Source organism: Archangium sp. Cb G35, assembly GCF_001896145.1.
Classification (GTDB): Bacteria; Myxococcota; Myxococcia; order Myxococcales; family Myxococcaceae; genus Archangium; species Archangium violaceum.
Window position 1 is genome coordinate 460,993 of record NZ_MPOI01000003.1, and the last position, 230,686, is coordinate 691,678.

At 69.3% G+C, this 230,686-nt stretch carries 180 protein-coding genes and 3 pseudogenes (2 of these 183 running past the window's edge); 93 read left to right on the forward strand and 90 right to left on the reverse strand.

What is annotated here, in order from left to right; translation table 11 throughout:
* The 3 genes and pseudogenes from BO221_RS12235 to BO221_RS12245 form a co-directional block, all read left to right on the forward strand.
* Positions 1–7,819 (forward strand): annotated as a pseudogene (locus BO221_RS12235) (non-ribosomal peptide synthase/polyketide synthase); its annotated part reaches 18,545 nt to the left of the window's first position; the annotation flags it as partial.
* Positions 7,816–9,459 (forward strand): cyclic peptide export ABC transporter, encoded by a 1,644-nt coding sequence (locus tag BO221_RS12240; RefSeq protein ID WP_073560597.1) that lies wholly within the window; start codon positions 7,816–7,818, stop codon positions 9,457–9,459. The pseudogene BO221_RS12235 and the gene BO221_RS12240, both read left to right, overlap by 4 nt.
* Positions 9,460–9,492: 33 nt before the next feature.
* The gene (locus tag BO221_RS12245) at positions 9,493–11,013 is read left to right on the forward strand and encodes a hypothetical protein (protein WP_073560598.1); all 1,521 of its coding nucleotides are present in this window, start codon (positions 9,493–9,495) and stop codon (positions 11,011–11,013) included.
* An 86-nt stretch (positions 11,014–11,099) separates the two neighbouring features.
* Here BO221_RS12245 and dnaJ read toward each other — a convergent pair whose 3' ends face one another.
* On the reverse strand, positions 11,100–12,230 hold the full coding sequence (gene dnaJ / locus BO221_RS12250) for a molecular chaperone DnaJ (RefSeq protein WP_073560599.1): 1,131 nt from the start codon (positions 12,228–12,230) through the stop codon (positions 11,100–11,102).
* A 146-nt stretch (positions 12,231–12,376) separates the two neighbouring features.
* Complete coding sequence (locus BO221_RS12255; protein WP_043390796.1) at positions 12,377–12,820, reverse strand: hypothetical protein; 444 nt, start codon at positions 12,818–12,820, stop codon at positions 12,377–12,379.
* A 139-nt stretch (positions 12,821–12,959) separates the two neighbouring features.
* Here BO221_RS12255 and BO221_RS57310 point away from each other — a divergent pair, with 139 nt between their 5' ends.
* Complete coding sequence (locus BO221_RS57310) at positions 12,960–14,723, forward strand: ABC transporter ATP-binding protein (protein ID WP_073560600.1); 1,764 nt, start codon at positions 12,960–12,962, stop codon at positions 14,721–14,723.
* A 39-nt stretch (positions 14,724–14,762) separates the two neighbouring features.
* Here the strand turns inward: BO221_RS57310 and BO221_RS12265 are convergent, their stop codons facing one another.
* Entirely contained in the window at positions 14,763–15,440 is a 678-nt protein-coding gene (locus BO221_RS12265; protein WP_073560601.1) for a hypothetical protein, read from the reverse strand.
* 178 nt (positions 15,441–15,618) lie between these two features.
* Here BO221_RS12265 and BO221_RS12270 point away from each other — a divergent pair, with 178 nt between their 5' ends.
* From BO221_RS12270 to BO221_RS12280, 3 genes are read left to right on the forward strand one after another with little or no spacing between them, the layout of a single operon-like run.
* Positions 15,619–15,861 carry a hypothetical protein gene (locus BO221_RS12270; protein WP_073560602.1) on the forward strand — a complete coding sequence of 81 codons (243 nt, stop codon included), beginning with the start codon at positions 15,619–15,621 and terminating at the stop codon, positions 15,859–15,861.
* 55 nt (positions 15,862–15,916) lie between these two features.
* Positions 15,917–16,681 (forward strand): hypothetical protein, encoded by a 765-nt coding sequence (locus tag BO221_RS12275; protein ID WP_073560603.1) that lies wholly within the window; start codon positions 15,917–15,919, stop codon positions 16,679–16,681.
* Positions 16,682–16,684: 3 nt separating this feature from the next.
* Positions 16,685–17,257, forward strand: coding sequence for a hypothetical protein (locus BO221_RS12280; protein ID WP_043390805.1), 573 nt, complete (start codon positions 16,685–16,687; stop codon positions 17,255–17,257).
* Positions 17,258–17,260: 3 nt separating this feature from the next.
* Here BO221_RS12280 and BO221_RS12285 read toward each other — a convergent pair whose 3' ends face one another.
* Together BO221_RS12285 and BO221_RS12290 are read right to left on the reverse strand one after the other, a co-directional pair.
* Entirely contained in the window at positions 17,261–18,763 is a 1,503-nt protein-coding gene (locus BO221_RS12285) for a PAS domain S-box protein (protein ID WP_073560604.1), read from the reverse strand.
* A gap of 418 nt (positions 18,764–19,181) precedes the next feature.
* Complete coding sequence (locus tag BO221_RS12290; protein WP_073560605.1) at positions 19,182–22,220, reverse strand: helicase-related protein; 3,039 nt, start codon at positions 22,218–22,220, stop codon at positions 19,182–19,184.
* A gap of 234 nt (positions 22,221–22,454) precedes the next feature.
* Between BO221_RS12290 and BO221_RS12295 the strand changes: the two genes are divergently transcribed.
* The 5 genes from BO221_RS12295 to BO221_RS12315 all read left to right on the forward strand — a co-directional run bounded on the left by BO221_RS12295 (position 22,455) and on the right by BO221_RS12315 (position 30,085).
* Entirely contained in the window at positions 22,455–23,438 is a 984-nt protein-coding gene (locus tag BO221_RS12295; protein WP_073560606.1) for a sensor histidine kinase KdpD, read from the forward strand.
* A 296-nt stretch (positions 23,439–23,734) separates the two neighbouring features.
* Entirely contained in the window at positions 23,735–25,552 is a 1,818-nt protein-coding gene (locus BO221_RS12300; protein ID WP_073560607.1) for a cytochrome C, read from the forward strand.
* Positions 25,553–25,584: 32 nt separating this feature from the next.
* Positions 25,585–26,748: an FIST signal transduction protein gene (locus BO221_RS12305; RefSeq protein WP_073560608.1), complete on the forward strand. Its 1,164-nt coding sequence runs from the start codon at positions 25,585–25,587 to the stop codon at positions 26,746–26,748.
* Positions 26,749–26,751: 3 nt separating this feature from the next.
* Complete coding sequence (locus tag BO221_RS12310) at positions 26,752–29,694, forward strand: response regulator (RefSeq protein WP_073560609.1); 2,943 nt, start codon at positions 26,752–26,754, stop codon at positions 29,692–29,694.
* Entirely contained in the window at positions 29,687–30,085 is a 399-nt protein-coding gene (locus BO221_RS12315) for a PleD family two-component system response regulator (protein ID WP_073560610.1), read from the forward strand. The genes BO221_RS12310 and BO221_RS12315 overlap by 8 nt, the downstream gene beginning before the upstream one ends.
* Positions 30,086–30,114: 29 nt before the next feature.
* Here the strand turns inward: BO221_RS12315 and BO221_RS12320 are convergent, their stop codons facing one another.
* Positions 30,115–30,795 carry a LuxR C-terminal-related transcriptional regulator gene (locus BO221_RS12320; protein WP_073560611.1) on the reverse strand — a complete coding sequence of 227 codons (681 nt, stop codon included), beginning with the start codon at positions 30,793–30,795 and terminating at the stop codon, positions 30,115–30,117.
* A gap of 165 nt (positions 30,796–30,960) precedes the next feature.
* The gene (locus BO221_RS54830) at positions 30,961–31,110 is read right to left on the reverse strand and encodes a hypothetical protein (protein ID WP_158079827.1); all 150 of its coding nucleotides are present in this window, start codon (positions 31,108–31,110) and stop codon (positions 30,961–30,963) included.
* Between the two features lie 86 nt (positions 31,111–31,196).
* Here BO221_RS54830 and BO221_RS56110 point away from each other — a divergent pair.
* The 6 genes and pseudogenes from BO221_RS56110 to BO221_RS12355 form a co-directional block, all read left to right on the forward strand.
* Positions 31,197–31,319 (forward strand): annotated as a pseudogene (locus BO221_RS56110) (hypothetical protein); the annotation flags it as partial.
* Positions 31,320–31,386: 67 nt separating this feature from the next.
* Positions 31,387–32,763 carry a CheR family methyltransferase gene (locus tag BO221_RS56115; protein WP_233165930.1) on the forward strand — a complete coding sequence of 459 codons (1,377 nt, stop codon included), beginning with the start codon at positions 31,387–31,389 and terminating at the stop codon, positions 32,761–32,763.
* A gap of 91 nt (positions 32,764–32,854) precedes the next feature.
* Positions 32,855–34,819 (forward strand): PAS domain-containing protein, encoded by a 1,965-nt coding sequence (locus BO221_RS12340; RefSeq protein ID WP_158079828.1) that lies wholly within the window; start codon positions 32,855–32,857, stop codon positions 34,817–34,819.
* Positions 34,820–35,221: 402 nt separating this feature from the next.
* On the forward strand, positions 35,222–35,629 hold the full coding sequence (locus tag BO221_RS12345) for a response regulator (protein ID WP_073560612.1): 408 nt from the start codon (positions 35,222–35,224) through the stop codon (positions 35,627–35,629).
* Between the two features lie 325 nt (positions 35,630–35,954).
* Complete coding sequence (locus tag BO221_RS12350; RefSeq protein WP_158079829.1) at positions 35,955–37,973, forward strand: serine/threonine-protein kinase; 2,019 nt, start codon at positions 35,955–35,957, stop codon at positions 37,971–37,973.
* An 89-nt stretch (positions 37,974–38,062) separates the two neighbouring features.
* Positions 38,063–39,001 carry a DUF2381 family protein gene (locus tag BO221_RS12355; RefSeq protein WP_158079830.1) on the forward strand — a complete coding sequence of 313 codons (939 nt, stop codon included), beginning with the start codon at positions 38,063–38,065 and terminating at the stop codon, positions 38,999–39,001.
* 114 nt (positions 39,002–39,115) lie between these two features.
* On the opposite strand, the gene BO221_RS12360 is transcribed toward BO221_RS12355, so the two are convergent.
* The 7 genes from BO221_RS12360 to BO221_RS12390 all read right to left on the reverse strand — a co-directional run bounded on the left by BO221_RS12360 (position 39,116) and on the right by BO221_RS12390 (position 48,010).
* Entirely contained in the window at positions 39,116–39,859 is a 744-nt protein-coding gene (locus BO221_RS12360; RefSeq protein WP_073560615.1) for an Imm52 family immunity protein, read from the reverse strand.
* A 12-nt stretch (positions 39,860–39,871) separates the two neighbouring features.
* The gene (locus tag BO221_RS12365) at positions 39,872–41,431 is read right to left on the reverse strand and encodes a Tox-REase-5 domain-containing protein (RefSeq protein ID WP_233165932.1); all 1,560 of its coding nucleotides are present in this window, start codon (positions 41,429–41,431) and stop codon (positions 39,872–39,874) included.
* A 102-nt stretch (positions 41,432–41,533) separates the two neighbouring features.
* On the reverse strand, positions 41,534–42,289 hold the full coding sequence (locus BO221_RS12370) for an Imm52 family immunity protein (protein WP_073560616.1): 756 nt from the start codon (positions 42,287–42,289) through the stop codon (positions 41,534–41,536).
* 12 nt (positions 42,290–42,301) lie between these two features.
* Complete coding sequence (locus tag BO221_RS12375; RefSeq protein WP_233165933.1) at positions 42,302–43,864, reverse strand: Tox-REase-5 domain-containing protein; 1,563 nt, start codon at positions 43,862–43,864, stop codon at positions 42,302–42,304.
* 107 nt (positions 43,865–43,971) lie between these two features.
* Positions 43,972–45,321 carry an AarF/ABC1/UbiB kinase family protein gene (locus tag BO221_RS12380; protein WP_073560822.1) on the reverse strand — a complete coding sequence of 450 codons (1,350 nt, stop codon included), beginning with the start codon at positions 45,319–45,321 and terminating at the stop codon, positions 43,972–43,974.
* A 13-nt stretch (positions 45,322–45,334) separates the two neighbouring features.
* Entirely contained in the window at positions 45,335–47,218 is a 1,884-nt protein-coding gene (locus BO221_RS12385) for a protein kinase (RefSeq protein WP_073560617.1), read from the reverse strand.
* A 519-nt stretch (positions 47,219–47,737) separates the two neighbouring features.
* Positions 47,738–48,010, reverse strand: a complete 273-nt coding sequence (locus BO221_RS12390) for a type II toxin-antitoxin system RelE/ParE family toxin (protein WP_143195410.1) — start codon at positions 48,008–48,010, stop codon at positions 47,738–47,740.
* A 256-nt stretch (positions 48,011–48,266) separates the two neighbouring features.
* Here BO221_RS12390 and BO221_RS12395 point away from each other — a divergent pair, with 256 nt between their 5' ends.
* From BO221_RS12395 to BO221_RS12405, 3 genes are all read left to right on the forward strand, one after another.
* Positions 48,267–49,607 carry a short-chain fatty acid transporter gene (locus tag BO221_RS12395; protein WP_073560619.1) on the forward strand — a complete coding sequence of 447 codons (1,341 nt, stop codon included), beginning with the start codon at positions 48,267–48,269 and terminating at the stop codon, positions 49,605–49,607.
* 65 nt (positions 49,608–49,672) lie between these two features.
* On the forward strand, positions 49,673–50,182 hold the full coding sequence (locus tag BO221_RS12400) for a hypothetical protein (RefSeq protein WP_073560620.1): 510 nt from the start codon (positions 49,673–49,675) through the stop codon (positions 50,180–50,182).
* A gap of 354 nt (positions 50,183–50,536) precedes the next feature.
* Positions 50,537–53,047: a sodium-translocating pyrophosphatase gene (locus tag BO221_RS12405; protein ID WP_083680977.1), complete on the forward strand. Its 2,511-nt coding sequence runs from the start codon at positions 50,537–50,539 to the stop codon at positions 53,045–53,047.
* Between the two features lie 84 nt (positions 53,048–53,131).
* Here the strand turns inward: BO221_RS12405 and BO221_RS12410 are convergent, their stop codons facing one another.
* Positions 53,132–53,452 (reverse strand): transcriptional regulator, encoded by a 321-nt coding sequence (locus tag BO221_RS12410; RefSeq protein WP_073560622.1) that lies wholly within the window; start codon positions 53,450–53,452, stop codon positions 53,132–53,134.
* A gap of 199 nt (positions 53,453–53,651) precedes the next feature.
* Here BO221_RS12410 and BO221_RS12415 point away from each other — a divergent pair, with 199 nt between their 5' ends.
* From BO221_RS12415 to BO221_RS12425, 3 genes are all read left to right on the forward strand, one after another.
* The gene (locus tag BO221_RS12415) at positions 53,652–54,566 is read left to right on the forward strand and encodes a fatty acid desaturase (protein WP_083681009.1); all 915 of its coding nucleotides are present in this window, start codon (positions 53,652–53,654) and stop codon (positions 54,564–54,566) included.
* 120 nt (positions 54,567–54,686) lie between these two features.
* Positions 54,687–54,890 (forward strand): cold-shock protein, encoded by a 204-nt coding sequence (locus BO221_RS12420; RefSeq protein ID WP_043400630.1) that lies wholly within the window; start codon positions 54,687–54,689, stop codon positions 54,888–54,890.
* Positions 54,891–54,957: 67 nt separating this feature from the next.
* Positions 54,958–55,524, forward strand: coding sequence for a DUF99 family protein (locus BO221_RS12425; RefSeq protein ID WP_073560823.1), 567 nt, complete (start codon positions 54,958–54,960; stop codon positions 55,522–55,524).
* Between the two features lie 75 nt (positions 55,525–55,599).
* Here BO221_RS12425 and BO221_RS12430 read toward each other — a convergent pair whose 3' ends face one another.
* Entirely contained in the window at positions 55,600–56,088 is a 489-nt protein-coding gene (locus BO221_RS12430; protein ID WP_073560624.1) for a hypothetical protein, read from the reverse strand.
* Entirely contained in the window at positions 56,085–56,642 is a 558-nt protein-coding gene (locus tag BO221_RS12435; protein WP_073560625.1) for a DUF2378 family protein, read from the reverse strand. Before BO221_RS12435 ends, BO221_RS12430 begins: the two co-directional genes overlap by 4 nt.
* 35 nt (positions 56,643–56,677) lie before the next feature.
* Here BO221_RS12435 and BO221_RS12440 point away from each other — a divergent pair, with 35 nt between their 5' ends.
* Positions 56,678–57,430, forward strand: coding sequence for a hypothetical protein (locus tag BO221_RS12440; RefSeq protein ID WP_073560626.1), 753 nt, complete (start codon positions 56,678–56,680; stop codon positions 57,428–57,430).
* Positions 57,431–57,436: 6 nt separating this feature from the next.
* Here the strand turns inward: BO221_RS12440 and BO221_RS12445 are convergent, their stop codons facing one another.
* Genes BO221_RS12445 through BO221_RS12460 form a run of 4 tightly spaced genes read right to left on the reverse strand, consistent with a single transcriptional unit; the run spans position 57,437 to position 63,961 of the window.
* Positions 57,437–58,906 carry a TolC family protein gene (locus BO221_RS12445; protein WP_073560627.1) on the reverse strand — a complete coding sequence of 490 codons (1,470 nt, stop codon included), beginning with the start codon at positions 58,904–58,906 and terminating at the stop codon, positions 57,437–57,439.
* Positions 58,907–58,957: 51 nt separating this feature from the next.
* Positions 58,958–62,074: an efflux RND transporter permease subunit gene (locus tag BO221_RS12450; RefSeq protein WP_073560628.1), complete on the reverse strand. Its 3,117-nt coding sequence runs from the start codon at positions 62,072–62,074 to the stop codon at positions 58,958–58,960.
* A gap of 31 nt (positions 62,075–62,105) precedes the next feature.
* Complete coding sequence (locus BO221_RS12455; RefSeq protein ID WP_233165935.1) at positions 62,106–63,206, reverse strand: efflux RND transporter periplasmic adaptor subunit; 1,101 nt, start codon at positions 63,204–63,206, stop codon at positions 62,106–62,108.
* 2 nt (positions 63,207–63,208) lie between these two features.
* Complete coding sequence (locus tag BO221_RS12460; RefSeq protein ID WP_073560630.1) at positions 63,209–63,961, reverse strand: TetR/AcrR family transcriptional regulator; 753 nt, start codon at positions 63,959–63,961, stop codon at positions 63,209–63,211.
* Between the two features lie 333 nt (positions 63,962–64,294).
* Here BO221_RS12460 and BO221_RS12465 point away from each other — a divergent pair, with 333 nt between their 5' ends.
* From BO221_RS12465 to BO221_RS12480, 4 genes are read left to right on the forward strand one after another with little or no spacing between them, the layout of a single operon-like run.
* A complete protein-coding gene (locus BO221_RS12465; protein ID WP_073560631.1) occupies positions 64,295–65,395 on the forward strand; it encodes a hypothetical protein in 1,101 nt (366 codons plus the stop codon).
* A gap of 12 nt (positions 65,396–65,407) precedes the next feature.
* Positions 65,408–66,196: an AHH domain-containing protein gene (locus BO221_RS12470; RefSeq protein WP_073560632.1), complete on the forward strand. Its 789-nt coding sequence runs from the start codon at positions 65,408–65,410 to the stop codon at positions 66,194–66,196.
* Between the two features lie 31 nt (positions 66,197–66,227).
* The gene (locus BO221_RS12475) at positions 66,228–66,827 is read left to right on the forward strand and encodes an imm11 family protein (RefSeq protein WP_073560633.1); all 600 of its coding nucleotides are present in this window, start codon (positions 66,228–66,230) and stop codon (positions 66,825–66,827) included.
* Positions 66,824–67,615 (forward strand): hypothetical protein, encoded by a 792-nt coding sequence (locus BO221_RS12480; protein WP_073560634.1) that lies wholly within the window; start codon positions 66,824–66,826, stop codon positions 67,613–67,615. Before BO221_RS12475 ends, BO221_RS12480 begins: the two co-directional genes overlap by 4 nt.
* A 77-nt stretch (positions 67,616–67,692) precedes the next feature.
* Here BO221_RS12480 and BO221_RS12485 read toward each other — a convergent pair whose 3' ends face one another.
* A complete protein-coding gene (locus BO221_RS12485) occupies positions 67,693–68,385 on the reverse strand; it encodes a DUF2293 domain-containing protein (RefSeq protein WP_073560635.1) in 693 nt (230 codons plus the stop codon).
* A gap of 132 nt (positions 68,386–68,517) precedes the next feature.
* Here BO221_RS12485 and rnz point away from each other — a divergent pair, with 132 nt between their 5' ends.
* Positions 68,518–69,441 carry a ribonuclease Z gene (rnz, locus tag BO221_RS12490; RefSeq protein WP_073560824.1) on the forward strand — a complete coding sequence of 308 codons (924 nt, stop codon included), beginning with the start codon at positions 68,518–68,520 and terminating at the stop codon, positions 69,439–69,441.
* Between the two features lie 22 nt (positions 69,442–69,463).
* On the opposite strand, the gene BO221_RS12495 is transcribed toward rnz, so the two are convergent.
* Complete coding sequence (locus BO221_RS12495) at positions 69,464–69,979, reverse strand: hypothetical protein (protein WP_073560636.1); 516 nt, start codon at positions 69,977–69,979, stop codon at positions 69,464–69,466.
* 181 nt (positions 69,980–70,160) lie between these two features.
* Here BO221_RS12495 and BO221_RS12500 point away from each other — a divergent pair, with 181 nt between their 5' ends.
* A complete protein-coding gene (locus tag BO221_RS12500) occupies positions 70,161–70,682 on the forward strand; it encodes a YkgJ family cysteine cluster protein (protein WP_073560637.1) in 522 nt (173 codons plus the stop codon).
* Positions 70,683–70,694: 12 nt separating this feature from the next.
* On the opposite strand, the gene BO221_RS12505 is transcribed toward BO221_RS12500, so the two are convergent.
* Positions 70,695–71,648 (reverse strand): alpha/beta fold hydrolase, encoded by a 954-nt coding sequence (locus tag BO221_RS12505; RefSeq protein ID WP_083680978.1) that lies wholly within the window; start codon positions 71,646–71,648, stop codon positions 70,695–70,697.
* A gap of 129 nt (positions 71,649–71,777) precedes the next feature.
* Between BO221_RS12505 and BO221_RS12510 the strand changes: the two genes are divergently transcribed.
* Together BO221_RS12510 and BO221_RS12515 are read left to right on the forward strand one after the other, a co-directional pair.
* Positions 71,778–72,545: a rhomboid family intramembrane serine protease gene (locus tag BO221_RS12510; protein WP_073560638.1), complete on the forward strand. Its 768-nt coding sequence runs from the start codon at positions 71,778–71,780 to the stop codon at positions 72,543–72,545.
* 131 nt (positions 72,546–72,676) lie between these two features.
* Complete coding sequence (locus BO221_RS12515) at positions 72,677–74,407, forward strand: hypothetical protein (protein WP_073560639.1); 1,731 nt, start codon at positions 72,677–72,679, stop codon at positions 74,405–74,407.
* Between the two features lies 1 nt (position 74,408).
* On the opposite strand, the gene BO221_RS12520 is transcribed toward BO221_RS12515, so the two are convergent.
* Positions 74,409–75,245 (reverse strand): phytochelatin synthase family protein, encoded by an 837-nt coding sequence (locus BO221_RS12520; RefSeq protein ID WP_158079831.1) that lies wholly within the window; start codon positions 75,243–75,245, stop codon positions 74,409–74,411.
* Positions 75,246–75,369: 124 nt separating this feature from the next.
* On the opposite strand from BO221_RS12520, the gene BO221_RS12525 reads away from it, so the two are divergent.
* From BO221_RS12525 to BO221_RS57315, 4 genes are all read left to right on the forward strand, one after another.
* Complete coding sequence (locus tag BO221_RS12525) at positions 75,370–75,756, forward strand: BlaI/MecI/CopY family transcriptional regulator (RefSeq protein WP_073560640.1); 387 nt, start codon at positions 75,370–75,372, stop codon at positions 75,754–75,756.
* Positions 75,753–77,639, forward strand: a complete 1,887-nt coding sequence (locus tag BO221_RS12530; protein ID WP_073560641.1) for a M56 family metallopeptidase — start codon at positions 75,753–75,755, stop codon at positions 77,637–77,639. The genes BO221_RS12525 and BO221_RS12530 overlap by 4 nt, the downstream gene beginning before the upstream one ends.
* Before the next feature lie 83 nt (positions 77,640–77,722).
* Entirely contained in the window at positions 77,723–79,411 is a 1,689-nt protein-coding gene (locus BO221_RS12535) for an amidohydrolase (RefSeq protein ID WP_073560642.1), read from the forward strand.
* Between the two features lie 165 nt (positions 79,412–79,576).
* Positions 79,577–83,257: a serine/threonine-protein kinase gene (locus BO221_RS57315; RefSeq protein WP_073560643.1), complete on the forward strand. Its 3,681-nt coding sequence runs from the start codon at positions 79,577–79,579 to the stop codon at positions 83,255–83,257.
* 40 nt (positions 83,258–83,297) lie between these two features.
* Here BO221_RS57315 and BO221_RS12545 read toward each other — a convergent pair whose 3' ends face one another.
* Together BO221_RS12545 and BO221_RS12550 are read right to left on the reverse strand one after the other, a co-directional pair.
* On the reverse strand, positions 83,298–83,753 hold the full coding sequence (locus BO221_RS12545; protein WP_073560644.1) for a hypothetical protein: 456 nt from the start codon (positions 83,751–83,753) through the stop codon (positions 83,298–83,300).
* 292 nt (positions 83,754–84,045) lie between these two features.
* Positions 84,046–85,680: a sigma 54-interacting transcriptional regulator gene (locus BO221_RS12550; protein WP_073560645.1), complete on the reverse strand. Its 1,635-nt coding sequence runs from the start codon at positions 85,678–85,680 to the stop codon at positions 84,046–84,048.
* A gap of 130 nt (positions 85,681–85,810) precedes the next feature.
* Between BO221_RS12550 and BO221_RS12555 the strand changes: the two genes are divergently transcribed.
* From BO221_RS12555 to BO221_RS12575, 5 genes are all read left to right on the forward strand, one after another.
* A complete protein-coding gene (locus tag BO221_RS12555; RefSeq protein ID WP_073560646.1) occupies positions 85,811–86,995 on the forward strand; it encodes a DUF6068 family protein in 1,185 nt (394 codons plus the stop codon).
* Complete coding sequence (locus tag BO221_RS12560; RefSeq protein ID WP_073560647.1) at positions 86,992–87,315, forward strand: DUF4286 family protein; 324 nt, start codon at positions 86,992–86,994, stop codon at positions 87,313–87,315. Before BO221_RS12555 ends, BO221_RS12560 begins: the two co-directional genes overlap by 4 nt.
* Positions 87,316–87,449: 134 nt before the next feature.
* Positions 87,450–88,817 carry a serine hydrolase gene (locus tag BO221_RS12565; protein ID WP_255408453.1) on the forward strand — a complete coding sequence of 456 codons (1,368 nt, stop codon included), beginning with the start codon at positions 87,450–87,452 and terminating at the stop codon, positions 88,815–88,817.
* A 74-nt stretch (positions 88,818–88,891) separates the two neighbouring features.
* Positions 88,892–89,299 carry an immunoglobulin-like domain-containing protein gene (locus BO221_RS12570; protein ID WP_143195411.1) on the forward strand — a complete coding sequence of 136 codons (408 nt, stop codon included), beginning with the start codon at positions 88,892–88,894 and terminating at the stop codon, positions 89,297–89,299.
* A gap of 9 nt (positions 89,300–89,308) precedes the next feature.
* Complete coding sequence (locus BO221_RS12575; RefSeq protein ID WP_073560650.1) at positions 89,309–90,997, forward strand: hypothetical protein; 1,689 nt, start codon at positions 89,309–89,311, stop codon at positions 90,995–90,997.
* A gap of 77 nt (positions 90,998–91,074) precedes the next feature.
* On the opposite strand, the gene BO221_RS12580 is transcribed toward BO221_RS12575, so the two are convergent.
* From BO221_RS12580 to BO221_RS12595, 4 genes are all read right to left on the reverse strand, one after another.
* Positions 91,075–91,515, reverse strand: a complete 441-nt coding sequence (locus BO221_RS12580) for an organic hydroperoxide resistance protein (RefSeq protein WP_073560651.1) — start codon at positions 91,513–91,515, stop codon at positions 91,075–91,077.
* A gap of 134 nt (positions 91,516–91,649) precedes the next feature.
* Positions 91,650–92,858, reverse strand: coding sequence for a VWA domain-containing protein (locus tag BO221_RS12585; protein WP_073560652.1), 1,209 nt, complete (start codon positions 92,856–92,858; stop codon positions 91,650–91,652).
* Positions 92,859–92,871: 13 nt separating this feature from the next.
* A complete protein-coding gene (locus BO221_RS12590; protein WP_073560653.1) occupies positions 92,872–93,714 on the reverse strand; it encodes a MoxR family ATPase in 843 nt (280 codons plus the stop codon).
* A 50-nt stretch (positions 93,715–93,764) separates the two neighbouring features.
* Entirely contained in the window at positions 93,765–94,310 is a 546-nt protein-coding gene (locus BO221_RS12595; protein ID WP_073560654.1) for a hypothetical protein, read from the reverse strand.
* Between the two features lie 161 nt (positions 94,311–94,471).
* On the opposite strand from BO221_RS12595, the gene BO221_RS12600 reads away from it, so the two are divergent.
* Positions 94,472–95,461, forward strand: a complete 990-nt coding sequence (locus tag BO221_RS12600; RefSeq protein ID WP_073560655.1) for an endonuclease/exonuclease/phosphatase family protein — start codon at positions 94,472–94,474, stop codon at positions 95,459–95,461.
* A 1-nt stretch (position 95,462) separates the two neighbouring features.
* On the opposite strand, the gene BO221_RS12605 is transcribed toward BO221_RS12600, so the two are convergent.
* Positions 95,463–95,960 (reverse strand): DUF421 domain-containing protein, encoded by a 498-nt coding sequence (locus BO221_RS12605; protein ID WP_073560656.1) that lies wholly within the window; start codon positions 95,958–95,960, stop codon positions 95,463–95,465.
* Positions 95,961–96,107: 147 nt separating this feature from the next.
* Between BO221_RS12605 and BO221_RS12610 the strand changes: the two genes are divergently transcribed.
* Positions 96,108–97,676, forward strand: a complete 1,569-nt coding sequence (locus BO221_RS12610; protein WP_073560657.1) for an ATP-binding protein — start codon at positions 96,108–96,110, stop codon at positions 97,674–97,676.
* A 72-nt stretch (positions 97,677–97,748) separates the two neighbouring features.
* On the opposite strand, the gene BO221_RS12615 is transcribed toward BO221_RS12610, so the two are convergent.
* A complete protein-coding gene (locus BO221_RS12615; protein ID WP_073560658.1) occupies positions 97,749–101,846 on the reverse strand; it encodes an Ig-like domain-containing protein in 4,098 nt (1,365 codons plus the stop codon).
* A gap of 18 nt (positions 101,847–101,864) precedes the next feature.
* Complete coding sequence (locus tag BO221_RS12620) at positions 101,865–103,694, reverse strand: OmpA family protein (protein WP_073560659.1); 1,830 nt, start codon at positions 103,692–103,694, stop codon at positions 101,865–101,867.
* Positions 103,695–104,037: 343 nt separating this feature from the next.
* On the opposite strand from BO221_RS12620, the gene BO221_RS12625 reads away from it, so the two are divergent.
* Entirely contained in the window at positions 104,038–106,383 is a 2,346-nt protein-coding gene (locus BO221_RS12625) for an ATP-binding protein (RefSeq protein WP_073560660.1), read from the forward strand.
* 16 nt (positions 106,384–106,399) lie between these two features.
* Here BO221_RS12625 and BO221_RS12630 read toward each other — a convergent pair whose 3' ends face one another.
* From BO221_RS12630 to BO221_RS12640, 3 genes are read right to left on the reverse strand one after another with little or no spacing between them, the layout of a single operon-like run.
* Positions 106,400–107,053, reverse strand: a complete 654-nt coding sequence (locus BO221_RS12630) for a hypothetical protein (protein ID WP_143195412.1) — start codon at positions 107,051–107,053, stop codon at positions 106,400–106,402.
* Positions 107,054–107,064: 11 nt separating this feature from the next.
* Positions 107,065–108,717, reverse strand: a complete 1,653-nt coding sequence (locus BO221_RS12635) for a hypothetical protein (RefSeq protein WP_143195413.1) — start codon at positions 108,715–108,717, stop codon at positions 107,065–107,067.
* Entirely contained in the window at positions 108,714–110,927 is a 2,214-nt protein-coding gene (locus BO221_RS12640) for a methyltransferase domain-containing protein (protein ID WP_073560663.1), read from the reverse strand. The genes BO221_RS12635 and BO221_RS12640 overlap by 4 nt, the downstream gene beginning before the upstream one ends.
* 81 nt (positions 110,928–111,008) lie before the next feature.
* On the opposite strand from BO221_RS12640, the gene BO221_RS12645 reads away from it, so the two are divergent.
* On the forward strand, positions 111,009–111,788 hold the full coding sequence (locus BO221_RS12645; protein ID WP_158079832.1) for a M50 family metallopeptidase: 780 nt from the start codon (positions 111,009–111,011) through the stop codon (positions 111,786–111,788).
* Between the two features lie 13 nt (positions 111,789–111,801).
* Here the strand turns inward: BO221_RS12645 and BO221_RS12650 are convergent, their stop codons facing one another.
* The 7 genes from BO221_RS12650 to BO221_RS12680 all read right to left on the reverse strand — a co-directional run bounded on the left by BO221_RS12650 (position 111,802) and on the right by BO221_RS12680 (position 120,994).
* Positions 111,802–112,356 carry a hypothetical protein gene (locus BO221_RS12650; RefSeq protein ID WP_073560665.1) on the reverse strand — a complete coding sequence of 185 codons (555 nt, stop codon included), beginning with the start codon at positions 112,354–112,356 and terminating at the stop codon, positions 111,802–111,804.
* Positions 112,353–112,889, reverse strand: a complete 537-nt coding sequence (locus BO221_RS12655; RefSeq protein ID WP_073560826.1) for a restriction endonuclease — start codon at positions 112,887–112,889, stop codon at positions 112,353–112,355. Before BO221_RS12655 ends, BO221_RS12650 begins: the two co-directional genes overlap by 4 nt.
* A gap of 234 nt (positions 112,890–113,123) precedes the next feature.
* A complete protein-coding gene (locus BO221_RS12660) occupies positions 113,124–114,044 on the reverse strand; it encodes an MBL fold metallo-hydrolase (RefSeq protein ID WP_143195414.1) in 921 nt (306 codons plus the stop codon).
* A 147-nt stretch (positions 114,045–114,191) separates the two neighbouring features.
* Positions 114,192–115,877 carry a TrkA family potassium uptake protein gene (locus BO221_RS12665; RefSeq protein WP_073560667.1) on the reverse strand — a complete coding sequence of 562 codons (1,686 nt, stop codon included), beginning with the start codon at positions 115,875–115,877 and terminating at the stop codon, positions 114,192–114,194.
* Between the two features lie 64 nt (positions 115,878–115,941).
* Entirely contained in the window at positions 115,942–119,511 is a 3,570-nt protein-coding gene (locus BO221_RS12670; protein ID WP_073560668.1) for a M1 family aminopeptidase, read from the reverse strand.
* 12 nt (positions 119,512–119,523) lie between these two features.
* Complete coding sequence (locus tag BO221_RS12675; protein ID WP_073560669.1) at positions 119,524–120,435, reverse strand: ABC transporter ATP-binding protein; 912 nt, start codon at positions 120,433–120,435, stop codon at positions 119,524–119,526.
* Between the two features lie 37 nt (positions 120,436–120,472).
* The gene (locus BO221_RS12680) at positions 120,473–120,994 is read right to left on the reverse strand and encodes a TspO/MBR family protein (protein ID WP_083680981.1); all 522 of its coding nucleotides are present in this window, start codon (positions 120,992–120,994) and stop codon (positions 120,473–120,475) included.
* Between the two features lie 76 nt (positions 120,995–121,070).
* Between BO221_RS12680 and BO221_RS12685 the strand changes: the two genes are divergently transcribed.
* Positions 121,071–121,649: a DUF924 family protein gene (locus BO221_RS12685; protein WP_073560670.1), complete on the forward strand. Its 579-nt coding sequence runs from the start codon at positions 121,071–121,073 to the stop codon at positions 121,647–121,649.
* A gap of 11 nt (positions 121,650–121,660) precedes the next feature.
* On the opposite strand, the gene BO221_RS12690 is transcribed toward BO221_RS12685, so the two are convergent.
* The 6 genes from BO221_RS12690 to BO221_RS12715 form a co-directional block, all read right to left on the reverse strand.
* Entirely contained in the window at positions 121,661–122,416 is a 756-nt protein-coding gene (locus BO221_RS12690) for a ferritin-like domain-containing protein (protein ID WP_073560671.1), read from the reverse strand.
* Positions 122,416–123,612, reverse strand: coding sequence for a hypothetical protein (locus BO221_RS12695; RefSeq protein WP_073560672.1), 1,197 nt, complete (start codon positions 123,610–123,612; stop codon positions 122,416–122,418). Before BO221_RS12695 ends, BO221_RS12690 begins: the two co-directional genes overlap by 1 nt.
* A 211-nt stretch (positions 123,613–123,823) precedes the next feature.
* On the reverse strand, positions 123,824–124,873 hold the full coding sequence (locus BO221_RS12700; RefSeq protein WP_073560673.1) for an extensin-like protein: 1,050 nt from the start codon (positions 124,871–124,873) through the stop codon (positions 123,824–123,826).
* Positions 124,874–124,912: 39 nt separating this feature from the next.
* On the reverse strand, positions 124,913–125,875 hold the full coding sequence (locus BO221_RS12705; protein ID WP_073560674.1) for a ParA family protein: 963 nt from the start codon (positions 125,873–125,875) through the stop codon (positions 124,913–124,915).
* A 51-nt stretch (positions 125,876–125,926) separates the two neighbouring features.
* A complete protein-coding gene (locus tag BO221_RS12710; RefSeq protein ID WP_073560675.1) occupies positions 125,927–127,633 on the reverse strand; it encodes a HEAT repeat domain-containing protein in 1,707 nt (568 codons plus the stop codon).
* Between the two features lie 292 nt (positions 127,634–127,925).
* Positions 127,926–128,366 carry a hypothetical protein gene (locus BO221_RS12715; RefSeq protein WP_073560676.1) on the reverse strand — a complete coding sequence of 147 codons (441 nt, stop codon included), beginning with the start codon at positions 128,364–128,366 and terminating at the stop codon, positions 127,926–127,928.
* 228 nt (positions 128,367–128,594) lie between these two features.
* Here BO221_RS12715 and BO221_RS12720 point away from each other — a divergent pair, with 228 nt between their 5' ends.
* The 4 genes from BO221_RS12720 to BO221_RS12735 all read left to right on the forward strand — a co-directional run bounded on the left by BO221_RS12720 (position 128,595) and on the right by BO221_RS12735 (position 131,900).
* Entirely contained in the window at positions 128,595–129,347 is a 753-nt protein-coding gene (locus tag BO221_RS12720; RefSeq protein ID WP_073560677.1) for a hypothetical protein, read from the forward strand.
* A 321-nt stretch (positions 129,348–129,668) separates the two neighbouring features.
* Positions 129,669–130,127: a helix-turn-helix domain-containing protein gene (locus BO221_RS12725; protein WP_083680982.1), complete on the forward strand. Its 459-nt coding sequence runs from the start codon at positions 129,669–129,671 to the stop codon at positions 130,125–130,127.
* Positions 130,128–130,239: 112 nt separating this feature from the next.
* Positions 130,240–131,142, forward strand: coding sequence for a fatty acid desaturase (locus BO221_RS12730; protein WP_073560678.1), 903 nt, complete (start codon positions 130,240–130,242; stop codon positions 131,140–131,142).
* 80 nt (positions 131,143–131,222) lie between these two features.
* Entirely contained in the window at positions 131,223–131,900 is a 678-nt protein-coding gene (locus tag BO221_RS12735; RefSeq protein WP_083681011.1) for a helix-turn-helix transcriptional regulator, read from the forward strand.
* 184 nt (positions 131,901–132,084) lie between these two features.
* Here the strand turns inward: BO221_RS12735 and BO221_RS12740 are convergent, their stop codons facing one another.
* From BO221_RS12740 to BO221_RS12760, 5 genes are all read right to left on the reverse strand, one after another.
* A complete protein-coding gene (locus BO221_RS12740) occupies positions 132,085–132,564 on the reverse strand; it encodes a response regulator (protein WP_073560679.1) in 480 nt (159 codons plus the stop codon).
* Complete coding sequence (locus BO221_RS12745; RefSeq protein ID WP_233165939.1) at positions 132,561–134,792, reverse strand: ATP-binding protein; 2,232 nt, start codon at positions 134,790–134,792, stop codon at positions 132,561–132,563. Before BO221_RS12745 ends, BO221_RS12740 begins: the two co-directional genes overlap by 4 nt.
* A 92-nt stretch (positions 134,793–134,884) precedes the next feature.
* Positions 134,885–136,210: an ATP-binding protein gene (locus BO221_RS12750; RefSeq protein ID WP_073560680.1), complete on the reverse strand. Its 1,326-nt coding sequence runs from the start codon at positions 136,208–136,210 to the stop codon at positions 134,885–134,887.
* A 237-nt stretch (positions 136,211–136,447) separates the two neighbouring features.
* Positions 136,448–137,785, reverse strand: a complete 1,338-nt coding sequence (locus tag BO221_RS12755) for an ATP-binding protein (RefSeq protein WP_073560681.1) — start codon at positions 137,783–137,785, stop codon at positions 136,448–136,450.
* Positions 137,786–137,841: 56 nt separating this feature from the next.
* Positions 137,842–138,456 (reverse strand): phospholipase D-like domain-containing protein, encoded by a 615-nt coding sequence (locus tag BO221_RS12760; RefSeq protein ID WP_073560831.1) that lies wholly within the window; start codon positions 138,454–138,456, stop codon positions 137,842–137,844.
* Positions 138,457–138,562: 106 nt separating this feature from the next.
* Between BO221_RS12760 and BO221_RS12765 the strand changes: the two genes are divergently transcribed.
* The 4 genes from BO221_RS12765 (at position 138,563) to BO221_RS12780 (ending at position 142,455) form a co-directional block, all read left to right on the forward strand.
* On the forward strand, positions 138,563–139,237 hold the full coding sequence (locus tag BO221_RS12765) for a TetR/AcrR family transcriptional regulator (RefSeq protein WP_073560682.1): 675 nt from the start codon (positions 138,563–138,565) through the stop codon (positions 139,235–139,237).
* A gap of 24 nt (positions 139,238–139,261) precedes the next feature.
* Positions 139,262–140,701, forward strand: a complete 1,440-nt coding sequence (locus BO221_RS12770; RefSeq protein WP_073560683.1) for an aldehyde dehydrogenase family protein — start codon at positions 139,262–139,264, stop codon at positions 140,699–140,701.
* A gap of 9 nt (positions 140,702–140,710) precedes the next feature.
* Positions 140,711–141,337 carry a hypothetical protein gene (locus BO221_RS12775; protein WP_073560684.1) on the forward strand — a complete coding sequence of 209 codons (627 nt, stop codon included), beginning with the start codon at positions 140,711–140,713 and terminating at the stop codon, positions 141,335–141,337.
* 68 nt (positions 141,338–141,405) lie between these two features.
* Positions 141,406–142,455: a phosphotransferase family protein gene (locus tag BO221_RS12780; protein WP_158079833.1), complete on the forward strand. Its 1,050-nt coding sequence runs from the start codon at positions 141,406–141,408 to the stop codon at positions 142,453–142,455.
* Positions 142,456–142,458: 3 nt separating this feature from the next.
* Here the strand turns inward: BO221_RS12780 and BO221_RS12785 are convergent, their stop codons facing one another.
* Entirely contained in the window at positions 142,459–142,956 is a 498-nt protein-coding gene (locus tag BO221_RS12785; protein ID WP_073560686.1) for a gluconokinase, read from the reverse strand.
* A gap of 285 nt (positions 142,957–143,241) precedes the next feature.
* On the opposite strand from BO221_RS12785, the gene BO221_RS12790 reads away from it, so the two are divergent.
* Positions 143,242–144,672 (forward strand): serine/threonine-protein kinase, encoded by a 1,431-nt coding sequence (locus BO221_RS12790; RefSeq protein WP_073560687.1) that lies wholly within the window; start codon positions 143,242–143,244, stop codon positions 144,670–144,672.
* Positions 144,673–144,789: 117 nt separating this feature from the next.
* Positions 144,790–145,605, forward strand: a complete 816-nt coding sequence (locus tag BO221_RS12795) for a hypothetical protein (RefSeq protein ID WP_073560832.1) — start codon at positions 144,790–144,792, stop codon at positions 145,603–145,605.
* 6 nt (positions 145,606–145,611) lie between these two features.
* Here BO221_RS12795 and BO221_RS12800 read toward each other — a convergent pair whose 3' ends face one another.
* From BO221_RS12800 to BO221_RS12810, 3 genes are all read right to left on the reverse strand, one after another.
* A complete protein-coding gene (locus tag BO221_RS12800) occupies positions 145,612–147,657 on the reverse strand; it encodes a neutral/alkaline non-lysosomal ceramidase N-terminal domain-containing protein (protein WP_073560833.1) in 2,046 nt (681 codons plus the stop codon).
* An 86-nt stretch (positions 147,658–147,743) separates the two neighbouring features.
* On the reverse strand, positions 147,744–148,913 hold the full coding sequence (locus tag BO221_RS12805) for a nitrogen regulation protein NR(II) (protein WP_073560688.1): 1,170 nt from the start codon (positions 148,911–148,913) through the stop codon (positions 147,744–147,746).
* Between the two features lie 144 nt (positions 148,914–149,057).
* Positions 149,058–149,678: an acyltransferase gene (locus tag BO221_RS12810; protein WP_073560834.1), complete on the reverse strand. Its 621-nt coding sequence runs from the start codon at positions 149,676–149,678 to the stop codon at positions 149,058–149,060.
* A gap of 282 nt (positions 149,679–149,960) precedes the next feature.
* Between BO221_RS12810 and BO221_RS12815 the strand changes: the two genes are divergently transcribed.
* Positions 149,961–150,293, forward strand: coding sequence for a cupredoxin domain-containing protein (locus BO221_RS12815; protein WP_073560689.1), 333 nt, complete (start codon positions 149,961–149,963; stop codon positions 150,291–150,293).
* Between the two features lie 19 nt (positions 150,294–150,312).
* Here BO221_RS12815 and BO221_RS12820 read toward each other — a convergent pair whose 3' ends face one another.
* Both BO221_RS12820 and BO221_RS12825 read right to left on the reverse strand, forming a co-directional pair.
* Positions 150,313–151,716 (reverse strand): sigma-54 dependent transcriptional regulator, encoded by a 1,404-nt coding sequence (locus BO221_RS12820; RefSeq protein WP_073560690.1) that lies wholly within the window; start codon positions 151,714–151,716, stop codon positions 150,313–150,315.
* Between the two features lie 3 nt (positions 151,717–151,719).
* On the reverse strand, positions 151,720–153,165 hold the full coding sequence (locus BO221_RS12825; RefSeq protein WP_073560835.1) for a HAMP domain-containing sensor histidine kinase: 1,446 nt from the start codon (positions 153,163–153,165) through the stop codon (positions 151,720–151,722).
* Positions 153,166–153,448: 283 nt separating this feature from the next.
* Here BO221_RS12825 and BO221_RS12830 point away from each other — a divergent pair, with 283 nt between their 5' ends.
* The 4 genes from BO221_RS12830 to BO221_RS12845 all read left to right on the forward strand — a co-directional run bounded on the left by BO221_RS12830 (position 153,449) and on the right by BO221_RS12845 (position 160,479).
* Positions 153,449–154,888: a TolC family protein gene (locus BO221_RS12830; protein WP_073560691.1), complete on the forward strand. Its 1,440-nt coding sequence runs from the start codon at positions 153,449–153,451 to the stop codon at positions 154,886–154,888.
* A 13-nt stretch (positions 154,889–154,901) separates the two neighbouring features.
* A complete protein-coding gene (locus tag BO221_RS12835) occupies positions 154,902–156,332 on the forward strand; it encodes an efflux RND transporter periplasmic adaptor subunit (protein ID WP_073560692.1) in 1,431 nt (476 codons plus the stop codon).
* 4 nt (positions 156,333–156,336) lie between these two features.
* Positions 156,337–159,633, forward strand: a complete 3,297-nt coding sequence (locus BO221_RS12840) for an efflux RND transporter permease subunit (protein ID WP_073560693.1) — start codon at positions 156,337–156,339, stop codon at positions 159,631–159,633.
* Between the two features lie 222 nt (positions 159,634–159,855).
* Positions 159,856–160,479 carry a hypothetical protein gene (locus tag BO221_RS12845; RefSeq protein WP_073560694.1) on the forward strand — a complete coding sequence of 208 codons (624 nt, stop codon included), beginning with the start codon at positions 159,856–159,858 and terminating at the stop codon, positions 160,477–160,479.
* 110 nt (positions 160,480–160,589) lie between these two features.
* Here BO221_RS12845 and BO221_RS57595 read toward each other — a convergent pair.
* Positions 160,590–160,781, reverse strand: a pseudogene (locus BO221_RS57595) (DDE-type integrase/transposase/recombinase); the annotation flags it as partial.
* Between the two features lie 263 nt (positions 160,782–161,044).
* Here BO221_RS57595 and BO221_RS12850 point away from each other — a divergent pair.
* The 5 genes from BO221_RS12850 (at position 161,045) to BO221_RS12870 (ending at position 164,844) form a co-directional block, all read left to right on the forward strand.
* Complete coding sequence (locus tag BO221_RS12850; protein WP_198956101.1) at positions 161,045–161,620, forward strand: TetR/AcrR family transcriptional regulator; 576 nt, start codon at positions 161,045–161,047, stop codon at positions 161,618–161,620.
* Positions 161,607–162,581 (forward strand): oxidoreductase, encoded by a 975-nt coding sequence (locus tag BO221_RS12855; protein WP_198956102.1) that lies wholly within the window; start codon positions 161,607–161,609, stop codon positions 162,579–162,581. Before BO221_RS12850 ends, BO221_RS12855 begins: the two co-directional genes overlap by 14 nt.
* The gene (locus BO221_RS12860) at positions 162,578–163,240 is read left to right on the forward strand and encodes a hypothetical protein (RefSeq protein ID WP_073560696.1); all 663 of its coding nucleotides are present in this window, start codon (positions 162,578–162,580) and stop codon (positions 163,238–163,240) included. Before BO221_RS12855 ends, BO221_RS12860 begins: the two co-directional genes overlap by 4 nt.
* Before the next feature lie 132 nt (positions 163,241–163,372).
* Complete coding sequence (locus BO221_RS12865) at positions 163,373–163,906, forward strand: TVP38/TMEM64 family protein (RefSeq protein WP_233165940.1); 534 nt, start codon at positions 163,373–163,375, stop codon at positions 163,904–163,906.
* A 62-nt stretch (positions 163,907–163,968) separates the two neighbouring features.
* Positions 163,969–164,844: an SDR family oxidoreductase gene (locus BO221_RS12870; RefSeq protein WP_073560697.1), complete on the forward strand. Its 876-nt coding sequence runs from the start codon at positions 163,969–163,971 to the stop codon at positions 164,842–164,844.
* A gap of 90 nt (positions 164,845–164,934) precedes the next feature.
* Here BO221_RS12870 and BO221_RS12875 read toward each other — a convergent pair whose 3' ends face one another.
* Complete coding sequence (locus BO221_RS12875) at positions 164,935–165,681, reverse strand: phosphatase PAP2 family protein (protein WP_073560698.1); 747 nt, start codon at positions 165,679–165,681, stop codon at positions 164,935–164,937.
* A 273-nt stretch (positions 165,682–165,954) separates the two neighbouring features.
* Between BO221_RS12875 and BO221_RS12880 the strand changes: the two genes are divergently transcribed.
* Positions 165,955–166,428, forward strand: coding sequence for a DofA protein (locus BO221_RS12880; RefSeq protein WP_073560699.1), 474 nt, complete (start codon positions 165,955–165,957; stop codon positions 166,426–166,428).
* Between the two features lie 326 nt (positions 166,429–166,754).
* Here BO221_RS12880 and BO221_RS12885 read toward each other — a convergent pair whose 3' ends face one another.
* Both BO221_RS12885 and BO221_RS12890 read right to left on the reverse strand, forming a co-directional pair.
* A complete protein-coding gene (locus tag BO221_RS12885; RefSeq protein WP_073560700.1) occupies positions 166,755–167,453 on the reverse strand; it encodes a bifunctional 2-polyprenyl-6-hydroxyphenol methylase/3-demethylubiquinol 3-O-methyltransferase UbiG in 699 nt (232 codons plus the stop codon).
* 165 nt (positions 167,454–167,618) lie between these two features.
* A complete protein-coding gene (locus tag BO221_RS12890) occupies positions 167,619–169,046 on the reverse strand; it encodes a hypothetical protein (RefSeq protein WP_073560701.1) in 1,428 nt (475 codons plus the stop codon).
* A 435-nt stretch (positions 169,047–169,481) separates the two neighbouring features.
* Here BO221_RS12890 and BO221_RS12895 point away from each other — a divergent pair, with 435 nt between their 5' ends.
* Together BO221_RS12895 and BO221_RS12900 are read left to right on the forward strand one after the other, a co-directional pair.
* Positions 169,482–170,894, forward strand: a complete 1,413-nt coding sequence (locus BO221_RS12895) for an NAD-dependent succinate-semialdehyde dehydrogenase (protein WP_073560702.1) — start codon at positions 169,482–169,484, stop codon at positions 170,892–170,894.
* A gap of 309 nt (positions 170,895–171,203) precedes the next feature.
* On the forward strand, positions 171,204–173,264 hold the full coding sequence (locus BO221_RS12900) for an RCC1 repeat-containing protein (protein WP_233165942.1): 2,061 nt from the start codon (positions 171,204–171,206) through the stop codon (positions 173,262–173,264).
* Positions 173,265–173,364: 100 nt separating this feature from the next.
* Here the strand turns inward: BO221_RS12900 and BO221_RS12905 are convergent, their stop codons facing one another.
* Positions 173,365–174,582: a hypothetical protein gene (locus tag BO221_RS12905; protein ID WP_233165944.1), complete on the reverse strand. Its 1,218-nt coding sequence runs from the start codon at positions 174,580–174,582 to the stop codon at positions 173,365–173,367.
* A 201-nt stretch (positions 174,583–174,783) separates the two neighbouring features.
* Between BO221_RS12905 and BO221_RS12910 the strand changes: the two genes are divergently transcribed.
* Complete coding sequence (locus BO221_RS12910) at positions 174,784–177,705, forward strand: sigma-54 dependent transcriptional regulator (RefSeq protein ID WP_073560839.1); 2,922 nt, start codon at positions 174,784–174,786, stop codon at positions 177,703–177,705.
* 408 nt (positions 177,706–178,113) lie between these two features.
* On the forward strand, positions 178,114–179,079 hold the full coding sequence (locus BO221_RS12915) for a COX15/CtaA family protein (RefSeq protein ID WP_073560703.1): 966 nt from the start codon (positions 178,114–178,116) through the stop codon (positions 179,077–179,079).
* 90 nt (positions 179,080–179,169) lie between these two features.
* On the opposite strand, the gene BO221_RS12920 is transcribed toward BO221_RS12915, so the two are convergent.
* Positions 179,170–180,009 carry a Sir2 family NAD-dependent protein deacetylase gene (locus tag BO221_RS12920; RefSeq protein WP_233165945.1) on the reverse strand — a complete coding sequence of 280 codons (840 nt, stop codon included), beginning with the start codon at positions 180,007–180,009 and terminating at the stop codon, positions 179,170–179,172.
* Between the two features lie 69 nt (positions 180,010–180,078).
* On the opposite strand from BO221_RS12920, the gene BO221_RS12925 reads away from it, so the two are divergent.
* The 3 genes from BO221_RS12925 (at position 180,079) to BO221_RS12935 (ending at position 182,778) form a co-directional block, all read left to right on the forward strand.
* The gene (locus tag BO221_RS12925; RefSeq protein ID WP_073560704.1) at positions 180,079–180,747 is read left to right on the forward strand and encodes a DUF2378 family protein; all 669 of its coding nucleotides are present in this window, start codon (positions 180,079–180,081) and stop codon (positions 180,745–180,747) included.
* A gap of 75 nt (positions 180,748–180,822) precedes the next feature.
* Entirely contained in the window at positions 180,823–181,683 is an 861-nt protein-coding gene (locus BO221_RS12930) for an alpha/beta fold hydrolase (RefSeq protein WP_158079834.1), read from the forward strand.
* A gap of 93 nt (positions 181,684–181,776) precedes the next feature.
* Positions 181,777–182,778, forward strand: a complete 1,002-nt coding sequence (locus tag BO221_RS12935) for an RNA ligase family protein (RefSeq protein WP_073560705.1) — start codon at positions 181,777–181,779, stop codon at positions 182,776–182,778.
* 21 nt (positions 182,779–182,799) lie between these two features.
* Here the strand turns inward: BO221_RS12935 and BO221_RS12940 are convergent, their stop codons facing one another.
* A complete protein-coding gene (locus tag BO221_RS12940) occupies positions 182,800–183,573 on the reverse strand; it encodes a hypothetical protein (protein WP_073560706.1) in 774 nt (257 codons plus the stop codon).
* Between the two features lie 248 nt (positions 183,574–183,821).
* Here BO221_RS12940 and BO221_RS12945 point away from each other — a divergent pair, with 248 nt between their 5' ends.
* From BO221_RS12945 to BO221_RS12955, 3 genes are all read left to right on the forward strand, one after another.
* Positions 183,822–184,844 carry a kinetoplast-associated protein gene (locus BO221_RS12945; RefSeq protein WP_073560707.1) on the forward strand — a complete coding sequence of 341 codons (1,023 nt, stop codon included), beginning with the start codon at positions 183,822–183,824 and terminating at the stop codon, positions 184,842–184,844.
* A 126-nt stretch (positions 184,845–184,970) separates the two neighbouring features.
* Complete coding sequence (ppdK, locus tag BO221_RS12950) at positions 184,971–187,784, forward strand: pyruvate, phosphate dikinase (RefSeq protein ID WP_083680986.1); 2,814 nt, start codon at positions 184,971–184,973, stop codon at positions 187,782–187,784.
* 32 nt (positions 187,785–187,816) lie between these two features.
* A complete protein-coding gene (locus BO221_RS12955; RefSeq protein WP_073560843.1) occupies positions 187,817–188,653 on the forward strand; it encodes a hypothetical protein in 837 nt (278 codons plus the stop codon).
* A 190-nt stretch (positions 188,654–188,843) separates the two neighbouring features.
* Here BO221_RS12955 and BO221_RS12960 read toward each other — a convergent pair whose 3' ends face one another.
* Genes BO221_RS12960 through BO221_RS12970 form a run of 3 tightly spaced genes read right to left on the reverse strand, consistent with a single transcriptional unit; the run spans position 188,844 to position 192,814 of the window.
* Positions 188,844–190,328 (reverse strand): glycine betaine ABC transporter substrate-binding protein, encoded by a 1,485-nt coding sequence (locus BO221_RS12960; protein WP_073560708.1) that lies wholly within the window; start codon positions 190,326–190,328, stop codon positions 188,844–188,846.
* Positions 190,325–191,089, reverse strand: a complete 765-nt coding sequence (locus BO221_RS12965) for an ATP-binding cassette domain-containing protein (protein ID WP_369864806.1) — start codon at positions 191,087–191,089, stop codon at positions 190,325–190,327. Before BO221_RS12965 ends, BO221_RS12960 begins: the two co-directional genes overlap by 4 nt.
* A 60-nt stretch (positions 191,090–191,149) precedes the next feature.
* On the reverse strand, positions 191,150–192,814 hold the full coding sequence (locus tag BO221_RS12970; protein ID WP_073560710.1) for a mechanosensitive ion channel family protein: 1,665 nt from the start codon (positions 192,812–192,814) through the stop codon (positions 191,150–191,152).
* Between the two features lie 72 nt (positions 192,815–192,886).
* Here BO221_RS12970 and BO221_RS12975 point away from each other — a divergent pair, with 72 nt between their 5' ends.
* The 4 genes from BO221_RS12975 (at position 192,887) to BO221_RS12990 (ending at position 198,293) form a co-directional block, all read left to right on the forward strand.
* Positions 192,887–193,717 (forward strand): YdiY family protein, encoded by an 831-nt coding sequence (locus BO221_RS12975; RefSeq protein WP_083680988.1) that lies wholly within the window; start codon positions 192,887–192,889, stop codon positions 193,715–193,717.
* Positions 193,718–193,796: 79 nt separating this feature from the next.
* A complete protein-coding gene (locus BO221_RS12980) occupies positions 193,797–195,626 on the forward strand; it encodes an OmpA family protein (protein WP_073560711.1) in 1,830 nt (609 codons plus the stop codon).
* Positions 195,627–195,637: 11 nt separating this feature from the next.
* Entirely contained in the window at positions 195,638–197,629 is a 1,992-nt protein-coding gene (locus BO221_RS57320) for an Ig-like domain-containing protein (RefSeq protein WP_304528704.1), read from the forward strand.
* Positions 197,630–197,633: 4 nt separating this feature from the next.
* Positions 197,634–198,293, forward strand: a complete 660-nt coding sequence (locus BO221_RS12990) for a hypothetical protein (protein ID WP_073560713.1) — start codon at positions 197,634–197,636, stop codon at positions 198,291–198,293.
* Between the two features lie 235 nt (positions 198,294–198,528).
* On the opposite strand, the gene BO221_RS12995 is transcribed toward BO221_RS12990, so the two are convergent.
* The 8 genes from BO221_RS12995 to BO221_RS13030 all read right to left on the reverse strand — a co-directional run bounded on the left by BO221_RS12995 (position 198,529) and on the right by BO221_RS13030 (position 206,197).
* Entirely contained in the window at positions 198,529–198,993 is a 465-nt protein-coding gene (locus BO221_RS12995) for an SRPBCC family protein (protein ID WP_073560714.1), read from the reverse strand.
* Positions 198,980–199,297, reverse strand: a complete 318-nt coding sequence (locus tag BO221_RS13000; RefSeq protein ID WP_143195415.1) for a helix-turn-helix transcriptional regulator — start codon at positions 199,295–199,297, stop codon at positions 198,980–198,982. The genes BO221_RS12995 and BO221_RS13000 overlap by 14 nt, the downstream gene beginning before the upstream one ends.
* Positions 199,298–199,380: 83 nt before the next feature.
* Positions 199,381–200,361, reverse strand: coding sequence for a kelch repeat-containing protein (locus tag BO221_RS13005; RefSeq protein WP_073560716.1), 981 nt, complete (start codon positions 200,359–200,361; stop codon positions 199,381–199,383).
* A 270-nt stretch (positions 200,362–200,631) separates the two neighbouring features.
* Positions 200,632–201,696, reverse strand: a complete 1,065-nt coding sequence (locus BO221_RS13010; protein ID WP_083680990.1) for a kelch repeat-containing protein — start codon at positions 201,694–201,696, stop codon at positions 200,632–200,634.
* 61 nt (positions 201,697–201,757) lie between these two features.
* Complete coding sequence (locus tag BO221_RS13015) at positions 201,758–202,366, reverse strand: TIGR02265 family protein (RefSeq protein WP_073560718.1); 609 nt, start codon at positions 202,364–202,366, stop codon at positions 201,758–201,760.
* Positions 202,367–202,391: 25 nt separating this feature from the next.
* On the reverse strand, positions 202,392–202,892 hold the full coding sequence (locus BO221_RS13020; protein ID WP_083680991.1) for a thermonuclease family protein: 501 nt from the start codon (positions 202,890–202,892) through the stop codon (positions 202,392–202,394).
* A complete protein-coding gene (locus tag BO221_RS13025) occupies positions 202,883–204,064 on the reverse strand; it encodes a lamin tail domain-containing protein (RefSeq protein ID WP_083681016.1) in 1,182 nt (393 codons plus the stop codon). The genes BO221_RS13020 and BO221_RS13025 overlap by 10 nt, the downstream gene beginning before the upstream one ends.
* A 15-nt stretch (positions 204,065–204,079) precedes the next feature.
* A complete protein-coding gene (locus BO221_RS13030) occupies positions 204,080–206,197 on the reverse strand; it encodes a helix-hairpin-helix domain-containing protein (protein ID WP_143195417.1) in 2,118 nt (705 codons plus the stop codon).
* A 166-nt stretch (positions 206,198–206,363) separates the two neighbouring features.
* On the opposite strand from BO221_RS13030, the gene BO221_RS13035 reads away from it, so the two are divergent.
* On the forward strand, positions 206,364–207,137 hold the full coding sequence (locus BO221_RS13035) for an alpha/beta hydrolase (protein WP_073560847.1): 774 nt from the start codon (positions 206,364–206,366) through the stop codon (positions 207,135–207,137).
* 10 nt (positions 207,138–207,147) lie between these two features.
* On the forward strand, positions 207,148–207,720 hold the full coding sequence (locus BO221_RS13040; RefSeq protein ID WP_073560720.1) for a DUF2378 family protein: 573 nt from the start codon (positions 207,148–207,150) through the stop codon (positions 207,718–207,720).
* Positions 207,721–207,735: 15 nt separating this feature from the next.
* On the opposite strand, the gene BO221_RS13045 is transcribed toward BO221_RS13040, so the two are convergent.
* From BO221_RS13045 to ettA, 4 genes are all read right to left on the reverse strand, one after another.
* Positions 207,736–208,896, reverse strand: coding sequence for an acetyl-CoA carboxylase biotin carboxylase subunit family protein (locus BO221_RS13045; RefSeq protein WP_073560721.1), 1,161 nt, complete (start codon positions 208,894–208,896; stop codon positions 207,736–207,738).
* 299 nt (positions 208,897–209,195) lie between these two features.
* A complete protein-coding gene (locus tag BO221_RS13050; protein WP_073560722.1) occupies positions 209,196–209,924 on the reverse strand; it encodes a hypothetical protein in 729 nt (242 codons plus the stop codon).
* Entirely contained in the window at positions 209,917–211,077 is a 1,161-nt protein-coding gene (locus tag BO221_RS52455) for an AAA family ATPase (RefSeq protein ID WP_083680992.1), read from the reverse strand. Before BO221_RS52455 ends, BO221_RS13050 begins: the two co-directional genes overlap by 8 nt.
* 169 nt (positions 211,078–211,246) lie before the next feature.
* Positions 211,247–212,926 carry an energy-dependent translational throttle protein EttA gene (gene ettA / locus BO221_RS13065; protein ID WP_073560723.1) on the reverse strand — a complete coding sequence of 560 codons (1,680 nt, stop codon included), beginning with the start codon at positions 212,924–212,926 and terminating at the stop codon, positions 211,247–211,249.
* 307 nt (positions 212,927–213,233) lie between these two features.
* Here ettA and BO221_RS13070 point away from each other — a divergent pair, with 307 nt between their 5' ends.
* The 4 genes from BO221_RS13070 to BO221_RS13085 all read left to right on the forward strand — a co-directional run bounded on the left by BO221_RS13070 (position 213,234) and on the right by BO221_RS13085 (position 217,902).
* Complete coding sequence (locus BO221_RS13070) at positions 213,234–214,181, forward strand: ABC transporter ATP-binding protein (protein ID WP_073560724.1); 948 nt, start codon at positions 213,234–213,236, stop codon at positions 214,179–214,181.
* Between the two features lie 34 nt (positions 214,182–214,215).
* Positions 214,216–214,977 carry an ABC transporter permease gene (locus BO221_RS13075; protein WP_073560725.1) on the forward strand — a complete coding sequence of 254 codons (762 nt, stop codon included), beginning with the start codon at positions 214,216–214,218 and terminating at the stop codon, positions 214,975–214,977.
* A 93-nt stretch (positions 214,978–215,070) separates the two neighbouring features.
* The gene (locus tag BO221_RS13080; RefSeq protein ID WP_073560726.1) at positions 215,071–216,675 is read left to right on the forward strand and encodes a serine/threonine-protein kinase; all 1,605 of its coding nucleotides are present in this window, start codon (positions 215,071–215,073) and stop codon (positions 216,673–216,675) included.
* A gap of 105 nt (positions 216,676–216,780) precedes the next feature.
* Positions 216,781–217,902: a serine hydrolase gene (locus BO221_RS13085; RefSeq protein ID WP_073560727.1), complete on the forward strand. Its 1,122-nt coding sequence runs from the start codon at positions 216,781–216,783 to the stop codon at positions 217,900–217,902.
* A gap of 180 nt (positions 217,903–218,082) precedes the next feature.
* Here the strand turns inward: BO221_RS13085 and BO221_RS13090 are convergent, their stop codons facing one another.
* The gene (locus BO221_RS13090; protein ID WP_143195418.1) at positions 218,083–218,502 is read right to left on the reverse strand and encodes a hypothetical protein; all 420 of its coding nucleotides are present in this window, start codon (positions 218,500–218,502) and stop codon (positions 218,083–218,085) included.
* 210 nt (positions 218,503–218,712) lie between these two features.
* Between BO221_RS13090 and BO221_RS13095 the strand changes: the two genes are divergently transcribed.
* The 3 genes from BO221_RS13095 to BO221_RS13105 are packed head-to-tail and all read left to right on the forward strand — an operon-like array spanning position 218,713 to position 223,181.
* Complete coding sequence (locus BO221_RS13095) at positions 218,713–220,542, forward strand: DUF1549 domain-containing protein (RefSeq protein ID WP_073560729.1); 1,830 nt, start codon at positions 218,713–218,715, stop codon at positions 220,540–220,542.
* Positions 220,542–221,585 (forward strand): hypothetical protein, encoded by a 1,044-nt coding sequence (locus tag BO221_RS13100; RefSeq protein ID WP_073560730.1) that lies wholly within the window; start codon positions 220,542–220,544, stop codon positions 221,583–221,585. Before BO221_RS13095 ends, BO221_RS13100 begins: the two co-directional genes overlap by 1 nt.
* A gap of 12 nt (positions 221,586–221,597) precedes the next feature.
* Positions 221,598–223,181: a DUF1501 domain-containing protein gene (locus tag BO221_RS13105; protein WP_198956103.1), complete on the forward strand. Its 1,584-nt coding sequence runs from the start codon at positions 221,598–221,600 to the stop codon at positions 223,179–223,181.
* A gap of 11 nt (positions 223,182–223,192) precedes the next feature.
* Here the strand turns inward: BO221_RS13105 and BO221_RS13110 are convergent, their stop codons facing one another.
* Positions 223,193–224,545, reverse strand: a complete 1,353-nt coding sequence (locus BO221_RS13110; RefSeq protein WP_073560731.1) for an Hsp20 family protein — start codon at positions 224,543–224,545, stop codon at positions 223,193–223,195.
* Positions 224,546–224,580: 35 nt separating this feature from the next.
* Complete coding sequence (locus tag BO221_RS13115) at positions 224,581–225,510, reverse strand: sterol desaturase family protein (RefSeq protein WP_073560732.1); 930 nt, start codon at positions 225,508–225,510, stop codon at positions 224,581–224,583.
* A 110-nt stretch (positions 225,511–225,620) separates the two neighbouring features.
* Here BO221_RS13115 and BO221_RS13120 point away from each other — a divergent pair, with 110 nt between their 5' ends.
* Positions 225,621–226,316, forward strand: a complete 696-nt coding sequence (locus tag BO221_RS13120) for a response regulator (protein ID WP_158079835.1) — start codon at positions 225,621–225,623, stop codon at positions 226,314–226,316.
* Positions 226,313–227,734, forward strand: coding sequence for a circadian clock protein KaiC (gene kaiC / locus BO221_RS13125; protein ID WP_073560734.1), 1,422 nt, complete (start codon positions 226,313–226,315; stop codon positions 227,732–227,734). The genes BO221_RS13120 and kaiC overlap by 4 nt, the downstream gene beginning before the upstream one ends.
* Before the next feature lie 60 nt (positions 227,735–227,794).
* Here the strand turns inward: kaiC and BO221_RS13130 are convergent, their stop codons facing one another.
* The 4 genes from BO221_RS13130 to BO221_RS13145 form a co-directional block, all read right to left on the reverse strand.
* A complete protein-coding gene (locus tag BO221_RS13130) occupies positions 227,795–227,977 on the reverse strand; it encodes a hypothetical protein (protein WP_043400129.1) in 183 nt (60 codons plus the stop codon).
* 232 nt (positions 227,978–228,209) lie between these two features.
* Positions 228,210–228,413: a cold-shock protein gene (locus BO221_RS13135; RefSeq protein WP_073560735.1), complete on the reverse strand. Its 204-nt coding sequence runs from the start codon at positions 228,411–228,413 to the stop codon at positions 228,210–228,212.
* Between the two features lie 209 nt (positions 228,414–228,622).
* Positions 228,623–229,930, reverse strand: coding sequence for an NCS2 family permease (locus BO221_RS13140; protein WP_073560736.1), 1,308 nt, complete (start codon positions 229,928–229,930; stop codon positions 228,623–228,625).
* Positions 229,931–230,041: 111 nt separating this feature from the next.
* On the reverse strand, positions 230,042–230,686 hold the 3' end of the coding sequence (locus BO221_RS13145) for a discoidin domain-containing protein (RefSeq protein WP_233165947.1). Its footprint extends 648 nt past the window's final position; the window shows 645 of its 1,293 coding nt (coding positions 649–1,293); its start codon lies off the right edge, out of view; the stop codon is at positions 230,042–230,044.

The window sequence follows — 230,686 nt, forward strand, 5'->3', positions numbered from 1 at the left end:
TGACCTCGTGCGCTGGCTGCCCGAGGGCCACCTCGAGTTCATCGGCCGGGTGGACGCGCAGGTGAAGGTGCGCGGCTTCCGCATCGAGCTGGGCGAGGTGGAGTCGGCGCTGCTGGGCTACCCGGGCGTGGGCGAGGCCGTGGTGCTCGTGCGCGAGGACTCCCCGGGCGACAAGCGCCTGGTGGGCTACGTGGCGCCTCGCGAGGGCCAGGGCCTCGAGGTGACGGCGCTGAAGGCCTGGCTCAAGGAGAAGCTGCCGGACTACATGGTGCCGGGCGCGCTGCTGAAGCTGGAGCGCCTGCCGCTCACCCCCAACGGCAAGGTGGACCGCAAGGCCCTGCCCATGCCGGATCGGGTGGAGACGGGCCAGGAGTACGTGGCCCCGCGCAACGAGACCGAGCGGCTCCTCGCCCAGCTCTGGGCCGAGGTGCTCCGCGTGTCCCGCATCGGTCTGCACGACAACTTCTTCGAGCTGGGCGGCCACTCGCTTCTGGCCACGCAGGTGCTCTCGCGCATCCGCTCCGCCTTCCAGGTGGACCTGCCGCTGCGCGTGCTCTTCGAGGCCACCACGCTCGCCACGCTGGCATTGAAGGTCGACGAGGCCATCCGGGCCGGCCAGGGTCTCCACGCTCCCGCCATCACGCGCGTCTCGCGTGAGGGGAGCCTGCCCCTGTCCTTCGCCCAGCAGCGTCTGTGGTTCCTGGATCAGCTCGAGCCGGGCGGCGCCTTCTACAACATGCCCACGGCCGTGAAGCTGGAGGGCGTGCTGGACGTCGCGGCCCTCGAGCGCGCGCTGTCCGAGCTGGTGCGGCGCCACGAGTCGCTGCGCACCACCTTCGCCACCCACGAGGGTCAGCCCGTGCAGGTCATCGCCCCGCACGGCGCGCGAGCCCTGGAGGTGGTGGACCTGAGCGCCGTGCCCGCCTCCGAGCGTGAGGCCGAGGTGCGGAGGCTCAGCACCGAGAGCGCCATGCGGCCCTTCGACCTCGGCCGTGGGCCCCTGTTGCGCTCCCTGCTGGTACGGCTGGCGGAGCAGGAGCATGTGCTCGTGGTCACGCTGCACCACATCGTCTCGGACGGCTGGTCCATGGGCGTGCTGGTGGGCGAGGTGGGCGCGCTCTACCAGGCGTTCACCCAGGGCCAGCCCTCGCCCCTGCCGGAGCTGCCCGTGCAGTACGCCGACTACGCGGCGTGGCAGCGCGGCTGGCTCCAGGGCGACGTCCTCGAGCAGCAGCTCGGCTGGTGGCGCCAGCAGCTGGCGGATGCGCCGCGCGCGCTGGAGCTGCCCACCGACAGGCCCCGTCCGCCCGTGCAGACGCACCGCGGTGCGACCTCCAGCGTGCAGCTGCCGCTCCCGCTGTCCCAGGGCCTCAAGGCGCTGGCCCAGCGGGAGGGTGCCACGCCCTTCATGGTGCTGCTGGCGGCCTTCCAGGTGCTGCTCTCGCGCTACTCCGGGCAGGACGACATCAGCGTCGGCTCGCCCATCGCCGGCCGCAACCGCGGTGAGGTGGAGGGCCTCATCGGCTTCTTCATCAACACCCTCGTCCTGCGCTCCAGACTCTCGCCCCAGCAGAGCTTCCGCGAGCTGCTGGCGCGCGTGAGGGAGACGACCCTGGGGGCGTACGCGCACCAGGAGGTGCCCTTCGAGAAGCTCGTCGAGGAGCTCCAGCCCGAGCGCGACCTCAGCCGCTCTCCGCTCTTCCAGGTGATGTTCACGGTGCTCAACGCGCCCATGCCGGAGCAGTCCCTGCCCGGCCTGACGCTGCGTCCGCTGCCGCTCGCCAACGACACCGCCAAGTTCGACCTGTCCCTGGGCTTCATGGAGACGGAGCAGGGCTTCGCGGGTGAGCTCGAGTACAACACCGACCTGTACGACGCCTCCACCATCCAGCGCATGCTGGGGCACCTGCGCGTGCTGCTGGAGGGCATCGTCGCCGCCCCCGAGCGCAAGCTGTGGGAGCTGTCTCCGCTCGATGAGGCGGAGCGCCGCCAGCTGCTCGTGGACTGGAGCGAGCCGCTGCCGCAGCCGGTGGGCGACACCTGCCTCCACCACCTCGTGGAGGCGCAGGTGGAGCGCACGCCGGACGCCCTCGCCGTCATCTCCGGCACCCGGCGCCTCACCTACCGGGAGCTGGAGCGCCGCTCCAACCAGCTGGCCCACCGTCTGCGTCAGTTGGGCGTGGGTCCCGAGATCAAGGTCGGCGTGTGCCTGGAGCGCACCGAGCACCTGGTGCTCGCCGTGCTGGGCGTGCTCAAGGCCGGTGGCACCTACGTGCCGTTGGATCCCGCCTACCCGCAGGACCGCCTGGGCTACATGCTCCAGGAGACGCGCGTGCCCGTGCTGCTCACCCAGCGGCGTCCGTCGCGCTCGCTGCCCGCGCACCCGGCCCACGTGGTGCTGCTGGATGAGGCCCAGGCGGAGCTCGACGCCCTGCCCTCCGAGCGCTTCCGGGCCCCGGTGCACCCCAGCAACCTGGCCTACGTGCTCTACACCTCCGGCTCCACCGGCCGGCCCAAGGGTGTCTCTCTGGAGCACCGCAACGCCGTGGCCTTCATCCACTGGGCGCGGGGCGTCTTCTCGCCGGAGCAGCTCACCGGCGTGCTGGCGGCCACCTCGCTCAACTTCGACCTCTCCGTCTTCGAGCTCTTCGCCCCGCTGAGCTCCGGTGGCGCGGTCATCGTGGCGGAGAACGCCCTGGCGCTGCCTACCATCGAGGCCCGGAACGAGGTCACCCTCGTCAACACGGTGCCCTCGGCCATGGCGGAGCTGGTGCGGAGCCAGGGCGTGCCCACGTCGGTGCGCACCATCAACCTCGCGGGCGAGCCGCTCACCGGTGCCCTCGCGAAGCTCATCCACGAGCTGCCCCACGTGGACGGCCTCTACAACCTCTACGGCCCCACGGAGGACACCACGTACTCCACGTACGTGCGCGTGTCCCGCGATGCCCAGCGCGAGCCCACCATCGGTAGGCCGCTGGCGGGGACGCAGGGTTACGTGCTGGACGCCCGCATGCAGCTGGTGCCGGTGGGCGTGCCGGGCGAGCTCTACCTGGGCGGCGCGGGACTGGCCCGCGGCTACCTGCACCGTCCGGAGCTGGCCGCCGAGCGGTTCGTGCCCAACCCGTTCTCCACCACGCCCGGTGAGCGCCTGTACCGCACGGGCGACCGGGTCCGCTACCTGCCGGACGGTGAGCTCGAGTACCTGGGCCGCATCGACAACCAGGTGAAGGTGCGCGGCTTCCGCATCGAGCTGGGAGAGATCGAAACGGCGCTCCGGGGCCACCCGAGCGTGCGCGACGTCGTGGTGGTGGCTCGCGAGGACTCGCCGGGCGACAAGCGCCTGGTGGCGTACCTCGTGGCGAAGCCGGAGCACACGCTCGCGGCCGCCGAGCTGCGCACCTTCCTCAAGCAGAGCCTGCCCGAGTACATGGTGCCCTCGGCGCTCATGGTGCTCGACACGCTGCCGCTCTCACCCAACGGCAAGGTGGACCGCAAGGCCCTGCCCGTGCCGGACCAGGCGCAGACGAGCCAGGAGTACGTGGCCCCGCGCAACGAGACGGAGCAGTTGCTCGCCCAGCTCTGGTCCGAGGTCCTCAAGGCGCCCCGCATCGGCGTCCACGAGAACTTCTTCGAGCTGGGTGGCCACTCGCTGCTGGCCACGCAGGTGCTCTCGCGCATCCGCACGGCCTTCCGGGTGGAGCTGCCCCTGAGGGATCTCTTCGAGGCCCCCTCCATCGCCGCCCTGGCGGAGAGGCTCGACGCGGCCATCCGGGCCGGCCAGGGAGTCCAGGCGCCCGCCATCACGCGCGTCTCGCGTGAGGCGCACCTGCCCCTGTCCTTCTCGCAGCAGCGGCTGTGGTTCCTGGATCAGCTCCAGCCAGGCAACGCCTTCTACAACCTGCCCACGGCGGTGCGGCTGGAGGGCGTGCTGGATGTCGCGGCCCTGGAGCGCGCGCTGTCCGAGCTGGTGCGGCGCCACGAGTCGCTGCGCACCACGTTCGCCACCGCGCAGGGCGAGCCCGTGCAGGTCATCGCTCCGCACGGCACGCTGCCCCTGGAGGTGGTGGACCTGAGCGCCGTGCCCGCCTCCGAGCTGGAGGCCGAGGTGCGGCGGCTCAGCACCGAGCATGCGCTGAAGCCCTTCGAGCTCGGCCGCGGGCCCCTGCTGCGCGCCCTGCTGCTGCGGCTGGACGCGAAGCAGCACGTGCTCGTGGTCACCATGCACCACATCGTCTCGGACGGCTGGTCCCTGGGGGTGCTGGTGCGCGAGGTGGCGGCGCTCTACCAGGCCTTCACCGAGGGCAAGCCCTCCCCGCTGCCAGAGCTGCCCGTGCAGTACGCCGACTACGCGGCGTGGCAGCGTGGCTGGCTCCAGGGCGAGGTGCTCGAGCAGCAGCTCGGCTGGTGGCGTCAGCAGCTCACCGGTGCGCCGCGCGCGCTGGAGCTGCCCACGGACAGGCCGCGGCCTCCCGTGATGACCCACCGGGGCGGCAGCCAGCCCGTGGTGCTGTCCGCGGAGCTCTCGCGGGCGCTGATGAAGCTCTGCCAGCGCGAAGGCATCACGCCCTTCATGCTGTTGCTGGCGGCCTTCCAGGTGCTGCTCTCGCGCTACTCCGGGCAGGACGACATCAGCGTCGGCTCGCCCATCGCCGGCCGCAACCGCGGTGAGGTGGAGGGGCTCATCGGCTTCTTCGTCAACACCCTCGTCCTGCGCTCCCGCCTGTCGCCCCAGCGGAGCTTCCGGGCCCTGCTGGCGCAGGTGCGCGAGACCACGCTCGGCGCTTACGCCCACCAGGAGGTGCCCTTCGAGAAGCTCGTCGAGGAGCTCCAGCCCGAGCGCGATCTGAGCCGCTCGCCGCTCTTCCAGGTGATGCTCACCTTCCAGAACACGCCCGCGCAGACCCTGGAGTCCACCGGGCTGACGCTGCGCCCGGTGGAGGTGGACGCCCAGACGGCCCGCTTCGAGCTGTCCCTCACCTTCGCCGAGGAGGCCGGGGCGCTCGCGGGCGTGCTCCTCTACAACGCGGACCTGTTCGACGCCGGGACGGCCGCGCGCATGGCCGGACACCTGAACGTCCTGCTGGAGGGCGCCGTCGCCGACCCCGAGCAGAGCCTGGGACGGCTGCCGCTGCTCACCAGCGAGGAGCGGCGCCAGTTGCTGGTGGAGTGGAACGACACCCGGCGGGACTTCACCGTCGAGCCGTCGCTGCCCGCCGCGTTCGAGGCCCAGGTGGCTCGCACCCCGGAGGCGCTGGCGCTCATGTTCGAGGGCAGCCAGCTCACCTTCCGCGAGCTCAACCAGCGCGCCAACCAGCTCGCGCACCTGCTGCGCGCGCGGGGCATCGGTCCCAATGTCCTGGTGGCCATGTGCCTGGAGCGCTCGCTGGAGCAGGTGGTGGCCGTGTTCGGCATCCTCAAGGCCGGCGGCGCCTACGTGCCGTTGGATCCCGCCTACCCGCAGGAGCGTCTGAACCTGGTGCTCACGGACTCGCGGGCCCCGGTGCTGCTCACCCAGCGCCACCTGCTGCCCCGGCTCCAGTCCCCCACCGCCCAGGTGCTCTGCCTGGACGCGGAGGACGGACTGCTCGCCCGCCAGAGCGTGGAGAACCCGCCCCTCGTCAACGGCCCCGAGGACCTCGCCTACGTCATCTACACCTCGGGCTCCACCGGCGTGCCCAAGGGCGTGATGATTCAGCAGGGCTCCGTGCTCAACCTGCGCCACGCCCTGGCCAGCACCGTGTACGCCGACGTCAAGGCCCCGCAGCGCGTCACCCTCAACGCGCCGCTGTCCTTCGACGCGTCGGTGAAGCAGCTCGTGCGGATTCTCGATGGCCACGCGCTCTGCATGGTCCCCGAGGCCGCCCGTGGCGACGTGGACGCGCTGCTGGCGCTGCTGGCGCGCGACCGGGTGGACGTCCTGGACTGCTCGCCCTCGCACCTGCGCCTGTTGCTCGGCGCGGGTCTGGCCACCCGGACGGAGAACGTGCCCACGCGCGTGCTCGTGGGTGGCGAGGCGCTGGACGAGGCGCTCTGGACCACGCTGTCCCAGCACCCGCGCACCCGCTTCTTCAACGTCTACGGCCCCACCGAGTGCACGGTGGACACCACGGCGTGCGAGGTGCGTGACTGGCCGAAGCCCACGCTCGGAAAGCTGCTGCCCAACGTGCGCGGCTACGTGCTCGACGAGCGCATGCAGCCCGTGCCCGTGGGTGTCCCCGGCGAGCTGTACGTCGGTGGCGCCGGCGTGGCCCGCGGCTACCTGCGCCGGCCCGAGCTGACGTCGCAGAAGTTCGTCGCGGATCCGTTCAGCTCGCAGCCCGGTGCCCGCCTGTACCGGACCGGGGACCTGGTGCGCTGGCTGCCGGACGGCACCATCGACTACCTGGGCCGCGTGGACTTCCAGGTGAAGGTGCGCGGCTTCCGCATCGAGCTGGAGGAGATTGAAGCGGTGCTCTCCAGCCACCCGGGCGTGCAGCAGGCCACGGTGGTGGCCCGYGAGGACACGCCGGGAGACAAGCGGCTGGTGGCGTACCTCGTGGCCCGGGACGGTCAGCCGTTCGACCTGGCCGAGCTGCGTGGCGCCCTGCGCCAGAAGCTGCCGGAGTACATGGTGCCCTCGGCCTTCGTGGCGMTGGAGAAGCTGCCGCTCAACTCCAGCGGCAAGGTGGACCGCAAGGCRCTGCCCGCSCCGGAGCAGGGCCGCATCGAGGCGGCGGGGGCCTACGTGCCGCCGCGCGATGCCCTGGAGCTCCAGGTGGCGCGCATCTGGGAGGAGGTGCTGGACGTGCGGCCTGTCGGCGCGACCAGCCACTTCTTCGAGCTGGGTGGGCACTCGCTGCTGGCCGTGCGCCTCATGGGCCGGCTGCGCGAGGTGACGGGCCGGAACCTGCCGCTGGCCGCGCTCTTCCAGGCGCCCACGGTGGAGCAGCTCGCGCAGCTGTTGCGTGGGGTGCCGCAGGCCTGGTCGCCCCTGGTGCCGCTCGTGCCCGTGCAGCCGGGCAACCCCCACCGTCCGCTCTTCGTCGTCCACCCGGTGGGCGGCACCGTGCTCGGCTACTCCGAGCTGTCCCGTCAGCTGGGTCCGCAGCAGCCGTTCTACGCCCTCGAGTCGCGCGGGCTCGACGGCTCGCTGCCTCCGTGCCAGACGGTCGAGGAGATGGCGGCCCTCTACGTGGACGCCATCCGCACCGTCCAGCCCTCCGGGCCCTACCTGCTCGGTGGCTGGTCCATGGGTGGCGTGGTGGCCTACGAGATGGCCCAGCAGCTCCAGCGTCAGGGCGAGCAGGTGGAGCTGTTGATGCTCATCGACTCGCAGGCGCCCTCCGGGCGGCCCGCCAACATCCAGAACGAGGACGAGGCCCTCCAGCAGGCCTTCGTGAGCCTGGTGGAAGACCTCATCGGCGACGGCTTCAAGGTGCCCGAGGAGCAGGTGAAGACGCTGGGACGGGAGGAGTTGCTCCACGTCCTGATGGAGGGAGCGCGCAAGGCCCAGCTCGCCCTGCCCGAGGTGGGGGTGGAGCAGGTGCGCGCCCTGCGCAACGTCTTCGAGGCCAACCTGCGTGCCAGCTGGCGCTACCAGCCCGCTGCCCACACGAGCGGGCCGCTCACCCTGCTGCGCGCCAGCAAGCCGGTCCCTGGCCAGACGGAGGATCGCGGCTGGGGGGCCCTGGCGCCTCCGGGCAAGCTGGACATCCATGAGGTGCCCGGCGCACACTTCGAGCTGTTGCAGCCTCCCGCCGTGCAGGCAGTGGCCGAGCGACTGCGCGAGTACCTCGAACGCGCCCACGAGCGGGCCTCAGTGAGCACCAAGACCCCATGAAACTCCTTGCCCTCCTGCTGCGCGCCTCGCGAGGCAGCGTCTTCCTGTCGGCCCTGTGCGGCCTGCTGTCGGGTGGCAGCAGCGCCGCGCTCATCGCCCTCATCAACCACAAGCTGACCGGCACCGACACACCGGACAACGTGCTGGTGGGTGGCTTCATCGGCCTGATGCTGCTGTCCCTGGTGACCCGCATCTTCTCGCAGGTGCTGCTCAACGGGATGCAGCAGAACGCGCTCTACAACATGCGCCTGCGGCTCAGCCGCAGCATCGTCTCGGCGCCCCTGCGCCGGTTCGAGGAGCTCGGCGCGCACCGGATGATCGCCACCCTGACGGACGACATCGTCACGGTCAGCAACGGCATGATGTTGCTGCCCCTCATCGTGGTGAACGCAGCCATCCTCATCGGCTGCCTGGGGTGGATGGCGTGGCTCTCCTGGAAGCTCTTCCTGGGGATGATCGTCTTCATGACGCTGGGCGTGCTGTCGTTCAGCCTCCTCACGGGCCTCGCCACGGGAGGGCTCGCCAAGGCCCGCACCACCCAGGACACCCTCTTCAAGCACTTCCGCTCGCTCACCGAGGGCATCAAGGAGCTCAAGCTCAACGGCAACCGCCGCGAGGTCTTCCTCGGCGAGCAGCTGGAGGGCACGGCCGGCACGCTGCGCAGCCTGTACACCCGCAGCCTCAACATCTACTCGGCCAGCAGCAGCTGGGGCATGTTCCTGTTCTTCGTCGTCATCGGCCTGCTCATCTTCGCCATGCCGGCCTTCAGCCCGCTGAGCCTGGCCGAGCTGACGGGCTACACGCTCACCGTGCTCTACCTGCAGCAGCCGCTGCAGACGCTCACCGAGTTCGTCCCCTTCCTGGCGCGCGCGGACGTGGCGATGAAGAAGGTGGAGGAGATGGGCCTGACCCTGGAGACCGCCGCCGAGTCGGCCCGGGCCCTCGCCGCGAACACGGCCCCGAGCGCCTTCCAGAAACTGGAGCTGGTGGACGTCACCCATACCTACCACCGCGAGAACGACGACAGCCGCTTCACCCTCGGGCCCATCAACCTGAGCCTGGCGCCGGGCGAGCTGCTCTTCCTGGTGGGTGGCAACGGCAGCGGCAAGACGAGCCTCGCCAAGCTCTTCACCGGCCTCTACACGCCCGAGTCCGGCGAGGTGCGGCTGGATGGCCAGCCCGTCACCGACGAGACGCGCGACACCTACCGCCAGCTCTTCTCCACCGTCTTCTCGGACTTCCACCTCTTCGAGAGCCTGCTCGGCCTGGCCCCGCAGGAGCGCTCCGAGAAGGTGGCGCACTACCTGAAGCGGCTGAACCTGGACCAGAAGGTGCGCGTCACCGACGGGAAGCTCTCCACCACCGAGCTGTCCCTGGGTCAGCGCAAGCGTCTGGCGCTGCTCGCCTCGTGGCTGGAGGACCGCCCCATCTACGTCTTCGACGAGTGGGCCGCGGACCAGGACCCCGTCTTCAAGCAGATCTTCTACGAGGAGCTGCTCCCCGAGATGAAGCGCGCGGGCAAGGCCGTGCTCGTCATCAGCCACGACGACCGCTACTTCCACGTCGCCGACCGGCTCGTCCGGCTGGACTCGGGCCGCCTCGTGGATCCCGAGGCGGATGCCCGGCGGGTGGCCTCGTAGCCAGGATTCCCGGATTCAGGGTATTTGAGAAGGATGAACCCCAAACCTTCTCTGGCCTCCCTGCTGTCCTGTCTGGCACTCACCCTGGCGTCGGCCGGCTGTCCGTCCCCAACGGATCCCACTCCGGATGGGGGGACGGACGCGGGCACCGACGCGGGGGTACCTCCCGACGTCACCGGGCAGTTGGACATGCTCTCCCTGACGAACGCCGGGGAGGTCCGCCGCCCGGTGGACCTCTCCACCGACGCGCCCAAGGCGCTCGTCGAGGAGGGTGGCACCTTCGTCACCCATGAAGGCGTGGGCAAGGCGGACGGCACCTTCGTCATCCCCAACGTCCCCGCCGGCCCGTACTACCTGCGCTTCGATCCCACCACCTACGTGGTGACGGACGCCCGGGAGGTGAAGCTCTCCACGAACACGAGCATCGGCCGGCCCGACGCCGCGACCCAGCCCGCGGACGTCAGCGGCGCGACGATCGTCTTCAACCTCGACAACCTCCACCCGTACCAGAGCACGGACGGCCTCACCCTCTTCTCCACCAACCTCAATGTGGCGCGCTTCCGGCTCACGCCCACCGCCACCGTGGGGGCGACCTCGGGCACCTTCACCTATACGGTCCGCACGGGCCAGCCGCTCATCGACCCGGCGCAGGGGGACCGCGTCCTGCTTACCCAGCTCACCAGCCGCACCGCCCCACTCGAGGGCAGCGGTGAGACGTTGAGCTACCGCTCCGTCAGCCGCTCCTTCGAGGCTCCCGAGTTCCAATCCAAGCCGGGGGAGACGCAGACGATCTCCGGCACCATGGCCGAGCCCCCCGCGCTCACGGCGCCCCTGCACTGGGACATGGCCGCGTTCAGGAACCTGGCCCCCGCCATCCACCCGCGCGCCAGCGTGGCCGCGCAGGTGATGATCGTCGACATCCAGCCCATGCCGCACACCTACGGCACCATCAGCCCCATTCCCCTGCTCGTGGAGATTGGCCTGCCGCCCATCGTGGACGAGCTGCGCACCACCCTCACCTACGCCAATCCCTATCCCGCGAGCTGGATGCCCGTGGGCACCACGGAGACCGCTTTCGCGGTGACCTACCAGCTGCCCGGGACGGATACGCCGGCCATCATCGCCGGCAGCGCCTCACACTCGGAGCAGCTCCCCGGGTTCTTCTCCGGGAAGATCGCCCCCCAGTTCGGTACCGTGCAGCAGCCGCGCATCGAGGGCATGGACGCGCAGCAGCCCGTCACCCTCGCCACCACCACGCCCGAGGTGAGCTGGGTGGCGCCGCCCCCCGTGCCGGGCGAGCGCTACCACTACATCCTCTTCATCCACGAGCTCTCGGTGGAGGGCTCCGCGACGGTGAGCCAGTACGTGGGTTCCATCCGGACCGATGACACCCGCACGCGGCTGCCGCCCGGGCTGCTGTCCTCGGGCCGCTCGTATGTCTTTACCTTCGACGTGAACACCACCTCGGACGAAGACATCCTCCAGCAGGTGTTCAACCTCCCCATCCCCATCTCGGGCGTGCTGTCCCTGTCGGACATCATCACCGTGCAGTAGGGACCTCCAGAAATGGAAAAGGGTGCCCGGACTCCGTGGTCCGCGGCACCCTCACCCTGTCCCTCTCCCGGTGGGAGAGGGGTGTTTCAGCCGAACAGCTCGCGCACCTTCTCGAAGAAGTTCTTCGACTGCGGGTGCACCTCTTCCCCGCTGGCGTCGGCGAACTTCTCGAGCAGCTCGCGCTGCTTCTGCGTCAGCCCCGTGGGCGTCTCCACCATCACGCGCACGTGCTGGTCCCCGCGCTGGCCGCTGTGCAGGTGCGGAATGCCCTTGCCCTTGAGCCGGAACACCTTGCCCGACTGCGTGCCCTCGGGAATGGTCATCTTCACCTTCCCGTCCAGCGTGGGCACGTCGATCTTCGCGCCCAGCGCCGCCTGCGTGAAGGAGATGGGCACCTCGCAGAAGACGTCGTAGTCCTCGCGCTGGAAGAGCGAGTGCTCCCGGACGATGACCGTCACGTACAGATCACCCGAAGGTCCGCCCCGGTCACCCGGCTCGCCCATGCCGCCGAGCCGCACCCGCGTGCCGTTGTCCACACCCGCGGGGATGTTGACCTCGATGACCTCCTCGGCCGGCACCTTGCCCGAGCCCCGGCACTTGCCGCACGGATCCGGCACCACCGCGCCCGTGCCGCCGCAGTCCGTGCACGGCCGGCTCACCGCGAAGAAGCCCTGGGTGAAGCGCAGCTCGCCCGTGCCGCCGCACGTGCCGCACGCCTTGGGCGCCGAGCCGCTCTTGCTGCCCGAGCCACTGCACGTGTCGCACTTCTTCGGGCGCGGAATCGGCACCTTCGGACGGCAGCCGAACGCCGCCTCCTCGAAGGAAATCTCCAGGTTGAAGCGCAGGTCCGCGCCGCGGTTGCTCACCCGGCCCCGGCCACCCCGCCCCCCGAAGATGTCTCCGAAAATCTCTCCGAAGATGTCGTTGATGTTGACGCCCTGGAAGCCGCCGCCGAACGGGTCTCCCCCGGCCGCGCCACCCACGCCCGCATGGCCGAACCGGTCGTACCGGGCCCGCCGCTCCGGGTCGCTCAGCACCTCATAGGCTTCCGAGGCCTCCTTGAACTTATCCTCGGCATCCTTGTTTCCGGGGTTCCGGTCCGGGTGGTACTGCAACGCCACCTTGCGGAACGCGCTCTTGAGCTCTTGCCCCGAGACGTTCTTCTGGACTCCCAGTACCTCGTAGTAGTCGCGCTTCTGGCCCGCCGCCGCTGGCATTGCGTTCAAACCCCTGGATTTATTGGACTTTCCAAGCCCGCGTACTCTTCGAAATCACTATAACGCAGGCGGAAGGCCCGGCAATCCGCGCCCGCCCCTCTTTGGAGGGGCGGGCGCTTCGGGATGAACGCTCGAAACGGGGGGCCTCAGACCGTCCAGACCCGGTTGGCCGTCAGCTCCATGCGAGCGAGCCGCCGTTTGAGCACCGGATCAACGGCTCCCCTGGACGCCCACTTGGGGACCACGAAGTGCAGCTCCGCGTTGTAGAGCTTGGCGGCGCTGGACAGGAGGCTCCAGCGGTTCTCCGTGGTGGGGTCTTCCACCATGCCCGGAGTGACGATCTCCAGGATGATGGGGGTGCGAGCCGAATCGGACTGTCGGCAGGTGAAGTCTGGCCGATGGTCCTCGATGGTGCCCGAAAGAATGGGCGGTGGCATGAAGCCGGGCAGCCGAGCCTTGAGGTCCGTGCAGCCGATGGTGCGGAAGTACTCCGCCATCAGCCACAAGAGCCGACGGCGCTCTTCGTCCTCGACCACCGGCTCACAGCCCGGACTGAACAGCGCCTCTTTCCCAGTGTTGGTGTTGTCCATGGCTAGCGGAAAGCTGTCCGCCGCTTCCCGCAGGGGCAATGAAAGCTCCCACATGGATCGAATACCCGGCCGCGGGACGAGCGGGCGAGCGCGGGCCTTTGCCGGGGAGGCTTCTCAGTGAGAGAGTGCGCGCTCCGCCGTGGCCCCCCGTCCTGCTCCACACGTCTATCGCCGCCTGCTGGGATACCTCCGTCCCTATCGGAGGCTGCTGGTGTGCGGTGTGAGCGCCTCCCTGGCCGCTGCCGCCGCCACCTCGGGGTACGCCTGGCTGGTGGGGCCGCTGCTACACGCTGTCCTTACGGGAACACCCGTGGTGCTGGCGGGATTCACGCTGCCGGGCAAGCAACTGCTCGGTGTGCTGCCCCTGCTGGTGGTGGCCATGGCGGCAGTGAAGGCCACGGCGGCCTTCCTCCAGGGCGGGTGGATGCAGCGGTTGGGGCAGCGGGTGATGGCGGACCTGCGCGGCTTCCTGTACGCCCGGCTGCTCGCCCAGCCACCGGCCTTCTTCGAGAAGCAGCACTCGGGTGAGTTGCTCACCCGCTTCACCGCGGACGTGCCGCTGGTGGAGTTCTCCGTGACGCAGGCGCTCTCCTCGTATGTGAGGGACGGGCTGCAGATTCTGGCGCTGCTCGTCACGTGTCTGCTCATCGACGCGAAGCTCTTCCTCGTCACCTTCGTGGTGATGCCGCTCACGGTGCTGCCGGTGCGCAGCTTCGCGCGCTCGCTGAAGAAGGTGGCCAACCGCTCGCAGACGAGCCTGGGTGCCCTCACCGCGCTCACCGCGGAGCAACTGCAGGCCCTGCCCGTGGTGCAGGCCTATGGGGGCACGCCGCGGGCGCTGGAGTCCTTCGAGGCCGAGTCGGAGCGCTACCTCGGGCAGATGCGCCGCTCGCTCTTCCTGCGCGGGGCGTACAGCCCCACGGTGGAGGTGATGGGGATTGTCGGCGTGGCGCTGGCGGTGGCCTGGGGCGCGCGGGCCATCTCCGCGGACCCGTCGCTCTCCGGGCGGCTGCTGTCCTTCCTCGCCGCGGTGCTGCTGCTCTACCAGCCGGTGAAGTCGCTCAGTGGCACGCTGTCCCAGGTGCTCATCGGACTGGTGGCGGCCGAGCGCCTCTTCGCGGTGGTGGACGTGCCGGTGCCGCCAGACGAGGGAGCGGAGGCCGGGCCGCTCACCCGGGCATTGACGCTCGAGGGCCTGCGCGCCACCTACGCGGACGGCCGCGAGGCGCTGCGCGGGGTGGACCTCACGGTGCCGGCGGGAGCCCGGGTGGCGCTGGTGGGGGCCTCGGGCGCGGGCAAGACGACGCTCTTCTCCGTGCTGCTGGGCTTCCTGCCCCCGAGCGGCGGCACGGTGGGCTGGGATGGGACACCGCTGTCCCAGTTGAAGCCCTCCAGTGTGCGGGCGCAGATGGCATGGGTGCCGCAGGAGCCGGTGCTCTTCTCGGGCAGCGTGCGGCACAACCTGCTGCTGGGGCGGCCCGAGGCCACCGACGCGGAGCTCTGGGAGGCGCTGCGGCTGGCGCACGCGGAGGACTTCGTGGGCGCCCTGCCGGGAGGCCTGGACGAGCCGGTGGGTGAGCGTGGCGCGCGACTGTCAGGTGGACAGCGGCAGCGGCTGGCCCTGGCGAGGGCCTTCCTGTGCCGGCCCTCGGTGCTGCTGCTGGACGAGCCCACGAGCGCACTGGACGCACAGAGCGAGGCGGCGGTGGGCGCGGGCCTGGCGGCGTTGATGAAGGGGAGGACGGTGCTCGTCATCGCGCACCGGCTGTCCACGGTGCGCGACGCGGACCTCATCGTCGTGCTGGATGCGGGGCGGGTGGTGGAGGCGGGCACGCACGCGGAGCTGTCGGCGCGAGGTGGACGCTACGCCCAGCTGCTCGGAGAGGGCGCCGTCGCCGCTTGAGTTCCGCATGCTCCCTCTCCCTCTGGGAGAGGGGACAGCTCACAGGAGCCAGAACAGCAGCCACACGCTGAGCAGCAGCCCCAGCCCGAGGACGACGAGCATGGTCAGGCCCTCCGTCTTCTGCCTCTGGAGCATGACGGGGTCCACGACGGGCAGCTGGAGGGGCAGTGGAGTCTGCGCCCCGGCCGAAGCGCTATGAGACGTGGACGCGGGCGCGGCGGAAGCGGAAGCGGAAGCGGAAACCGGAGGCGTGGGGCTCACGGGCGCGGGAGCGGCAGGCGCCACGGCCACGGCCCCGGTGCCTCCGGAGAGCACGAGCCCCTGGCGCGCGAGCGCGAGCACACGCTGGATGTGTTGAATGTAACGGTCCTCCCCCTGGTAGTGCTCGAGGGCGAGCGCGGCGCGCAGCAGCCGGGCGGGAACGGGCTGGGCATCCGGGTGGACGACACTCGTCTCGGTGCGCACGGCCCCATCCTGCTCCACCCGTCCGGTGCGCAGGCCCACGCCACTGGACCACACGCAGTGTTCGTCCAGAAGTGTGAGTTCCTGGCGCTGCACGCGGCCCTCCGGGTCCACGAAGGACAGCAGCTCCGCCCCCTGGGTGGACAGGTGCCAGACAGAGCGCTGGCCGTCATCACCGGGAGGCCCTTCCACCGGGCGGGCCTGGTACAGCGCCAGCACCGCGGCCTTCAATCTCTCCGAGGACAGATCGCTCATGGACGAGGCGTCACACTAGGGTCGGAGGGGAGGAAACGGAAGGCACAAAGGGTGGCCACGGGTCTCGTCCAGAACAGGAAGGGTCGGGCATGCCGCTGGCTCCCTGGCCGGTCTCCCCAGGGCGGGCCGGGCCTCCGGGTGGAGTCATCCCCATGGTTGGGGGCGGAGGAGCCCGCATATGGCGATCATCTACCCCGACAAGCCCATCGACACCCCCTTCGTGGTGCCCCCCAACCGCACCGAGGTGACGGACGAGCCGGAGCCGAGCTACCCCAGCCATGACCCGCGTTTCCCGGACGTGAGCTGGATTGGCTCGGCCGAGCAGGGCGGAGGCCACATGCCCGAGGACTACGAATGGCCCACCAACCCCAAGCAGCACCAGGACGGCCTGATGGGCGAATGGGAACCCACCCAACATTGAGGCACGTGATGAGCCACGTGCCTCTCCGCCGTCCGGGCGCTACGGTGCGCACCCCATGAGCCGTTCCCGATCCAAGAAGATGGAGTTCGTGCGCCAGTTCGAGGGCGCGCAGGTGCTCGACGGGCTGCTGGAGCTCGCGGGCACCTCACATGACAGCCTCACGGTGCTGGCGCACATGCGCCAGGCCCACGCCGAGGGACGCCCCTCCCAGGAAGTGATTCCCAGCCTCTTCGGGCAGGAGCCCCGATTCGAGTCCCCCGAGCTGGCGCGCCGCCTCTTCCAGAACCTGCTGGGGTTGTGGGACCTGGTGCAGGAAGGCAAGCAGGTGCGGCTGGAGGACGGCCCGCGCCCGCCCCGGCCGAAGAAGCAGAAGACGGAGCCACCCCAGCCCTTCGCTCCGGGCGAGCCGGACACGGCATTCGTGGAGGGGGCCTGGCGTTATCTGGAAGACGACGAGAAGGCGCGCACCCGGCTGAACGATGCGTTCGAAAACAAGCAGGACGCGCTGCTGGGTGTGCTTGACGCCGCGGGGCTGTCGGACGAAGGATACGGAGTCGCCCGTCACCTGCTCTTCGAGCTGCACGCCATGCTGGAGCTTGGCTGGCCGCAGGGACTGGCGAGCGTGGCTCCCGCGGCACTGGAGACACCGGGCATGGAGACTTCGCCAGTGCCCACGGCCCTGACCGCATACGCGGACGAGGCGTTGTTCGAGGCGGAGCAGGACGAGGAGCACCCCCTGTCACCCGAGGAGCTGGCGACGGCACGCACCCTGGTGAAGCGCGGACTGACGGCGCTGTGGAGTGCTCGGAAGGGAAAATGAAGAATGGCACGTGACAAGGACGACGATCGGGGCGGTGGAGGCTTCTCCGGCAAACGGACGAAGAGCTGGCGGGAGATCGACGCTTCGCGCGGCAAGGGCCGGGGGCACACCTCGCGGCAGGATGATCCGGCGCAGCAGCGCATCGAGCGCAGCGCGTCGTACCAGAAGTACAAGGCGGCGGCGGACGCGCTCTTCACGGGCGGCGAGCTGCCCGAGGGCCTGGCGAAGACCTTCGATCCCGAGGGCAAGCGCAAGGCGCAGAAGCAGGCGATGCAGAAGCTGATGGAGTCCGCCGAGGATCCGCGGGCATGGGCGCAGGGGGTGCTGGACTACCTGGAGAAGTACCCCGAGCTGCCCGAGGACCCGTACTTCCTGGACAGCCTGCTGGGCCACCCGCGCGAGCGGATCGTGGACAAGGCGCTGGGCAGGCTGGAGGAGCTGGAGGCCGAGGGCAAGCTGGTGAAGACGAAGGTGCCCAAGAGCCTGGATCAGCGCCTCAAGGGCATCGAGCTCACCAGCCTGGATCCCGACATGCAGAGCCGGGCCAAGGCGCTGCGCGAGAAGCTGCGCGTCTGAGTTTCACACGGGCAGGCGCACCGTGAAGCGCGCCCCACCCTCCGGCGGGTTCTCCACCGAGATGCGCCCGCCGTGGGCGTGGACGATCTCCCGGGCCACGTACAGCCCCAGGCCCAGCCCACCGTAGTGCTTCATCGGCGCGGCCCGCTCGAACCGGTTGAACAACCGCTCCATGTCCTTCTCCGGGATGCCCGGCCCCCGGTCCTGCACCTCGAGCACCGCCTCCGCGCCCTCCCGCGACACCGAGAGCTCCACCGGACTCCCCGCCGCGTACTTGAACGCGTTGGACAGCAGGTTGGAGATGACCTGCTCGATGCGCAGGCGATCCCACGTCCCCTCCACCGGAGGCCCTTCCCTCACCCGCAGCGGACACTCCGCCTGGGCCGCCGCCTCGCTCAACCGCTCCGTCACGTCGTGCACCGTGGCCAGCAACTCCATCCGCTCCGGCTTGAGCGTGAGCTGGCCCGTGCTCAGCCGCGACACGTCGAGCAGCGTCTCGATGAGGCCCGCCAGCCGATCCGTGCTGCGGACCGCGCGGTCCAGCTTCGAGGAAACCCCCGGCTCGAGCGAGCCTCCCTTTCCCCTCAGGCTATGCAGCTGGAGCTGGAGCGCCGTGAGCGGCGTCTTCAGCTCGTGCGAGGCGATGGCGAGGAACTCGTCGCGCAGCCGGATGGCCGCCTGCGCCTGCGCGAGCCGCAGCCGCTCCTCCTCCGATCGCTTGCGCTCCGTCAGATCCCTCGTCACCTTCGCGAAGCCCCTCAACTGTCCGCTCTCGTCGCGCACGGCGGTGATGACCACATCCGCCCAGAAGAGCGTCCCGTCCTTGCGCACCCGCCAGCCCTCGTCCTCCACGCGGCCCACCATCGCCGCCTCGTTCAGGAGCGCCCACGGCCTGCCCTGCGCCACCGCCTCCTCCGGGTAGAAGCGCGTGATGGGCTGGCCGATGATCTCCTTCGCCTCGTAGCCCTTGATGCGCTGCGCTCCCAGGTTCCAGCTCTCCACGCGCCCGTCCGGCCCCACCATGAAGATGGCGTAGTCCTTCACGCTCGTGACCAGCGCCCGGAAGCGCTCCTCGCTCTGCCGCAGCTCCTCCTCGGCCTTCCGGCGCTCGGTCAGGTCCCTCGTCACCTTCGCGAACCCGGTGACCCGGCCCTTCGCGTCGCGCATCGCGGTGAGAATCACGCTCGCCCAGAAACGCTCCCCGTTCTTGCGCACCCGCCAGCCCTCCTCCTCGAAACGGCCTTCCGTCGTGGCGATCCGCAGCTCGTACTCGCTCTTGCCGGTGTTGCTCTCATCGGGCGGAGAGAAGATGGAGATGTGCTTCCCGAGGATCTCCTCCCGGGTGTAACCGATGATGCGCTCCGCTCCGTTGTTCCAGCTCCTCACCCGCCCCGACAGGTCGAGCATGAAGATGGCGTAATCCTGGAGACTGTCGATGAGGTGCTGGGCTTGATCGTCCCGCGCGTCCACCAGTTCCAGAACGGCCTGCGAGTTCTGTTCGAGCATGTCGTCTCCCCGGCTCAGCTCATGGCGCTCGCGCCATGGCGGGAAGAGACGCGCGGCGGCCCACTGCTCCCGGCATGGGTACAGGGCTCGAAGGTGTCGTCGCGCAGTGAAGGTCCGTACATGGTGCGGTTCTCATGAGGTGTACCGCCCCAGGGGCTGGCGTAAACCGGTCTCGGTAATACTTGTTTATGTCCAAAACAAATACGCCCGCGTTCGCTCGTCTCTTCCGCGTCACGCATGGCCTGACGGGCAACCGGGCGACCGCTGTTTCCGTCTCTCGCAGCGGCGCCACGGTTTTTTTCCAGAGCGGGAGAACGGGGATTCAAACCCTCACCCCGTCCCTCTCCCAGGGGGAGAGGGGATAGGGGCGGAGTGAGGAGTCCAGGGTCCGCAGAGGGTTTGACAACCTTTGTTCAACCTAGCGGTTGATGACGAAGCCACACGCCGAGTCGAGCACCACCTTCGCGCCCGCCAGCGCCCTCAGCAGCCGCTCGTAGTGCGTGTGCTCCGCGGACAACTGGGCCTCCACCGCCTCCGCCTCCAGCCCCTGGTGCGTCAGCGACAACTTCATGCGCTCCAGTGCGCCGTCGCGCTCGGATTCGATCGCCTTGCGCGCCCGCGTCTGCAGCTTCGCCATCTCCGCCTCGGCGGCCTTCTGCGCCACCGGAATGCCCTGCTCCACGAACGCCCCGAAGCCCGGGAAGATGCGCAGCCACTCGTCGCCCTTCAGCCCCTTGCCCTCGGCCTCCAGCGCCGGCAGCACCGTCGTGTCCGCCTTCGGGCCCGTGGCGCCCTCCACCACCGCCACGTGCACCAGCGTGCGCTCCAGGAAGCGGGCGATCTGCCGGCTCGGCACCCGTGCTCCCGGCGACGTGTCCTCCGGCTCCGGCATCTGCACGTGGTAGAGCAGCTCCACGCCCTTCGCCTTCAGCGGTCCCCGCTTCTCGATGAAGCGCGCCCCGCTGCGTCCGTACGGCCCGTCCCGCAGGAAGCCGAACAGCGCCTCGACAATCGAGTGGCCCGTCGCGAAGTACTCCAGCTCCTCCGCCTCCACCGCCGTGTCCCGCCAGAAGGTGCCCAGCACCGTCCGGTCCTCGTTGATGTCGATTCCCGGCAGGCCCTCCACCTTCAACGCATGGCCGAACTGGAACGCGCACTGGAACGCATCCACCTGCTCGTCCGTGTCCACGCCAATGCCCACCCGCCGCGCCAGCTCCGTCACCGTCTCCTCGAGCTTCTCGTCGAGGTCGCGCGCCACGCTCCACAGGCCTTCCTCGAGGCTCTGCTCCTCCTCCTCGCCGGCCTCCACCCCGATGCGCTCCTGCGCCCGCGTCACCAGCCGCGCCACCGCGTCCTTGTCGAACGAGCGGATGTCCAGCAGCGGGTCATACGCGCGCTTCACCTGCGCCCGCGCCTTCTCCACCCGCTCCTTCAGCTCCGAGGCGTACGCCACCCGCGACTCGCGCGGCAGCAGCGCCATCTCCGTCAGCCGCTCCTCCACCTCCTCCAGCACCGCGTCCAGGCCACCCACCGTCTCGCCGAACACGCCCACCGCGTCCGCCAGCAGCATCAACACGTCCGACGCCAGCGTCCCCGCCGGATCGAACACGTGGATCTCCACCGGGTGGTTCTGCCCGATACGGTCCAGGCGCCCAATCCGCTGCTCCACCGTGGACGGGCTCCATGGCAGGTCGTAGTGCACCAGGTGGTGCGCGAACTGGAAGTTGCGGCCCTCGCCGCCCACCTCCGTGCACAGCAGCACCTTGGGGCCCTCGGGGTCCCGGAAGCGCGCCACCTGCCGGTCCCGCTCCACCATGGGAAGATCTCCATGGTAGGCGAGCGCCTCCACGCCCTCGCGCCCCAGCTCCGTGCGCAGCGCCTCCAGCGTGTCCCGGCTCTCCGTGAACACGAGCACCTTCGCGCCCGGCTCCGCGCCCCAGATGCGGCCGCGCAGCACCTCCAGGAAGGCGCCGAACTTCGCGTCGCGCGTGGGCAGCTTCAGGCTCCCCGCCACCCCGGCCAGCGCCTTGTTCGTGCGCAGGGCCTCGCCGAACGCCGCGGGGCTCGACTCCAGCCGGCGCAGCAGGTTGCCCAGCGGCGCGCCACGCAGGTTGCTCTCCGCCAGCGCCGCCAGCGCCGCGTCCCGCGTCTTCAGCTCCTCGGCCGACAGCTTCACCGGGTGCCGGTGCAGACGCCGCGTGGAGAACCCACCCACCACCGCGCGCCGGTTGCGCACCAGCCGGTCCGACAGGCTGTACGTCTCCGCCAGGTGTTGCAGCAGCGCGTCCTTGTCCTTCAGCGACTTCAGCTTCGCGTCGTCCGGAAAGCGCGCCGCCAGGGCCTTCACCGCCCCCGCCGCCTCCTTGCCCTCCAGCAGCCCGCGCACCGCCGCGCTCAGCTCCTCCTGCCGCGCCAGCCGCTGCTCGAACCCCTTCACCGTGGGCGCCGTGGACGCGTCGATGAGCGTCAACAGCCCGTGGTACTCGGCCGGGTCCAACTGCATGGGCGTGGCCGTCAGCAGCAGCAGGCCCCAGCTGTTGCCCGCCAGCGCCTCGGCCGCCTCGAAGGCCTTCTCACCCTTGAGGTGGTGCGCCTCGTCGATGATGACCAGGTCCCAGAAGGCGTCCTCGCCCGCCACCGAGCGCCGGTGCTCCTCGCCGCGCGCCAGCATCTCCAGGCTCGTCACCACCAGCGGGAAGCGCGCCCACGGCGACACCCCCGGCATCTCCTTCAGCGACTGCGCGTAGCGCTCCGAGTCCATCAGCGTGAAGAGCTGGTTGAACTTGTGGAAGAGCTCCACCAGCCACTGCACCGTCAGGTGGCTCGGCGCCACCACCAGCACCCGCCGGGCCAGGCCCGACAGCCGCAGCGCGCTGAACACCATGCCCGCTTCGATCGTCTTCCCGAGGCCCACCTCGTCAGCGAGCACGAAGCGCGGCCGGCGCGCGCTCAGCACGCGCTGCACCACGCCCACCTGGTGCGGCTTCACCATCACCCGGCTGGCCAGCAGCGCGCCCAGCGCGTCACACCGCCGCTCGTCGTCCATCACCAGCGCCTGCTTGCGCAGCGTAAAGGCGCGCGCGTCCCCCACCCGCCCCTCGCGCAGCGTGGACAGCAGGTCCGAGCGCGGCGCGAGCGCGTGCACCTCGGACTCGGGCATCTCGTCCTCCTCGCCCGTGTCCGTGTAGCGGAGGACGTACCGGCGCAGGCCCCGGCCGCCCTCCTCCTCGCCCAGCACCGTGGCCCGCCGGCCCTTGGCCGTCTGCACGGGTTCACCCTTCATCAACTGGTGATGCACCAGCGCCCCACCCTTGGTGGACACCAGCACCGGCTCCCCCGTCCGGGCGGGAAAGAGGACGAGCGCCTTGGCGCCCTCGTCCTGCAGCTCCAGGAGATGCCCCACGCCCCACTCGGGCTGGGAGAGATAACGGACCTTGTTGCCAGGAACGAAGGACATGGTCGGAAACGAACCCTCCAAAGTGGAAAGGGGGTTCGCTCATAACCCCGGCCCGCCCCCTCGGCCATCCCGCGAACCCCTCGAATTCAGGACCGGCCTCGTACCCCGGGGCGGTGCCGCTGTCACCCATTCGACACCTCCCTGCCCATCCGGGCGATTCCTCCACCCCCCCACTCCAGGCAAGGTGCCTCGACCTGCGCGCCGGAGTCCGGGGCCGCTGGGGGGGAGATCCACATGCTGCCGCGTCATCCAACGGCCGCGCTTCGCGCGGGCGTGAACCTGTTCGCCTTCGCCCTGCTCCTCGCGGGCTACCTGCTCCTGGCGCCCGCGCCCCTGCCCACCCTGGGCGGGGAGGCGGGCGAGCTGCGCGTGCTGGTGATGGCGACGGGCTTCGTGGGGCTGGCCGTGGGGTGCGCGCTGGGCTGGACGCTGCGCCAGAACGCTTCCGGGCCGGATTCCGGGCCGGATGACGGGCGGGATTCCGAGCCGGACCCCCGGCTGGAAGCGCTGGCCCGGGAGAACGCGCGCCTGCGCGCCGAGGCGCAGGGGGCCCTCGAGCTGGTGGGCGTGGCCGCGCATGACCTGGGCAATCCCCTGCTCGCGCTCCAGCTGCGCCTGCAGCGGCTGCGCGCCCAGACGCGCGAGAATCCCCACACCCAGGAGGGGCTCGCCCTCATCGAGCGCGAGGCGCGCCGCATGGGACTGATGGTGCATGACCTGCTGGACCTCTCACGCCTGTCCGCCGACCGGCTGCCCCCGGAGCTCGAGGAGCTGGACCTGGCCGCCCTCGCCCGGGAGGTGGCCGAGCGCTTCTCCGACCAGGCCACCGCCGCGGGCAGCACCCTGGTGGTGCATGCACCCGGCCCCGTGCGCGGCCGGTGGGATCGCCAGCGCCTGGACCGCGTGGCCACCAACCTGCTCAGCAACGCCCTCAAGTTCGGCCAGGGCCGGCCCGTCGAGGTGCACGTGCACGCCGAGGGGGAACGCGTCCGGCTCGCCGTGAAGGACCACGGCATGGGCCTGCCTCCGGACGCACAGGGCCGCCTCTTCGGCCGCTTCGAGCGCCTGGGCGTCACCGGACGGCCAGGCACCGGGCTCGGCCTCTACATCGTCCACCAGCTCGTCGAGGCCCACGGCGGCACCATCCACGTCTCCAGCCTCCCGGGCCACGGCGCCACCTTCACCGTCGAGCTGCCCTCCCTCCACTCCCCGTCCTGAGTCTCGGGGGTGACGCGGCGCTTCCTCTCACCCAACCCCACACGTCACCCACAACGGCTCACACCACCCCCCAAAAATGGACTTCACGGGAAGCTGAATAATTCCCATAGAAGTTGAAATTCCAGGTCGAATCACTTTATTCTGTCGTGGCTCGAATCGAGTTGTTCCCTGGCCGACGGGGAGCAGCCGAGACAGCACCGGCCCCCCACCTCACAGGTAGGGAGCGGAGGCCGGTGTCGAGAACCAGGGCCGGGGGTGGGTTCGCCCGAGGCCAAGCGCCAAGAGGAGGGGCCGCCATGAGCGGAATGGGAGCACTCTACGTGCCGTCGCAGTCGTCTGTCCGCAACCCGGGTCGTGGGAAGGGGTTGTGGTTCATGGCTCTCGCCCTGCTCGCGGGAGGCTGCGCGGAGCAGGAGTCTCCCCCGGCGGAGCCCACGAGCCTGAGCCAGGCCCTCACGCAGGCCGCGGAGGCGCGCCCGGCCCCGGCTGCCGCTCCGGTCGGACTGGCGCTCGAGGTGGATGGCGGCACCGGCATCCCGCTCAAGGTGAAGGCCGGGCAGAGCTTCTTCATCAACCAGATTGATCTGCGCGCCTCCATCACCGCCACGCGGGACGAGGGCGTGGACGGCCTGCGGCGCACGGGAGACTTCGCGCAGTTGCCCTGGCAGGGCGTGCGGCTGGCGGACGAGGAGTCCATCCCCCTGGCCAACCCGGACGGCACCTTCACCCGCCGCCGCTTCTATCGCGACGCACAGTGGATGGAGCAGCCGAGTGTCTTCACCGTGCAGCCCGTGGACGCGCGGGGCCGCCCCACCGGAAAGACGATCAGCCTGCACATCGGCAAGGATGATCGTTTCAAGTCCAACGACGACTTCTTCATCCGCCGCCTGCGCGCCATCCAGTGGACGAACGACTGCCGCACCGCCACGGACTGCCGCGGCGCGAAGAACTTCTCCGAGGAGGCGCTCGTCGAGGTGCGCAATGCCCGGAGCGGCGCCACCTCCTTCACGCTCTCGGCGGACACGCGGGCCCTGAAGCTGGACTGGTCGCTGCGCCCCGGCGCCGCGTACACCATCCCCGTGGAGCAGGTGGCCCGGCCCACCTACGCGTATGGCTTCTCCATCGACGTGAAGGCCGTCACCCCGGCGCGCGCGGATGGCACCTACGCGCCCGGCTCGGCCATCACCTTCCAGATGGCGCTGCGGGACGGCGCCGGCAAGCGCCTCCACCCGGAGGGCAGCATGCCCTCCTACAACGAGGTGACTTTCGGGCAGAATGAGCCCGGCATCCAGTACTACCGGGCCTTCGCCTTCATCGACCCCTCCGCCACGTACTACCGCCGCAAGCACCGTGAGCGCATGCTGATGACGCAGATCATCGGACCCGCCCAGCGCATCCAACCCATCCGCAGCATCGTGGAGCTGGACGCGTTCCTCGGCCCGGACGACGTGCAGACCATCGGCACCTTCGAGCGCGACGGCGTCTACGCCCAGTTCCAGACCTTCCCGCCGTCCAACAAGCTCTTCGGCGGCGCCTTCTTCCCGGAGCAGGGGGGCTGGGACGCGCCGGTGAGCACCTCGTGGACGTACCAGGTTCCGGCCAACGCCGAGCCCGGCACCTACCTGGTGACGGTGAAGGGCCGCCGCGTCTACCTGGGCGAGGACGTCCCCGCCAGCCGCACCATCGAAATCCAGGTGGGCAACCCCGCGCGCACCCAGGCCAACCTCACCACCGGCTCCTGCAAGACGTGCCACACCGACGGCGGTGAGTTCACCAAGGTGCTGCACGGCAACGACAACCGCGCCGGATGCGCCGCCTGCCATGCCCCGCTGGGTTTCGAGCTCGAGGGCCCCATCGTGGTGCGCACCCACTTCATCCACTCGCGCTCGGACCGCTTCGAGGCGCCCAAGGAGCAGTGCGCCACCTGCCACCTGACGAAGGAGAGCACGCAGCGCACCAGCAAGGCCGCCTGCCTCTCGTGCCACAAGAGCTACCCCGACTCGCACGTGGCGCAGTTCGGTCCCATCGAGAGCATGTACGTCGGCGGCGGGCGCGAGTCCTTCCAGCAGTGCACCGGCGCCTGCCACAAAACCCACCCGGGGAGCGGCTTCTAACGCCGCGGCCCCTTCCTTCCCGGAGGTCCTCCATGGCTCGAGTGAAGATGCAGACGGCACGTACCACGCAGTCCGAGCCCGTCGCCGCCGCGGAGGACCTGCTCGGGCAGTTACAGGGAGGAGAGACACCGAAGCTCGTCACCCTGTTCGCCTCGCGGGAGAGGGACCAGCTGGCCCTCAACCGCGCCGTGCGCGAGCGGCTGCCCAAGGGCACGCGGCTGGTGGGCGCCACCACCGCGGGTGAGCTGGACAACCAGGGCATCCACACCGGCAGCGTGGTGCTGGGCGCGCTCTCCGGTGACTTCGAGGTGGGCCTGGGCCTGGGCACCGGCCTGTCCGTGGACGCCGTGGGCGCCGGGGCCACCGCCATCAAACGCGCCGCGCAGGACCTGGGCGTGCGCCAGCAGGACCTCGACCCGCGCCAGTACGTGGGCCTCGTGATCGACGACGGCTTCCGCTACAAGAAGGAGGAGCTGCTGCTCGGCATCCTCGAGAAGAACCAGACGCTGGTGCTGGTGGGCGGTGGCGCCGCGGACCACGAGCAGGACCCCACGAAGCAGTCCGCCCTGCTCCACGTGGACGGCGAGGTGGCCACCGACGCCGTGCTGGTGGCCCTCTTCAAGACGAGCGCGCCCTGGGCCGCCCTGCGCTCGCACTGGTACCTGCCCACCGGCGAGCGCATCACCATCACCCGCGTGGACGACAGCGCCACCCGCGCCCTGGAAATCGACGGCAAGCCGGCGGCCGAGCGCTACGCGGACCTGCTGGGAGTCCCGGTGGACGAGCTGGAGTTCGGCAAGCCCCGGGGCTTCGCCGTCCACCCCACCGCCCTCAAGGTGGGCCGCGAGTACTTCATCCGCTCCCCCTGGAAGCCCCTGCCCGATGGCTCCATCCTCTTCGCCAACCTCCTGGAGGAGGGCACCGAGCTGGAGCTGATGAAGATGGGAGACATGGCCGGCCTTACCCGCTCCTTCTTCCAGGAGGAGCTGCCCCGCCGCGTCCCCAATCCCCAGGCCTCCCTGCTTTTCCATTGCAGTGGGCGCATGTGGTACGCCGGCTCGACCGGCACCGTCGCGCAACTGGCAGAGACCTTGCGTCACGCACCCGCGGCGGCTGGAATGAATGTGCACTTCGAGATCTACTCGGGGTTCCACATCAACACGACGCTGACGGTCCTGGCGTTCGGGGGAAACTGACACATGAGCGCTCCGGCTCCGGCGGTACCCGCCGTGGTACCCGGAAATGAGACGCCCCGGCTGCTCCTCATCGGGGGCGAGGCCGAGTGCACCCGCGTCCTGGAGCGGATGCGGCGCGCGGAGCTGAAGGTGACCGCGCGGCGTGTGTCCTCGCGCGAGGAGCTGGCCACGGCGCTGGACTCGCCCTGGGAGCTGGCGGTGTGCGGCGCGGAGCTGCCGGGACTGGGCTTCCGCGAGGCCGCGCCCCTGCTGCGCGAGAAGGCGCCCCAGCTCACCTTCCTCGTCATTCCCTCGAAGTGGGATGACGCGGAGATGCGCACCGCCATGGAGGAGAACGGCGCCGCCAGCTACATCGACCCGGAGCGCCTGGAGGTGCTCGTCCCCGTCATCCGCCGTGAGTTCCAGCGCGTCATCGAGCGCCGCCAGCACCAGGAGGCCGAGAAGAAGCAGGAGCGCTCGCGCTGGCTGCTGGAGCGCATCGTCGACAGCCTCCCCTTCGTCCTCTTCGTGAAGGACGCCGAGGAGCGCCGGCTCCAGGTGGCCAACAAGACGTTCGCCGATGCCTTCGGCGTCACCAAGCAGTGGCTGCTCGGCAAGCTGGACCACGACTACTTCCCGCCGGAGCAGGCCGACTCCTTCGTGGCCATCGACACCGAAATCCTCGAGACCAAGAGGCTCAAGGCCTTCGAGGAGGTGGCGCGCACCAACGGGGTGGACCGCATCTACGCCACGCGCAAGCTGCCGCTGATGGATGACTCGGGGGAGGCCCGCTACGTGCTGGGCATCACCGAGGACGTCACCGAGCGCAAGGCCGCCGAGGAGGACCTGCGCAAGTCCAAGGCCGAGCTGGAGGAGTCCAACAAGCGCCTGGCGGAGAACCTGGAGGAGCTCAAGAAGAGCCGCGCCGTGTCCGCGCGCACGCTGGCCAGCTACCAGCAGCGCGCCCTGCAGATGGAGATCATCCGTCAGCAGAACGAGGACCTGGACCGGCTGGCCACGGAGCTGTCCCTGGCCAAGCGCAACGAGGAGGAGCGCGCCCGCGAGGCCGAGGCCGCCGCCCGCCTCAAGAGCGAGTTCCTCGCCAACTTCAGCCACGAAATCCGCACGCCGCTCAACGGCATCATCGGCTACTGCGACCTGCTCATGCGCGAGGAGGGCAGCCGGCTCACCCCCCACGGCCGGCGCGACCTCAACGTGGTGAAGAAGAACGCGCAGACGCTGCTGGCGCTCATCAACGACATCCTCGACCTGTCGAAAATCGAAGCGGGCCGGGCGGAAGTCGTCGTGGAGCGGGTGGACATGCAGGAGCTGGCCGAGGAGTGCACGGCCACGGTGAAGGAGTACCTCAAAGGCAAGGACGTCGAGCTGCGCACGGACATCGACGAGCGCATGGCGTACGTGCGCACGGACGCGCTGAAGCTGCGTCAAATCCTGCTCAACCTGCTGTCCAACGCGGCCAAGTTCACCGAGTCCGGAGAGGTGTCGCTCACCGCGCGGGTGGAGGGCACCGAGGCCGTCTTCGTCATCGAGGACACCGGTATCGGCATTCCGCCGGACCAGCTGACCTTCATCTTCGAGAAGTTCCGACAGGTGGACGGCTCCACCACGCGCAAGGTGGGGGGCACCGGACTGGGGCTGGCCATCGTCAAGGAGCTGAGCAAGGTGCTCGGCGGCGGCGTGGAGGTGCGGAGCACCCTGGGCCGCGGCACCACCTTCACGGTGCGGCTGGCCGGCATCCTCGAGGGTGATGCCCTGGGCACCTCGCGCGAGCTGGACAAGCCGGTGGCCCCGCGGGACGTGGGAGAAGCGCTCGCGCCACGGGTGCAGGGCGGCACCGTGCTGGTGGTGGATGATGATCCACTCGTGCAGCACCTGGTGGCCGGACAGCTCGTGCCCGCGGGCTTCACCGTGGTGACGGCGTCGGACGGGCTGGAGGCGCTCAAGAAGGCGCGGGACATCCGCCCGCACGCCATCGTGCTGGACATCTACCTGCCGCGCCTGGACGGCTGGAGCGTGCTGTCCACCCTCAAGAGCGAGCCGGACCTGGCGCGCATCCCCGTCATCATCATCTCCGTGGAGGAGCAGCGCGCGCGCGGCTACTCGCTGGGCGCGTGCGAGTACCTCATCAAACCCGTGGAGCCCGAGCACCTGGTGGACGTGGTGCGCCGCAACATCGGCGGGGCCACCAGCGCGGGCGAGGTGCTGGTGGTGGACGACGATGCCTCCACGCGCGAGCTCGTCAGCCGCTCCCTGCGCCGCGCGGGCTTCTCCACCAACGAGGCCCACAACGGCGAGGACGCCCTGCTCAAGGCCCGCGTCTCCCCGCCCACCCTGGTGGTGCTGGATTTGATGATGCCCAACCTGGACGGCTTCGAGGTGCTGCGCCGCCTGCGCGCCGAGAAGCTCCACGTCCCGGTGGTGGTGCTCACCGGCAAGACGCTCTCCAGCGAGGAGCAGGCCGTGCTGCGTGACGGCTTCGCCGGCTTCGTCCAGAAGGGCGGCCATGCGCTGGAGGAGGTCATCGGCCAGGCCAAGGGCCTGCTCCTCAAGCAGAGCGCCCAGCGCGCCGGCCGCCTGCAGCGCATCCTCTACATCGAGGACAACCCGCAGAACCGCGACATCGTCCGGCGCTACCTCGGCGGCCTCTTCGAGGTGCTGGAGGCCGAGGACGGGGAGACGGGCGTGGAGCGGGCCACCCGCGAGACGCCGGACCTCATCCTCATGGACCTGTCCCTGCCGCGCCTGGACGGCTGGGAGGCCACCCGCCGCCTGCGCCAGCTGCCCGCGGCGGCCTCCATTCCCGTCATCGCCGTCACCGCCCACGCCGGGCGCGAGTACCAGGAGAAGGCCTCGGCCGCCGGCTGCAACGGGTACCTCACCAAGCCTCTCGACCGCGACCAGCTGCTCGAGACCATTCGCAAACATCTCGGGAGAAGTCATGGCTGAGGGAGCTGTCACCAAGGTCCGCGTCCTCGTGGTGGACGACGATCCGGACCTGCTGGAGCTCGTCCGCCGCACCCTGTCGCCCCACTTCGAGGTGCGGACGCACCACTCGGCGTTGGGCGTGTCCAACCTCGTGCGCAACAGCGAGCCGGACCTGGTGTTGCTGGACGTGAACTTCCCCGCGCTCAAGGGCGACCAGGTGGTGAGCCTGGCGCGCCGCTATGCGCCACGCACCACCAAGTTCATCCTCTATTCGGCCTCGGATGAGTCCAAGCTGCGCTCGCTCGCGCGGGCCTCCGGCGCGGATGGCTACCTCTCCAAGAGCGTCCAGGGAGCGGAGCTCATCCAGAGGCTCACCGCCTTCCGCGACAAGGACCAGACCGTCCCCGCGTAGGGGACTCCCGTACAGGGAGCCCCGGCGCGCTACGGGTGGTGCGGCGTATCCGCCGGGTTGGAGAGGCCCGTCTGGTAGGCCAGCATCGCCATCTCCACGCGGTTCTGCACGCCCAGCTTGCGGTAGAGATTGGACACGTGCGCCTTCACGGTGCGCTCGGTGATGCCCAGCCGGGCGGAGATCTGCAGGTTGTCCGCGCCAGAGGCCACCAGGCTCAGCACCTCGCGCTCGCGCAGCGTGAGCCGGTCCACCGGAGTGGCGGGACGCTCGGTGTGCGCGGCGGCCATCGGGCTCATGAAGTCCGAGGGGACCACCCACTCGCCCCGGGCCACCTGCTCCACGGAGGTGACCAGCTCGGCGCTGGTCACGGTGAGCTTGCTCAGGAAACCGGCGGCCCCGGCCTTGAAGCAGCGCTCCATCACCGGCAGCTCCCGGAAGGACGACAGCACCAGCGCGCGGGTCCGCGGTAACTGCTCTCGCAGCGCCTCCACCACCTTCACGCCATCGCCCACCTCCGGGCTGTCCGGGCGCTCGAGCCGGATGTCCACGACCACCACGTCTGGCTTCACCTCCCGCACCTGGGCGAGGAAGCCCTCGGCATCCCGCGCCTGGGCCACCACATCCATGCCCGCGCCCTGGAAGAGCGTGATGAGGCTCTCACGGAAGACCTGCTGGTCCTCCAGGATGCCGACCCGAATCCGTCCCGTCATAGGTGACTCCTCACGTCCCGCCCCTTACTCAACCCGTTGCGCTCCGGTGGGATTCTAAGCTCGGGCATACAACTTTGGAGTGAACCTGTTCCGCCGGGATGTCCTTCAGGCGTCAGATGCGTCTCTGGGGCTGGACAGGACCCGCCCGCTCGCGGGGTGGACTGTCTACCAGGCGAGCGCCAGGGAATCGGAGAGGCGGATGCGGACGCGGCCGATCTGCGCCACCACCAGCTGGCGGGTGTGCGGGAGCAGGTGGAGGCGGACACAGCAGCCCGCCACGTAGGTGCGCAAACCATCTCCGTCCGGCTGGACCATGTCTTCCCAGCGGGAATCCTCCGGGGGCAGGAACTCGGCGGTTTCGGCGATGCGCTGGAGGTGGGCCTCGAGCTACGTCGCACGTCATGGCCACCCGCCACACCAAGGATAGTGAGCTCGAAGCCATCCTCGAGAAGGTGTGCCAGGTGCGGAACTTCGACTTCCGCAATTACAAGCGCGCCACGCTGCAACGGCGCATCGAGCGGCGCATGACGGCCACCGGGTGCCGCACCCGCGGCGCCTACCTGGCCCTGCTGGAGCGGGACCCCGAGAGAGGTGAGCACCCTCGTCTCCTCCATGCTCATCAAGCTCACCACCTTCTTCCGGGACGCCGAGGTCTGGGGCGCGCTGGACACGCTGCTGCGCGAGCTGGTGAAGCGGCGCCGGCCGGAGCAGGAGCTGCGCATCTGGAGCGCCGGGTGCGCCACCGGCGAGGAGGCCTATTCCGTCGCCATCGCCGCCGCCGAGGCGCTCGGCCCCGGCTACCCCGGCCCGGAGCTGGGAGAACCGCGCGCTCAAGGAGAAGTCCAAGAAATGAGCTCGCGCCGCCGCCAGCCCCCCGATCCCGGCACCGGCTTCACGGGCTCCGCGTCACTGCTGCGCAAGTACCAGGAGTTGCTGAGGAAGCACGAGTCGCTGGTGCATCGGCTGGAGCACCAGAACGCCGAGCACATCTCCACCTGGAAGCTGTCGTCCTGGGCCCTGGAGACGAGCGCCAGCGGGCTGGCACTGATGCGCGACGGCGTGCTGCAGATCGCCAACAAGCGCTGGCACACGCTGGCGCGAGCGCCGGCGAAGGGGGGCGGCTGGCGGCGGCTCTCCCCCGGCCAGACGCTGAGCTCACCGCCGCCAACCGCCCGGAGGGAGGCGCCATCCTCACCCTCACCTTCCCCGCCCTGCCCGTCCCGGAATCGGAGACGAAGCCCGCCCCGAAGCCCGCGGCACGCCCCACCCGGAAGCTCGTCCCCAAGCGCAAGCCGCGCCCGGCCCGCTAGGACACTCCCACCGCGAGGCCGCTCTTCCGGACCTGGTGGGCCCGCGCGAGCCCCGGGCGGTGTCTCCGGCATTCCCCTGTACGGCACGCCAATGCCCCTGGAGGGCCGAGCGCACACGTTGAGGAAATGGAGGGCCGCCATGGCGCACGATGAACGGAGACGAGGCCCGGTGGAACCGGCCGCCGGTGAGGTGGTGGGAGTGGACGAGGTCGAGGTTCTCTCCGCGCTGGCGCGGCTCGACCTGGAGGTGGCGTGGGCCTACGACGCGAGCGCGGAGGCGGTGGAGCAAGGTGGGGGGCTCCGCGCGCGGCTGCTCCAGTTCCGGGACGAGCACCTGTGGCACGTGGAGGAGTTGAACCAGCTCATCCTGGCCCGAGGGGGAACGCTGCTCCAGGCGCGGAGAGGCCCGGACGGGCACCTGCTGGGCCCGCTGACCTCGCTCGTCCGTCCCTTCGGGCTCGTCGCCCAGCTGCTCTCCCTGCTGCTCAACGAGCAGATGTCGAATTGGAACCATGACCTCACCCTGGAGTTGGATTGGACGGACGGTGACGTGGTGGAGGTGCTGGAGCGCCACCGGGCCGAGGAGCAGCACCACCTGGCGTGGCTCTCGGAGCAGGAGGAGGCGCTCACCGCCTCCGAGCCTTCCGCGCTGGCCTGAGCCGTGGAACCCGTGCCCCCTGCTCAGTGCCCGTCAGGAAGACGGTGGCCGCACTGGAATGCGAGCCGCCGCCGTGTCTAGCTGTACGTCCATGGGTGCACTGGCCGACCTCCTCGCCACCCGGCGGGAGGACATCCTCCAGCGGTTCGAGCGCGAGGTGCGGACCCATTTCCCCGTGGAAGGGCAGCCACGCTCCGTCATCCGCGACACACTCCCCCAACTGCTCGACGAGCTGTATGACCTGCTGAACGCCCCCGCCAACGGCGAGTCCCCGTCCATGATTCGCGGGCAGATGCGCCAGACGGCACGGGAGCACCGGGCCCAGCGGCAGGCGCTCGGCTACGACGTCACGCAGATCGTCCGCGAGTACGGCATCGTGCGCGACTGCATCCTCGGGCTGCTGGAGGAGACCCGCGGCGTGCTCGTCGCCGCCGAGCAGCGCGCCCTGCACCGCGGCCTGGACCTCGCCATGGGGGATGCCGTCGCCGACTCCGAGCACGGCCGGGAAGAGGAGCGCCGCAGGGCGGAGGAAGAGCGCTCGGCGCTGCTGGAGCGCGAGCGCGCCGCCCGCACCGAGGCCGAGCGCCAGCGGGCCGTGCTGGAGGGCGTCATCTCGCAGAGTGGCGATGCCATCATCGTGGCGGATGCCCGGGGCGTGCTGCGCCTCTTCAACCCGGAGGCCGAGCGCCAGCATGGCATGCCCTTGAAGGAGGTGGGCCCGAAGGAATGGGTGGAGACGTACGGCCTGTCCAACGAGGACGGCCACCCGTTGCCCCTGGAGCGGGTACCGCTCTACCGCGCGCTCCAGGGCGAGCAGGTGCGCGACGAGCTGCTGTGGCTCCACCGGCCGGATGGGACGCGGCTGCCCGTCTCCGTCACCGCCCGGCCCTTGCGAGGGCCCGATGGCACTCCGGCGGGGGCGGTGTTCTCCGCGCGGGACATCGCGCTGCGCCGGGCCCTGTCCCAGGAGCGCGAGGAGGCCCTGGCATTGTTGGACACGCTGCTGTCCACCGCGCCGGTGGGCCTGTCCTTCCTGGACAGGGACCTGCGCTACATCCGCATCAACCCCACCCTGGCCGCCCTCAACGGCGTCTCCGTGGAACAGTCGCTCGGGCGCACCCTCTGGGAGGTCGTCCCGGACATCGCCCCCCACGTCGCGCCCATCTACCGGCGCATCCTGGAGACCGGCGAGCCGGAGCTCAACACGGAGCTCATCGCTCCCTCCCCTCTCCGGAAGGGAGCGATGGAGCACTACCTGGTGAGCTACGCCCCGGTGAAGGATGGCGAGGGCCGCCCCATCCTGGTGGCCGTGGCGGTGGTGAACATCACCGACCTCAAGCGCTTCGAGGAGCAGCTGCGCCAGACGGCCGAGTTCCGAGAGCGTTTCCTCGGCATCGTCAGCCATGATCTGCGCAACCCCCTGAGCATCATCACCCTGTCGGCCACGATGCTGCTGCGCCAGGAGACCCTGCCGGAGCGGGCACTGCGGCTGGCCCAACGCATCTCCCTCAACGCCGAGCAGATGACGCGGATGATCGGCGATCTGCTGGACCTGACGCGCGGGCGGCTGGGCGGAGGCATTCCCATCTCGCCGGCCCCTTGCGACCTGGGCCCGCTGGGGCGGCGGGTGGTGAGCGAGCTGGAAGTGGCCCACCCGGCGCGCGAGCTGCGGCTGGAGGCCCGGGGCGACCTGCGGGGCGAGTGGGACCAGGACCGGCTCGCGCAGCTGCTCGGCAACCTGCTGCGCAACGCCGTGGACTACAGCCCCGAGGGCACCCCCATCACGCTGACCCTGGACGGAGAGGGAGCGCGAGTGCGGCTCGAGGTGCGCAACCAGGGCGAGCCCATTCCCGCGGAGGTGCTGCCCGGCCTGTTCGAGCCCTTCCGCCGGGGACAGACACGCGGCAGCGGCTCCACGTCCGGACTGGGGCTGGGGCTCTACATCGTCCAGCAGATCGCCACCGCGCACGGGGGCGGCGTCGAGGTGCGCTCGACGCGCGAGGAGGGCACGGTGTTCACCGTCCAGCTGCCGCGGGTGGTGCCCCGGCGCGCGTGAGCCCCCTCAGTCCACGGACTCGCCGCCCTCGCTTTTGGAGTGCGGGCCCTCGGCTTCCGACGCCGCCCGCGGAGGTACGGATCACCACGATGTCCCGACGCGCCATAACCCCCCACAACGCAGTCCCGCTCCCTGCAACGTTGGGACCTGCCTGCCCCCGGGGGCACCCAGGCCCGGGACGCTCACGCTGGACGACGCCTGCACGCCCGCACTGTCGTCTTCCGGGCTTTGCGTTTCTCACTGGACCCAGGTCCAAGGCGTCTTACCGGCTTTGCACATCTCGCCGGGCTGTGGAGGCCGGAATTGTGGTCTCGATGGCTTCTGGGAAGGGGGGTGGGCCTCCCAGGGGCAGTGCGAGACGGTATCCTGGAGATCATCCTGCGACGCATCCAAGGGGAGCCCATGTCCGAGAGCGAGAACAAGATTCGTGTCCTCGTGGTGGACGATGATGTGGATCAGCTGATGTTGCTGGAGAGGTCGTTGCACGCCTACGGCTTCGAGGTGCGGACGCACCGTTCCTCGCTGGGGGTGTCCAACCTGGTGCGCCACGCGGAGCCGGATCTGGTGCTGTTGGACGTGAACATTCCGGCGCTCAGCGGGGACAAGGTGCTGGCGTTGGCGCGCAACCAGGCGCCGGCCACCACGCGGTTCATCCTGTATTCGGCGTCGGACGAGTCCAAGCTGCGCTCGCTGGCCCTGGCCTCGGGAGCGGACGGCTACATCAGCAAGAGCATCCAGGGCGAGTCGTTGGCGAGGAAGTTGATCAGCATCTACAAGAAGAGCCGGCTGCCGGCGGCGGGAGCGCGCTAGGCCTCCTGCGTCGTACGCGCGCACGGGGACACAGGCTGTGTGTCACCCTCCAGCCGTCCGTGCCGCCCATCTCCGCTGATCGTCAACGAGCGGCTTTTCGGCTCGCCAGCCCATCCAGGTGTAGACGTCTACACTTGATGTATGCCCATGTGCGACACATATGTAGTCAAAAGCAACACCCCAAGTGTAGACGTCTACACCTGAGGAGCGCCGCGCCCTGTTTTCAAGCGCGGTGGACATCGGACTGGGGCTGGCCGCCCGCGCGCCGGGAGCGGAGGAGGAGCCAACGAGTCATGTTAGCCTCCGAACCTCGGAGGTAGCTCCAGTGAGGAGAGCGTGGGTCTACAGACTGCCCCAGCCCGATGAAAAGGTGGGCCAGTACCGCGTGGTGGGCCCACTGGGCCGGGGCGGACAGGGCCACGTGTTCCTGGCCGAGTGGGAGGGCCGCTCCTACGTCCTCAAGTTCTTCCGCTCGCTGCCGGTGAGCCACTCGGGTGAGCTGGAGCTGGATATCCTCCGCCACCTGGAGCACCCCAACGTGGTGCGGGTGCTGGGCCATGGACGCTGGCCGTACCCGGAGGAGGGCTACTTCTACCTCGTCATGGAGTACGTGCAAGGGCGGACGCTGCTGGGCCATGCACTGGAGCACAACCCCTCGGCGCGCACGGGCGCCACGCTGCTGCTGGAGGCGGCGCGAGCGCTCGTGGTGGTGCACCGCCAGGGCGTGCTGCACCGGGATGTGAAACCAGACAACCTGTTGGTGAGGAAGGAGGACGGCAAGCCGGTGTGGGTGGACTTCGGGGTGGGCCACCTGGAGGGCCGCGCCACGCTGCCGCGCATGCGGCGGCTGCCGCCGGGGACGCCCGAGTACACCAGCCCGGAGGCGTACCGTTTCCTCGAGGAGCACCCAGAGGAAGAGGCGCGCTACCAGCCGGGCGTGGCCGATGAGGTATGGGCCTTCGGCGTCACGATGTACGAGTTGCTGACGGACGCACTGCCCTTCGGCTCGCGCATGGGCAACCCGTGCATGGTGAAGGACATCCGCACCCGGACGCCGGTGGCCGCGCACGAGGACAACCCGCGGGTGCCGGTGGCGCTGGGCCAGGTGTGCATGAACATGCTGGAGAAGGAGCCCCGGGCGCGGCTGGCGGACATGGACGCGGTGGCCGGGGCGCTGGAGGCGGCGTTGGCGGAGGCCGGGGCGGACTGGGACGTGCCGATGATGGACCCGGACGCTCTTGAGGTGCGCACGACGGAGCGGACCCCCAGCAAGGTGGTGGAGCGCGACTCGTGGGAGCGCGTCCTTCAACAGATGAAAGCGGCGATGCCGAGGCGTGGGCGGGTGCGCAAGGCCCGGCGTGAGCCACCGCCTCCGCCCGAGGCACCTGCCGCCGAGGCACCCGCGCAGGAGGCGCCGGTTGTGCCGCCACCAGCGGAGGCCCCGAGGCCCGAGCCGGAGGGCGCCGCCATCACCGTCGCGGCTCGGACGTCCAGCCCTGTTCACCGTGCGCGTCCGGGACGGTCCACTCGCACGCTGGCCGTGGCGCCGCTGGTGGGCGTGCTGGTGCTGGCCGGAACGTGGGCGCTCCGGTCCCGCTCGGACTCCGGGGCGGTGCATGAGCCGGCGCCAGCGCCCTCCGTGTCACCGCGACCCGCCGGATGGCTGGTGAGCCACCCGACGCCTCACGCCGCTATCGACCGTGAAGTGGCGGCGCCGGACGAGCCATCCGAATCTGGAGGAGGCGCGGTGCCTATCCAGACCCCATCCCCCGCGCCCACCTTGGCCACCATGATCCGCGACCCAGACACCCGCTCGAAGACCCAGGACAAGCCCGCTCGTAGGACGCAGCGCCAGGCCCCGGGGTGTGTCCCCGCCCGCCAGGAGATGTGTCTGGTGGGCATCTGCACGGTGCTGCTCACCGGTTGCACCGCCACGCCCCAGGTGATGCGTCCCGAGCCCAGGCCCGCGGATTGTCCGCCCGGTGCACTGGAGGCCATGAAGGAGCTGGGAGTTCCCATGGATGGAAGCAGGGCCGGTGTCGAATTCCCCGTCGAAGGCGACGCGAAGCCGGTCACCGTGCGCGAGTCCACCCCTGTGAAAATGGGGCAGCGCTTGGGGAAACTGCACGCCGAACTCCACGGGCGTATCTACATCGGAGCGGAACGCATCTACGGCCGCTTCACCGAAGCCAGGATGGGGGGGAAGACCTACCCGGTCTGCCTGGAGCTCATGGAGAGTTGGACGAACAACCGGGGTGCTCCGAGGAAAGACATCGGAGGGCCTGCCGATTCCGCAGTGGTCCTCTCCTCGCAACAGGTCAAGCCGGTGGAGCACTTCGATTAGGGACTGGGGCGGCATGGAGCGGGACGGTGTGATAGAGCCCGACTTCACCGGTCACCACGCCCCGCCTTCTCTTGGAGGTTGACTCTCCCGTGTCCCTCGCGTCCCCCGTTGGCCTGCTCGCGCTGGCCCTCCTCACCACTTCCCCTGCGGCCGTCGAGCCGTCCCTCCCGGATGCATGTGAGCTGGCGAGCCCCCACATCGCCCTGACCATCGAGTCCATCGCGAATCCCCCCGTGGTGTGCATCAGCCCGGACCTGTCCCTCACCTTGCGCTTCAACTCGCTGCTTCAACCCGGCTCCGAGAAACTTCAGGAGCGCGAGCGCTTCCAGGAAGTCAACCCCGGGGAGATGAGTCTCATGCTGGTCCCTCCGGAGCGGCTGGTGGCCGGGGAGCGGTTCAAGGTGGAGGTGTGCTTCGCGGATGGCGCGGCCCCGGCATGCGCCACCGTCCTCTTGCTGGCCCACCCGGCACTCGGCATGCAGCAGGTGAAGGTGTTCCGCCAGGCACTCCCAGTGACGTACTTCCAGGAGGTGGCATGGGAGGCTCAGGACGAGAACCAGCGACTGCGCGAGGAAGTGCGGCGGTTGCGCGCCGAGCGCGGCGTGCCAGACGGGCTGCGCGGCGTGTTCGCCTCGGAGTTGCTGGCGACGAGAGGCATTGCGTGCGAGCCACTGATGGACAAAGTCACCAGGGCGAAGGGAAATGCACTCGTATTGAAAGACGTCCGCAGTTGCCGCGCCAGGGGCAGCGTCGCGCTGGAGGTGTTACTCGAGAACCTCGGCACGGCGGCCTGGACGGCGGCGGGCGCGGTGCTGCGAGGTCCCAGGGGAGAGGTGTTGAAGCCACTGCCACTCTGGCAACCAGCGCCCATCCTCGCGAGCACGCCGGAAACCGGGAACTCGAACTGGGGCCCTGTGGTGGTGGAAGTACCGGCCACGGAGGCGGAGGCCCGGGGCACGTATACCCTCACGCTCTGGGACGCGAAGCAGCAGCGCACCGTCACCCTGGGGAACATCACCTTCCCCTGACGCGGGCCCGCGGGTGTGCTTCACAGCTTTCCGCGGAGGACCACGGTCCGGTGCCCCAACTGCTTCGTCACCTCTTGGATGAACTGCTTCGACAGCGGCGAGCTCGTGCTCGTGTCACTCTGCTGCGGGCTCGGGTTGCGGACGTTGGATGAGGCCAGCCCGGTCGAGCAGCTCTCGGACGCGAGCGGTGAACGCCACGTGCTCGGGGTTGCTCGCCGTCATCGGCTCGGGGGAGAGCACCAGGAGCCAGCCCAGCGCCCCCACCGGCTCGATGCGCACGGGCGCGGGCAGCGGCGGCAGTTTCCCCAGGCGCCGCGACAGGTACGTCAGCCAGCCCATCCGCACCTCGGACCCGTCCTTTTCCACGAGGTCCACCATCTGCGAGGAGCTGGCCATGGCGTAGTCGGGGTCCCACGCAGTCACCATGCTGGTGAGCACCTCGGCCAGCACGGGCACGCGCAGCAGCCGTTCCCGGACAGCGCCCTGCCTGGGTGGGTAGAGCAGACACAGATTGGGTCCGCCCCACGGCGAGTATTTCCCACAGGACAGGTGAATCTCCGTGGCCTCTCTCTTGGCGTTCCACACAATCCTGCTGAAGCCCAGATCCTCAATGACCTCCCTGCCGACGTCGGTGCGATTCCTGCCCTTGAGCAAGAGGGACTCCAACTCCTTCATCTCCGGGCGGACAGGCCAGCCCGGCAACTCGCGGGGTGAGCCACGGCCCGCCCCGTACCACTGGGTAAACGTCGGGTCACACCGCGCCAGCATGTGGAAGAAGAGCTCCGCGCGCCTCGCACACTCCAGCGCCGTCTCCTGGCGCGGTCCCCAGTACGCTCCGACGTAGTACTTGTCCTGCATGCCTGCTCCTTTCTACTGCACGGGCCGCGTGTGGTGGACGGTGATGTTGTTCCAGCCCCTTTCCTTGAAGGTTTCGCGAAGGAACTCCGCCACCTTGGCATCGGCGACATGCCAGCTCACCGGCATCCCCAACCCTTGGGCCATCTTCGACTGATTCCTGGCCTGATCCATCAACTGCTCGAACTTGCCCGACTTCCTGAACCAGGACTTGGGCAAGCCATCCGCCTCGAAGAAGGAGCAGTAGCCGGGCCCCTTGGCCTCCAGCAGTTCCCCCAGCTTGATGCCGTCGAACTCCACTTTCCCAATCATGTACACCCACCACGCGGGCCGCCCCGTCACCTGCTCCTGATAGTCCTGGGAACGCTTGGACTCATTGGTGGGCTTCTTGTACGTCCACCTGCCGGGACTCCGCGCCGGAGCCGTCTGGGACGCATTCCCCGCTTTGCCTCTCACGCCGGTGTTGCGGCCCCGGCCCTTTGCCGCCATGTGGAGGATGGAGAAGGCACCCAGGTCCACGCCCACCGTGCCCGCCGTGCCCGCCACCACGGCTTCGCCCAGCACCAACTCTCCCCTGGCCGTGAGTGATAGCCCTGGCAGGTCCGCCCCCAGTCCGCCCATGCGTCCCACCGTGGCCCTCGCGCCCCCGAGCAACATGAGCAGGTGCGTGGACAGGCGCGCCGCCTCTCGTATCTGGTCCTCCCGCGACATGGCCCCGTAGCGCGCGAAGTACTCGGGCGAGGTGGCGATGAGGTACGCCACCGTGGTGGGCAACTGCCCCAGGTCCTCCAGCGTGCGGATGGGGTGGAGGATGGAGTGCGCCAGCGCCAGCGTCATCTCCGCCAGCGCGTCCTGGGCTCCGTCGAGCGCGGCGTTGAGCGGGTCCCTCCCCAGCCCCAGTTCCGCCAGGGGCAGGCTGTTCGCGCGCCGCAGGGCCTCGGTGACCGGATAGAAGACGCCACCGTGTGAGAAGTAGAAGCTGCCCACCACGAGGCGGCCCACCCTCCACTCCCCTTCCATGAGTTTCAGCGGGCCCCTGCGTTGAAGCGGCGTGCCGTCGAGCGCGGCCACCAAGTAGCCGTCCGGACGCACCATCACCAGCAACCCGAAGCGCTCGGCACGCCACTTCAAGTCGGCATAGTCCACGCGCTCACCGCCCTCGAGCACCTCAAGCAGCAGCCAGAACAGCGCCTGGCGTGGAGCGAAGCTCCGCTGTGTCACGGGTGTCTTCGCCAACCGGCCCAGCAGTTGGCGCGCCTGCTCCACGTAGAGCGCCGCACCCGCCGGGTGCCGAGCGTCCTCCCCGAGGCCACTGGCCTCCTGCACCACCTGGAAGAAGTCCGCCGTCTGTTCGGGGAAGCCGCCTGCGGCTCCCTCCGCCTCTCCAAGCGTGGCAGTGAGCTGCCGGGGTCCGGCACTGTCACGGAGCGAGGTGGGCCGCGAGTGGAGCCCGAAACCGCTCGTCAGGCTCGCGCGCGGATGACCCGTGGCGCACCCGCCGAGGAGCACGACCAAGGCCAGGTTCAGAAGCAGCGCCGCCCACGGGGGGAGCGCGCCAACACGACGAGTGGACACGCCCCACCTCCCCCAGCCTCATGGGCTGACAAGTGACACCCCGAAGTTCAGGGGGATGTCATGGGGAAGGTCAAGCCAGCAGAAGGACTTCGAGATGCCGTGTCACTCCGTGGCGGGCTCGGGTTGCGGACGTTGGATGAGGCCAGCCCGGTCGAGCAGCTCTCGGACGCGAGCGGTGAACGCCACGTGCTCGGGGTTGCTCGCCGTCATGGGCTCGGGGGAGAGCACCAGGAGCCAGCCCAGCGCCCCCACCGGCTCGATGCGCACGGGCGCGGGCAGCGGCGGCAGCGTCCCCAGACGGCGCGACAGGTACGTGAGCCAGCCCACTCGCACTTCGACCCTGTCCTTGGCTTCCATGAGCCTCACCATTTCCGTGGAGCCGGCCATGGCGAAGTCGGGGTCCCACGCCGTGGCCATGCACGTGAGCACCTCGGCCAGCACGGGCGCGCGCAACAGCCGCTCCCGTACCACTCCCTGCCGGGGGGGGTTGAGCAGACACAGATTGGGCCCTCCCCACGGTGAGTATTTGCCACAGGAGAGGTGAATGTCCGTGGCTTCCTTCTTGGCGTTCCACACAATCCTGCTGAAGCCCAGATCCTCGATGACCTCCCTGCCGACGTCGGTGCGATTCCTGCCCTTGAGGAAGAGGGACTCCAACTCCTTCAACTCCGGGCGGACGGGCCACCCCGGCAGCTCGCGGGGTGAGCCACGGCCCGCCCGGTACCACTGGGCGAATGACGCGTCACACCGCGCCAGCATGTGGAAGAAGAGTTCCGCGCGCCTCGCACACTCCAGCGCCGTCTCCTGGCGCGGGCCCCAGTACGCCCCGACATAGTAGTCCTCATCATCCTCTCGCATGCGTGCTCCTTTCTACTGCACGGGCCGCGTGTAGTGGACGGTGATGTTGTTCCAACCTTCCTTCTCGAAGAGTTTGCGAAGGAACTCCGCCACCTTGGCATCGGCGACATGCCAGCTCACCGGCATCCCCAACCCTTGGGCCATCTTCGACTGATTCCTGGCCTGCGCCATCAGCTGCTCGAACTTGCCCGACTTCCTGAACCAGGACTTGGGCAAGCCATCCGCCTCGAAGAAGGAGCAGTAGCCGGGCCCCTTGGCCTCCAGCAGTTCCCTCAGCTTGATGCCGTCGAACTCCACTTTCCCAATCATGTACACCCACCACGCGGGCCGCCCCGTCACCTGTTCCTGGTAGTCCTGGGAGCGCTTGGACTCATTGGTGGGCTTCTTGTACGTCCACCTGCCGGGTTCCCGCGCCGGAGCCTTCTTGGAGTTCTTCTCCGCCTTGTCGCGCGTGCCACCGCTTCCGCCCCGGCCCTTCCCCGCCATGTGGAGGATGGAGAAGGCACCCAGGTCCACGCCCACCGTGCCCGCCGCCGTGCCCACCGCCGCGGTTTCGCCGAGCACCAACTCTCCCCTGGCCGTGAGTGACAGTCCTGGCAGGTCCGCCCCCAATCCGCCCATGCGTCCCACCGTGGCCCTCGCGCCTCCGAGCAACATGAGCAGGTGCGTGGACAGGCGCGCCGCCTCGCGTATCTGGTCCTCCCGCGACATTGCCCCGTAACGCGCGAAGTACTCGGGCGAGGTGGCGATGAGATGGGCCACCGTGGTGGGCAGTTGGCCCAGGTCCTCCAGCGTGCGAATGGGATGGAGGATGGAGTGCGCCAGCGCCAGCGTCATCTCCGCCAGCGCGTCCTGGGCTCCGTCGAGCGCGGCGTTGAGCGGGTCCCTCCCCAGCCCCAGTTCAGCCAGGGGCAGGCTGTTCGCGCGCCGCAGGGCCTCGGTGACCGGATAGAAGACGCCACCGTGTGAGAAGTAGAAGGCGCCCACCGCGAGGCGACCCACCCTCCACTCCCCTTCCACAAGTTTCAATGGACCCTGGCGTTGAAGCGGCGTGCCGTCGAGTGCGGCCACCAGATAGCCGTCCGGACGCACCATCACCAGCAGCCCGAAGCGCTCGGCGCGCCACTTCAAGTCGGCGTAGTCCACACGCTCGCCACCCTCGAGCACCTCAAGCAGCAGCCAGAACAGCGCCTGGCGCGGCGCGAAGCTCCGCTGTGTCACGGGTGTCTTCGCCAGTTGGCCCAGCAGTTGGCGCGCCTGCTCCACGTAGAGCGCCGCACCCGCCGGGTGCCGAGCGTCCTCTCCGAGGCCACTGGCCTCCTGCACCACCTGGAAGAGGTCCGCCGTCTGTTCGGGAAAGCCGCCCGCGGCGCCCTCCGCCTCTCCAAGCGTGGCAGTGGGCTGCCGGGGTCCGGCACTGTCACGGAGCGAGGTGGGCCGCGAGTGGAGCCCGAAACCGCTCGTCAGGCTCGCGCGCGGATGACCCGTGGCGCACCCGCCGAGGAGCACAGCCAGGACCAAAGCTTGAAACAGCCGCGCGTCCGGAGAGCGCGCGCCAACACGACGAGTGGACACGCCCCACCTCCCCCAGCCGCATGGGCTGACAGTGACCCCCTGGAGTTCAGGGAGATGTCATGGGGAAGGTCAAGCCATCGGGTCGGCAATACAGAGCGGGGAGACCCTCACCCCGACCCTCTCCCAGAGGGAGAGGGGATATCCGCGCACAGCAGCGAGGCGACCTCCTGGAAGACACCGCGGAAATCGCCCCGAGCCCCAATCAGCTTCAGGTTCTGCGCCAGTCCTCCCGTCGAACGGAAGAACATCACCGCCTCGGCGGGCGGACGGATCTTCAGGAAGCGGGGAGCGTTGCGCGCGAAGTGCATCTTCATGTCGCGCGGAATCTGGCACGTGGCGTAGTCGTACGGCGTGGTACGCATCGGCCGCCCCGCGATATGCAGCACCTCCTGGATGAGCGGCGCCGCCTCCGCGTCCGGCAGCTCCGAGGTGAAGCCCACCTCCCGGCTCAATCCCATCACATCCATGGGCTCGAGCCGCACCGCGTGCAGGAACATGCGCCGGTTGGCGTCCACGAAACGCGGGCTGAAGCGTTTGATGGAGCCGAAGTCGAGCACCCCCAGCCGCCCGTCCTCCAGCACCATGAAGTTGCCCGGGTGCGGATCCGCCTGCAGCTCCCCGCTGAGGAAGAAGGGCCCGTAGATGGCGAGGATGAGCTGGCGCGCCACGCGGAAGCGCTCCTCCGCCGAGGGCCCGGACACCACCCAATCCTTCAAGGGACGGCCCCGGAGCAGCTCCAGGGTGAGCACACGCCGGGTGGTGCGCTCGGTGATGACCTCGGGCACCTTCAGGTCCGGCAGGCGCGCCGCGCCACGCGCGAAGGCGGTACACAGCGAGGCCTCGCGCAGGTAGTCCGTCTCCAGCAACATCTCCTCGCGCAACTCCTGGAAGTAGGCGGTGCCATCCGTGAGGCGCGAGGCCTTCGACACGGTCTTCACCACCAGGCCCAGGTTGTCCATGTCTCCGCTGAGCGTCTCGGCGATGCCGGGGTACTGCACCTTCACCGCCACCTCGCGGCCATCGTGCAGCACGGCGCGGTGCACCTGGCCCAACGAGGCGGCGGCGAGCGGCTTCGGCTCGAACGCGCGGAAGAGCACCTCCGGTGCATCCCCGAGCTCCTCGCGAAGGACGCGAGCCACCACCTCCCACGGCATGGGCGGCGCCTCGTTCTGCAGGCGGGCGATGACCTGGCGCACCTCGGGGCTGAGCAGCTCCGTGTCCATGGACACCGCCTGGCCCAGCTTCATGGCCGCGCCCTTGAGCTCTCCCAGCGTGGAGACGAGCTTCTCCGCGGCGGCCTTGCTCAGGAACTCCGGCTCCTGGCCGGCCAGCCGCTTCGCCCCACTCTTGAGCACGTCCGCACTGATTTGAGCGGAGAGTCCGGCCAGCTTGCGGAAGCGGTTGAACCGCCCCTGTGTGGGAAGCGTGTCGTCGGAGTCGGAGGGGTCGGAGGCCATGGGCGCGCCCATACTAACGGGGGGGCGCGGGAGCCGCATGTCCACGCATCCTCACCCGGAGGGCGTGCCAGCGTTTGAGGGCTTCGAGGTGGAGCGGATCCACCCGGAGGGCGGCCTCGTAGGCGGCGAGGGCCTCGGGCAGGCGGCTAGCGGAGCGGAAGGCATCCCCGGAAGCGAGGTGCAGCACCGAGTGCCCTTCCGTCTCCGGGTGGCGGGCGAGGAAGCGCCGGCGGCACGCCTCCAGGGCGGTGACGGTGAGGCCGGCGGCCAGGCAGCGCACCACGCCGTCCAGGTTGCGCAGCTCCGCGTCGTACTCCACGCGCCGCTCCAGGTGGCCGAGCACGAGGAGCGCCTCGGCCACCTTGCCGAGCGCCCGCTGCACCAGGGCCCGCTGGCCGGGAGACAGGGGAAGCGTGAGCAGGGGCTCCAGCCGGTTGCGCGCGTCCCGTGCACTGGTGCGCACCATGTCGGCGTCGGCGTCCCGGGGCACGCGCAGCACCGTGTAATGGTCTCCCGACAGCCGCTGGCGGAACTCGCGCAGGAGGGGCTCGGCACGAGCGTCGTCCTGGGGCGCGGCGGGCGGCGTGGGCTCCGGGGGCTTCTCCCCCGCGAGCAGCTGGGCGAAGGTCTGCTGGAAGGCGGCGGTGGCGTCGCGCAGCTCCACGCCGAAGCCCGGCACCATGTTCCACGCCCGGGCCTGCTCGGCCGTCACGTGGCCCACCACCTTGCCGGTGCAGGGCAGCTCGCCTCCGGGCAGCCGCAGCAGCAACGACACGTCCGCGAGGACGGGAGGTGGCTCGTCGCCGGTGCGCACGAAGAGGCCGGTGCGGCCCACGCGCTCACACGGGTACTCGCGCATGCCCAGCGAGCCATGCACCGGCACACGCGCGAAGAAGCCGGCCGTGGGCAGCGGCGCGGGCGTGCGCGCCGGAGTGATGGAGGCCTCCAGGGCGGAGCGCAGCTCGGCGGCGGTGGCGTAGCGCGCCTCGGGCCGCTTGGCGAGCGCGCGCAGCAGCACCGCGGACAGCGAGGGCGGAATCCCCGGGCGCACCTCGTGCGGCGGGCGCGGAGTCTGCTGCAGGTGGGCCACGAGGATTTCGGCGGCGTTGCTGCCGGCGAAGGGCGTGGTGCCGGTGAGCAGCAGGTAGCCCAGCACCCCCACCGCGTACAGGTCGGTGCGCGCGTCCACGTCCTTGCCGCCACACTGCTCGGGGGCCATGAACTCGGGCGTGCCCATGAGCACGCCGGTGCGGGTGGGCGTCTCCCCGTCCAGCCGCACGAGCCGCTTGGCGATACCGAAGTCGAGCAGCTTCACCCGGTGGCGCCCGTGGTTGCCCGGCACGAGGAAGACATTGGCGGGCTTGAGGTCGCGGTGGACGATGCCACGGGCGTGGGCGGCCCCGAGCGCCTCGCACACCTGGGCGAGCAGCTCCACGGCCAGCGCCGGCTCGAGTGGCCCGCGAGCGAAGGCGGCGAGACTCTGGCCCTCCAGGTACTCCATGACGAAGTAGGGGCGCCCGTCGCGCGTGTCGAGGTCGTACACGGTGACGACGTTCTCGTGCTGCACGAGGCTCATGGCCCGGGCCTCGGCGAGAAAGCGGGAGACGAGCTCCGGCTCATCGGCGAGGTGGCGGTGGAGTACCTTCACCGCGACGCGCTTGGGAATGAGGACGTGTTCGGCGAGCAACACCGTGCCCATGCCACCGCGCCCCAGCTCGCGCAGCGCCATGAAGCTGCCGAAGCGTTGACCCACGAGCCTCTCGGCCCGCTCGCCCGAGGGCGGCAGGGTCACCTGGGCCGACGCGCGGGCCTCGGGAGGGCGCACGACGGTGGGGCACTCCGCCAGCTCCGTGTGCGGAGTGTGGCAGGCGCAGTTGGGGCGGGAGTCGGGTTCCACGGCACCCCGAAACCATGCCAGCTTCGTGCCGTCGCCACCGACGAGGGTCCGCGCACCTGCTCCGTCGCGAAGTGGTTGAAGTGCCCTGCCTGTAGGACACTATCGGAGCGCATCCCCTCATTCCCTGGTACAGGCCACTCGTCGGAGGCCTGTAAAAAGCACCACGACGGGGCTGAAACTTCTACCGCCGCGCCGCCTGTTTCCAGTCCACCTCTGAATGATCCACTGCCGCTGCGCGGAGCCCGCTCGGGGCACACGCTTCACGAACTTGTCCAACAGTTGGACAAGTTGAGCGAGCCCGGCTCCGGAGGGTCCTCCTGCCTCGACGCGAGGAGCGCGAAGCGGTGGTCACGTCCGGAAGGGACGCGCGGCGGGCACTGAGGATGGCGGGGTGAGAGTCTGGGTGCGGGGCATCATCGCCGAGGGGAGTCGATGACGGCGTACGGCGTCCTGCGCACCAGGTGAAGCCACATCCCCTCTCCCGTGGGGGGCGAGGGTGCACAACGGAGGAAAGCCGCGTCAGTGACGGCCGTTGGCGGCCACGAGGTCAGAGGAGAGGGAAGCCAGATCGCTCTCCTCCCGCTCGACGTCGAGCACGGAGACGGTGCGGCAGGACTCGTCGACCTCGTAGAGCAGGGCGTAGCCGTCCACGATGCAGCGCAGCAAGGGGCGGTCGGTGGCGCCGAGCTTGAACCAGAGCGGGTTGAGAGGTGGAGCCACCTCGGCCAGCTGGGCGATGTCGTCGATGCGCCGGTGGACGCGTTCGACGAGGGCGGGTGGAAGCGCTTTCAAGGTGCTCCACAGCTCCACTGGGATATGGACGCGGTAGGCCATGGGGGGGCAGATGGCCATTGCACTTGCGTCCGCCAAGTGGGGGGCTGCGCATTCCCTGACATGTGGGGCCGTCCCATGGGTCCGTTCCGCTCGACTCTGGACACTTGGAGCGCCCGAAACGTGCGCCAGTGGTCATGGGGAAGGCCGCCGCGGCGCGGGGAGCGCGTGCCGGATTTCTCGGAAGGCGTGCTGCTCCGTGTTCAGATGCGCCCCCGTGGAAACACTCGTTCGCATCGCGGAGGCCCTCGGACGCTTCTCCGCGCGCTTCGTGCCCAGCTCGTTCGCCATCGCGGTGCTGCTGTCGCTGCTCACCATGGGGCTGGCGATGGGCTGGGCGGACGCGCCGCCGGGGAAGGTGGTGGACGCGTGGGGGGGTGGCTTCTGGGAGCTGCTCACCTTCTCCATGCAGATGGCGCTGGTGATGTTCACCGGGTATCTGCTGGCGCTCACACGGCCGGTGAGGGCGGCGCTGGAGCACCTGGCGGGGCTGGCGCGCAGCCCCCGGGGCGCGGTGGTGCTCATGGCCTCGGTGTCCATGGGGCTGGCCTACATCAACTGGGGCCTGTCCCTGGTGGCGAGCGCCATGCTGGTGCGCTTCGTGGTTCGGAGGCAACCGGACGTGGACTACCGGCTGCTGGTGGCCTGCGCGTACTTCGGCCTGGGCGCCACGTGGCACGCGGGCCTGTCCGCCTCGGCTCCGCTGCTGGTGGCCACCCCCGGCCACTTCCTGGAGAAGCAGCTCGGCCTCATCCCCATCGACCGCACGCTCTTCTCTCCCTTCAACCTCGGGCTCACCGTGGCGGTGGTGGGCGGCCTCACGATGCTGGCCTGGGCGCTGCACCCGAGGCCCGGGGCGGCGGTGCGGGTGGATCCGGCCATCCTGGAGCAACTCAAGGACTTCGAGCCGCCCGTGCGCCCGCGCGAGAAGAGCCCCGCGGTGTGGATGGACTTCTCGCCGCTGCTCAACGTCGTCTTCGGCGCGCTGGGCCTGCTCTGGTTCGGGCGCCACCTGTGGCTCCACGGCGGATGGAAGGCCATCAACCTCAACGTGGTGAACTTCCTCTTCCTCACGCTGGCGGTGCTGCTGCATGGCACGCCCGCGCGGCTGCTCAAGGCCAGCGAGGAGGCCGCCAGCGTGCTGCACGGCATCGTGCTCCAGTTCCCGCTCTACGCGGGCATCTACGGCATCTTCAAGGCCACCGGCCTCACCGAGCGCATCGGCCACCTCTTCGTCTCGCTCTCCACCCCGCAGACGTTCCCCGCCATCGTCTACCTGTACAGCGGCGTGGTGAACTACTTCGTGCCCTCGGGCGGCTCCAAATGGGCCATCGAGGCGCCCTACCTGCTGGAGGCGGCGCGGACGCTCGGGGTGGCGCCGGAGAAGGTGGTGCTCGCGTACGCCTGGGGAGACATGGCCACCGACCTCATCCAGCCCTTCTGGGCCCTGCCCCTGCTCGCGGTGGCACGGCTCGACTTCAAGGACATCCTCGGCTTCCTGCTGGTGGCCTTCTTCGTGTACCTGCCACTCGTCACCCTCGCCTTCTTCCTGTGGTAGACACTCGGCCCCAGCGGGCCAGCCGCAACGGCTGGCCCCATCCAGCCCATCGAGGGGGAGACATCATGGCAGGCAATCTGAAGAAGCTGGCGATGTGCGCGGTGGTGGCGTTCAGTGGCGTGGCGATGGCCCAGGACGCGGTGGAGAGCGCCCCGGCCCAGGAGCCCGTGAAGGCCCCGTCCGCCGACGCGGTGAAGACCACCTGGGAGTACTTCTACAAGGGTCAGGGCCAGGGCCCCGTGCTCGTGGACGCCAAGCTGTGCACCGAGGTGGCCAAGGACGGCCCCAACAAGTTCGAGTGCATCGCCGAGGCGAACCCCGACTCCGTCAAGGCCGGCACCAACGTCATGCTGTGGCAGTCCTACCTGGTTCCCCAGGGCGACAGCATCGAGGACCTGATGATCCAGGTGAAGCAGGGCAACGTGGTCCGCGAGACCAAGGACGTGAAGATCAAGGGCGAGGGCTGGCGCTCCCGCCAGTGGACCGGCGTGCGCCTGAACAAGGCCGGCGAGTGGACCGTCACCGTTCTCCGCGGCGATCAGGAGCTCAAGAGCATCAAGGTGAAGGTGCTCTGAGACGCAATCCCTCTCCCTCTGGGAGAGGGTGGGGGTGAGGGTCATCCCGAGAAGATGACCTTACCTGTGGGATAAGGTTCAGCACGAGAGGAACAGGGTGCAACACCCTCACCCCGCCCCTCTCCCAGAGGGAGAGGGCTGAACCCGGAATTCGACTTACCCACCAGGGCCGTGGTACACGCGGGCCGCCTTCAGGCGTGCTCTCCGGCCCTGAAGGGCGAGGCTGTGCTGAAGCGTCGGCGTGCGGACCCCCCGCCCGCAGGCGGCCAACCCCTCGACACACCCTCTTCTTCCCGGCGAGCGGAGGCCGAGAGCGCCGCCCGCCACAGATGAGCTTTTGAGGAGTTGAACCCCATGAACCCCACTTCACGGATGGACGCTCTCCGCGCGAGCGTCACCGGCACCGCCGTCAGGGTCCTCGGACTCCTGGCCGTGCTGGCCTCCGGCACCGCCCGCGCCAGCGAGGCGGACCTCGTCCTCCCGGACTTCAGCAGCGTCTCCTTCGTCGGCGGGCTCAACGGCCGCGCCCTGCTGATGGCCGGTATCGCCGTCTCCATCTTCGGCCTCGTCTTCGGCTTCATGCAGTACACGGCCCTGCGCAACCTGCCGGTCCACAAGTCGATGCTCGAGATCTCCGAGCTCATCTACGAGACCTGCAAGACGTACCTCGTCACCCAGGGCAAGTTCATCCTCATCCTCGAGGTGCTCATTGGCGCCGTGATGGTGGTGTACTTCGGCTTCCTGCGGCACATGGAGTTCATCAAGGTCGTCACCATCCTGGTGTTCAGCCTCATCGGCATCGCCGGCAGCTACGGCGTGGCCTGGTTCGGCATCCGGGTGAACACCTTCGCCAACAGCCGCACCGCCTTCGCGTCGCTGCGTGGCAAGCCCTACCCCACCTACGCCATCCCCCTGCAGGCCGGTATGTCCATCGGCATGGTGCTCATCTCCACCGAGCTCCTGCTGATGCTCATCATCCTCCTGTTCGTCCCCGCTGACTTCGCCGGCCCCTGCTTCATCGGCTTCGCCATCGGTGAGTCCCTGGGCGCCTCGGTGCTCCGCATCGCCGGCGGTATCTTCACGAAGATCGCCGACATCGGCTCGGACCTGATGAAGATCGTCTTCAAGATCAAGGAAGACGACGCGCGCAACCCGGGCGTGATCGCCGACTGCACCGGTGACAACGCCGGTGACTCGGTGGGCCCCTCGGCGGACGGCTTCGAGACCTACGGCGTGACGGGCGTGGCGCTCATCACCTTCATCCTCCTGGCGGTGCCGGGCGCGGAGTACCAGGTCCAGCTGCTCGTCTGGATTTTCATGATGCGCATCGTGATGGTGCTGGCCTCGCTGGGCTCCTACGGCATCAACGGCATCATCCAGGGCGGCAAGTACAAGAACGCGGACCACATGAACTTCGAGCACCCGCTCACGTTCCTGGTGTGGCTGACGTCCATCGTGTCCGTGGTGCTGACGTTCCTGGTCTCCTACCTGCTCATCCCCAACCTGGCCGGTGACACCACGCTGTGGTGGAAGATGTCCGCCATCATCACCTGCGGCACCCTGGCCGGCGCCATCATCCCCGAGGCCATCAAGGTCTTCACCTCCACCGAGAGCCGCCACGTGCGCGAGGTCGTCACGGCTTCCCGCGAGGGTGGTGCATCCCTCAACGTCATCTCGGGCCTCGTCGCCGGTAACTTCTCCGGCTACTGGATGGGCATCATCATCGCGGCGCTGATGGGCGGCGCGTTCTTCTTCAGCCTGGACATCCCCAACTCGCTGATGATCGCCCCCGCGGTGTTCGCCTTCGGTCTGGTGGCCTTCGGCTTCCTGGGCATGGGCCCGGTGACCATCGCGGTGGACTCGTACGGCCCCGTGACGGACAACGCGCAGAGCGTGTACGAGCTGTCCCTCATCGAGAACGTTCCCAACGTGAAGGCGGAGGTCCAGAAGGACTTCGGCTTCACCCCGGACTTCGAGAAGGGCAAGGAGTACCTCGAGGAGAACGACGGCGCGGGCAACACCTTCAAGGCCACCGCCAAGCCGGTGCTCATCGGCACCGCCGTGGTGGGCGCCACCACGATGATCTTCTCCATCATCGTCATCCTGGTGGGCATCACCGTGGGCGCCGACGGCCTGCGCTCGCTCAACGCCTCCAACGCCGCCAACCTGTCGCTGCTGCACGCCCCGTTCCTGCTCGGTCTGGTCACCGGTGGCGCCATCATCTACTGGTTCTCCGGCGCGTCGATGCAGGCCGTGTCCACGGGCGCCTACCGCGCGGTGGAGTTCATCAAGGCCAACATCAAGCTGGAGGGCGTGGAGAAGGCCAGCGTGAGCGACTCCAAGCGCGTGGTGGAGATCTGCACCCAGTACGCGCAGAAGGGCATGCTCAACATCTTCCTGGGTGTGTTCTTCAGCACCCTGGCCTTCGCGTTCCTCGAGCCGTACTTCTTCGTGGGCTACCTCATCTCCATCGCCATCTTCGGTCTGTACCAGGCCGTCTTCATGGCGAACGCCGGTGGCGCGTGGGACAACGCCAAGAAGCTGGTGGAGACGGAGCTGAAGGCCAAGGGCACGGACCTGCACGCGGCCACGGTCGTGGGCGACACGGTCGGCGACCCGTTCAAGGACACCTCGTCCGTGGCGCTCAACCCGGTCATCAAGTTCACCACCCTCTTCGGCCTGCTCGCCGTGGAGCTGTCGGTGGAGCTGGCCGCGGCCGGCCAGACGTCGCTGACCCGGATCCTCGCGGGCGTGTTCTTCATCGCCTCGATGGTGTTCGTGTACCGCTCCTTCTACGGCATGCGCATCGAGACCCCGATGGCCGCCATCGCCGGTGAGGGCAAGCCGGGCGTGAAGCCGGCCTAGTCACTCCAGCCCCCACGGGCTGACGTGACATGAGCGGCGGGGAGCCTCGGGCTTCCCGCCGCTTCGCTTTTGCGGGCCTGACCCTCAGCGGATGCGGAACGCGGGCGGGTCGATGCGGGTGGAGCGGCACTCGGGGCAGGAGCCGGGGCGCGTGAGGCGCTTGCGGTCCTTGAAGACGAAGCCGCAGGCGAGACACTCGGAGGGAATCACCTCGAGCGCGGCGCCACCGGCGCGCAGGGACTTCTCCAGGTGCTCCAGGTGCCCGGCCACGTCCTTCTCGGAGATGCCCACCCGCGCGGAAAGCTCCTTCGCGGTGAGGCCCGTCTCCGGCGCCGAGGACAGCTCAGCCTCCAGCGCACCACGCACCGTGGCGGCCCGGGGTTGGGGAACAGGGCTGGGACTCATCGGCCACGACCTCCCACGTCGAGAGTAGTCATTCTCAGCCGCCGGGACGGTCACTGGCGCATGCCTGCTCGGACAGCGCGAGTCGCGCCGCTTCCTGAAACGGTTCTGGCTGTCCCATACTGGGCCGGTTTATAGCCCCGGGACAACCATGACCCCTCGCTACGCAGCCGACTACCGAACCCTCCTCTGGTGCCTCTTCATGCCGGTCGTCGCCCTGGCGCAGTACGCACGGCCCGAGCTCATTCCCTACCTCAGCCCGCTCGGTTGCTATCTGGCCCTGGCCGCCGGAGTCATCGCGCACAACCACAACCACTGCCCCACCTTCAAGAACCGGCGTCTCAACACGCTGATGGGCCTGTGGATCTCCCACTTCTACGGCTACCCCACCTTCGCCTGGGTGCCCACGCACAACCTCAACCACCACAAGCTGGTGAACAAGGCCGGCGACGCCACCATCACCTGGCGCCACACCAACAAGAACAACTGGCTGGTGGCCTTCACGTACTTCTTCGTCTCGTCCTACTGGCAGAGCGATCCCATCAAGCAGTACATCGCCAAGGCGCGCCGCTCCAACCCCGCGCTCTTCCGGCAGATCATCCTGCAGTACGTGGTGTGGGCCGGCGCGCATCTGGCGCTGCTGGGCGTGGCCATGGCGATGCACGGGGTGGCCCTGGGCTTCAAGGTCTGGGCGTTCGCCTTCCTCATCCCGGCGCTCTTCGCGCTGTGGACCATCATGTTCTTCAACTACATCCAGCACGTCCACACGGACCCCTGGAGCGAGCACGACCACTCGCGCAGCTTCGACGGCAAGCTCATCAACTTCTTCCTCTTCAACAACGGCCTGCACACGGCCCACCACGAGATGGCGGGCGCGCACTGGAGCACCCTGCCCGAGCTGCACGCCAAGATTGCCCCGAACATCAACCCGGAGCTCATCCAGCGCAGCTTCTTCGGCTGGTGCATCCGCAACTACCTGCTGGCCCCGCTCTTCCCCAGCCTCGGCACGAAGCAGATTGGCCGCGCGCCCTTCGATCCGCCCTCGGGCGAGTCCGTGCAGCTGACGTCCGAAGAGGTGGACGCCCTGGAATCGGGCATCAACGCTGCTCGAACCTGAACACTTCGAGGCGGGTACCCTCTCGACATTTAGGAATAGAAGGACTACGCCTTCAACCCCGGCTCAAGTCCGAGCCGAAAAGGCGGCATGTTCCGCCTTGTAACGAAAGAAGAACGGTTCATGGCAACTGGCACTGTCAAGTGGTTCAATGACGCGAAGGGCTTCGGATTCATCACGCAGGACGGCGGTGGCGAGGACGTGTTCTGCCACCACACGGCCATCAACATGGATGGCTTCCGCACCCTGGCCGAGGGCCAGCGCGTGGAGTTCGAGGTGACGAAGGGCCCCAAGGGCCTGCAGGCCCAGAACGTTCGCGCTGCCTAGTCCGCCAACCCGGACGAGGCTAGGAGCCTGACCTCATCTGGGGTCGGGCTCTTTCTTTTTCATGGCCATGAGACTGCCTCCCCTGCCCCGAGTCGCGGGCTTCGACGATGCGCCCTTCACCAAGCGCCCGGGAGCGAAGGTGCCGCTGGTGGGCGTGGTGTGCGCGGGCACGCGTTTCGAGGGGCTCGTCTGGGGAGGAGTGCGCAAGGACGGGTGGACGGCGACGGACGAGGTGTGCCGGCTGCTGGTGGGGGGCAAGTTCCTGCCGCAACTGCACCTGGTGCTGCTGGACGGCATCGCCTTCGGGGGCTTCAACGTGGTGGACCTGCCGAGACTGGCGGGGACGCTGGGCAAGCCGTGCGTCTCGGTGATGAGGCGATTGCCGGACCTGGAGGCGATGGAGCGCGCATTGCGCCACCTGCCGAGGCCGGAGCGGCGGCTGGAGTTGCTGAAGCGAGCGGGCCCCATCCATCAACTGGGAGGCTTCACGTTCCAGGTGCAGGGAGCGGAGCCGGAGTGGGTGGCCGAGGCACTGAAGCGCCTGACGGACCGGGGGAATGTGCCGGAAGCCCTGCGATTGGCCCACCTGATCGGCTCGGCGGTGATCACGGGAGAGAGCTCCAAGCGGGCCTGAGTCCCAACATCCCCTCGCCCTCCGGGAGAGGGACGGGGTGAGGGTGCCACGAGCCCCGGGTTCCCCACCGTGCCCCTACCTGCGGACCTCGGGGGGAACCTGTTCCAACCACCCCACCTCCAGACAAGCCCACAGCCCCAACAACACCGCCTCCGCGGCGTCATGCCGGAGGGACGTGGGCCGAGGAGCCCCGGACCACTCAATCACGCGGCGGGCGAGCCCATCAGCGGCATCCTTGGCCAGCCCACCGGAGCGCTGCTCGCGGGCGTACAGCAACCGGGCGCGCCAGTCCTGGGCGGACACCCGAAGCACGGGGAGCGCGCGCCGCGAGGCCTCGCGCTCCCACACCTCGGCGATGGGCCCGCCTCCCTCCAATACCAGCCACGCGAGCATCCCGGCCGAATGAAGCACGGAGGGCACGGCGCGCTTCAACCGGGACTGGCTGCCGAAGTTCTGCGAGCGGTACCAGCGCAACCGCCCATCGGGGCCATACAGCGCCAGTCCGGAGCGCAACCCGAGGTCCACGGCGAGCAGCGCCGGGCCCTCGGGTGCGCCGGGGCTCACGCCCCCTCCGTCCAGGAGACGCGGAAGGTGACGCTCTCGGCGGTGAAGTCGATCAGGTCCACGCGCACGCCCATGTCTCCAGGGCGGGCGGCGCGCAGCGTCTCGAGCATGGCGCCCTGGACGACATAGCGGGTGGGCCCGGGCTCATTCACACACAGCTCCACCACGTTGGCCGCGAGGTCCGTGTGGCGGACCTCCGTGTAGTTGTTGCCCGAGCGGAAGTTCTGCTCGGTGCGCGCCACCAGGCGCTGGGGGCCGAGCAGCTGGAGGACGCGGAACATCAGGCGCCCGGTGAAGGTCTCCCGGTAGCCCTCCACCATCCGCGCGCCCAGCCACTGGTAGGCCACGGACTGGAGCTCGTTGGGGTAGAGCGCGTCGGCGGCGATGGACACGCACCGGGCCCAGGTGTCGAAGGAGTAGGCCGGCAGCAGCTTGCAGTCCAGGTCCAGCCCGGCCTGGCGCAGCTGCTGCTTCACGGCGGGTGAAATGCGCCTGGCGAGGCCTCTCACGAAGAGCCCCTCGACGGTATGTTCGTAGACGAGCCGCTCCGGCATGCCGGAGAGTCTAGCGCGGACGGGAGAAACACTTCATGGGACTGCAAAAAGAGCTGGCGACCCTGGCCATGCGAGCCACCCCCCTCCCGGGTGGGGGGGACAACTTCATGGCCGCCGCCAACATCCCCACCCCGGTGCCTTCGCTGCCGGGCTCCATCGGGGCGGTGGCGCACGAGCCCTTCATGGCCCGCGAGACGCGGCGCTCCTTCGACCTGGTGGTGGTGTTCACCATCGGAGACTTCGCGGAAGCGACGGGGTGCTCCGAGTACTACAACCCGCACAGCCCCTGGTACAACGTGTTCTACGGGGCTTACGGACTGCGCTCGTACGAGCCGGACGGGAGCGCGTGGGGCTTCCACGCGGACGGCAGCCCCAACATCCCCGAGATGATGCAGGTGCCGGAGCTGGACTACAACTGGCTCACCGCCGGTGCGCTCGGGTGCCCGCCGCCGCGCATGTGCTTCCGCGCCGAGGAGGTGACGCCGGGCCGGCACCGCTCCTGGCACGTGCTGGACGTGGCGGCCACCATCCCCAGCGGACTGCACTACCTGAGGGACGCCGTGTCGCCGGATCTGCGCTACTACGCCGTCTTCGGCCTGCCCCATGATGACTTCATGGCCGGCGGACGGCAGAGCTACGAGCCGGTGAGGATGCGCGGGCGGATGCTCTACAAACAGGTGGGGTCCAACCTCACGCTCGCCTGGGGCGGGCTGTGCCCGGACACGGCCGAGGGGAAGAGACTGCTCTCGGCCGTGCTGGACTCGATGGACTCGCTCTACCCCGGCTGAGCGGCCCTACGGCTTGCCCTGCTCCGCCTGCTCGAGCGAGGCGGCGATGCGGCCCGCGGCACCGGCCAGCTCCACGCGGCGGATTTCGAGCGTGGCGCGGGCCTGGGCCGCGGCGCTGGCGGCGAGGAAGCGCCGCGTGTCCGCGTCCGACATCTCCAGGCTGGTGGACATGCCGGCCCGGAAGGCCGCGGCCACCTGCTTCTGCACCCGGGCCGCGAGCTGCGCCTGGGACTCGGCCTGGGCCAGCGCGGCCTCGGCGGCCTGGATGTTGGCCCGGGCCGCCACCCAGTTGGCGTGGGCCCTGGCGCGCGCCGACTCGTACTGCGCCTTCGCCTGCGCCAGCCGGGCCCGGTCCTCCGCCAGCGCCGCGTAGCGCTGCCCGCGGTCGTACAGCGGCATGGAGGCCGCGACGGAGATTTCGTAGGTGGTGTTCTGCCCGGTGAAGCCGGCGTTGGAGTTGTAGAGGCCGCGGGCCTGGGCCACCACGCTCGGCAGCCACGAGAAGAGGTCGTACGTCACCTTGCCCTCGTTGGCCTTCACCGCCAGCGAGGCCGAGCGCACCGCGTACGTGTCCTCCCAGGGGCTCTGGTCCTCGGAAGGGGTGAGCCACTGGGGGCCACCCGTGGCCTCGAACGGAGCGGGCTGCACCGGCTCGCCCACCAGCGCGCCCAGGAGCGCCACCAGCTGCGCGTATTGACCGGAGAGCTGCGCCAGCTGCACGCGGGCCTGGGCCGTCTCCGACTGGGCACGCAGCAGCGCCGCCTCCACCGTCATGCCCGCGCCAAGCTGCGCCTTCGCCTCACCCTCGCGCTGGAGGGCCACCGACTCGGCCTCCCGCGCCGCGTCCATCATCTGCTGGATGCCCTGGATCCCCAGGTAGGTGCGGGCCACCGCCAGCAGCACCTGCTCGCGTGCCTCCAGGGCGCCCAGCTCCGCCGCCTCCGCGCCCGCCTTCGCCGGGCCGAGCAGGAAGACGCCCGCCGGAGTGAAGAGGGGCTGGGAGATCTGCGCCGTCGCGTACTGCGAGTTGCGCGCCGTGATGACGACGGGCTCCGGGACGAGCTGCGGGTTGACGGGCAGGAGCTGGAACACGCCGGCCACCAGCCCGACGAAGCTGCCGAGGTCGAGCTGGGCCTCGGCGCTGGCGTGGACGTACTGGGCGCCGACCGTCAGCTCGGGCTGCCAGGCCGTCCAGGCGCGGCGGACACCGGCGGCGGCCACGGCGGACTGGGCGCGGGCGGCGGCCACGTCCGGGCTCTGCACTGCGGCCAGGGAGAGCGCCTCGTGCAGCGTCACCGTGCGCTGCGCACCGGGAGCGGGAGCCCCCACCGTCGCGGGCTGCGCGGAGGGAGCCGGCCCCACGGCGCGCGGGGCATCCGCGGGCGCCTGGGCGAGCGCACCGAGCGGAGAGAGAGCGGCGAGGAGGACGAGCGACAGGGGGCGCCGGGCGGACCCGGCGGCGATTCGGATGAACATGGGCAGGGACAAGGCGAAGGAGGATGGGGAGAGGGGCAGCGCCCGGACCGCTCAGGCGGCGCGCTGCTCCTGGGACTCCGGGACGGGGATGGGCAGGCCCTCGTCCTTCTTCTGGGGGCGCTTGGAGAAGCCGATGCGCTCCATGGCCGCGAACACCACCGGCACCACCAGCAGCGTGAGGAAGGTGGAGGTGATGACGCCGCCGATGACGGCGATGGCCATGGGGGCGCGGAACTCGGAGCCCACGCCCTCGCCGATGGCCGTGGGCACCATGCCGATGGCCATGGCGGCGCTCGTCATGAGGATGGGGCGCAACCGGCGCGGACCCGCCTTCATGAGCGCCTCGTCCACCGTGGCGCCCTCGCGCAGGTACTGCAGCGCGCCGTCCACCAGGAGGATGGCGTTCTTCGTCACCAGGCCCATCAGCAGGATGATGCCGATCATCGCGCCCATGGACACGTGGTAGCCGCCGAAGACGAGGCCCAGCAGCGCGCCCACGAGGGCCAGCGGCAGCGACACCATGATGGTGAAGGGGTGCTTGAACGACTCGAACTGGCTGGCGAGCACCATGTAGATGAAGACGAAGGCCAGCAGGAACGCGGTGGCGAAGGCGTCGTTCTGCTCGGACATCATCTTGATCTGCCCGTCGTAGATGAGCGAGTAGCCCGGGGCGAGCGGCTTCTCGGCGATCTTCTCCTTGAGCTTCGCCGCCACGTCACCCAGGGCGGCGCCATTGAGCTGCGAGTAGATGGCGAGCTGACGCTGACGGTTCTCGTGCTCGATGACGCTCGGGCCGTCACGCAGCTCCACCTTCGCCACGTCCGTCACCGGGACGAGCCCCTTGGGCGTGGCGATCATGATCTGCCGCACGCGCTCGGGGGTGGCGCGGTCGCGCTCGCTCAGCCGCACGCGGATGTCCGTCTCGTCCACGCCCTCGCGCAGCTTGGCGGCCACGTCACCGCCGATGGCCATGCGCATCTGCAGGGCGATGGCCGCGGCGCTCACGCCCAGGTCCTTGGCGCGCGCCCGGTCCACCTCGATGGCCAGCTCCGGCTTGGGCGGGTTGTAGTCCACGCGCACGTCCGCCGTGCCCGGGATATCCCGGAGAATCTGGGCGATGCGCTCGGACTCCTCGTGGATCTTCGCCAGGTCCGGGCCGGTGACGCGAATCATGATGGGATAGAAGTCGCCACCCAGACCGTCGATGATGGGCAGATCCTGCAGGTTGATGCGGGTGGCGGGCAGGGCCGGGGTGAGGAGAGCGCGCGCCTCTTCCTTGATCTCCTGGATGCCCCGCTGGCGGGACTGCTTGTTGGTGACGATGACCCGGAGGCGCGCCTTGTTCACGTCGCCGTTGTCACCAACGATGGCGTAGATGTCCGTCACCTCGGGCATGCCCTTGAGGACCTTCTCGGCCTGCGCCACGCGCGTGGCCGTCTGATCCAGGCTGGAGGCGTCGGGCAGGATGAGCTGCACGATGAACTGCGAGCGGTCCTCGGCCGAGATGAACTCCATGCCCAGGCGGCTGGCGGCCCCGAAGGACACCACCATCACCAGCACGGTGATGCCCGTGGTGAGCCACTTGTGGTCGAGCACCCAGCGCAGGATGTTCGAGTAGACGCGCTCGCTGCCGTCCAGGAAGCGGCGGATGGAGCTGGCCACCGCGTTCTCCTGGTGGTGCTCACCGGCCTGCCGCTGCTTCGCCAGGCGCGCGGACAGCATCGGGTCCAGCGTGAAGGAGATGAAGAGCGAGATGAGCACCGCCACCGAGATGGTGATGCCGAACTGCTGGAGGAACTGGCCCACCATACCCGGCATGAAGGCCACCGGGACGAACACCGCCACCAGGGCGAACGTGGTGGCGAGCACCGCCAGGCCCACGTCCTTGGTGCCGTTGGAGGCCGCGCTCACCGGATCCTCGCCATTCTCCAGGCGGTGCGTGATGGCCTCGCGCACCACCACCGCGTCGTCGATGAGCAGACCGATGGCCAGCGACAGCGCCAGCAGCGTCATCTGGTTGAGCGAGTAGCCCAGCACGTACATCACGAAGAACGTGCCGATGACGGAGGTGGGCAGCGCCAGCGAGGAGATGAAGGTGCCGCGCGGATCCAACAGGAACATCAGGATGATGAGCACCGCCATCGCGCCACCGAAGAGGAGCGCGACCCACACCTCGTGGGCGTTCTCGCGGATGTCCACCGACTGATCGATGAGCAGCCGCGTCTGGAAACCGTGGCCCAGGGTGGGCACCACGGTGTCCATGGCCTTCTTCACCGCGTCACTCACCGCCACGGTGTTGGAGCCAGGCTGCTTGATGACCTCGAGGATGACGGCGTCATTGCTATTGAGGCGCGCCGTGGTGCGGCGCTCGGCCGCGCCGTCGGTGATGGTGGCGATCTCCTCCAACCGCACCTGCGTGCCCGTGCGGCTCTGGGCCACCGGGAGCTGGCGCAGCTCGTCCACGCTCTTGAACTGACCCAGCGAGCGCACCGTCAGCTCGGTGGGGCCCAGCTGCAAACGGCCCGCGGGCAGGTCCAGGTTCTCCTGGCCAATGCGCTGGCCGATGTCCATCACCGACACGCCCACCGCGCGCGCCTTGTCCAGGTCCACGTCCACCTGGATTTCACGCACGTCACCGCCGTTGATGCGCACGTCCGCCACGCCCTCCATCTGCGCCAGCGCCGGCTTGAGCTTGTCCTCGATGATTTTACGCACCGCGCGCGAGTCCACCTCCGCGCTCGCCGCGTAGGTGAGGACGGGCACCGCGGAGATGTCCACGCGGCCCACCACCGGCACATCCGCCTCCTGCGGCAGCTTGTTGGTGATGCCCGAGACCTTGTCGCGCACCTCCTGCACCGACCGGTCCAGGTTGGCCGACAGCTTGAACTGGACGATGACCGTGCCCACGTTCTCGCGGCTGAAGGAGTGGATCTTGTCCACGCCGCTGATGCCGGCGACGGCATCCTCGACGGGCTTGATGATCTGGGTCTCGATCTCACCCGGGCCCGCGCCCTTGTAGATGGTGTTGACCACCACCACCGGGATGGAGATGTCGGGGAAGAGATCGGTTCCCAGCCGGGTGTACCCCATCACTCCGAGGACGATGAGGCAGAGGGACATCATGGCCGTGAAGACCGGCCGGCGAATGGAGACGTCGCTGAGGAGCATGGGGGGACGCCCTGGAATCGTGCGGCGGGGATTACTTCACGGAGACGCGCGTACCCTCGGAGAGGGACGGCGTGGGGAACTCGACGACCTTGTCCAGCGGGGCGGCGGCCTTCACCACCACCTCGCGCATGCCACGCTCGAGGACCTGGACGTCCACGCGGCGCACCTCGCTCGAGGCGCCCACCACGAAGACATGATCACCCCCCGAGGAGGACAGCGCGGAGGCGGGCACGGCCTGCGCCTCCTGCTCGTCGCTCAGCGGGAGGATGACGCGCGCCAGGGTGTTGGCCACGAAGCGGCCATCCTTGTTGGGCACCAGGATGTCCACCGGGATGCGGCGGGTGGCCGGGTCCGCCGAGGCGATGACGGTCCGGATGACGGCCTCGTCCGAGGTGGCGCCGCCACCGACGACCTCCACACGCACCTTGGTGCCCGGCTTGAGGCGGGCGCGGACGGAATCGGTCACCGTCGTCTTCAGCAACAGGGTGCCCAGGTTCTCCACGCCGAACATCGGCGCGCCCGGGCCCACGATGGCGCCCACCTGCTCGGGCGCGTCCACGACGGTGCCGGAGAAGGGAGCCTTGAGGTCGTGCTTGCGGCGGCCCGCCTGCGCCTGCGCGAGCTGCGCCTTCGCGGCCAGCAGCTGCGCCTCGGCCTGCTTCGCCTGGGTGCTGGAGGTGAGGTTCTGCAGGTCGCTCACGTTGCCCTGCTCCTGCAGCTTCGCGTTGCGGCTGGCCACGTCGGAGGCCATGGCGGCGCTCACCTCGGCGGCGGCCACCGCGGCCTGGGCCTGGGCGAGCTGCGCGTCCGAAATCTCCGGGTTGAGCTGCGCGAGCACCTGGCCCTCCTGCACCGTCTGGCCCTTCTTCACGCGCACCTTGTCCAGGCGGCCACCCACCTCGAAGCCCACCTGCAGGGCCTGGGCGGGGAAGAGCGTGCCCGTCACCTCCTCGCGCAGCGACGTCTTCACCGAGCGCGGGGAGAGAACCGTCACCGCGGGAACCTCCGTCGCGGCGGCCTTGGTGGCGGCGGCCGGAGCGGCGTCGGCCTTGCAGCCCGACAGGGGAAGCGCGGTGGCGGCCAGGCCGACGGCGGCGAGCCCGGCGACAAGCGGCGTCCTGGAGAGTTTCACGGTCATGACCTCGAGGTGCTACGGGGACGGGAAACGGCGCGGGCCTGGGGCCTGCGCGGGGAAGTCTTCTTGGGCGCGGAGGAGCCGCGCGGGGCGGTGGCGGCCTTCGGGGGCAGGCTGCCCTCGCGGATGAGCCGGTGGATGGAGCGGGCCCACGCCGCCAGGTCCGGTTTCTGCTCCATCTGGCTCATCTGCTGCGCCAGCAGCACATACGTGCCGACGATGAGCGAGCCGATGACGGTGGGAGGCACGTCCGCGCGGCTCACGCAGTCCGTCTGCATGCGCTGGAACTCCTGCGACACCCGCGACACCTCACGGTCCACCAGGCCCCACATGAGCGACTCGAACTCGGTGCCCTGGCTGCCGCGCATGAGCACGTGCACCACGTCGCGGTAGGCCCACATGAGCTCCAGCGTGCCCAGGTCCGCCTCGGTGCTCATCGCCACCAGGAGCTCGTAGCGCTCGGAGCGCTCGGCCACGTCGTGCGCCTCCAGCGGACCGTGCTCGGCGTGGAAGCGCTCCATCTCCTTGATACGCCGCTCGATGAGCAGGTTCATCGCGGAGCTGAACTCGGCCACCACCTCGCCGAAGAGGGCCTCCTTGGAGGCGGCGTGCAGATAGAAGGCGCCCTTGGAAAGGCCACAGGCTGCGGTGATGTCCTCGATGCGCGCCCCGCGCAGACCCTTCTTCACGAACTCCGCTCGCGCGGCGGCGATGAGTGCTGCACGGGCGTGTGGATCCGCGGGACGAGCCATGACGGCCGCATTACTAACCCGCCGGTCAGAAACTCCGCCAGGGGATTACTGAATCTCGGGTCAGAAACACCGCAGCACATCTTATCATTCAACAAAGCATCACTTATGAGGCTTCTGATTGCGGAGTGATTCAACGAAGGGGCGGCGCGAAGAGCAGTGGACCCGGGCTGGCGTTGCTGGACGTCATCCCCGCGGTGCCGGCCTCGTCGCCGGTGCTGTGCTGAAGTGGGAATCCTTGGCGAACCCAAGTGCTCCAAGCTCGCCAAACCTGTAGGCTCCGAGCACTCCTGTACTCGACTCGACGCCGAAGCGCTCGCTCCAAGAGAACAGACGGTGCTCGCCATCACCAGAATCGGAATGGTGTCGTCGCTGGGCCACGGCGCCGTAGCAAGCTGCGCCGCCAGCCGCGCGGGCATTCTGCGCATTTCGATGCTCGAGGAGTGCTCGGTCTGGGACAGCGAATCGGGTCGTAGCGAGCCGGCGCGCGGGCACGTGGTTCCGTGGGTGGCAGGGGGCTTCGTCGATCTCGGGAAGCGCGTTGCGCTCGCGGCGGAGGCCCTGAGTGAACTCAACCCAGAGAAGTCCTTGGCAGACAGCGCCCGCAGCGCGTTCTACCTCGCGACCTCCAATGATTTTCACCGCCAACTTCTCGAGCAACAAGGGCTGTTGCCAGCCGAATACGCAGACCGACGAGCAGGTTACACTCAACAACTACTCCCTACCCTGTTCAAGGCCGTTGGCCTCAAGTCTCCGCCCAGGATCCAGCACGTCCGGTTCGGCGAGGCTGGTTTCATCCAGATACTGCAAGAGGCCACCCGGCAGCTCGAGTCCGGAGCGGTCGATCGCTGCATCATCGGAGGAGTGGACAGCTTCGTGGAACCCCAGGTCACCTGGGCACTCAACTCACTGCGTCTCCTGAAGACTCCCTCGAACCCGGTGGGCGTTCTTCCGGGCGAAGCCGCGGCCTTCGCCGTCCTCGAGCCACTCAGTGCCGCGGCCCGCCGGGGAGCACACATCGAGGCACTGCTCGAGGCCCCCACCCTCCAAGCCGAGCCCTTTCACCGTCGCGCAGGCAAACCACCGCTGGGACGCGCGCTCACTCAATGCATCCTCGCGACCCTGGAGACCCTGGAGGATCGCGGCGCTCACACGGGGCTCGTGATTGGGGCTCTCAATGGAGACGCCTACCGGGCCCAGGACTGGGGCTACGCCCTCGTCCAACTCCGGCGCCTGCAGGGACTGCCGGAGTGGTATCCCGCAGCGAGCTTCGGAGAGCTTGGCGCCGCATCAGGGCCCGTCGGGCTCTGCATGGCCATCCGCGGCTTCGCACGCGGCTACAGCAAGACCGACAACGTCCTCGTCTGGACCCTTGGGGATGATGGAAGCCGGGGCTCCTTCTACCTTCGCTCACCGAAGACACTCACGTCCCGCTAGGGAGGCAGCACCATGACCAGCAAGCACATCGAGCTCGTCAAGACAAAGGAGCACAAGGAGCAGGATGGCTGTGTTGCCAAGCACGAGCCCAACTTCGATTCTCCGACCTATCCCAAGTGTGCCTATCGAGTCCTCGGCTACGAAGCCCGGAAGGAGTCGGTCAAGGGCCTGGTCCCGCCCGCCACAAAAGAGTCGCTCTATGAATTGGACTTTACCCAGGAGGAGCACCGAGCACGCCTGCCCAAGGACGGAATGGAATGGGTCAAGCAAACCGGCCGTCAATCCAAGGTGGACAAGGAACTCGGAACCAAGCGGAGGATGTATCAGAACTCAGATCCTCGCGCCAATGACAACAAAGCCTGGCACTTCATCGGCGACAACTACAAGGTCTGGCACAAACCGTTCGGACATGAGTACCACCACATCATGCCCGAGGAAGCCCTTTCCGAGCGCCTGGAAACCCATGAAGCAGAGTTGTTGATGGCGGCCGGCTACAACATGAATGCTGGCAAGAACATCATCATCCTGCCCACCACGAGGGATGTGGCCTACGCGCTGATGCTTCCGAGGCACAAGGGAGCGCACAGGTCATACAACCAGGAGTGCATGGCCATCATCAACAGCAACAAGCGGGACATCGAGGAGATGAATCCCGAGCACGGCATCACCCCGGACACCGTTGGGGGGCTCAAGGACAAACTGGAGACCTGGCAGGAGAACGAGTTCGCTGTCCTGGTCGTGAAGGGAAGACTCGCCGCCGCCCAGGGCATGTCCACCCAGGTCAACTCGATGTACAAGTAGAAGTCACCTCCGCACTCGCAAGAATCCATCCATGCCTGCTGATACGCACACGTATTTCCTCCTGCGATGGGAGGTCCTAGACGGGTACTGCGCCATCTTCGACTTCGCCGATGGCATGAAGCAGACCTTCAAACCCGCCACCGGTGTACGCATGGGCGATGCCTATCCCCAAGGGGCCCGCTTCAAGATGGCCAAGGAGGAGCGCGGACTGAAGATCGCGGACGTCATCCCAAATGCTGTCGGATACTTCATGGTGTCCGCGAAAATGAAGGAACTGCTGGAGAAGCACTCGGGAGCGGAGATCGAGTTCCTCCGCTTCACGCTCTTGAACCACCGTGGAAAGGTGGCCAGCGAGGATTGCTACATCGCGAACGTCATCGGGACCCGCGACTGCGTGGACCAGGAGAAGAGCGATGGAGACCGCAATGCCCTGATGCCCCATCGCTTCATGTACGTGCGACACCTCGTCCTGGCGGAGGACAAGGTCGACCCTCAAGCACGCCTGTTCCGCACGACCACGGTGCCGCAGGTGATGATCATCCGCGATGACCTCAAGGAGCTCCTCGAGAAGGAGGGCATCACCGGCCCCACTTTCCATCCCATGGGTTCCAATGTGGCCTTCACGCCATGAGCCACGACTACGTCGACGTTGCCCGGTATAACCAGACCCTGGTCCTCGGCAGCGTCTTGCAGTCACTCTCCCAGCCGGGAGCGGCACGGGCAGAGCACTTCCTGACCGCGGCCGTGTGCTACCGCGTCCTCGGCGTGTGCGTGCTCCTCCAGGAGGCCAACGTGGAGGGCTTCGCCGCGCATCTGGCCAAGGCAGGTCAGGCCCGCCTCTCCTTGCTGGAACATGCATCCCGTGCCCAGTTCCCCCGCGCTCCTGAGGACATCCTGGCCAGCGACAACGTGGGCTTCAGCGATGCGCTGGCGGCCGGAGACCTGAAGTTGGCCCGTGCCATTGCCCTGCTCTCTCCGCAATTGCACGCCACGGGGCTGGAGTACGAGGAGGACTTCCTGTTCTCCCGCTTCCTCCACCTGTGGGCCGGCGAGCCCCGGAACGAAAAAGACGTGAGACTCCTGATGGAGCGCTGGGAACAGGTCGTCGATACAGGTGCTGACCTACGCCTGGACGTCTGCCAGTCTTTGTACACCCGGAATGCCGGCCGGCTCGCGGACTCCATCCAGGCGCTCATCGAGGAGCGCAAGCATGAGTTGCACGCCTATCGCAAGCAACTCGACTTCGATCCGGAGGTCGCGGCGACGACCGGGAAGATCTACATCGACGGGCTCGCCCTCCTCCGGCTCGCCGAGGTGGAGGGGATGTCGTCCTTGCCCGCCTATGAACTGCTCCCGACTCTCGCGCGGGTGCCCCACGGTACGCCATTGCCGAAGGAAGGCTCGTGGCGAACAGCCTGAGTCACCGGATTTCCCGGATTCGCTGAACACTCGAGGCAGAACAACTGTTCCGTCGTGACCGCCGGGTGGATGCCAGACTACGGGGAGGGCGCGCCGAGCCGTCCCAGGGCGGTGCACAGGGGGCACGCGGCCGGAGCATGGGACACGTCGCGGCGGTGGAGGTCCAGCACCGCCCGGGACACCTCGGCCAGTTCGCGGCGCACCTCGCGGCGGGCGCCCTTCACCCGGGCGATCTTCAGGTTGTCGTAGGCCGTCGTCTGGTGGCGCATCCAGGCGATGACCGCGGCCTCGGCGCGGCGCTCGATGGGAATGCGCTCGGTCCGGGCCACCGTGCCGCTCCCCACCGGGGTGGCATGGGCCGATACCGCCACGGCCAGCTTCTTCGCCTGCGCGGTGAAGGCGGGCGCGAAGGCCAGGAAGCGCAGCACCGTGTTGGCGAAGTCCACCTCGTACTCGGCCTGCTCGCGCTCACGGCGGCGCACATCCGCCTCCCGCTTCTTCGCATAGGCCGGGGTGGCGCGCTCGCTCTCCAGGACCGCCCGGGCGGCGGTGATGTGGGCCTCGGGCGCCCAGACCCCCTGGGAGAAGATTTTCCGGCCCTTCTTCTCCACCACCGTCCAGCTGGGACCGGCGGCCTTCACCCGGCGGGTGAGTCCCGCATCACCCGGGGGTAGCAGGGCCCAGCCCGGGGGGACGGAGAGGATGGAGCCGTCGGCCGCGCGCACGCGGCGCGGGTCGCTCGTGGGGGAGACGGTGAGGGAGTCGCTCATGTCGGACGCTGGCGCCTATACCGCATGCCGAGTCAGAGGGGGAAGCACCACCGCGTCAACCTCTGCTAGATGGGGCATGTCGCCAGCGCTCGGTCGCGGGCGGGAGGGTCTTCACCCATGGGCAGCGCCGGCATGTCCATTCTCAGGCTTACCTTCCTCGGCACCTCGGCCGCTCAGCCGACGTTGCACCGCAACCTCTCCGGGCTCGCGGTGAAGGCGGACTCGGATCTGCTCCTCTTCGACTGTGGCGAGGGCAGCCAGCGGCAGATGGTCCGCTTCGGCACCGGCTTCACCGTGGATGCCGTCTTCTTCACCCACTTCCACGCCGACCACTACCTGGGAATCATCGGCTTCCTCCGGACCCTGGGAATGATGGGCCGGGAGACGCCCGTGCTGCTCTACGGTCCTCCCCCGGCGCGGCGGCTGCTGAACCAGGCGGTGCACCTGGGCGTGGAGCAGCTGTCCTTCAACGTGGAGTTCCACGAGCTGCGCGACGGCGACAAGGTGGAGCGGCGCGGCTACAGCGTGCAGGCCGTGGCGGTGGACCATCGCATCAACGCGCTCGGCTACGTGCTGCAGGAGGACGAGCGCCCGGGCAAGTTCAACCTGGAGAAGGCCCGGGCCATGGGGATTCCCTCGGGGCCCATCTACGGCCAGCTCCAGCGCGGCGAGACGGTGACGCTGCCAGACGGCCGCACCATCCGCCCCGATGAGGTGGTGGGCGACACGCGGCCCGGGCGGCGGCTCGTCATCTCCGGCGACACCCGGCCCTGCCAGTCCCTGGTGCGCGCGGCCAAGGACGCGGACCTGCTCATCCACGAGTCCACCTTCTCCGACGACGAGCAGACGCGCGCGCAGGAGACGCGGCACTCGACGGCTCGCGAGGCGGCCCAGGTGGCACGGGACGCGGGCGCGAAGCGGCTCATCCTCACGCACCTGTCCAGCCGCCATGACACCGACCCCTCGCGGCTGCTCTCCCAGGCGCGCGAGGAGTACAAGGGGCCCGTCGAGGTCGCCTACGACGGGCTCACCGTGGAGCTGCCCCTGCGCGACTGAGCGCGGCGGGGGCGGCCCCTTCCTACTTGATGGAGCTCTCGGCCTCCGCGCGCAGCGCCTTGGCCGCGTCGGGGTCGATGCGCTGCAGCAGCTCCCACTCCATCTCCGTGTCCCGCACCAGGTTGGTGGTGTCCGTGCCGAGGTTCTGGCGCTGGCCGGACCGCGAGTCCACCGGACCCGGGCCGGACTCCACGCGGTTCTGCTTGAAGATCTCCACCTTGCACATGGCCGGGCTCGGCTGCTTGCCGCGCACCAGGTAGCGCACGTAGTTGGTGCCCAGCGTCGAGGGCGCGCCCACCATGTGCCAGTCGGTGGCGATCTCGAATGCACCCGGGGCCTCGCGCAGCGGCAGCTCCTTCTCCTTCAACAGCATCCGCACCTGAGGCCACACCTCGGCGATGGGCTTGCGGTACACGTACTGGCCCGCCTTGTCCTGGATATAGGCCTCGCGGCGGCTGGCCGCGCATCCGGTGGCGAGCGTGGTGACGGCGAGCAGCACCAACGACAGGGACCACGGCGAGCGCATGGACGGCTTCATTCGGTTCTCCCCCACGGGTTGATGAGGAGTCGATTTGAAGCACGGCCCCTCCCCGGCGCCAAGCCGCCTCGGGGGCAACACGGCTCCGAGCCAACCATCCAACTGGCCTGAAACACAGCAGCTCGCCTGGAACCCACCCGGGGAACCGCGAGGGCCCGGCGCCCGGGTACACTCCCCGCCCATGAAGGACGGGCCCCTCCGCCGTGTCATCAAACGGCTCGCACTGGTGCGCTACACCCTCGACCTGGGTTTCACACGGCTGGTGCTGCGGGCCCGGGGAGAGCCGCGCTACCGGCTCAAGGGCTCCTGCAACGGCTGCGGCCGGTGCTGCGAAACGCCCGTCATCCCCGTGAGCCGGCCGGTGTTCTTCCTGCGCTCGCTGCGCTGGCTCACGCTGACGTGGCACCGCGCCGTCAACGGCTTCGAATTCGTGAGCGACGACCGGCGCCTCAAGCTCTTCGTCTTCCGCTGCACGCACTACGATCCGGTGACGAAGCAGTGTGACTCCTACGACAGCCGGCCGGGCATGTGCCGGGACTACCCGCGCAACCTCGTCTACGAGGCGCTGCCGGAGTTCTTCCCCGAGTGCGGCTACTCGGCCTCGTACAAGAAGGGCGAGCAGATGAGGCAGGCCCTGCTGAAGGCCCACCTCCCGCCGGAGAAGTACGCGGAGCTGGTGCGCAAGCTCCACCTCGACGAGTGACGCCGGGGCCCGTCACGCCGGGGGCCGAGGCTCCTCATGGGCCCGCGGCTCCTGGTGCCAGCGCGCCTCCTCGTCCGTCATGGGCCGCCCCGCGGAGAAGTGCTCGATGAGAAGCGCCGCCACCTTCTCCGGGGCCTCCATCGGCACGAAGTGGCCCTCCTCGGGCAGGTAGTGCACCGCGGGCTTCCGCTCGAAGTACGGCTCCAACCCCCGCGTGAGCTGCTTGCGCAGGGCGGCGTCCCGCTCGCCCCAGATGAGCAGGAAGGGCGCGCGGATGCGTGGGTAGGGCCTCGACTCGAGCAGGCGGCGCGGGTCCAGGGAGCGGCGGAACGCCACGCGGTAGTAGTCGATGGCCGCGCGCGCCGCCTCGCGGCTGGAGAAGTTCGCCTCGTACTCCGCCAGCCGTCCCGGGGGCACGCGCGAGGGGTCCACCATCTCCCGCCGCAACATGCGCGACACCAGGGCGCCCCCCCGCGCGGAGAGCAGGAGCTCGGGCAGGAAGGGCAACTGGAAGAAGAAGATGTACCAGGAGCGCACCAGCTGCCCGGGCTTCCAGATCTCGCGGGTCATCCGCTCCGGATGGGGGGCGTTGACCACGGCCAGCCGCTCCACCACCTCCGGGTGCATGGCGGCCACGTGGTAGGCGATGGCCCCGCCCCAGTCGTGGCCCACGAGGTACACGGGCCTGTCCGGTTGCAGATGCCTCGCCAGCTGGACGACATCGCCCGCCAGCGTGTCGAGGTCATAACCGTCCGCGGGCCGGTCCGTGCCGCCATAGCCGCGCAGGTCCGGCGCCACGGCGCGGAAGCCCGCCTCGGCCAGCCGGGGCAGCACGTCACGCCAGCTCTCGGACAGCTCGGGGAAACCATGGAGCAGGAGCACCAGCGGCCCATCGGCGGGGCCCGCCTCCAACACCTGCATGCGCAGACCCGGCAAAGAAACGAGGCGAGGGGTGATGGGATTCATGGGGCACAGAGCTAGGGTCGTCCCCTCTCGTGAGGAAGCGGCCTCGGGGCGGGGACGTCAGGCGCCGTACAGGCCCGAAGCGCTCCCCCCTCCCCCACCGCTCCACCGTGGACATCTTGGAGCCGCCCGATGATTCCCCTCAGCGACGACAACCCCACACTCCGCACTCCGGTGGTCACATACCTGCTGCTCGCGGTCATCGGCGCCACCTGGGTGCTCGTGCAGGGGGCCGGCCTGAACACGCTGGCCCTGGTCTCCAGCGTGTGCAACCTCGGGCTCGTCCCGGGGGAGCTCACCGGGCAGGCCCCGCGGGGCTTCCGGGTTCCCCTGGGGCCGGGCCTCGCCTGCGTGGTGGACAACGACCCCATCAACCGATTCACCCCCATCACCTCCATGTTCCTCCACGGAGGCTGGGGCCACCTGGTGGGCAACTGCCTCTTCTTCTGGGTGTTCGGCAACAACGTCGAGGACAGCATGGGCCGGCTGCGCTTCCTCGTCTTCTACCTGGTCTGCGGCCTGGCGGCGGCGGCGGCGCAGGTGGTGGTGGACCCCTCCTCCCCCATCCCCATGGTGGGAGCCTCGGGAGCCATCTCCGGCATCATGGGGGCCTACCTCATCCTCTACCCGCGCGTGCGGGTGAACATGCTCTTCATCTTCTTCATCATCTTCCGCATCATCCCCCTGCCCGCCTGGGCGGTGCTGCTGTGGTGGTTCGGCCTGCAGGTCCTCACCGGCCTGCCCCAGCTCAACCGGCTCCAGGCCGAGGGCGGTGTCGCCGTGTGGGCCCACGTGGGTGGCTTCGTCGCGGGGGTGGTGCTGGTGAAGCTCTTCGAGAATCATGCGCTCACCGCGCAGCGCAGCCGGTGGCGGCATCGGCTCCATCCGGACCATCCGTGAAGCAAGCGGGCGTCGCGGGAGAAGCGGCGCCGGGAACAGCGGAAGCAGGACGGCGGTTCGCGTGCGCGTCAGGGGCACGCGGTTTGCTCAGTGACTCGGGTAGGGCTTTGAATCCGTGAGGGCGTGGCACCATGCGTTGGGGGAGGCAGTTCCGGTCTTGCATTCCGCGGCACCCGGCGTTCGCGCTGGGGCTGCTGGCCATGTTGCTGGTGGACTCGCCCCGGGGCGCATCCGCACAGTCCGAGACGGATCCTTTGATTACAAACGGTCCCCAGGCCCTCACACTGCGTGTGCCTCCCCTGCAGACGGTGAACGAGGAGGAGGTGCTGCGCGTCACGGTGCAGGTGGAGGGCGCTCAGGGCGCTACCCGTATCTTCGTGGACGGGCTGCCGCCGGGAGCGCAGTGGGACGAGGCCGCTCGCACGCTCACCTTCCGGCCGGACTTCATCCAGGGTGGGTGGCGTCACGAGGTGAGGTTCACCGCCCAGGACAGCCGGGCCACGGCGCAGACGCAGATGACGATCGCCGTGCGCGACACCGTGCGCCCGCCCGAGCCGCGCATCCTCCAGAGCGAGGAGTTGCCCGGCACGCTGCGCCTGACGCTGGAGCAGCCCACGGACGCGTGGCTGGACAGTCCCGGGTACGCCGGGCGGACCTTCGCCGCGGTGGTGTCGGTGCCGCTGGCGGCCTCGGCCGGTTACCCCATGCCGGTGACGGTGCGGCTGCACGGCGTGGGCAACTGGCCCCCGCCCACCCAGGTGTCCCCGGATCGCTTCGTCATCGAGCCGAGTGACCCGAACCTCACGTACTGGTGGGGCTACTCCGAGAGCCTGCCCCGGAGCCAGACGCTTGCGGGGGCGGTGCCGCCGTACACCGCGCGCCGGGTGCTGGCGCTGCTGGAGTGGGTGCTGCGCAGCTACCCGGGAGCCGACCCCGAGCGCGTCTTCGTGGAGGGAGACTCCATGGGCGGCGCGGGCGCGCTGGCGCTCGGCCTGCTGGAGTCACGGCACTTCGCGGGGGTGTTCGCCCGGCACGCGCAGCCGGTGGCGCGGGCCCACCGTCCCTGGCGGCTGGCGCAGCTCTCCTCGCTGTGGGGCATGCCCGAGGAGGAGGTGCCGGACGCGGACGGCATTGGCGTCTGGAGCCGCCTGGACCTGACGCGCGCCCTGCGCGACGAGTCCGGGGCACGCTCGCAATTCCTCTTCCTGGAGCACGGCAAGGACGATCCCATCATCCACTTCGGCTCCGTGGTGGGGCCCAGCAGCCTCACCGGCGACTCCTTCTACGGGATGCTGCAGTCCCAGCACATCGGCCACGTCGCCGTCTGGGACGAGGGCGGCCACGTGGAGGCGGACCCCTGGCTGGGCCCGCGCTGGTGGACCCGGGGCTGGAACCCGCGCTCGGACGCGCAGACGTTGCTGCGGCGCGACCTGGCCTTCCCGGCCTTCAGCCGCTCCACGTGGGACGGCAACCCGGGCACGGCCGGCAACGGGCGCCAGCCCTGGCGCAACGACTCCGGCTACGCGGGAGACCCGAAGGTGGCCGGAGACACGGGCTGGGATGGAGACGTGGCGGGCATGCTCAACCGCTCGCTGCGCTGGGACACCCTCCAGCTCGTGGACACGCACGGGCGCTTCGTCCTGCCGCTGCGCGCGGTGATCGGCCCGGGCGTCACCGACTCGCCCATGGTGGACGTGACGCCCCGGCGCATGCAGCGCTTCCGGTGCCTGCCCGGCGAGCGCATCCGCTGGACCTTCGGCACGGCCAGCGGCACCGTCACCGCCGCCTCGGATGGCTCCATCACCGTGCCCCGCCTGCGCCTGGGCGCGGACTGGGTGCCGCTGGTGCTCGAGCGCACCTGAGCTACTTCGTGCCGCTGGCCTGGGCCGCGGGGCCCTCCTTCACCAGGAGGTAGCCGCGGTTCTCCACGCTGTCCGGCGTGCGCATGGCCTGGATGAGCGCGTCCGCCTTCGCCCACACCCACTGCTGGCCATTGGGGTTGACGTCCAGGACGAGGAACGAGTCCGACGCCTGGTCATACGCGCCCAGCGGCGAGATGTGGCCCCCGCCCTTCTGGCCCAGCACCGGCCGCGCGTAGTTGATGATGACGTAGTCGTTGGCCGTCTTCAGGTTCTCCTTCAGCTCGGCCTTGATGGTGGCGTCCGGCAACGTGCCGTCCGCGACGCGCAACCGCACGTCCAGGCCCTTGGCCGCGAGCATCCCGTGGAGCTGGCGCAGTTGGATGCCACCGTCCCGCTTCTCGCCCTCGGCCCGCGGCTTGCCGAACACCTGCTCGCGGCTCTTCACCTGCGAGGAGGCCTCGTCGAAGAAGTTGTTCTGCGTGTAGCGCTGGAAGAGCGGCTCGAAGCCAGCGGGCAGCAGTGCCCGGTCCTTCTCCCCGAGCAGGGTGGGATCCAACGGCCTGGCAATGGCCGCGTTGTCCACGCGTAGGGCGTTGAGCACGATGGCCGCGGAGGCGGGGCCGCAGAAGGCCTTGTTCGTCTGGCTCTCGAACTGGTTGGCCAGATGGAAGAAGTCCACCTTGTGCTTGCTGCGCTCCAGACGCTTGATGGACTCGGGCTCGGTGAAGGACACGAGCGCCGCCGGAGCCGCGGGGGCCTCCCTGGCCAGGGCGGTGAGCGGCGACACGAGGGCGATGCCTCCGCCGAGGAGCAGCAGCGAGCTACGGAGCGTCTTCATGGTGCCCGCAGCTTGCCACGGGCCTCCACCAGGAAAGAACACTCGCCCCAAGCCGGCTTGACTACAGCCGTAGTCACCGCTACCTTGCTTCTTGACGACACTTGTAGTCACGCGGGTGAGGGGCATGAAGAAGCCGGTAGGAGACCAGGAGCTGGTGGTGCTGCGCTGGGTTGCGGAGCACGGGCCCGCCACCGTGGGCGAGGTGGCGGAGAAGTTCGGCGAGCCGCAGGGGCTGGCGCGCTCCACCATCCTCACGGTGATGGAGCGGCTGCGCGTGAAGGGGCACCTCACGCGGCGCAAGGTGGAGGGCGTCTACCAGTACAGCTCGAGCGTGCCGCTGGCGGAGCTGCTGCGCGGCGTGGTGGGGGACTTCGTGCAGAAGTCGCTGGCGGGCTCGCTCTCGCCCTTCGCCACGTGGCTGTCCCAGGCCGACGAGGTCAGTGACGAGGAGTTGCGGCAACTGGAAGAGGCCGTGGCCCGGCTCAAGTCGAAGAAGGAGGGGGAAGAATGAGCGCCCTGGACATGCACGTGGTGATGGAGCACGGGCCGGGTGTGCTGCGCACGCTGTGGCAGGTGACGTGGCAGGGGGCGCTCTGCGCGTTGGCCGTGTGGGGCCTCACGCGGCTGCTGCCGAGAATGCCCGCGTCCGTGCGCACCACGCTGTGGTGGTTCGTGGCCCTCAAGTGCCTGGTGGGCCTGTGCGCCCCCGGCCCGGTGCGCCTGCCCCTGCTGCCCGCGCCCGAGGCGTCCGTGGCCGTCGTGCGGACGGCGGCCCCGGCCGTGCCCCTCGGCGAGCCCATGCCGGTGGTGCGCACCCCGGAGCCCACGGAGACGCGCACGGACTGGCGCCCTCTGCTGCTGATGAGCGCCCTGGTGGTGTGGCTCGGAGGCATCGCCTGGCAAGGCCGCGAGCTGCTGCGAGGGCTCGTGCAGCTGCGCCACATCCGGCGGGAGGCCCGTCCCCTGGAGGATGCCTCGCTGCACCAGGCGGCGGAGGTGCTCGGGCGCGAGCTGGGCCTCCAGCGCGTCCCCCGGCTGCTCGTCTCCGAGCATGCGCCGAGCCCACTCGCGATCGGCCTCCTTCGCCCCGAGGTCATCCTCCCGCGCCGCGCGCTGGAAACCCTGTCTCCGCAGGAGCAGCGCATGGCGCTGGCGCACGAGCTCGCCCACGTGAAGCGTGGAGACCTGTGGCTCGGCTGGGTGCCGGCGCTCGCGCAGGTGGCGCTCTTCTTCCATCCGCTCGTGCGGCGCGCGTGCCAGGAGTACGCGCTCGCCCGCGAGGAGGCCTGTGATGCCGCCGCGCTCCAGGCCACCGGGGCCGGGCCCCGTGAGTACGGACGTCTTCTCCTCGTCTTTGGTGTCGCCCGCGCTCCGGCTGCCGCGGCGGCACCTGGTGCCTCGTCACACCTCGCAGCCCTGAAACGGAGGATCGCCATGCTGGAACACGCTGGAATCGACTCGAAGCACCGTTCTCGTTGGCTTCACTGGACCCTGGGAGGCCTCGCCCTGGTGGCGCTCGTGCCCTTCCAGGTGGTGGCCCGCGAAGCGCCCACCGCCCCGCCCACCGCGCCCCGGCTCGCCCTCGCGGCGCCTCCGGTCCCGCCCAAGCCTCCCGTGCCCCCGAGCGTGACGGTGGCTCACGAGGAAATGGACGACGACATGTTCGCCTATGTCCTCCTGCGTCCGGGCAACGACGCGTCGATGGCCGGCTCGACGAGAGATCTGCGGAGGGCGCGCTCGCTCGCGGGCAATGGGCCCCTGCCCGTCCTCTACATGCGCCAGGACGAGCAGGAGTACCTCATCCGGGACGCGGCGACGCTGAAGTCCTTCGAGAGCACCTTCGCGCCCGTGGAGGAGATCGGCAAGAAGCAGGGCGAGCTTGGCGAGAAGATGTCCGAGATCGGCGAGAAGATGTCCGAGCTCGGCGGGAAGATGGGCGAGCTCGGCGGCAAGCAGGGCGAGGTGGGCGGGAGGATGGGTGAGCTCGGCGGCAAGCAGGGTGTGCTCGGCTCGAAGATGGGGGAGATCGCACGGAAGCAGGCGGAGCTCGACCGCGCGCAGGACCGCTACGAGCAGGAGCACGGCAAGGAGTCCCCGGAGCTCGCCCAGCAGCTGGCGCAACTGGAGCTCGAGGAGAAAGCCCTCGACAAGCAGATGGATGAGATTGGCCGGCAGATGGACGAGATCGGCCGCGAGATGGACAAGTACAGCGCCCCCATGGATGAGCTGGGCCGTGAGATGGAGAAGTACAGCGCGCCCATGAATGAGCTGGGCCAGCAGATGGAAGTGCTCGGCGAGCAGATGGAGAAGGCCCACCGCGAGGCCCAGACCCAGGCGCGGGCCCTGCTCGATGACGCGGTGCGGAAGGGCACCGCCGAGCCCGTGAAGCGCTAGTTCCACGCATTCCCACTGGCGCGTGAGTGCGCCAGAGTGCGCCGCCACCGACCCCGGCAACCGGGGCGTCCGAAAGGTGTGCGATGCACGGTATGAAGTCTCTCCTCGGCGCGGTGCTCCTCGTCGTGTGCGCGGCTGGTTGTGCCAGGCGTGCTCCCGAGGCGCCACAACCCCCCTCTTCTTCCACCACCACCGTGTATGTCGCGCGGCGCGTGCGGACGCTCGATGCGGAGCGGCCCATGGCCGAAGCACTCTCCGTGCGCGCGGGGAAGGTGCTCGCGGTGGGCACCCGGGACGAGGTGCTCGCCGCGTCGGGAGCGGACGCGCGCGTGGTGGAGCTGGGAGAGGCCACGGTGGTGCCCGGCCTGACGGACGCGCACGGGCACCTCGCGGGGCTCGGCGCGGGCCTGGCCGGGGTGCAACTGGAGGGCACGGCCACGCGGGACGAGGTGCTGTCTCGCGTGGCCTCCGCTCCCGCCACCGCCTGGCAGGGGGATTGGCTGATCGGCCGCGGGTGGGATCAGAACGACTGGCCGGAGAAGAGCTTCCCCGGCCGGGCGGAGCTGGACGCGAAGCTGCCGAAGACGCCCGTGGCGCTCGAGCGCATCGACGGCCACGCGCTCTGGGTGAATGGCGAGGCCCTGCGGCGCGCGAAGATTACGAAGGACACACCGGACCCGGCGGGAGGCCGCATCCTGCGCGACGCGAACGGTGAGCCCACGGGCATCCTCGTGGACAACGCGATGGACCTGGTGAACGCGGTGCTGCCGTCCGCCACGGAGGCGCAGCACGAGGCGCGGCTCGCCGCGGCGCTCGCGCGCTGTGCCGAGGTGGGGCTGACGAGCGTGCACGACGCGGGCATGGACCTGCGCACCTTCCGGCTGCTGCAGCGCTGGGACAAGGAGGGCCGGCTGCCCGTGCGGGTCTACGTGATGGCGGATGGCCAGGGAGCGGACCGCGAGACGTACCTGCGCGAGGGCCCCTTCCAGGGCCGGATGCTGACGCTGCGCGCGGTGAAGCTGAGCCTGGACGGGGCGCTGGGGAGCCGGGGCGCGGCGCTGCACGCGCCGTACAGCGACGAGCCCTCCCACCGGGGGCTCCTGCTGCTCTCGCCCGAGGAGTACGAGGCGCGGGTGAAGGCCTTCATGGAGCGCGGTTTCCAGGTGGCCACGCACGCGATTGGAGACCGGGCGAACACGCTGGTGCTGGAGACGCTGCTGCGCCAGGCGGAGGCCACGGGGACGGGCCACCTGCGGCACCGGGTGGAGCACGCGCAGATCATGCGGCTGGAGGACATCGTCCGGATGGGGAAGAGCGGCTTCGTGGCGAGCATGCAGCCCACGCACGCGACGAGCGACATGCCGTGGGCGGAGACGCGCGTGGGACCCGAGCGCATCCAGGGCGCGTACGCGTGGCGCAAGTTGAAGGAGGCGGGGACACTGCTGGCGTTCGGCAGTGACTTCCCGGTGGAGCGTCCGGACGTGCTGCTGGGGCTGTACGCGGCGCGCACGCGGCAGGACGCCGAGGGCCAGCCCCTCAACGGGTGGTACCCCATCCAGCGGCTGAGCGGCGAGGAGGCCCTGGAGGGCTTCACGGTGGGCGCGGCCCAGGCGGCGTTCGCGGAAAACGAGCGGGGCCGGCTCAAGCCGGGCATGGACGCGGACTTCGTGGCGCTCTCGGTGGATCCGGTCGAGGCGCCCCCGGCGCAGCTGCTCACCGCCCAGGTGAAGCTCACCGTGGTGGCCGGCGCCGAGGTCCACCCGGCCCGCTGAACCCCCCATCTCGACGTGTCGAGGAGGGTTCTCGACGCGTCGAAGCGCACCGGACGGAGCACCTCCCCGGAGTACCGGGTCCTGGCGTACCCCTTGCTGGGGCCCGGGGTACTCACCTGCCTGAAGGGAGGCTATAAAGTGCGCACTCATCCCCGGGGGATTGACTTGAGCGACGCGTTCGACTCGGAGCTGCGCATGGCCGTGGCCGAGGGCCTGCTCTCCCGGGAGGAGGCGGAGGCCCTGCGCGAGGAAGCGCTCCGCCTGAAGCGTGATCCGTTGGAGCTGCTCGTGGAGCGGGGGCGTCTCTCCGAGGACTCCCTCGTGTCGCTGCGCAAGGAGTCGCAGGAGCAGGCCCGGACTCCGATGACGCCGGCGGATGACACCATCACGGTGCGGCCTCCCTCGAGCGAGGTCTCCTCTCCGCAGGCCACGGTCTTTCCGGTGCCCGGCTGGGAGCGCTACCAGTTCATGCGCCTGCTCGGCCAGGGTGGAATGGGCCGGGTCTTCCTCGCGCATGATCCCCGTCTGCGCCGGGACGTCGCCCTGAAGTTCGTCCGCGACGACGACCCCGACGCCGCGCGCCGCTTCGTCTTCGAGGCCCGGGCCCAGGCGCGCGTGGTACACGAGCGCGTGTGTCAGGTGTACGAGGTCGGCGAGGTCCAGGGGAACCCCTTCATCGCCATGCAGTACATCGACGGGCAGCCGCTGAACCAGCTCTCCAAGGAGCTCTCCCCCGAGCAGAAGGCGATGGTGCTCCGGGACGCCGCCGAGGGCGTGCACGCGGCCCACCGCGTCGGCCTCATCCACCGGGACCTCAAGCCCTCCAACATCATGGTGGAGCGCACCCAGGACGGCAGCCTCAAGTGCTACGTCATGGACTTCGGTCTGGCGCGCGACTGGAAGGAGGGGATGACGGCCTCGGGCTCGGTGCTGGGCACGCCCCACTACATGGCGCCCGAGCAGGCCCGGGGCGAGGTGACGCGGCTGGACCGGCGCGCGGACGTCTACAGCCTGGGCGCCACGCTCTATCACCTGCTGACCGGCACCTATCCCATCCACGGCAGCAACCACCTGGAGGTGCTCAGCAACATCCCCCTCGTGGAGCCCCGGCCGCCTCGCGTGCTCGACAAGGACATCCCGGCGGACCTGGAGGCCATCGTCCTCAAGTGCCTGGAGAAGGAGCGCTCGGGCCGCTACGACTCGGCGCGCGCCCTGGCCGAGGACCTGGACCGGTTCCTCAATGGCGAGCCGGTCCACGCACGCCCCGCCGGGCTCTGGTACCGCCTGCGCAAGAAGGCCCGCAGGCACCGGGCCGCCGTGCTCACGGGCTCGGTGGCGCTCGCCGTGGTGGCGCTCGCCCTGGGTGATGCCCTCTTGAGCCGTCGCGAGAGCGCCCGGCGCGAGGAGCTGGCCAGCCGCTACACCGCCTGGGTGAAGGACATCGAGAACTACGTGCTCCATGCCCATCTCTCGCCGCCGCGCGACACCCTCCGGGACCGGAAGCGGCTGCGCGAGAAGATGAGCCAGTTGGAATCCTGGATGCGCGAGGCCGGCGAACCAGGCCAGGGGCCCGGCCACTACGCCCTGGGGCGGGGCCACCTCGCGCTCGGGGACAAGGCGAAGGCCCGCGAGCACCTGGAGGCCGCATGGAACCTGGGCTACCGCGGGCCCGAGGTGGACTACGCCCTGGCCCTCGTCCTGGGGCAGCTCCACCAGGAGCGAAGCCTGGAGCTGGAGCGCGAATACCGGCAACGTCTCGGCAAGGAGCCGGAGCCCGGTGAGCTCACCCCGGACGAATGGCTCAGGACACGCCGGCAGGAGCTCGAGCAGCGGTTGCGCGAGCCAGCGCTCCAGAAACTCCAGGGGCTCAGGGGTCTGGATGATTCCGTACCGCCCGGCTACGTGGGGGCACTCATCGCCTGGCACGAAGGCCGCCTCGAGGACGCCCTGCACCACCTGAAAGCACTGGGTGACGGCCCTCCCGGGTTCTACGCGGCCCCCAGACTGCGCGGAGACATCTACCGGACGTTGGCCTCCCGGCACTGGAAGCTGGGTGGATATGACCAGGCCCGGGCCGCATTCGCCGAAGGCCGCCTCGCCTATGTCCAGGCCGCGGAGATCGGCCGCAGTGATGCCGGCCTCCATCTCGCCAGGGCGCAGCTCGAGCGCGACTGGCTGGAGATGGAGCTCTCCAGCCACGGCAAGGATCTCGAGTCCCTGTACGAGCAGGGCCGCCAGGCGGTGTCACGCGCCATCCAGGTCGCGCCCGACCGCGCCTACGAGTCCAAGCTCCTGGAGGCACGCTTCCACCTGCTCCTCGCCAGCGACCCGAACCTCCCATGGCAGGAAGCGCGGCGGCTCCTGGACCAGGCACTCGGGACCATCGAGGCCGCCAGCATGCTCGAGCCCGGGAGGCCGGAGGCGAGGCTCGAGCTGGGGTGGGTGCTCTGGCAGGTGTCCAAGAGCCTCTACGACCACAAGGAGGATCCACGCGGGAAACTCCGCGAGGCCATCCAGGCCATCGAGCGCATGGCGCCCGAGCACCAGGACCCCGCGTTCCACATGCTGCGCGGCCGTATCTACAAGACCTGGGCGGACCACGAGTATCAGGCGTCACCGGGCGGAGACGCCCCCACCCTCGCGAGCAAGGCCATCGAGGCCTTCGACACGGCCTTCAAGATGGACCCGAGCCAGATGAGCGCGAGGGTCAGTCTCGCCACCGCGTATTACAGGCGTGCCGTGAGCCGCCACTGCGTGGATCCGCGGGGAGACCTGGAGCAGGCCAGGCGGATCCTCGAGGAAGCACGGACCGTGAATCCCCATTACGCCGTGCTCTACTACCATGAGGCGCTCGTCCACTGGACGCTGGCGTCGAGGCTCAGGAAGAGCGGAGGAGATCCCCGGCCCGAGTATCACGCGTCCCGCGAGCTGTTCCGGCAGGGCGGTGACATCAACCCCGAATCCCCCCTCTACCGCTACAACGAGGGCCAGGCCCTGACCGAGCTGGCCCGGGAAGAAATGGAGCGTGGAGGAGATCCCCGCCGCCTGTTCGAGGAGGCCGAGGCGCTTCTCGGACGGGCCGTCGTGACCCATCCGCGGCACTACTTCTCCCGCAGCAGCCTGGGCGTCCTACGGGCCCTGCACGCGGAGTACCTGAGACTCCAGGGCAAGAACCCGGAACCGAGCGTGCGCGCGGCCGAGAAGGTCTTGCTGGAAGCCTCCAGGATGGAGCCGAAGCGCCACCTCCCCTGGGCCAACCTGGCCTGGCTCCGCTCCACCCAGGCGGCGTTCGAGTTGGAGCACGAGGGCAACCCGGAGCAGAGCCTGACCCAGGGTCTGAAGGAAATCGACACGGCCCTCGGGCTCAACGCCCATGACGGCTACGTCGCGTTGCAGCACGGCAGGCTCCTGGAGGCCCAGGCCCTCTCCAGGGCACGGCGGGAAAAGGCCCAGGACAAGGACTTCCAGCTCGCCCGGGACGTCCTGCGTACGGCGCTCGGCTCCGAACCCGAGAACCAGGAGCTGCGGCGGGCCCTCGGTCACCTCTATTGGGAGTGGGCCGCCTGGACGCAGGTGCGCGGTGGCGATTCCAGCCAGCTCCAGGCCGAGGGACTCGCGTTGGCCGAGAAGCTGTTGTCCGAGCGCCCCGAGTGGCAAGACGTCCAGGTGCTGCGTGCGTTCTTCGTGCTCGCGGCGAAGGACTCCGCATCGCCCGAGCAGCAGCGGCGCGCGCTCCAGGCCTGGGAGGAGCTCAACCAGACGCTGAAGAAGAATCCCCACCTCCAGCGCAAGTGGGAGCGCCACCTCCAGAGCACGCGAAAACGCGTGCCCACGTCCTGGCATTGACTCCACCAGGACCGGCACGCGTCTCCGCTCACTGCTTGGACTACGCCAGCCCCCAGGCATGCGTGAGGCAGGGACACCACACGGAGCCCGACAGGGACGCCGCCCCCTCCCGGGGGACCACCGGCACGAGGCCCGGCGGGCACTCCTTCTCATGGCCGTTCTCGTCCACGCACATCAGGCCCATCGCCCCGGTGGACTCCTCCTGCTTGAGCAGCACGCGCATGTTGAGGCGCTCGAGGCAGGGGCAGTGGCCCGGAGCCTGGGAGGCCGCTCCCTCCACGGAGAAGACCGGCGCGAGCGTGGGGCACTCCTTCTCATTGCCGTTCTCGTCCACGCACGGAGGAAGCATCGACGCGATGGGGTCCTGCGCCTTGAACACCACGCGCACCTTGAACCGCTCGAAGCACGGACAGTTGTCCGGAATCTTGAAGGCCGCCTCCTTCCTGGCCTCACGCCGATGATTGCCACCTCTCTTCGTCATCTCTTGCTGCGACATGGTTTCCCCCTCCAGGAGTCAAACCGGGCTGAGACTCGAAACCTCCGAGGTCCGGAAGGAGCCACCCCCCCCGTGCTGCCCGGTTCCTCCCGGCCTCGGATGCCGCCAGCCTAGAGCAACGGGCGTGCCGCCCCGCCCGAGGCGCCAAGGCCGGTTTTTCCGGCCGGGCTCTCTCGAATACGGGGGGGCACGGAGGCGCTCGACATGTCGAGCAGCGTCGGGTGAAGACGCGCGGCGTGGGCTCGACACGTCGGCGGCGCCCTCGAATCCCGGGGGCGCGGGAGTTACCAGACTACGCGCCGAGCCCCAGCTCCTTGATCTCCTTGATGCGGCGGCGCAGCGCCTGCTTGGAGACCTCCAGGCTCGGCACCATGGCGTCCAGGTCACCCTTGCACTCGTGGTAGCAGCGGATGATCTCCTCCACCGAGAGGTCTCCCGCCGTGCGGATGTTGTACTTGCGGAGGAGGTCGTAGATGGAGGGCCGGGGGATGCCCAGCTGGTCCGCGACCTTCTTCAAGTCCCATGAGTTCGTGCGCAGCGCCGCGCGCATTTCCTGCTCGGAGATGTCCGCGGGCCTGCGGCGGGGCGCACCCGCCGGCTCGGCCGCGGCCTTCGGCGCGGGCGTGGCCTGGGGATCCACCTCCACGGGCAGACGCAGGGGCCGCCCGAGAGGAGTCGCCGCCGGGCCCAGCTCCTTGTCGAGCTGGGGATCCACGCGCAGTTGCGGCTGGCCGCGGTTGGCGATGACGAGCTGGCGGGTCACATTGCGCAGCTGGCGGATGTTGCCGGACCAGGAGTGGCGCACGAGCCGGGCCGCCAGCGACGCCGGCAGCCACGGCTCGGCGTAGGGGTCCTCGGGCTCCAGGCGCCAGGCCTCACCGAGCTCCGCCAGCGCCTCGCGAGCGAAGTGGAAGAAGATCAGACCGATGTCCTCGCGGCGCTCGCGCAGCGGCGGCAGGCGGATGTTGTAGTTGGCCAGCCGGTGCATCAGCGGCTCCTTGAAGCGCCCCTGGCTGATCTGCTCCTCCAGGTTGGCATCCGTCGCGGCCACGATGCGCACGTTCGTTGGGACGATGACGTCCGATCCCACGGGAGACACCTCCTCCGCATCCAGCGCGCGCAGCAGCTTCACCTGCAGCTCCGGGAGCGCCTCGCCCACCTCGTCGAGGAACAGGGTGCCGCCATGGGCCCTGCGGAAGAGGCCCTCGCGCTCCTGGGCGCCCGTGAAGGCCCCCCTCTTCGTGCCGAAGAAATCCGCCTCCGCCAGCTCCTTGTTGATGGCCCCCAGGTTCACACTGATGAAGCGTGCGTCCCGGCGGCGGCTGTGCTGGTGGATGGCCCGCGCCACCAGCTCCTTGCCCGTGCCCGTCTCGCCGCGGATGAGCACCGACACGTTCAGGTCCGCCACCTGGGAGATGTGCCGGCGCACCCGCCGGATGGCCGGGCTCTGCCCCACCATTCCCAGTGTGTCCTGGGCGTCCCCCGTGTCGGGCTCCGTCAGGTGCAACAACAACACCACGCGATCGGCGAGCTCGAGGGGGATGCCCGCGGCCAGTTCCTCGGGGCCGAATTCCCGGCCGCCCCGGATGAGCTCGCCCGCCACCACCTGGGTGCCACCCTCCTCGACGAACAGCCGCACCCGGCCCCCTTCGCCGGGAGCGAAGATGATGGGCTTGCGGCTCAGGTGGGGGTCCGCCAGGGGCGCGCCCTGTGTCTGGCCGGGCCGGACGAAGTCCGGTGCCCTCCGGGAGAGCTCGACGTTCTTGCCGGCGAGCAGCTCTCCCAGCAGGAGCCGCTCGCCCACCCGCTGGGTGGAGGGATGGGAGATGAGGGTCAGCGTCGGAACGAGCCGAACGGCCCGCTCGCCAGCGCTCCGTTTCGGCAGAGAGACCGTACTGACATCATCATCCAGCAGCGCTTCAGGCATGGCCTGCAAATGTACACTGCCGCTGCTTTCCGCCGAGGGCCCCGGATGGGTCAACGTCTGAAGCCCACCACCCCCCTCCGTGGGTGGTTGGAGCCCCCGGGAAATCCACTCCCGGTGTATCAAGCCACACATGCCCATGCGCCACCCTCCCCTTCCCCTGGCCGCCGCGATGCTGGGCGCGGCCCTGACCTTCTTCCCCGGCTGCGAGAGCACGAAGTCGAGCGGCCCTTCTCCTTCCGACACGCAGGCCCGGAGCCCCTCCCCCGCGAAGAGCGACACCGCCTCCTGGCAGCGCGCCCGCGTGGGAGACCGCGTTTCCTACGCCTTCTCCGCCAGCCATGGCTCCGGCGGCACCGCGCGCCCCCTGACGGGCCAGGTGGCCGTGGAGGTGGTGGCCGTGCAACAGCCCTGGGTGTGGCTGCGCGTGTCCTTCACCGGCGAGGCCGGCCTGCCCCTGGCACGGACGAGGCTGTCGAAGGATCTGCTCGTCCCCGTGCGCGCGGACACCACGCGCACGCTGGACGTGCCCCAGCAGGGCCAGGCCACTGCGGAGAACGCCTCCGCCGCCGGCCGCACCTGGGAGGCCATGCGCTACGTGAGCGATCTGCGCCCCGCGGACGGCCCCCTGCGCACCAACGTGTACGCCGTCCAGCCGGGCCCGCTCTACCTCACGCGCGGCCTGCTCGAGGCGAACACCACGCTGTCCGGCTTCGGCGCCACGGGCAGCTACCAGCTCCGGGTGCTCGAGGTGCGCGAGGGCGCGGCCGGAGCCACCGCCACGCCGCCCGTGCTGGAGAGGCCCCTGGGCCCCGGCGCGTACTATGACCGGCGCGTGGAAGTGGGCCCCTCGCCCAGCGTGCAGCGCGTGTGCTTCGCCGCCGAGCGAGGCTTCCTCCTGCGCGCCGAGGCCCCCGTCGACGCCAACGTCCCTCCCTGCTCCGACTTCTCCCAGGCCGAGCCGCGGCCCCTCGAGGAGGCACTGCTGAACCTGCCCATGGACGTGCTGAACACCGGGGAGTGGCCTCCCACCGGGGCCGCCGCGACGGCCACCCGTGGCGCCTTCACCGTGGAGGAGCACGACGTGCCCGCCCTCACCGTGCAGCGCACCTCGAATGAGGAGGGCACGCAGCGCGTCTACTCGGAGACGTACGCGGCCGACCCCTGGGCCCCCACGCTGACGGGCCTGCCCTACGAGGCGCGCTTCCAGACGCTCACCGAGAGCACCGAGCGGGTGGGCGCGGGCGGCAAACGCGAGCTCGAGGGCAGCACGCGGCTCGTCCGTTGGGGTACCTGGCTCCCCGGAGGTCAGAAATGAAAACGGCCCTCTACTCCGTCACCATCGAGGTCGCCCCCGGCTCCGAGGAGGCGTGGAACCGCTGGCACGAGGACATCCACGTCCCCGAGGTGCTGCGCCAACCCGGATTCCTGCGCTGCCGCAAGTGGAAGGACACCGCCAAGGCCGCGGACGGCTGGGTGCGCTACGTGTGCCACTTCGAGCTGACGAGCCTGGAAGCCGTGGAGCACTACGTGGCCAGCGACGCCGCGAAGCACCTGCGCGCCGAGTCGGACAAGCACTTCGGCTACGTGACGCGGCCCTCGCGCGCCGTGCTCACCGAGGTGGCCAGCTTCGGGTGAAGTGAACGGGCCGGGGAGCCACGGCGGACATTGAACGCTCGCCCGGCCCTCCGTAGTGTCGGCGGACCCTCGCACAGGAGCGCCGCCTGCACCCCTCTTCCCTCCTTCTGAAGCTCTCGGCTGTCCTGCTGCTGGTGGGGCTCGCCTCGGCCCGCCCCGCCACCGCCGCCGCACAGGGCCCGGTCCTCAAGCGGATCGACTCGTTCGTGCGGGAAGAGATGGAACGGCAGAAGGTGCCCGGTGTCGCCCTCGGCATCGTGCACCGCGGAAAGGCCGTGCTGGCCAAGGGGTACGGCTTCGCCAACCTCGAGCACCGGGTTCCGGTGGGCCCCGATACCATCTTCCAGTCCGGCTCGCTGGGTAAACAGTTCACCGCCGCGGCGGTGATGCTGCAGGTGGAGGCGGGCAGGCTCTCGCTGGCGGACACCCTGACGAAGTTCTTCCCCGAGGCGCCCGCCTCGTGGGGTGCCATCACCGTGCGCCACCTGCTGACGCACACCTCCGGCCTCGCCGATCTCGAGGGCCTGCTCGACCCGCGCAAGGACTACACCGATGAGGACTTCGCACGCTTCTGCTACGCCCTGCCCATCGAGTTCCCTCCCGGCTCGCGCTGGAACTACAGCAACACCGGCTATGTGCTGCTGGGCATCATCGTGAACCGGGTGGCCGGCACCTTCTATGGCAACGTCCTCCGCGACCAGGTCTTCAAGCCCGCCGGCATGACGACGGCGCGAGGCATCAGCGAGGAGGACCTGGTTCCCCACCGCGCGGCCGGCTACCGCCTGGTGAAGGGGGAGGTGAAGAACCAGGAATGGGTCTCGCCGTCGCTCAACACCACGGGGGACGGTGCGCTCTACTTCTCCGTGAAGGACATGATCGCCTGGGATGAGGCGGTCCAGGCCCGGGCCCTCCTCACCCCGGAGAGCTGGCGGGAAATCCTCACGCCCGTGAAGCTCTCCAGCGGCGCCACCTTTCCATATGGCTTCGGGTGGATGTTGGACGAGCGCGGTGGCAAACCGCTGCACCACCACTCCGGGGGATGGCAGGGCTTCTCGACGCACTACTCCCGCTTCCTCGGGGAGGGCCTCTCCATCATCGTGCTGACCAACTCCGCACAGGCGAGGCCCTCGCGCTTCGTGGACGGCATCGCCGCGCTGATGAGCCCCGCGCTCGCCGTGCCGGTCCCCGCGCCCATCGCGGACACCGAGCCCCAGGTCACCACGAAGCTGGCGGCGCTGCTCGAGCAGGTGCGGAGCGAAGGGCTCCAGGAGGCCCACTTCGCGTACGCGCCCAGCGGGTTCTTCCCGGAACGCGCCAAGGCCTATCAGGAGCAACTGAGCGCGCTGGGACCCGCGGGGAAGCTGGTGCTGGTCCAGCGGCGCACCCTGGGGGATGAGCGGCTCTACACGTACGAGGTGCCCTTTGGGACCCGGACCTACGTCTACACCGTGGGGCTGGCCCCGGACGATCGGCTGACGATCTTCCTGCTGCGGCCGAAGTGAGCATTCCCACCCACGAAGCCTTATCATCCCCGCCACGCCACTCGGACTGGCGAGCATGGGTGGGGGTGAGCAACATGATTCATCGGAACGCGCTTCTTGGCGGTGCGGTGCTCTGGCTGACGGCGTGTGGTGTGCCGCTGGTGGGAGAGGCGGACCTGAAGACGGACCAGCAGACCTATGCACCCGGCTCGAAGGTGAAGCTGCTGCTGCGGAACGACTCGCTCCAACTGCTCGGTTACAACCTCTGCATGTCCTCGCTGCAGCGCGACGAGGGAGGGACGTGGACGGTGGTTCCGCCCCCTGGCCGGCAGCTCTGCGCCGCCATCCAGTACAACATCTGGCCAGGAGAGAGCGGCGAGTCACTCCGCCCCCTTCCCGAGACGCTCCCGGAGGGGACGTACCGCTACGTCACGAATGTGGACTGGAACGGGGAGCACCAGGAGGTGGCGTCCAACGCATTCAGTGTGGCGCACGCGGAGTAGACTCGCGCCATGTCTTCCTACGTCTTCACCTCGAAGTCGCATGGAGTGGATGTCGAGGTTGACCTGTCCTCGCAGGTGCTGGCGCTCGAGGCCATCGAGCAGGAATCCTTCTGGCTCCAACGCGCACGCCTGAGCCAGCAGCGGAACTCCAACGAGCCCTACCTGTACCCGTGGCTGACCGGCATGCACTGGGGATGGGCACCGGCCATGGCCTTCGCGCTCAAGGCCAAGGCCTTCGATGACGGGCTGTATGCGGCCGTCGATCTGCTGATGCAGCACGGCACGCCCCTGCTGCCCGGCAAGCGCGGCATCGTCGAACACGTCCACCAGGAACTGCTCTCCCATTGGAGCCCGGAGGCCGCGGATCCGCTGAGGTCCGCCCTCGTCCTCGTTCGCGCCGCGCTGTCGATGACCGGCACGCTGGAGGAGCCCGACAAGAAGCTCCGCCTGCTCGTCGTGAAGTCCCTCAGGGAGTTCGAGTCCGACGCGGGGAAGTCCAAGCCCCTGGGCTTCTATACGTGGAGCTCGCGGCTCCAGGCCCTGTTCAAACAGGACCGGCTCCTTCAGGAGGAGCTGACGCCGGACGTGGCCCAGACCCTCCACGCGGCACTCCAGACGGATGAACACCTGCTGGACGCATGGCGGCGGCACCTGCGGCTGCTCGGCCGTCTGACCAATCCCCTCGCGAAGCCAGCACTCGACGAGGAGGGAGACTCACGCTGCTTCTTCCCGCCCTCGGACTCCCAGGAGGGACGGCTCGTGAAGGAGCTGTTCTCGAAGAAGTCTCCACCCGAGGGGTTCCAACTGGTGGACGAGCTGATCACCCGCATCCGGAGCGGACGGTCCACCACCCCCACCCCGCGCTCCGGCTGGTACGACCACCAGTTCCACGCGCTGGTGCCGTTCCTGATGCCCGAGCGGATGCCGGAAGCGAAGCGGCTCGTCCTCGGGCCCCGGTATCGCGCCGAGTTGGAGAAGCAGTTCCGTGCGCTCTTCGCGCTGACACGAGAGACCCACATCAAGCAGCTCGAGCAGGCCGTCGCGGGGTCGGGGGGACCACCTCCGCTCATCATCGAGCCCTCGCTCAGCATCGAGCCGCTCGCCGAGTTCTACCGGAGGCGCGCCGAGGGGTACCTCTTCCTGCGGCAGGTGCTCTGCGAGCTGCTGGGCGCACCGGCCCTGGCCAACATCCGGCGGGTGATGCCCACGGGAGAAACGGAGGAGCCGCTGCTCGACGAGTTGGTGTGGATGGAACAGCTCTTCCGAGGGGCACATGCCATCGTCCGGCAGGAGCTCGGAGTCGAAGCGGTGCCAGAGGCCTGGCTCCCTGCGGCGCAGATCACCCGGCGTTGGCTCCGTCAGTGGAAGGAGGATCCGGCGCTCACCCAGGACGCGCGCTGCGTCGTGCCCCTGTTCTTCGACCGCGAGCGCCAGAAGACCAAGGTCATGGCCGTCCTGGGCTTTCATCCCACGGACGTCGTGGTGGACTTCAAGCAGCCCCCGAAAGTCCGCGTGACAGACAGCCGGGGACACGCTGTCTCCGGCCTGGACGTCTACTTCGGGGCGGCGGAGCACCCCACTGTCTGTCCCGTGACCGCGGAGCTGTACGTGTCCCAGGTGCCGGACCGCGCGGAGTTCCAGGCCATCTGTGACAAGTACGTCAGCACCCGTGCAATCCTGGAGTCACTGCAGGGATGAGCACGGGGCAGTAACCCGGGGAGCGTGGCACCCTCACCCCCGACCCCTCTCCCGGTGGGAGAGGGAGAGGAGTGGACTCAGGCCACCTCGGACGAGAGCTTCACCTCGATGTTGCCCTGGGTCGCCAGCGAGTACGGGCACACCTTGTGCGCGGCGTGCATCAGCTCATCCGCCTCGGCCTGCGAGATGCCCTCGAGCTTGCCGTGCAGCGCCACCGACAGACCGAAGCCACCCTCTTGCGTCTTGCCGATGGTCACCTTCGCCGTGATGTGCGCGTCCTTGATCTGCTTCTTCATCTTCCCGGCCACCAGCCGCAGCGCGCCCTCGAAGCAAGCGGAGTAACCCGCCGCGAAGAGCTGCTCGGGGTTGGTGGAGCCAGCGGCCTCCGAGCCCCCCAGCGCCTTGGGCATCGTGAGCGGCATGTCGATCGTCCCATTGTCCGAGCGGACGCGGCCGTTGCGGCCCCCGTGCGAGGTGGCGGTGGCGGTGTAGAGCGGCTGGATGGCGACAGGGGCCATGGGGAGACTCCTCCAGAGTGGACTGCGAGGTGAGCGGCCCTTCTAACCCGCTCGCCTCCCGCCCGCCTGGTGTTCTGGAGGAGCCCCGGCGCCACAGTGTCGGGAGCATTTCACTTGTCTGCCCAAGGAGCCCGCTACCGGCGACCGCGCACCATGCGGCCCTTCGTCAGGTGCGCCACTGCTTCACCCAGGCCCTCCAGCGTCAGCGGGAACATGTCGAAAACGTTCTTCACCGCCTGGATGGTGTTGCCCCGCCACGTCTGCGGAGGCTCCGGGTTGAGCCAGGCGCTGCGCTCGAAGTGCCGCGCCAGCTCCATCAGCCACACCAGCCCTTCCTTGCCCTCGTTGGGATCGTACCGGCCCTCCGAGTTCGTCCGCATCGTCAGCTCGTACGGCGCCATCAGCGCGTCTCCCACCACCACCAGCTTGTGGTGCCGCCCCACCTGCGCCATCAGGTCCGGCACGCTGATGCCGCCCACCAGGTACGGCGAGTCGAACACGCGTCCATAGACGCAGTTGTGGAAGTAGTACGTGCGCAGCTCCTTGAAGTGCGTGGCCTGCTTCGCCACCGAGAAGAGCCGGCTCACCAGGTGCGCATACGGGTCCATGGAGCCGCCCACGTCCATCAGCAGCACCACGCGCGTGTTCGGCCGGCGCGGCGGGCGCGTCACCACCTCCAGCTCGCCCGCGTTCTTCGCCGTGGCCGCGATGCTGCCCTCCACGTCCAGCTCGTCCGCCACGCCCTCGCGCGCGAAGGCCCGCAGCTTGCGCAGCGCCACCGCCATCTGCCGCGTGTCCAGCACCACGTCGCCCCGGTACCCCTGATACCGGCGCGCCCCGGCGATCTTCATCGCCATGCGGCCACCACCGCCCTCGGCCCCCTCGCCTCCCACCCGGAAACCCTCGCGCGGGTTCCCCGAGTGCCCGAAGGGCGACGCGCCCCCCGTCCCAATCCACTTCTTCCCACCGTCGTGCCGCTCGGTCTGCTCCTCCAACCGCAGCTGGAAGAGCTTCTCCAGCTCCTCCACGTTGAAGTGCTCCAGCAGCGCCCGCTCCTCCGGGGTGAGCTCCCGCCGCTCGCGCGCTTCCTTCAACCACTCCAGCAGCTCGTCCTTCAGCTGCTGCCCCGCGCCCTCCATGCCCTTGAAGTGCGCCAGGAAGGCTTGATCGAAGGCATCCAGGTGCGTCTCCGAGTGCACCAGCAGCGCCCGCGCCACGTGGTAGAAGCCATCCAGCGAGCTGTCGTGCAGCCCCGCATTCAGCGCTCCCGCCAGCGCGACCGCCTCCTGCGCGCCCACCGGCACCCCGCGCCGCCGCAACTCATAGAGGAAGGGCAGGAACATGGCTCGCCTCCGCTCAGGCCTTCGTCCGGCGGCCCCGCCCGAAGGCCTCCGCCACCGCCATCAGGTCCTGCTCACGCTTCAGCAGCGCGCCCAGGAAGGGCAGGTTGTCGTCCAGCTTCACGTTCGTCACGCCGTTGGCCTTGAGCACGGCGATCCAATCCACCAGCTCGCTCGTGGACGGGCGCTTGCGCAGCCGCGTGAAGTTGCGCAGCTCGTAGAAGACCTTCAGGGCCTGCTCCGTCAGCGACTCGTCCAGCCCCGGGTGGTGCACCCCGACGATGCGCCGCATCAGCTCCTGGTCCGGGAAGTCGATGAAGTGGAAGACGCACCGGCGCAGGAAGGCATCCGGCAGCTCCTTCTCGTTGTTGCTGGTGATGATGACCACCGGGCGGTGCGCGGCCACCACGTCCTCGTTGGTCTCCGAGATGCGGAAGCGCATCCGATCCAACTCGTGGAGCAGATCGTTGGGGAACTCCACGTCCGCCTTGTCCACCTCGTCGATGAGCAGCACCACGCGCTCCTTCGAGGCGAAGGACTCGCCCAGCGGGCCCATGCGGATGTAGCGGCGGATGTCGCGCACGTCGCCCTCGCCGAAGCGCGAGTCATACAGGCGCTGCACGGTGTCGTAGACGTACAGGCCGTCCTGGGCGCGCGTGGTGCTCTTCACGTGCCAGGTGAGCAGGCGCTGGCCAAGGCTCTCGGCAACGGCCTCGGCCAGCAACGTCTTGCCCGTGCCAGGCTCACCGCGAACCAGCAACGGACGCTGGAGCGTCAGCGCGCAGTTGACGGCGGACTGGAGGCCCTCGCTGGAGAGGTAGGAATCGGTTCCGCGGAATCGAGAAGGAGAGGACGTCATGGCGTGTCCCCTCCTTTAACACCGACCCGCTTCCGGCGCCTGCCTGCCCGCTAGTTGGCGCCGTTGTTCACCACGATCATCGACTCGGCGCTTACCCGGCGGCCCACGAAGGGCAGCGAGGCGCTGCAGTTGGCCACGGGGCACGCGGTGGCCCCGGTGCACTCATAGCTCAGCGCGATCGTCCCCTCCAGGGTATCCCCCACCTTGTCGAGGGTATAGGTGGCGCGCGAGGAGCGATTCGGGCCGGTCTCCACCCGCTCGGTGGTGAAGGTCGGCTTGTCCGCATCGGTGCTCACGATGGCGCCATCCACATCGATGTCCACCCGGGCATCACCCAGGTCGTAGTCGATGTTGTTCACCTCCAGGTACTTCCCGCCCTCGACTCCGTCCCAGAGGACCCACTGCTCGACCTCCACGGTGTTGGTCGTCCGGTCATTGGGGGTCGGCGCGGTGCCGGAGCTGTAGCAAGAGCCGGGCATGCTGCCCAGGGGAGTGCTGTCGATGGACACCCGGTAGTACTGCGGCTGCTCACCACAACCCATCACGCCCACCGTCATCACGGCGGCCACGGCGCACAACGTCGAACGCAGCTTCATATCGTCTTCTTCTCCAGGCCCACTGCCTGCCAGTGGGCGGTCCGTATGCTCCCGGGGCAGCCGAGCAACCCCGGTGGCGGCGGAGTATCCGGACCCGAGGGGGATGCGCAAGCTCCAGGGTGCTCCCGCTGGGAGCGGAGCGTCCGTAACTTCGAGCGAGCATGGCCCCTACGCCCATACGCATCGTCAGCTACAACGTCCGCTACTTCGGACATGCCCTGCGCGGGCTCGCCAGCACGCTGGGACCCAAGCGGCGGGTCGCAGCGGCGTTGGCCGCGTTGAATCCCCTGCCGGACATCGTCTGCCTGCAGGAGGTGGAGACCCAGTCCTTCCGCAGCAACGTGGCCCACCGGCGCACCCGCCCCGACGAGACGCAGCTGGAGGCCTTCATGGGACGCATGGAGGAAACGTTCGCCAACCTGCGCCGCCCCATGCCCTACGAGGCCTTCTACTTCCGCGCCCACCACTACAAGCTGGGCGAGTTCTCCCTCTACACCACGGGGCTGGCCATCCTCGTCAACACCCAGCGGCTCGCCGTGGACACCCACAACGTGGACTCGCCCCACCACATCACCCACCACCACGTGCGGGCCCTGCGCGAGCGCAAGCAGAGCCGCATCTGCGCCCACATGCGGCTGCTGCGCCTGGAAGACGGGCTGCCCTTCCACATCTTCAACACCCACCTGAGCCTGCCCACCCCCTTCTCCCGCGTCTTCTGGGCCACCCGCGAGAAGATGGGCAACGGCATCAACCAGCTCCACGAGGCGCGCGCCCTCGCCCAGCTCGTGCGGGCCCGCTCCAACAGCGAGCCCTTCCTCATCTGTGGGGACTTCAACTCGCCGCCGGCCTCACCCGTCTTCCACTACCTGTGTGACGAGGCCTGTTTCATCGACGCCCAGGCGGCGGTGGGACAGATAGACCCGCGGCAGCCCCGCGGCTTCCCCACCGCCGGCTTCATGCACATGCGCATGCACCTGGATCACATCTTCTCCGGGGGCGGGGTGCGCTGGCTGGATGCCGACGAGACGTGGCCCTTCGGAGACGTGCGCAGCCGCTTCCACGGCCTGTCGGACCACATGCCCCTCATCGCGCGCTTCCAGCTCGAGCCGCCCCCCGCGCACGCCGAGCCCTCCGCGCCCGCCGGGGCGTGAGTCACTGCCGGGCCTCGCGGAAGAGGAACGACACCCGGCCATTGGGCTCGAGGAAGGCCGCGCGCACCGAGCCCAGGTCATCCCGGCCATGGGAACGCAACTGGCTGAGCAGCTCGCTGCGGGAGATGTGGCTCTTGCGCAGGTTCTCGTGCACCAGCTCGCCCTCGTGCACCAGCTCCAGCGGGCGGCCTTCCAGCACCCGGGCCGCGCGGCGGTCGCGGAACGACAACCACGAGAAGAGCCGGTCCCACGCACCCAGCGTGGCCAGGGCGATGAAGCCCGTGGTGAGGCTGTCGTCATCGCCCACGAGCGTCCGGCGCAGACACACCGTGAGCAGGAAGAGCAGCGCCAGGTCGAAGCTGGAGTAGCGCCCCAGCTCCTTGCGCCCGAGCAGCCGCAGGACGAGCTGCGAGAAGAGGAACACCATCGAGACGCGGAAGATGACCTCCAGCGGATGTATCTCCGGAGCCCAGATACCGTGCCAGTCGAACGGTTTCATGAAGGGAAGCTGGCCATGGAAGCAGCATCCGGCCTGCCCCCGTCCCCACCCCGGCCCAGCGGCCGGGCAACCGCGGGCTGCGGCCCGTCTGCCCCGCCATCTCCAACCTGTAGGCTCTAGGAGGTAAGCCTCTCTCCGAGGGGAAACATGGCTGGCGACGACTTCAGGGAGCTGATGGACGCCATGGCGGACCCACTCGTGGCCTGCGACGGCGACGAGTGCGTCCTCTACCTGAATCCCGCCGCCGAGCGCCTGCTTGGCTGGACGCTGAAGGAGCTGAGGGGAAAGCCCTTCACCCGCCTGGTTCCCGAGCGTCTGCGCTCCTTCGACGGGTACTCCTTCCTGCGCTACCTGCTGGGCCGCAGGCGGGCGCTGAGCGGGCGGCCCGTGCGCGTCTTCCTGGTGCGCCGGGGTGAAGCCGAGCTGGAGGTGGAGGTGACGGTGGGTACCTCCATGGGAGCGGACGGGGAACGCATCTCCGTGGTGCTGCGGCGCACGCCCGAGCTCCCCGACTACACCGACGAGCCGCTGGAGCGGGTGTCCTCCCTGGTGCACGCGCACGCACCGCAGCCGCCGGGCTCCGCCGGGGAGCGCGCCTACCAGCTCGTCTTCGAGAACGCTCCGCTGGGCCTCTTCCACTTCGACACCGCGCCCACCATCGTCGCGTGCAACGACTACTTCGTGCGCATCATGGGCTCCTCCAAGCGGGTGCTCATCGGGCTCAACCTGCTCACCCTCCAGGACGAGGCCATCCTCACCTGCGTGCGAGACGTGCTCGCCGGACGCCACGCCTACTACGAGGGAGAGTACCGCTCCGTCACCGCGAGCAAGCTCACCCCCGTGCGCGCCCACTTCGCGCCCTGCTTCGGAGAGGACGGCCAGGTGGAGGGAGGCGTGGTCATCGTCGAGGACATCACCGAACAGCGGATCGCCGAGGCCGAGCGCAACCGCCTGTTCCGCGAGGCCCAGGAGGCCATCCGCGTTCGCGACGACTTCCTCACCATCGCCTCGCACGAGCTGAAGACGCCGCTCACCCCGCTGTCGCTGCGGCTGGCCAGCCTGGAGCGCCGGTTGGAGCGCAAGGAGCCGGTGGATCCCACCCTGCTGCGCCACGCGCGCCAGCACCTGGTGCGGCTGGCGGCGCTCATCAATGATCTGCTGGATGCCTCGCGCATCGAGGCCGGCCGGCTCGCGCTGCACTTCGAGCCCACCCGGCTGGACGCCATCGTCGAGCGCGCGCTGACCACGATGGACGCCGAGCGCGGCCAGCACCGCTTCGACTACTCGCACCCGGCGGAGGCGGTCCGCATCCGGGGAGACCCGTACCGGCTGGAGCAGGTCATCGCCAACCTGCTGGAGAACGCGCTCAAGTACAGCCCCGCGGACAGCACCGTGCGCGTGACGCTGGACGTGCGCGGCGACTTCGCGCTGCTGTCCGTGGCGGACGAGGGCATTGGCATTCCCCAGGACCAGCAGGAGCAGCTCTTCGAGCGCTATTTCCGCGCCCGGAACGTCTCCGTCACGTCCTACGGAGGGCTGGGGCTGGGCCTCTACATCAGCCGCGACATCGTCGAGCGTCATGGCGGCCGCATCTGGGTGGAGAGCGAGGTGGGCCGGGGCGCCACCTTCTACGTGGCCCTTCCGCTGCTGTCCGCCGCGAGCCCCACGCCGCCCGATCCGCGGCCCGGCACGGACTCGACACACTCGATGCACTGAGCCCATGAAAAAGGCCGGGCCCCGCCTCCACGAAGGGAGGGGAGCCCGGCCCGAATCATGCTCCGCGAGCGCTCAGTTCCGGCGGCGGCGGGACAGCGTGAGGAACGTGCCCAGGCCCAGCAGCAGCCACGAGGCGTCACCGCCCGTGGCCGAGCAGCCGATACCATCGCCCAGGAAGGCGACGTCCCCGCCCTCGGCCACGGTCCAGGTCCAGGTGGCCGGGGTGGCATCCACGTTGCCGGCGGCATCGCGGGCACGCACCTGCAGGGTGTGCTCGCCATCGGCCAGGCCGGTGAAGGTCACCGGCGAGGTGCACGGGGTGTAGGCGGCACCGTCCAGGCTGCACTCGTACGTCACGCCCGGCTCGTTCGAGCTGAGCTCGAACGTCGCGGTGCGCTCCGGGGTGGTGCCGAACGGACCGGAGGTGATGTTCGTCTCCGGCGCCACGGTGTCATCCACGATGGTGAAGGGGCTCGGCGTGGAGGAGGTGGGGCTGGAGTTGCCCGCCTCGTCCGTGGCGCGGACCTGCACCTCATGCTCGCCCGGCGTCAGCGGCGTGGTGGGCGTGTAGCTCCAGTTGCCGGACGCATCCGTCGTGGCGGTGCCCACCTCGGTGCCGTCGATGATGATGGTGACGGTGCTGTTGGGCTCCGCCGTGCCGCTGATGACCGGCGTGAGGGTGTCCACGATGCTGTTGGGCGCCGGGCTCACGACGACGGGCACCGCGGGCGGGGTGAGATCCACCGTCCAGGTGTAGGTGGCCGGCGAGGGGTCCACGTTGCCCGAGGCATCCCGCGCGCGCACCTGAAGCGTATGGGTGCGCTCGTCCAGACCCGTGAAGGACTCCGGGTCCGCGCAGGAGGTGAAGGGCGCACCATCCAGGCTGCACTCGAACGTGACGCCCGCTTCCGGCGAGCTGAAGTCGAACGTCGCGTTCGTCGCATTGGTGCGCACGGGCGGACCCGACACGATGGTGGTGTCCGGCACCGCGGCATCCACGGTCCAGGTGTAGCTGGCCGGCGTTGGATCCACGTTGCCCGCCGCATCCGTCGCGCGCACCTCGAACGTGTGCGACCCATCGCCCAGCCCCGGGTAGTTCACCGGGCCCGTGCAGGGAGTGAAGGGCGCACCATCCAGGCTGCACTCGAACGTCGCGCCCGCCTCCGAGCTGAAGTCGAACGTCGCGTCCGGCGAGTTGCTGGGGTTGGGCGGGTTCGAGACGAGGGTGGTCTCCGGCGGCGTGAGGTCCACCGTCCAGGTGTAGCTGGCCGGCGTGGGGTCCACGTTGCCCGCCGCATCCTTCGCGCGCACCTCCAGGGTGTACGACTTCTCCGTCAGGCCCGTGAACGTCTCCGGGTCCGCGCACGCGGTGAAGGGCGCACCGTCCAGGCTGCACTCGAACGTCGCCCCTGTCTCCGAGCTGAAGTCGAACGTCGCGCTCGTCGCGTTGGTACGCGCCGGCGGGCCCGACACGATGGTGGTGTCCGGCGGCGTGAGGTCCACGGTCCAGGTGTAGACCGCCGGAGTGATGTCCATGTTGCCCGCCGCATCCACGGCGCTCACCTCGAGCCGGTGCTCTCCGTCACCCAGGGCCGCGAAGGTCTCCGGGTCCGAGCAGGGAGTGAACGTCAGCGCGTCATCCAGCCGGCACATGAAGGTAGCCCCCGCCTCCGAGCTGAAGTCGAACGTCGCGCTCGACGAATTGGAGAGACTCGGCGGGCCCGAGACGATGACGGTGTCCGGCGCCGTGAGGTCCACCGTCCAGGTGTGGCTGGCCGGAGTCGGGTCCACGTTGCCCGCCGCATCCTTCGCGCGCACCTCCAGGGTGTACGACTTCTCCGTCGTCAGACCTGTGAACGTCTCCGGGTCCGCGCACGCGGTGAAGGGCGCGCCGTCCAGGCTGCACTCGTACGTCGCCCCCGTCTCCGAGCTGAAATCGAACGTGGCGCTCGTCGCATTGGTGCGCACGGGCGGGCCCGACACGATGGTGGTGTCCGGCGGCGTGAGGTCCACCGTCCACGTGTAGCTGGCCGGAGTCAGGTCCACGTTGCCCAAGGAATCCAGCGCGCGCACCCGCAGGGTGTACGACTTCTCCGTTGTCAGATCCGTGAAGGTCACCGGATCCGTGCAGGAGGTGAAGGGGGCACCGTCCAGGCTGCACTCGTACGTCACGCCCGGCTCCGCCACCACCACGTTGAAGTCGAACGTGGCGCTCGTCGCGTTGGTGCGCGTGGGCGGACCCGAGACGATGACGGTGTCCGGCGGCGTGAGGTCCACCGTCCACGTGTAGCTGGCCGGGGTGTCATCCACGTTCCCCGCGGCGTCGATGGCCCGCACCTCGAGGGTGTGCACGCGCTCGGTGAGGCCGGTGAAGGTCACCGGGTCCGTACAGGTGGTGAAGGCCGCACCATTCAGGCTGCACTCGTAGCGCACGCCCGGCTCGCTCGCGCTGAAGTCGAACGTGGCGCTCGTCGCGTTGGTCGGAGACGCCGGACCCGAGTCGATGACGGTGTTCGGCCTCGTGACGTCCACGGTGAAGGTATTGGCCGCGCTCTTGGGGCTCTGCACGCCATCCACCTCGATGGCCGCCTGCACCGTATAGGTCTTCTCGGCGAGGTCCGCGGGCGGGGAGAAGATGTAGGTGCCAGAAGAGTTGGACGTCGCCCGGCCGACCTCGACCCCGTCGAGATAGATGACCACCGTGGAGTTGGGCTGGGCCGAGCCCCGGATGTCGGGCCTGCGGTTGCTGGTGGAGGAAGCATCAGCCGGCTGGGTCACCGTGGGAACCGGCAACGCGGTGGGGAAACCCGTGGTCAGCCGGGAGAAGACGCCGTCCACGCCCGACTGCGCGCCGTAGGTGCCACCACCGGGTGCCGACGGGTCCTGCTGCGTTCCCGCGGCGGCACGGCCGACACTGCTGGAACTGATGGCGCAGGTACCGCTCGCGGACTGGAACAGGATGCGGCCGCCACCGCCTCCGCCGCCCGGCCCGACCTGGATGAGGCCCGAGTTGCCACCAGTGCCGCCTCTCGCCCCCACGCTGGTGCCGCCGCACGAGACCGCCGCGGCGAAGCGCAAGTGGAGCGTACCGCCCGCGCCACCACCACTGGAGGCATCGTTCGTGGCCACGCTGACCGGCTCACCGTTCGCGGAGATGGCGCCCGTTCCAGCGAGCTGGTTGGCACGGATGAAGACGATGCCACCGCCCTTACCTCCCGTTACGAGGCTTCCCGAGTCGCCATGACCCGAACCACCGCCACCGCCGAGCGTGAGGCGGGTGAGCAGGGAGCCATCGACCGCCGCGCCGCCCAGGCCGCCCACGGGCCTGTTGCCATCCCCCGAATTACCGCCGGTGCCACCCGCGCCACCGTTACCGCCGCCGCCACCGCCGGACTTGTAGCAGACGCCACCGCCACCGCCGTTGGCCACGTTGCCACGCCCGGTGTGCGTGTCTCCATAACGGGTGATGGCGAGACCCTCGCCCTTCTGCGCCCCTTGGGGAGCGGCCCTGTCCAGGTCCGTGTCCAGGCACCCCACCTCGCCGCTATCGTCATCGACGAACCGGCCGCCGCGAAAACCGACGAAGCTCGCGTTGACGGTGCCATTGTTGGTGAAGGTGTTCTGGGCCAGGAAGGCAATGACGCCACCCGAGCTCCCGTCCCACGGCGCCGCGGTGATGCTCCGGGCCACGTTGATGGTGAAGTTCTTGAACTCGGGGACCCGGATGACCTGGGTCACGTTGGCGGCGTAGTAGTAGACGAGCGGCGCCGTCAGCGTCATCGAGCCCTCGGTCACCGAGGCCAGCCGCGCGAACTCCCAGCGGCCCACCTCCGTGTAGCGGCTGTTGAGGTCAATCACGGCGGGGTCACCCGAGGCGGGATCTGGCACGAGGCCCGTCGTCTGGAGCACCAGCACCAGGTCGCCCGCCGTGAAGCAGGCCGTCTCACCCCTGCACGTCCCCACGGAGATGACAGTGTCCCCCGCGGCCAGCGGCCCCGTCACCGGGGCATAGCTGTTGACGTAGTTGGTACCAGCGGTCGACACCGTGCGATCGTCATTGCGCCCGGTGCCCAGGCCGAACGTATCCGGCTCGGCCAGCGCGGCCGTCGAGCCGAGGGCCAGCGTGCACAGCGCCGCCGAGAGCCACTTCTTGAAGAGTCCGTTCTTCATGTTCTTCGTTTCCTTCAGCTACGGCAGCTCGCGCTCGGGGGTGACGATGATGAACTCCACGCGCCGGTTGGACGCGCGGCCCTTCTCCGTCTTGTTGGAATCGATGGGCCGGTCGGGACCGAAGCCCTGCGCCTCCAGGCGCGACGGCTCCACCCCCTTGCTCACCAGGTAGCCCTTCACCGCCTCGGCCCGCGCCAGCGACAGCTTGCGGTTGGCCTCCGCGTTGCCACGGTTGTCGGTGTGGCCCTCGATGACCATCTTGTCCACCTCGGGGTGCTGCTGGAGGATCTTCGCCACCTGGTCCAGCATCTTGAAGGACCGCGGCTGGATGATCGCCTTGCCGGTGGCGAAGAACACCTGCTCCTTGATCTCCAGCTTGCCCTTCTGGATGGCCACCATCTGCTTCTGCTGCACCGGGCAGCCCGCGTTGGTCGGCACGCCCTTCTCGGCGGGGCAGTTGTCCAGGTGGTCCGCCACGGTGTCACCATCCGTGTCCTTCGCCGGGCAGCCGCGCAGCTCCGGCAGGCCCGCCTCCGTGGGGCACCTGTCCGCGGCGTCCTCGATGCCATCCTTGTCCGCGTCCCGCACCGGGCAACCCTGGCGATTGGCCGGGCCCGCTTCCGTGGGGCACTTGTCCGCGGCGTCCTCGATGCCGTCCTGGTCCGCGTCGCGCACCGGGCAGCCCTGACGCTCGGCCGGGCCCGCTTCCGTGGGGCACTTGTCCGCGGCATCCTCGATGCCATCCTGGTCGGCGTCCCGCACCGGGCAGCCCTGGCGATTGGCCTCGCCCGGCTCCGTGGGGCACATGTCCACGCCATCCTCGATGCCGTCCCTGTCCGTGTCCCTCAGCGGGCAGCCCTGGCGATTGGCCAGGCCCGCCTCGGCGGGGCACGAGTCCTCGCCATTCACCACGCCATCGCCGTCATCATCGCGGCGCGAGGTGTCCACCTTCTCGCCTCCGCCCATCGCCACGCCGAGCAGCACGCGGAACGTGGGCGTGCCCGGCGCATTGCCGAAACCGGGGCCGCCCAGCGCGTAGGCCTCGAGCGACTCGTTCAGGGGCAACCGCAGGCCCGCCAGCACCTCCAGGGAGCCCTGCTCGCGAGTGAGCGGCACGCTGCCGCGGACGTTGAGCTCGCCACGCAGCCCGTCGCCCGTGGTGGCCACCACCGCGCCCAGGCGCACCTCGCTGCCCAGCTCGTCCTGCACCTCGCCCTCGTCCCCCAGGACGACGGCGGGACGGATCAACGCTCCGGCCTCCACGCCCGCGCGCAGCGCGCCGAAGTTCCGGCCCAGCATCACCTTGGGCGAGAGCCGGACGATGCTGTCGCGCGAGAGCGTGTCCGCGCTGCCCACGGGCAGGCCCACGCCCAGCTCGAGCGCCAGATCCACCGGCGCATCCCGCCGCTGCGCGAGCAGTCCCAGCCGCACGTGCGCTATCGGCGTGGACAGGCCCGTGGTGGCCGGGGACTCGACGTTCTGCGCGCTCAGGTCATCCCCGTTCTGCCAGAGCACCAACGGTAGCTGCAGACCCAGCTCCAGCCACTGCATCGGCGCCCAGGCAGCCAGCAGGTGTCCCGTCGCCCGGTTGCCCACCACCGAGCCCAGCCGGTTGCCGTTCCGGTACATCACGAGCGGATCGTTCTCGTAATGACCCGCGATCGAGAGGCGGAAACCGCCCTTGGGCAGCAGCTCGCCGGTGCCCATCAGCAGCGAACCGCGGCCGTTGGGGTTGAGTTCCAGGCGCTCCAGCTCGAACGACGGCAGGCCCGAGGGCTGCGCGAGCGCGGCCGGGCCGAGCAGAAGGGTGGCAACGGCGGACAGGAGGGACAGCTTGGTGTGGCTCATGGTTTTTCCGTGTCGGGGCCCCTGCGGGTCCGTTTCTGGCTGGACCGCCCCTCGGCACTGCATCCCAGGTGAAGAGCGAGGTGGGAAGGACTCCCCGTACGACTCCTGGATGACGCCGAGCGCATACAGACCCGAGATGGGACGAGGTGTCCAGACATCGTTCAGGGTGTGGCGCACGCCAGCCTGTCCTTCGGGGAACCGCGATTCCGGCTTCCAGTGCCTCTGGAGAAGTCTCGCGCCCGCCTGCTCTGTCCTTCAGTGAACCCGTGGTTCGTACTCCCAGTAGCACCCGAGGGCAAACAAACGTTGCCGTGAAGGCAGCAGGTGCGCACCGTGGGGCACGATGAGCGTCCTGGGGCGAATCAGTTGCGGCCTGGGCCTCGGGCTCGCCGGGTTGTTGCTGAACCTGGCGGCCCTCGAGGTATTGCCCGGGGTGCATCTGCTGCTCGGGCCGCTGCTGGTGCTCACCGCCGGGGTGCTGTGCGGGCCTGTAGCCGGAGCGCTGGCGGGAGCCGTCTCCGGCGTGAGGACGCTCTGGCTGTGGGGCCACCCGTGGGGCTGGCTCAACATCACCCTCGAGGGCCTCGTCGTGGGCGCGCTGCGCCGGCGCGTCAGCCCGGTGGCGGCGGACGCGCTGTATTGGATTCTCAGTCCGTTGTACTTCCTCGCCACCTACTTCCTGCTGGCCGGTATTCCCACCTCGGCCATCCTGGTGGCGGGGCTGAAGCAGGCGGTGAACGGGCTGCTGGCGGCGCTCATCCTCCAGGTGGTGGTGCTGCTGCCGCCCGTGCGCAGGCGTCTGCGCGCCCTGCTGCCCCTGCCGCTGGCGAACATGTCGCTGGGCCGGGTGTTCGGCTCGGCGCTCACGCTGGGGGCCATCATCCCGCTGCTGGTGCTGGGCGGCGCCGAGGGCCGCGAGCGCTACACCTCCGAGGTGCGGCAATTGGACGAGGCCAACCTGCATGCCGCGCGGGTGGTGGCCAATGAAATCGAGAGCAGCCTCGCGCACGCCCGGCATGGCGTGTCGCGGCTGGCCCGCACGCTCTCGTCGAGCCTCTCGGCGGAGGGAGCGCTGCCGGGCCCCAACTTCCTCGAGGGGGAGCTGGACGCGCTCGTCACCTATTCGCCCGAGGTCATCAACGCCTACGTGGGAAGTCCGGCGGGGGTGGCGCTCGCGTTCTCCCCGAGGACCGACGCGGCGGGCCGTCCGCTGGCGGGCATGGACTTCTCGGATCGCGCCTATGTGGAGGAGGTACGGCGCTCGCGCGGGCCGTTGGTGAGCGACGTCTTCCTCGGGCGCGGAGGAGTCTCGGGGCCGTTGGTGGTGACGCTGGCCCCCATCCGCCGCGACGAGCGGTACGCGGGGTACGTGCTGGCGGCGGTGGATCTGCCGCGGCTGCGCCGGCACGCCCAGGCGCAGATTGGAGACGGGCAGCGGCGCATCCTGGTCGTCGACGCGCGGGGCGGGCTCATCTTCGACTCGTCGGAGGAGAACCCGGGGCAGCTGCGCAGCATCATCAGCACGGCCCTGGCGCGGGCCCTGGAGGAGTCGGGCCCCAAGGGCACGGGCACCTACGAGTCGGAACCGGACGCGGTGACGCTGGTGCGGGTGGGTACGCTCCAGCACTTCGGCGTGGTGGAGGTGCCGCCGCTGGGCTGGCGGGTGGTGGTGCAGCAACCGGGCACACGGCTGCAGCGGGACGTGGAGCGATCCTATTTCGGGCTGCTCGGGACGCTGGGATTGGCCACGGTGTCGGCGGTGATGTTGGCGCTCGCCTTCTCGCGAACCATCGTCGCCCCGGTGCAGGGGGTGTCACGCGCGGCGGCGCGGCTGGCCGCGGGAGAGCGCACGGCCCGCGCCGCCGAGGCGGCCGAGGATGCACCGCGCGAGCTGAACCAACTGGCGGAGACATTCGACCGGATGGCGTCACAGCTCTCCCGGCAGCTGGAGGCCATCGAGCGCACCAGCCGGGAGAAGGACGCCTTCCTCTCCATCGCCTCGCACGAGCTGAAGACACCGCTCACCGCGCTCAAGGCGCAGGTGCAGTTGTTGCGGCGCAAGCTGGGGGACGAGCACGCGCAGCGGCTGGACAACGTGAGCCGGCAGGTGGACCGGGTGACGCGGCTGGTGAACCAGTTGCTGGACGCCTCGCAGCTGGGTCTGGCGCAACTGCCGCTGCAGCGCACGCGGATGGACCTGAGCGAAGTGGTGCGGCGGGTGGCGGAGACGCTGGTGAGCACCTCGCCGCGGCACACGCTGGAGCTCGAGACGGAGCCCGTGATGGGCGACTTCGACGAGCTGCGCCTGGAGCAGGTGGTGCACAACCTGGTGTCCAACGCCATCAAGTACAGCCCGACGGGGTGCGCCATCCAGGTGTGGACGCGGAGGCGGCCGGAGGGCGAGGCGGAGCTGGTGGTGGCGGACCGGGGCATCGGCCTGCGCGTGGAGGACGAGGAGCAGCTCTTCGGACGCTTCGAGCGGGGAGACCGGCGCGAGCTGACGGGCATCTCGGGGATTGGGGTGGGGCTGTACGTGTCGCGGGAGATCATCCGCCGGCATGGAGGCCGCATCTCGCTGCGCCCACGCGAGGGAGGTGGCGCGGTGGCCACGGTGTGGCTACCGGCGGCGACGGAGCCGGAGCGCGGCCGCCGGGACCCGCCCGCGCATCAGGAAGAGGGGCGGGAGTAAGGCCTACCCTTCCCTCTCAGGCCGACTTCACCCGTGCGAACCAGTCCCGGTACTCGTCCCCCAGGTTCATGATGAAATCGAAGCGCCCGGTGCCGAGCATCTCGACGAGCCGCCGGTCGCGAGCGATGAGCTCGGGAACTCCCGAGGGAAAGTCGACCCCTCGCATCCCATCGAGCCGATACCCCTCATCCGCCACCAGGATGTCGAGGTAGCGCGAGAAGGTGTCGAAGAAACGATCCACGTCCGAGGCAACTGGCAGAACGTACCTCTCCGCATAGGCGTTGATGTAGATGACCGGCTGGAGCCCCCGCTCGTCGGCCAGGCCCGGTACCACGGCGTAGTAGTAGGCGAGATCCGGGATGCAACCGAAGGCCACGGAGGAGTGAAAAGGCTCCTGCGTGCCCCTCCGCCGTGCACCCGTGGAGAGAGCGAGCCCATCCACCTGGTCATCCAGGCGATGCAGCAGCAATTCGCCGTCCTTCCCCGCGATGCGCAGCCCTCCCATCCGCCTGTAGACGGTGGCGAGAACCGGGTCGAAGGGATGGCCCGCCACCATCTCTCCCGCGGCTGGAATGGAGCGCCCAGGCGGCGACGATTCCACGGAGAAACCGTGCTTCCGACACACGTCCAGCAACCGCTCGAGTCCCGGTAACGGCATTTCGGAGACCATGAACACCTCAGTTACGGAAGGCGAGCCAGCAGAATGCGTACCTCCCGGAGGGCCGCCTTCTCGGCTTCCTCGAGCGCGGTTTCGGAGGCCTGCTCGTAGACAGTGTCGTACCAACGCTGGAAGTGCCGGTCGACGATATCCGCCACCTGCCGCACATCGCCACCCGAGGCCTTGCTGCCCGCCGGCCGGAATGCCGTCCAGACATTGTTGACCCGCTCATGCACGGTGGAGTGCAGCGCCTTGAGGTTGGCCGAACCGTTGATGTTCATCTCGGGAAGGCGGTGCGCGTGCTCCAGGGGAATCCGGTGATGAACCGGGTACTTGCTCCCCGCTGCGTCCACCAATGTCTTCGCGAGGTCCGGACGCAGTTTGTAGAAGTCCGTATTCGCCTGACGTCGCAGGAGCTTGCGCGCTTCCTCATCCAATTTCGTATCGAGGAGCTCCTCGAAACGCGCCATGAGCTTGCGGAACCGGGTCTTCTCCGCCGCCGAGAGCCCTTGTGTCTGGGCCTTCGCCCACAAACGCTGGAACGTCTCCCTCTCTCTCGGGCGTATCCGGACGAGAAAGGATCGGAACCACGCCACGGCTTCCGAACCGCCACGCGCCAGGATGGGCGCCAACCTGGGTGCCACCGCCTCGAAGAGCGCGAAGCCACCACGAAGAGCGAGACTGCCGATGAACCATGTCGCCAGGAACTCGGCACTCGCTATCCCCGCCTGTTGGGCGGTTGCCACCGTCTCCTCTCGCCACTCGCGGAGGATCCGCTCGTAGAGCGCATAGTGCTCGGCGATGAGCGAGGGCGGACCCGGCGGCACGTCTGGCCGCAGCGTTTCGGCCTCCAGCACGTGCCAACGAGCGTGGCTCTCCGCCCGCCGATGTTCCGCTTCCAACCGCAGCCGGACTGTGCGCGGACCTACACCTTGGGTGAACGGTAGAAGTGCCTGGGTGATTTGTACAACCAGGCTCGGCGAAGCAACCCCGATGGATGAGTCACCCCGGGACTCGTAACGCACGGTCTCCGCATCGAGGATCTGATCGTCGTCCAGCATGACCTCGACCAGGAGAGCGGCCCTTCCCCCCTCGGGTACCCGCAGGCCATGGGTCAACCGGGAGGCCACGGCGTGAGCCCGCGCGACGACCTCCGCCGGCATGCCCATGCGCCGCACCGGCAACGTCTTGGCTTCGAGCGGTCTGGTGCCATCCCGCCATGTGAAGGAATTCAGGCGCCAACCCTGTCCCTCGCCGCGCACGGTGAGAACCACCTCTCCCATGCGCGTCCCCACGTAGAGGGGCAAACTGGCATCGAGGCCCGGGACCCAGGAGTCCATGCTCTCCGAGCGGCCCGTCCCTCCAGTGCCCCGCTTCCACGACAGCAGCGTCAGCGCACCGTCCTGCGCCCAGAAGCGAAAGGCCAGTTCCACCCCCGCCTCATCCACCAGACTGGCCACACCTCGCATGCCAGTGGAAGCCGCTGCCGCTTCGGCGCGGATCGCTTCTTCGTCCTGCTCACGACCACGCGTCTCCCACGGTGGAGGGAGTTCCCCCGCGGCCTCTTCGTCTGGAAGCGCATCCTCGCGACCCAGACCCCCGGCCGATCCCACCGTCGTGCACGCCTGCAGCAGCAGGACCAGAAGAGAAATCCACGCTGTTGGCCGAACCGTCACCCCAGCACGCCCAGCGCGTGCGCCAGCCGCCAGGCCACCACCAGCAGGTGTGCGTCCTGCACCGCGTCCAGCTGGCCCACCAGCACTTCCAGCGGCAGCCAGCGCAGGCGCGAGTCGCACGCCGCATCGGCCTCGACCTCCACGGCGAACGGCCAGACCAGCTCCGGGGTAACGCCCGGCGTCGCATGGTACGAGCCGCCGAGCTCCCAGGTGCGGCGCACCGTGATGGAGAACTCCTCGCGCAGGCGCTCGGCGATGAATGCGGGCACCTGACTGAGGTCGCCGAGCGTCCGCGGCAGCCGCCAGGCCGGTGTCACCGCGAGCGTGGCGCTGCCCGTGAAGTGCTGCACCGCCGGCAGCTCCCGGTGCTCGATGCCCACCCGGATGCCCTCCTTCGTCCGCACCACCGGGAGCGCCACCGCCGTGTTGCGGCTGGCCTCGCGCGGCACCAGGTACTCGCGAGGCACGCGCGCCATCACCTTCCCCTCCGCGTCGTGCTCGGAGAAGGTACCGGTGCGCAGATCCAGGTAGCCCACCGTCCCGTCCTCGTACGACGAGAACACCGCGCGCTTCGCGGGCGCCAGGGCATCATCGGCCCACTTCGGCCCACCGGACTGCCCGGCGAGCTGGATGGGAGCGCCGATCCACGGCCCGGGCGAAGTGCCCAGGTGGCGCAGCAGGCGATGGATGTTGAGCTCCAACCGGGCATCCACCATGCCGCCTACGTGACAGGCGCGCAGCACCTGCCGCGCGTCCAGCTCGCGCACCGAGCCCGAGCTGGTGAACGGGGCATAATCGGGCGCTGGCACCCCGCTGGCCGGAACCACCTCCACCAGCCAGGCGGACACGCGCTCGTTCACCCCGCCGGGCGAAGTGAAGTAGCGCGCGGGCTCGGACAAGGCGCGAATGCTGCCGGCCGCGAGGCCGGCCCGCTCTCGAAGGATGCGGGCAATGGCCTTGTCCGGGGCCTCGCCGGCATGGGTGATGGCGGCGAGCGGCTCGGTGACGTAACCGGAGAGCTCCGCGCCCCCGAGATTGGGATGGTCCGCGCACGCATTGATGATGGGCCGCGGGAACCCCTTCTTCGCCAGCACGAACACCTGGCCGTCCTGGCGGAACCAGGGCAGCACATCCATCGTCCGCCCCGGGCGCTCCACCAACTCCCAGACGCGGCTGGTCTCCTCGTGGCGCCACGCACCGAGCGACAGGAAGCGCGGCGTGGCGAGCGGCTCGCTGTGCTCCTCACGCAGCTCGACACCCGCCCCGGCGGGCACCTTCTCGCCCACGATGAGGTAGTTGGTGGGCGGGTACGGCAGCGGCCGCCCATCCAGCCCCGACAGGTGGAACTGGCCCTCGTAGCGGTTGGCGATGATCCACGGGTTGCGGATGGGCATCGAGCTGACGATGCGCAGCCCCCGGCTCCGGAAGGCGGCCTCGAACTGGGCCTGGGAGTAATAGGTGTACTCCTCGAGCAGCTCCACGTCCCAGTCGGTGCGGTAGTCCTTGCGGAGGATGAACTCGTTGGCGGCGCGCAGGGTGAGCCGGTAGCGCACGTGTCCCCGGTGGGGCGAAGCCAGCCGCGTGTACGGCACCGGGCCATCCCGGTTGACGCTGCAACGGAAGCCGCGCGCGAAGCGCTCGAAGAGCGCGGCGGTGGACAGACCCTGGACGGGACCCTCGGCGGCGCCATTCGTGGTGGGAAGGTCGAGCCACACCTCCGCGGGCCCGTCCGGGACGAGGAAGTCACGGATGATGATGACGCCACCGGTGCGCAGCGCGCGCACCTGGTTGTCCAGACACGTCTCCAGACGGGCGAGCGAGAAGCCGTTGAAGCTGGTGACGTGGTGGAGCACCGACGAATCGAGCACCCCATCCAGGGACTCGGGAGGGAAGACGGGGTCGGCGATGTCGCCCGCCACGAAGCGCAGGTTGGGGCGCTGGTAGGTGGCGGCGGCCATGTCCACGGACACGGGGTTGATGTCCACGCCCACCAGTTCCAGGCCGCCATAGAGACAGGCCAGGTCATAGGTGCCGCGGCCCGAGCCGCTGCCCATGTCCGCCACCCGGCCCCGCGTGGGGAAGTGCGCGGTGGTGAGGGCCACCTTCTGCTGCATGGACGCATCCATGCCCGCGAAGTAGGTGGCGTAGTGGTCCGCGTCACCGCGGTGCTGGGCGGCGTACGTCTCGGCCGTGCTCGTCTTGTTGCCCATGGGCCCGGCACTCTAGCAGCGGAACGAAAACCCCCGTGTTAGCGTCCAAGGGGTATGCGTCCCGTCCCCGAGCCGCCGCCGATGTCCACCCGTGCGCTGCTGGCGTGCCTGGTGCTCGCCGCCGCGGCCAGCCTCTTCCTCTGGCAGACGGTGTGGCTGTACCCCTTCCGGCTCCTCGTCACGCTCATGCACGAGAGCGGACATGCCCTGGCGGCCTGGGCCGTGGGCTCCCACGTGAGCAGCGTCACCATCAGCCCGGCCACGGGCGGGCTCACCTACCACTCGCTCACCGGCTCGCTCTGGAGGGAGCTGCTCATCGCCTCCGGTGGTTACGTGGGCTCCTCCCTGGCCGGGGCGCTGCTGCTGGTGGCCGCCGGTCGCATGCGCAGTGGACGTGCGCTGCTGTGGGGACTGGTGGTCTGGATGGTGGGCGTGGCCGTGCTGTGGGTGCCGCTGCTGCCGCCGGACCCGGGGGCCTCCCACGCGCTCGCCACCGGCTCGTCGCGCTCGGACGGACTCTTCACGCTCGGTTTCATCGCCGGCATGGGGGCCCTGCTGGGACTGGTGGCGTGGAAGGGGCCGGTGTGGATGCGGCGCGGGCTCGTCGTGTGGATCGCCGCCCTCTCGTGCCTCCTGGCGCTGCAGGACATCAAGGGCCTGTTCGGCTACGGCCTGGAGGTGGGTGTCTCTGACGCGCACGCCATGGCGCAGCTCACCTACCTGCCCGCGCCCTTCTGGGCGGCGGTGTGGATGGGGGTGTCGCTCGTGGCCATGTGGCTGGGACTGCGCTCCATCGTCCGGCGCCGGCGGCTGGCCGCCTCACGTGGCCCCGTGATGGCGGAACGGTTGTCCATGCGCTGACCCTCGGGTTGGCTCAGAGATTCAGGGTGGACCGGCCCTCACGGTGGTCCCGGAAGAATCGCCGCACCTGCTGCACGACGGGGTGCTCGGCCAGACAGCTCACGTCCACGGACTCCAGACGCCGGCACAGTTCCTTGTCGAGGCGTATCTCCTTGAGCCCGAAGATCTGCTCCAGAACCTGGAGAGGCTCGGTCTGGCCTCGATTCCATTCCTCCTCCGTCGGCTCCCGCTCGAGTACCTGAGACAGCACGCCCCGAGTCTGGAAGAGCAGGCTCTCCGTGTCTGGCACCACCAGGACCACCTTCCACAGGTCGGGACATTCAACCTGGACCAATGCGTAGACGAGGAAGCGGTGCAGCTCGCGAATCTTCTGGAGCTCGGCCGAGCGAGTCCCCGCGACCAGCGCCACGATGGCCTTGCGATTGCTGAGGACGGACCGCGCCAGGGAGACACTCTCCGAGAAGAAGTCCGTTCCCAGCACCTGGAGCGCGTGCCCGAACTCGGGTTCGAGCAGTTTGCGAAGCACCAGGGCATTCGCCTCTCCGCGCACGACGAGACAGGGAATCATCGAAGGTCCTCCGCCTTGAGCTCATAGTCCACCTGGGCTTCCTCCACGGCCTTTCGCCATTTGGCACCGAGAGCCGCACGCATGCCGCCCCTCAATGCCAGAGACACATCCCTGCCGTGCCACAGCAGGACATTGCGCAAGGGTTGCGCGTAGGCTTCCCGCAGGGCGGGCTCCGTGAACCCCTTCACGCTGAACATCAAACCCAGAGCGGCCGGCGGCCGCCGATCCACCCGGACCTTGAACTTCGCGATCGGACTGAAGTCGACGGGCTCCTGCCAGTGCTTGCACTCGACCAGACACGAAAGCCCATCGACGTAGACCGCCCCATCCACCTGCTCCCACTGTCCCCAATACGGCCAGATGACCCGTGCGCCCTCGAGTTGGAACGCTCGCAGGATGAGGTACTCGAAAGCCCTCCCTGGCGGCCAGGGCCACAGGTCCCGAGCCTCCTGCACCTGCGTCCACAGCTCGATCAGCCCGGCCCTCCCCAAGGACCGCACCCAGTCGACGTACCTCGCCTCCCCCGCTTCCATGCCCCACCTCCCGACCCCCAACCCCGCCCGATCCTGCTCAAAGGCTAACGAGCCCCTCTGACACGCGTGGTGATCCAACGCACTCGCCATTCATTGCCCACGCACCCGCCGTGCACGTGGCGCGCATGGCAGTATCCGCCGTGAGAACCCATCACGTCAAGTTGGCTTATCTACCTGTCCGGTCATCCGTTCGCACGTGTCAGGGCAGACGCCGGAGGCAGGACGCGGGGAGTCCTACCGCAGTCCGTCCTGCACCAGCCCGCGTTGAATGAGCCCGGCCATTTGCGCCGCGTCGTGCGCCACCACGAGGTTCAGCTCCGGCGTGGCCCGCTGCAGCTCATGGAGGTAGCGGAGCTGATTCGCCATCGCCTCGCCGTCCTCGCCGAGCAGCCAGTTCACCAGCCTCGGGTGCATGCGCGGCAGCAGGATGTTGTCCTGGTGCCACGCGATGTCTCCCACCAGGAGGAACTCCCGGCCATCCGCCAGCCGCACGTAGACCAGCTGCGTCCCCGGCGTGTGGCCCGGCGCCCGGACGAGCACCACGCCCGGCCGCAGCAGGTGCATCCGCTCGTAACTCAGCGGCTTCAACCGGCCCACCACCTCCGCGGTGAAGCCGGCGCGCTCGGGATCCCTCCCGTGGAGCTGGGCCTCCGTCAGCATCGCCCGGGGAGCCACCTCGTCGAGGTACGGTGAGTGCGCGATGCCCGCACTGTGATCGAAGTGCTCGTGCGTGAGGACGATGGCATCCGCGCGGCGCATCGCCTCCTGGAGCCGGGCATAGTGGTCAGCCTGGAGGCGGGAGCCGGGCATGTTGCTCGCCAGCGTCTCCGCGTCACTCCCGGCATCGACGATGACCGTCCGCCCATCGCCGTAGAGGATCTGGTGCGCCTGGTACACGGCCACACGTGTCCCGAGGAACCGCCCCGCCACCAGGGCGAACTCCGGCATGGTGCCCTCGCCCACCACGATGCGGCGGAGCTCCGTGGGCAATGGCTCTCCCGCCGGCGTGGCGAGCGCTCGCAGCTCCGAGATGGATGGGCCGAAGTCAGTGCGCTCGGGGACTGGGACCGCGGTGAGCGCGATGGCCAGGAACAGAACCGCCACCACCACCACCCCGAGCAACACCTTCCAGATCCGGCGCACTGGTTTGTTCATGTTCAGCCACCATGACGCCAGAGTTCGCACAGGTCAAAGGCCGGAACCCGGGATCCCCTAAACCCTCACCCCGACCCTCTCCCAGGGGGAGAGGGAGAGGAGGCGTGGGCTCTCTTCAGCGAGTCGACTGACACCCCATTCCGGCCATCAGGCGAAGCGATCCTTGAAGCGCCGCTCTCCCTCCGCCGTCCCGATGAGGATGAGCTCGCTTCCGGCGTCGATGGGCCGGGCAGGGTCGGGATTCACGACGGTGCCGCCGGGCGTCTCCAGCGCGATGACGCTGCAGCCCGTCTCCTCGCGGATGCGGGTCTCGCGCAGCGAGCGGCCCAGCACCTTGTCCGAGGCGGGGTAGCGGAACACGTCCAGTCCCTCGGCCAGCATCACCACGTCGCCCTTCTCCAGCACGTTGAGGATGGTGTTGGCCCCCATGGAGGCGTAGGACATGACGAAGTCGGCGCCCGCCCGGTGCAGCGTGGAGACGTTCCGCTCCAGCGTGGCGCGGCTGATGATCTGCATGTCCGGCCGCAACCGCCGGCAGTAGATGGTGAGGTAGATGTTGATGGCGTCGTCGCTGGTGGTGACGAGCGTGGTGGGGGCCTCGTCGATGCCGGCCTGCTTGAGCACCTCGAGATCCGCGGCGGACCCCACCACCACGTGCTCGAGCCCGTGCGCGCTCTCCGGCTTCTGCTCGACGATGCGGTAGGGCACCTCCCGCTCGCGAAGGGAGGCCGCCACCGCCCGGCCCACGCGCCCGCCGCCGAGGATGAGCACCGGGCGGTCGAACACGTTGTAGATGACCACCAGGCTGTCGAAGTGCTCCAGCTGCGCGTCGGTGCCCGCGAGCAGCAGCACGGTGCTGGACTCGATGCGGGTGCCGGAATGAGGAATGGAGAACTGCCCGCGCTGCCACACGCCCACCACGTTCACTCCCGTCACCTCGCGCAGGCGCGACTCCGCGAGCGTCTTGCCCACGAAGGGAGTGCCGGTGACCGGGGCCTCGGCGATGACCAGCTGGCCGAAGCGCCCGATGACGTTGGCGCGCACCTCGCCAGCCAGGGTGCGCCGCGCCAGCGAGCGGCCCAGCATGTCCGGGAGCTGGATGACGTGGGTGGAGCCGGCCAGCTCCAGCACGTCCGCCGACTCCGGCTTGCGCGCCAGGCTCGCGATGGGGACCTTCTCGGTCAGCTCGCGCACGGTGAAGGCGATGTTGGTGTTGAGGAAGTCGTCGCCGGTGGCGACCAGCAGCGACGCCTCCCCCACCCGCAGCCGGCGGTACGTCTCCTGGTCGTCGCGCGGCCCCACCATCACCCGGATGCCTCGGTCGTGCAGCTCGAGCGCCCGTGGGACGTCGTCCTCCAGGACCACGTACGGCCGCCCGTAGAACTCGAGCCGGGGGATGAGGGACATCGTCACCGCGTCGTAGTGGGTGAGGATGACGTGCCCCGCGGTGTCCTCCGGCAATGACCTGGGCGCCCGGCTCTGCCGCTGCGCCTCCATCCACGGGGCGTAGAAGAACTGGATGAAGGTGAAGGGCAGCAACACCAGCAGGAAGATGATGCCGGAGACCAGGACGACGACGGAGAAGGCCCGGCCCATGTCCGACTGGAAGGTGATGTCCCCGAAGCCCAGCGTGCTCATCACCGTGAGCGTCCAGTACAGCCCGGTGAGCCACGAGTGCTGCTTCCCCTCGCGCGCCATCAGCACGTGGAACAGCACGGTGAAGACCACCACCAGCACCAACAGGAGCAGCAACAGCCGCAGCAGGGCGCGGACGTTCTGCCGCGCCTTCGCATCCCGCAGGAAGTACGCGAGCTCGGAGGACAGGAACTTCATGGCCCCCCACATTCCGTTGCCGGACGCCGCATGTCGAGCCTTTTGCCAGGGAGAGGGAGCCGGGTCAGAGCTTCTCCACCGCCACCGTGTTGTCGTCCGGCTTGCGGTCGATGAGCTTGTTGAGTGGATCCAGCCCCGCCTTCGCCGGGCGCTTGTCCACCAGCGCGGTGAACTCCACGTCCTCCTTCGTCACCTGCACCTTCTCCAGGTAGAGCGGCTTGCCGTCCTCGTCGAGCACCCCCACGTCCACCCAGTCCGCGAGCTTCAGCTCCGACTCGGTGCCCGTGCCATTGGCCTCCACCTTGCGCGCCTTCGCCGTGACCTTCACCTCGAACTTCCCGCCCGCCACCTCCGTGTACGTCGCCTTGAGCGCCCGGTTCTCGTACAGGGTGATTCGCTCGAAGAAGTCGTGCAGCACGTATTGCAGGTGCTCGGGCGTCACCGCGCGCAGCTCGGCGAGCAGCTCCGGCGAGTTCGTGAACGGCGGCTGCTGGAAGGCCACCTTCTCCCGGTACGCCGCCAGGGCCCGGTTGAGGTTGTCCTCACCGATGTAGTCCTGCAGCGCGTACATCACCAGACTGCCCTTGCTGTAGTGGATGTACGCCTGGCCCTCCACGAGCAGCAGCGGCGTCTCCTTCTTGCGCTCGAGGCCGCGTCCGCCCAGGTACCTGTCCAGCTCGTAGCGCAGGAAGCGGCCCATGCGCGCCTCGCCGTACTTCTTCTTCATCACCATCAGCGCCGAGTACTGCGAGAGCGTCTCGGACATCAGCGTGGAGCCCTGCACGTTGCCGCCGATGACCTGGTGGGCCCACCACTGGTGCGCCACCTCGTGGGCCGTCACGTAGTAGGGGTAGTCCACGTCCTTGGGGTCCTCCAGGTCCACCTTCGCGATGAAACCGATGCCCTCCGAGTACGGAATCGTATTGGGGAAGGCCTGGGCGAAGGTGCCGTACCGGGGGAACTCGAGGATGCGCACCTGCCGGTGCTGATAGGGCCCGAAGTTCTTCGTGTAGTACTCCAGCGAGTCCTTCACCCCCTGGATCATCCGGTCGATGTTGTACGTGTGGGACGGGTGGTGGAGCACCTCGATGGCCACGCCGTTCCACGAGTCCCGCTTCACCGCGTAGCGCGCGGAGAGGAACGAGTAGAAGTTCAGGATGGGGCTGTCCATCGTGTAGTGGAAGTAGCGCCGCCCGTTCTCCGTCCACTCGCGCTGGAGGTAACCGGGCGCCATGGCGATCTGGTCCGGCGAGGTGCTCACCGTGGCCTCGAACGAAATCCAATCCGCGTCCGAGGTGATGTACGTGTTGCGCCGGGCCTCCAGGTCGTTCACGTCCGCCATGCGCTCCTTGGGCGCGAGCCCATGCTTCTTGCGCGCCTGGTCGTCCTCGAGCTCGAAATCAGCCACGTAGCCCAGCCGCGGCAGCAGCGTGCTGTGGAGGAAGGTGCCGTTCTCCACGAGCGCCGTCTGCGCCCCGTTGTTGCGGAAGCCGCGCGGCTCCAGGCCCAGCTCGAACTGGAGCTCGGCCGAGGCCCCCGGCTCCAGCGGCGTGGGCAGGGTGTACGTGTAGAAGCCCAGCCGCGTGTCCTTCTCGGACGCTGACCCGGCGCCCGCCACCACCAGCCGGTACACCTTCATGTCCTCGGGCAGGTTGACGTACACCGTCTTCACCGGCTCGGCCGTCTTGTTGACGAGCCCGAAGGTGCCCCGGGCCCGCATGCGCGGCTCCTCGGGGAAGAGGTCCACCTGCACCTTCGCCGAGACGATGCGCGGCTGCGCCACCTTCGCCAGCGGCTTGTACTTCTTCTCGTAGTCGGCGAACAGCGCCTGCTCCTCGTGCTCCGTCCGGAAGACGTTGAGGCGGTTGGTGTTGTGGAAGACGAAGACGCCCACGGCCACGGTGCCCACCACGGACAGCGCCAGGCCCGCCCGCACCGGCCGCGAGGCCCGCGCGCCGGCCAGCTTCATCCGCCACCGGGGATCGCTCTCCGTCCCCCGCACCCAGAACAGGTGGGAGACGAAGGCGAGCGCCACCGCCACGAGCGCCCAGTACACGCGGAACCACACCATCTGCCCCACGAACGGCCCGTAACCATTCATGTCCGAGTACGTGGGATTGGGCGCGCTGCCGTAGTTGTACAGACCGTGCTCGAAGCCCATCGCCGAGGCGAAGGTGCTCGCCAGCAGGTAGAGCACCATCGTGAAGTGGCCCAGGTACTTGTTGTCCACCAGCACGTGGACGAGCACCGCCAGCATGCACAGCAGCCACAGGTCCAACAGCCGGTACCCGAAGAGCTCCGTGACGTAGAGGCCCAGCTCCAGGTGGGTATAGCCGTTGAAGAGCTGCACCAGCACCCCGCAGACGAGCAGCACCGCGTTGAGCAGCACCTGTACGCCCATCAGCGCCAGCAGCTTGGAGAGGAAGGGCAGCCACCCGGGCACGGGGAGCGCGTCGGAGAGCTGATTCATGCGCGCGTCGCGCTCGCGCCAGATGAGCTCACCCGAATAGAAGGCGATGATGATGACGTGGAAGAGGCCGAAGCCGCCGCCCACCAGTTCCACCACCAGGTACGTCACCGGGTAGACCGGGGTGCCGAACATGACGCCGAGCGCGCGCGCGGAACCGAAGACCAGGAGGATGCCGGCCAGCACCATCACCACGAAATAGACGTTCTTCACCGTCTCCTTCAGGTCCAGCCACGCCAGGCGCGGGAGCATCCGCAGGAAGGTGCCGTCCCGGAAGTCCCGCGTGACGGAGGGCACCGCGAGCTGCGCCCGGGGCGCCTCGGTCTCGACAGGGGCCTCCACGCGGCCGCCCGCCAGCGCGTGGGTGCGCTGGAAGCGCAGGAGGGTGTAGCCGAGCATGGCGGCGCCCAGGCCCACCCAGATGAGCCGGTTGAGGAGAAACCAGCTCTCGAGCGGCACCAGGAGGGTGTTCTTCTCCGCGGGCGTCCAGTACTCCGTCATCAGCCGCACCGCGTTCATGCCGAACGGGTCCACCAGCGCGGCGATCCATTTGGTGTCGAACTCGTTCAACAAGCGGCCGCCCACGAGGTAGCCCACGAGCAGCACCACGCTGGCGACGTAGACGGGGAGGATGCGGCGGGTGAGCGCGGCCATCCCGAAGAAGAGCGCGCCCGTGAAGAAGAGGTTGGGCAGGATGCTGCCGAGGTAGGGCCGCAGGTACGAGCCCGGCACGGTGGGGCCAATGAGGCTCGCCTCCAGCCAGGGCATGGCGGCGCCGAAGCGGGCTCCCAGGCCGATGCTCGAGAAGATGATGACGAGCGTGAGGAAGGCGCCGAGGAAGCGGCCGAGCAGATAGCGGGCGCGCGAGATGGGGGCGGTGAAGAAGAGGGTGTGCGTGCCGTGAGCGAAGTCCTGGTAGACGGACTGGCCCATCACTCCACCGGTGACGATGACTCCCGAGAAGCCGAGCAGGGTGAGCAGAGAGCTCAGCATGTAGGGCGAGTTGGCGAGCACCTTGCCGCCGCTCCCGCCCACCATGATGGTCTTGAAGGCGCCTCCCGTGGCGTTCAGCGCGAGGAAGGCGAGCGCGAAGAAGACGCCGAAGTAGACCCAGGTGGACAGCAGCTTGAGCCGCTGGCGCAGCTCGAAGAGCGCGATGGAAAGCATGTGGGTGGCTCCTCAGCCCGCGATGGCCTGGACGCCGGAAGCCGGCTCCTGCGCGAGGTGTCCCTTGATGGTGGCGAAGTAGGCGTCCTCGAGGTCCGGCACGGCCGGCGCGAAGGAGTCATCCGGCGCCCCCGCGCTGTAGACGTGCACGAGCGTGCGTCCCATCAGCAGCCGGTGGGAGATGACGGGCAGCCCGGCCTGCATCTTCGACAGCTCCGCCTTGTCCACGAACTTCTTCCAGATGCGCCCCTCGAGCCGGGCGATGATGTCCTCGGGCGCGCCGGTGAGCAGCACCTTCCCCCCGTTGAGCACCGCCATCTGCGGGCACAGGTCGCGCACGTCCGAGACGATGTGCGTGGAGAGGATGACGATGACGTCCTGCCCGATTTCACTCAGCAGGTTGTGGAAGCGCACGCGCTCCTCGGGGTCGAGGCCCGCGGTGGGCTCGTCCACGATGAGCAGCTTGGGGTTGCCGAGCAGCGCCTGGGCGATGCCGAAGCGCTGACGCATGCCACCGGAGAAACCGCCGAGCTGCTTGCGCCGGGCGTGGTGGAGGTTCGTCTGCTGCAACAGCGCGTCCACCACCTGCTTGCGCTCGCGCGCGTTGGAGATGCCCTTGAGCGTGGCGAGGTGGGTGAGGAGATCCTCGGCCGTCACCTTCGGGTAGAGGCCGAAGTCCTGCGGCAGGTAGCCGAGCACCCGGCGCACCGCGTCCTTGTCCTTCAGCACGTCGATGTCACCGAGCGAGGCGCTGCCGCTGTCGGCCTCCTGCAGGGTGGCCAGGGTGCGCATCAGCGTGGACTTGCCCGCGCCGTTGGGCCCGAGCAGCCCGAACATGCCGGGCTTGATGGTGAGCGTGACGTCCTGGAGCGCCTGGGTACCGTTGGAGTAGCGCTTGGACAGGTTCTGGATGCGGAGCTCCATGGAGCCCTCCCAAAGAAGAGGAGGGCATCATGTCACGTCATGGGTTGAGGCGGACGATCTCCTCGTTGAGCGCGCTGGCGAAGCCCACCCACGCCAGGTACGGCACCATCATCCACGCCGCGCCCGTGTCCACCTTGCGCGCCACCGCGGTATACGCCGCGAGGCTCACGCCGAGTGCGGCGATGTCCGCGAGGGCCTCGCGCTGGCGATGTTTGCCGAAGAAGAGCGGGGACCAGAGGGCGTTGAAGCCGAGCTGCAGGCCCCACAGCGCGAGCGCCCACGAGCGGCGGGGGCCCGCCGGCCGGTTCCACACCCGCCACGCGGAGAGTGACATCAAACCGTACAGCGCCGTCCACGCCGGCCCGAACACCCAGGGAGGAGGCGTGAAGCCGGGCTTGCGCAGCCGCTTGTACCAGAGCTGCCCGCTGCTCGAGACGCGGCCTCCGATCAAGGCCGTGCCGGCGGTGAGCGCTCCGATGGTTCCCAAGGCAACGAACGACTCCTTCCTCAAGGACGGGTTGCGCAGGGCCGGGTTGTCCGGATTGTGTTGCTCCAACATCGTTGTCACCTCCATGGGCACGTCTTCGTGGGAAGCTGAGCGGCGGGTGCTAGAAAGGCAACCCCAGGAGGCAACCATGGCCAGCGCGGACGACATCCTCTCCTTCTGGTTCGGCCAACCGAACGAGCCGGGCTACACGGAACCTCGCGGACGCTGGTTCGAGCAGGATTCCAGCTTCGATGCCGAGTGCGCCCGCCGCTTCCTCGCCACCCACGAGAAGGCCTCCGTGGGCGAGCTCCAGGCGTGGCGTGACGAGCCTCGCGGTGCGCTGGCGCTGGTGCTCCTGTTGGATCAATTCCCGCGCAACCTCTTCCGCGACTCGGACCGAGCCTTCGCCACCGACGCCCAGGCCCGTGAGGTGGCGCGTCACGCGCTCGCCCGCGGCCTCGACGTGCCCCTGCCCCCTGTGTGGCGGTGGTTCTTCTACCTGCCCTTCGAGCACAGCGAGGAGATCCACGACCAGCGCCTCGCCGTGTCCCTCTTCGAATCGCTCCTGCCACAGCACCCGGCCGGTGCCGAGGTGCTGGACTACGCCCGGCGACACCTCGGTGTCATCGAACGCTTCGGGCGATTCCCCCACCGCAACGCCCGGCTGGGCCGCGAGTCGACTCCGGAGGAAATGGCCTTCCTCCAGGAGCCGGGCTCTTCGTTCTAGGGGGAGTGGCGCTACGCCGGGGCTCCCGCGGCCTCCTCGCCGACCCTCGCCTCCAGCTTCGTTCCGGCCGCGATCCAGGCACGCACCAGCGCCAGGTGCTCCTGCTCCGCGTCCAGCGCCCGCTGGAAGTCCTCGGCGATCTCCGTGTGTCCCAGCTCGCGCGCCAGCTCGATGAGCAGCTCCCAGCTCGCGTTGTCCACGAGCTCGGCCGTCAGCAGCCCCTCGAGCGACTGCAGCAGGTTGACGCGCGGGTCCACCAGCATCTTCGGCACGCCCTCGGACATGGTGGCCTGCAGGTTCGCCGCGGGCGTGACCGCCGTGGGGTCTCCCCCCAGCTTCTCGATGGTGCGCTTGACGAGCGCGAAGTGCGACAGCTCATCCCGGCGGATCTTCTCCAATTGCTCCCGCGAGGGCCCGCCGTCCCACGTGCCGAACACGTCCAGCTTGGACAGAGCCGCCTCGTAGATGCGCACCCCGGTGCGCTCGAAGCCAGCACGCTGGCCCAGCTTGTCCATGAGGACCGTGGACCGGCCGCCCTTCAGTATGTCCATGGCCGCCTTGGCCATGCCCTTCAGGTTGGGAGGCGGCACCGTGCCCAGCCCGTCCACCTCGCGCGCGAACTCCTGGCGTTCCTTCGCGATGGCCGAGGCATCCCCCGGGCTGCTCGGAGCCGCCTTCTCGGCGCCCTCGATGGCCTTCTTTCCGTGCACCGGATGCACCGAGATGCCCGTCCGGTTCATCCCCATCTCACTCGCCTTGCGTTCCATTACTGGATCCTCCCCTCGGACAGGGTGCCGAGGCGCTCGGCCTCGTCCGACAACTCGGTACCCGGACGCCAGTGGTAGCCCGCGGCGGCCGTCTCCGACGGGGAGCCCTCCGAGTTGAGCTGCTCACGGTAGAGCCGCGTGCGCTCGGCCTCCTCGGTGCGCGGCACGAAGCCGGTGCCCTTGGCGCTCAGGTGCACTTCGTCGCGCAGCACCTTGCGCACAAACTCGCGGTGGCTGTCGAAGCGGATGGGCTCCGGCAGTTCCCTGGGCAGCACCTCGGCCGGGTCACGCCCCTCCAGCCGCTGGAAGAGCTCCATCACGTAGTGCAGGTGCCCCAGTTCGTAGTCCACGAACCGCTGCCAGACCTCCTTGATGCGCGGGTTCGACTCGTAGCGCAGGCAGCTGTAGTAGTTGTAGACCTCGACCGCCTCGTGCAGCAGCCACTTCTCCAGCCACGACTCGCCCGGATCCATCAGCGACTCGTATTGCGTGACGTGCTGCTCCTCGATGGAGGCGATCTCCGCGTAGAGCTGGCGCGCCACCGGGTCGGTGAACATGGGCCCGATGGTCATGTAGAAGTCGTGGGTCTGGTGCTCGGCCGCGGTGATGGTGAGCGCGTGAATCTTGGTGAGCGGCTGGGCGGTGCGCGCGTCATAGGGCCGGCGGACGTCGTCCAGCGGGTGACGGTGCTCGATGGAGGTGGGCCGTCCGGGGATGATGTCCGAATAGCTCTGCACGAGGTAGTTGGGGTCCTTGCCCTCCAACCGGTCGTACAGCGCCGAGTAGCGATACAGGTGATCGAAGTCCTCGAGCATGCCGAAGCGGTACGCCTGGGCCATGTACGGGTCCGGCTCGTGCTGGGCCACGCTCGCCGTCACCTCGATGGCCACCTGCTCGAAGCCAACCGTGGTCTCCAGCGGGGACTGGTCCCCCGGGTTCATCCAGTTGACGAGCGTCTGCTGGTGCTGCTCCACGCGGCGGATGATGGCCAGGGGCTCGCGCAGCTCCCGGTTCATCCGCGCGCAGGCGTGACTGAAGCGAAGGGCCTCTGATTCGATGCCATTCATCAGGATGACGCGCACCCGGGTGAAGGCGTCATCATCCAGCTTGCTGTAGGTCCTTCGTGTGAGGTCCTTCCAGGTGAACCGCTGGCGATCCAGGGGGACACCCTTCTCCTTGAAGAGGTCGAGAGCCACGTGTCACTCCTTAATGAGTGTCTCGGGGAGAACCGTGGAGCGCACGGCGCACACCACCCCCCGGGTTCGCCGGTAAAGCTCCGACTCCCCCCCGGGTGCGGCAAACCCCCGCTGGCGCGCCGCCTGCTCTCCAGGGCTCCAGACGCGAGAAAGCCCGCCAGGTCACGAGGACCGGCGGGCTTCGGAAGCTCGAAGGAGGTGTACCCGGGTACTAGCGGGAAACCGCCTGGCTCAGGGCGCGGTGCACGGCCTCGAGCGCCTTGCGGGCCTCGAGCAGCTCGGCGCGCTCGGCGGTGAGCGAGGCCACCTGCTGGGCCAGCACATCGCGCTCGCCCTGGAGCGTGTCCACGGCGCGGCGAAGCGCGGCGGCATCGTCCTTGGCGGACTCCAGCTCTCCGGCGAGCCGCTCCTCCTCGGAGAGGCTGTCGGCCAGGGCCCGCTTGGCCTCGGCGACGGCGGCCTCCAGGGTGGAGCGCTCCTGGGCCTGGGCCTGCATGGCCTGACGGGCCTCCTGCAGCGACAGCAGGGCCTCGTCGCGCTCGCCCTCCAGCGCGGCCAGCTCGCGCTCGAGGTCACCGAGCAGCTTCACCCGGCCCTCCATGTCGGTGGCGAGCCGGCGCGCCTCGTCCATGCGCAGGCGGGCCTCCTCGGTGGCCTTCTCCGCCTGGCGCCGCGACACCTCCAGCTCCTGGGTGAGCGTGAGGTTGAGCGCCTTCACCTTGGTGAGCTCGGACTGGAGCGCCGAGATGCGCTCCACCGCGCGCATGCCCGCCTCGGCCACGCTGGCCGGCAGGGGCTCGGGACGCGGGTTCTCGCGCACCGCCTTGAGGCGCTCCTTCAGCCGCTCGCGGCGGGCCTGGTTGTCCAGGTCCTCCTTGGGCGAGGCGGGCGTCTGCACCTCCACCTCGTGCTCGGGCGCCTCGACCCGGGCCACCGGGGCGGCGGGCACCTCCGGCGGGGCCTGGACGGCGGGGGCGCGCAGGGCGGCGTCAATCACCTCGGCGGCGGTGGGACGCGGCGCGCGGGCGCGCTCGACACGGGCACGCACCTCGGCGGACAGGTCGTGGGCGGCGGACGAAGGAGGCTCGGGGGCCGGCTCCGGCTCGGGCGCCAGGGCCTGGGGCTCGGGCTCCTGGGCCAGGGCCTGGGGGGGCTGCTCCTGCGGCTCCTCGGGCGCGGCGGGATCGACGACGCCGGTGAATGCACCCAGACGGAGGCGCGGCTTGGCGCGGGACACGTTCTGTTCGAAGGCCTTCTTCATGGACGAGCCTGAGCAGCGGGAGAGAAGGGGGGTTATACGTCAACCGGCCCGCTGCGCGCCGCTATCATCGGTACCGGGAGCCGAGCCCGCCCGCAAGCGGGGAAGTACATTCTGGATGAGGGCCTCGATGTCCGTGGCCCCCTTGGAGCCCGGATCCGCCACGAAGACGGGCCGGCCCTCGCTCGAGGCCTGGGCGAACTTGGTGCACTGCCGGATGATGGTGGGCAGCAGGTACTCCGGGTAGTGCGTCTGCAGCGCCTCCAGCGCCTCCTTGGCCAGCTTGAAGGTGGCGTTGAAGGAGTTGACCACGATGAAGACGTGGTCCAGCACGTGGTTGAGATCCTCCTCCAGGCTCTGCACCGTCTCGAAGAGCAGCTTGAGGCCGTGGAAGGAGAGGAAGTCGGCCAGCACCGGGACGAACAAGTCGTTGGCCGCCATGAGGGCGTTGAGGTTGAGCAGGCCGAAGGAGGGCGGCGCGTCGAAGACGATGATGTCGTACTGCGCCTCGACTTCCTTCAGGGCATTGCGCAGCTTGAACTCGCGTCCCGCCATGGGCATGAGCGCCAGGTCCACCGTGGACATGGTGAGGTTGGAGGGGACGAAGTGCAGGTTGGGCAGGGAGGACTTCTGGATGACCTCCGACATGGGCGACTTGCGCACCAGGACGTTGAGGAGCGTCTTGTCGAAGTCCTCGCCCTCGAAGCCCAGGCACTTGGTGGCATGGCCCTGGCTGTCGAGGTCGACGATGAGGACGTTGTAGCCCAGCTCCGCCAGGCGCCAGGCGTAGGAGGTGGACAGGGACGTCTTGCCCGTGCCGCCCTTGAAGTTGAGGAAGAGCTGCTTGCGGCGGCCGAGCGACGGCGGGAACGCGCCCAGCTGCGTGCGCAGGGCCCACACCTCGGCGCCCGTGTAGCTGTCCTGCTTCAGCGCCGAGGCGATGGACTTCAGTGGCAAGCCGAGCATCTCGGCCACCTGCTTGGAGCTGTACGTCGGCGCATCCATGGAAGACCCTTCAGAGAACCCTTCGTCGAACCGGGCGGCCCCTACCTTGCCTCAAGCGGCGAAGTATTTGTGGCCCCGCCGGATGATCGCTCCCCTGGCCACCAGGAGGGTAAGCGCCTCCTCGGCGAGCTCGGGTGGCGCGGAGATGCCGGTGGCCAGCTCACCGAGCGAGCGGCCCCGGATGGCCGCGCGAATCTCCGACATCAGCGGCCCACACAGGGCCTCCACCGGGGACACGGGCTGGCGCGCGGCGGGACGAGACACGGGCTGGGCCTGCGGGGCCGTGGGAGCCGCGGCGGTCCGCACGGCCTGCTGGGCCACGCCCCGGGCCGGAGAAGCGGCGGCTGGCACCGCGGCGCGGTGGGCCGTGGACGGAGCGGGGCCGGGACGCGCGGGAGCCTGGACGGCCGCCGGGGCAGCGGGAGCGGGAGCGGCCACGGGCGCGGCGGCGCGGGGGGCCGGCTTCGGGAGGAGCGAGGCGCGCACGGGCTGGACGGGGAGCGTGGCGAGGCGGCGGATCTCCCGGCGGCGCCGGCCCTCGTCCATGTCCACCACGGCGGAGACGTCCTGGCCGAGGATGCGCGAGAGGCTCTGCGCGGCGGAGCGGCGCACGCGCACCTCGTCGTCCTTGAGGGCCTCGAGCAGCAGCATGCGGGCGTCCTCCCCGCTGCCGGCCCCGAGCGCCAGGGCGGCGAGGCTGCGCACCTCGGGGTCCGGATCGTGGATGGCTTCCTCGCCCAGACGGCGCGCGCCCTCCCCTTCCAGGCCCAGCGCCAGCAGCGAGGCGCGCCGGCGCACGGAGCGGTCCGGGTCCTTCACGGCCTGGGCGAGGTGGGGCGCGGCCTCCTGGGGCGCGATGCTCAGCAGCGCCTTGAGGGCGGCGATGCGCACCTCGGGAACGGAGGAGGCCAGCAGGGGCGACACCACGAGGACGCCCTCCTCCTTGCCCACCTCGGCGAAGGCGGCCAGCAGGGCCACCTGGACGGAGGGGTCCTTCTCCGCATGCAGCGCCGTGGCCAGGGCGGGCGCGGCGGCCGGCTGGCCCAGGGCCTTGAGGCGCTCGGCGGCGCGCACACGCGAGGTGGCGTCCGGCGCCGACAGCTCGCGCACGGAGAAGCCGAAGAGCGTCTCGTCACCGCCGCCCGAGAGCTCCGCCATCTGCCCGGGGCTCACCGCCAGCCGCCCCTCCAGGAAGAGGCGCTGCGCGTGCTGCATCACCGGGGAGACACCCGCCGCGGACGCCGCCACCACCGCGAGCGCGGGCTGCTCCACCTCCTGCGGGCGCTGCGGCTGCGGCTCGGACTGGGAGGGCCACGGGTAGGCGGGGGCGGACGGCGAGGACGCGGTCACGGCCGGACGCTCGAGCGCCTCGCTGCGCAGCTGGGAGATGAACGAGGCCAGGTCGATGCCCAGGCCGTCGTCGTCCTCCTCCTCGCGATCGCGCCCGTCCGAGGTGCGGATGCGGCTGGCCTCCAGCAGCTTGCCGAGCAACTGGCTGCGCTCGGTGCGCAGGGCCTGGTTGAGGCGGGTGAGCTCCTCGCGCTCGGAGGCCATGCGGCCCAGGCGGACCTCCAGCCCGGCCACCTCCCGGCGCAGCGCCAGCTCGCGCTCCTCGGCCTGGGTCAGCTCGCGCCGCAGGTGCGCCATCTCCTCGCGAGTGGACGTCAGCTCGTGGTTGAGCTGCTCGGCACGAGCCTCGAAGTAGACGATCTTTTCGAGTGCGCTCTTGAGCAGCGCGTCCGGACGCTCGTCGCTCACGGCCTGAACAGCCCTCCCTCTCACCGGGGCACGCCAGGAGCCCGCCGCGCCTGGGAACGCGGGGAGCTCCGGTACCCGGGGACGCCCGGGAGCGCGCCACCATATGTCAGACCTTCATGAGAGGTAAACCCCTGAAATGGTTGGGACTTTTCCGTCCCGGCCCACCTCGGGAGTTGACAATCGCGCCGGGGCCGATTTCTCGGGCCCGCGCGCGATCCGGGAGGGGTGCGTCCACCGCGCCACGCGTCGGCCGGGCCGCCCCACGGACAGCCCGGCCGCACCGGGGTGAACGCTACCTGGCGTCCTGCTTCTCGAGCCGCGACTGCTCGGTGAGCTGGCGCACGTCACGCTCGAAGTCCTCGCCCCTCGAGAGCGCCGTCAGCCCCGACGTATCCAATGCGCAGATCGCCTGCACATGGACGGAGATGGGGATGGGGGAGTTGTTGATGAAGAAGCCGCCGACGAACGAGCCATAGGCCTTCACGAACCCCACATTGGTGAGCGAGCTGAAGAACCCGGTGCCAATGACGCGCATGCCCGACGGGCAATAGGCATGCACCGAAGAGGAGGAGCCCGAGGGGATGTCGACCGGCGCGGATTCAACCGTCTGCACACCGGTCAGCGCGGCCGCACCGACAGCCCCCTGTTGGCCAAGGCCAACGGACGCGGCCGCGGCCCCAACGCAGGCAAGCACCGAGGTAACGACCAGGGCAGGCGTGAACTTGAACCTCATAGGTAGGTTTCCTCTCAGGGTAGAGAACCGGACAGGGACTTCACTGTTGGTATACAAAAAATCACGCTCAGGCGGAAGGTGTCGGGACCTCTCACGCTCCCGCCAGCATGCCCGTCAGCGCCCGCCGCCCCACCCCACCCGAGCCCCCGTGCCCGGAGTTCCCCCCGTCCCGACCCGACTCGATTGGTCAGCCCGGTGTGTTAGGAGTCTTCTCCGGGAGGACACCCCATGGAGAAGCAAGACGAGAAGGAAGACATCCACCCGAACGATGGGCCCCCGGAGCCCTACCGCGTTCTCAAACGCTACCGTGCCATCGGTGGCGGACTGGGCCGGCTGTACGAGGCGCGCAACAACGAGACGGGCAACCCGGCCCTGGTGCTCATGCCCGGCCCCAAAGGAGATCTGCGCGCGGAAGAGGACTGGCAGGTGCGCGCCACCGCCAACGTCACCCCGCCCTACCTCGCGCTCGAGGTGGAACGCGCGCCCGCGAACGGACAACTCCGGCAGCTCACGTGGATGCTCGAGCGATGGGCTGGGACCCTGATGCGCATCGACACACGGCCGGAAGCGCGGGCCCACCTGACGGCTGGCTCCCAGAAGCCCTCCCCGCCACGCTCACGCGCCCCGAGCGGAACCGTGGTGGCCCTGCTGCTGGCGCTCGGAGTGACGCCGTGGACGCACGCCACGCCAGAGCCCATCACCCCCGCCGCCGCGCCGCCCGTGCTCACCCTGGACAGCCCGGAGCCCGACTCGGCGCTCTATACGAGCGGAACGGATGTCATTGCCCATCCCATGCCCCAGGGGCCCTTCCGGGGTCAGAACCGCCCGCCATGCAAGTCGCGGCACGAGGTCGTCATCCGCGGTGGATGCTGGGTCGAAATCGCATCTCGTCCACCCTGTGAGGATGCCTACGAACTCGAGGGCAAATGTTACATGCCCGGGTACAGCGCTCCGCGTCCTCCGCAGGCCTTGAACCCCTGACGCAGGTGACTTGACAGGTGGGGCTCCCAGACTCAAGCTGGGAGGTAACACGAAACACGCGAGTCCTTCTGGGTAACGCCACTGGTCGGCTCGTGCAGGGACATGGTGCGGGTGACACCGGTCCCTGTCAGCACCCATGAGCATCAGTTGGGAGGAGCCACGGCTTCTTCCTTGGTGCCTCGAGAGGCTCCCGGCACGTGCCACCAACACGGGCCGGGGGCCTCTTTCTTTTCGTGCGTCACCTCACAACCCACTTTCAAAGTCACCGCTGACACATGACTTGCGAAGTCATATAAGCCAGCGAGGAGTCAGGACGGAGCCATGGCGTCGAAGACTACTTTTCAAGTCCCCCCCGAGCAGACCCCTTCCCCTCCCCCCCTCCGCCCCCGCCGGAGCAAGCGCGAGGCGAAGCTGAAGCTGTCCAAGGCCCTGGGAGACGCGGCCCGGGAAGCCCGGCAGAAGGCCAGTTTGACGCAGGCGGACGTGGCCGAGCGCATCGGCGTGGCCACCGAGGTCTACGGCCGGCTGGAGCGGGGGCTGCTCATGCCGAGTGTCCCCACGCTGCGCCGCATCTGCCTGGCCCTGCACCTGTCCGCGGATGCCCTGCTCGCGCTCAGCTCGCCCCAGCCCCCCATCTGGGAAGAGCCCCCGCCCCCCTCCTCCGAGCAGGAGCATCCGGCGATGCGGCGGCTGCTGCGCAACGTGCGCAAGCTCAACAGCACGCAGATCCGCGCCCTCTCCCTGATGGCCTCCACCCTCCGCCGCGAGGGCGAGGACTGATCCACCGCCCATCAGAGGGGGGAGCGGGAACGTCCGGATTTTCGCGCTGGCGCAACCGATTGGCGCTTGCAATGAAGCAGTTCACACCCCGCGTGCGTACATCGAAGGGGCCATGCCCCTCCGCCCCTCCGCCCACCCCGCCCTCGATGTGCCCCACCTCGCCGTCCATGGCCTCTGGTGCACCTGGCTCGCCGCGTTATTGGTGAGCTGGGACACCCTGCCCATGACGGGCCGCGTCACCCTGATGGTGGCCGGCTTCCTCCTCCTCTTCTGGAACTACGCCGTCCTGCACAACCACATGCACCAGCCCATCGCCCGCCCCCGGGCGCTGCGCTGGCTGGTGTCACGCACGCTCGGCGTGGCCTGCGGCTTCGCCTACCGCGGCTACCACATCCACCACTTCAACCATCACCGGTACAACGATGGAGAGGGGGACTGGGGCCGCCGCCGCTCCGGCGAGGGCGCGTTGACGTACCTGGTGCGCTCCACCCTCACCCCGTGGTTCTGGCCCTATGGCCTGCTGGCCAACGTGTGGAAGGTGGCCGGACAGCGGAAGGGCCAGCGCGCCGAGCTGGTGCTCGACTTCGTCCTGCTGCAGGGCTCCCTGGTGGCGCTCGCCCTGTGGCGGCCGTGGCTGGCCCTGTCCTACTTCGGGATGATGCTCGCGGGGCAGATGTCCATCCACGTGCTCAACCTGGCCGCCCACCACGAGACGGATGCCACCCGCCGGGACTCGCTGGCCGTGACGTCCACGTCCCGCCTGTACAACCTCCTGTGCTTCAACGCCGGCTACCACCAGGCCCACCACCTGCGTCCCCAGCTTCCCTGGCGGGAGTTGCCGGCCCTCACGGAGCGTCTGGCCTCCGAGGGGTTGATTCGTCCAGCACTGCAAACCCCGCTGTCCCCCATCCATCCGTCCTGGGTGGCCCGGCTCCTCAAGCGCTATGCTGCCGCGCCGTGCGCCCCGCAGAAGGACTCGACGACTACCTCCGAGACCCCATCGGCCGCTATCTGACGGGAGAGAACTTCTTCCACTGGTACGCCACGCCCGAGCTGTGCGGGTTCACCGTGTGGGGCAGGCCCGGCGAGGCCCAGATTCAACGGCTCACCCAGGTGCTGGACGTGGAGCTGGCCCCCGCGGTGCCCCACTTGTCCCTGGTGGACGCCAGCCGCGTGGAGGCCCCGGACGCCAGCGGCCTGTCCGTGCTGGTGAAGTACATGGCGCCGCGCATCTCCGGCTTCACCCAGACGGTGAAGCGCCAGGCGCTGGTGCGGCCCGAGGGCATGGCGGGCGCGGTGGTGGGCGGCTTCTACAGCCTCGTCAGCTCCGGCTACCCCACGCGGGCCTTCGCGGATGCGCACGAGGCGCTCGCCTGGCTGGGCCGTCCCGAGGACGAGTCCCGCGCCCTGATGAACGAGCTGAACGACCTGGTGATGCAGCAGATGGGGCAGTCTCCGCTGCTCGGCGAGCTGCACCGGGTGCTGCGCCACCGGCTGGTGGACGCCAACCTCGCGGACGTGGCCCGGGAGCTGAGCATGTCCGAGCGCACGCTCCAGCGCCGCCTGCGCGAGGCCGGCACCTCCTTCCAGTCCGAGCTCAACACGGTGCAGGTGCGTACCGCGCAGGCGCTGCTGCTCGAGAGCGACGCCAAGCTCACCGCGGTGGCCGTGGAGGTGGGGTGCGCCTCGCTGCAGCACTTCAGCAGCCTGTTCCGCAAGATGACCGGCGAGTCCCCCAGCGCCTGGCGGGCCCGGCACCGCAAGACGCCCTGAGACACTCAAGAGAAGTGAGCGAAGACATCCCCTCTCCCCTCGGGAGAGGGTCAGGGTGAGGGTATCCGAGCCCGTTCTTCAAACCCGTGGCCCTCAGTGTGGACAGGGGGTTCAACCCGGGGTCCTGGCACCCTCACCCCGTCCCTCTCCCGGGGGGAGAGGGGAAATCTTCGCATGGGACGGCCTACGGCTCGGAGAGGGTGAGCGCCAGCTGGCGTAGCTCGTGGCCGTTGACGGGCTTGCGCAGCTCCTTCAGCAGCGGGGTCTCGCCGAACTCCTCGACAATCTCCTCCCAGGAGTAGTCCGAGTAGGCCGAGCAGAGCACCACCCGCTGCGATGGATGCACCTTCCACAGCTCCCGCAGCGTCTCTACCCCATTGCCGCCGGGCGGCATCCGGTAGTCCAGGAAGACCAAGGCGTAGGGACTGCCCGCCGCCACGGCCTCCCGTACCCGGGCCACCCCTTCCTGTCCCTGGAAGGCCGACTCCACCTCGAACTCCGGACCGGCGGGCCGCTCACGAGCGGGGGACGCACCGAAGAGGGCCGTCCGCAGCGATGCGAGCTGCTCCGGGCTCCCGCCGCGCTCCGGACAGAGGAGCCGCCGGAAGTCCTGGTGGATGGCCGCGGAGTCGTCGATGACCAGGATGCGCCGCTTGTCACTCATGCCGCCTCCGGCGGTGTGCAGGGCAACTCCAGGGTGAAGGTGGCGCCGCGCCCGGGACCGTCGCTGTGCGCCGTCAGCGTGCCGCCCAGCTCCTGCGCCGCCAGCGCACTGGAGTGCAGACCGAAGCCGTGGCCCTCCTCCCGGGTGGTGAAGCCGTGCTGGAAGATGCGCGTGAGCAGCTCCGGCTCGATGCCCATCCCGTTGTCGCTCACCTCGATGCGGACGCTGCCGGCCGCGGGCGACTCCATCCGCAGCGTCAGGCACCGCTGCTCCGCGGGCGCCGCATCCAGGGCGTACTTGGAGTTGCTGATGAGGTTGACCAGAATCATCAACACCTTGTGCTTGTCGGTCAGTATCTGAGGCACGGGGGACAGGTGCCTCACCACCCGCACCTCATGACGGGTGAGCCCCGCCGAGTTGATGCGCAGGGCGTCCTCCAACAGCTCCACCAGATTGGCCGGCTCGTTGAGCCGGGGCGCCCGGGTGTAGTTCTGCTGCAGCTTCACGATGGTGCCGATGTGCTCGGTGTACCGGCCCACCTCGTCGAGCAGCGACACGGCCTCATGGGTTTCCTTGCGCAGGTGCTGTCCCAGCCCGCTCAGGAAGGGCATGACATTCCGGCCGCGCTCGTCCTCGGTGAGAAAGGTGGCGAGATCGTTCCGGCGCGCCTCGAGCAGGGTGGCCAGCTGGCTGACGTCGTCCACCTGGAGGCCCACCAGCCGCTCCTTGGCCAGCATGGCCGAGGTGTGGACGCTGTTGAGCACGTTGCCCACGTTGTGCAGCACGCTGGTGGCCACCTCCGCCCGGCCCGCCTGCCGTGCCACCTGCACCAGTTGCCGGTGGACGTCCTTGAGCTCCCGGGTGCGCTCGTCCACCCGCTGCTCCAGCCCCTCGTTGGCCTGCCGCAGGGCCTCCTCGCGCCGCTGGACCTCGTCCGCCATGAGACCGAAGGACTGAGCCAGCTGTCCCAGCTCGTCCTGACGCCGGGTGTCCAGCTGGACCTGGAAGTTCCCGGTGGCGATCCGTTCGGTGGCGTGGGTGAAGTCCAGCAGGGGACGGGAGATCTGCTCCCGCAGCACCCAGAACATGATGGCCAGTTCCAACACCAGCGACGCCAGGCCGAACACCAGGACGTAGCGCGCCGCCAGGAGGGCGGGCACGGTGAGCTCCTTCTCGGGGAGCACCGTGACGAAGTTCCAGCCCGTCCCCCCCAGCCGGATCGTGGCGAGGAATTCGCCGTGTTCCGGCAGCTCCAGCACGCTCTGGGCGGGCGCGCGTGCCATCACCCGCTCGAAGATGTGCCGCAGGTGGTCCCGCTGCTCCGGGGAACCGATCTGGGTGGAGCCCGGCCCGGCGTCGAGGATGTTGTAGGCCTCGGTGCCATCCAGCTTCAGCTCGGGATGGGTGATGAGCTGACCATCGTCGCGGAAGATGACGTTGTACGCGCCGGGCAGGTGGCCCTTGGCGGTGCGGGCCATCAGCGCATCCAGGAGGATGTCATGGCCGATGGTGGCCACATGACGGCCCTCCACATCCAATGGGGTGGAGGCCGTGACCATCCAGACCTTCGAGACCGAGTCCACGAAGGCGCCGGACCAGGCCGTCCTCCGCTGGGGGTTGTTCTGGGGAAGGCTGTTGGTGAAGTAATCGAAGGTGTAGAGCGGAAAGTCGGGCTCGGCGTCCTGCGTATAGGTGGGGCGCTCCGGCCACAGGGTCACGAACGCTCCCTCCGGCATCATGATGTAGGTGTCCGCGACGCGGGTCAGCAGGAGCGGCCCGTGCTGGACGAGCACGTCGTACGCCGCCACGAGCCGCTGGCGGAGCTCCGCGCTGGGGGACACGCCGCGGAACACCATGAACCCCGGCGTCTTCGTGCCATCGAAGCCCTCGGGGCGGCTGCGGATCGTCCCGTCGGGGAGCTGGACGGTCAGACGCTCGAAGCGGGAGGCCGCCTCCTCCAGGCTCAAGGACTGGATGCGCTCCTGGAGGGCCTTCTTGAGGAAGGCATGGTGGTCCTCCGCCAGCAGGAAGATGGACTCCTCGCGGTGGCCGCGCTCGACGACCGAGCGCTCCAGCTGAAGGAGGGACTGGTCGCGCAGCGTCTTGAACAGGTGCAGGTAGCTGAAGAGCGTCCCCAGGGCGATGACCAACGCGATGCGTATCCCCATCTTGAGGAGCGTCGCGCGGGCCAGGGAGGCACGAGGGCGGGAAGGAATCGAGTTCGGCATGGAACGCGCTCAACGGGTTGGAGCGTGAATCCACGCACGGACCCACCGGAAACACCAGGGGAGGGAGGAACGGAGGCTGCCCGCCCGGAAGCTCATGCCACCGCGCTGGAAGGCGCATCGGCATGGGCGGCGGGGGCCGCTGGCAGCAGGATACGGAAGGTAGCGCCCTGACCAGGCAGGCTCTCCACGGAGAGCTCGCCGCCGAAGCCGGTGATGAGGCCGTGGCAGATGAACAGGCCCAGCCCAGTGCCCACGCCCGGCGGCTTGGTGGTGAAGAAGGGCTCGAAGATGCGGCCCAGATCCTCGGGGGCGATGCCATGGCCATTGTCCTGGACCTCCGCCCACACGCGGCCATCCGCGAGCAGGCCCGTGGCCACGCGGATGCGGGGCTCGGCGGGCCCTTTCGCCACGGCATGGAGGGCGTTGATGATGAGGTTGAGGAAGACCTGCCCCAGCCCATGCTCGTCGGCGAAAACGGGCGGCACCGGACACCGCGCCCACTCGACCCGGAGCCCCGGCACCTGGGCGAGGTTCGCCATGGCGAGGGCATCCTCCAGCACCGTGTCCAGCGCCACCGGCGCGTCGGGGAAGCGCCTGCCGCGGGAGAAGCCCCGCACGTCCTGGACCAGCCGTTGGATGCGCTCGCAGCCCTGGAGCGCATCGTGGCAGGACTCCTCGAGCTCCTCCACGCCGAGCGGGGGTTGGGTGGCGGCCAGCGCCTTCAGCTCCCCTCGAACATGGTGGAGGTTGGCGATGATGAAGCTGAGGGGGTTGTTGACCTCGTGCGCCAGCCCGGCGGCGAGCCGCCCCAGCGCTTCCAGCTTCTGGGCCTGGACGAGCTTGAACTCCAGCCGCCTGCGCTCCTCCGTCTCCCGCCGCAGCTGGGCGTTGGCCTGCTCCAGCTCCGCCACCCGCCTGCGCTCGCGCCGCAGCAACTCCCACTTCTCGGCGAGCGAGTGGGCCATCTGCCGCACCTCCATGCTCTTGAAGGGCTTGTGGAGGATGAGCAGCCGTTGGCTGATGCCCAGCCGCTGCACCACCTGCTCCCAGGAGTAATCCGTGTACGCCGAGCAGAGGACGACCTGGAGGTCCGGGTCCTCCCGCCAGAGGCGCTCGGTGGTCTCCACGCCGTCCATTCCCGGCGGCATGCGGACGTCGACGAAGGCCAGGGCGTACGGCCGCCCCTCCTTCAGTGCGGCCTTCACGCGCCGCAGACCCTCCTCTCCCTGGAAGGCGGAGTCCACCTCGAAGCAATACCCCCTGGGCCGGGGTGGAGGCATGCCGAAGAGCGAGGCTCTCAACTCCGCGAGTGACGCGCCGCCCTCGCTCTCGGCGAGCAGCCGGTGGAAGTCCTGGTGAATCGACGGAGTGTCATCGATGACCAGGACACGCGGCGCGGGCACGGATGAGAGACTCATGGTGTATACCCCCCCACCTGCCCCCTCGAGTCCCCTGTCCGCATCCACAACCGCGGGAATGCCTATCAATTCTCAATAACTGGTAGGTGAGATCTGCGACCAATGGGGGGGGCGGTCCAATCACATACTAATCAGGATTTTCAGACAAAGATATGTCCCGGCCGGCAACGCCCCCAGCACACCGGCTTCAATGTTGAGTAGGAGATGTTCCGCGAGTGGACCGGCGCCGCGCGGGTCTCACGCCGCGGCGGAGGCCGAAGCGGAGACGCGCTCGCCCGCCGCCGGCAACCACATGACGAAGCGGGCGCCGCCCTCGGAGCGGTTCTCCGCATGCAGCGAGCCCTCGGCGCGAGAGACATACTCGCGGCACAGCGCCAGCCCCAGCCCGGTGCCCTTGCCCGGCGGCTTGGTGGTGAAGAAGGGCTCGAAGAGCCGCGCCAACACGTGCGGGGGAATCCCCGGGCCGTTGTCCTCCACCTCCAGCCGCACCCCGCCCTCCAGCTTCCGCGCCCTCACCGCGATGGCCGCCCGGCGCGCGGGCTCCGCGTCCTCCACCGCATCCGCCGCGTTCACCAGCAGGTTCAACAACACCTGCACCAGGTGCCGCTGCCCCAACCGCACCGGCGGCAGCTCCGCGTCGATCTCCAGCGTCACGTCCCCCAGGCCGCGCAGGCGCACCGAGGCCAGCCGCCTCGCCTCGTGGATGGCGTCCTCCGCATTCCCCGCGTCGCCCTCGTCGATCTCCCGCGAGAAGCGCCGCAGATCCATGACGATCTGCTGGATGCGCAGCACCCCATCCTGCGTCTCGGCGACCACGTCCCGCAGCTCCCCCACGTCCAGCGGCCCGCCCTCGGTGCGCAGCTCCCGCTCCAGGAAGCCGAGGTTGGACTTCACGAAGGCCAGCGGGTTGTTCACCTCGTGGGCCACCCCGGCCGCCAACTGCCCCACCAGCACCAGCCGGTCCACCTCCGCGCGCTCGCGCTCGGCCTTCAACCGGCGGCGCTCGCTCTCGGACAACTGATCCAACGCCACCAGCCGCTCCTGCTGCGCCGTCTTCTCCGCGTCCCTCATCCGCCGGTACGTCTGCGTCCCGGCGATGGCGATCGCTCCAATCAGTCCAAAGCTCGCCCCGTGCGCCAGCAGCTCGCGCGGCGGCAGGCCGGCCAGCACGTCCAGCACCAGCACCGCCCCCAGCATGCCCACGCAGGCCATCACCGTGGGCACCCGGGTGTCCGGGGTGAAGATGGCGATGGCGAAGGGAATGGCGCTGAGCATCGGGAAGCAGGGACTGAGCGGCCCTCCGGTGAGGTGGATGAGCACCGTGGCCGCCACGAGCGACACCGGCCCGGACCACATCCCCGCCGACTTCACGGCAATCCACCCCGCCCCCACCGCCACGCCAATGACCAGGAAGCTCGCGACCCACCCCCCGTACGCCAGCACGAGCGCCGGCGCGAAGGCTCCCGCGCTCAGTCCATGGGCGATGAATCCCCCGAAGAGGAGTGCCGCACAGACGAAGTAGTTCTTCCGCTTCACCCCGCGCAGGGCCTGCATCCCGGAGGCATCAGGCATCATCGGGGGGCGATTGTAACATTCCGAACACTGGGATTGTACGGACCCGCAGTGCCGGACTAGCCGCGCCCGCGCACCAGGCGCCGCGCCTTGCCCAGACGGATGCCGCCAGGGGACTCCTTCTTCGCCGGCCGTGCACTCGCGGGGAGGATGGGGTCCGGACACACCGCGCGCAGCCGGCAGCCCCGGCACTCCGCCCCGCTCCACACCGACTCGTAGAGCGCCGTCACCCGGTCGATGACGTCGAAGTCCTCGGTGACGAAGCCCATCTCGAAGTTGCGCACGTCCTCGCCCTTGGCCCCCAGCCCCGCCCCGGTGAGGTTGGCGCTGCCCAGGTACGCCCACGCCCCGTCCACCAGCACCGTCTTGAAGTGCACCCGCGGGCACACCTTCAGCTCCAACCCGCCCCGCACCAGCCGCGCGCGCTTGTCGAACTCCGCCCGGAAGGGCCGGCTGGGCATCTCCGCGTGCAGCAGCCGCAGCGCCACCCCGCGCGCCGCCAGCCCGTCCAGCACCTGAAGCAGCGGCACGTAGCGTCCCGCCTGCTCCACGTACATGGCCTTCACGTTCGCGGTGGCGATCCACACCGACTCGCGCGCGTGCGCCAGCTTGCCCAGCACCACTTCCCGGTACAGCGCGCCGCCGTCGAGCAACTCCGCCTGGATGGGACGCATGCCCACATTCTCGCACATCAACCGGGCCGCCGCGACTTTCTCCGCCCGTGAACAGATGACCCAAGGTCACTTGACAGCATGAACATCGCCTCTTACGAAATGACTCATGGTCAGCAACACGGCGAAGCGGGTGCCGCCGCAGCGGGCGAGGAAGGAAGAGGACAAGGAGGCGAGGCGGCGGCAGCTGCTGGACGCGGCGTTGGAGCTGTACCGGGCCACCTCGTACGACGAGGTGAAGATGGCGGACGTGGCGGAGCGGGCGCAGCTGGCCAAGGGGACGGTGTTCCTCTACTTCCCGACGAAGGAGGCGCTCTTCCTGGCGCTGCTGGAGGAGCAGCTCTTCGCGTGGTTCGCGCGGCTGGAGGAGACGCTGGAGCGCGGTGAGGGACAGTGGACGGGGGCGCGGGTGGCGCGCACGGTGGCGGAGACGCTGGAGGGGGAGGAGCCGCTCACCCGGCTGCTGGCGAGGCTGCAGACGGTGTTGGAGCAGAACGTCACGGTGGAGCAGGTGCGCGGCTTCAAGGAGCGGCTGCTGGAGGCGGTGGTGAGGGCGGGAACGCTGGTGGAGAAGCGGCTGCCCTTCCTGAAGGTGGGCGAGGGCGTGCGCGTCTTCCTGCACGTGCACGCGCTGGTGGTGGGGCTGCGGCAGATGGCGGACCTGGCCCCGGTGGCGCGCGAGGCCCACGCGGCCGCCCCGCACCTGGAGCCGCTCCGGGTGGACTTCACGCGCGAGCTGACGGACGCGCTCACGACTTCACTGCGCGGGCTGGAAGCCCGCTGAATCACATCCCGAGGAGATGACACGATGCGCGTGGTGAGCATGGAGGAGCAGGGCCGGAAGAATCCCTTCCAGGAGCGCTTCGAGCGGCTGCGGGCGCGGCGCTGGGAGCTGTCGAGGACGAGCGCGAGGGAGCGTGTCGAGAAGCTGAAGAAGCTCAGGCGCGCTGTCGTGGAGCGGCGCGAGGCGCTCTACCAGGCCATCCACGCGGACTTCCGCAAGCCGGCGGCCGAGGTGGAGACGAGCGAGCTGCTGCTGGTGCTGATGGAGCTGGACCACGCCATCAAGCACCTGGCGAAGTGGATGAAGCCGCGCAAGGTGGGCACGCCGGTGCTGCTCGCGGGCACGCGCAGCGAGGTGCGTTACGAGGCCAAGGGCGTGGTGCTCATCATCGCGCCGTGGAACTACCCCTTCCAGCTGACCCTCTCCCCGCTGGTGGCGGCGGTGGCGGCGGGCAACTGCGTGATGCTGAAGCCGAGCGAGAAGACGCCGCACACGGCGGCCTTCATCACGCAGCTCATCCGGGACGTGTTCGATCCCTCCGAGGTGACGGTGGTGGAGGGAGGCGCGCAGGAGAGCCAGGCGCTGCTGGAGCTGCCCTTCGACCACTTCTTCTTCACCGGGGGCCCGAAGGTGGGGCGCAAGGTGATGGAGGCGGCGGCGAAGCACCTGGCCGGGGTGACGCTGGAGCTGGGCGGCAAGTCGCCCGCGGTGGTGGACGAGCACGCGGACGTGAAGGCCGCGGCCGAGCGCATCGCCTTCGGCAAGTTCCTCAACGGGGGCCAGACGTGCGTGGCGCCGGACTACGTGCTGGTGCACGCCTCGAAGGAGGAGGAGTTCCTCTCCAAGGTGCGCGAGACGCTGGAGCGCTTCTACGGAAGGACGGAGGAGGCGCGGAAGGCCACGCCGGACTTCTGCCGCATGGTGGATGACGCGCAGTTCGCCCGGGTGAACGGGCTGCTGGAGCGCACGGTGGCCAGCGGGGTGCGCGTGGTGACGGGCGGCGTGGTGGACGCCACCAGCCGCTACATCTCCCCCACGGTGCTGGCGGACGTGAAGCCCGAGGCCCCCATCATGGAGGAGGAAATCTTCGGCCCGGTGCTGCCGGTGCTGCGCTACCAGCGGATGGACGAGGCGATTCAGCACATCCGCTCGGGCACCAAGCCCCTGGCCATGTACATCTTCAGCCAGAGCAAGCAGGCGGTGGACCGTCTCGTTTCGGAGACATCCGCGGGAGGCACCTGCGTGAACACGACGGTGGTACACCTGACGAACGCGGACCTGCCCTTCGGCGGCATTGGCGAGAGCGGCGTGGGCAACTACCACGGCGAGTACGGTTTCCGGACCTTCAGCCACGAACGGGCGGTGTTGCGCCAGGGCCCCATTGCCTTCCTGCAGACCTTCTTCCCGCCGTACACGGACAAGGCGAAGAAGATGCAGCGCATGGCCACCCGCCTCTTCGAGTAGAAGGACGCCGTGCTCACCGTCGACCCCCATCCCCTGCTGGACACGGTGGCCTTCGAGGCCACCTTCCCCAAGCCCCTGTCGGAGCAGCCCTCTCCCGAGTGGCTGGTGGCGCTGCTGAAGCTGGACGCCCCGGCGCCCCTGAGCGCCGATGACGCCGTGCGTGGCGCGGTGCGCGACCTGCTGCGTCATGGCGGCTTCAAGCCCACGGGCCGGAGCAAGCCGGCCTCGGAGTACCTGGTGCGGGCGGCGGGGGATGGGACGCTCGGCTCCATCAACGCCGCGGTGGACGTGTGCAACGCGGTGTCGCTGCACAGCGGACTGCCCATCAGCGTGGTGGACCCGGAGCGGGCGAAGGAACCCCTGCGCATCGGCATTGCCCCCGCGGACGCATCGTATGTCTTCAACGCCTCCGGGCAGAGCATCGACCTCGGGGGCCTGCTGTGCCTCTTCGACGCGGAGGGCCCCTGCGCCAACGCGGTGAAGGACGCGCAGCGCACCAAGACGCACGCCGGCACGCGCCGCACCCTCACCGTGCTGTGGGGCACCAACGCCCTGCCGGGACGCACCGAGCGGGCCTTCACGTGGTACCGCGAGTTGCTCGAGCGGCTGGGGGCGACGGTGGAGCGGCGGTCCTGAGCCCACCGGACCTCACCTCCCTGTTGGCCCAGGGGGCCCGCGCGCTGTCCTCGGCATGGGGCCGCCCGGTGCTCCTCGGCGCACCCGAGCTCCTCAAGACGGAGTCCCGCAGCGTGGTGGTGCGCGCCCAGGTGCGCGGCGGCCCGGTGCCCGCCATCATCCTCAAGCACTTCCGGGATGACCCCGTGTGCGGGCTCGATGACCAGGCCGGCGCGGACTTCCTCACCCGGCAGGGAGTGGAGTTCGGCCCCCGGCTGCTCGCGGCCGACGTGGACGCGCGCCTCTTCGTGCTGGAGGACCTGGGACGCGGACGCACGCTGGAGGAGCTGCTGCGCGGTGAGGATGCCCGCGCGGCCACCGGAGGGCTGATCGCCACCGCGCGCCTCGCCGGACAGCTCCACGCGCGCACCCTGGGCCTCCACTCCGAATACGAGCTCGTCCGTCAGGCGCTGCCTCCGCGCCCCCAGCGGGTGCGGGTGGAGAACGCGCGCTTCCTTTTGGACAACGAGGAGCGGTTGCTGCGCTGGCTGTCCGCGGTGGAGGCCGAGGCGGCGCCGGGCCTGCACGAGGACCTCCAGGACGTGGCGCGCACGCTCGCCAACCCGGGACCCTTCCTCGCCTTCACCCACGGGGACCTCGCGCCGAGCAACGTCCTCTTCACCGCCAACGGCCCGCGCCTGCTCGACTTCGAGTACGCGGGCATGCGCCACGCGCTGTACGACGCGCTGATGTGGCTCGTCACCTTGCCGCTCCCGGACGAGCTCATCGCCCGCGCGGACATCACCTACCGCATCACCCTGTCCTCGCAATGCGAGGCGGCCCAGGCGGACTCGGCGTGGGTGCGCGCACGGGCCACGGTGGCGCTGGCGCGCACGGTGAACCTCTTCCAGTGGCTGCACCCGCGTGTGCTGGAAGAGGACCGTGAGTGGGCACCGGGCCTCTCCGAGCGCGCTGCCCTGCTGCACCACCTCGCGCGCTGCCGGGCCCTGCTCGCCCCCGCGGATGGCTTTCCGGGGCTCGCCCGCACGTTGGAGACACTGGAGGCCCGCCTGCGCGAGCGCTGGACGGTGCCGCCCTTCGTGTGGCCCGCCTTCCGCGAGCTGGACGAGCTGGAGTGATGCTCAGGGGGCCGGCCGCGGCCCCAGCTCCCGGAGGATGGTGGCCACCAGCGTGTCCGGAGCCGCCGTGGCCTCCACCACCAGCGCGTCCTCCGGCACCTCCAACGCCGCGAGTTGGCTGCCGAGCAACACCGCCGGCATGTAGTGGCCCCGCCGCGCCTTCAGCCGCTCGGCGAGGAGCTCCGGGGGCACCCGCAGGTACACCCACCGCTGCCGCGCCGCATCCACCGTCAGCCGCTCCCGGTAGGCACGCTTCAGCGCCGAGCACGCCAGCACCAGCGCCCCACCCTCCTCCAGCGTGTTCTCCACCAGCTCCCGCAGCACCGTGAGCCAGGGCGCCCGGTCCTCATCCGTGAGCGCGATGCCCGCGGACATCTTCGCGATGTTGCCGGGAGGGTGGAAATCATCCGCGTCCCGGAACCGGCACCCGAGCGCCGCGGCGAGCCGCAGTCCCACCGTCGTCTTCCCCGACCCGGACACCCCCATGACGATGATGACCACGCGTGTGTGCCTCCAGGGACTTTCCGTGCTTTTTGCACATCCACCGCAGCCGGGCAGCGAGAGCAGAAGATCCATGCAAACCCGGGAGATGTGGAAGTTTTGATCAATCCTACCCACGTCCAGCTGAACGAATTGAGCGCCGCTTCCGGAGGCCCGCGGGGCGTGCGCTGGTGGGCAATGCAACACCTTGATTTTCCGCCGGGGCCGGACCCCCGAGACACCGCTCCGGCCACATGTGCCCACTCCTGACCGGAGCATGGCCTTTGCAGGTGTTCGGTATCCGCCATGCACTGCGAGCACTGCGCATCAGAACATCCCGTCAGCGGCCCGTGTATCGAGCAGGTCACCTGGACGGGGGCAGAGTCGTCGGACCAGATTCCGAGGACGATTCCCGCCCTGTTCGATCTGCGGGGCCGCACGCTCGGACACTACCGGCTCACCCAGCTGCTGGGCAGCGGGGGCATGGGCACGGTGTACCTGGCCGAGCAGACCATCATCGGCGCCCGGGTGGCGGTGAAGGTGCTGCACCCGACCATGGCCCAGGACGATCGGCTGCGCGCGCGCTTCTACGCCGAGGCGCGCACGGTGAACCTCATCGGCCACCCCAACATCGTCCGCATCTTCGACATCAACGAGTCCGAGGACGGGCTGCACTACTTCGTCATGGAGTACCTGGACGGAATGCCCCTGTCGCGGCTGCAGCGCCCCGCGGAGCCGGAGCTGGTGGCGTGGCTGCTCGCCCAGGCGTGTGACGCGCTGGAGGCCGTCCACCGCAGCGGCGTGGTGCACAGGGATCTCAAGCCGGACAACCTCCTCATGATGGAGCGCCCGGGCGAGCGGCCCACGCTCAAGGTGCTCGACTTCGGCGTGGCCAAGGCGCTGCACGGCGCTGGCAATCCGGAGCAGACCATGGTGGGGCAGGTGTTCGGCACCCCCGCGTACATGGCGCCGGAGCAGTGGGCGGGCCAGCCCGTGGATGGACGCGCGGACGTCTACTCGCTGGGCGTCACGGGCTACCTGCTCCTCACCGGCCAGCTGCCCTACCCGCGCGGACAGATGGCGGAGCTGGTGTTCTCGTCGGAGCCGCAGGCCCCGCTGCGCGCGCCCCACGAGCTGGCGCCCCACGTGCCGGAGGCGCTCTCCCGCGTCCTGCTGCGCGCCCTGGCCCGCAACCCCGCGGAGCGCTTCCCCAGCGCGCCCGAGCTCAAGAAGGCCCTGCTCGCCTCCGTGCAGCCGGAGCCCGTCTCGCGGCCGCATGCCACCCGGCTGGCCCAGGCCGCGCAGGTGGCCTCCGAGTACGGCAACACGCCCATCCCCGCGCTCCCGTCCCTGCCGGATCCAAACGATCCCACCCCGCCGCCCACCTGGACGGCCCGGGTGCGCCGCGCCCGGGACGCCGGCTCGGTGGTGGTGCATTGCAGCGAGCTCAGCCGCGGTGGCCTCTTCATGTGCTGCGCCGAGCCCTTCCCTCCACTCTTCACCCGCCTCGAGTTCACCCTGCAGATCGGCGGCGAGGAGGTGGAGTGCGTGGGCGAGGTGGTGCGGCACGTGGACTCGGCCCAGGCGCGGACCTGGCGCATGTCTCCGGGGGTGGGCCTGCAGTTCATCAACCCCTCGCCCCGGCTGCGCGAGCTGCTGATGCGGCTGCACACGCCGCACCGGCCATCCGAGGATCCACGTACCATGAGTCCGAAAGAAGCCCTCGCGTTGCTCTGAGGAGGACTCCGGGTGTCCGCTTCCCATCAGTCCATGGAGCGGGAACGTCCAGAGCTCGACGGGGATGACTTCAGTACAAGCCCTGGCCTGTGCGTAATGAATACCCTCATGTGTGCCATGATGCGCGCACCTGAGACGGCGACCCGGGGGGGTTGGAAGCTGGTGCTCGTGTGCGCCGTGTTGCTGTTGGGTGCGTGCCGGGATTCGGGCACGGCCTCGGGCACGGCGCTCTACGTCACCACGGAATTCGATCCCACGCTGTTGCTCACCCAGGTCCGGGTGTGGGGCGAGGTACAGGCAGGAGCGCCCTTCGGGCCGCACGTGCTTCCGGAGCAACCGGCGCGGCTGCTCTCCAGCGGGGAGACGTTGCGCGTGCTGCTGGAGGACGGCGTCACCAACGGCGTGCATGCCAGGGTGTACGTCGAGGGCCTGCGCGACGGGAGCGTGGTGGCCCGGGGCGAGAGCAGCGTGCAGCTCCGCGATGGGTACGAGGTGGACGTCACGATGCGGCTGGAGCCCTCCAACCCGGACACCTTCTGCCTGGGGTGCGACGGTTGCTGCAAGGACGGTGTCTGCACGCCTTCCTCCCGGACGGCATGTGGCACGGGCGGCAACACGTGCGTGACGTGCGATCCCCAGCGGACGGACACCTGCGATGCCCGCGGCGTCTGCGTGTGTGGCTCCAATCCCGCCTGCAGCGACCTGACGGTGGACCGGTGCGTGGGAGGGCAGTGCAAGTGCGGAAGCAGCGGCCCGTGCGCCCAGGGACAGGAGTGCGTGGACGGGACGTGCCGGTGCACCAGCAACTCGTGCTCGGGCTGCTGCTCGGGCAACACCTGCGAGCCGGGCAACACGAAGGACAAATGTGGCAAGAACGGTGACGCCTGCCGCAAGTGCAACAGGAGCTGCAACGCGGACCGGAGCTGCAGCTGAGCGCCTTCACTTCACGGTGAAGGTGCGCGAAGTGCCCCGGTACGGGCGCACCCGGCCATCCCAGCCGGACTTCCAGTCGCCCTCGTGGACGATGCGGTAGGTGCCGGGGACGGCATCCGGCGGAATGGCCCACTCGATGAGGACGTGCGAGCAGGCCAGGGTGGGCATGCAGTAGCTGCGCCGCCACGTGTACTTCGTCTCCCAATCCCAGTCGTAGGCCACGTCCTCCCAGAGGAGGCCCGCGCGGCGCTGCACGCGCAGGAAGGTGCCCTGGGGGCGTGGGTCGTTCTTCGGATGTCCGCCCCAGAAGGTGACGCGCACCGTCTCGCCCCGTGCGTAGGACGCGCGCGCGTCGGAGAAGACGCCGCCGAAGCGCGCCCACAACGGCTTGTCGTCGAGCAGGACCCCGGGCCGCAACCGGCTTTGCTGCTGGCACAGGTCGCGCGGCGTGGGCCCCGGAGGAACGGGCGAGCCCTCGCGCAGGGCGCGCGCCAGGGCGTCGAATTCCTGCTGCAGGGCCGCGAGCGTCCAGGGCCCGAAGTGGGTGGAGGCGCCCTCGTAGTCCTGCCGGGTGTACTCCTCGCGCGTGGCCACGTAACCGGAGTAGGCGTTGGACAGGCCGGCGATGACCACCTCCGTCACCCCCGCGGGCTCCAGCCGCGCGCGCACCGTCTCGCGCAGGCGGCGCCCCGCCATGGTGGTCAGCTCGAAGGGCACCGCCACCAGCGCCACGTTGCCCAGGGTGACGAGTTGCAGCGGCAACACCTCGGGGCTCCACGGGAAGGGCTTCATCGCGCCCATCTCCAGCACCATGGGCTTCTCCGCCTGGCAGGCCGTGGTGGTGGTGGTGCAGGTGAAGGCGCTCCACAGATCATGGATGGCGGCACACGTCGCGCCCTCGCCGCCCCCCACGCCCGGCCCGTCCTCCGCGCCCGACAGCATGGAGATGCCAAAGGCCGCCGTGCAGGTATGCGCCGGAGGGCCTCCCGTGAAGGCGGACCGCACCTCCACGTCATCCATCTTCACGTAGACGTGCCGGTAGTCCACGCCACCGGTGAGGGGCGTGGTGGCGCTCGCGTAGAGGGAGGCGGCGCGCTCGTACTGCTTGCGGCCGGAGAACGCCGTGCTCTCGAAGTCGTCCCGGCCCCCGCCGTCCTCGCCGCCGAAGATGTTGGGTGTCACGTCCCCCTCGTTGGCCTGCGCGAAGGCCGCCACGAAGGTGTCCCCGGTGGCGTCGTAGCGCGTGCCCTTCTCCTTCTCGAAGAGATAGGAGGCGTAGCCCTTGTTGTCGCCACTGATGTACCGGTTCTCCTGCCCCATGGACGTGGTGTGCACCGCGAACCAGTTGATGAGCCCCACCTCCACGCCCGGCTCCTTCGTGAAGCGCAGGAGCGTCATCCGCTTGTCCGTGTCGTACGCGTAGCGCGCGCGCTCCTCGGGCGGATTGAGGTGGTAGGCCTCGGGCGAGCGGTTGCGGCTCGCGTCGAGCAGGTCCCCCGCCGCCAGGGTGATGTGGCCCGGCGCCAGGTGCTCGTGCGCGCGGACGATGGACTGGTAGATGCCCTGGACGATGACCTCGAAGTTCTTCGGCTCGAAGCCGAACGTGCTCAGGTTGTAGAGCGCGTAGTGCGAATAGCCGCCGGGCCCGCTGTGCGTGTGCGTGGCGCTCAGCAGCACGTTGTCATCCGCGTAGAGCGGCCCGAAGGTGGCCTTCAACCGCCGCACCACCTCCTGCTTCACGCCCTGGAACACCATGCCCAGGTCCGCGCTCACGAACACCACGCGCTTGCCGTTGCACGGCGAGGCGATGACGAAGGCGCGCGAGCGCAGACGCTGGTGGATGCCGGCCGTCTGCTGCTCCAGCTCCACGTACCCCATCATCCCCACCTCGGCGGCGGGGCCGGTGATGTCGTGGATGCCACTGCCGATGAGGAACGACTGCTGCCCGGCACAGGTGCCACCGAGCCCCTGCCCGCCCCTCCCCATGGGGAGCCCTCCGTCCGTGCCGGCCTCACGCGAGCCGCGCTGGCCGCAGGCGGCGAGCGCCAACATCAGTGCGAGCACCCCCAGACGGATGAAGGACGGCACATCCACCTCCAGGAAGAGCCGGATCACGGCCCCTCCAGGAGGTTAGGAACTCAGGAGGCCATCGGCAGCGTCACGCGGAAGACGGTCCCCCGGCCCACCACGGACGTCACGGTGATGCTTCCACCGAGCCCCCGGACGATGTCCCGGCACACCGACAGCGCCGGCCGGGCCTCGCGAGGGGTGAAGCCCGGCTCGAAGATTTGCGCGAGCTGCTCGGGGGGGAAGCCGGCTCCGGTGTCATGCACCTCGACCACCACGGAGCCGCCACCCGCCTCGCGGGTGACCAGGCGGACCTCGTTCTCCTCCGTGTCTCCGCCATCCTTCAGCGACAGCACGGCATGGAGCACGAGGTTGAGCAGGGCCTGACGCAGCCCGCCCTCACTGCCGGCGACCTCCGCCCGGGCCCCGTAGTCGCGCACCAGCCGCCCGCGCGAGCGCAGCGTGCTGGACACCATCTGCCCCACCGAATCGAGCAGCGTGTTCAGGTCCACCGGCCCCTGGGACTCCGAGCGGTAGCTGCGCAGGTGGCCGATCAGCTGATGCAACCGCTCGGCGCCCTCGCGCACCTCGCCCACCGCCTCACGCCACTCGGCCACCTGCGAGGCCGGCGCGGATCCGGCGATGTCCCCCATGCTGGAGAGCAGGTAGTCGAGATTGGCCAGCATGAAGGCCAGCGGGTTGTTCATCTCGTGCGTGAAGCCCGGCACGAGCATCCCCAACGTGGCCAGCTTGTCCGACTGCTGCAGCCGCGCCTGGAGCTGCCGGCGCTCGGTAACGTCCGTGAGCGTGCCCAGCACCTCGCCCTGGCCCGTGGGCGAGCTGTGCGCGGCCAGCTCCACCCACCGGGGGCCACCCGCCGCCAGCAGCTTGAGCTCGAGCCGGAAGGAGGCCTGCACCCGCGCGGCGATCGCATCCAGCAGGGCCTGCACCCGCGGCCGCTCCTCCGGGTGCACCATCTCCGCCAACGGCTGGCCGAGCACGTCCTCCACGGCCAGCCCGGTGAGGGCCGTCCACGTGGGGCCCAGGAAGGTCAGGTTGCCCCGGCCATCGAGGTGGAAGACGACCTCGCTGAGCTGCTCGGCCAGGAAGTGGTAACGCAGTGCGTCCGCCGACAACCCGGAGCGGAGACCCTCCGCGAGCAACCCCATGCGGGACAACGCACTGCGCGATGGGCTCTCGGCCTCGAAGGTGATGACCTGCGAGAGCTGCTGATACGCCATGCCGCGCTCCTTTCCCCCGGGGAGCTGCTCAGTCGGAGATGGACCACAGCATAAGGCTCACGAATGAAAGCGCGTCAATTCGCCGTCATCCCACAGCTACAGGCATGTCACGAGTTGACAGAATTACCGGAAAAAGTCCGGTGGTTATTGTTCCGAATCGTCCGGTGGTGACCACGAGGCGCTGGGAGTGCCGGAGCGGCGGCGCTCGCGGCGATCACCGATGACCCGTGCGGGGACGCCCGCGACGATGGCCCAGGGGGGCACATCGCGGGTGACGACGGCGCCCATGCCCACGACGGCGTGGTCACCCAGGCGCACCCCGTCGGTGATGCCCGCGTTGGCGCCCACCCACACGTCCTTGCCGAGCACGATGCCGCGGGAGGTGACGGGCTGCTCGCGCACGGCCCTGTCCGGGGCGAGACCATGATCGAAGGCATAGAGGGTGGCGCCGGTGGCGATGCGGCTGCCCTCGCCGATGTGGATGCCGGAGGCGCCTCCATCCAGGCTGACGCGCGCGTTGAGGCTCACACCGGCCTCCAGCACCACGGGCCCGTGCACGAAGGTGTTGGCGGCGATGCTCACGCCGGGGCCGATGATGCGGATGGGGCGGCCCGGCTCGGCGAAGAGGTGGGCGTCCGGGGAGATGAAGCAGCCCTCGGCGATCTCCACCGTCTCCAGCTCGCGCAGATTGTCTTGCACCTCCTTCTGCCAGGCCTCGGCCCAGGCGCGGTGGCGCGGCTTGAGCGTGAAGTAGAGCCACGGCATCCAGGACAGGCGCTGCTTGTGCTGCTCACGGCGGCGGGCGTCGAGATCGTCCACGGCGTTTGACTACCACGAGGGAGCACCCATGCAACCAGGCCCCATGCCGCACGACCCCCGGGCGCCGGAGCCCTCGCGACCGTGACCGGGCGGGTTACAGGGAAACCCGCCTGGACACTCCCGTCAGGGACCTCACGCCCCAACCCCGCGAGAACAGGCACGCGCGGACCCGGCACGCGCCGTGCTTTGCCTGGGAGGAGATCCTCACCCCTCCCGGAGAAACCACCCATGAAGACCCTCCTGATGGGAGCCCTGACCGCCCTCACCCTCGCCGCCGCTCCGGCCCAGAAGAGCGGCGTCCGCACCGTGGAGATCACGGTGACGTCCAAGGGCTTCGAGCCCGCGAACGTGACGGTGAAGGCGGGACACACGGTCCGCCTCGTCATCACCCGCAAGACGGCCAAGACGTGCGCCACGGAGATCATCCTGGACGACCTGGGCATCAACCAGCCCCTTCCCCTGGACACGCCGGTGACCCTGGAGTTCACCCCCAGCGAGTCGGGCACGCTGCGCTACGCCTGCGCCATGGACCACATCGGCGGGATCGTCACCATCCAGTAGCCCGCCGGGCCGCGGCCCGTCATGACCGCGGCTTGAAGTCGTCGGAGCGGATGCTGTAGCGCTTCAACAACCGGTGCAGGCTCTCGCGCTCGATGCCGGCATGCTCGGCGGCACGGGTGACGTTGCCCTCGAAGTCGCGCAGCAGGGCCGTGAGGTACTCGCGCGAGAAGCGGTCCCTGGCCAGGTCCAGCGCGTCCCGGTAGGGCAGGTGCTTCGCCGCCCCACCTGGCAGGGAGCCTTCCTGACGCTCGCGCACCTCGGGCGGCAGGTCGCGCTCCGTCACGGAAGGCCCCGTGGCCACCGCCACCGCGCGCATCAGGGCATTCTCCAGCTCGCGCACGTTGCCCGGCCACGGGTAGCCCACGAGAGTACGCAGCGCCTCCGGGGTCATCCCCTCCAGCGTGCGCCCCATCGCCTTGTAGTGCTTGTCGAGCAGGTGGGCCGCCAGCAGCGAGATGTCCTCCTTGCGCTCGCGCAACGGCGGCAGTTGCACCGGGAAGACGTTGAGCCGGTAGAAGAGATCCTCCCGGAAGCGCCCCTGGGCCGCGGCCGCACGCAGGTCCCGGTGCGTGGCGGCCACCACCCGCACGTCCACCTGCACGGGCCGGGTCTCGCCCACGCGCCGGAGCTCCCGCTCCTGCAGCACGCGCAGCAGCTTCACCTGCGCGTTCAACGGCAACTCCCCCACCTCGTCCAGGAAGAGCGTTCCACCGTGGGCCTCCTCGAAGAGGCCCGCCTTCGCCTGGGCCGCGCCGGTGAAGGCGCCCTTGCCGTGGCCGAACAGCTCGCTCTCCACGAGCTCCGCCGGCAGGGCCCCACAGTTGACGGCCACGAAGGGCTTCTCCCGCCGGGCGCTGTTGAGGTGCACGGCCCGCGCCGCCAACTCCTTGCCCGTGCCCGTCTCGCCCGTCAGCAGCACCGTGATGTCCAGGCGCGCCGCCTGCGCGAGCAGCCGATGCACTTCCTGCATCGCCGCACTGCGGCCCACGGCCCCGGCGAAGACGAAATCCGAGCCCGGAGATTCCGGCCCCAGGCGCTCCGCCTGGAGGCGCAGCCGCCGGCGCTCCATCGCCCGCGCGACCAGCTCCACGGGAGCGTCCGGGAGGAAGGGCTTCTGGAGGTAGTCGAAGGCACCCGCCCGCATGGCCTCCACCGCGTCCTGCACCGTGGCGTAGCCCGTCATCATCACCACCTCGGTATCCGGGTAGCGGGATTTGACGGCGCGCAGCACCTCGAAGCCGTCCGCCCCGGGCATGCGGACGTCCGACACCACGACGTCGAACTCCTGCGCCGCCACCAACGCCAGCGCCCGCGCGCCGTCCTCCGCGCACGTCACCTCATAGGTGTCGCCCAGCAGCCGGGCGAAGAGCTTGAGGATGTTCTCCTTGTCGTCCACCACCAGCACACGTCCACGCGTCTCCATGCCTCACGCCCTCCCCTGCGACGTCGCGGGCAGCCACACCGTGAAGTGTGCGCCCGGCCCCGTTCCCGCGGCGGCCTCCAAGTTGCCCCCGTGCGCCTGCACGATGCTCTGACTGATGGCCAGCCCCAGCCCCGTCCCGCTGGGCTTGGTGGTGAAGAAGGGCTCGAAGAGGCGCTCGCGCGCCGTGACGCTCAGGCCCGGACCCGTGTCCTCCACGTGCACCTCCGCCCCCTTCTCCGTCTGCACCAGCCGCACCCGCACCCGCCCCGTCTCTCCGCACGCATCCACCGCGTTGCGCATCAGGTTGAGCACCACCTGGCGCAGCTTCGTCAGGTGTCCTGCGGTCCGCGCCTCGCCTTCCACGTCCACCTTCACGGCGCCCAGTTGTCCTCCCTGCCTCAGCCGCTCCACCACCTCTTCGCACAGGGCCCGCAGGTCCACGGGCTCGGGCTCGGCCGGCAGGGGACGCGAGAGCGCGAGCAGATCCTCGACGATGTCGCGGCTCCGCACCGCCTCGTCCTCGATGACCTGGAGGTCCTCGCGCAGGTTCCCCTCCGCCTTCTTCTTCATCATCCCCACATATCCAAGGATGACGGTGAGCGGGTTGTTGATCTCATGGGCCACCCCCGCCGCCAGCCGGCCGATGCCCGCGAGCTTCTCGCTCTGCACCAGCCGCTCCTGGTGCTCGCGCAGCGCCGCCGTCATGGCGTTGAACTGGCGGGCCAGCTCGCCGAACTCGTCGGGGGTCGTGATGTCGATGCGCGCGTGCATGTCTCCCGCCGCCAGCCGCGCCGCGCCCTCGCGCAGCCGGGCCACCGGCCGAGCCACGGAGCGGACGATGTAGACACCCACGCCCATGGCCAGCAGCGGCGCGCCCACCAGGAAGAACAGGGTCCACTGGAAGGCGGAGCTCTGGAGCTCGGCCACCCGGGCCTCGGCCGCGTCCACCGAGTGGTTGAAGTGGCTCACCAGCCGGTCCGTGCGCTCCTCCATCTGGGACACGAGCCCCAGCGCCCGGCCATGCTCGCGCTCCATGTCCTCCTGCCGCCCCGCCAGCACCGCCGGCAGGAGCGCCTCGCGGAAGAGCGTGTCCAGCGACCGCTGTGCCCGCTCGATGTCCTCCACCCAGGCCCGCTCCTCGGGCCCGAGGGCCTGCGCCTTCATCACCGCCGTCAACCGCGTCACCCGGCTGGCCGCGGTCTCATAGAAGTGCAGGTGGCTGTCATTGCCCAGGATGAGGGTGTGAGCCTGGTGCGCGTAGGTGTCCCGGATGGCGCTGGCCACCTCGAGCGCCGAGCGGACCGCGTGCTGCCGCGCCTGCATCTCGACCATGCGGGCATGAATCTCCCGCATGTGCACGAGCACCAGGACGGATGACACCACGAAGAGGGATACCAGGGCGGCGAGGGCCAGACTGAGACGCCGGGCCGTGCCCGAGGGGACCTGCATGGATGAGCGCTCCTCCACCACCAGTACTACGCAAGCCGGATGCCAGTTGCCCGCTCCAGCGTAGGCGCGTGTTTCACCCGAGCCCATGTGATTCCCCCGGTTACACCGTGACGCCCCGGGCTCCTGTCGCGCCGGTAACTCCGGGCCTGGAACCCGTCGCGCCCCTCTGTCCGACTCGCCCGGACGGAGCCAAGCCCGTGGCACACCCCCTGCACAACCCCTCCTCGTGCGAACCCTTCACGCTCCCTCCCAGCCAGTCCCCACCCCAGGCGGGCGGCGCCATGTGTTCGGGCAGCTCGCCCTCGTGCTGGCGCTGTGCTCGCCCCTGGTGGCGTTCGCGCAGACGGAGACTCGCACGCCTCCCACGCAGGCGGCCTCCGTACCGGCACTGCCCACGGATCCGGCGCTGGAGCAGCTCCTCACGGAAGCCCTCGCGAACCGCCCGGAGGTGCACCAGGCCGAGGCCCCGGTCCGGGCCGCCCGGGAGCGCGTGCCCCAGGCCAGTGCCCTGCCAGACCCGGTGCTGCAGGTGGGCATCCAGAATGACGGTTTCAACGGCTTCATGATTGGCGAGATGGAGACCAGTTACTTCAGCATCATGGTCTCCCAGTCCCTGCCCTTCCCCGGCAAGCGCGAGCTGCGCAGCGAGGTCGCTCAGCTTGGCGCCAAGGCCGCGTCGACGCAGGTGGCGCGGGTGCGGCTGTCCATCGAGGCCGAGGTGCGCCGGGGATACCTGGACCTGCTGCTGACGCGCGAGCGGCTGATGCTGCTGGAGCGGCTCCAGGCGCTCTGGAAGCAATCGGCCGACATGGCCCGCATCCGCTACGAGACCGGCGAGGGAGCCCAGTCCGACCTGCTGCGCGCCCAGCTCGAGCTCAACCGGCTGCGCCAGCGTCAGCTCGCGTTGCGCGCCGAGGAGCGCGTCCGGGTGCAGACACTGAACCGGCTGAGCGGCCGGCCCCTGGAGACGCCCCTGCCCACCACCACGCGCGTGCGCGACATGGGAGTGCCCGAGCCCGGCGACGTCGAAGCCGCGGAGAAGGACGCACTCGAGCGCAGCCCCGAGCTGGCCCAACAGCGCGCGCTGGTGGCGCAGGCCGGTCAGCAGGTGGCACTGGCTCGCCGGGAACGCCTGCCCGACTTCACCGTAAGCGCCGGGGTGATGCCGCGGGGCGGAGCCTTCCCTCCCATGTGGCAGGCCAACCTGGGCGTCACCCTGCCCATCTTCTCCGGGAGCAAGCAGGACCGCGTGGTGGCCGAGCGCGGTGCCCAGGCCGAGGCCTCGGCCCGTGGGGTGGAGACCCTGGAGCAGGTGCTGCGCCTGCGGGTGCGCGAGCGTCTCATCGCCCTGGAAGCGCTGCGCGACACGGTGGCCATCTACCGGGACGGCCTGTTGATGCAATCGGCGGCGACCGCCGAGAGCACCCTGACGCAGTACCGCGTGGGCCGCGCCTCGTTCGCCTCGGTGCTGGAGGCCAACACCGGCATCATCCGCGACGAGGAGGACTACCTGCGCACGCTCGCCGACGCGCAGCGCCTCGCCATCGCCCAGGCCGAGGTGAGCCTGGAGCCCGTGGCCTCCCTGGGCGGCAGCGCTCAGTCGTCGGGCGGTATGCCCGGGGCGGGGAGCTCTCCGTCCGCTCCCGCGGGTGGCGCCGCTCCAGCGGGTGGCTCGCCGGGTGCCCCCGCCTCCTCTTCCTCTTCCTCCATGTCGGGCATGTAGCCCTGGAAAAACCATGTCTCTCGAGACTCCCCCACTGCCCCCCTCGCCACCGCCCTCGCGCCGCCGCTTCGGAGCCGCCGCGCTCGCCGTGACGGCCCTGGGCAGCGCCGTCCTCGGCGGTGGCGCCGTGCACCTGCTGGCGCACAGGGACGCGGCGCACGAGGCCCACGCGCCCGCCGCCACGGCCACGGCCTCCACACCCGCTTCCGAGCCGGCGGCCACGAAATACCAGTGCCCGATGCACCCGAGCATCGTGCAGGACCACCCGGGCAAGTGCCCCATCTGCGGCATGGACCTGGTGCCGATGACGCCCGCGCCGGCTTCCGCTGGCGACCCGGGTGCCCCCGCGGTGGAGGGCCTGGCGCCCGTCACCATCGACACCGCGCGCCAGCAGCTCATCGGCCTGCGCACCGCGCCGGTGACGGAGGGCAAGGTGGGGGGGACATGGCGGACCAACGGCCGCGTGGCCATGGACGAGACCCGCGTGCGCCGCGTCACCCTGAAGGTGCCCGCCTTCGTCGAGCGCGTGTACGCGGACTTCACCGGCAAGCCGGTGCGGCGCGGTGAGCCACTCTTCTCCGTCTACAGCCCCGAGCTGCTCGCGGCCCAGGAGGAATACCTGCTGGCCCTGCGCACCCGTCAGGCCCTGGGCCAGTCCGGCGGGATGTCCGCGGACGGCGACGCCCTGGTGGCCGCGGCCCGGCGCAAGCTGCAACTGTGGGACGTACCGCAGGCCACCCTCGAGCGGCTCGCCGAGACGGGCGAGGCCACCCGCTCCCTCACCCTGGTGTCGCCCATCTCCGGGGTCATCACGAAGAAGGACGTGGTGGAGGGCGCACGGCTGGAAGTGGGTGCCACGCCCTATGAGATCGTCGATCTGTCGCGCGTGTGGGTGCTCGCCGACGTGTATGAGAACGAGCTGCGCCACGTGAAGGTGGGCATGCCCGCCACGCTCCAGCTCAAGGCGTTTCCGAACCGCATCTTCGCCGGGAAGGTGGCCTTCCTCGACCCGGTGCTCGACCCGGCCACGCGCACCGTCAAGGTCCGCCTGGAGTTCCCCAACCCCGAAGGCGACCTGCGCCCCGAGATGTTCGGCGAGGTGGTGCTCCGGGGCACGACCCGCGAGGGGCTGAGGATTCCCGCGGATGCCGTCGTTCCCACCGGCACCACCCAGGTCGTCTTCGTGGCGCTCGGCGGCGGCCGCTTCCAGCCCCGCGAGGTCCGCCTGGGCGAGTCGGATGGGAAGAGCGTGGAGGTGACGTCGGGCCTGAAGGCCGGTGATGAGGTCGTCACCGGCGCCAACTTCCTCGTCGACTCCGAATCGCGCCTGCGTGCCTCGCTGGCGGCGCTGGCCGCGTCCTCCTCGGGCGGTGCCACGGCGCCTCCTCCCGCTTCGCCCCCCGCGGCGGCTCCCCCCACTCCCTCCGGCCACGGAGGCCACTGAGGCCATGATCCGAGCCATCATCCGCTTCTCGGCGGAGAACAAGTACCTGGTCATCGCGGCCACCGTGGTGGCGCTCATCGGCGCGTGGTGGACCATGCGGAACACGCCGCTGGACGCGCTGCCGGACCTGTCCGACACGCAGGTCATCGTCTACGGGCGGTGGGACCGCAGCCCCGACATCGTCGAGGACCAGGTCACCTACCCCATCACCACCGCACTGCTGGGCGCCCCGAAGGTGAAGGCCGTGCGCGGCTTCAGCGACTTCGGCTTCAGCTACGTGTACGTCATCTTCGAGGACGGCACGGACATGTACTGGGCGCGTACGCGGGTGCTCGAGTACCTGTCGAAGATAACGCCCCAACTGCCATCGGACGTGAAGGTGGAGCTGGGCCCGGACGCCACCAGCGTGGGGTGGGTGTTCCAATACGCGCTGGTGGACAGGAGCGGCAAACACCGGCTGGACGAGCTGCGCTCCTACCAGGACTGGTTCCTGCGCTATCAGATTCAAAGCGTGCCGGGTGTCTCCGAGGTCGCCACCGTGGGCGGACAGGTGCGCCAGTACCAGGTGACGGTGAATCCCAACAGCCTGACGAGCTATGGGCTGTCACTGGACGCGGTGGTGAGCGCGGTGCGCCAGGGCAACAACGACGTGGGGGGACGGCTCGTGGAGGTGGCCGGGCGCGAGTACATGGTCCGTGGCCGGGGCTACGTGAAGAGCGTGGAGGACATCGAGCGGCTCGTGCTCAAGGCCCAGGGCGGCACGCCCGTCACCATCAAGGACGTGGCCACCGTGACGCTGGGCCCCGAGCTGCGCCGCGGCGTGGCCGACCTGGACGGCGAGGGCGACGTGGTGGGCGGCATCGTGGTGATGCGCCAGGGAGAGAACGCCCTCAACGTCATCGAGCGCATCAAGGCGAAGCTCGAGGAGCTGAAACCCTCGCTGCCCGAGGGCGTGGAGATCGTCACCACCTATGACCGCTCGGACCTCATCGAGCGCGCCATCGACACGGTGACGTTCAAGCTGGTGGAGGAGATCATCATCGTCTCCCTCATCATCCTCATCTTCCTGTGGCACATCCCGTCGGCGATCGTGCCCATCGTCACCATTCCGGTGTCGGTGGCACTGGCCTTCATCCCCATGTACGCGATGGGGCTGAACGCCAACCTCATGTCGCTGGCGGGCATCGCCATCTCCATCGGCGTGCTCGTGGACGGCGCCATCGTCGAGGTGGAGAACGCGTACAACAAGATCCACCACTGGATAAAAGATGGAAAGAAGGGCGACTTCCATCAGGTGCGGCTGGAGGCGTTGATGGAGGTGGGGCCGGGCGTCTTCTTCAGCCTGCTCGTCATCGCCGTGGCCTTCATGCCCATCTTCACGCTGGTGGACCAGGAGGGCCGCCTCTTCCGCCCGCTGGCGTACTCGAAGAACCTCGCCATGGCCATCGCCGCGCTGCTGGCCATCACCCTGGATCCGGCCATGCGGATGCTCTTCGCCCGCGTGGAGCCCTTCCACTTCCGCCCGAGGTTCCTGGCGTCGATGGCGACGCACGCACTCGTGGGCAAGTACTACTCGGAGGAGCGGCACCCCATCAGCCGGCTGATGCACCGCATCTACGAGGGTCCGTGCCGCTTCGTGTTGCGCCACGCGAAGGCCACCCTGGCCGTGAGCGCGCTGCTGGTGGCCAGCAGCATCCCCGTGTACCTGCACCTGGGCAGCGAGTTCATGCCGCCGCTCAACGAGGGCACCATCCTCTACATGCCCTCGGCGGTGGAGCCCGGCATGTCCGTGGCCGAGGCGCAACGCGTGTTGCAGGTGCAAGACAAGCTGCTCATGCAGTTCCCCGAGGTGGAGCGCGTCTTCGGCAAGGCGGGCCGCGCCAATACGTCCACAGACCCGGCGCCGTTCACCATGATGGAGACGACGGTGCTGCTGCGCCCCGAGTCCCAGTGGCGCGAAGTGCCACGCTGGTACAGCGGTTGGGCGCCCGAGTGGCTGAAGGGGATGCTGCGTCCGTTCTGGAGGGATCGCATCACCCAGGCCGAGCTGGAGTCGAAGATGAACGCGGCGCTCCAGCTCCCGGGCATCTCCAACGCGTGGACCATGCCCATCAAGGGACGGCTGGACATGCTGTCCACGGGCATCCGCACGCCGGTGGGCATCAAGATCATGGGCGCGGACCTGACCACGGTGGAGCGCATCGCCCGCGAGACGGAGGCGGCGGTGGCGAAGGTGGAGGGCACGCGCAGCGCGTTCGCCGAGCGCGTGGCGGGCGGCTACTTCCTGGACTTCGTCCTCAAGCGGGACGAGCTCGCCCGCTACGGCCTGAGCGTGGACGACGCGAACATGATGGTGATGACGGCGGTGGGAGGCGACAACCAGTCCACCACCGTGGAGGGCCGCGAGCGCTACGGCATCAACGTGCGCTACGCGCGGGACTACCGCGAGGACCTGCAATCGCTCAAGCGCGTGCTGCTGCCGCTGCCGGACGGCAAGGGGCAGATTCCCATGGAGACCATCGCGGACGTGGTGCTCGCCCACGGGCCCTCGATGATCCGCAACGAGAACGGGATGCTCACCGGCTACGTGTACGTGGACTTCGACACGTCCAAGTACGATGTGGGGCGCTTCGTGGACCGCGCCAAGGAAGCGGTGGCGGCGAGCGTGAAGCTGCCGACGGGCTACTCCATGACGTGGAGCGGGCAGTACGAGAACATGCTGCGTGTCCGGGAGCGGTTGAAGCTCGTCATCCCGCTCACGCTCGTGCTCATCTTCGGGCTGCTGTACATGAACACGAAGTCGGCGTTCAAAGCGGGGCTCGTGATGCTGGCGGTGCCCTTCTCGGCCATCGGCGCGGTGTGGCTGCTCTGGGCGCTCGACTACAACGTGTCCATCGCGGTGTGGGTGGGGATGATCGCCCTGATGGGCCTGGACGCCGAGACCGGTGCCTTCATGCTGCTCTTCCTCGACCTGTCGCACGACGAGGCGAAGAAGCGCGGGCGGCTGCGCACCGTGGGCGATCTGGAGGAGGCCATCATCCACGGGGCGGTGAAGCGCGTGCGGCCCAAGGCGATGACGGTGATGGCGGCGATGCTGGGTTTGCTGCCCATCATGTGGTCCACGGGAACGGGAGCGGACGTGATGAAGCGCATCGCCGCGCCCATGGTGGGCGGCCTGGCCACGAGCTTCCTGCTGGAGCTGCTCGTCTATCCGGCGGTGTACTTCCTGTGGAAACGCCGCGAGGTGGTGCCCGGTCCAGCCACTCCCGAGGAGGAGGGCCCCAGCACCGTCATAGCGTGAGCGTTCCAACCCGCGCGGCGGGCCGTTGACCACCGCGCGGCAAAAGGGCGCGAAGGAATTCGGTCCACAAGGTGGACTCCCCCGCCGCGAGCAGGGCGGACCATGCGTTGAGTCAGAGGATCCACCGTGCTAACCGCCGGAACGGGGCTCGTGGTCCTCGTCCCCGCGGTGCTCCTGGCATCCTGACGAGCCCTGCTCGGCTCCACATCCCCGAGGCACCCCATGGAACCCAAAAGCCCCGTCTTCGAAGCCATCAATCTCCTTGGCTTGATTCATGAGAAGACCGAGTCCGCGGAGGAGAAGGAGTTGCTTCTCACCGCAGCCGATGCGCTCCATTTCATCATCACGACGGGCCAGCGGTATGAATTCGACGACTACCGCCAGGAGCTCAGGACCGAGGGACCCGAGATGGTCGTCGCCTCCTTCGCAACGCGAGAAGAGGCGGAAGCGTGGCTGAAGAACCACCCCAGACCGCCCTACCTGGCCCTCGTGCTGATCGCGGACCAGTACCACGTCGTCAGGTATGACCGTGACAGCAACTTCCGCAAGCTGTCCTCCACCCACTCCATCGAGTACCACTTCGAGGAGATGATGAAGGACGGCCGCCCTCCTCCAGCGGTGGCCAGCTTCGACACCCGGGAGCAGGCCCGGGCCTGGTTCTACAGTCTGTCCGAGCGGCTCTCACAAGCCGTCATCCAACTCGGGGGCGAGCCCTATCTCGCGGCGTACCATCGCAACATCGACCACCTCGCCTTCCACCCCTTCTCCCTCTTCGAGCGGTTCGAGGAGTGGCGCAAGTCGCTGGACGAGAAGAAGACACCCGAGGACCCCGAGCCACAGTCCTGACCCTCGAGCCCCCCTCTCCCGCCGGACGGGCTACAGGCGGACGGACGGGCCCCGGATGGAGCGAACCCATGAAGTTCGCCCCCGCCTCCCCAGGAGGAAGCGCAGCTGCGCTGGGTGCCCCGAGCGGCCAGTGCCTTCTGCCAGTCCTCGAGGGCGTACTGACTGCCCCGGTCCGAGCGGTGCCGCAATCCTCGTCCTGGCCGCCGCCCCTTGAGGGCCATATCCAGCGCGTTGAGCACCAAGTGCCGGTCGATGTGCCCGCTCATGGACCCACCGACAATCCCGCGCGCGAGGTGGTCCATGACGACTGAGGGTGCGCCGCATGGTGGACTCCGCGAAACAACGGAGGCGAGGCGCCTGGCCAGCTAGCGAGGAGTCAGTCCACCTGGGCACCGAGCATCCGGACCGCGCGCCCCGCCTCCGGTGGGGGGAAAGCGTCGGGGCCATGGCGGCGGGACATCCACATGGCCGGTAGCCGGCACACAGACCTCCCGACCGTCGGACCTGTATTGGGCCGGATTGGGCACATCTTGACAATCAGAGCACTGATTGTCAGTATGTCCTCATGCCCGCGACGATGACAGACGACGAGGCAGCCGCCCGGCGCGCGAGGATCCTGATCGCCGCACGGTGGTGCTTCCTCAACTTCGGCTTCGCGAAGACGGCCTTCGAGGACATCGCCAGGCGCGCGAACCTCTCGCGCACGCTGCTCTATCGGATCTTCAAGGACAAGGAAGACATCTACCGGGCCGTCTTCGTGGACTGGCTGGTTTCTCGACACCCCGCTGCGAAGCAGGCGGCGAACGGTCCGGGCACTCCCTACGAGCGCTTGCTCAACGTGTGCCGTTTGATGGTGCTCGAGCCCTGGGCCGAGATGGTCGGCGCGCCGATGGGGAGCGAGTTCCTCGAGGCATGTGAGCGGATCGATCCCGGGAGCGAGGCGCTCCACCGCGAGGTCGCCCAGGAGTGCGTGACCGCCATCCTGGGCGACGAGGCGAGCGCCGAGGTCTTCCTCCTCGCGTTGGACGGGTTGCTCGCTGACCACCCCACGCAGGAGGTGCTGGAACAACGAACACGGCTCCTCGCGGCGCGGTTCGTTCCACCGGCAACAAGGAAGGGAGCGCGGCATGAACAGAGATGAGCTCGAAGGTCCTCGCTCGATGAGCACGACATGGACCACCAAGGACATCCCGTCCCAGGCAGGACGTCGCATCATCGTCACTGGTGCCAACAGCGGCATCGGTTGGCATACGGCGCTCGAACTCGCCCGCGCTGGCGGCGAAGTGACGATTGCCGCTCGAAGCGAAGCCAAGGCGATGGACGCCGCCGAGCGCATCCGCTCCATCTTGCCCGACGCCAATTTGAAGGTCGCACTGCTCGACCTCGCCGCCCCCAAGTCGATTCAATCCTTCGCGGAAGCACAGCTCGCGCTCGCGCGGCCCATCGACGTGCTGATCCACAACGCTGGAGTGATGGCGCTCCCACGACGTCAACTCAGCGTCGACGGCCGCGAATTGCAGTTCGCGACCAACGTTCTCGGACCCTACCGTCTCACGGGGATTCTGCTCCCCGCCCTCCTGCGGGCGAGAGCACCTCGCGTCGTCACGGTCGCGTCGAACTCTCACAAAGCCGGAGGGCCGGTACCGCTCGAAGACCTCGACTCGCGAGATGAGTACAGGCCCATCCGCGTCTACTGCAAGACCAAGCTGGCCAACATCCTCTTCACCAAGGAGTTGCAGCGTCGCGCCGGCAATCGGCTCCTGGCGGTGTGCTGTCACCCCGGCACCGCGAAGACCAACCTCGGCGCCGCCACGACCCTCGGCATGAAGCTGATGGTACTGGCGATCTATCCCCTCATCCAGAGCGCTGCCAGAGGGGCCGAGCCGACGCTCATGGCAGCAACGCTCGAGGGTGCGCCGCCTGGCAGCTACTTTGGTCCTGACGGGTTCCTCGAGCTGCGGGGACATCCTGTCGAGGCCACGCCCGCGCCCTTCGCGGACAACGTCGCCGCGGGTCGAATGCTGTTCGACGAGCTCGAGCGCATCACCGGGATTCGGTACGAGCTCGGTTCTGGGAATGCGCGGAGCGGAGCGTTCCAATGAATATCATCCTCTTCGGCGCGACAGGGATGGTGGGCGCGGGCGCTCTGCGCGAAGCGCTCAACGCCCCCGAGGTCGAGTCGGTGCTCAGCATCGGACGGCACTCATGCGGCGTCGTGCACCCGAAGCTGCGCGAGTTCCTGCTGACTGATCTCTTCGACTTCGCCGCCGTCGAGAAACAACTCATGGGCTACGACGCCTGCATCTGGGCGATCGGCGTCAGCTCCGTGGGGCTCGACGAGACGGCCTACGCGCGGGTGACCGAGGAGCTGACACTCGTCTGGGCACGAGCGCTCCTCCGGCTCAACCCCGGCATGTCCTTCTGTTACTGCTCCGCAGGTGGCGCAGGCGGCCCCGGCATGTGGGCTCGCGTGAGGCGGCGGGTCGAGGACGCGCTGCGGTCGATGCCGTTCCAGCATGCGGGCGCAGTCCGCCCCGGCTTCATCCGGCCCGGGCCAGGCATTCGTAGCAAGACGCGAGGCTATCAGCTCGGCGTGGTCCTGCTGAAGCCGCTGTTCCTTCTCACTCCGCTCCTCGTGCGCGTCTTCCCGTTCCTGTTCACCACCTCCGAGCGCCTCGGGCGCGCGATGCTCCGTGTCGTCGAAGGGCGGGCCGATCGATTCATCCTCGAGTCGGCCGACATCAACAGGGCCGGAGCATGAGCACGACGAGCCCCTCACTGCGCAACACGAAGATCGGAGCCGTCGCGCTCGTACTCCTCATGCTCGCCGGGGCTTACCACTTCGGCCGCGCGCGTCGCCGAGCCGAAGAGCCTGGCCAAGACGCTCATCGAGATGGGAGCGTGGGGCTACCTCGCGTTCGCCCTCGCGTACACGGTGCTGCAACCGTTCGGTGTCCCTGGAACGATCTTCATCGTCGCAGCGCCGCTGCTCTGGCCATGGCAGACGGCCTTCGCGCTCTCAATGATCGGGACGATGTCCGCGAGCGTCGTGGGCTTCTCCTTCGCCCGCTTCGTCGCGAAGGACTGGGTCTCGGCTCGCATCCCCGCCCGGCTCCGCAAGTACGACACGTCGCTCGAGCGCACCGCCTTTCGAACCGTCGTCGTCCTTCGGCTCATCCTCTGGATGCCGCAAGCGCTCCACTCCTTCTTCGGCGTCTCGAAGGTCGGGTTCTGGACCCACTTCTGGGGCTCGCTCGTCGGCTACGTGCCGCCGCTCCTCCTCGTGAGCTACCTCGGCGCTGAGATGTTCGATGCGTCGGGGAGGATTCAGCCCGGAGCATGGCCCATCCTCGCCGGCCTGCTCGTCGCGTCGCTCGCCATCGCCGCGTTGGCCAGAGCCTTCGAGCGGCGGCAGCGTCCTTCTTGAGCGCTCCAGGAGTAGGACGGCATCCAGGCCCTTCTCTTCACCGCAACACAAGGGAGCAACTCATGACTGAGGACCTCGTAGGCAAAGTGATCCTGGTAACCGGCGCGACCGACGGCATCGGCAAGGCCGCCGCGACCGAGTTCGCCAGGCGCGGAGCGACGCTGACCATCGTTGGCCGCAACAAGGAGAAGACCGCACGGGTCCTCGCGGAGCTCAAGCAGGCGAGCGACAACCCGAACCTCGACCTCCTCATCTGCGATCTGTCGCGGATGGCGGACATCAAGCGCGCCGCAGAGGAATTCAAAACCAAGCATGACAGGCTGGACGTGCTCGTGAACAACGCAGGCGCAACCTTCAAGGCGCTGGTCAAGGGCCCTGACGGACTCGAACTGACGTTCGCCCTGAACCACCTCGCGTACTTTCAACTCACCACGTCGCTGCTCGACCTCATCCGGAAGACCCCGGGCGCGCGCGTCGTGTCGACTTCAAGCTCCATGCAGGCGCGCGGGAAGCTCGACCTCGAGAAGACGCCGGCCTCGCTGGAGGGCTCGGGCCCAAACGCCTACGCGACCTCCAAGCTCGCGAACATCCTCTTCACGAAGGAACTCCAGCGGAGGCTCTCCGGAACGACGGCGACGGCGAACTGCTTCGAGCCGGGTATGGTGCGCACGCAATTTGGTGGATTTGGCTCGGATCAGGGGCTCCTGCTGAATGTCGTGTATGCCCTCGCGAAGCCCTTCTCGAGCACGCCAGAGCAGGGCGCGGACTCCCTCATCTGGCTCGCCACCTCGCCGGAGGCGGCCTCGCTCAAGGGGGAGTACGTCTCGAAGCGACGGCCGGCGACCCCGCAGAGGCAGGCGCTGGACCCGAAGCTCGCGGCCGACCTGTGGACGCTGAGCGAGAAGCTCTGTGCCGAGGCGGTGGCGCGTGCCGCCTGAACGGCGCAGCCGCGCGCGAGCGCTTCGTCCGAGTGAACACGGCTGGAATAAGAGCCCGAGGACCCCGAGCCACAGTCTTGACCCTCGAGCTCATGAGGGCGCGGTGTCGCCCCGGGACTCCTCGCGCAACCCCGGGCTGCGCCGCTTGACCCCTCGGGCCATCACCGCCGTCAGCAGTGCCCACGCCAGCCCCGCCATCCACCCGCCCAGCACGTCCGTCGGGTAGTGCACCCCGAGGTACACCCGCGTCAGGCCGATGAGCAGCGTGAGCGTCAGCGCCACCCCCACCAGGTACGCCCGCAGCCACCGCCGCTCCACCAACTGCGCCAGCAGCGCCCCCAGCGTCAGGTAGACGATGGCCGACAGCATCGCGTGCCCACTCGGAAAGCTCTCCGTCAGCACGTGCGTGAGGTGCGGCACCACCGTGGGCCTCGGCCGGGCGAAGTGGCTCTTGAGGATTCCATTCACCGCCGCCCCGCCCACCGTCGAGCCCAGCACCAGCGCCAGCGTCCTCCAGCGCCGCACCAGCACCAGGAAGCCGCTCACCGCGCACACCACCAACGTCAGCACCGACACGCTGCCCAGCGCCGTCACGTCCCGCGCCGCCTCGGCCAGCCACCGCGGGCCCCTCGGCTCCTCCGGATTGTCCGCTCGCCTCAGCGACAGCAGCACCCGCTCGTCGAAGTGCTGCGTCTCCTTCTCCCGCACGTCATCCGACAACGAGATGAATCCCAACCCCACCGTCACCAGCAGCAACAGCGTGGCCAGCAGTCCGATGCCGTCGGTTCCCAACCTTCCGTGAAAGCGCTCCCACAGCGCCCTCGATGTGAGTCGCATGGCCTCACTATGGCCTCACACCCGGTGCGCTCCTACCTTCCCGGAGCCTTCGCCACTCCTCCTCCCTCCAGCACACCACGGATGCGTGTGCTCCCGGACACTGTGGCCCCCGGATTCGTGTGCTCGGCGGCAGACGGCGCGCGGCCGCACTTGGGCTTCCGAGTCTCGATCACCAGATTGACCGCACCAAGTCGTGATCGAGCCGGGCACGTCAGGCGCTCGGAATACCTTTCCGAGGGCCTTCCCGGCCCGCTTCCTGGGAGTGATGGTCCCATGACCGCTTTCGCTACCGCCGTCTCCGCTCCTCCGAACTACAAGACGGGCCTCATCAACAAGGTCTTCTTCATCCGCTGGGAGCAGCCGCCCAGCCCGCAGGATCTGTTCGTCGTGGACAAGCGCTTCCGCGAGGCCTACGAGGCATACCGGCAGCAGCTCTCCGTCGTCGTCATCACCGGGTCCAAGGCCCGGGTGCCCAACGGCGAGCAGCGCAAGGGCCTCTTCACGCTGCTGGAGAACAACCGCAAGTACATCTGCGAGCTGCACCTCCTCATGGAGGGCAACGAGTTGCAGCACAACCTGCAGCGCATCATCGCCTCCGCGCAGCTCATCGTGACGCGCATCTACGACAACAACTACGCGCGCCTGCACAAGAAGGCGGAGGACATCGCCCCCTTCCTCACCAGCCGCCTGAAGGTGGACGGCAACCGCATCGTCCACGACGCGCGCCTGCTGGGGCTGGTCGCCTGAGCCAGCCGAAGTAAGTCCGTTCAGGGGTCTGTCCTCAGCTCGAAAGCAGGAGGGACCCCTCCGGGCACGGTCTCGCCAGACTTGTCCAACAGTTGGACAAGTTCGTGAAGAGCGCGCCCGGCAGGCGGACTCCCCCACCCCTGAAAGGACTTTGTTCCGATGGCCCGGTCCCGGACCCGTGCCTCGGAAGTCCGTGCCGGGCGCCTCGAGCAGCTGACACTCCGGCCAGGCGCCCGTGTTCGCGCCGGGCCGTGGGGGCCTGAAGCACGGCCCACCCGCCGTGGAGACCAGGAGAGGCGCCGCCCTCCCGGTCCCGGCTCCGTGGGCTAGCGCACCATGCAGACGTAGTAGTTCTCGCCGTAGTAGTCGTCGCGGTCGGCCGCGAGCGCATGGGAGAAGCCCAGGCCCCGCAGCGTGTCCACCAGCGCCTCCGGCTCGAAGAAGGTGACCATTTCATTGGGGTCGGTGACGAGCCTGCGCGTCACGTCGACGTGGTAGGTGGTGGCGGCCTGCAGCGGCGCGTCCCAGCGGCCCTCCGCCTTCCACTCCTCGATGGAGTTGACCATCACCTTGCGCAGGTCCGGCCGCTGCCGGGGACCGGTGGCGATGAGCACGCCGCCCGGCTTGAGGTGCCCGAAGCACTGGCGCAGCACCTGCTCCGGCTCGCGCACGTAGAAGAGGACGTTGTTGAGCAACACGGCGTCCGCCTCACCCGGCACTCCCCGGGGAAAGGTGCGCACATCCCCTTCCAGCACCTTCCAGCGCCGGCGCTCCTCCTCGGGCGCCCGGGCCTGCTTGCCCAGCGCCAGCCCGAGCATCGCCGGGTTGTTGTCGAAGCCCACCACCGTATGGCCCCGCTCGACGAGCGGCTGGCTCAACAGCCCCGTGCCACACCCGGCGTCGATGACGTACTTGCGGCCCTCCGTGTCGCGGAGGACCTTCGCGGCCATGCGGCGGTAGCAGTTGAGCTGGGAGCAGATGGCGTCGTAGCTCCTGGCGAATTCCGTCCAGATGTTGTCGACCACGGGGGTCCTCGCTCTGGCCCGGGCTCATCCCGGGCGCGGGCTCACAATCTAAGGAGCCGGGCAAGGGCGGGGAGTCCCCCCAGCGGGGCGCGGGGTGCTCCAAAAAAAAACGGGCCCCGCGTCTCCGCGAGGCCCGGCATCGGGGCGACGGCAACGCCCCGGCGCTCAGTGCTTCTTCATCCACTTGTAGATGGGCTCCCACACGGCCGTCTCGGCATCGCTGGCCAGGAACAGGTCCGCATGGCCGTAATCGGCGACGCGGGGCATGCCCGGCTTCTGCACCAGGTGGACGCTCACGTCCTTGCTGCCCAGCAGCTTCGTGCTGTGCACGCCGTAGCTGCCGAAGCCACCCGCGGCGCCCACGTACAGCACCGGCACCTTCACCTGCGCCAGGTGGTCGTCATACGGCAGGCTCTCGTCGCCACACATGATCCGATCGCTCTCCACCATCTCCGTGAAGCTCTGGAAGGGGTGGGCGGTGCTGAGGAAGTCGAAGAACGGCTGGGGCTGCACGTGCTGCAGGCCCACGGGCAAGCCGTCCGCGCCGAACGCACCCGCGGTGAAGTGGTAGAAGGGCACCGACGGCTGGATGCCGTACGCCTCGTTGGTGAGGAGCGAGAAGGTCGCCGCTCCCACGACGATGCCCACTTGCTGGTAGGTCATCGGCGGCAGCTCGATGCCCGGAATCTGCGCGGGGTCGTTAGGAGAAATCTTGGCCGACTTCCCCACGAACTGGATGGCCACGCCCGCGCCCGGCCCGGACAGGTTGCCCTCGTAGCGCCCCGAGCCCAGCACCATGCCGCCCACGGCCGCGCGCACGCAGGCCCACTGGCGCTGCTCCTCGGCCTCCGGCCCGAACTTCAGCACCATGTCCACCGGGATGAAGCCGCTCACGTGGCGCAGGCCCTGCGGACGCTGCGTCTCCGCGTTCATGTAGGCATAGGCCACCGTGGCCCCGCGGCTCCAGCCCAGCAGGTTCATCTTGCCGCCGCCGCTGCCCGTCAGCGCGCGCACCGCCCGCGCCACCGTCAGGCCCGTGCCCACGTCCTTGGCGTGCGAGCCCAGGTTCCAGCCCTTCATGAAGGAGAAGTCCGTCGTCCCCTCGGGCACATGCGTCCAGCGCATGTCGATGCCCCACACGTCCACGTCCTTCTTCGCCAGGTACACGGCGATGGACTTCTTGTCGTCCACCGCTTCCGTCAGCGTGCTGGACATGAAGGCGCCCTGGAAGTCCCAGGCGTCGCCGTGCACCATGAAGACGGACTCGGGGGCGCGCGCCGGCCACCACGGGAACCGCTCGCGCACCACGCGGTGCAGGGTGATGACGTCGTTGGCCGTCGCGCCCACGCGCAGGCGGATGCGGTAGTGGTAGACGTCATCCACCACCCGCTCGCGCTCGAAGCCGCTCGAGAAGCTGGCGCCCTCCGTCCCCGCCAGGCAGCCCGGGCAGTCCGAGGAGAGCTGAAGCATGGAGCGCGCCTGCCCCAGCTCCTCGGCCGCTACGGGCACCGTCTCGGAGACGGGAGTCTCAACACCGCACCCCACCAGAGAGAGCAGGGCGACCGGGACGATGTGGCGGAGATTGAAGCGCATGAGTTCCTCAAAAAAGAGTTTCTACAAAGCCGGAGAAGCAACGTTGCTGCCACCCCTCCGGTCCCACTTGCACGCGATGAAGAGCAGGAACCGCGCCAACCCCTCAAGCCCGCGAAAATACTGGAACGCCCTCACAGGCGTGCCGTCATGGCTGAAACATGACGCTTATATCAAACAAAGGAAAGCCCGATTTTCAAAGGGGACGGAGATAACGCGTCGAACTTGAAACTCGTGCTTCAAGATTGAATCAGAAATCCTGCAATAGCAGGTATCCACGACATCCATGTCCTCTCTGGAGGACCCCGCCCCCTGACACCGCCGTCCGGAAACCGCGTGCAGGTGTGAACGCGGGGCTGCACACATGGCTTGTCGCCCTCGGGAGGCCGGGCCCACACTCCGCGCCCTTTTGGGGAAGAGCCCCATGAGGAGAGCCCCATGAGCTTCGCCACCATCGAGCCCACCACCGGTAGGACACTGCGCACCTTCACCCCCCACACTCCGGAGGAGGTGGAGACGCGGCTGCGGCGGGCCGAGGAGACGTTCCACACCTTTCGCCACACCCCGTTGGCCGAGCGGGCCCGGTGGATGAAGCGGGCGGCGGAGCTGCTGGAGACGGAGGCGGACGCCTACGGGCGGATGATGACGCAGGAGATGGGCAAGCCGCTGGAGGCGGCGCGCGCCGAGGCCCGCAAGTGCGCCACGGCCTGCCACTACTACGCGGAGAACGCCGAGCGATTCCTCGCGGACGAGCCGGTGGACACGGCGCCGGACACGAGCTTCGTGCGCTACCAGCCGCTCGGGCCGGTGCTGGCCATCATGCCGTGGAACTTCCCCTTCTGGCAGGTGGTGCGCTTCGCCGCCCCCGCGCTCATGGCCGGCAACGTGGGGCTGCTCAAGCACGCGCACAACGTGCCCCAGTGCGCGCTCGCGCTGGAGGAGCTCTTCGTGCGCGCGGGCTTCCCCCAGGGGGTGTTCCAGACGCTGCTGGTGGACGTGGCGGGGGTGCGCCGGCTCATCGAGGACCCGCGCATCCGCGCGGTGACGCTCACCGGCAGCGAGGGCGCCGGACGCGACGTGGGTCAGCGCGCGGGTCAGCAGCTCAAGAAGGTGGTGCTGGAGCTGGGGGGGAGCGATCCGTTCGTGGTGCTGCCGGGCGCGGACCTGGACAACGCGGTGGAGACGGCGGTGAAGGCCCGCCTCATCAACAACGGCCAGTCCTGCATCGCCGCCAAGCGCTTCATCGCCACCGCGCCCATCTACGAGGAGTTCGAGCGCCGCTTCCTCGAGCGGATGCGGCGCGCCGTGGTGGGAGATCCATTGGAGGCGAAGACGGAGGTGGGGCCGCTCGCCATGCAGAGCATCCGCGACGGGCTGCACGACCAGGTGGAGCGCAGCGTGGCCGCGGGGGCGAAGCTGCTGCTGGGGGGCAGCAAGCCCTCGGGGCCGGGCTTCTGGTACCCGCCCACGGTGCTGGCCCATCCTCCGCCAGGCTCTCCGGCCTATACGGAGGAGATGTTCGGCCCGGTGGCCGTGCTCTTCCGCGCGAAGGATGCCCGGGACGCGCTGCGCATCGCCAACGACTCGCCGTACGGGCTGGGCGCCAGCGTGTGGACGCGCGACGAGGCCGAGCAGCGCTTCTTCATCGACGGGCTGGAGGCCGGCACGGTGGCCGTCAACGGCATGGTGGCGAGTGATCCCCGCCTGCCCTTCGGTGGGGTGAAGGCCTCGGGCCACGGGCGCGAGCTGGCGCGCCACGGGCTGCTCGAGTTCCTCAACATCAAGACGGTGCGCCTGTCGAACCCCTCGGCCCCGGCGCCCGCGCGCACGCAGGCCCAGGCCAGCGAGTAGGGCCCGCGTCCGAAATTTGTCACCTGGGGGCGCGCAAAACGTCACCCCGCCTGGTGGGCAACCGGGAGGCCTCACGGATTCCGGGAGCTTGGAGCACGCCGGCTCCTGGCATGCCCGCTGCTTTGGCGCCGGGGCACGCGGTGGCGTGCCCCCGGAGGGATGATGCGGCAGCAGAGACGTGGAGCTTGGAGTGCCTGGCTGTGGGTATTGCTCGGTGCCTCGTTGATGGCCGGCTGTGGGGGGCGGCCCGCCACGGAAAAGCCCACCCCGGGAATACCTCCCCCACACCCGAAGACGGTCACCCGGCGGGTGCTCGGCACGAACAACACCCACTCCCTGATGGTGCGCGCGGACGGCACCGTGTGGGCCTGGGGCGCCAACAATGAAGGCCAGGTGGGGGACGGGACGAAGACCACGCGTCACGCGCCCGTGCAGGTGCCTGGGTTGACGAACGTGGTGGCTGTCGCGGCCGGCGGCTATCACTCGCTGGCGTTGCGCCAGAACGGCACCGTGTGGACCTGGGGCTCGAACATCTCCGGCCAGCTCGGAGATGGAACGAAGAGCGCCCGGCTCACGCCCCAACCGGTCCCCGGACTCACGGGGGTGGTGGCCATCGCGGCCGGCAGCTATCACTCGCTGGCGGTCCGCCAGGACGGCACCGTGTGGGGCTGGGGGTCGAACTCCTCCTTTCAGCTCGGAAGCCCGTCCGAGCCACTGAAGCCGATCCAGATCCGCGGTCTCACGGGCGTGGTGGCGGTGGCCGCCGGACTGATGAACACCCTGGCGCTGCGCCACGACGGCACCGTGTGGGCCCTGGGTGCCAACAGCTTTGGCCAGCTCGGCGATGGGACGGTGACGGACCCGCGGGCCACGCCCGCTCAGGTGCCGGGCCTCTCGGACGTGGTGGCGCTCGACTTCAGCTTCCAGAGCGCCGTGGTGGTGAAGCAGGACGGCACCGTGTGGACCTGGGGCGACAACCGCCGGGGCGAGCTCGGCGATGGGACGACGGACTCCCGGGCCACGCCCGGGCAGGTGCCGGGCCTCTCGGACGTGGTGGACGTGAGCGCCAGCACCCAGGGCCACCTCCTGGCGCTGCGCGGCAACGGCACGGTGTGGAGCTGGGGCAACAACACCTTTGGCCAGCTCGGCGATGGGACGGACTTCCCCCGTGCCGAGCCCGCGCAGGTGCCAGGCCTCACGGGCGTGACCGGTCTCGCGGCGGGGGGCACCCATTGCCTGGTGCTGCGCGAGGACGGCTCCGTATGGGGCTGGGGCCCGAACCACGGCGGCTGGCTCGGAGTGGGCTCGGCGCGGCGGCCCACGCCGGTGCAGGCGTCCGAGCTGCCGGGCGTGGTGTCCGTCGAGGCCGGGGTGGGCTTCTCGCTGGCGTTGGACACGGAGGGACGCGTGTGGACCTGGGGCAGGGGCATCCGTCCCCCGGGACAGGCGCTCCCGGCCGCTATTTCACCCGTGCAGGTGCCGGAGCTCTCGGGTGGGGTGGCCATCGAGGCCAGCGGCTACCACGGCCTGGTGCTTCTCGGGGATGGGACCGTGTGGGGCTGGGGAAACTCCCACGGCATCGCCCCGCGCATCCCGGTGCCACGGCAGGTGCCGGGGCTCTCGGGCATCGTGGCCATCGCGACCGTCTACACCCAATCGGTGGCGCTGCATTCGGACGGCACGGTGTGGCAGTGGGAGCATACGTTCGACTCAGGAGACGGAGGAAACGTGGAACCGGGCCACCGCAGCACGCCCTTCCAGGTGCAGGAGCTCACGGACGTGGTGGCCATCGCCGCGGGGGACTATCACTTCCTGGCGCTGAAGAAGGACGGCACGGTGTGGGCCTGGGGCTCCAACTTCCATGGCCAGTTCGGGGATGGGACGACGCGAAATGAAATCGTGCCGGTGCCGGTCCAGGTGATGGGGCTCACGGGAGTGAAGGCCATCTCGGCCGGCGGCAGCCACTCCGTGGCGGTGCTCGAGGATGGCACCGTGTGGAACTGGGGCGCCTATCGCCTCGGTGTGACCGACGGCGGACCGATCATCTCACAGACCCCCGTGCAGGTACCGGGGCTCACGGACGTGGTGGGCGTCTCGTCCCGCTACCACACCTCGCTGGCGCTGCGCGGCGATGGCACCGTGTGGACCTGGGGCGAGAACGAGGACGGGACGTACGACCCTGGCTTCGCGCCCAAGCAGGTGCCGGGACTCACGAACGTGAAGGTCCTGGCCGCTGGCTCCTCCGTCCATCACTCGCTGGTGGTGCTCACAGACGGCACCGTGCGCGGGTGGGGTGACAACTACTACGGGCAGCTCGGGGATGGGACGTCGGGGCAGCATTTCACCCCGGCCCGTGCGCTGCTGCCCTGAGGGGCGCGGAGAATCACCCTCAGGAGTGGGCCGCCTTCTTCACCCGGGCGGTCCGCTTCCCCCGCTCCCGGAGGTAATAGACGACCGCCTCCAACTCCCGCTACCGGGTCGGCACCCGCGTCCGGGGCGGCGCGTCGCGGTGGACCTCTTCCATCGCCTCGGCCACCGCGTCCATCTCCAGGCCCAGTTGCTCCACGCTGCGGCGCAGGCCCGCTCCCGCCACGTCCGCTCCCGCCGCGTCCGCCGAGCGCACCCGCAGCACCTGCGTGTAGAGATTCTCCAGCGTGTAATACAGGCGCATGTGCTCGGCCTCCAGCCGCGAGGCCGCCGTCGCCAGCTCCGCCCGCTGCTTGCGCTGCTCGTCCAACAGCCGCAACGCCCCCTCCAGCCGCTCCTTCACCACCTCGTCGCGCTCGGACTCCACCCGCGCCGCCAGCCTCGCGCGCTCCTCCTCCAACCGGCGCTCCTCCTCCGGCGGGCTCAACGCGCGCAGCTCCCGCTCCCGCCGCGCCAGCTCATGGCAGCTCTTGCGCAGCCCCTCCACCGTCTGCTCCGGCTGATGCACCACCTCCCGCAGCACCCCCGGCCCCGCGCGCAGCTCCGCCAGCAGCTTGTCGCACAGCGTGTCCACCCGCGCCGTCCTCGGATCTTCCGCCTGCCGGGGCGCCGCCGCCTCGCCGGACCGCTCGGGGGCCTCCTCCCGCGCGTCCTCCTGGGCCGCCTGCCCCTCGCCCAGGCCCTGCTTCTGTCCCTCCTGGAGCCGGAGCTGATGGACGCGGCCGAGAATCCCCGCCGACGCCGCCCCCATGCCCAGCGCCACGAAGATGAGCCACCACAACGTGTGGATGTTGATGATGGCCATTCCCGTCATCACCACCGCCGCCAGCGCGAACACCCACCCCATCATCGGGTTGGCTTCTTCCAACTCCCGCTGCCGCTTGAGCGCGCGCTGCTCTTCCTTCCACTTCTCCCGCGCCATGCGCCGCTCCCACTTGCGGCGCTCCTTCTTGTCCTGGTGCTCCCCGCCCAGCGAGCCCATGTGCTCGGCCCACTTCTCCACCCCCTCGGCCCACTTCTCCACGCCCTGGGCATGCCGCTCCGCCCACTTCTCCACCCCCTGGGCCCACCGCTCCGCCCCCTTCTCCATCGCCTCGGCATGCCGCTCCGCCCACTTCTCCATCTCCTCGGCATGCTGGCGCTCCCACATCTCCTTCCATTGAGCGTGGCGCTTCTGGCCCTCGGCGAGGGCCTCCATCATGCGGCGCAGGTGCTTCTGGAGGGGCAACTCGGGCGGCGGAGGGGGCGGTTGCGGAGCCATGGCTGTCTCCCGGCGGCGGCGGCGTTACGTCCCGGTGTTACACCGGGCGCGCCCTGTCTGCCCACGATTCGATGACGTTCCTTTCCCTACCCGGGATGGATGCACGGCGCCCGCCTGTTCGCAGGCCCACAGCAAGGTTTGCCCTTCCCCGCCAGATGAACGAAGAAGAAAGGGCGGTTGGGGGGCCGCAAGGGGACGGCCGTGTCGAGGAATGAAGCAGAAGCATTGGGGCCCGAGGCGATTCGCGCGTTGCGCGGAGAGCAGAGCCGGGCGGCGTTCGCCCGGCAGCTCGGCGTCACCCCCCTCACGGTGTACCGCTGGGAGCTCCCGGAGGCCGCCGCGCAGGCCCGCCGTCCCCGGGGCCGCGTCATGGAGGCCCTGCGCCAGCTCGCCGAGGGCGGCCAGCCCGCCCTGCCTCCCCTTGCCCGCCCGTCCTCCATCCTGTTCCGGCAGGACGTCTCGCGCGAGGAGCGTGCCCGGCTGTCTCCCTGCCTGACGCTGCTGCAACGGGCCGACTGGCACGCCGCGGAGGACACGCTGCTGGGGCTGCTCACCTCGGGGGCCCTGCGCACCCCGGCCGCGCGCGCCCTGGCGGCGGCGGGACTGGCCTACGTGTACCGCTGGGGCTTCGAGGACGCGCGGCGCGCTTTCACGGTGCTGCTGCCCCACCTGGACGAGGCCGAGGCGGGCACGCTGCCCGATGCCGCCGCCGCCCATGTGCATGCCATGGCCGCCAACCTCTTCGCCTCGCCGGACGGCCGCATCTTCGACGCGGGCAAGGTGAACGTGCACGTGGCGCGCGCCGAGGCCCTGCTGGGCCCCCATGTCTTCTCCAGCGGGGAGGTGCGCTGCCACCTGCGCGTGGCGGAGCTCGCCGCGGCCTTCTACCTGGGCACCCCCGAGCTCATCATCCGCCAGTACGGGCGGCTGGAGGAGGCGCTGATGGGGGTGGCGGACCCGACGCTGCGGCTGCTGGCCTCGGACGGCGTCGCCCACGAGACGGCCTTCCGGGGCGAGGCCTCGCTGGCCACCCGGCGCTTCCGCGAAACGGCGCAGGCCGCGGCACGCGTGGGCTATGCCTTCCTGGAGGCGCGCAACCTCGGCTTCCTCGCCCAGCGCCGGCTGGACGAGGCGTGCGAGCCCGACGAGGCGCTCGGCCTGGTGCGCCGTGCCCGCGAGGTGGCCTGGAGCGGGCGGCTGCCCCGAGGCCTCTCCTTCGTCTTCGCCGCGCGCGCGGAGGCGGACGCCCTCATGCGCCTGGGCCGCTTCGCCGAGGCCGGGACGGTGCTGGACCAGGCGGAGGCGGTGACGGAGGAGCTGCGTTGGACACCGCACCACCTGGTGGGACAGCGAGCCCGCCTGCTGTACCTCACCGGCCGCTACGCGGACATCCGCGAGCTGGCGGCGCGCATCTCCCGTTATGACGGCCCCGTCCAGCAGCCCCTCACCCGCGCCTACGGCTGCTTCGCGGAGGCGCTGGCGGACTGGGCCGAGGGCAACGTGCAGCGGGCCGCGGAGGGCTATGCCACCGCCCACGCCCGGGCGCTGGAGGTGGGTGGCTGGCCCTACCTGCGGCGCGACTCCCTCATTGGCGAGGTGGGGACGCGCGCCGCCGCGTTCCAGCTGCCAGAGGCCCACGCGGCCCTGCGCCGGGCCCGCTCCATGCTGGAGCAATTCCCCTCCGCCTGGCACACCGCGCTGCTGCACCGCCAGGAGGGTCTGCTGCTCGTGCGCGAGGGCCGCTGGCGCGAGGCGCGCGAGAAGCTGGAGGCCTCGCTGGCCACCTTCTCCCTCGCCGGAGATCTGCCCGAGGCCGCCCTCACCCGCCGCACGCTGGCCCTGACGGCGCGTGCCCTGGGAGAGGCGGGAACCGAGACGTCGCTCGCCCAGTGTGAGGAGGAGCTGCGCCGCTACGGCATCACCCCGCCCCTGGACTTCAGCGCGGACCTCCCCCCCGCCGCGCAGGAAGCCCTCGCTCTGGAGGTGTCGCCCCGGCTGGGAGCCGAGTCGCTGGTGGTGCCCTTCGAGCGGCTCGCCGTGCGCGGCATGGGCGCCCCCCTCATCCAGCGCGAGCTGGTGGCTGTGCTCGAGGGGCTCTTCCCCGGCCGCGCCCCGCGTCTGGAGGAGCTGGACTCGCAAGGCCGCGCCACGCCGCTGCTGGGTGAGGCCGGCGTGCCCGCCAACGAGTGGGTGGAATTCGGTGACGGCTGTGGCCGCCGGCTGCGCGTGGGCGTGACGGGCCCGCTGCCCGCGGATGGACGGGCCCTGCTCAGCGCCCTGGCGCGCCTGTCGGGCTTCGCGCTGGAGGTGGCCGTGCTGCGCGGCTTCGCCCACGCGGAGCCCCCGCTGCGCGAGCCCGAGAGCGCGCCCGAGGTGCCCGGCTTCATCGCCGCCTCGCCCGCCATGCGCAAGCTGAAGACGGAGCTGGCGGGGTTGAGCGGCTCGCGCGCCACCGTCATCGTCACCGGCGAGTCCGGCAGCGGCAAGGAGGTGGTGGCCCGCGCGCTCCACCAACTGTCGGCCCGGGCCGAGCGGCCCTATGTCGCCTTCAACTGCGCCGCGGTGCCGCGCGAGCTCTTCGAGGGCCAGCTCTTCGGCCACCGGCGCGGCGCCTACACGGGCGCGGCCACGGACCACCCGGGCGTCATCCGCGCCGCCCACGGGGGCACGCTCTTCCTGGACGAAATCGGAGAGCTGCCGCTCGAGGTGCAACCCAAGCTGCTGCGCTTCCTGGAGAACGGGGAAATCTTCCCCCTGGGCGAGACGCGGCCGGTGCAGGTGGACGTGCGCGTCATCGCCGCTACGCACCGGGACCTGGGACAGTTGGTGCGCGAGGGCCGCTTCCGCGAGGACCTCTACTACCGGCTGCAGGTGGTGCCCGTGCGTGTGCCCCCGCTGCGCGAGCGGCGCGAGGACATCATCGCCCTGGCGCGCCACTTCGTGAACCAGCTCAGCCCCGAGGGGCGCGAGCCTCCCCAACTGGGTCCGGACGCGCTGGCCGCGCTGGTGGCGCACTCCTGGCCCGGCAATGTGCGGGAGCTGCGCAACGTCATCGAGCGCTCGCTCGCCTTCGGCTCGCTGCCAGCGGTGCTGGGGGCGGACAAGCTGCGGATTACCGGGTGAAAAAAGGGTGAAAAGAACACCGCGGGCCAGGACAGGGGGCGAACCCGACCCGCGGTGCATGGCTACGACTACAGCCGTGAAAAGATGCGCTCGTGGGCCGAAGTGGGGGGGCCTCCGACCCACGGAGCGCTTCGGGCACCAAGGCGCCCGAACTCGAAATCGTTACCGAGCGGACATGTAGCAGGAGGCGTGCCAACGTTTTCGAGCCCCTGGAAGCCGTTTGGAAATCATCCAGGAGGCATCCGAGAGCGGGCAGGCACATCCACAGCCATATCCAGGAAGGGACGAGGGGGATTCGGATACCCGCTGGATATGGGTGGTGGTGAAGCGGGCGAGTAGCCAGACGTGCGGAGCGGAGGCTCGCGAGGCGGCGGCCAGAGACGAAGTGGGCTAGGGAGGGGAGCGACGATGAGCGCTTCCGTGTCCTCCCGAGGCTTCCGAGTCCTGAGCTGGTCCACCCTCGTCTACACGCTGGCCGTGGTGCTGTGGGGCGCGTTCGTGCGCGCCACGGGCTCGGGAGCGGGGTGTGGAGACCACTGGCCGGTGTGCAACGGCGAGGTGGTGCCGCGCGCGCCCACGCTGCAGACGCTCATCGAGTACACGCACCGGCTGACGAGCGGGCTGGCGATGATACTGGCGGTGGTGCTGTGCGTGTGGGGGCTGAGGGCGCACGCGAAGGGGCACCCGGTGCGGAAGGCGGCCGTCTTCTCGCTCGTCTTCATGCTGACGGAGGCGGCGGTGGGTGCGGGGCTGGTGCTCTTCAAGATGGTGGCGGACAACGAGTCGCTGGCGCGGGGCTGGTGGATGGCGGCGCACCTCATCAACACGTTCCTGCTGGTGGGGGCGATGGCACTGACGTGCTGGTGGGCGGAGGGCCGGGAGCGGCTGACGTGGCGACAGCAGGGGCTGACGGGGTGGCTGCTGGGTGGAAGCCTGGTGGGCCTGCTGGTGCTGGGGGTGAGCGGGGCCATCGCTGCACTGGGAGACACGCTCTTCCCGGCGTCGAGCCTGGCGGAGGGATTCCGGCAGGACATCTCGCCCACGGCGCACGTGCTGCTGCGGCTGAGGGTGCTGCACCCGGTGCTGGCGGTGGTGATGGGGGCGCTGGTGGTGTTCTCGGCGGCGACGGTGGCGAGGCTGAGGCCCTCGCCGGAGACGAAGCGGGCGGCGACGCAACTGGGCGTGCTCTACGCGCTGCAACTGGTGGCGGGGATGGTGAACCTGCTGCTGCTGGCGCCGGTGTGGATGCAGCTGGTGCACCTGCTGATGGCGGACATGGTGTGGATCGTCCTGGTGCGGCTGAGCGCGGCGGGGCTGGCGGTGGGAGCACCCAGGGTGGACGAAAGCCCGACCCCCGCCCCGTCACTGAGCTGAACTGAGCTCCCATCCGCGCCCCCACTCCCTCGCCCTCCGGGAGAGGGCCGGGGTGAGGGTATCGAGGTCCCGGGTTGAATCCCGGCCGCGTCACCCGCGCGCCATCTCCGCTTCAATCCCCCGCAGTGCCTCCAGGGCACGCAGGGGAAGACTGATGCCCCCCGAGGGAACCTCGGGCTCACGCACGTTGATGCGAATCAGCGTCCCGTTCCCCGAGGCCGTCACGCGCTCGCAGAAGTGACGCACGGAGGGAATGGCGGTCCCCGCGCCACACTCGACAACGGCCAGCGAACCGGGCTTCACGGCCTCGAGCCACGCCGAGAGCCGCTCCTCCTGGGACTCGGTGCGCGAGGAATCCCATCCCCAATCACCGAACATGAGGATGTTGGGCCGCACGAGCGAGCCGCAGCGCGGGCACGTGGGCAGGGGAGGCCGGGCACGAAAACTCTCCGGGTCCACCTCCACCGAGTACGGAGCGGCGGAAGCAATCCCCTGACAGGAACCGAGGCACTGCACATGGTGGATGGAACCATGGACCTCGAGGACCCGGTCCTCGGGGAAGCCCGCCTTCTGGAACTGGCCGTCGACGTTGGAGGTGAAGACGAAGGCGCCGTGCCGCATGCGGGAGGCCCAGGAGCGCAGCAGCTCGAAGCCGGGGTGGGGGTTCGTCGCGCGGTACAGCCCGAGCCGGTGGCCGTAGAAGCCCCAGGCGAACTCGGGATCCTTCCGGAACCACTGGGGGTTGGCCATGGAGGCGAAGTCGAGCCCGAGCTTCGCGTAGGCCGGGTAGGCGCGCCAGAAGCCCTCGGTGCCGCGGAAGTCGGGCAGGCCCGAGTCGACGCCCATCCCGGCACCCGCACCAATGATGAGGGCCTCGGCGGAGCGGAGGACATCGGCTGCACGGCGGAGTTCCTGGCTGTTCACGGTCACCTCTCCCACTCCTGGCTCGGGGGTCCCCCCAGCCTCAATCTTTCTTAACGAAGACGCAAAAGAGACGACATGAGCCGGGTGTTTCATGACGTCATGGAACTCCAGACCCTGAACACGTGGAGCACCCCCCACACCCGGACGACCTCCCAGCCCCACCGCGCCCTCCGGCGCGAGCCCGTGGTGTTCGGCCAGGCCCTGGAGACCCTGATGGCCGGGGCCGGGACGCTCGGGCCGCAGGCGCTGGAGGCGCTCGCCGGGCTGGGACTCTCCCCTGGGGAGCCCCTGCGCGCGGCCTGGCCGGGCGTGGTGTGGACGGGCGCCATCCATGTCCTCTCCAGTGTCCTCTACCCGCACCTCTCCGCGCCCAAGGCGGAGTTCATGCTCGGGCGGCGGTTCATGGAGCACTCGCTCGTGACGCGAATGGGCGCGGCGATGAACGCCCACGCCCGGGCGGTGGGACCGGAGCGCACGCTGCTGCGGCTGACCCACAACCTGCGGACGTTGAACAACTTCATGGGTGCCGCGGCGCGCGAGCTGCCCGGACAGCGCGGCTGGGAGCTCGTCATGCGGCCGCTCCCCGAGTTCCTGCTGATGGCGGAAACCCATGGAGAGCCGCCCCACTTCACGCGGGGCGCGCTCACCACCGCCTTCCACGCCGCGGGCGTCTCCAGCTTCCGCATGGAGGTGGTGCGCTACGACGAGCAACTGGGCGCCTCCACCTTCCACATCAACTTCTGAGCCATTCCACACGGACCGTACGCCTGGGAGTCACCGCCGCCCGGTATGTTGGCGCCCCACTTCAGGAGGAGCGCCATGCCACGCTGGACACTCGGTCTGTTCGTTCTCACCTGGCTCGGATGCGCCACGACGCGCCCGGCCGCGCCATCGGGCCAGGAAACCTTCACCTCCGTCGAGGGCGGAGCCGGCAAGCTCCGCGTCTCCGATGGAGGGCGCGGCAGCACGCCGGTGGTCTTCGTCCACGGACTCGGGGCGGACCTGGAGGTCTGGCGCGCGCAGCTCGACCACGTCCGGGCCTCGCGCCGGGCCGTGGCGTATGACCAGCGAGGCCACGGCGGCTCGCAGCCCGCGAGCGACGGCGTCTACAGCATGGAAGCCCTCGCGGAGGACCTGGAGCGCGTGGTGAGCGCGCTGGGCCTCGAGCGCTTCGTGCTGGTGGGCCACAGCATGTCCGGCAACGTCATCTCCGCCTACGCCGCGCGCCACCCGGAGAAGCTGGCCGCGCTCGTCTACGCCGACGCGGTGGGCGACGTGAGCCAGGCGCCCCAGGAGATGAAGGACTGGTTCAACAAGCCCCCGGAAGGCTACGGGCCCGCGCAGGTGAAGGAGGAGTTCGCGGAGATGCTCGGCCCCAAGGCCCGGCCCGGAACGCGCGAGCACGTCCTGGCCTCGGCCGGCCGTGTGGACCCCGCCACCGTCGTCGACCTGCGCCGCGCCATGGGCGCGTTCTCGCCTCGCCCCGGACTGGACCGCTACACCGGGCCGCGCTTCGCCATCGAGGCCGAGGGGGTCGCGGAGGAGAACCCCTTCACCGCCTCGCGCAGCATCCCCGGGGTGGTCACCACCACCGTACCCGACGTCTCGCACTGGCTCATGATGGACGACCCCCAGGGCTTCAACCGGGCGCTCGACGCCGTGCTGAGCCAGGTTCCCTGAAGCCCCTGGACGCGGGCCGGTCAGGAAGCACGTCGGCCCCGCGTCCGGGCCCCCGGGACGAGCACTCCGCCCGCCCCATCCGGAGACACCGTCATGGAGAGAAAGCTCGTGTCCGTGCAGCGCGTCGATCACCTCGAGCCCATCTCGGGAGCCGACAACATCCTCAAGGCGCGGGTGATGGGCTGGGACGTCGTCGTCAAGAAGGGCGAGTTCGCCCCGGGCGACCCCTGCGTCTTCTTCGAGATCGACAGCCTGCTGCCCGAGAGCGCGCCGTGGGCGGAGTTCATGCGGCCCCGGGGCTTCCGGGTGAAGACGGCGCGCCTGAGGGGCGTGCTGTCGCAGGGGCTCGCCCTGCCCGTCTCCATCCTCCCCGGCGAGGTGCCGCCCCAGGGCACCGACGTGCGTGACGTGCTCGGCGTGGTGAAGCACGAGCCCGTGGTGACCGACACGCGGGAGGTCTCCGGGCCCTTCCCGGGACAGGTGCCCAGGACGGACGAAATCCGCCTGCAGTCCACGCTGGGCGTGCTGGACGAGCTGCGCGGCCATGACTTCTACGTGACGACGAAGCTGGATGGGACCTCCGCGACCTTCTTCCGGCCGCTGGAGGGCGAGCTGGTGGCGTGCTCGCGCAACTGGGCGCTGACGCGTGAGGCCTCGCACCCGGCGTGGCGCATGGCCGGGAAGTACAAGCTCGACACCGTGCTCCCGCCCGGCTTCGCCGTGCAGGGCGAGGTGTGTGGCCCCGGCATCCAGAAGAACCGCCTGGGCCTCACCGAGGCGGACCTGTTCATCTTCAGCGTCCACGACACGCGGAGCGGGTGCTACCTCGGCCATGCCGAGCTCATCGCGTTCTGCGCGGAGCACGGGCTGCGCACCGTGCCGGTGGAGCACGTCGTCACGGGCGAGGCCGCGCGGACGTTCGAGCACGGCCTGGAGCACTACCTGAAGCTCGCCCAGGGCTTCTACACGGGCACGCGCAACCGCAAGGAGGGCATCGTGGTGCGCCCCCTCGCCGAGCGGTACTCGCCCACGCTCGGCGGCAGGCTGTCGTTCAAGGTCATCAACAACGACTTCCTGCTCAAGGACGAGGACTGAAGGGGACTCGCGGTGCCCGGCTCAGAGCGCCTCGCTCGAAACCAGGGCACCGCGTCCCGCGTCGGTGCACGCGTAGAGCTCGCTCGTGGCGTGCAGCCCCTTCTCGTCGGCGAGCACCCGCAGCACCCGCTCCTGCTCGCTGCCGTGGTCCCCACACGGCGTCTCGACCGACTCGATTCGCGCCGAGCCCCGCAGCATCGCCCAGGTCTCCGGCTCCAGCACGAGGGGCGTATCGGGATGCTCGGCGGTGCCCAGCGCGCGCACACGGCCATCTCGCCTGTCGACGCCGATGAGCACCGCCTCCCGCAGTCCGCACCCGTGGGCCTGCGTCTGCAGCACGAACTCGCGCGCCTGCCCATCATGGTCGTAGTCCCCGAGCACCATCGCCCGCACGCGCTCGCGGCGCTGGAGCGCCTGGCGCCGCGCACCGGGGGCAAGCGCCTCATCCCCCTCGGCGGGTGCCCACCCACGCAACATCGCCAGGGGTCGCGCCTCGCCCTGCACGGGAGGACCGAACAAAGGCGAGAGCGGGAGCCGCTCCACGGGCCTGCCGGGACGCGAGCGCAAGAGCTCCAACTCGCCACGCTCGCCCTGCGCGAAACCCTCGCAGGGACACGAGACGCCCTCCGTCTCGAAGCACGCGAGCTCGGGAGGAGCTCTCCACTCGATCCGCCAGCGCTCGGCGACACCGTCCACCGTCACGCGGACCTCTTCACGAAGCACGGCTCGGGAGCGCGCCCCACCCGCTCCTGCCACCAGCACCGCGCCCACCGCCAGCCATGTCCGCAGCCGCATCCGAGCCTCCTTGCACGCACTCGCGCGTAGGCCGGTCCATACCGTACCAGCCAGGTTGCGTGGAGGGGTGGGTCTGACATCCCAGGTCTGGTGCGAAAAACCCCCTTCCGGAGCCACGCCGGAGCCCGGGGAATGTCAGACCCATTGGGTATTTCTTACGCATGGCCGCCCGAGAGGGGGCCGAGCACTCCCACCGCCACGGCCGGGCCCTACCTGAGAGGACCCGGACCCAACCTGGAGCATCACACATGGCTACTCGCACCGCCGCCCGCAAGGCCTCCCGCAACCGCACCACCGAGCAGACCAAGGCCGCCTTCGAGGAGCTGGCCCGGAAGAACCGCAACAAGCCCGTGGTCTCGGCCAAGGAGCAGGAGGCGCGCACCACCCACGCCAAGAGCGTGCTGACGGATGTCTCCAGCCTCACGGCGGAGTCCGCGGTGAAGAAGGTCACCGAGGCGGGCCTCACCATCAACCGCACGCTGGCCGGCATCAACGAGCAGGTGATGGCGCTGGTGGAGGAGCTCAAGCAGCTCGACGAGGCCATCAAGCTCAAGACGGAGGAGCTCACGGCCCTGCACGGCCAGGACATCGCCGCGAGCGCCATCGACGTGCTGGTGGCCGAGTACGACCGGAAGAAGGAGGAGCTGGAGGCGGAGATGGAGCGGCTGCAGAAGGAGATCGCCGACACGCGCACGAAGTTCGCCCAGGAGCTGGCGACGGAGCGGGACCTGATGGAGGTGGCGCGCAAGCGGGCCGAGGAGGAATACACCTACGGCATCGTGCTCTCGCGCAAGAAGGAGCAGGACGCCTTCGCCGAGCAGATGCGGGTGCAGACCGCCGCCGAGAGGGATCGCAAGGAGAAGCTGGAGAAGGAGTGGGCGGTGCGCGAGGAAGCGCTGAAGCTGCGCGAGAAGGAGCTGGAGGAGCTGCGCAAGCAGGTGGCGGACTTCCCGTCGGTGCTGAAGAGGGAGACGGGCGCGGCGGCGGCCATCGCGAGCAACCAGGTGAAGTCCGACTGGGAGCTGAAGTTCACGCTGGCGCAGAAGGACGCCGAGACGGCGCAGCGCGTGGCCAGCATGGAGATCGCCTCCCTGAAGGAGACCAACGCCAGGCAGTCGCAGGCCATCCTCTCGCTGCAGACGGAGCTGAACGAGGCCAAGCGTCAGGTGCAGGCCATCGCCGAGAAGGCGCTGGAGTCGGCCTCGGGAGCTCGCGCGCTGGCCGAGGTGCAGGGCGTCATCGCCAGCCGGGACTACGCCAAGGGCAAGTAGTGGGAGCCCCAGGTTCCGAGGGAGCAGGCAGCCCTTGCACCCTCGGACGGCGCGCCCCCAGTTTGGAGGACGGGGGCCGCGACTCCCGTTGCGTGGTTTCCACGCCTTCTCACGGAGTTGCACACCATGCCCCGCCGCGCCCGGAAGACTCCGCCCTCCAAGAACCGCCGCCGAGCCCGCCCCGAGCCCAGGCTGGCCCGTGCGCCCAAGCGTCCCCACGTCTCCAAGGCCTCCAAGGCCTCGCGGGAGAAGTGGGTGTACCTCTTCGACGAGGGCCGCGGCGACATGAAGGAGTTGCTGGGCGGCAAGGGAGCCAACCTCGCCGAGATGACCCGCATCGGGCTGCCCGTGCCGCCCGGCTTCATCGTCAGCACCCGGGCCTGCAACGCCTTCCTCGCCACGGGCAACCGATTCCCCGAGGGCCTCTGGGAGCAGGAGCTCGCGGCGCTGCGCAAGCTGGAGAAGCGGGCGGGCCGCTCGTTCGGAGATCCGGAGAACGCCCTGCTCGTGTCCTGCCGCTCCGGCGCGCGCTTCTCCATGCCGGGGATGATGGACACCATTCTCAACCTCGGGCTGAACGACAGCGTGGTGGAGGGCCTCGCCGCCGAGACGGGGGATGCGCGCTTCGCCTATGACGCCTACCGTCGGCTGGTGCAGATGTTCGGCACGGTGGTGCTGGGCCTGCCCCACGAGCCCTTCGAGCACGTGCTGGAGGAGTACCGGCGCCAGCGGGGCCTGGAGAACGACGCGGCACTGCCCGCCGAGGACCTGAAGGCCATCACCCAGGCCTTCCAGCGCATCATCCGCGAGAAGACGGGACGCGACTTTCCCCAGGAGCCCATCGAGCAGTTGCGGCTGGCCACCGAGGCGGTGTTCCGCAGTTGGAATGGCAAGCGCGCGGTGGACTACCGCAACGCGGCCGGCATCGCGCATGACCTGGGCACGGCCGTCAACATCGTCACCATGGTGTTCGGCAACCGGGGCGAGGGCTCGGGCACCGGCGTGGTGACGACGCGCAACGTGTCCACCGGCGAGCGGGAGATGGAGGGGGACTACCTCTCCAACGCCCAGGGCGAGGACGTGGTGTCGGGCACGCGCCCCACGCTGCGCATCTCCGCCCTGAAGGAGCTGCACCCGAAGCTCTACGCCCGGTTGGAGCGGTACTGCGAGAAGCTCGAGCGGCACTTCCGTGACGTGCAGGACGTCGAATTCACCATCGAGCAGGGCAAGCTGTGGATGCTGCAGACGCGGGATGCCAAGCGCACGGCGCAGGCGGCGGTGCGCATCGCGGTGGAGCTGGCCCGGGAGAAGCGCATCACCCGCCAGGAGGCCGTGCTGCGGGTGAAGCCGGAGCAGATCGACTTCTTCCTGCACCCCCAGTTCGCCCCGGCGGACAAGCAGGCGGCAAGGGAGCGGGGGGACCTGCTGGCCACCGGGCTGAACGTGTCGCCGGGCGCGGCCAGTGGCGTGGTGGCCCTGGACGCCGACACCGCCGAGCGTTGGAGCAGGGAGGAGAAGAAGGCCGTCATCATGGTGCGTCCCGAGACGAAGCCGGACGACGTGCACGGCATGCTGGCGGCGCAGGGCATCCTCACCAGCCGGGGTGGGCGCACCAGCCACGCCGCGCTGGTGGCGAGGCAGTTCGGCAAACCCGCGGTGGTGGGCGTCTCGGCCATGGAGGTGGACTGCGAGCAGCGGCAGCTCACCATCGCCGGGCGCCTCATCCGCGAGGGGGAGACCGTCTCCATCGACGGCACCACCGGCGAGCTCTTCGTGGGCAGACTGGAGACGGTCATCCCGGACTTGAAGGACGAGTACATCCTCGAGCTGCTGCGGTGGGCGGATGGCTTCCGCGAGCTGGGCGTGTACGCGAACGCGGATTACCCGCGTGACGCGGGGAAGGCCTTGGAGCTCGGAGCCGAGGGCATCGGCCTGTGCCGCACCGAGCACATGTTCTTCGAGACGGACCGCCTGCCGCACGTGCAGCGGATGATTCTGGCCCGGAGCGACGCGGAGCGGGACGAGGCCCTCGCGGCGTTGCTCCCCTTCCAGCGCGAGGACTTCCTCGGACTGTTCCGGACGATGGATGGGCAGCCCGTCACCATCCGCCTCATCGACCCGCCCCTGCACGAGTTCCTCCCCAACCACGACGGGCTGCTGCACGACGTCACCGAGCTGGAGACGCGGCTGGAGCTGCTGAAGGGCAAGCCCGAGGCGGAGGGACTGGAGGAGCGGCTCGCCAGCAAACGGCGCCTGCTGGAGGCGGTGGAGTCGATGCGCGAGGCCAACCCCATGCTGGGCCTGCGTGGAGTGAGGCTGGGCATCCACCTGCCGGCGCTCGTCCGCATGCAGGTGCGGGCCATCTTCGAGGCGGCCTGCCAGTGCACCCGGGACGGCGTGCGCGTCTTCCCCAAGGTGATGATTCCGCTCATCGCGCACAGCAACGAGCTGCGCGTGGAGAAGGAGTTGCTCGAGGCCGAGGCCCACGCGGTGATGAAGGAGCAGGGCGTGAAGGTGGCGTACCAGCTCGGGACGATGATCGAGATTCCCCGGGCGGCGCTCACGGCGGACCAGATCGCCGAGGACGCGGAGTTCTTCTCCTTCGGGACGAACGACCTCACCCAGACCACCTACGGCATCTCGCGGGACGACGCGGAGACGGGCTTCCTCAGCGAGTACCTGCAAAAGCGCATCCTCCCGGAGAACCCCTTCGCCACGCTCGATCAGCGGGGCGTGGGCTCGCTGATGGAGCTGGCGGTGAAGCTGGGGCGGGGGGCGAGGCCGGAGCTGAACATCGGCATCTGCGGCGAGCACGGTGGAGACCCGAGGACGATCGCCTTCTGCCACCGCCTTGGGCTGGACTACGTATCGTGCTCGCCCTTCCGGGTGCCCATCGCGCGTCTGGCGGCGGCCCATGCCGCGCTCAGGTCCGAGACCTGAGGCAAGGTGATAGATAGGGGGCCATGGGTGCCATGACCTCCCCGACCGACCGACCTTCCCCGCGCCTCCGGTGGCTGCTCGCCCCGCTGGTGCTGCTCACGCTCACCGGCTGCTTCGATCTGCTCCAGGAGATCTGGATCCTCCCCGATGGTTCGGGACGCGTGGTGCTCGACGTGGGCCTGCCGAAGACGTTCCTCGACCTGGCGCGGACGCAGGGGAAGGACCCGCTCGAGGGGCTGCGCGCGGACGCCCGGGCCGCCGAAGCCGAGCTGAAGAAAGACGCGGACGTGACGAAGTTCGAGTTCCGGGAGTACGAGGAGAACGGGCAGCAGCACATCGTGTACGACCTGACGGTGAAGGACGCCACCCGGCTGGGCGAGCTACAGAAACGGGCGATGGAGCTGAGCAGCACGGCGAAGCAGGCGAAGCAGGGCAAGGGCAAGGCGGACCTGACCTTCCAGATCGAAAGCCGCGGGTTCGGCGAGTACGTCTTCGTCCAGCGCTTCGGCGAGCCGAAGAACGCGCCCGGTTCCACGGACGGCGCGAGCAATCCCTCGGAGCAGGCGGCCAAGGACTTCGGGATGCAGATGGCTCGGGCGCTGATGGGCAACCACTTCTACGTGGTCCGGGTGCACGGCCAGACGGTTTCGGAGACGAACGGCACGCTCAACGAGAAGAAGGACACGGTGGAGTGGAAGTACAGCCTGGTGGACCTGCTGGACGAGGCGGGTAAGGGAGGGGAGTTGCGAGCGGTGGTGCAGGCGGCGCCGCCACTCTGGCTGTGGCCGGTGGTGCTGGGAGTGCCATTGTTGGTGCTGGTGCTGGCGGTGATGGCGGCCCGGCGGCAGCGGACCCGGCGCGCCGCCTGAGGCAGCCGCGACCATTTCCCCTCTCCCCTCGGGAGAGGGACGGGGTGAGGGTATCAGTCCCTGTTCTTCAACCCGTGGCCCACCATTGTGGACAGGGGGTTCAACCCGAGATTCGTGGCACCCTCACCCTGACCCTCTCCCGGAGGGCGAGGGGACGTAGCCACGTTGTCTGAAAGGGTTTTAAAAGGGTTCAAAGACGCAGCCCCCGGGGCACCACGAGCCGCTCGACGAGCTCGAACAGGCCACTGACGAGCAACGCGAGCACTGCCGCGGGCACGGCGCCCTGGAGGATGAGCGAGGTGTCATCCAGCCGGATGCCGGTGAGGATGGGCTGACCATAGCCCCCGGCGCCGATGAGGGCCCCCAGCGTGGCGGTGCCCACGTTGATGACTGCGGACGTCTGGATGCCCGCGAGGATCGACGGTGCGGCCATGGGCAGCTCCACCAGCCGCAGCCGCGCCCCCGGCGGCAACCCGAGCGCCTCGGCGGACTCGCGAACCTCGGGAGCGATCCCGGTGAGCCCGGCCGCGGTGTTCCGGAGGATGGGCAGCAGGCTGTAGAGGAACAGCGCCACGATGGCGGGCCGCGCACCAATACCCAGCAACGGAATCATGAACACCAGCAGCGCCAGCGAGGGCACCGTCTGGATGATGCCGGCCAGCGCGAGCACGCCCTGCCCCAGCCTCGGCCTGCGCGCCACCAGCACGCCCAGCGGCACCGCCACGGCGATGGCCGCCATCAGTGACAGCCCCACGAGGAACAGGTGCTCGCGCGTGTGGCGCCACAGGCTCGCCCCCAGGCTGTCGCCGCGCACCGTCACCGTGAGCCCCAGCTCGCGCTCCAGGAACGCGGCCGCGACCCGGCGCTCGGGCACCCGCTGGAGCTTCGCCCGCGCGTTGAGCTCCACCATCTCCGGCTCCGAGATGCGGCCCTCCAGCCGCCCGAGCGCCGGCACCACCTCCGGGGCCCGCCCGGCCAGGTCCTCCCGGTAGAGCAGCACCGCGTCGTACGCGGGGAAGTGGCGCAGATCATCCTCGAGGACACGCAGGCCGTAGTACGAGATCTCCGCATCCGTGGAGTACAGGTCCGTCACCTGGATGGCCCCACTCTCCAGGCCCCGGTAGGCCAGGTCATGGTCGAGCCCGCGCACGTCCCGCTGGGGCAGCGCGTAGCGGGAGCGCAAGGCGGGCCAGCCATCGCCACGGTTCATGAACTCGTTGCTGAAACCGAAGCGCAGCTCCGGGTGCTCGCGCAGCTCCGAGAGCGTCCGGATGCCCAGCCGCTCGGCCTCCGCCTCCTTCATGCCCAGCGCATAGGTGTTGTTGAAACCCAGGGACGCGCTCATGCGCAGGCCCTCGGCCGCGAGCGCCTCGCGCAAGGACGTGTCATCGGGCAACGCCCGGCCGGCGAAGATCTCCTGGCGCAGGGTGCCCGTGTACTCCGGGTAGACGTCGATCTCCCCGCGCCGCAGGGCCTGCCAGAGCACCTGGGTACCGCCGAGCTCGCGCCGGTGCTCGGCCCGCGCGCCGGTGCTCCGCGCCAGCTGCGTCACCATGTCACCGAGGATGACGGACTCGGTGAACTTCTTGGAGCCCACGCGCACGGGAGCATCCTCCGGAGGCGCACCGGAGCACGCGGCGAGCACGAGCCAGACGCCGGCGAGGAGCGCCCTCATGACGGGCTCCCCGAGAAAGGCAGACGCTGCGCCTGGAAGAAGCGGGTGACGAAGGGGTCCGCGGGAGCGCGCTCCAGCTCGGCGAGCGGGCCCTGCTGGACGATGCGTCCCTCGCGCATCAGCACCACCTGGTCGCCGAGGAAGGCGCCCTCCCCGAGGTCGTGGGTGACGAGCACCACCGTCTTGCCGAGCCGGGAGAAGATGTCGCGCAGGTCTCCCTGCAGTTCGTAGCGGATCATCGGGTCCAACGCACCGAGCGGCTCGTCGAGCAGGAGCACGTCCGGGTCGAGCATCAACGCACGCATGAGGCTGACGCGCTGGCGCTGTCCCCCGGAGAGCTGGCCGGGGTAGCGGCCGAGGGCATCGGGCGGAAACCGGGTGAGCTCGACGAGCTCGCGCAGCCGGGTGTGGACACGCTCCGAGGGCCACTTCAGGTAGCGGGCCATGAGGGTGGCATTGCCCTCGGCGGTGAGGTGAGGGAAGAGCCCACCGCCCTGGAGCGCGTAGCCCATCCGCTGGCGGACGGTGAGCAGCTCCTCGTCGCGCAGGGGCTGCCCCCGGAAGAGGACGCGGCCGGAGTCGGGCCGGATCAGCCCGTTCATCAGGCGCAGGAGCGTGGACTTGCCACAGCCGCTCGGGCCGAGCAGGACGGTGGTGCGCCCTTCGGGCACATGCAGGTCCAACGGGCACAGCGCCTGTGTGCCGCCGAATCGCTTGGACACCTGTTCGAGCTGGAACACGCAGCACCCTCCTCCACTCATGCGCGGACAGTCCCCGAGTCATACCGCGAGGAGCGGCGGCTCGGGGCAACCCTCGGGGAACTACCCGGCCCGCTTGCCCGGCGGCACCACCACGTTCTCCCCGGGCTTCCCCGCGGGCAGCGGCCCCACGAGCGGCATGGCCGAGTCCGGGGCGAGGCTGGCCTCGGTCCGCAGCATCGGCAGACCGTGCGTCTGGCGCTGCAGGAAGGCGATGAGCTTCTCGCGCACCAGGCAGCGCAGGTCCCATGCCTTGCCCGAATCCACGGCGCTCACCAGCGCGCGCAACATCATCGCCCGCTCGGTGCATGCCGTCACCTGCACGCCCTGCACCTTGCCGTCCCACAGCTCGCGGCCCTCGTTCTGGAGGATGCGCGCCAGCTCGACCCGCACCGCGGCCACGTCCGTCTTGTAGTCCGCGTACAGCTCCACCGTGCCCAGAATCTCCGGTGACACCTTGCTCCAGTTCTGGAACGGCTTGTCGAGGAAGTGGCTCATCGGCACCACCAAACGCCGCAGATCCCACACCTTCACCACCACGTAGGTGAGGGTGATTTCTTCAATCCACCCCCACTCGTTCTCGACAATCACGGTGTCGCCGATGCGCACCGGCTGGGTGATGGAGAGCTGGATGCCGGCCAGCAGCGTGGAGATGGACTTCTGCGCCGCCAGGCCGATGACGAGGCCCGCGATACCGGCCGAGGCCAGTAGCGACACGCCCACGTTGCGCACCGCCTCGAACTGCAACAGCAGCAGCGAGATGGCGATGAAATACGTGGCCGCCTCGATGATACGGCGCATCACCACGAGCTGGGTGCGCAGCCCCCTCACCCGCCCCACGTCCGCGCCGGAGTTGCTGACCACCTTCTGCTCGAGGAAGTGCGCGGACAGCTTGAGGAAGCGCAGGATGAACCACGCCACCGACACGATGGCCAACGAGCGGGCCGCCAGATCCACCGCGTGCTGCGCCGGCGGGGGCAGCAGCAGCACCCGCGAGCCCAGCGCGGCCATCACCGCCAGCAGGGTGAAGCGCAGTGGGCCCTCGCCCGCCGAGAACACCTGATCATCCCAGCCGGAGCTCGTCAGGCGCACGGCACGTGCGCCCACCCGCAGGCCCAGCTTCTCCAGCAGCCGGCTCGCCGCCGCGGCGGCCGCTCCCCCCAGCACGAGCCCCAGCCACTGCCACACCTCCAGCACCCAGAACGGCCGCATGAGCAGGAAGGCCGGGAGCGACTCCTGCAGCCGCGAGCCGTGCTCCTCGAACAGCGCGTCGATGGCCCGCACCGTGTCCTCGCTGAAGACCCAGACGGGCTCGCCCCCCGGTCCGTTCACCTTGCGCAACCGGATCTCCCGCTCGCCCCGGCCGAGCGCCACCCGCCCCAGCGTGTCATGGAGCGCGTCCGCCGCGTCTCCCTGCGGCTCGTGGCTGATGCGCGAGAAGTCGAACCACAGCGTGCGATCCAGCACGAACATCAACCGCAGCGCGAGCCGCTCTCCTTCCTCCCGCTGCTTCTCCTTGGGCAGGTGCGACAGCCACAGGTAGTGCGGCATGCGGGCGCTGTCCCGCGCGTGCGTCGCATCCAGGAAGCCCGCCACCGTGGCCGCCGGGGTGCGGCGATCCACCTCCGCGGGGGGCTCCCCCAGCCCCTCGTTGAGAACGGAGCCGAGCGCGAGCCCGGTGGACGGGGCCAACAGGAGCAGCAGTGTGAGGGCGAGGTGTCGAAGCATCGTGGGTTCCCGGTACGGTGCCTTTCCCGCTGGCACTCCCCAGTCCCTTAAACTAGTTTGAGCTCAAAATAAATGACGGAAGACTTCATTTCCTTGATCCCCAGGCAGGCGAGCGGGCGCCGGGTCCTGTGCTGGACGGTGGGCCCGTGGCTGCTCGCGCTGGTGCTGCTGACGTCCGTGGAGGCGGCGGCGCAGATCGTCAACGTGCAGGCGCTCTTCGACGAGGCGGCGTCGCCCATGGGGGTGTCGGGGGGCGCGGAGCTGTCGCTGGAATGGCGCACGGGCAGCACGGAGATGCTGGTGGTGCGCGGGTCGGTGCTGGGCCAGTGGCGCTCGGAGAAGCACACGCTGCTGGGGGTGGTGCGGGGCGAGTACGGCCATGCCCAGGACACACTCATCTCCAACCGGTTCCTGGAGCACGCGCGCTACCGCTACCGCTTCACGGAGTGGCTGGCGGGAGAGACGTTCCTCCAGCACGAGCTGGATGCCTTCCGGCGGCTGAGGCTGCGGGGACTGGTGGGCGCGGGGCCGCGCTTCACGCTGTGGAGCACGGAGGGGGCGTCGCTCATCCTCGGCGTGGCGGGGATGCTGGAGTACGAGCAATTGCGAAACGACGGCGAGCCCGACGCGGGCCAGGAGCGGTTGGATCCCCGGCTGAGCAGCTACGTGATGGGCCGGGTGGAATTGATGAAGAACATGAATCTTGTGGAGACGCTGTACGTGCAGCCACGGCTGACGCAGTGGTCGGACGTGCGGGTGCTCAACGAGACCCTGTTGACGGTGGAGCCCAACGAACGCTTCGTTTTCAGCATGGGCCTCGTCCTCACGTACGACGCGGCCCCGCCCGCTACAGTGTCGCGGTTGGACACACAACTGCGCTCCTCTATCGGCGTGAAGTTCTGAGCAGGCACCTCCGGGCCCGGAAACCAGGCTGTCGACGTTTCATTGCCAGCGGGCCACAAGAAGTTGATACGGAGGGAGCATGAGCCACGTGCGTCTATCCGCCGTCGCAACCTTGTTGCTCGCCTCGGCCGCGTTCGCCCAACCCGCGGGCGTGCCGGGGTTCGAGCTGGAGCGTCTGGAGTTGAACCCCAATGCCCGGGGCTCGCTGGTGATGGGAACCGGTGAGCTGCTGCCCGCGGGCGGCTTCCGCCTCTCGTTGCTGGGGCATTACGAGAAGGATCCACTGGTGTTGTACGCGGACGGCAGCCCCGTGGGCGCGCTGGTGGGGCACCGGGCCACGGCGCACCTGCTGGCGGCCTGGGCTCCGCTGCGGTGGCTGGAGCTCGGCGCCCAGTTGCCCATGGTGGTGTGGCAGAGCGGGGATGACCTCAGCGGCCAGGGCCTCGCGGCGCCGGCGACGACGGGACTGTCCACGCCCTCGGCGTACGTGCGGGTGGGACTGCTCTCGCAGCGGCGGGAGAACCCGTTGGACCTGGCCGTCGAGCTGGGCGTGGGCCTTCCCGTGGGCAGCGCGGAGGCGCTCGCGCGAGACACCTCGTTCCGCTTCACGCCGAAGGTGATGGCGGGCCGGCGCTTCGGCATTCTGCGTGCCGGTGTGGAGGCGGGCGTGCTGGTGCGGCCCACCGCCACGCTCATCTCGGACGAGAACGTCCAGGACGAGGTGGGCAACGAGGTGCGCCTGGGCGCGGTGCTGGCCACCACGGGCAGCGGGCTGCGCGGAGAGCTCAACGTGCGAGGCGCCGTGCCCCTCACCCGCCAGCCGGGCTCGCTGGAGCTGCTCGCCGGCCTCCGGATGCCGCTGGGGAAACTGGGCGAGGTCTACGCGCTGGGAGGGCCTGGATTCGGAGACACGCCGGGCACGCCGGTCTTCCGCGTGCTGCTCGGCGTGGCGCTGGGAGGCACCGAGACCGAGGAGCCCCTCACCGCGCGGGATGACGACGGCGACGGCGTGAGCAATGACCAGGACAAGTGCCCCAACGAGGCGGGCCCGGCCGCGAGCCAGGGCTGCCCGGTGAAGGACACGGATGGGGACGGCATCGTGGACTCGGCGGACCGGTGCCCCAACGAGGCGGGCCCGGCCGAGAACCAGGGCTGCGCGGACGTGGTGAAGGGGAAGGACTCGGACGGCGATGGCGTGGTGGACACCGCGGACAAGTGCCCCCAGGACGCGGGCTCGGCCGACAACGGGGGCTGCCCGACGAAGGACCGGGACGGAGATGGCGTGCTGGACGCCGTGGACAAGTGCCCCCGCGAGGCAGGCCCGGCCGCGCGTCAGGGCTGCCCGGTGAAGGACACGGATGGGGACGGCGTGGTGGATGACCGGGACAACTGCCCCACGGAGGCGGGACTGGTGGAGCTGCGCGGCTGCCCGGCGAGGGACAACGACGGTGACAGCGTGGCGGATCACCTGGACAACTGCCCCAAGGAGAAGGGCGAGGTCGCCAACCATGGCTGCCCGGCGAAGGAAGAGCAGCTCGTGGCCATCCAGAAGGGCAGCCTGGAGATCAAACAGGCGGTGTTCTTCGCCACCGGCAAGGCCATCATCCAGAGGCGCTCCTTCCGGATGCTGGACCAGCTCGCCTGGGTCATCAAACAGCACCCGGAGATCGAGAAGATCAACATCGAGGGCCACTCCGATAACATCGGTGACCCGGGCGTCAACCGCAGGCTGTCGCTGGCGCGGGCGCAGTCGGTGAAGGACTACCTCGTGAAGAAGGGCGTGGAGGCCTCGCGCCTGGAGGCGCAGGGCTTCGGGCCGGATCGGCCCCTGCTGACCAACAAGACCGCCAAGGGCCGCGCGGCCAACCGCCGCGTGGCGTTCACCATCGTCACCCCCGGGAACGAATGAAGACTCCATTCATGAAGACATGGCTCGCGGCCGCGCTGTGCGCGCTGGCCCTCGGCTCGAGTGCGGCCCTGGCCGATGTGGACACGTTCGGCGTGGGCTCGGGGCGTAACGGACCGTTCGTGGTGGCGGGGCTCAACACCGTCATCAACAGCTATGCGCCCGTGACGGCTGCACTCGCGGCGGGCAGCACCTCCATCACTATCGGAGCGTGCACCGGGGAGGTCTCCTGCTTCGCCGAGGATGACCTGGTGCTCGTGCACCAGACGACGGGCCTCACGTCTGTGCCCGCCTCGGGGACACCCGATGCGGTGGACCTCAGTACCCGTCCGGTGGGCCGTTGGGAGTTCGCACGGGTGGGCTCGGTGACGGCGACGACGCTGGAGCTGACGGCTCCCCTCGTCCACGACTACGCGGCGAACGTGACGCAAGTCATCCGGGTGCCCGAGTACACCAACGTCACCATCGCCGCGGGCCGGGGCATCACGGCTCCAGCCTGGGATGGGAGCACGGGAGGCATCGTCGCGTTCCTGGCCAATGGCACCGTGAGCAACAGCGGGGTGATCAACGCCAGTGCCCTCGGGTTTCGCGGGGGACAGTATGTGAATGATACCGGCGGCTCCACGGGCTGCTCGGGACCGTCGGCACTGGACCAACCGGCGCCCTCGGGCGCGCAGAAGGGTGAGGGCATCGCCAATACGCGTTACGGCGCCACCCAGACCGGGCGTGGCAACGTGGCCAATGGCGCGGGCGGAGGCGTCTGCTTCAAGTCGGGCGGTGGAGGCGGAGGACATGGTGGTGCGGGCGGACAAGGAGGGCGCGCGACCGACGGTGGGAACGTGGGCGGGCTGGGAGGCACGGCGCTCACATACCCTGAGCTGACCCAGCTGACCTTCGGTGGAGGCGGCGGGGCTGGTCATGGCTCCGACGGCACGGGCGTGCCGGGAGGGCGTGGAGGCGGCGCCATCTTCATCCGGGCCGACCAGCTCACGGGCTCGGGCGTCATCTCCGCCTCGGGTGGCCTGGCCGGCGCCGCTGCCTCGGATGGAGGCAGCGGCGGTGGTGCGGGTGGCTCCGTGTACCTGCGCTTCGTCAGGACGGCGGATTGCGCGGGGATTTCCGCCACGGGCGGGCTCGGTGGGAACGTGAACTCCATCGGGGTGGGGCCTGGTGGCGGCGGCGGCGGGGGGCGGGTGCTGTTCCAGTCGGCGGGAGGAACCTGCGCCATCATCGCCACCGGCTCCGCGTCCGGCGTTCAGCAGGCTCCCGCGGAACCCGCCTACGGAGCCCAGCCTGGCATCAACGGAACCTCCAACGTGCAGCCGGGCGGCTTCGTCGTGCCCGAGCCCCCCACGATCATCACGCCGCCCAACGGCAGCGTCACCAGCAACCGCCGTCCCACCATCACCGGCCAGGCGCTGCCGGCGGGGGCTGCGATCGAGGTGATCCTCTACATCGACGGCACCGAGGCTGGCAGGACGACATCCGACGCCAGCGGCAACTACACCTTCACCCCGACCACGGAGCTGTCCGATGGCCCGCATACCGTGCAGGCCGTCTCGGAGGTGCTGGCGGCACGCAGCCTCCGGAGCGCGATCAACACCTTCACGGTGGACACCACTCCGCCGGACACCACCATCGTCTCCGGTCCCTCGGGCTTCACCCGGCAGACCACCGCGACATTCGAGTTCAGCGCGACGGAGCCGGGCGTCACCTACGAGTGCAACCTGAACGATGCGGGCTTCACCCCGTGCCCATCGCCTGTCACGTTCAACTCACTGGCCGAGGGGGCGTACACCCTGTTGGTGCGGGCCCGGGATGCCGCGGGCAACGTGGACGAGACCCCGGCCATGCGGAGCTTCCGCGTCACCGGCGCGGACCTCGCCCTGCTGGGCAGTGGCTGCTCGGCCACGGGAGGGAATGCCTCATGGTTGCTGCTGGGCCTGAGCACCTTGAGCGCACTGACCCGCCGCCGGCGCGGGCGGTCTTGCCGTGCCCTCTCTTGAGACCATGAAGAGTCCAGCCCATCACGCGCTCGAAACGCTGCATGCCGCCCATCCCAACCTCGCGACCAGCGCGGCACGCGAGTTGCTGACCATCGATGTAGACTGGGCCCTGCGACCGCCACCGACCCTCGACACGCCGGTGTGGCAGCCGGAGCAGCCCTATCTGGTGGTGGACGGCTCCCTGACGACCCAAGCCAACGTGCTGGTGCGGACTGGCCGTCACGACAACGGCGCACTGATCGTGCTGGGTGATTTGCGCTGCCACAACCTGATGGTGTCGTGGGGCTTCGACCTGGTGGTGACCGGGTCGTTGCTCGTGGAGGAAGTCGTCATCACCGCGCCGGCCGACTCACAGTTCGTGGTCGGCGGCGACCTTCGCGCCCGGCTCCTCGCGTCCGGAACGCCCACCTGGGTCACCCTGGCCCATCCCCGTCATCTGCAAGCCCAGCACACCTCTGGCTATGTGATGGCGCCGGACAAGCCCTCGAGACCCTCCTCCCAGGCCCCGCTGACCACGCTGCTGTTCGAGGAGGTGCTCGACCGCGAAGAGTGGGATGCCATGGACGAGGCCGAGCAGGCCAACGAAGACATCAACGACATCCTGCGCGTGGACACGAAGGCCGCCCACCAATACCTGGCAGCCGGCCGCTCGCTCCTACGTTGAACGGTCTCCAGGTCCATCCTGCGCGGCGGTACCCGTCACCGTCCGGCCACGAGCATGGACCTGGAAACCAAGCCAGCCGAAGGAAGTCCGTTCAGGGGTCTGTCCTCAGCTCGAAAGCAGGAGGGACCCCTCCGGGCACGGTCTCGCCAGACTTGTCCAACTGTTGGACAAGTTCGTGAAGAGCGCGCCCGGAAGGCGGACTCCCTCACCCCTGAACGGACTTTGTTCCGATGGCTTAGCCGCCCCAGCGCTTCGTCGTCATGGCGAGCGGCTGGCCGGTCTCGAGCAGCGACTTGAGGCTCGAGAGGATGGGCGGCCAGCCCTGCGAGATGCCCTTCATCATCGCGCCGCCCTCGACGAGCTCGTCGTGCGTCACGGTCAGGCGCACCGTGCCCATGAAGGGCTCGATGAGGAAGGTGACCCTGGATGGAGGCTCGGCCCCGGGACGTCCCTCGGGCCAGCCCCAGGTGAGGACGAGCTTCTTCGGCGGCTCAGCCTCGAGCACCTGGCCGGTGACGCGCACCTCGTGGGTCTCGTAGTCCTGATGCGTCCAGCGGGAGCCGGGCTTCCAGTCCGAGACGTTCTTGTGCATGCCCCAGAACTGCCGGGTCATCTCGGGGTCCTGCAGGGCGGCCCAGACCTTCTCCGGCGTCGTCTGGATGTACGTGACGTAGACGAACTGCGGCTTAGGATTCGTCATCTTCTTCCAGCCTTGTCTTGAGCCTGTGCAGCGCGTGCAGGCGCTGACGCTCGAACTTCCCGATCCACCGCTCGTAGATCTCCTGCAGCGGCACGGGATTCAGGTAGTGCAGCTTCTCTCGGCCCCGCCACACGACGGCGACGAGGTTGGCCTCCTCGAGCACGGCCAGGTGCTTGGTGACCGCCTGACGCGACATGTCCAGGTGCTCGCAGAGCTCGCCGAGCGTCCGCCCGTTCTCCTGGTACAGCAGGTCCAGGAGCTGCCGGCGGCTCGAATCCGCGAGTGCCTTGAACACGAGATCCATGTCCATCTATCCCTACCAATATGCAACCTGCGGGTTGCATGTCAAGGACGAGGGTCCCGGAGCGGCCCACTCGGGGCCGGGGCTCAGCGTGTGAACCGTTCCGCCACCGGGCTGCTGCCATTCAGCCGCAACACCTGCCCCGTGTGGAGCAGCACCGCGGCACCTGGCGACGTGGAGGACGTCGCGGAGGGCGCGGGCAACCATGCGTTCATGGAAGGAGAGTACACCGCCGTCTGCCCGGCCGAGTTCATTACCAGCACCTCTCCCGAGTAGAGCAACGTCGCGGAGAAGGGCTGGGCGAACGGGAGCGTCGGACCCTCTGACCATCGCTCGTTGTAGGGATCGTACAGGGCCACGGCGGTGTCGATGGAGCCCGTGACGTCGCTCGAGACGAGCACGTGGCCCGAGTAGAGCCGGACCGCGCGGTGGGTGCCGAGGGGAAGAGGCGGAGTACCAGCGGCCGTCCAGGTTCCCGTGGTGGGATCATAGAGTTCAGCCGTGGAACCGCCCGTCACCAGCACCTTGCCCGAGTAGAGCAGGGTCGCGGAGTGCCCGGCCCGAGGCGAGGTCATGCTCCCCGGCACGGGGGTCCACGTCTCCAGGGCCGGGTCGTACACCTCCGCGCTCCGCAACGTGACCATCTGCGAACCGTCGAAGGTGGTGCCCCCCGCCAGCAGTACCTTGCCCGAGCCGAGCACCGTCATGCTCCGCCCCCGGGCGTGCGCATGTGACACGCGCGTCCAGGTGTCCGAGTCCGGGTCGTAGGTCATCAGCCCCGGGGTGCCTCCCATCCTGCCGGTGTAGACAACGTCCGCCAGCACCTTGCCCGAGGGAAGCTCCATCAACGAGACGGTCTGACACAAACCGGGAGCGCACATGAGGTTCATGCCCCGCCACGTGTCTGTGTATGGGTTGTAGCGCTGCACGAAGCCGTGGGAGGTCTCCAGTACCTCGCCAGTACCGCGAAGCAGGATGGCATTGGTGCTGTAGAACGAATGACCCTTGGAGGCCATGGACGTCCAGGCGCCCACCTCGCTGCCCAGGGCTTCGGCCTGGCTCGCCATCCGTGAAACATCCGATTCCGGTTGGCACCCCACGGAAGCGGACAACCATCCCATCAGCAACACGGACGACCAGCGCATCTTCACGGCACGCTCTCCCAGGTATTCTCACACCCGTCATGGGCATGTCCTCCCAGGGTAGAGGGTCCGAGCAGCACCCAAGAAGATGACCGGCGCTGTCCATCCTCGCTCGCGCGGAACCCGAGCGGGCAAGCACCGCGCGGGGCGGACGGAGGACTCGAGCACATCACCGCTCGAGTCCCCGCGCCGGGCTCACGGCGTGTAGCGCGACGTCGTCTGGCCGGTGAGCAACACCTCGCCGGTGTGCAGCAGGGTCGCGGTCGTGGAGTCGGGCACCAGGGCGCCCTCCAGCAGGGTCCACGTGTTGGTGTCCGGGTCATACAGCTCGGCCCCGTCGCTGGCGTACCGGCCCGCCACCAGCACCTTGCCCGAGTAGAGCAGCGTCGCGGTGTGGTCCCTGCGCGCCTGGTTCATGGGCGCGGCCAGCGTCCACTGGTCGGTGTACGGGTCATACAGGTACGCCGACGTGGAGGTGCCTTCGTTGGTGTTGCCGCCCGCCAGAAGCACCTTGCCCGAGTAGAGCCGCGTCGTGGTGTGGAACGCGCGAGGGGTCGGCAGCTGGGCCACCCGCCGCCAGGTATTCGTGGTGGGGTTGTACACCTCCGCGTTCACCCCGGAGATGCTGCCCGTCAGCAGCACCTCACCCGAGTAGAGCTTCGTCGCGGCCTGGAAGAAGCCGCCCGAGGACAGCGTTCCCGCGGACGACCACGTGCCCGTGGCGGGGTCATACACCTCGGCGGTCGAGGTGAAGCCCATGGACGACGTCAGCCCGCCCGTGACGAGCACCTTGCCCGAATCGAGCAGCGTGGCGGTGTGCCAGGAACGCCCCACCGTCATCGAGCCGGTATAGGTAAAGGTGCCCGTGGCGGGGTCGTACAACTCCGCGGTCCGGATGTCGGGCCCGACGCCGTTCTGTCCACCAGCCACCAGCACCAGCCCCGAGGTGAGCCGGGTGGCGCTCGGCAGCCCGCGCGGCTCGTTCATGAAGCCCGAGGGGGTCCAGGTGTTCGCATAGGGGTTGTACAGCTCGCTCCGCAGATTCCCCCCCGTCACCAGCACCAGCCCCGAACTCAGCAGCGCCGAGGAATGAGATGTCCCCCGCCCGATGCTCATGGAGGCATTGCTCGTCCACTGCGACGACGTCAGCGCCTCCGTCTGGATGGAGGGAGCCGTCAGCTCCGCGGCGTCCACGCTTCCGCCACAACCGCTGGCCACCACACCCGCCAGCAACAACGACCACCGGAATGTCCTGTTCATGCGAGCTCCTCGGGGAAAGAGCCCTCCATCATAGGGGCCGTTCTGACGATTCAGGACTCGCTCAATCCCAGGAGAGCGAGTAGCGCGTGTCGGTGGTGCCCACCTGCCATCCCTTCACCTTCAGGTGGGTGGCGCCGGCGGCCTGGAACACCTCCAGGAAGACGCCTTCGAAGTACGGGTAGGGAACAACATTGCCGTGAATGGAGACGAGGCACTGCCTGGAGCCGGTCCACGTCACATCGCCCCACCCGTGCTCCCATCCCGTGCGATAGGCGGTGGGCAGATAATCGGCCAGCCGCTTCAGATTGCTTCCGGCCAACAGCAACATCGTCCTGCCCACCGAGCCCGCCAGGAACTCCTTCGCCGTCCACTGCCCGAGTTGCCGCATGGATGCCTCGAAGCTTCCGGAGGAGTCCTTCAGGGCCCAGGCCACGTGGTAGAGCAACCGCAGCAGGGCGCTCATCGGGTACTTGAAGAAGGCCGTGGTCGACTCCAACCCGCTCGCCTCGATGCAGCGCCTCAGCGCTTCTTCATCCCCCTGGAGACGCACCTGCTCCAGGGCGCAGTTGAAGAAGTAGCCTCGCACGGTGTCGCCGAGAGGAATCAACGTCAACCGCAGCTCCAGCTCGCGCGGTGAACCCAGCTCCACCGCATCCTGATTCGAGGCCATGACGGGGCGCAACCTACCATGGGCCTCACCGTCCGCACGGCGCGATGGAACACTGGCCCCACAGTCCGCGCCCGGCGCGCCGGGCCGAGGACTCGAGCGCCTCGAACTCCGCGCGCCGGGATTTCCCAGCGGGAGACACGTAGAGCACGCAGGCGTACCCACTCTCCGCGAGCAGGGTATTCACCTCGCGTCCATCCACCGTCACATACGCGAGCAGCCGCCCGTAACGGTCGGTACACGCCTCGCCGTACTCCAGCCGCACCATGCGTCCTTCCACGAGCGAGCGGTTGAAGTCCCGGGCCTCGGCGCCGAAGCACTCGTGCTTGCCGCCCGTGCTCTCCGGAGTGTCCACGAGCAGGTAACGCACACGCTCGCCGCTCTGGAGCACGAGGGTGTCTCCATCCACGACCCTCGACACCACGCCAGCGCCCGGGCCACAGGAGGACTCCGAGCCACACGCGCACAGCACGACGAGCCCCAGCCCGAGCACCACACACAACATCCGCCAGCCATTCCTCAGGTGCATGGACGGTTCTCCGCGCCAGGAGTGCCCTGGTCGCCCAGACCGAAGCGGAAGTCCTTGGGAGTGGGACAGAAGCCCTCCGGCGCGTCGTTGCGCGTGGCGTCCCGGCGTGACGGGTCGAGCTGACGGGACACTCCGGGCGTCGCGGCGCTCGTCCAGGACACCTCGTCGAGCAACGTTTCATCCAGGGACAACCGGAGCGCATGGGGCTCCTGGCCATTGCTCAAACCAAATGCGAAGGTCCCGAGCACGGAAGGCAACCCGCCGTTGAGCGTGGGATCGGCACTCCGCGCGAGCACGCCATGGGTGCCCGCCTTCAATTCCAGACATCTCGAGTCACCGAGCAGGGCCCGGCCACTCCCCTCGTTGGCGAGCGTCACGCCATTGAGGTCCACATCGCGCAGGGCATACACCTCCACCCACTCTCCCTGAGCATCCGCCACGGCCTTGGGGTCGGCCATGATCTCCGTGATGACCAGGTCCCCCGGGCGGGGACGCGACAGACTCCGGACAGCTCCCGTGCGTGAAGACAGACATGAGCCCGCGGGCACGCCTCCATCCGTGGCGGCCTCCGCGCAGGGAGGGTTCGCGGCACCGGGGCTCGCCCGCGTGCCACCGTCCGCAGCGGAAGCGGGCGCATCACACCAGCGGCCCGCCTCGTCGTTGTCGACCGCGTCCGGCACGAGCCTCCCGTCGTAGATGCGTGCCACACCCGAGCGGAGGGGCCCGGAGTAGCGAACCTCGTCGACGACGACGGAGCCACAGCGCAATCCGACGAGCCCGCCCGTGTTGCCCAGCGAGCCCAGGACGTCGCCGTACGAGTGATTCACATGGGCGGGCAAGGACTCGGAGCGCACGTCTCCGAGCACCACATGGCCCCTCGGCGCCACGGGCACGGACTCCTCGAAGAGCCAGGCCCGCTCCTGCGAGCCATCCGGCCGGGCCGCGTAGAGCAGCAGCCCGCGCAGGTCCATCGCCGAGCGCCCGGGGTTATGGAGTTCCATCCACTCCTGTCCGGTGTCCGTCCCCTCGGGGTCCGGCAACAGCTCGGTGAAGACGACGTCTCCGGGCCTCAACCCTTCACAGGCGGGCTCCACGTCATCGAACAAAGGGCCACAGGCGCCACACATCAGCACCCCGGCCAGGAAGAGACAGCGAATGGGAATGACTTTCATCCAGGTCGGCTCCATCTAGAAACGGCCTTCCAGCTCCAGCCGGAAGAGGTGTTGCGGAAGCTCGGGCGGCGAGCGCGCGCCCACCGGTGCCTTCAGGTCGAGCACGAGCTCGTACCGGGCGCGTGTGCCCAGCCCGGCGACGGCGTCCCAGGCCACCTCCAGCGAGGTGCGCACCGTCTGCGTGAGCCGGGTGTTCTCCGAGAGGTCCTCGTCCTGCCAGCTCGCGCGCCCGTGCAGGCGCAACGAGGACAGTGGACGCACGAGCACCTCGAACGAGGCCCGGCTGTCGTGCTGGAAGCTCTCGGGGCGCTGACGGCTGCCCACCAGGGTGTGCTGGTACTGCGCGGCCAGGCGCAGACTGCCGGTGGCGTCGAGCCGCACACGGCCCGCGACGCGGTACTGCTCACCGGCGCAATCCTCGCCCTCGAAGCACAGCCCGGGCCCGTTCTGGCCAAGGTCCTTGTTGCGAAACTCCACCCAGACCGAGGGCTGGAGCTCGGGCACGCCCACGCAGTCCACGCGGGCGGAGGTCCCGAGATGGAAGGTGCCAGAGGCCTCGCCGCCCGGAGGCTGCGTCCACACGTCCACCTGCCCCGTCATCCGCCACGCGCCGTCCTCCGTCTGGTGGAGGTAGCGCAGCCGGGTGCCCAGCTCGTTGCTCGCGCGCAGGCCCTCGAATTCGTCGGGGCTTGAGACGGGACGGCTGTAGGGGTTGTCGAAGCCGCGCCCGTAATAACGCAACGTCAGCTCCAGCTCGCGCATCCGGTCGCCGAGCACGGTGCGCTGGACGGCGCCGAAGCCTCCACCCGCGCCCGAGAAGCTCCGCGCCGCCTCGAGGAAGAGGTCCAGCGGTCCGGTGCCCCAGGTAGCGTCGGCGCCCACCGCGCCATAGCCCCCGCCCGCGGGGAAGCGAGAGCTCGGCTGGAGCTCGAGCCCCACGCCCTCCACCGCCCACACCGGCCAGGCGCCCCACCCCGTCAGCCCCACGCGAGTCCTCGGGGAGAAACCGGCGGTGACATGGCCACCTCCCGCCAGCTCGTGGAAGACATCCGGCAGGGTGCGCGAGACGAAGCGCACGGTGCCCGGCACCTGCTTCCCGGGGAGCACGGCGAGCACGTCCGGCGTCTTGCGAGTCTTCGTGTCGAGCAGCTCGTACTGGAGGAGGTCTCTCGACTGGTGCGAGCCGAAGCCCGTGAACGCCAACGCCACCCCCTCCACCTGTCCGCGCACGGTGCCGGCAGCACCGCGAAAGCCCTCGGTCCAGCCGAAGTCCGGGGTGACTCGTCCCGGGGTGCCCTCCTCCGGGCAGGCGCCCGTGCCCGTCAGCATGCAGCGCCGCTCGGGGCCACCGGGCGGTTGGAAGCCGTCGTCGGGCAGGAAACCATCCGGTGCCGGGCGGCCCGTGGTGTCCAGGGTGAGCCGCTGCCCGAAACCCAGCCGGTACGTCCCCACCAGCACCGAGGCGTGCTCGCCCTCCCAGCGCACGTGGAGCTTCGGCACCTGGAGCGCCATGCCAGGCAGCCCCGCCACCAGCGCGCGGCGGCGAGGCTCGTACCGCACGGCCTCCAGGCGCCGCCGGGTGAGCGAAACCACGGCTCCGCCCCGCAGGCCCAGAGGTCCCTCGGCCTGTGCGTGGAGAAGCACCGGCGGCACCAGCGCATCCGCCGCTCCGTACGCGGTCAGCAGGCGCAGGCGCCCGGAGACGGGCCTCGCGGCGCGGGCCTCCCCGGCCAGGAAGGGCCGCACCCGCTGGAGTTGCTCGGCGGTGAGCACCCCGGCCTCGACGAGCGCCTCCGGCTCGAAGTCCCCCTCCATCCGCGCCCGGTACGCGAGCAGCGCATCCACCTGCGCCCAGGTCAGACCCGGCAGCGCGTACAGCGCCTCGCGGGAGGCCGTGCGCACATCCACCCCGGTGCGCAGCAACTCCCGCAGCGTCTCGAAGTCCTCCTCCGCGAGGACACCGTCCTCATACAGCGCACGGAGGTCCGCCTCGCTGGTGATGGAGACATCCGCCTCGTAGGGCTCGGCCCGCGCGCCCGTCACGGAGAGGAGCAACCAGGTCGTCAGCAGGGCAGGCGGGCAGGCGGTCTTCACGCGGTCGGCGCACTGCACGAAGGAGACCAACGAGGACACCTCGGGGACCCCACTCGCGAGGTGTCCCGGGCGGGAAACACCCATCCAGGCCGCGGACGCGGGCCTCCGTCCGCCCACACTGGCGGCGTCGTGGTTCCGTCTCGGAGAGGGTTGGCCGGGGGCGCGGGGCCATCTATCGTTGCATCTGGCTTCTCACCGGCGTTCCATGGGTCACGTGCACATCATCCGAGACTTCGCCTCCCCGCAGGAGGGCTTCACCCGCACCGTGCGCATCTACACGCCGGACGGGTACGACCAGGCCTCCCACCACCGGTTCCCCGTCCTCTACATGCACGATGGGCAGAACGTGTTCGCCCATCCCGAGTCGGCCGTGTTCGACACGTGGTGTGCCAACCTCGCCCTGGAGCAGATGGTGGGCGAGGGCCGGGCGGAGCCGTGGATCATCGTGGGCGTCGACTCGGGCCCCGGGCGGCTGGAGGAGTACTCGCCCTGGAACGAGTCGCGCGCCAAGGTGCAGGCCCGGGGTGGTGCCTACGCCCGCTTCATCGTCGAGACGCTCAAGCCCTACGTGGATGGCGTCTACCGCACGCGCCAGGGCTCCGAGTGGACGGCCATCATGGGCTCGTCGCTGGGCGGGCTGATGTCGCTGTACCTCGGTTGGAAGTACCCCGAGGTGTTCGGCCGGATTGGAGCGCTGTCTCCGTCGGTGATGTGGAGCGAGTACAAGCTCTTCGAGAACTGGAGGGCCCACAGCCGGCGCTGGTCGCGCATCTACCTGGACGCGGGGACGCACGAGTGGATCAACCCGGGAGGCGTGCCGCTGCCCTACGGCGAGGCGACGCGCGACTTCTATGTCCACCTCAAGCAGTTGGGTTACGCGGACCACGAGCTGGCGCTGGTGCTGGAGCCAGAGGGGATGCACCACGAATCGGCCTGGCAGCGGCGGCTTCCGTGGGCGATGAACTGGCTGCTCGGGTGACGAGGCCCGGGTGAAGCCCCGCCACGAGGTCAAACTGGAGGACCGGAGGGTCTTCGTCCAGGTGGTGGAGGGCCTGCTGCGCCACGGCGTGGGCGAGCGCGTGACGCCGCGGCTGCGCGAGCGGCTGAAGCAGGTGGGGTTGGATCTGGACCGGCCGCTGTTGCCGGCCTATCCGGTGACGCAGTGGATGCACTGTCTCCACATCATCCTGGAGGAGGTGTACCCGGGCCTGCCGCGCGAGGAGGGTTTCCGGCAGCTCGCGGCGCACCATGTGGAGGGTTACGGGCAGACGCTGGTGGGGCGGGCAATGATGCGGCTGTTGCGGCTGCTGGGGCCCAAGCGCACGGTGCAGCAGATGGTGCAGGCGCTGCGCAGCGGGGACAACTACACCGAGGTGCGGCTGAAGGAGTTGGAGCCCGGCACCTGGGAGATGTGGATGAACTCGGTGCTGGACGCGCCGGGTTACGCCGAGGCCCTCTTCGTGAGCTTCCTGAAGGCCAGCGGCGCGGCCGAGCCCCACGTGGCCATCGTGCGCAGGGAGGAAGGGGCGACCGTCTACCTCCTGCGCTGGAAGGAGCGCTGAAGCCGCGCGGAGGCATCAGGCGGTGGCCTGGATGAGGCGCACGGCGTCGTGCATGGCGTCGAGGCGCTCGTGGCGGGTGAGGTACATCTCGTTGCCCATGGCGTTGTGGTAGACGGCGGGCAGCTCGCGGTGGAGCAGGAGCGCGTCGCCGAGCTTCGCCACCAGCTCCGCGTGGGAGTAGCGGTAGCGGCGGGAGGCGCGCCGGGCGACGTGGCACACGTGGTACTTCGGCGTGTAGCGGAAGTCGCGCAGGTCATCCCCGGTGAGGACTCGGGCCCAGAGGCGGTAGACGTCCATGTCACAGGCGTAGTTCATCTGGTCCGTCATGAAGCCGCCGGGCGGACGCAGGTTGGCCTCGAGGGCGACGTAGCTGCCATCGGAGAGGCGGAAGAACTCGAGGTGGAACCAGCGCTCGCGCAGGCCGAGCGCGGCGACGGCGCGGCGGCCGAGCGTCTCGAGGGCGGGAGGAATCTCCTTGAGGCTCCAGAAGGAGATGTCGCGCTGCTCGAGCACCACTTCCATGACGCCGTCGCTGTACTCGTGGCTGAGGCGGAAGATGATGTTGCCCTCGCGGTCCACGAGCCCGTCGTAGGTGACGATGGCGCCGCGCACGAAGGCCTGGGCGACGTAGTTGGGGAGGGGGTCCTTCAGGGCGGCATCGACCTCGGAGTCGGAGGAGACCTTGAAGGTGCGGGCGGCGCCGACGCCGACGTCGGGCTTGAGGACGAGCGGGTAGCCGACGCTCTTGGCGAAGGCCTTCACGCCGGCGGCGTCCTTGACGGGGATGCAGCTGGGGTGGGCGACGCCGGCCTGCTTGAAGACATCGTGCATGCCCATCTTGGTGCGGAGACGGACGATGTCGGCGGGGAGGAGACCGGGGACGTGGAAGTCCTCGCGGAGGCGGGACTCGACCTCGAGCCAGGTCTCGTTGAGCGAGTCGATGCGATCGATGCGGCCGTGGCGCCAGGTGAGGTAGCCGGTGGCGCGCAGGAGGGCGTCGTAGTCGTTGAGGTTGGGGGTGAAGAAGTACTCGGAGAGGGACTCCCGGAGCTCATGGTGGAGGGAGTCGTAGGGGGTGTCGCCGATGCCCAGGACCTTGACGCCGCGCTCGCGCAGGGCGGAGACGAAGTGGAAGAACTGAGGAGGGAAGTGGGGGGAGATGAAGACGACGTTCATGGACGGGCTCGGGCGAGGCCTCTGGCTCGGCAGGCACCATAGCGCGACCCGGGGCGGCGCCCACTTCCAGGCCAGGGCCCACGTCGAGGAGGGACCGAGGGTGGACCGGAAGTGAAACCGCCACCCCCCTCCCCCAAAATCCCCTCTCCCCCCGGGAGAGGGACGGGGTGAGGGTATCCGAGCCCCGGGTTGAGCCCGCGTCAACTCCCTCTCCCCCCGGGAGAGGGTTGGGGTGAGGGTCTCCGCCCCCTCGGCACCCTGGCCCCCTGGGGCTCGTCCAACAGTACCCACGAACTCGTTCAGAGGATTGGAACGAGCCGCTCGCGGACCTCCTTCAGGTACTCCGCCAGGCCCGTCTTTCCGCCGCGCTCCTCGAGAACCGCGAGAGGCGTCTCCTCCAGGCACGCACGCTCGCGCTCCTTGTTCCCCTGGGTGAGTGCATCCAGGGCGACCTTCGCGTCCTTCTTGGCACCGTGCTCGCGTGCGGTCAGTTGGTGAGCGTCACGCACGGGATGGAATGAGAGCCTCTTCCTCTGCTTTTCGAGCTGCTCCGCCTCATCCGCAGTCCTGGGATCGAAACCCGCAAGGACCCAACACTCCCGCTTGGGCTCGGCCAGCCCGATTATGACCTGGAAGGGCCAGGGCCTGCTGTTTCTCGCTTGTTCGAGCCCAGTGCGATCCCGCTGTGCATCGCCGTCGCGCATCAGCACGACAGCATCCGGGCGGCGCTCGGCCATGGCCATCAAAAGGAGCGCACGCCGCGCATTGTATGAATCCTGCTCACCGGGCCCATCTTTGAATCCACCGAAAATCACCAGCTTCGCGCGCCGGGTTTCCTCTTTCACGGAGCCCCATCGCAGGTAGGACTCCTCGGACCGCAAGCCCCTCCAGTGCCGACTCGAATCCAACATCTCGGGTTCGAGCCAGGACACCTCTTCGAGCAGCACGCGATCCGCGAGCCCGCACGCCGTGTCGCGGTCCGCTCGGGCCTCGCAGACGACACCGAACTCGTAAGAGGCCTCACTCATGAACCGGTGTCTCGCCCGCCTTCTCCAGCCAGGACTCGCCCACGGTGCTCCAGAACTCGCCGGGGCTCATCAGGTCCTTCCAACGCTCGAACGCGGGGTGCGCCGTGAGTTTCTCGCAGCGGGCGAAGCCATTCTCCGCGAGGAAGGTCATCCGGACCTCCTTCGGGTCGAGGTAGTTCAGAATGAAGGGGGAGTGACTCGTAGCGATGATTTGAAGCTCGGGGTCGCGCTGCTGGATCTTGCGTAGAAGCTCGATGAGTTTGCCCTGAGCAAGAGGGTGGAGACCCAGTTCGATGTCATCAAGCAGAAGTAACCGGGGTTTCTTGGGTCCCAGGAGAACGGTCAGAAGCCCGAGTGCCATGATCGTGCCTTCACCCGCCGCATCCGCTGGAACGCCCTTGGCCCCCTTCATGTCCAAGATGACCTTGTTGCCCCAGAACGTGCGCTTGTCAGAAACAACATGTTGCTGCTCATCCAGCGATATGGTCCGAAGCGCAGTCTGCTCAACCGCCGCGCGCTCAATCCGGATACGACGTACCGCAGGAACGATCTGCTTGAGGGCCTCCAGTATGTTGCTGAATGCCTCATCATCGCTCAGCTTGAGGTGGGCCAACACAGATGCGAGTCCCGAGCCATCGCTATCCATGCTCGGAATCTCCGCTTCACTGTAGGATGGTGCAGCCAAACGCCTTGATTCCAGCCGTAGCACCAGAATCGACATCAGTGCTCTGCGGAATGGAGTGTCTTCACTCACAAACTGGAACTGCTCGGCGTGACCAATGGGAACGTCGACGCGTTCAACATTCCACCGGCCATCCACCATGAACTTCCAGTACCTCAAGCTCCCCGTCGGAGAAGGTTCTGAGTCCGGTGTTCCCGAAATGCGAGCAGTCCCCTGCTTGCCTTCCCAGACCCCCTCAACACCCAATTCCAAGGGAAGGCTAACACCATAGGAACGCAGTTCCGGCTGCTCTTCGAGCATCAGCGGGCTCAACCCGGAGAATTTGGCCACCACTCGCGACATGAGGTGAAGTCCCTCCAATAGGGTCGTCTTGCCCGATGCATTCGGGCCAACGAGCACCGTGAAGGGCTCCAACTCCAGATCGAGCGAGCGGTACGCCTTGTAGTTGCGGAACGAGACCTTCTGAATCACGACCGCCCTCCCGGGTGGGGACGACCCTCACCCTAACCCTCTCCCAGAGGGAGAGGGGACTTCCCACAGCCGTGAACCTGGGACTTCCGGCACCCTCACCCCGACCCTCTCCCGAGGGGAGAGGGAGGGGTTCACGGTGTCTACTGCGTCAGCGCTGCCATGCCGGCGCTCAGCTCTTCGTGAGCGGACGGTAGCGGATGCGGTGCGGCTCCAGGGCCTCGGGGCCGAGGCGCTTCTTCTTGTCCGCCTCGTAGTCCTCGAAGTTGCCCTCGAAGAAGAACGCCCGGCTGTCTCCCTCGAACGCCAGGATGTGCGTGGCGATGCGGTCCAGGAACCAGCGGTCGTGGCTGATGACCACCGCGCACCCCGCGAAGTTCAGCAGCGCATCCTCCAGGCTCCGCAGCGTCTCCACGTCCAGGTCGTTCGTCGGCTCGTCCAGCAGCAGCAGGTTGCCGCCGCTCTTGAGCATCTTCGCCAGGTGCACCCGGTTGCGCTCGCCGCCCGACAGGTCCTTCACCCGCTTCTGCTGATCCTGTCCCTTGAACGCGAAGCCCGCCAGGTACGCGCGGCTCGGCATCTGCCCCGCCCGGCCCAGGTCGATGTAGTCCAGCCCGCCGCTCACTTCCTCGAAGACGCTCTTGTCCCCGGCCAGCGCGTCGCGGCTCTGGTCCACGTACGCCATCTTCACGTTCTCGCCCACGCGCAGCTCGCCCGCGTCCGGCTTCTCCACGCCCGTGAGCATCCGGAAGAGCGTCGTCTTGCCCGCGCCGTTGGGGCCAATCACGCCCACGATGCCACCGGGCGGCAGCCGGAAGTTCAGGTCGTCGATGAGCAACCGCTCCCCGAACGCCTTGCGCAGCCCCTTGGCCTCCACCACCAGTCCACGCAGCGGCGGCCCGGGCGGAATCGTCACCTCGCCCGTCGCGTCGCGCTTCTCCTGCGTCTGGTTGAGCAGATCCTCGTACGCCGCGATACGCGCCTTGCTCTTGGCCTGACGCGCCTTGGGCGACGCACGCACCCACTCCAGCTCGCGCTTGAGCGTCTTCTGCCGCGCGCTCTCCGACTTCTCCTCCAGCTCCAGCCGCTTCTGCTTCTGCTCCAGCCAGCTCGAGTAGTTGCCCTTCCAGGGCACGCCCTCGCCGCGGTCCAGCTCCAGGATCCACTCGGCCGCGTTGTCCAGGAAGTAGCGATCGTGCGTGATGCAGACGATGGTGCCCTTGTACTCCTTCAGGGCCTGCTCCAGCCACGCCACGCTCTCGGCGTCCAGGTGGTTGGTGGGCTCGTCCAGCAGCAGCAGGTCCGGCTTCTCCAGCAGAATGCGGCACAGCGCCACGCGGCGCTTCTCACCACCGGACAGCTTCGTCACGTCCGCGTCCCCGGGCGGCAGACGCAGCGCGTCCATGGCCATCTCCAGGGTCCGGTCCAGCTCCCAGCCGTTGCACGCGTCGATGGCATCCTGCAGCTTGCCCTGCTCGGCCAGCAGCTTCTCCATCTGCGCGTCGTCCATGGGCTCGGCGAACTTCGCGCTCACCTCGTTGAAGCGGTCCAGCAGCGTGCGGATGGGCTTGAGGCCCAGCTCCACGTTGCCCTTCACGTCCAGCGTGGGGTCGAGCTGCGGCTCCTGCGCCAGGTAGCCCACGCGCGCGCTCGGGTCCGGCTTCGCCGTGCCGAAGAACTCCGTGTCCACGCCCGCCATGATGCGCAGCAGCGTCGACTTACCGGAGCCGTTGGGACCGATGACGCCAATCTTCGCGCCCGGGAAGAACGACAGGTAGATCCCCTTGAGGATGTCCTTGCCGCCCTTGACCTTGCGCAGGTCCTGCATGGTGAAGATGAAATTCTGGGCCATCGTGCTCTTTCTGTCTCCGACTCGGTGACGTGGACGCTGGCGGATACCAAGGAGCCGAGGCGGGCTCAAGGCGCACGGCCGCCCGCTCACGATTCAGGACACGGGTTTCCCGGGGTTCCGCCCCTTCCGACCCAGAACAGCCCGGCCCCCGCCCCGCGTCCTCCCTTCCCCCACTCTCCCCAGCCCCCCTGCCCTCCAGCCGGGGCACCTCCACGACGCTCCGCGCCACCCCCTGCCCCCTCCAATGTCACTGAAACATGCTCGGGACTTCCCGGCGGCCGTGGGGGTGCTAAAGGCGTCCTCCACCATGTCCTCCACACCCGCGCTCGAGCTCCGCGGCCTCACCAAGAACTACGGCGGCAAGCTCACGGCCCTCACCGACGTCAACCTCACCATCCGTCCCGGGGAGATCTTCGCCCTGCTCGGCCCCAACGGCGCCGGCAAGACGACGCTCATCGGCTCGGTCTGCGGGCTGGTGAAGAAGACGAGCGGCAAGATTCTCGTCTTCGGGCACGACCTGGACGAGGACCCGGTGCGCCCGCGCTACGAGGTGGGCCTGGTGCCGCAGGAGATCAACTTCGATCCCTTCTTCTCGGTGGCCGAGTCGCTCTACATCCAGCAGGGCTACTACGGGCAGAAGCGGGACGAGGCGCGGGTGAAGGAGGTGCTCACCGCGCTCAACCTGCAGAACAAGGCGGACTCGCTCACGCGGGCGCTGTCGGGCGGCATGAAGCGCCGGCTGCTCATCGCCAAGGCGCTGGTGCACAAGCCGCGGCTCGTCTTCCTGGACGAGCCCACCGCGGGCGTGGACGTGGAGCTGCGGCGGGACCTGTGGAACTACGTGCGCAAGCTGGCCGCCGAGGGCACCACCATCGTCCTCACCACGCACTACCTCGAGGAGGCCGAGGAGCTGGCGGACCGGGTGGGCGTCATCAACGAGGGCAAGCTGCTGCTGGTGGAGGAGAAGAAGGCCCTGTTGCGCCGGCTGGGCGAGAAGCGCCTCATCGTCACCTTCACCGCGCCCATCACCACCCCGCTGCCCGAGTCCGTGCTCAAGGCGGGCGCCACGCTCTCCGAGGACGGCCGCACCGTCACCTACCCCGAGCGCGAGGGCCGCGCTCCAGGCGGGGACATCCTCCGCGCCCTCTACACCCAGGGCCTCCCCGTGGGCGACGTGGAGACACGCCACTCGCGCCTGGAGGACATCCTCATCGAGATCCTGCGCGGCAAGCCCGCCGCCGCTGGCGCCGCCTGAGCGCCCCACCCGACTCCCCACGACTGACGACACCATGAACATGATTGGGATGAAGTCCCTGCTGGCGAAGGAGGTCCGCCGCTTCATGCGCGTGCCGGGCCAGACGGTCCTCTCGCCGCTCATCAGCACCTCGCTCTACTTCCTCGTCTTCGGCTACTCGCTCTCCGGCCGCGTGCACGAGGTGGAGGGCGTGCCCTACCTGCAGTTCATCGTCCCGGGCCTCGTCTTCATGGGCCTGGCCAACAACGCCTTCCTCAACAGCAGCTCCTCGCTCTTCATCACCAAGATTCAGGGCACGGTGGTGGACCTGCTGGTGGCGCCGCTGGGGCCGCTGGAGCTGATGGCCGGCTTCATCGGTGGAGCCATGGTGCGCGGGCTGATGGTGGGCGGGCTCACGTGGGTGGTGGCCATGTTCTTCACCGGCTTCCACCTCGAGCACGCGCCCGCCGCGCTCCTCTTCCTGCTGTTGTCTTCCTATACCTTCAGCGTGCTGGGGATCCTGGCCGCCGTGTGGGCCGAGAAGTTCGAGCAGATCAACTTCTTCCCCACCTTCGTGATGCTGCCGCTCACCTTCCTGGGCGGCATCTTCTACTCGGTGCGCGAGCTGCCCTCGCCCTGGAACCACATCAGCCTCTTCAACCCCATGGTCTACATGGTGGAGGGGCTGCGCTACGGCATGCTGGGCCAGAGTGGCTTCTCGCCCCTGTTGGGCGCCGGCATCCTCGTGGCCGTGGCGCTGGCGGCCACGGGCGTGGCGTGGGCCGCGTTACGCTCTGGTTACAAACTGAAAGCCTGAGTGGCCGAAGCCCGGCTGCCTGCCTGCCCTGCGGCGGATTGTCGCGCCCTGGACATTCGCTGATTCTCAGAAGCCGGGTTATCGTGTTGCGTTATGGCGGTCCCCTTCGGCAAGTACCAGTTGCTGCGCAAAATTGCCTCCGGCGGGATGGGACAGGTGTTCCTGGCGCTCGAGCGAGGCGCGGGGCTGGAGAGGCTCGTCGTCCTCAAGCTCATCCTGCCGCACCTGGCCGAGGATGAGGACTTCCTCACGATGTTCCTGGAGGAGGCTCGGCTGGTGGCTCGGCTGGCGCACTCCAACCTCATCACCATCCTGGAGCTGACGGAGATCGACGGCCGGCACTGTCTGGCCATGGAGTACGTGCAGGGCGACGACGTGCGCCGGCTGGAGAAGTACGCGCGGGCGCAGGGCAAGTCACTGCCGGTGGGACTGGTGCTGCGCATCATCGCGGAGGCGGCGGCGGGGCTGCACTACGCGCACCAGGCGCGCAACCCGCAGGGCCAGCCGTTGCAGCTGGTGCACCGGGACGTGTCGCCGCAGAACATCCTGGTGGGCTTCGACGGAGGCGTGAAGGTCATCGACTTCGGCGTGGCCAAGGCCGCGGGAAGTGCGTCCAACACGGCCACCGGAGTGCTCAAGGGCAAGTACCCCTATATGTCCCCCGAGCAGGCCAACGGCCAGCCGGTGGATGCGCGCAGTGACCTGTTCGCCCTGGGTGTGGTGCTCTGGGAGATGCTGACGGGCCGGCGCCTGTTCAAGGGCGAGTCGGACCTGATGACGCTGCGGCTGGTGCGCGACTGCCAGGTGCCGCCGCCCTCGCAGCTCAACCCGAAGCTGCCGCCGGGCGTGGACGAACTGGTGCTCCGGGCGCTGGCGCCCACACCGGAGGGGCGCTTCCCGGACTGCGGGGCCTTCCGGCTGGCCATCGAGGACTACATCCTCCAGTACCGGTTGCCGGCCAGCAACGCGCACCTGTCCGCGTACCTGAGGGACCTGTACGCCGAGCGAATCGCGCGCGAGGCGGACCCCGCCAACCTGGATCAGCTCCCCGAGGACGCGGACCTGGACGCGAAGTCCAACTCGTCGCGCAGCAACGCGCGTTCGGTCTCGCAGCAGGCCTCCGCGGCACGGATTGCCACGCCGGCGGGAACGGGAACCCCGGTCGTCCCGCCGCCCCGGCCGCTGACGAGTGGCCGCAGCCAGCACACGCTGTCGCTTCCACCGGTTCCCGAGCCCAGGCGGCGCGTCCCGCGAGTGGCCATCCTGGCCGGCGTGGGCGCGATGCTCGTGGGTGCGGGGGCGGCGATCGTCATCCTGCGCCAGCAGCCATCCGAGGCCCCGCGGGTGACGGAGCCCGCCCCGGTGGCGCGGGCGCGGACCGGCCCGGCGCCCACGGAGCCGCCCGCCAATCCGCCCTCGCCCGTGGAGAAGCAGACGGCGGTGCTGAAGGTGCTCTCGGAGCCGCCGGGCGCGTTGGTCGAGGTGGATGGGAAGCATGCCGGCGAGACGCCCGTGGACCTGCCGGTCCCCGCGCAGCCGGTGAAGCTGGCACTGAAGCTGAACGGCTACGAGACCCAGGAGCGCCAGGTGTCCGCCAACGACGCGCCCGGGTTCTCGGTGAAGCTCACGCCGATGAAGGCCTCGGAGCAGAAGCCGCGCCGCAATCCCGCCGCGCTGGGCATCAAGACGGGCCGTTGAGGCCCCTCTGTCCCTCCGGGAGAGGGACGATGTGAAGGAGTCGGGGGCTTCAGGTCCGCATCCACGGGCGCCTGGACGCGGCACGTGTGAGGTATGGAGGGGGTCATGAAAGCCCTCTTCGCCGCCCTTGTCCTGCTCGCCGGGTGTACCGGAGCCACGTCGAGCGTCCGGACGCACCCGGCCCCGGACGTGAGCACCGTGGACACCCTTTTCACCGCGTATGCCAGTCCGGAAGCTCCCGGCGCCAGCGTCGTGGTGATCCACGAGGGGAAGGCCGTGCTCAGCCGCGCCTATGGGCTGGCGGAGCTCCCGGAGCGCACGCCCGCCACGACGGCGACGCACTACCGGCTGGCCTCGCTCTCCAAACAGTTCACGGCCATGGCCATCCTGCGGCTCGCCGAGGAGGGCAAGCTCCGCTACGACGACCGCGTGGCCGATGTGCTCCCCGGCTTCTCCGCCCACGCGAGCGAGGTCCGCATCCGCCACCTGCTCAACCACACCTCGGGCATCTGGGACTACGAGGCCTTCGTCCCGGACACCCAGACGGTGCAGGTGAAGGACCGCGACGTGCTCGAGCTCGTCTCCCGCGCCGAGCGCACGCACTTCCCGCCCGGGACGGCCGTGCGCTACAGCAACTCCGGCTACGCGGTGCTCGCCCTCATCGTGGAACAGGTCAGCGGGATGCCGTTCGCCCGATTCCTCCAGGAGCGGGTCTTCACCCCTGCGGGCATGCGCTCCACGGTCGCGCACGAGGAGGGTGTCTCGACGGTGCCCCAGCGCGCGTACGGGTACGTGGCCGGCGCGAACGGCTTCCGTCCCCGGGACCAGAGCTCCACCAGCGCCGTGCTGGGAGATGGAGGCATCTACTCGTCCGTGGAGGAGCTGGTGGCGTGGGACAGGGCCCTGGACACCCACGCGCTCATCAGCGAGGCCACCCAGCGGCTCGCCTGGACGGCGCCGGCCCTGCCGGATGGCACCTCCGGGCACTACGGCTTCGGCTGGTTCATCGATGACGACGGAGGACGGCCGCGCCTGTCGCACCACGGCGAGACATCGGGCTTCACCAATGCCATCGTGAAGTACCCGGAGCAGCGGCTCACGGTCATCGTCCTGACGAACCGGGCGGGAGGGGAACCGTGGAGGCTCGCGCAACGGGTGGCGGACCTGTGGCTCGGAAGTCCCGGGGCGATTCCCTGGCCCTTCGAGACCTTCCCCAACGCGCGCTGATTCCCTTCATCCCCTTCAGGTAGATCCTCGAAAATATCCCCTCTCCCCTCGGGAGAGGGACGGGGTGAGGGTGCCTGGGCCCCGGGTTGAACCCCTTGTCCCCAATATGGGCCACGGGTTGAAGAACGGACCCGGATACCCTCACCCTGACCCTCTCCCGAGGGGAGAGGGGATATGTGCTCACTTCCCTGAAGAGGATGGGCTCCGTGAGTCCGTGGCGGGCTCGAGCACCTCGATGGAGGTCACGACGCGAACGCCTCCTTCGTTGCGGAAGGAGGTGCGCACGCGCGTGCCCTCGCGCAGTTGCTCGAAGGCAATCGGGTCCCGCTGTCCCCGCTGACGGATGGACACCGAGTCCTCGTCCTTCACGACGGCCTGGACCAGTGGCGCCTTCTGGCCCACCTCGAGCGTGAGAACGTTCCCCGTGGCCCCCTTCACCGTGCCCTGGAACGAGCCTCCATCCGTCTCGGTGAACTGGTCCCCGGGCGTGGCCTTCTCCTGGACCTCCTTGAGCTCGGGGGGCGTGGGGTCCTCGGCCCTCGCCGCGCCCAGGGCGAGCGTGGCCACGGTGAACCCGGCGAGTACGGTCCATGAGCGCATGCGGCACTCCTCCTGCCGCGAAAAGTGCATCCGGCCCCCCGCCCCGCCAACCCGCCCCTGCCCTCCTGGACAGCGAGCGGCCTTCCCCTCGTGGCCGAGCGCACCTCCTACGTATGTTCCGCTACCCGCGACCCGACACGGCACTCGCGGCCACCCACTACCCGTAATCCCTTATTTACTCGGAAAGCCTCGCACCGGTAGTGTCGGTGCATGCACTGGCCTTTGCACTCGAAGCACGCGTCCCTGCTGGCCGTGATGTTCGTGCTCACCGGCTTCGCTGGAGCCGATGCGCACGCCCAGCAATGTGGCCCCGAGGCTCCAGAAGAAGCCAAGCCTCCCAATGACCGGATGAGCGACACACGGCTCATGCGGCGCATCCTCCTCGGGCTCACCGGCACCACGCCGACGCTCGAGCAGTACGAAGCGATGATGGCCGCGGCTTCGCCCGAAGCGAGGGAAGCCCTCCTGAGCTCGACGCTCGACGCGGCGCTCGCCTCGCCGAAGTTCTACGAGCGGATGCTGCGCTTCGGGCACGAGTGGCTCGCGGTGGGCGCGTACACCACCGGAGCTTCCGGCGACGCGTACCAGGGCGACATGTCCGGCCACCTCCACACGTGCGCTGGCAACACCCTGCACCCGGGCGTGTACTACCACGTGAACGAGTCGGCGGCCCCGACGAAGCAGTGCAACGACCAGGACCCGGACGGCAATCCCGCCGTGCCCGAGGTCCACTCGGTCGAGCCCTGGTGGGCCCCGGGAACCACCGTCCAGGTGCTCGGCAAGGCCGGCTCCAACCTCACGCAGGTCACCGACAGCACGGGAAAGACGCTCGACTGCGGCGTCGCGTCCGGTGGCTACTACGACCCCATGCTGCCCAGGGGATGCGGCTGCGGACCGAACCTGGTGTGGTGCTCCCCGTTCGCCGGACTGGGCAGCGCGAGCAACCACAACCTCGCCTTCCAACGGCGCCATCCGTACGAGGAGCCCGCACGCCTGTTCGCGCACATGGCGTGGCACGACCGGCCGCTCTCGGACCTCGTCCTCGGCAACTACTCGGTCGGAACCAACATGCTGCGCGCGCTGTACGTGCGCTTCGGCCGGCAGATGGGCAGCAGCGCGCTGGACTCGAACACGACGTGGTGGCGCCCGGACGTGGACAACACCCCGCGCGACCCGATGCACCCCACGCCCAATGACCCGCAGGCGTGGCGCGAGTTCGTGGTCGAGGACCTGGAGCCCTTCCACCTCGCGCTCACCGCCGGCAAGGCCGCCTCCGGCAGTCTGGACCGCACGTACAGCTACGATCCCCGCACCACGCTCGAGGCGCCCAAGGGCCTGCCCACCGCGGGCGTGCTCACCATGATTGGCGCGATGTCCTCGTTCCCGCGCGAGCGCGTCCGGGCCGCGCGCTTCCTCGAGATGTTCGCGTGCCAGAGCTTCTCGCCGCCTCCCGCGGACGTGCACTTCCCGCCGTACGAGACGGACCCCGCGACCGGCGGAACGTGCCTGCACTGCCACAAGACGCTCGACCCCGCGGCCATCGCGTTCAAGCGGTGGGACTTCACGCCGTTCATGAGCTCCTACGTCCCGTGGCCCTTCATGCCGGGCGTGGGCAGGCATCGCATCACGAAGGAGTGGATTTCCGGCAAGTATCCGCACAGCGGCTCCTCCCCGGGCTACCGGTGGAGGAACGCGTTCCTTCCCAACACCGTGATGACCCCCGTCACCCCCGAGCAGATCGCCGCCAACCCGGAGGCGGTGCTGCTCGACACGATGCCCGAGTCGTACACGCTGCTCGGCCTGCACGGCGACGGCACCATGGGGCCGCTCGGGTTCGGAAAGCTCCTCGTGCGCTCCGGCGAGTTCGACCGCTGCGCCACGCGCAGGCTGTACGCCATGTTCATCGGCCGGGAGCTGAACCCGGCCTCCGAGAAGCACTTCATCGACAAGCTCGCGAAGGAGTTCGTCGCCCGCGACCGCAAGCTCCGTCCCTTCATCCGCTATCTCTTCGAGCAGCCCGAGCTGCGGAGGGGTCTGTGATGCGTACGCCGCGTTGGATGCCGAGAACCGCCGCGCTGCTCTCCCTCGCTCTCACCCTGGGGGCCTGCACCGAGAAACCACCGGGCGGGGGCGGCACCGATACCCCGGACGGGGGCGAGACCTGCGCCCCCGCGAACAGGAACGATGAGATCCGGCTCGGGCTCGCGCCCGCGTGCGAGGGCTGCCACCTCGCCGGCAACAAGCCGTTCTTCGCCTCGCTCACCGCGTTCGAGAACGGGCTCGTGTACGACGAGCGCTATGTGAAGCGCGGAGACCCCGAGAACAGCCTGCTGGTGCAGATGCTCGAGGCCACCGCCCCGGGAAGCTACCGCCAGATGCCGCTGGGCCAGCGCTACGACGAGCTCGTCGCCAGCGGCCAGGTCTCGCTGACCATCGACCAGGTGAAGGCCTGGATTCGCGAGCTGCCTCCTCCGCCCGGGCGGCTGGAGGTCGCGGATCCGGAAGCCTTCACCGTCCGCCGGCTCTCCGCCGAGGAGATGGTGGTGAGCCTGATGGATCAGCTCGGGCTCGTGCTCGAGGACTTCGTCAGCACCACCGACCCCAACTGGCGCAACAAGGCGTACGTGGTGAATGGCGGCAAGCTCTTCGTGTGGCCCGGGGATTGGTCCCCCGGCATCTCGAACGAGTACGTCTCCGACTCCCGCAGCGTCGAGCGGTTCGATGCGCTCGGCGGTGGCAACTCGCTCGTGTACCGCAAGAAGGACGTGGGCTTCGGCCCCTCCGCCGCGCAGACGCTGGTGCAGATGTCCCAGGCCTGGTGCGCACGCGCGGTGGACAAGAGGGGCAACACGGCGGTGCTGCGCTACGTGACGCTCGCCGACACCACCGCGAAGAACCCGGAGGCGGTGCAGAAGAACCTGCGCTCGCTCTACCTGCGCATGCTCGGCCAGCCGCCGTCGGACGCCGAAGCGAAGCAGTTGTTCGAGCAGGTCTACCTCCCGCTCGAGGCGCAGAGCACGCGCCTGGGCTGGATTGGCGTCTGCGCGTCGCTCATCCGTCACCCGCTGTGGCTCACCTACTGAACCGAGGACACCATGACGACCACCTCTCGTCGCACGCTGCTCAAGTGGGCCCTCGGGGCGGGACAGTACGCGCTCCTCGAGCGCGCGGGACTGCTCGGCTCGAGCGCCGCGCACGCCGCGGACATCGACGTCCCCTCCCGGCTCGCCGTCCTCTACATCCCGGGCGGCTACCGGCCGGCGTACTACTTCACCCCGATGGACGACGCGGACATTCCGCTCTGCGTGCCCACGCCCAACACCTACAGCGGCGAGCCCATCTTCTTCGACGCCAGCAAGGTGGTGAACCTCGCGGCCGCGAACGGACCGTACAAGCCGCTGCGCACCTGTCAGTCGTGGAACCCCGCCAACCCCGCCGAGCGCAGCACCACCTACAGCCCGCTCATGTACGGCTTCTCGCACTTCGCGCTGCATGAGCAGCTGAGCGTGCTGCACGGCATCGACCAGGGCAGCAACGACCACTCGAGTGCCTTCATCGCCTCGATGTGCGGGGTCGCCGGTGCGGACTACCGGGCGCCCGCCGTCCACTCCGTCATCGCGAACCACCTGTACGAGAAGTACCGCGAGAGCCGGCCCCTGCCCTTCGTCGTCGTCTCCGGAGAGCGCGGCACGCCGCTCGGGATGGGACTGCCCTCGCACGCCTCACCCGTCCGCGTTCCGTCCATCCAGGCGCTCAAGCCACAGCTCTCCGCGAAGCCCACGGACAACTCCTGGTGGACGGGGCTCGATGCGCGTACCGCGACGGCCGAGGTGAACGCGCGCGGCCAGCCCACCGGTGCCTCCCTGAGGACGAACATCATCGAGCGATTCTCGCTCTCGCGCACCCCGGGGATGATGGACCGCTCGACGGCGAAGGTGGACAACTACCTCGAGGGCCTGCATGGCTCGCTGACGTCCGTCTCGCGCGTGCTCGCGACGGATGTGGTGTCCGTGCTGGAGGGCCTCAAGGGCATCGAGCAGCTGACGGCGAACCGTCCCGCGTACATGGCGAGCTACCTCGGCAACCAGTCGTTCACGTACACGTTCGGCGGCGCGAACTTCCACCTCACCGGGTTGGATCCGCGCATGGACCTGGCGCTGCGCCTGCTCAAGTCGGACCTCTGCACCTCGGTGCACGTCTCGCTGCAGCTCGACTTCGACACGCACAACGGCTTCGGCCATTCCTACAGCTACGCGCACGGCCGCGGACTCATGGACTGCGTCGCGCGCTTCCTCGGCGAGCTCAAGGCCGCGCCCGCTCCCGGCAAGCCGGGCAAGACGCTGCTCGATGACACGCTCGTGCTGGTGATGAGCGAGTTCGGCCGCAGCTGGGCCTCGCGCGGAAGCGACGGCACCTACTCGCTGCCGGATGACCACCACCCGTACACCTCGGTCTGCTTCGCGGGCGGAAACGTGGCGGCCAACCGGCAGGTGGGCTCGTACACCCCGCGCGGGCTCGGCGTTCCGGTGGACATCATCGAGGAGAACGGCCAGCCCTCGAAGCGCGTGCCCCGGGCCGCGGACGCCGTGACCACCGCGCTGCGCATCATGGGCATGGACACCCACGACTTCTTCATCCCCGGTGGCTACGGAGAAGTCGTGGGCATCCGCAGGGCGTAGGCGGCGGGCACTCAGTCCGCCGCGGTCCAGCTCCTCAGGCGGGAGGGCAACTCCTCCTCGCTCAGGGCGCGCAGGACCATGTCCATCTCCTGCTTCTCCAGGGTCAGGGTGCCCAGGAGGAGCGAGGCCCCGGCGGCGGCCGCGCGCAGGGCCTGGGCGAGCGTGAAGACGGTCTCCGCCCAGGCCTCGGCGGCCTCCGCTGGAAGCTGCTGATGTCCGGCGTTCCGGAACTCCTCGGGCCTGGGCTCCTGCGGCTGCGTCGCGCCCCAGCGGGCGAGCTCCAGTGCCTCCTGCATGCGGAGCACGCGCTGCTGGAGCTCGAGCTGGCTCTCCTTGCGCCGCGTCCGCACCTGCCACCGCTCCACGAAGGGCCCACCCTCGGAGGGGTACTCGCGCCAGACGTCGAACCCGGCGAACTCCACGAACCGCCGCACCGCCTCCACTACCTGCCGCTGCACGGCGGACTCTCCGTCGCGCAGGGAAACCTCCACGGGGAGGTGCTGGTGGAGCGGCAGCTGGGCAATCCGCAGCCCGCATCCGAGCGCCAGCCAGAAGCCATCCATCTCGTTCCGGAGGGTCTGGTGCTGCGCGCGAAGCTCCTCCAGCTCTCCGCGGAGCTGCTGGAGGGGATCCTGCGGGGGCGGCCTGCTGGAACGCCCCAGCATCTTCCGGGGACGCGAGGTGGCTCCGCTCGCCGGCAGCGTCACGGACAGCACGCCCTCCTTGAAGGAGGCCTCGATCCGATCTCCGTCCATGCCCTCGGGCAGCAGGAGGGTGCGGGAGAACGCGCCCGCGCGCCGGCCGGACTGGAGATAGCGCCTGTGCGGCGTCTCCAACTCCCTCCGCCCCCGCAGGGTCAGCGTCCGCCCCTCGAAGCGCATGTCGATCGCCCCCTGGGGAACGCCCGGCAGGTCCGCCAGCAGCATCAGCCCGCTCCCCGTATCCAGGACGTCGATGCGCGGCCACTGCCCCGGCTCCGGCAGCGGCTCCGTGTCCATCGCCTCCTGGCGGCCCCGCTTCGCGAAGCGGATGGAGAGGACCCCGTCACGGTAGCCCGCATCGGGATCCTCCGAGAGCTCCCGGGGAAGGAGCAGCTCACGCTTGAAGGGACCGAACTGGCGCTCCGCCACCAGCAGCCGCCCCTCCACCTCGGGGGGATTGCGGACGCCCTCGAGCACGAGGTGCGTGCCGGCGAAGGTCAGCTCGATGTCCCGCTGGACCATGCCCGGCAGCTCCACCTCGAACAGGAGCTGATCGGAGGTCTCGGATACATCCGTGGCGGGCACCCAGCGGCCCTGGCGCCATTGCTCCTCGTGGACATCCGCTCCCGTACGCCATGAGCTGAGATCGATGCTCTCCGGCATGAAAATCCCCTCCTCCCCTCTCTCTTACCCCAATGCTACGCGGCGGTCGCTGGCGCGGGCGCCTGGGCCACCGCGGCCTGCTGCTTCCCGGCCGCGGCCTCGCGCCGCATGTCCTCGGTGGTCTCGCTGTTGCCATCCGGCCGCCAGCCCGGCGGCGCGAAGAAGTAGCCCAGCACCTCGCGCGCGCTCCGCGCACTCCACACGTCCCGCAGGAACGGGCCGAACTGATGCAGGGCGATCTTGAACGGGTTGTACGTGGTCAGCGGATGCACCAGTCCGTACCGGCAGGGCACGTCGTCCCGCTCGGGAATGTAGGTGCCGAACAGCCTGTCGAAGAGGAGGAGCACCCCACCGTAGTTGGCATCCAGGTACTCGAGGTTCGCCGCGTGGTGGACGCGATGCGCAGACGGAGTGTTGAGGATGCCCTCGAGCGGGCCCAGCTTCGGGAACCAGTCCGCGTGAATCCAGAACTGATAGGAGAGGTTCAGGCTGTACGCCGTGAGGATGGACTCGGGCGTGAAGCCGAGCAGGGCCAGCGGCGTGAAGATGGCGTAGGCGCCGGTGAGCTTGCTCGTCCAGCCGAGCCGGGCCACCGTGGTCAGGTTGAGCTCGTTGGGCGTGTGGTGCACCGCGTGCGAGAGCCAGAACCAGCGCGTGCGGTGACCCAGCCGGTGGTACCAGTAGTAGAGGAACTCCACGCCGAAGAACAGGATGACCCACGAGCCCACGCCCAGGTTCGAGGCATCGAAGAGCCGGTGCTGGTGGAGCCAGTACGCCCCCGGCAGCGCGAACGCCACGGGCACGAGCACGTTGACGGACCGGCCCACCGACACCGCGATGGAGGCCAGACCCGAGCGCCAGTCGTACGAACGTTTGAAGACAAACTTCAGCAGCAGCGCTTCCAGGAGGGCCGCCGACAAGGAGAGGAGACCGATGTACCGGGACGCAGCGTGGAGCTCACCCATCTGGAACCTCCTGCGGGCAGCCCTAACACCGGCCCCGGATGGACAGCAAGCGACAGGTCCGCTCCGTTCCTGGACGGCGCGTGAAGCAGGCCGGTTATCATCTCCCTCTCATGAGCCGAGAAGTGCTGTGCGTGGACGATGACGAGGTCACCCGCTACCTCCTCAAGCGAGCGCTCGAGCTCGCGGGCTTCACCGTCACCACCGCGGAGGGGACGACGGAGGGGCTGGAGCTGCTGAAACAGCGCCGGTTCCACCTGGTCATCAGCGACTACAAAATGCCGGATGGAACGGGGACGTGGATGCTGAAACAGGCCGCTTCCGCCGGGTTGCTGCGAGACACGGAAGTGTTGATCTTCACGGGCACCCCGCACGTGGAAGACGCCGCGGGCGTGCAGGTCGTCGCCAAGGAGCAGGGGACGGACCACATCGTGGCCCAGGTGCTGAAGCTGCTGGGACCCGAGCCCGGGCAGCCCCAGGGCCGAGGCCCTCCACCTTCCGCCCCACAGGAGAGGGTCATGGCACGTATCGAGCTGGTGCTCTACACGGCGGGCCCTTCCCCCGCGTCCATGCGCGCACTCCGGCAGATGAAGAGCCTGCTCGCCCGATACGACCCCGCCCAGGTGGACTTCAAGGTCGTCGATCTGGCGCGGGGCAGACCCTCCTCGGCCGAGGAGGACCACATCCTGCTCACGCCAACGCTGGTCCAGCGCAATCCCCTGCCGCGCACCTGGGTGGTGGGCGACCTGGAAGACACCACACTCATTGAGGACTTGCTGGACCATTCCGGAGTAGAGCGGAGGGAATGAGCACCATCCAGAAGCTGCCCACCGGCGTCCCGGGACTCGATGTCATCACGCATGGCGGTATCCCCAAGGGCCGGGCGACGCTCATCACCGGCCGGAGCGGCGCGGGTAAGAGCATCCTGTCGCTGCAGAGCGCCTGCAATCTGGCTCGCTCGGGCGTCAAGACGATCATCGCCTCCATCGAGGAGTCAGCCGAGGATCTGCTCTCCACCGCGGACACCCTCGACTTCGGACTGGCGGACCTGGTGAAGGAGGGGAAGATCATCCTCACCGACCTCACGCGGCCCATGGAGGGGCCCACGCACGTCAGCGGGGACTTCGACGTGGAGGGGCTCATCCACCTCATCACCGACCTGGTGAAGAAGAGCGGGGCCACCGGGGTGGTGTTGGACTCGGTGACGGCGCTCTTCAGCCCCAAGCCCACGGATGCGCACCTGCGCAGCCAGTTCTTCCGGCTCGTCGCGGCCTTCCGGCAGTTGGGGCTCACCTCCATCCTGACCGCGGAGGCGCCCTCGGACTACGGGCAGCTCACCACGCTGGGCGTGGAGGACTTCGTGTGTGACACGGTCCTCATCCTGCGCAACCTCGTGGATGGAGAGCGCCGCCGCCGGTCCATCGAGGTGCACAAGTACCGGCGCAGCCCGCACTACAAGGGCGAGTACCCCTGCACCATGACGATGCAGGGCCTCACCGTCTTCCCGCTGGATGCCCGGCAGAGCGCGGAGCTGAGCGAGGACGAGCGCTTTCCCAGTGGCGTGAAGGGGCTGGACGAGATGACGCAGGGCGGGTGGCTGCGCGACTCCATCGTGCTGGTGCGCGGGCCCTCGGGCAGCGGCAAGACGACGCTCGCCGGCATGTACGCCCGGGCCGGTGCGATGCGAGGCGAGCGCGTCATCTACTACGGCTTCGAGGAGACCAAGCCCATCCTGATGCGCAACTTCGCCAAGGTCGGCCTGTCCCTGAAGGAGCTCGAGGCCTCGGGCAACCTCCGGGTGGAGTGCCGCTATCCGGAGGCGACCAGCCCGGAGGATCTGCTGGTGGAGCTGCGCGCGGGGCTGGCGAACTTCAAGCCCTCACTCATCGTCGTGGACAGCATCTCCTCCATCGAGCACTCCACCTCCGAGCGGGGCTTCCGTCAGTTCATGGTCGGGCTCTCCTCGCTCATCCGCGAGCACAGCCGCAGCGCCCTGCTCACGCAGACCATTGGCACCTTCACCCGGGACGACCCCGCGGCGCCCTACCTGTCCACCATTCCCGATGCCATCCTGGTGATGGACTACGCGCGCAAGCCGGAGGGCCTGGAGCGGACGATGACGGTGCTCAAGATGCGGGGCTCCCAGCACTCCTCCGCCGAGCACCGGATGAACATCGTGCCCGGCGGGCTCCGGGTGGAGCCTGCCGGCAAGGGCACCCCGGCATGAAAAAGGGGACACCGTCCGGAAGTCTCCGGAGAGGTGTCCCCCTGACTGTCGGGAGCGGGCTCACATGTCCAGCGGCGGCTGGGGTCCCGGGACGATGTGCGCGATGTCCGGATCCACACCGCCCACCGCGCGGTCGGGACGCTCGGCCTTCTCGCGCTTGCGCTCCTCGCGCTTGACCTGCTTGTCCTGATTGCGCTGCTGACGCGCTCGCTCTTTCTGTCGCTTGATGAATGTGACCGTCATGGGACTCCACGGAAGAGAGTGAGGGCCAGACCCGTCCCCTTCCCGGGAGCGGGCCCATGCCTACAGGGTGCTGAAATGCCTTGAATCGGCTCACCGGGCACGGAAGGTGCCACCAGCAGGAGCATTCAAATTAAGCACCTGGGGCGGGAGATGCCACTCCTCGTGCCCCGGAATGAAAAGGGCCCGGCCTCACGAAGGAGACCAGGCCCGGTGCCGGTCCTGACGGCGCGTCTCAGCGAGGACGGACGTTCTGCGCCTGCAGGCCCTTGGGGCCGCGGGCGACGTCGAACTCGACCTTCTGCCCTTCCTGCAGGGAGCGGAAGCCATCGGACTGGATCGCGCTGTGGTGGCAGAAGAGGTCCTCGCCCCCGCCGTCCTGCGTGATGAATCCGAAGCCCTTCGCGTCGTTGAACCACTTCACGGTACCGATTGCCATTTACTCGTCTTCTTTCTTGTCCGGCCTCAATGAGTTGAGCCGGAGGCCACACCCAGGTGCGGGGCAGCCATTGCCGTGTGTCACGTTTCGAGGCGCGTGCCTAGGGGACCCCCTCCGAATGTCTCCGGAATGTGGCCCCCGTGACTGGCGGCTGGGGAGGTAACCCGGAGTCCCGGACGCCCATTCCCCGGGCGCGCATCCCCTCGGAATCAGGCGCCGCCGCTCGTGGCGTAGTGCAGCACCAGCAGCACCGCCAGCACGTACACCACCGGGTGCGCCTCGCGCGGGCGCCCCGACAGCAGCTTCAGCGCCGCGTACGACACGATGCCCGCGCTGATGCCGTTCGCGATGGAGTACGTGAAGGGCATCAGCACGATGGTGAGGAACGCCGGCAGCGCATCATCCATCCGGTTCCACTCCAGCTCGCGCGCCCCGCTCATCATCAACGCGCCCACCACCACCAGCACGGGCGCCGTCGCCACTGGAGGAATCGCCGCCAGCGTGGGCACGAAGAAGAGCGACAGCAGGAAGAGCACCGCCACCACCACCGCCGTCAGCCCCGTGCGCCCGCCCTCCTCCACGCCCGCCGCCGACTCGATGTAGCACGTCACCGTGCTCGTCCCGAACGCCGCGCCCGCCGCGGTGCCCACCGCGTCCGCCATGAAGCCCCGGCCCGCGCCCGGCAGCTCTCCGTTCGGCTTCAGGAAGCCGCCGATGCGCCCCACGCCCAGCAGCGTGCCCGCCGTGTCGAACAGGTCCACGAACAGGAACGCCAGCATCACCGTGAGGAACTTGCCCGTCAGCACCTGCGAGAAGTCGAACGCCCAGAACGTCTCACGAGGCAGCGAGGGCACGCTCACCCACGTGGCGGGCGCCTTCGCCAGGCCCAGCCCCCATGCCGCCACCGCCACCACCGCGATGCCCATCAACAGCGCGCCCTGCACCTTGCGCGACGACAGCACCCCGATGATGAGCAGTCCCGCCAGTGCCAGCAGCGGAGCCGGCGCGTGCAGCGCACCCAGTTGCACCAGCGTGGCCGGGCTGTCCGTCACCAGCCCCGCGTTCCTCAAGCCGATGAGCGCCAGGAACAGCCCGATGCCCGTGGTGGTGGCCATCTTGATGGGCCCGGGAATGGCCCGGAGGATGAGCGAGCGGATGCCGCCGTAGGACAGCACGATGAACAGCAGGCCCTCGACGAACACCGCCGTCAGCGCGAAGCGCCAGTCCACGCCCAGGCCCTTCACCACGCCATAGGTGAAGTAGGCGTTGAGCCCCATGCCCGGCGCCAGCGCGAAAGGGAAGTTGGCGTACAGGCCCATGAGCAGCGTGCCGAACGCCGCCCCCAGTGCCGTGGCCACCGTCACATCCGCCACCGGCATCCCCGCTTCCGACAGAATCTGCGGGTTGACCAGCAGGATGTACGCCATGGTCAGGAACGTCACCAGGCCCGCGCGCAGCTCCGTCCCCACGGACGAGCCCCGCTCACGAATGTGGAACAGACGCTCGAGTGCTTCCATGGAGCGCCGGTATAGACGCCCCGCCCGGCGCCAGACATGAAAAAGGCGCGGAGAGCCTCGCTCCCCGCGCCCGATGCTTCACTGCTTCACGCCGGGTGGGTGAAGCGATGACTACTCGGCGATCTCACGAACGCTCAGCCACTTGAAGTCCACGTCCGAGGCGCTGTCCCAGCGGAACGTGGCCAGCGGGCCGCCCCAGGTGATGGGCATGGCGTCCACGGAGCCACCGCAGTTGGTGGAGTCGCCACCAATCTGGCCGTAGTCCGTGATGTCGTAGACCTGCTTCCACGTCACCTTGTCCGCGTTCTCGTTGAGCCACATCTCCAGCTTCACCGCGGGCTTCCCGTTGTAGAGGACGTTCTTCATGATGGACTTGAAGCCCACCCAGCGGCCCTTGAGCGCGGTGGTGCCCGTCTTGTAGGCCGTCTGGTCGTAGCTCACGTGCCAGGACTCCTTCTGCCAGCGCACGCGGCCGTCGTAGTGCAGGCTGCCCTTGTACGAGGAGCCCTCGCAGGCCAGGCCATCGTTGTGGCGGCCACCGCGCGCATACCAGGCGAAGTTGTCGCTCGCGTCGCTGACGGCGTTCACCTTGATGAAGCCCGTCATCTCCACGTTCTTCCAGTCGTTGGCGGCCTGCATGTAGCCACGGCCCGCCAGCACGTCCCGGTCATACGTGGGAATCTTGTTCGAGTCGTAGCCCGTGGAGGTGAGCGCGTGCATGCGCACCTGGCTGCTCTTCATCTTCCAGGAGCCATC

Coding starts and splice junctions, on each gene's coding strand:
- BO221_RS12240 (WP_073560597.1), top strand. CDS start 7,816: ATGAAACTCCTTGCCCTCCTGCTGCGCGCCTCGCGAGGCAGCGTCTTC.
- BO221_RS12245 (WP_073560598.1), top strand. CDS start 9,493: ATGAACCCCAAACCTTCTCTGGCCTCCCTGCTGTCCTGTCTGGCACTC.
- dnaJ (WP_073560599.1), bottom strand. CDS start 12,230: ATGCCAGCGGCGGCGGGCCAGAAGCGCGACTACTACGAGGTACTGGGA.
- BO221_RS12255 (WP_043390796.1), bottom strand. CDS start 12,820: ATGGACAACACCAACACTGGGAAAGAGGCGCTGTTCAGTCCGGGCTGT.
- BO221_RS12265 (WP_073560601.1), bottom strand. CDS start 15,440: ATGAGCGATCTGTCCTCGGAGAGATTGAAGGCCGCGGTGCTGGCGCTG.
- BO221_RS12270 (WP_073560602.1), top strand. CDS start 15,619: ATGGCGATCATCTACCCCGACAAGCCCATCGACACCCCCTTCGTGGTG.
- BO221_RS12275 (WP_073560603.1), top strand. CDS start 15,917: ATGAGCCGTTCCCGATCCAAGAAGATGGAGTTCGTGCGCCAGTTCGAG.
- BO221_RS12280 (WP_043390805.1), top strand. CDS start 16,685: ATGGCACGTGACAAGGACGACGATCGGGGCGGTGGAGGCTTCTCCGGC.
- BO221_RS12285 (WP_073560604.1), bottom strand. CDS start 18,763: ATGCTCGAACAGAACTCGCAGGCCGTTCTGGAACTGGTGGACGCGCGG.
- BO221_RS12290 (WP_073560605.1), bottom strand. CDS start 22,220: ATGTCCTTCGTTCCTGGCAACAAGGTCCGTTATCTCTCCCAGCCCGAG.
- BO221_RS12295 (WP_073560606.1), top strand. CDS start 22,455: ATGCTGCCGCGTCATCCAACGGCCGCGCTTCGCGCGGGCGTGAACCTG.
- BO221_RS12300 (WP_073560607.1), top strand. CDS start 23,735: ATGAGCGGAATGGGAGCACTCTACGTGCCGTCGCAGTCGTCTGTCCGC.
- BO221_RS12305 (WP_073560608.1), top strand. CDS start 25,585: ATGGCTCGAGTGAAGATGCAGACGGCACGTACCACGCAGTCCGAGCCC.
- BO221_RS12310 (WP_073560609.1), top strand. CDS start 26,752: ATGAGCGCTCCGGCTCCGGCGGTACCCGCCGTGGTACCCGGAAATGAG.
- BO221_RS12315 (WP_073560610.1), top strand. CDS start 29,687: ATGGCTGAGGGAGCTGTCACCAAGGTCCGCGTCCTCGTGGTGGACGAC.
- BO221_RS12320 (WP_073560611.1), bottom strand. CDS start 30,795: ATGACGGGACGGATTCGGGTCGGCATCCTGGAGGACCAGCAGGTCTTC.
- BO221_RS54830 (WP_158079827.1), bottom strand. CDS start 31,110: ATGGTCCAGCCGGACGGAGATGGTTTGCGCACCTACGTGGCGGGCTGC.
- BO221_RS12340 (WP_158079828.1), top strand. CDS start 32,855: ATGGGTGCACTGGCCGACCTCCTCGCCACCCGGCGGGAGGACATCCTC.
- BO221_RS12345 (WP_073560612.1), top strand. CDS start 35,222: ATGTCCGAGAGCGAGAACAAGATTCGTGTCCTCGTGGTGGACGATGAT.
- BO221_RS12360 (WP_073560615.1), bottom strand. CDS start 39,859: ATGCAGGACAAGTACTACGTCGGAGCGTACTGGGGACCGCGCCAGGAG.
- BO221_RS12370 (WP_073560616.1), bottom strand. CDS start 42,289: ATGCGAGAGGATGATGAGGACTACTATGTCGGGGCGTACTGGGGCCCG.
- BO221_RS12380 (WP_073560822.1), bottom strand. CDS start 45,321: ATGGCCTCCGACCCCTCCGACTCCGACGACACGCTTCCCACACAGGGG.
- BO221_RS12400 (WP_073560620.1), top strand. CDS start 49,673: ATGGCAGGCAATCTGAAGAAGCTGGCGATGTGCGCGGTGGTGGCGTTC.
- BO221_RS12405 (WP_083680977.1), top strand. CDS start 50,537: ATGAACCCCACTTCACGGATGGACGCTCTCCGCGCGAGCGTCACCGGC.
- BO221_RS12410 (WP_073560622.1), bottom strand. CDS start 53,452: ATGAGTCCCAGCCCTGTTCCCCAACCCCGGGCCGCCACGGTGCGTGGT.
- BO221_RS12415 (WP_083681009.1), top strand. CDS start 53,652: ATGCCGGTCGTCGCCCTGGCGCAGTACGCACGGCCCGAGCTCATTCCC.
- BO221_RS12420 (WP_043400630.1), top strand. CDS start 54,687: ATGGCAACTGGCACTGTCAAGTGGTTCAATGACGCGAAGGGCTTCGGA.
- BO221_RS12425 (WP_073560823.1), top strand. CDS start 54,958: ATGAGACTGCCTCCCCTGCCCCGAGTCGCGGGCTTCGACGATGCGCCC.
- BO221_RS12435 (WP_073560625.1), bottom strand. CDS start 56,642: ATGCCGGAGCGGCTCGTCTACGAACATACCGTCGAGGGGCTCTTCGTG.
- BO221_RS12440 (WP_073560626.1), top strand. CDS start 56,678: ATGGGACTGCAAAAAGAGCTGGCGACCCTGGCCATGCGAGCCACCCCC.
- BO221_RS12445 (WP_073560627.1), bottom strand. CDS start 58,906: ATGTTCATCCGAATCGCCGCCGGGTCCGCCCGGCGCCCCCTGTCGCTC.
- BO221_RS12450 (WP_073560628.1), bottom strand. CDS start 62,074: ATGCTCCTCAGCGACGTCTCCATTCGCCGGCCGGTCTTCACGGCCATG.
- BO221_RS12460 (WP_073560630.1), bottom strand. CDS start 63,961: ATGGCTCGTCCCGCGGATCCACACGCCCGTGCAGCACTCATCGCCGCC.
- BO221_RS12470 (WP_073560632.1), top strand. CDS start 65,408: ATGACCAGCAAGCACATCGAGCTCGTCAAGACAAAGGAGCACAAGGAG.
- BO221_RS12475 (WP_073560633.1), top strand. CDS start 66,228: ATGCCTGCTGATACGCACACGTATTTCCTCCTGCGATGGGAGGTCCTA.
- BO221_RS12480 (WP_073560634.1), top strand. CDS start 66,824: ATGAGCCACGACTACGTCGACGTTGCCCGGTATAACCAGACCCTGGTC.
- BO221_RS12485 (WP_073560635.1), bottom strand. CDS start 68,385: ATGAGCGACTCCCTCACCGTCTCCCCCACGAGCGACCCGCGCCGCGTG.
- rnz (WP_073560824.1), top strand. CDS start 68,518: ATGTCCATTCTCAGGCTTACCTTCCTCGGCACCTCGGCCGCTCAGCCG.
- BO221_RS12495 (WP_073560636.1), bottom strand. CDS start 69,979: ATGAAGCCGTCCATGCGCTCGCCGTGGTCCCTGTCGTTGGTGCTGCTC.
- BO221_RS12500 (WP_073560637.1), top strand. CDS start 70,161: ATGAAGGACGGGCCCCTCCGCCGTGTCATCAAACGGCTCGCACTGGTG.
- BO221_RS12505 (WP_083680978.1), bottom strand. CDS start 71,648: ATGAATCCCATCACCCCTCGCCTCGTTTCTTTGCCGGGTCTGCGCATG.
- BO221_RS12510 (WP_073560638.1), top strand. CDS start 71,778: ATGATTCCCCTCAGCGACGACAACCCCACACTCCGCACTCCGGTGGTC.
- BO221_RS12515 (WP_073560639.1), top strand. CDS start 72,677: ATGCGTTGGGGGAGGCAGTTCCGGTCTTGCATTCCGCGGCACCCGGCG.
- BO221_RS12520 (WP_158079831.1), bottom strand. CDS start 75,245: ATGAAGACGCTCCGTAGCTCGCTGCTGCTCCTCGGCGGAGGCATCGCC.
- BO221_RS12525 (WP_073560640.1), top strand. CDS start 75,370: ATGAAGAAGCCGGTAGGAGACCAGGAGCTGGTGGTGCTGCGCTGGGTT.
- BO221_RS12530 (WP_073560641.1), top strand. CDS start 75,753: ATGAGCGCCCTGGACATGCACGTGGTGATGGAGCACGGGCCGGGTGTG.
- BO221_RS12535 (WP_073560642.1), top strand. CDS start 77,723: ATGCACGGTATGAAGTCTCTCCTCGGCGCGGTGCTCCTCGTCGTGTGC.
- BO221_RS12545 (WP_073560644.1), bottom strand. CDS start 83,753: ATGTCGCAGCAAGAGATGACGAAGAGAGGTGGCAATCATCGGCGTGAG.
- BO221_RS12550 (WP_073560645.1), bottom strand. CDS start 85,680: ATGCCTGAAGCGCTGCTGGATGATGATGTCAGTACGGTCTCTCTGCCG.
- BO221_RS12555 (WP_073560646.1), top strand. CDS start 85,811: ATGCCCATGCGCCACCCTCCCCTTCCCCTGGCCGCCGCGATGCTGGGC.
- BO221_RS12560 (WP_073560647.1), top strand. CDS start 86,992: ATGAAAACGGCCCTCTACTCCGTCACCATCGAGGTCGCCCCCGGCTCC.
- BO221_RS12570 (WP_143195411.1), top strand. CDS start 88,892: ATGATTCATCGGAACGCGCTTCTTGGCGGTGCGGTGCTCTGGCTGACG.
- BO221_RS12575 (WP_073560650.1), top strand. CDS start 89,309: ATGTCTTCCTACGTCTTCACCTCGAAGTCGCATGGAGTGGATGTCGAG.
- BO221_RS12580 (WP_073560651.1), bottom strand. CDS start 91,515: ATGGCCCCTGTCGCCATCCAGCCGCTCTACACCGCCACCGCCACCTCG.
- BO221_RS12585 (WP_073560652.1), bottom strand. CDS start 92,858: ATGTTCCTGCCCTTCCTCTATGAGTTGCGGCGGCGCGGGGTGCCGGTG.
- BO221_RS12590 (WP_073560653.1), bottom strand. CDS start 93,714: ATGACGTCCTCTCCTTCTCGATTCCGCGGAACCGATTCCTACCTCTCC.
- BO221_RS12595 (WP_073560654.1), bottom strand. CDS start 94,310: ATGAAGCTGCGTTCGACGTTGTGCGCCGTGGCCGCCGTGATGACGGTG.
- BO221_RS12600 (WP_073560655.1), top strand. CDS start 94,472: ATGGCCCCTACGCCCATACGCATCGTCAGCTACAACGTCCGCTACTTC.
- BO221_RS12605 (WP_073560656.1), bottom strand. CDS start 95,960: ATGAAACCGTTCGACTGGCACGGTATCTGGGCTCCGGAGATACATCCG.
- BO221_RS12610 (WP_073560657.1), top strand. CDS start 96,108: ATGGCTGGCGACGACTTCAGGGAGCTGATGGACGCCATGGCGGACCCA.
- BO221_RS12615 (WP_073560658.1), bottom strand. CDS start 101,846: ATGAAGAACGGACTCTTCAAGAAGTGGCTCTCGGCGGCGCTGTGCACG.
- BO221_RS12620 (WP_073560659.1), bottom strand. CDS start 103,694: ATGAGCCACACCAAGCTGTCCCTCCTGTCCGCCGTTGCCACCCTTCTG.
- BO221_RS12625 (WP_073560660.1), top strand. CDS start 104,038: ATGAGCGTCCTGGGGCGAATCAGTTGCGGCCTGGGCCTCGGGCTCGCC.
- BO221_RS12630 (WP_143195412.1), bottom strand. CDS start 107,053: ATGGTCTCCGAAATGCCGTTACCGGGACTCGAGCGGTTGCTGGACGTG.
- BO221_RS12640 (WP_073560663.1), bottom strand. CDS start 110,927: ATGGGCAACAAGACGAGCACGGCCGAGACGTACGCCGCCCAGCACCGC.
- BO221_RS12645 (WP_158079832.1), top strand. CDS start 111,009: ATGTCCACCCGTGCGCTGCTGGCGTGCCTGGTGCTCGCCGCCGCGGCC.
- BO221_RS12650 (WP_073560665.1), bottom strand. CDS start 112,356: ATGATTCCCTGTCTCGTCGTGCGCGGAGAGGCGAATGCCCTGGTGCTT.
- BO221_RS12655 (WP_073560826.1), bottom strand. CDS start 112,889: ATGGAAGCGGGGGAGGCGAGGTACGTCGACTGGGTGCGGTCCTTGGGG.
- BO221_RS12660 (WP_143195414.1), bottom strand. CDS start 114,044: ATGAACAAACCAGTGCGCCGGATCTGGAAGGTGTTGCTCGGGGTGGTG.
- BO221_RS12665 (WP_073560667.1), bottom strand. CDS start 115,877: ATGAAGTTCCTGTCCTCCGAGCTCGCGTACTTCCTGCGGGATGCGAAG.
- BO221_RS12670 (WP_073560668.1), bottom strand. CDS start 119,511: ATGCTTTCCATCGCGCTCTTCGAGCTGCGCCAGCGGCTCAAGCTGCTG.
- BO221_RS12675 (WP_073560669.1), bottom strand. CDS start 120,435: ATGGAGCTCCGCATCCAGAACCTGTCCAAGCGCTACTCCAACGGTACC.
- BO221_RS12680 (WP_083680981.1), bottom strand. CDS start 120,994: ATGTTGGAGCAACACAATCCGGACAACCCGGCCCTGCGCAACCCGTCC.
- BO221_RS12685 (WP_073560670.1), top strand. CDS start 121,071: ATGGCCAGCGCGGACGACATCCTCTCCTTCTGGTTCGGCCAACCGAAC.
- BO221_RS12690 (WP_073560671.1), bottom strand. CDS start 122,416: ATGGAACGCAAGGCGAGTGAGATGGGGATGAACCGGACGGGCATCTCG.
- BO221_RS12700 (WP_073560673.1), bottom strand. CDS start 124,873: ATGAAGAAGGCCTTCGAACAGAACGTGTCCCGCGCCAAGCCGCGCCTC.
- BO221_RS12705 (WP_073560674.1), bottom strand. CDS start 125,875: ATGGATGCGCCGACGTACAGCTCCAAGCAGGTGGCCGAGATGCTCGGC.
- BO221_RS12715 (WP_073560676.1), bottom strand. CDS start 128,366: ATGAGGTTCAAGTTCACGCCTGCCCTGGTCGTTACCTCGGTGCTTGCC.
- BO221_RS12720 (WP_073560677.1), top strand. CDS start 128,595: ATGGAGAAGCAAGACGAGAAGGAAGACATCCACCCGAACGATGGGCCC.
- BO221_RS12725 (WP_083680982.1), top strand. CDS start 129,669: ATGGCGTCGAAGACTACTTTTCAAGTCCCCCCCGAGCAGACCCCTTCC.
- BO221_RS12730 (WP_073560678.1), top strand. CDS start 130,240: ATGCCCCTCCGCCCCTCCGCCCACCCCGCCCTCGATGTGCCCCACCTC.
- BO221_RS12740 (WP_073560679.1), bottom strand. CDS start 132,564: ATGAGTGACAAGCGGCGCATCCTGGTCATCGACGACTCCGCGGCCATC.
- BO221_RS12745 (WP_233165939.1), bottom strand. CDS start 134,792: ATGCCGAACTCGATTCCTTCCCGCCCTCGTGCCTCCCTGGCCCGCGCG.
- BO221_RS12750 (WP_073560680.1), bottom strand. CDS start 136,210: ATGAGTCTCTCATCCGTGCCCGCGCCGCGTGTCCTGGTCATCGATGAC.
- BO221_RS12755 (WP_073560681.1), bottom strand. CDS start 137,785: ATGATGCCTGATGCCTCCGGGATGCAGGCCCTGCGCGGGGTGAAGCGG.
- BO221_RS12760 (WP_073560831.1), bottom strand. CDS start 138,456: ATGCGTCCCATCCAGGCGGAGTTGCTCGACGGCGGCGCGCTGTACCGG.
- BO221_RS12765 (WP_073560682.1), top strand. CDS start 138,563: ATGGTCAGCAACACGGCGAAGCGGGTGCCGCCGCAGCGGGCGAGGAAG.
- BO221_RS12770 (WP_073560683.1), top strand. CDS start 139,262: ATGCGCGTGGTGAGCATGGAGGAGCAGGGCCGGAAGAATCCCTTCCAG.
- BO221_RS12790 (WP_073560687.1), top strand. CDS start 143,242: ATGCACTGCGAGCACTGCGCATCAGAACATCCCGTCAGCGGCCCGTGT.
- BO221_RS12795 (WP_073560832.1), top strand. CDS start 144,790: ATGATGCGCGCACCTGAGACGGCGACCCGGGGGGGTTGGAAGCTGGTG.
- BO221_RS12800 (WP_073560833.1), bottom strand. CDS start 147,657: ATGTTGGCGCTCGCCGCCTGCGGCCAGCGCGGCTCGCGTGAGGCCGGC.
- BO221_RS12805 (WP_073560688.1), bottom strand. CDS start 148,913: ATGGCGTATCAGCAGCTCTCGCAGGTCATCACCTTCGAGGCCGAGAGC.
- BO221_RS12810 (WP_073560834.1), bottom strand. CDS start 149,678: ATGCCGTGGCTCTACTTCACGCTCAAGCCGCGCCACCGCGCCTGGGCC.
- BO221_RS12815 (WP_073560689.1), top strand. CDS start 149,961: ATGAAGACCCTCCTGATGGGAGCCCTGACCGCCCTCACCCTCGCCGCC.
- BO221_RS12820 (WP_073560690.1), bottom strand. CDS start 151,716: ATGGAGACGCGTGGACGTGTGCTGGTGGTGGACGACAAGGAGAACATC.
- BO221_RS12825 (WP_073560835.1), bottom strand. CDS start 153,165: ATGCAGGTCCCCTCGGGCACGGCCCGGCGTCTCAGTCTGGCCCTCGCC.
- BO221_RS12835 (WP_073560692.1), top strand. CDS start 154,902: ATGTCTCTCGAGACTCCCCCACTGCCCCCCTCGCCACCGCCCTCGCGC.
- BO221_RS12840 (WP_073560693.1), top strand. CDS start 156,337: ATGATCCGAGCCATCATCCGCTTCTCGGCGGAGAACAAGTACCTGGTC.
- BO221_RS12845 (WP_073560694.1), top strand. CDS start 159,856: ATGGAACCCAAAAGCCCCGTCTTCGAAGCCATCAATCTCCTTGGCTTG.
- BO221_RS12850 (WP_198956101.1), top strand. CDS start 161,045: ATGCCCGCGACGATGACAGACGACGAGGCAGCCGCCCGGCGCGCGAGG.
- BO221_RS12855 (WP_198956102.1), top strand. CDS start 161,607: ATGAACAGAGATGAGCTCGAAGGTCCTCGCTCGATGAGCACGACATGG.
- BO221_RS12860 (WP_073560696.1), top strand. CDS start 162,578: ATGAATATCATCCTCTTCGGCGCGACAGGGATGGTGGGCGCGGGCGCT.
- BO221_RS12865 (WP_233165940.1), top strand. CDS start 163,373: ATGGGAGCGTGGGGCTACCTCGCGTTCGCCCTCGCGTACACGGTGCTG.
- BO221_RS12870 (WP_073560697.1), top strand. CDS start 163,969: ATGACTGAGGACCTCGTAGGCAAAGTGATCCTGGTAACCGGCGCGACC.
- BO221_RS12875 (WP_073560698.1), bottom strand. CDS start 165,681: ATGCGACTCACATCGAGGGCGCTGTGGGAGCGCTTTCACGGAAGGTTG.
- BO221_RS12880 (WP_073560699.1), top strand. CDS start 165,955: ATGACCGCTTTCGCTACCGCCGTCTCCGCTCCTCCGAACTACAAGACG.
- BO221_RS12890 (WP_073560701.1), bottom strand. CDS start 169,046: ATGCGCTTCAATCTCCGCCACATCGTCCCGGTCGCCCTGCTCTCTCTG.
- BO221_RS12895 (WP_073560702.1), top strand. CDS start 169,482: ATGAGCTTCGCCACCATCGAGCCCACCACCGGTAGGACACTGCGCACC.
- BO221_RS12905 (WP_233165944.1), bottom strand. CDS start 174,582: ATGGCTCCGCAACCGCCCCCTCCGCCGCCCGAGTTGCCCCTCCAGAAG.
- BO221_RS12915 (WP_073560703.1), top strand. CDS start 178,114: ATGAGCGCTTCCGTGTCCTCCCGAGGCTTCCGAGTCCTGAGCTGGTCC.
- BO221_RS12925 (WP_073560704.1), top strand. CDS start 180,079: ATGAGCCGGGTGTTTCATGACGTCATGGAACTCCAGACCCTGAACACG.
- BO221_RS12930 (WP_158079834.1), top strand. CDS start 180,823: ATGCCACGCTGGACACTCGGTCTGTTCGTTCTCACCTGGCTCGGATGC.
- BO221_RS12935 (WP_073560705.1), top strand. CDS start 181,777: ATGGAGAGAAAGCTCGTGTCCGTGCAGCGCGTCGATCACCTCGAGCCC.
- BO221_RS12940 (WP_073560706.1), bottom strand. CDS start 183,573: ATGCGGCTGCGGACATGGCTGGCGGTGGGCGCGGTGCTGGTGGCAGGA.
- BO221_RS12945 (WP_073560707.1), top strand. CDS start 183,822: ATGGCTACTCGCACCGCCGCCCGCAAGGCCTCCCGCAACCGCACCACC.
- ppdK (WP_083680986.1), top strand. CDS start 184,971: ATGCCCCGCCGCGCCCGGAAGACTCCGCCCTCCAAGAACCGCCGCCGA.
- BO221_RS12955 (WP_073560843.1), top strand. CDS start 187,817: ATGACCTCCCCGACCGACCGACCTTCCCCGCGCCTCCGGTGGCTGCTC.
- BO221_RS12960 (WP_073560708.1), bottom strand. CDS start 190,328: ATGAGGGCGCTCCTCGCCGGCGTCTGGCTCGTGCTCGCCGCGTGCTCC.
- BO221_RS12965 (WP_369864806.1), bottom strand. CDS start 191,089: ATGAGTGGAGGAGGGTGCTGCGTGTTCCAGCTCGAACAGGTGTCCAAG.
- BO221_RS12970 (WP_073560710.1), bottom strand. CDS start 192,814: ATGCTTCGACACCTCGCCCTCACACTGCTGCTCCTGTTGGCCCCGTCC.
- BO221_RS12975 (WP_083680988.1), top strand. CDS start 192,887: ATGACGGAAGACTTCATTTCCTTGATCCCCAGGCAGGCGAGCGGGCGC.
- BO221_RS12980 (WP_073560711.1), top strand. CDS start 193,797: ATGAGCCACGTGCGTCTATCCGCCGTCGCAACCTTGTTGCTCGCCTCG.
- BO221_RS57320 (WP_304528704.1), top strand. CDS start 195,638: ATGAAGACATGGCTCGCGGCCGCGCTGTGCGCGCTGGCCCTCGGCTCG.
- BO221_RS12990 (WP_073560713.1), top strand. CDS start 197,634: ATGAAGAGTCCAGCCCATCACGCGCTCGAAACGCTGCATGCCGCCCAT.
- BO221_RS12995 (WP_073560714.1), bottom strand. CDS start 198,993: ATGACGAATCCTAAGCCGCAGTTCGTCTACGTCACGTACATCCAGACG.
- BO221_RS13000 (WP_143195415.1), bottom strand. CDS start 199,297: ATGGATCTCGTGTTCAAGGCACTCGCGGATTCGAGCCGCCGGCAGCTC.
- BO221_RS13005 (WP_073560716.1), bottom strand. CDS start 200,361: ATGGCGAGCCAGGCCGAAGCCCTGGGCAGCGAGGTGGGCGCCTGGACG.
- BO221_RS13010 (WP_083680990.1), bottom strand. CDS start 201,696: ATGAACAGGACATTCCGGTGGTCGTTGTTGCTGGCGGGTGTGGTGGCC.
- BO221_RS13015 (WP_073560718.1), bottom strand. CDS start 202,366: ATGGCCTCGAATCAGGATGCGGTGGAGCTGGGTTCACCGCGCGAGCTG.
- BO221_RS13020 (WP_083680991.1), bottom strand. CDS start 202,892: ATGCACCTGAGGAATGGCTGGCGGATGTTGTGTGTGGTGCTCGGGCTG.
- BO221_RS13025 (WP_083681016.1), bottom strand. CDS start 204,064: ATGAAAGTCATTCCCATTCGCTGTCTCTTCCTGGCCGGGGTGCTGATG.
- BO221_RS13035 (WP_073560847.1), top strand. CDS start 206,364: ATGGGTCACGTGCACATCATCCGAGACTTCGCCTCCCCGCAGGAGGGC.
- BO221_RS13045 (WP_073560721.1), bottom strand. CDS start 208,896: ATGAACGTCGTCTTCATCTCCCCCCACTTCCCTCCTCAGTTCTTCCAC.
- BO221_RS13050 (WP_073560722.1), bottom strand. CDS start 209,924: ATGAGTGAGGCCTCTTACGAGTTCGGTGTCGTCTGCGAGGCCCGAGCG.
- ettA (WP_073560723.1), bottom strand. CDS start 212,926: ATGGCCCAGAATTTCATCTTCACCATGCAGGACCTGCGCAAGGTCAAG.
- BO221_RS13070 (WP_073560724.1), top strand. CDS start 213,234: ATGTCCTCCACACCCGCGCTCGAGCTCCGCGGCCTCACCAAGAACTAC.
- BO221_RS13075 (WP_073560725.1), top strand. CDS start 214,216: ATGAACATGATTGGGATGAAGTCCCTGCTGGCGAAGGAGGTCCGCCGC.
- BO221_RS13080 (WP_073560726.1), top strand. CDS start 215,071: ATGGCGGTCCCCTTCGGCAAGTACCAGTTGCTGCGCAAAATTGCCTCC.
- BO221_RS13085 (WP_073560727.1), top strand. CDS start 216,781: ATGAAAGCCCTCTTCGCCGCCCTTGTCCTGCTCGCCGGGTGTACCGGA.
- BO221_RS13090 (WP_143195418.1), bottom strand. CDS start 218,502: ATGCGCTCATGGACCGTACTCGCCGGGTTCACCGTGGCCACGCTCGCC.
- BO221_RS13095 (WP_073560729.1), top strand. CDS start 218,713: ATGCACTGGCCTTTGCACTCGAAGCACGCGTCCCTGCTGGCCGTGATG.
- BO221_RS13100 (WP_073560730.1), top strand. CDS start 220,542: ATGCGTACGCCGCGTTGGATGCCGAGAACCGCCGCGCTGCTCTCCCTC.
- BO221_RS13105 (WP_198956103.1), top strand. CDS start 221,598: ATGACGACCACCTCTCGTCGCACGCTGCTCAAGTGGGCCCTCGGGGCG.
- BO221_RS13110 (WP_073560731.1), bottom strand. CDS start 224,545: ATGCCGGAGAGCATCGATCTCAGCTCATGGCGTACGGGAGCGGATGTC.
- BO221_RS13115 (WP_073560732.1), bottom strand. CDS start 225,510: ATGGGTGAGCTCCACGCTGCGTCCCGGTACATCGGTCTCCTCTCCTTG.
- BO221_RS13120 (WP_158079835.1), top strand. CDS start 225,621: ATGAGCCGAGAAGTGCTGTGCGTGGACGATGACGAGGTCACCCGCTAC.
- kaiC (WP_073560734.1), top strand. CDS start 226,313: ATGAGCACCATCCAGAAGCTGCCCACCGGCGTCCCGGGACTCGATGTC.
- BO221_RS13130 (WP_043400129.1), bottom strand. CDS start 227,977: ATGACGGTCACATTCATCAAGCGACAGAAAGAGCGAGCGCGTCAGCAG.
- BO221_RS13135 (WP_073560735.1), bottom strand. CDS start 228,413: ATGGCAATCGGTACCGTGAAGTGGTTCAACGACGCGAAGGGCTTCGGA.
- BO221_RS13140 (WP_073560736.1), bottom strand. CDS start 229,930: ATGGAAGCACTCGAGCGTCTGTTCCACATTCGTGAGCGGGGCTCGTCC.